General features: G+C 58.7%; 200 protein-coding genes, 3 tRNA genes, 1 other RNA gene and 1 other annotated feature (2 of these 205 running past the window's edge). Of the genes, 86 read left to right on the forward strand and 118 right to left on the reverse strand.

Features of this window, described 5'->3' with window-relative positions; genetic code table 11:
- Positions 1–586: the 5' portion of an ABC transporter permease gene (locus DBY66_RS01360; RefSeq protein ID WP_108569330.1), read on the reverse strand. 131 nt of this gene lie to the left of the window's left edge; the window shows 586 of its 717 coding nt (coding positions 1–586); the start codon lies at positions 584–586; its stop codon lies beyond the left edge, outside the window.
- 358 nt (positions 587–944) lie between these two features.
- On the opposite strand from DBY66_RS01360, the gene DBY66_RS01365 reads away from it, so the two are divergent.
- Positions 945–2,405, forward strand: coding sequence for an MDR family MFS transporter (locus DBY66_RS01365; protein ID WP_104084981.1), 1,461 nt, complete (start codon positions 945–947; stop codon positions 2,403–2,405).
- Positions 2,406–2,446: 41 nt separating this feature from the next.
- Here the strand turns inward: DBY66_RS01365 and DBY66_RS01370 are convergent, their stop codons facing one another.
- Both DBY66_RS01370 and DBY66_RS01375 read right to left on the reverse strand, forming a co-directional pair.
- Positions 2,447–2,743 (reverse strand): DUF1161 domain-containing protein, encoded by a 297-nt coding sequence (locus tag DBY66_RS01370; protein ID WP_039384385.1) that lies wholly within the window; start codon positions 2,741–2,743, stop codon positions 2,447–2,449.
- 51 nt (positions 2,744–2,794) lie between these two features.
- A complete protein-coding gene (locus tag DBY66_RS01375; RefSeq protein ID WP_039384383.1) occupies positions 2,795–3,130 on the reverse strand; it encodes a DUF1283 family protein in 336 nt (111 codons plus the stop codon).
- 130 nt (positions 3,131–3,260) lie between these two features.
- Here DBY66_RS01375 and DBY66_RS01380 point away from each other — a divergent pair, with 130 nt between their 5' ends.
- The gene (locus tag DBY66_RS01380; RefSeq protein WP_039385939.1) at positions 3,261–3,587 is read left to right on the forward strand and encodes a YnfA family protein; all 327 of its coding nucleotides are present in this window, start codon (positions 3,261–3,263) and stop codon (positions 3,585–3,587) included.
- A gap of 41 nt (positions 3,588–3,628) precedes the next feature.
- Here DBY66_RS01380 and ydfG read toward each other — a convergent pair whose 3' ends face one another.
- Positions 3,629–4,378, reverse strand: coding sequence for a bifunctional NADP-dependent 3-hydroxy acid dehydrogenase/3-hydroxypropionate dehydrogenase YdfG (ydfG, locus tag DBY66_RS01385; RefSeq protein ID WP_039384381.1), 750 nt, complete (start codon positions 4,376–4,378; stop codon positions 3,629–3,631).
- Positions 4,379–4,692: 314 nt separating this feature from the next.
- Between ydfG and guaD the strand changes: the two genes are divergently transcribed.
- Together guaD and dcp are read left to right on the forward strand one after the other, a co-directional pair.
- On the forward strand, positions 4,693–6,051 hold the full coding sequence (gene guaD / locus DBY66_RS01390; RefSeq protein WP_108569329.1) for a guanine deaminase: 1,359 nt from the start codon (positions 4,693–4,695) through the stop codon (positions 6,049–6,051).
- Between the two features lie 50 nt (positions 6,052–6,101).
- Positions 6,102–8,153 (forward strand): peptidyl-dipeptidase Dcp, encoded by a 2,052-nt coding sequence (dcp, locus tag DBY66_RS01395; RefSeq protein WP_108569328.1) that lies wholly within the window; start codon positions 6,102–6,104, stop codon positions 8,151–8,153.
- Between the two features lie 18 nt (positions 8,154–8,171).
- Here dcp and hpxO read toward each other — a convergent pair whose 3' ends face one another.
- On the reverse strand, positions 8,172–9,329 hold the full coding sequence (hpxO, locus tag DBY66_RS01400) for an FAD-dependent urate hydroxylase HpxO (RefSeq protein ID WP_039384376.1): 1,158 nt from the start codon (positions 9,327–9,329) through the stop codon (positions 8,172–8,174).
- 232 nt (positions 9,330–9,561) lie between these two features.
- Here hpxO and DBY66_RS01405 point away from each other — a divergent pair, with 232 nt between their 5' ends.
- On the forward strand, positions 9,562–9,801 hold the full coding sequence (locus DBY66_RS01405; protein WP_039384375.1) for a hypothetical protein: 240 nt from the start codon (positions 9,562–9,564) through the stop codon (positions 9,799–9,801).
- Between the two features lie 3 nt (positions 9,802–9,804).
- On the opposite strand, the gene DBY66_RS01410 is transcribed toward DBY66_RS01405, so the two are convergent.
- The 3 genes from DBY66_RS01410 to DBY66_RS01420 are packed head-to-tail and all read right to left on the reverse strand — an operon-like array spanning position 9,805 to position 13,921.
- A complete protein-coding gene (locus DBY66_RS01410) occupies positions 9,805–11,289 on the reverse strand; it encodes an FGGY-family carbohydrate kinase (RefSeq protein ID WP_039384372.1) in 1,485 nt (494 codons plus the stop codon).
- A gap of 51 nt (positions 11,290–11,340) precedes the next feature.
- On the reverse strand, positions 11,341–12,186 hold the full coding sequence (locus DBY66_RS01415; protein ID WP_108569327.1) for an aldolase: 846 nt from the start codon (positions 12,184–12,186) through the stop codon (positions 11,341–11,343).
- Complete coding sequence (locus tag DBY66_RS01420) at positions 12,170–13,921, reverse strand: glycerol-3-phosphate dehydrogenase/oxidase (protein ID WP_071668826.1); 1,752 nt, start codon at positions 13,919–13,921, stop codon at positions 12,170–12,172. Before DBY66_RS01420 ends, DBY66_RS01415 begins: the two co-directional genes overlap by 17 nt.
- Positions 13,922–14,102: 181 nt before the next feature.
- On the opposite strand from DBY66_RS01420, the gene ampC reads away from it, so the two are divergent.
- The 4 genes from ampC (at position 14,103) to DBY66_RS01440 (ending at position 17,949) form a co-directional block, all read left to right on the forward strand.
- Positions 14,103–15,218, forward strand: a complete 1,116-nt coding sequence (gene ampC, locus DBY66_RS01425; RefSeq protein WP_108569326.1) for a class C beta-lactamase — start codon at positions 14,103–14,105, stop codon at positions 15,216–15,218.
- Positions 15,219–15,227: 9 nt separating this feature from the next.
- Positions 15,228–15,671: a GNAT family N-acetyltransferase gene (locus tag DBY66_RS01430; protein WP_039384367.1), complete on the forward strand. Its 444-nt coding sequence runs from the start codon at positions 15,228–15,230 to the stop codon at positions 15,669–15,671.
- Positions 15,672–15,930: 259 nt separating this feature from the next.
- Positions 15,931–17,196, forward strand: coding sequence for a YbiU family protein (locus DBY66_RS01435; RefSeq protein WP_108569325.1), 1,266 nt, complete (start codon positions 15,931–15,933; stop codon positions 17,194–17,196).
- 12 nt (positions 17,197–17,208) lie between these two features.
- Entirely contained in the window at positions 17,209–17,949 is a 741-nt protein-coding gene (locus DBY66_RS01440) for a DNA-binding transcriptional regulator YciT (RefSeq protein ID WP_039384365.1), read from the forward strand.
- Between the two features lie 39 nt (positions 17,950–17,988).
- On the opposite strand, the gene DBY66_RS01445 is transcribed toward DBY66_RS01440, so the two are convergent.
- The 4 genes from DBY66_RS01445 to DBY66_RS01460 are packed head-to-tail and all read right to left on the reverse strand — an operon-like array spanning position 17,989 to position 23,052.
- A complete protein-coding gene (locus DBY66_RS01445; protein WP_039385931.1) occupies positions 17,989–18,939 on the reverse strand; it encodes a sugar-binding transcriptional regulator in 951 nt (316 codons plus the stop codon).
- A gap of 49 nt (positions 18,940–18,988) precedes the next feature.
- Positions 18,989–19,951 (reverse strand): TIM barrel protein, encoded by a 963-nt coding sequence (locus DBY66_RS01450; protein WP_108569324.1) that lies wholly within the window; start codon positions 19,949–19,951, stop codon positions 18,989–18,991.
- A 1-nt stretch (position 19,952) separates the two neighbouring features.
- Positions 19,953–21,491: a glycerol-3-phosphate dehydrogenase gene (locus tag DBY66_RS01455; protein ID WP_108569323.1), complete on the reverse strand. Its 1,539-nt coding sequence runs from the start codon at positions 21,489–21,491 to the stop codon at positions 19,953–19,955.
- A complete protein-coding gene (locus DBY66_RS01460; RefSeq protein WP_108569419.1) occupies positions 21,484–23,052 on the reverse strand; it encodes an FGGY-family carbohydrate kinase in 1,569 nt (522 codons plus the stop codon). Before DBY66_RS01460 ends, DBY66_RS01455 begins: the two co-directional genes overlap by 8 nt.
- 422 nt (positions 23,053–23,474) lie before the next feature.
- On the opposite strand from DBY66_RS01460, the gene DBY66_RS01465 reads away from it, so the two are divergent.
- From DBY66_RS01465 to DBY66_RS01485, 5 genes are all read left to right on the forward strand, one after another.
- A complete protein-coding gene (locus DBY66_RS01465) occupies positions 23,475–24,125 on the forward strand; it encodes a DUF2291 family protein (protein WP_108569322.1) in 651 nt (216 codons plus the stop codon).
- Positions 24,122–25,660 carry a sugar ABC transporter ATP-binding protein gene (locus DBY66_RS01470; protein WP_108569321.1) on the forward strand — a complete coding sequence of 513 codons (1,539 nt, stop codon included), beginning with the start codon at positions 24,122–24,124 and terminating at the stop codon, positions 25,658–25,660. Before DBY66_RS01465 ends, DBY66_RS01470 begins: the two co-directional genes overlap by 4 nt.
- 22 nt (positions 25,661–25,682) lie before the next feature.
- Entirely contained in the window at positions 25,683–26,738 is a 1,056-nt protein-coding gene (locus tag DBY66_RS01475; protein WP_199559909.1) for an ABC transporter permease, read from the forward strand.
- 70 nt (positions 26,739–26,808) lie between these two features.
- Positions 26,809–27,753, forward strand: a complete 945-nt coding sequence (locus DBY66_RS01480; protein WP_071668919.1) for a D-ribose ABC transporter substrate-binding protein — start codon at positions 26,809–26,811, stop codon at positions 27,751–27,753.
- A gap of 120 nt (positions 27,754–27,873) precedes the next feature.
- The gene (locus tag DBY66_RS01485) at positions 27,874–28,734 is read left to right on the forward strand and encodes a DeoR/GlpR family DNA-binding transcription regulator (protein ID WP_039384361.1); all 861 of its coding nucleotides are present in this window, start codon (positions 27,874–27,876) and stop codon (positions 28,732–28,734) included.
- Positions 28,735–28,853: 119 nt separating this feature from the next.
- Here DBY66_RS01485 and DBY66_RS01490 read toward each other — a convergent pair whose 3' ends face one another.
- The 3 genes from DBY66_RS01490 to DBY66_RS01500 form a co-directional block, all read right to left on the reverse strand.
- Positions 28,854–29,927 carry an acyltransferase gene (locus DBY66_RS01490; RefSeq protein ID WP_108569320.1) on the reverse strand — a complete coding sequence of 358 codons (1,074 nt, stop codon included), beginning with the start codon at positions 29,925–29,927 and terminating at the stop codon, positions 28,854–28,856.
- 465 nt (positions 29,928–30,392) lie between these two features.
- Positions 30,393–30,635: a hypothetical protein gene (locus tag DBY66_RS01495; protein WP_146745169.1), complete on the reverse strand. Its 243-nt coding sequence runs from the start codon at positions 30,633–30,635 to the stop codon at positions 30,393–30,395.
- 43 nt (positions 30,636–30,678) lie between these two features.
- Positions 30,679–31,221, reverse strand: coding sequence for a hypothetical protein (locus tag DBY66_RS01500; protein ID WP_071668817.1), 543 nt, complete (start codon positions 31,219–31,221; stop codon positions 30,679–30,681).
- Positions 31,222–31,405: 184 nt separating this feature from the next.
- Between DBY66_RS01500 and DBY66_RS01505 the strand changes: the two genes are divergently transcribed.
- Entirely contained in the window at positions 31,406–32,593 is a 1,188-nt protein-coding gene (locus DBY66_RS01505; protein WP_108569318.1) for an alpha/beta hydrolase-fold protein, read from the forward strand.
- On the opposite strand, the gene DBY66_RS01510 is transcribed toward DBY66_RS01505, so the two are convergent.
- From DBY66_RS01510 to opgC, 5 genes are read right to left on the reverse strand one after another with little or no spacing between them, the layout of a single operon-like run.
- Positions 32,579–33,013 (reverse strand): ATP-binding protein, encoded by a 435-nt coding sequence (locus DBY66_RS01510; protein WP_052246490.1) that lies wholly within the window; start codon positions 33,011–33,013, stop codon positions 32,579–32,581. The genes DBY66_RS01505 and DBY66_RS01510 overlap by 15 nt on opposite strands.
- 10 nt (positions 33,014–33,023) lie before the next feature.
- On the reverse strand, positions 33,024–33,356 hold the full coding sequence (locus tag DBY66_RS01515; RefSeq protein WP_104084968.1) for an STAS domain-containing protein: 333 nt from the start codon (positions 33,354–33,356) through the stop codon (positions 33,024–33,026).
- Positions 33,346–34,584, reverse strand: coding sequence for a SpoIIE family protein phosphatase (locus DBY66_RS01520; RefSeq protein WP_108569317.1), 1,239 nt, complete (start codon positions 34,582–34,584; stop codon positions 33,346–33,348). Before DBY66_RS01520 ends, DBY66_RS01515 begins: the two co-directional genes overlap by 11 nt.
- Before the next feature lie 10 nt (positions 34,585–34,594).
- Complete coding sequence (locus DBY66_RS01525) at positions 34,595–35,467, reverse strand: hypothetical protein (protein WP_233207412.1); 873 nt, start codon at positions 35,465–35,467, stop codon at positions 34,595–34,597.
- Between the two features lie 55 nt (positions 35,468–35,522).
- On the reverse strand, positions 35,523–36,737 hold the full coding sequence (gene opgC / locus DBY66_RS01530; RefSeq protein WP_108569316.1) for an OpgC domain-containing protein: 1,215 nt from the start codon (positions 36,735–36,737) through the stop codon (positions 35,523–35,525).
- Between the two features lie 314 nt (positions 36,738–37,051).
- Here opgC and DBY66_RS01535 point away from each other — a divergent pair, with 314 nt between their 5' ends.
- From DBY66_RS01535 to DBY66_RS01560, 6 genes are read left to right on the forward strand one after another with little or no spacing between them, the layout of a single operon-like run.
- The gene (locus tag DBY66_RS01535; protein WP_108569315.1) at positions 37,052–38,875 is read left to right on the forward strand and encodes a cellulose synthase catalytic subunit; all 1,824 of its coding nucleotides are present in this window, start codon (positions 37,052–37,054) and stop codon (positions 38,873–38,875) included.
- Positions 38,865–40,208, forward strand: a complete 1,344-nt coding sequence (locus DBY66_RS01540) for a DUF3131 domain-containing protein (RefSeq protein WP_039384349.1) — start codon at positions 38,865–38,867, stop codon at positions 40,206–40,208. The genes DBY66_RS01535 and DBY66_RS01540 overlap by 11 nt, the downstream gene beginning before the upstream one ends.
- Positions 40,209–40,267: 59 nt before the next feature.
- Positions 40,268–41,755 (forward strand): DUF3131 domain-containing protein, encoded by a 1,488-nt coding sequence (locus DBY66_RS01545; protein ID WP_224144859.1) that lies wholly within the window; start codon positions 40,268–40,270, stop codon positions 41,753–41,755.
- Positions 41,740–43,137 (forward strand): DUF3131 domain-containing protein, encoded by a 1,398-nt coding sequence (locus DBY66_RS01550; protein WP_108569314.1) that lies wholly within the window; start codon positions 41,740–41,742, stop codon positions 43,135–43,137. The genes DBY66_RS01545 and DBY66_RS01550 overlap by 16 nt, the downstream gene beginning before the upstream one ends.
- Positions 43,138–43,147: 10 nt before the next feature.
- A complete protein-coding gene (locus DBY66_RS01555; RefSeq protein ID WP_104084963.1) occupies positions 43,148–45,844 on the forward strand; it encodes a response regulator in 2,697 nt (898 codons plus the stop codon).
- Positions 45,844–48,048, forward strand: coding sequence for a sugar-binding domain-containing protein (locus tag DBY66_RS01560; protein WP_104084962.1), 2,205 nt, complete (start codon positions 45,844–45,846; stop codon positions 48,046–48,048). Before DBY66_RS01555 ends, DBY66_RS01560 begins: the two co-directional genes overlap by 1 nt.
- Positions 48,049–48,081: 33 nt before the next feature.
- On the opposite strand, the gene DBY66_RS01565 is transcribed toward DBY66_RS01560, so the two are convergent.
- Positions 48,082–48,618, reverse strand: coding sequence for a YbhB/YbcL family Raf kinase inhibitor-like protein (locus DBY66_RS01565; protein ID WP_233207423.1), 537 nt, complete (start codon positions 48,616–48,618; stop codon positions 48,082–48,084).
- Between the two features lie 121 nt (positions 48,619–48,739).
- On the opposite strand from DBY66_RS01565, the gene DBY66_RS01570 reads away from it, so the two are divergent.
- The gene (locus DBY66_RS01570) at positions 48,740–53,149 is read left to right on the forward strand and encodes a DEAD/DEAH box helicase (protein WP_108569313.1); all 4,410 of its coding nucleotides are present in this window, start codon (positions 48,740–48,742) and stop codon (positions 53,147–53,149) included.
- Here DBY66_RS01570 and DBY66_RS01575 read toward each other — a convergent pair.
- On the reverse strand, positions 53,131–55,242 hold the full coding sequence (locus DBY66_RS01575; protein WP_108569312.1) for an FUSC family protein: 2,112 nt from the start codon (positions 55,240–55,242) through the stop codon (positions 53,131–53,133). The genes DBY66_RS01570 and DBY66_RS01575 overlap by 19 nt on opposite strands.
- Positions 55,243–55,544: 302 nt before the next feature.
- Positions 55,545–56,657, reverse strand: coding sequence for a beta-propeller fold lactonase family protein (locus DBY66_RS01580; RefSeq protein ID WP_108569311.1), 1,113 nt, complete (start codon positions 56,655–56,657; stop codon positions 55,545–55,547).
- Between the two features lie 199 nt (positions 56,658–56,856).
- Here DBY66_RS01580 and DBY66_RS01585 point away from each other — a divergent pair, with 199 nt between their 5' ends.
- The gene (locus tag DBY66_RS01585) at positions 56,857–57,882 is read left to right on the forward strand and encodes an NADP-dependent oxidoreductase (RefSeq protein WP_108569310.1); all 1,026 of its coding nucleotides are present in this window, start codon (positions 56,857–56,859) and stop codon (positions 57,880–57,882) included.
- Between the two features lie 110 nt (positions 57,883–57,992).
- Positions 57,993–58,733, forward strand: coding sequence for a nitroreductase family protein (locus tag DBY66_RS01590; RefSeq protein ID WP_104084957.1), 741 nt, complete (start codon positions 57,993–57,995; stop codon positions 58,731–58,733).
- A gap of 37 nt (positions 58,734–58,770) precedes the next feature.
- Here the strand turns inward: DBY66_RS01590 and rluF are convergent, their stop codons facing one another.
- Positions 58,771–59,652: a 23S rRNA pseudouridine(2604) synthase RluF gene (rluF, locus tag DBY66_RS01595; RefSeq protein WP_108569309.1), complete on the reverse strand. Its 882-nt coding sequence runs from the start codon at positions 59,650–59,652 to the stop codon at positions 58,771–58,773.
- A 164-nt stretch (positions 59,653–59,816) separates the two neighbouring features.
- Between rluF and DBY66_RS01600 the strand changes: the two genes are divergently transcribed.
- Entirely contained in the window at positions 59,817–60,539 is a 723-nt protein-coding gene (locus DBY66_RS01600) for an HPP family protein (protein ID WP_039384326.1), read from the forward strand.
- Between the two features lie 8 nt (positions 60,540–60,547).
- Here the strand turns inward: DBY66_RS01600 and DBY66_RS01605 are convergent, their stop codons facing one another.
- Positions 60,548–61,519: a sugar-binding transcriptional regulator gene (locus DBY66_RS01605; protein ID WP_039384324.1), complete on the reverse strand. Its 972-nt coding sequence runs from the start codon at positions 61,517–61,519 to the stop codon at positions 60,548–60,550.
- A 68-nt stretch (positions 61,520–61,587) separates the two neighbouring features.
- On the reverse strand, positions 61,588–62,361 hold the full coding sequence (locus tag DBY66_RS01610; protein WP_108569308.1) for a triose-phosphate isomerase family protein: 774 nt from the start codon (positions 62,359–62,361) through the stop codon (positions 61,588–61,590).
- Positions 62,362–62,641: 280 nt separating this feature from the next.
- Here DBY66_RS01610 and DBY66_RS01615 point away from each other — a divergent pair, with 280 nt between their 5' ends.
- Both DBY66_RS01615 and DBY66_RS01620 read left to right on the forward strand, forming a co-directional pair.
- Positions 62,642–63,097, forward strand: a complete 456-nt coding sequence (locus DBY66_RS01615; RefSeq protein WP_039384323.1) for an RpiB/LacA/LacB family sugar-phosphate isomerase — start codon at positions 62,642–62,644, stop codon at positions 63,095–63,097.
- 140 nt (positions 63,098–63,237) lie between these two features.
- Positions 63,238–64,704, forward strand: coding sequence for a catalase (locus tag DBY66_RS01620; protein ID WP_039384321.1), 1,467 nt, complete (start codon positions 63,238–63,240; stop codon positions 64,702–64,704).
- A gap of 64 nt (positions 64,705–64,768) precedes the next feature.
- On the opposite strand, the gene DBY66_RS01625 is transcribed toward DBY66_RS01620, so the two are convergent.
- Positions 64,769–67,123 carry a membrane-bound PQQ-dependent dehydrogenase, glucose/quinate/shikimate family gene (locus tag DBY66_RS01625; RefSeq protein WP_071668808.1) on the reverse strand — a complete coding sequence of 785 codons (2,355 nt, stop codon included), beginning with the start codon at positions 67,121–67,123 and terminating at the stop codon, positions 64,769–64,771.
- A gap of 615 nt (positions 67,124–67,738) precedes the next feature.
- Here DBY66_RS01625 and DBY66_RS01630 point away from each other — a divergent pair.
- Positions 67,739–68,707 carry a GT-D fold domain-containing glycosyltransferase gene (locus DBY66_RS01630; protein ID WP_039384317.1) on the forward strand — a complete coding sequence of 323 codons (969 nt, stop codon included), beginning with the start codon at positions 67,739–67,741 and terminating at the stop codon, positions 68,705–68,707.
- A gap of 187 nt (positions 68,708–68,894) precedes the next feature.
- Positions 68,895–70,223: an MFS transporter gene (locus tag DBY66_RS01635; protein WP_108569307.1), complete on the forward strand. Its 1,329-nt coding sequence runs from the start codon at positions 68,895–68,897 to the stop codon at positions 70,221–70,223.
- A 1,664-nt stretch (positions 70,224–71,887) separates the two neighbouring features.
- On the opposite strand, the gene DBY66_RS01640 is transcribed toward DBY66_RS01635, so the two are convergent.
- The 14 genes from DBY66_RS01640 to DBY66_RS01705 form a co-directional block, all read right to left on the reverse strand.
- Positions 71,888–73,183, reverse strand: a complete 1,296-nt coding sequence (locus DBY66_RS01640; RefSeq protein ID WP_104084955.1) for a sorbosone dehydrogenase family protein — start codon at positions 73,181–73,183, stop codon at positions 71,888–71,890.
- On the reverse strand, positions 73,180–73,602 hold the full coding sequence (locus DBY66_RS01645) for a DUF2231 domain-containing protein (protein ID WP_108569306.1): 423 nt from the start codon (positions 73,600–73,602) through the stop codon (positions 73,180–73,182). The genes DBY66_RS01640 and DBY66_RS01645 overlap by 4 nt, the downstream gene beginning before the upstream one ends.
- Positions 73,603–73,713: 111 nt before the next feature.
- Positions 73,714–74,550: an MBL fold metallo-hydrolase gene (locus tag DBY66_RS01650; RefSeq protein ID WP_071668805.1), complete on the reverse strand. Its 837-nt coding sequence runs from the start codon at positions 74,548–74,550 to the stop codon at positions 73,714–73,716.
- A 256-nt stretch (positions 74,551–74,806) separates the two neighbouring features.
- Positions 74,807–75,313 carry a protein disulfide oxidoreductase gene (locus DBY66_RS01655; protein WP_071668804.1) on the reverse strand — a complete coding sequence of 169 codons (507 nt, stop codon included), beginning with the start codon at positions 75,311–75,313 and terminating at the stop codon, positions 74,807–74,809.
- Entirely contained in the window at positions 75,310–76,029 is a 720-nt protein-coding gene (locus tag DBY66_RS01660; protein ID WP_094112106.1) for a DsbA family protein, read from the reverse strand. The genes DBY66_RS01655 and DBY66_RS01660 overlap by 4 nt, the downstream gene beginning before the upstream one ends.
- Entirely contained in the window at positions 76,029–78,032 is a 2,004-nt protein-coding gene (locus tag DBY66_RS01665; protein WP_108569305.1) for a thioredoxin family protein, read from the reverse strand. The genes DBY66_RS01660 and DBY66_RS01665 overlap by 1 nt, the downstream gene beginning before the upstream one ends.
- Before the next feature lie 49 nt (positions 78,033–78,081).
- The gene (locus tag DBY66_RS01670) at positions 78,082–78,441 is read right to left on the reverse strand and encodes a hypothetical protein (RefSeq protein ID WP_108569304.1); all 360 of its coding nucleotides are present in this window, start codon (positions 78,439–78,441) and stop codon (positions 78,082–78,084) included.
- Between the two features lie 110 nt (positions 78,442–78,551).
- Positions 78,552–80,867 carry a pyrroloquinoline quinone biosynthesis protein PqqF gene (pqqF, locus tag DBY66_RS01675; protein ID WP_108569303.1) on the reverse strand — a complete coding sequence of 772 codons (2,316 nt, stop codon included), beginning with the start codon at positions 80,865–80,867 and terminating at the stop codon, positions 78,552–78,554.
- Positions 80,867–82,006 carry a pyrroloquinoline quinone biosynthesis protein PqqE gene (gene pqqE, locus DBY66_RS01680; protein WP_108569302.1) on the reverse strand — a complete coding sequence of 380 codons (1,140 nt, stop codon included), beginning with the start codon at positions 82,004–82,006 and terminating at the stop codon, positions 80,867–80,869. The genes pqqF and pqqE overlap by 1 nt, the downstream gene beginning before the upstream one ends.
- Positions 81,993–82,271 carry a pyrroloquinoline quinone biosynthesis peptide chaperone PqqD gene (pqqD, locus tag DBY66_RS01685; protein ID WP_039384271.1) on the reverse strand — a complete coding sequence of 93 codons (279 nt, stop codon included), beginning with the start codon at positions 82,269–82,271 and terminating at the stop codon, positions 81,993–81,995. The genes pqqE and pqqD overlap by 14 nt, the downstream gene beginning before the upstream one ends.
- 4 nt (positions 82,272–82,275) lie before the next feature.
- Positions 82,276–83,031 (reverse strand): pyrroloquinoline-quinone synthase PqqC, encoded by a 756-nt coding sequence (gene pqqC / locus DBY66_RS01690; protein ID WP_039384270.1) that lies wholly within the window; start codon positions 83,029–83,031, stop codon positions 82,276–82,278.
- Positions 83,025–83,951 (reverse strand): pyrroloquinoline quinone biosynthesis protein PqqB, encoded by a 927-nt coding sequence (gene pqqB / locus DBY66_RS01695; protein ID WP_039384267.1) that lies wholly within the window; start codon positions 83,949–83,951, stop codon positions 83,025–83,027. The genes pqqC and pqqB overlap by 7 nt, the downstream gene beginning before the upstream one ends.
- Before the next feature lie 55 nt (positions 83,952–84,006).
- The gene (gene pqqA, locus DBY66_RS01700) at positions 84,007–84,078 is read right to left on the reverse strand and encodes a pyrroloquinoline quinone precursor peptide PqqA (protein ID WP_010617686.1); all 72 of its coding nucleotides are present in this window, start codon (positions 84,076–84,078) and stop codon (positions 84,007–84,009) included.
- A 139-nt stretch (positions 84,079–84,217) separates the two neighbouring features.
- Positions 84,218–85,243, reverse strand: a complete 1,026-nt coding sequence (locus DBY66_RS01705) for a dipeptidase (RefSeq protein ID WP_039384263.1) — start codon at positions 85,241–85,243, stop codon at positions 84,218–84,220.
- Between the two features lie 150 nt (positions 85,244–85,393).
- On the opposite strand from DBY66_RS01705, the gene leuA reads away from it, so the two are divergent.
- Positions 85,394–87,106 carry a 2-isopropylmalate synthase gene (gene leuA, locus DBY66_RS01710; RefSeq protein WP_071668799.1) on the forward strand — a complete coding sequence of 571 codons (1,713 nt, stop codon included), beginning with the start codon at positions 85,394–85,396 and terminating at the stop codon, positions 87,104–87,106.
- Here leuA and DBY66_RS01715 read toward each other — a convergent pair.
- Both DBY66_RS01715 and DBY66_RS01720 read right to left on the reverse strand, forming a co-directional pair.
- A complete protein-coding gene (locus DBY66_RS01715) occupies positions 87,027–87,809 on the reverse strand; it encodes a helix-turn-helix transcriptional regulator (RefSeq protein WP_104084950.1) in 783 nt (260 codons plus the stop codon). The genes leuA and DBY66_RS01715 overlap by 80 nt on opposite strands.
- Positions 87,802–88,674: an NAD(P)-dependent oxidoreductase gene (locus tag DBY66_RS01720; protein WP_071668798.1), complete on the reverse strand. Its 873-nt coding sequence runs from the start codon at positions 88,672–88,674 to the stop codon at positions 87,802–87,804. Before DBY66_RS01720 ends, DBY66_RS01715 begins: the two co-directional genes overlap by 8 nt.
- Before the next feature lie 205 nt (positions 88,675–88,879).
- On the opposite strand from DBY66_RS01720, the gene pqqU reads away from it, so the two are divergent.
- Positions 88,880–90,988, forward strand: a complete 2,109-nt coding sequence (gene pqqU / locus DBY66_RS01725) for a TonB-dependent receptor PqqU (protein ID WP_199559910.1) — start codon at positions 88,880–88,882, stop codon at positions 90,986–90,988.
- A gap of 37 nt (positions 90,989–91,025) precedes the next feature.
- Here the strand turns inward: pqqU and DBY66_RS01730 are convergent, their stop codons facing one another.
- A complete protein-coding gene (locus DBY66_RS01730; protein ID WP_108569301.1) occupies positions 91,026–91,583 on the reverse strand; it encodes an isochorismatase family protein in 558 nt (185 codons plus the stop codon).
- Entirely contained in the window at positions 91,564–92,145 is a 582-nt protein-coding gene (locus DBY66_RS01735; protein WP_039384250.1) for a helix-turn-helix transcriptional regulator, read from the reverse strand. The genes DBY66_RS01730 and DBY66_RS01735 overlap by 20 nt, the downstream gene beginning before the upstream one ends.
- 62 nt (positions 92,146–92,207) lie before the next feature.
- On the opposite strand from DBY66_RS01735, the gene DBY66_RS01740 reads away from it, so the two are divergent.
- From DBY66_RS01740 to DBY66_RS01755, 4 genes are all read left to right on the forward strand, one after another.
- Entirely contained in the window at positions 92,208–93,419 is a 1,212-nt protein-coding gene (locus tag DBY66_RS01740) for a benzoate/H(+) symporter BenE family transporter (protein ID WP_108569300.1), read from the forward strand.
- A 150-nt stretch (positions 93,420–93,569) separates the two neighbouring features.
- Complete coding sequence (locus DBY66_RS01745; RefSeq protein ID WP_108569299.1) at positions 93,570–94,898, forward strand: SrfA family protein; 1,329 nt, start codon at positions 93,570–93,572, stop codon at positions 94,896–94,898.
- A gap of 2 nt (positions 94,899–94,900) precedes the next feature.
- Positions 94,901–97,843, forward strand: a complete 2,943-nt coding sequence (locus tag DBY66_RS01750) for a virulence factor SrfB (RefSeq protein ID WP_108569298.1) — start codon at positions 94,901–94,903, stop codon at positions 97,841–97,843.
- Complete coding sequence (locus DBY66_RS01755) at positions 97,840–100,203, forward strand: virulence factor SrfC family protein (protein WP_108569297.1); 2,364 nt, start codon at positions 97,840–97,842, stop codon at positions 100,201–100,203. The genes DBY66_RS01750 and DBY66_RS01755 overlap by 4 nt, the downstream gene beginning before the upstream one ends.
- Here DBY66_RS01755 and DBY66_RS01760 read toward each other — a convergent pair whose 3' ends face one another.
- The 3 genes from DBY66_RS01760 to DBY66_RS01770 form a co-directional block, all read right to left on the reverse strand.
- Positions 100,204–100,473, reverse strand: coding sequence for a barstar family protein (locus DBY66_RS01760; protein WP_039384240.1), 270 nt, complete (start codon positions 100,471–100,473; stop codon positions 100,204–100,206).
- Between the two features lie 2 nt (positions 100,474–100,475).
- Positions 100,476–100,937 (reverse strand): ribonuclease domain-containing protein, encoded by a 462-nt coding sequence (locus DBY66_RS01765; RefSeq protein ID WP_104084813.1) that lies wholly within the window; start codon positions 100,935–100,937, stop codon positions 100,476–100,478.
- Between the two features lie 87 nt (positions 100,938–101,024).
- Positions 101,025–101,372, reverse strand: a complete 348-nt coding sequence (locus DBY66_RS01770; protein ID WP_039384236.1) for a helix-turn-helix domain-containing protein — start codon at positions 101,370–101,372, stop codon at positions 101,025–101,027.
- A gap of 288 nt (positions 101,373–101,660) precedes the next feature.
- On the opposite strand from DBY66_RS01770, the gene DBY66_RS01775 reads away from it, so the two are divergent.
- Both DBY66_RS01775 and DBY66_RS01780 read left to right on the forward strand, forming a co-directional pair.
- Positions 101,661–102,815 carry an efflux RND transporter periplasmic adaptor subunit gene (locus tag DBY66_RS01775; RefSeq protein ID WP_108569296.1) on the forward strand — a complete coding sequence of 385 codons (1,155 nt, stop codon included), beginning with the start codon at positions 101,661–101,663 and terminating at the stop codon, positions 102,813–102,815.
- Between the two features lie 15 nt (positions 102,816–102,830).
- On the forward strand, positions 102,831–105,983 hold the full coding sequence (locus DBY66_RS01780; RefSeq protein ID WP_108569295.1) for an efflux RND transporter permease subunit: 3,153 nt from the start codon (positions 102,831–102,833) through the stop codon (positions 105,981–105,983).
- A gap of 82 nt (positions 105,984–106,065) precedes the next feature.
- Here the strand turns inward: DBY66_RS01780 and DBY66_RS01785 are convergent, their stop codons facing one another.
- Together DBY66_RS01785 and DBY66_RS01790 are read right to left on the reverse strand one after the other, a co-directional pair.
- Entirely contained in the window at positions 106,066–106,551 is a 486-nt protein-coding gene (locus tag DBY66_RS01785; protein WP_108569294.1) for an Rrf2 family transcriptional regulator, read from the reverse strand.
- A gap of 159 nt (positions 106,552–106,710) precedes the next feature.
- The gene (locus tag DBY66_RS01790; protein ID WP_108569416.1) at positions 106,711–107,910 is read right to left on the reverse strand and encodes an MFS transporter; all 1,200 of its coding nucleotides are present in this window, start codon (positions 107,908–107,910) and stop codon (positions 106,711–106,713) included.
- Between the two features lie 200 nt (positions 107,911–108,110).
- On the opposite strand from DBY66_RS01790, the gene tus reads away from it, so the two are divergent.
- Positions 108,111–109,040 (forward strand): DNA replication terminus site-binding protein, encoded by a 930-nt coding sequence (tus, locus tag DBY66_RS01795; protein ID WP_039384232.1) that lies wholly within the window; start codon positions 108,111–108,113, stop codon positions 109,038–109,040.
- 23 nt (positions 109,041–109,063) lie between these two features.
- On the opposite strand, the gene fumC is transcribed toward tus, so the two are convergent.
- Positions 109,064–110,461 (reverse strand): class II fumarate hydratase, encoded by a 1,398-nt coding sequence (fumC, locus tag DBY66_RS01800; RefSeq protein ID WP_071668791.1) that lies wholly within the window; start codon positions 110,459–110,461, stop codon positions 109,064–109,066.
- A 191-nt stretch (positions 110,462–110,652) separates the two neighbouring features.
- On the opposite strand from fumC, the gene manA reads away from it, so the two are divergent.
- The 3 genes from manA (at position 110,653) to add (ending at position 114,609) form a co-directional block, all read left to right on the forward strand.
- Positions 110,653–111,837 carry a mannose-6-phosphate isomerase gene (manA, locus tag DBY66_RS01805; RefSeq protein WP_108569293.1) on the forward strand — a complete coding sequence of 395 codons (1,185 nt, stop codon included), beginning with the start codon at positions 110,653–110,655 and terminating at the stop codon, positions 111,835–111,837.
- Between the two features lie 119 nt (positions 111,838–111,956).
- Positions 111,957–113,456 (forward strand): YdgA family protein, encoded by a 1,500-nt coding sequence (locus DBY66_RS01810; protein WP_039384229.1) that lies wholly within the window; start codon positions 111,957–111,959, stop codon positions 113,454–113,456.
- Between the two features lie 154 nt (positions 113,457–113,610).
- Positions 113,611–114,609 carry an adenosine deaminase gene (gene add, locus DBY66_RS01815; protein WP_108569292.1) on the forward strand — a complete coding sequence of 333 codons (999 nt, stop codon included), beginning with the start codon at positions 113,611–113,613 and terminating at the stop codon, positions 114,607–114,609.
- 36 nt (positions 114,610–114,645) lie between these two features.
- Here add and DBY66_RS01820 read toward each other — a convergent pair whose 3' ends face one another.
- From DBY66_RS01820 to DBY66_RS01840, 5 genes are all read right to left on the reverse strand, one after another.
- On the reverse strand, positions 114,646–115,686 hold the full coding sequence (locus DBY66_RS01820) for an oxidoreductase (protein ID WP_071668789.1): 1,041 nt from the start codon (positions 115,684–115,686) through the stop codon (positions 114,646–114,648).
- A gap of 65 nt (positions 115,687–115,751) precedes the next feature.
- Positions 115,752–116,675 (reverse strand): arabinose operon transcriptional regulator AraC, encoded by a 924-nt coding sequence (araC, locus tag DBY66_RS01825; RefSeq protein WP_039384223.1) that lies wholly within the window; start codon positions 116,673–116,675, stop codon positions 115,752–115,754.
- Positions 116,676–116,729: 54 nt separating this feature from the next.
- On the reverse strand, positions 116,730–117,716 hold the full coding sequence (gene araH / locus DBY66_RS01830; protein WP_039384220.1) for an L-arabinose ABC transporter permease AraH: 987 nt from the start codon (positions 117,714–117,716) through the stop codon (positions 116,730–116,732).
- Between the two features lie 17 nt (positions 117,717–117,733).
- Positions 117,734–119,254 (reverse strand): L-arabinose ABC transporter ATP-binding protein AraG, encoded by a 1,521-nt coding sequence (araG, locus tag DBY66_RS01835; protein WP_071668788.1) that lies wholly within the window; start codon positions 119,252–119,254, stop codon positions 117,734–117,736.
- A 58-nt stretch (positions 119,255–119,312) separates the two neighbouring features.
- Positions 119,313–120,296, reverse strand: a complete 984-nt coding sequence (locus DBY66_RS01840) for an arabinose ABC transporter substrate-binding protein (protein WP_104084807.1) — start codon at positions 120,294–120,296, stop codon at positions 119,313–119,315.
- Between the two features lie 367 nt (positions 120,297–120,663).
- Here DBY66_RS01840 and DBY66_RS01845 point away from each other — a divergent pair, with 367 nt between their 5' ends.
- Together DBY66_RS01845 and araA are read left to right on the forward strand one after the other, a co-directional pair.
- Positions 120,664–122,349 carry a ribulokinase gene (locus DBY66_RS01845; RefSeq protein WP_104084806.1) on the forward strand — a complete coding sequence of 562 codons (1,686 nt, stop codon included), beginning with the start codon at positions 120,664–120,666 and terminating at the stop codon, positions 122,347–122,349.
- A gap of 12 nt (positions 122,350–122,361) precedes the next feature.
- Positions 122,362–123,864 carry an L-arabinose isomerase gene (gene araA, locus DBY66_RS01850; RefSeq protein WP_108569291.1) on the forward strand — a complete coding sequence of 501 codons (1,503 nt, stop codon included), beginning with the start codon at positions 122,362–122,364 and terminating at the stop codon, positions 123,862–123,864.
- Between the two features lie 506 nt (positions 123,865–124,370).
- On the opposite strand, the gene yjfF is transcribed toward araA, so the two are convergent.
- From yjfF to ytfQ, 4 genes are read right to left on the reverse strand one after another with little or no spacing between them, the layout of a single operon-like run.
- Positions 124,371–125,357 (reverse strand): galactofuranose ABC transporter, permease protein YjfF, encoded by a 987-nt coding sequence (gene yjfF / locus DBY66_RS01855; RefSeq protein WP_039384209.1) that lies wholly within the window; start codon positions 125,355–125,357, stop codon positions 124,371–124,373.
- Entirely contained in the window at positions 125,354–126,370 is a 1,017-nt protein-coding gene (ytfT, locus tag DBY66_RS01860) for a galactofuranose ABC transporter, ATP-binding protein YtfT (protein ID WP_039384208.1), read from the reverse strand. The genes yjfF and ytfT overlap by 4 nt, the downstream gene beginning before the upstream one ends.
- A complete protein-coding gene (locus DBY66_RS01865; protein ID WP_071668783.1) occupies positions 126,363–127,883 on the reverse strand; it encodes a sugar ABC transporter ATP-binding protein in 1,521 nt (506 codons plus the stop codon). The genes ytfT and DBY66_RS01865 overlap by 8 nt, the downstream gene beginning before the upstream one ends.
- Before the next feature lie 54 nt (positions 127,884–127,937).
- On the reverse strand, positions 127,938–128,894 hold the full coding sequence (ytfQ, locus tag DBY66_RS01870; RefSeq protein WP_071668782.1) for a galactofuranose ABC transporter, galactofuranose-binding protein YtfQ: 957 nt from the start codon (positions 128,892–128,894) through the stop codon (positions 127,938–127,940).
- A gap of 619 nt (positions 128,895–129,513) precedes the next feature.
- On the opposite strand from ytfQ, the gene ydgT reads away from it, so the two are divergent.
- From ydgT to nth, 9 genes are all read left to right on the forward strand, one after another.
- Positions 129,514–129,729, forward strand: coding sequence for a transcription modulator YdgT (gene ydgT / locus DBY66_RS01875; RefSeq protein WP_039384201.1), 216 nt, complete (start codon positions 129,514–129,516; stop codon positions 129,727–129,729).
- A gap of 2 nt (positions 129,730–129,731) precedes the next feature.
- Positions 129,732–130,175 (forward strand): DUF2569 domain-containing protein, encoded by a 444-nt coding sequence (locus tag DBY66_RS01880; protein WP_039384199.1) that lies wholly within the window; start codon positions 129,732–129,734, stop codon positions 130,173–130,175.
- Positions 130,176–130,298: 123 nt separating this feature from the next.
- On the forward strand, positions 130,299–130,880 hold the full coding sequence (gene rsxA / locus DBY66_RS01885) for an electron transport complex subunit RsxA (RefSeq protein WP_094111270.1): 582 nt from the start codon (positions 130,299–130,301) through the stop codon (positions 130,878–130,880).
- Position 130,881: 1 nt separating this feature from the next.
- Positions 130,882–131,460: an electron transport complex subunit RsxB gene (gene rsxB, locus DBY66_RS01890; RefSeq protein ID WP_039384193.1), complete on the forward strand. Its 579-nt coding sequence runs from the start codon at positions 130,882–130,884 to the stop codon at positions 131,458–131,460.
- Positions 131,453–133,615 (forward strand): electron transport complex subunit RsxC, encoded by a 2,163-nt coding sequence (gene rsxC, locus DBY66_RS01895; RefSeq protein ID WP_108569290.1) that lies wholly within the window; start codon positions 131,453–131,455, stop codon positions 133,613–133,615. The genes rsxB and rsxC overlap by 8 nt, the downstream gene beginning before the upstream one ends.
- The gene (rsxD, locus tag DBY66_RS01900; RefSeq protein ID WP_039384187.1) at positions 133,616–134,674 is read left to right on the forward strand and encodes an electron transport complex subunit RsxD; all 1,059 of its coding nucleotides are present in this window, start codon (positions 133,616–133,618) and stop codon (positions 134,672–134,674) included.
- Between the two features lie 3 nt (positions 134,675–134,677).
- Positions 134,678–135,307, forward strand: coding sequence for an electron transport complex subunit RsxG (gene rsxG, locus DBY66_RS01905; protein WP_039384184.1), 630 nt, complete (start codon positions 134,678–134,680; stop codon positions 135,305–135,307).
- Positions 135,304–136,011, forward strand: a complete 708-nt coding sequence (locus DBY66_RS01910; protein ID WP_108569289.1) for an electron transport complex subunit E — start codon at positions 135,304–135,306, stop codon at positions 136,009–136,011. Before rsxG ends, DBY66_RS01910 begins: the two co-directional genes overlap by 4 nt.
- The gene (gene nth / locus DBY66_RS01915; protein ID WP_039384179.1) at positions 136,008–136,643 is read left to right on the forward strand and encodes an endonuclease III; all 636 of its coding nucleotides are present in this window, start codon (positions 136,008–136,010) and stop codon (positions 136,641–136,643) included. Before DBY66_RS01910 ends, nth begins: the two co-directional genes overlap by 4 nt.
- A 41-nt stretch (positions 136,644–136,684) precedes the next feature.
- Here the strand turns inward: nth and DBY66_RS01920 are convergent, their stop codons facing one another.
- Positions 136,685–137,749, reverse strand: coding sequence for a mechanosensitive ion channel domain-containing protein (locus DBY66_RS01920; protein ID WP_039385834.1), 1,065 nt, complete (start codon positions 137,747–137,749; stop codon positions 136,685–136,687).
- Positions 137,750–137,918: 169 nt separating this feature from the next.
- Entirely contained in the window at positions 137,919–139,031 is a 1,113-nt protein-coding gene (locus DBY66_RS01925) for an RNA-guided endonuclease TnpB family protein (RefSeq protein WP_108569288.1), read from the reverse strand.
- Positions 139,032–139,763: 732 nt separating this feature from the next.
- Between DBY66_RS01925 and dtpA the strand changes: the two genes are divergently transcribed.
- Together dtpA and gstA are read left to right on the forward strand one after the other, a co-directional pair.
- Positions 139,764–141,269 (forward strand): dipeptide/tripeptide permease DtpA, encoded by a 1,506-nt coding sequence (gene dtpA / locus DBY66_RS01930; protein WP_108569287.1) that lies wholly within the window; start codon positions 139,764–139,766, stop codon positions 141,267–141,269.
- Between the two features lie 168 nt (positions 141,270–141,437).
- The gene (gstA, locus tag DBY66_RS01935) at positions 141,438–142,043 is read left to right on the forward strand and encodes a glutathione transferase GstA (protein ID WP_039384173.1); all 606 of its coding nucleotides are present in this window, start codon (positions 141,438–141,440) and stop codon (positions 142,041–142,043) included.
- 41 nt (positions 142,044–142,084) lie between these two features.
- Here gstA and pdxY read toward each other — a convergent pair whose 3' ends face one another.
- The 5 genes from pdxY to anmK all read right to left on the reverse strand — a co-directional run bounded on the left by pdxY (position 142,085) and on the right by anmK (position 146,549).
- Positions 142,085–142,945: a pyridoxal kinase PdxY gene (gene pdxY / locus DBY66_RS01940; RefSeq protein WP_039384169.1), complete on the reverse strand. Its 861-nt coding sequence runs from the start codon at positions 142,943–142,945 to the stop codon at positions 142,085–142,087.
- A gap of 54 nt (positions 142,946–142,999) precedes the next feature.
- A complete protein-coding gene (tyrS, locus tag DBY66_RS01945; protein WP_039384166.1) occupies positions 143,000–144,274 on the reverse strand; it encodes a tyrosine--tRNA ligase in 1,275 nt (424 codons plus the stop codon).
- A gap of 138 nt (positions 144,275–144,412) precedes the next feature.
- A complete protein-coding gene (gene pdxH, locus DBY66_RS01950; RefSeq protein WP_071668777.1) occupies positions 144,413–145,069 on the reverse strand; it encodes a pyridoxamine 5'-phosphate oxidase in 657 nt (218 codons plus the stop codon).
- A 19-nt stretch (positions 145,070–145,088) separates the two neighbouring features.
- Entirely contained in the window at positions 145,089–145,418 is a 330-nt protein-coding gene (locus tag DBY66_RS01955; RefSeq protein WP_039384161.1) for an MliC family protein, read from the reverse strand.
- A 9-nt stretch (positions 145,419–145,427) separates the two neighbouring features.
- Positions 145,428–146,549, reverse strand: a complete 1,122-nt coding sequence (gene anmK, locus DBY66_RS01960) for an anhydro-N-acetylmuramic acid kinase (RefSeq protein ID WP_039385830.1) — start codon at positions 146,547–146,549, stop codon at positions 145,428–145,430.
- Between the two features lie 277 nt (positions 146,550–146,826).
- On the opposite strand from anmK, the gene slyB reads away from it, so the two are divergent.
- Complete coding sequence (slyB, locus tag DBY66_RS01965; RefSeq protein ID WP_039384159.1) at positions 146,827–147,294, forward strand: outer membrane lipoprotein SlyB; 468 nt, start codon at positions 146,827–146,829, stop codon at positions 147,292–147,294.
- 39 nt (positions 147,295–147,333) lie between these two features.
- Here the strand turns inward: slyB and slyA are convergent, their stop codons facing one another.
- Complete coding sequence (gene slyA / locus DBY66_RS01970) at positions 147,334–147,771, reverse strand: transcriptional regulator SlyA (RefSeq protein ID WP_039384157.1); 438 nt, start codon at positions 147,769–147,771, stop codon at positions 147,334–147,336.
- A gap of 151 nt (positions 147,772–147,922) precedes the next feature.
- Between slyA and DBY66_RS01975 the strand changes: the two genes are divergently transcribed.
- From DBY66_RS01975 to DBY66_RS01985, 3 genes are read left to right on the forward strand one after another with little or no spacing between them, the layout of a single operon-like run.
- Complete coding sequence (locus DBY66_RS01975) at positions 147,923–148,159, forward strand: DUF1656 domain-containing protein (protein ID WP_039384154.1); 237 nt, start codon at positions 147,923–147,925, stop codon at positions 148,157–148,159.
- 6 nt (positions 148,160–148,165) lie between these two features.
- On the forward strand, positions 148,166–149,023 hold the full coding sequence (locus DBY66_RS01980) for an HlyD family secretion protein (protein WP_039384152.1): 858 nt from the start codon (positions 148,166–148,168) through the stop codon (positions 149,021–149,023).
- A gap of 7 nt (positions 149,024–149,030) precedes the next feature.
- Positions 149,031–151,028, forward strand: coding sequence for an FUSC family protein (locus DBY66_RS01985; RefSeq protein ID WP_108569286.1), 1,998 nt, complete (start codon positions 149,031–149,033; stop codon positions 151,026–151,028).
- On the opposite strand, the gene DBY66_RS01990 is transcribed toward DBY66_RS01985, so the two are convergent.
- The 4 genes from DBY66_RS01990 to DBY66_RS02005 all read right to left on the reverse strand — a co-directional run bounded on the left by DBY66_RS01990 (position 151,029) and on the right by DBY66_RS02005 (position 153,452).
- Positions 151,029–151,496, reverse strand: coding sequence for a hypothetical protein (locus DBY66_RS01990; protein WP_039384148.1), 468 nt, complete (start codon positions 151,494–151,496; stop codon positions 151,029–151,031). It abuts the gene before it with no gap.
- Positions 151,497–151,621: 125 nt separating this feature from the next.
- Positions 151,622–152,140 (reverse strand): superoxide dismutase family protein, encoded by a 519-nt coding sequence (gene sodC / locus DBY66_RS01995; RefSeq protein WP_094111264.1) that lies wholly within the window; start codon positions 152,138–152,140, stop codon positions 151,622–151,624.
- Positions 152,141–152,221: 81 nt separating this feature from the next.
- Complete coding sequence (locus tag DBY66_RS02000; RefSeq protein WP_094111263.1) at positions 152,222–153,118, reverse strand: aldo/keto reductase family oxidoreductase; 897 nt, start codon at positions 153,116–153,118, stop codon at positions 152,222–152,224.
- A 64-nt stretch (positions 153,119–153,182) separates the two neighbouring features.
- Positions 153,183–153,452, reverse strand: coding sequence for a DUF1289 domain-containing protein (locus DBY66_RS02005; RefSeq protein ID WP_162287178.1), 270 nt, complete (start codon positions 153,450–153,452; stop codon positions 153,183–153,185).
- A 184-nt stretch (positions 153,453–153,636) separates the two neighbouring features.
- Between DBY66_RS02005 and eptA the strand changes: the two genes are divergently transcribed.
- The 5 genes from eptA (at position 153,637) to rnt (ending at position 158,351) form a co-directional block, all read left to right on the forward strand.
- A complete protein-coding gene (gene eptA / locus DBY66_RS02010; protein WP_108569285.1) occupies positions 153,637–155,274 on the forward strand; it encodes a phosphoethanolamine transferase EptA in 1,638 nt (545 codons plus the stop codon).
- 39 nt (positions 155,275–155,313) lie between these two features.
- The gene (locus DBY66_RS02015; protein WP_039384141.1) at positions 155,314–155,916 is read left to right on the forward strand and encodes a TetR/AcrR family transcriptional regulator; all 603 of its coding nucleotides are present in this window, start codon (positions 155,314–155,316) and stop codon (positions 155,914–155,916) included.
- A gap of 41 nt (positions 155,917–155,957) precedes the next feature.
- Positions 155,958–157,055, forward strand: coding sequence for an alkene reductase (locus DBY66_RS02020; RefSeq protein WP_108569284.1), 1,098 nt, complete (start codon positions 155,958–155,960; stop codon positions 157,053–157,055).
- A 96-nt stretch (positions 157,056–157,151) separates the two neighbouring features.
- On the forward strand, positions 157,152–157,559 hold the full coding sequence (gene gloA, locus DBY66_RS02025; RefSeq protein ID WP_039384137.1) for a lactoylglutathione lyase: 408 nt from the start codon (positions 157,152–157,154) through the stop codon (positions 157,557–157,559).
- 108 nt (positions 157,560–157,667) lie between these two features.
- Positions 157,668–158,351, forward strand: coding sequence for a ribonuclease T (rnt, locus tag DBY66_RS02030; protein ID WP_039384135.1), 684 nt, complete (start codon positions 157,668–157,670; stop codon positions 158,349–158,351).
- Positions 158,352–158,389: 38 nt separating this feature from the next.
- On the opposite strand, the gene DBY66_RS02035 is transcribed toward rnt, so the two are convergent.
- Positions 158,390–158,722, reverse strand: a complete 333-nt coding sequence (locus tag DBY66_RS02035; protein ID WP_021506217.1) for a Grx4 family monothiol glutaredoxin — start codon at positions 158,720–158,722, stop codon at positions 158,390–158,392.
- 352 nt (positions 158,723–159,074) lie between these two features.
- On the opposite strand from DBY66_RS02035, the gene DBY66_RS02040 reads away from it, so the two are divergent.
- Both DBY66_RS02040 and purR read left to right on the forward strand, forming a co-directional pair.
- Positions 159,075–159,863 (forward strand): C40 family peptidase, encoded by a 789-nt coding sequence (locus DBY66_RS02040; protein ID WP_039384133.1) that lies wholly within the window; start codon positions 159,075–159,077, stop codon positions 159,861–159,863.
- Positions 159,864–160,160: 297 nt separating this feature from the next.
- Complete coding sequence (purR, locus tag DBY66_RS02045; RefSeq protein WP_108569283.1) at positions 160,161–161,186, forward strand: HTH-type transcriptional repressor PurR; 1,026 nt, start codon at positions 160,161–160,163, stop codon at positions 161,184–161,186.
- Here purR and punR read toward each other — a convergent pair.
- Positions 161,183–162,094 carry a DNA-binding transcriptional activator PunR gene (gene punR / locus DBY66_RS02050; RefSeq protein WP_108569415.1) on the reverse strand — a complete coding sequence of 304 codons (912 nt, stop codon included), beginning with the start codon at positions 162,092–162,094 and terminating at the stop codon, positions 161,183–161,185. The two genes, purR and punR, sit on opposite strands and share 4 nt — an antisense overlap.
- A gap of 108 nt (positions 162,095–162,202) precedes the next feature.
- Between punR and punC the strand changes: the two genes are divergently transcribed.
- Both punC and cfa read left to right on the forward strand, forming a co-directional pair.
- Complete coding sequence (punC, locus tag DBY66_RS02055) at positions 162,203–163,396, forward strand: purine nucleoside transporter PunC (protein WP_039384127.1); 1,194 nt, start codon at positions 162,203–162,205, stop codon at positions 163,394–163,396.
- A gap of 272 nt (positions 163,397–163,668) precedes the next feature.
- Entirely contained in the window at positions 163,669–164,817 is a 1,149-nt protein-coding gene (cfa, locus tag DBY66_RS02060) for a cyclopropane fatty acyl phospholipid synthase (RefSeq protein WP_108569282.1), read from the forward strand.
- Between the two features lie 34 nt (positions 164,818–164,851).
- On the opposite strand, the gene DBY66_RS02065 is transcribed toward cfa, so the two are convergent.
- Positions 164,852–165,508: a riboflavin synthase gene (locus DBY66_RS02065; RefSeq protein ID WP_039384122.1), complete on the reverse strand. Its 657-nt coding sequence runs from the start codon at positions 165,506–165,508 to the stop codon at positions 164,852–164,854.
- Between the two features lie 191 nt (positions 165,509–165,699).
- On the opposite strand from DBY66_RS02065, the gene DBY66_RS02070 reads away from it, so the two are divergent.
- From DBY66_RS02070 to DBY66_RS02095, 6 genes are all read left to right on the forward strand, one after another.
- Positions 165,700–167,073, forward strand: coding sequence for an MATE family efflux transporter (locus tag DBY66_RS02070; RefSeq protein ID WP_039384121.1), 1,374 nt, complete (start codon positions 165,700–165,702; stop codon positions 167,071–167,073).
- 154 nt (positions 167,074–167,227) lie between these two features.
- A tRNA-Val gene (locus tag DBY66_RS02075) sits at positions 167,228–167,304 on the forward strand.
- A gap of 3 nt (positions 167,305–167,307) precedes the next feature.
- A tRNA-Val gene (locus DBY66_RS02080) sits at positions 167,308–167,384 on the forward strand.
- A gap of 14 nt (positions 167,385–167,398) precedes the next feature.
- A tRNA-Val gene (locus DBY66_RS02085) sits at positions 167,399–167,475 on the forward strand.
- 343 nt (positions 167,476–167,818) lie between these two features.
- Positions 167,819–169,231, forward strand: coding sequence for a pyruvate kinase PykF (gene pykF / locus DBY66_RS02090; RefSeq protein ID WP_039384119.1), 1,413 nt, complete (start codon positions 167,819–167,821; stop codon positions 169,229–169,231).
- A 302-nt stretch (positions 169,232–169,533) separates the two neighbouring features.
- Positions 169,534–169,770 (forward strand): major outer membrane lipoprotein, encoded by a 237-nt coding sequence (locus DBY66_RS02095; protein WP_039384115.1) that lies wholly within the window; start codon positions 169,534–169,536, stop codon positions 169,768–169,770.
- 88 nt (positions 169,771–169,858) lie between these two features.
- Here DBY66_RS02095 and DBY66_RS02100 read toward each other — a convergent pair whose 3' ends face one another.
- Genes DBY66_RS02100 through sufA form a run of 7 tightly spaced genes read right to left on the reverse strand, consistent with a single transcriptional unit; the run spans position 169,859 to position 176,437 of the window.
- Positions 169,859–170,809 carry a L,D-transpeptidase family protein gene (locus DBY66_RS02100; protein WP_108569281.1) on the reverse strand — a complete coding sequence of 317 codons (951 nt, stop codon included), beginning with the start codon at positions 170,807–170,809 and terminating at the stop codon, positions 169,859–169,861.
- A 60-nt stretch (positions 170,810–170,869) separates the two neighbouring features.
- Entirely contained in the window at positions 170,870–171,286 is a 417-nt protein-coding gene (gene sufE / locus DBY66_RS02105) for a cysteine desulfuration protein SufE (RefSeq protein ID WP_108569280.1), read from the reverse strand.
- 20 nt (positions 171,287–171,306) lie between these two features.
- Positions 171,307–172,527, reverse strand: coding sequence for a cysteine desulfurase SufS (sufS, locus tag DBY66_RS02110; protein WP_108569279.1), 1,221 nt, complete (start codon positions 172,525–172,527; stop codon positions 171,307–171,309).
- The gene (gene sufD, locus DBY66_RS02115) at positions 172,524–173,801 is read right to left on the reverse strand and encodes a Fe-S cluster assembly protein SufD (protein WP_039384107.1); all 1,278 of its coding nucleotides are present in this window, start codon (positions 173,799–173,801) and stop codon (positions 172,524–172,526) included. Before sufD ends, sufS begins: the two co-directional genes overlap by 4 nt.
- Positions 173,776–174,522: a Fe-S cluster assembly ATPase SufC gene (gene sufC, locus DBY66_RS02120; protein ID WP_039384106.1), complete on the reverse strand. Its 747-nt coding sequence runs from the start codon at positions 174,520–174,522 to the stop codon at positions 173,776–173,778. Before sufC ends, sufD begins: the two co-directional genes overlap by 26 nt.
- 39 nt (positions 174,523–174,561) lie before the next feature.
- Complete coding sequence (gene sufB, locus DBY66_RS02125; protein WP_039384104.1) at positions 174,562–176,055, reverse strand: Fe-S cluster assembly protein SufB; 1,494 nt, start codon at positions 176,053–176,055, stop codon at positions 174,562–174,564.
- Positions 176,056–176,062: 7 nt separating this feature from the next.
- On the reverse strand, positions 176,063–176,437 hold the full coding sequence (gene sufA / locus DBY66_RS02130; protein ID WP_039384102.1) for a Fe-S cluster assembly scaffold SufA: 375 nt from the start codon (positions 176,435–176,437) through the stop codon (positions 176,063–176,065).
- A gap of 387 nt (positions 176,438–176,824) precedes the next feature.
- Between sufA and DBY66_RS02135 the strand changes: the two genes are divergently transcribed.
- Positions 176,825–177,229, forward strand: a complete 405-nt coding sequence (locus tag DBY66_RS02135) for a hypothetical protein (RefSeq protein ID WP_039385821.1) — start codon at positions 176,825–176,827, stop codon at positions 177,227–177,229.
- Between the two features lie 30 nt (positions 177,230–177,259).
- On the opposite strand, the gene DBY66_RS02140 is transcribed toward DBY66_RS02135, so the two are convergent.
- Positions 177,260–180,313, reverse strand: a complete 3,054-nt coding sequence (locus DBY66_RS02140) for an FAD-binding and (Fe-S)-binding domain-containing protein (RefSeq protein ID WP_104084799.1) — start codon at positions 180,311–180,313, stop codon at positions 177,260–177,262.
- Positions 180,314–180,514: 201 nt separating this feature from the next.
- Between DBY66_RS02140 and ydiK the strand changes: the two genes are divergently transcribed.
- Positions 180,515–181,624, forward strand: coding sequence for an AI-2E family transporter YdiK (gene ydiK / locus DBY66_RS02145; RefSeq protein WP_039384098.1), 1,110 nt, complete (start codon positions 180,515–180,517; stop codon positions 181,622–181,624).
- A gap of 250 nt (positions 181,625–181,874) precedes the next feature.
- Positions 181,875–181,983, forward strand: an RNA gene (gene rprA / locus DBY66_RS02150) — antisense sRNA RprA.
- Positions 181,984–182,145: 162 nt separating this feature from the next.
- Here the strand turns inward: rprA and ppsA are convergent.
- A complete protein-coding gene (ppsA, locus tag DBY66_RS02155) occupies positions 182,146–184,536 on the reverse strand; it encodes a phosphoenolpyruvate synthase (protein ID WP_071668771.1) in 2,391 nt (796 codons plus the stop codon).
- 440 nt (positions 184,537–184,976) lie between these two features.
- On the opposite strand from ppsA, the gene DBY66_RS02160 reads away from it, so the two are divergent.
- Positions 184,977–185,804, forward strand: coding sequence for a pyruvate, water dikinase regulatory protein (locus DBY66_RS02160; RefSeq protein ID WP_039384092.1), 828 nt, complete (start codon positions 184,977–184,979; stop codon positions 185,802–185,804).
- A gap of 133 nt (positions 185,805–185,937) precedes the next feature.
- Entirely contained in the window at positions 185,938–186,984 is a 1,047-nt protein-coding gene (locus DBY66_RS02165) for a 3-deoxy-7-phosphoheptulonate synthase (RefSeq protein ID WP_039384089.1), read from the forward strand.
- 2 nt (positions 186,985–186,986) lie between these two features.
- Here DBY66_RS02165 and DBY66_RS02170 read toward each other — a convergent pair whose 3' ends face one another.
- From DBY66_RS02170 to DBY66_RS02235, 15 genes are all read right to left on the reverse strand, one after another.
- The gene (locus tag DBY66_RS02170) at positions 186,987–188,426 is read right to left on the reverse strand and encodes a protein adenylyltransferase SelO (RefSeq protein WP_071668770.1); all 1,440 of its coding nucleotides are present in this window, start codon (positions 188,424–188,426) and stop codon (positions 186,987–186,989) included.
- 97 nt (positions 188,427–188,523) lie between these two features.
- Positions 188,524–189,267 (reverse strand): EAL domain-containing protein, encoded by a 744-nt coding sequence (locus tag DBY66_RS02175; RefSeq protein ID WP_039384082.1) that lies wholly within the window; start codon positions 189,265–189,267, stop codon positions 188,524–188,526.
- A 312-nt stretch (positions 189,268–189,579) separates the two neighbouring features.
- Positions 189,580–190,038, reverse strand: a complete 459-nt coding sequence (locus DBY66_RS02180; RefSeq protein WP_039384078.1) for an NlpC/P60 family protein — start codon at positions 190,036–190,038, stop codon at positions 189,580–189,582.
- A gap of 63 nt (positions 190,039–190,101) precedes the next feature.
- Complete coding sequence (gene btuD, locus DBY66_RS02185; protein ID WP_071668769.1) at positions 190,102–190,851, reverse strand: vitamin B12 ABC transporter ATP-binding protein BtuD; 750 nt, start codon at positions 190,849–190,851, stop codon at positions 190,102–190,104.
- Between the two features lies 1 nt (position 190,852).
- Positions 190,853–191,398 (reverse strand): glutathione peroxidase, encoded by a 546-nt coding sequence (locus DBY66_RS02190; RefSeq protein ID WP_108569278.1) that lies wholly within the window; start codon positions 191,396–191,398, stop codon positions 190,853–190,855.
- A gap of 38 nt (positions 191,399–191,436) precedes the next feature.
- The gene (gene btuC / locus DBY66_RS02195) at positions 191,437–192,420 is read right to left on the reverse strand and encodes a vitamin B12 ABC transporter permease BtuC (RefSeq protein ID WP_108569277.1); all 984 of its coding nucleotides are present in this window, start codon (positions 192,418–192,420) and stop codon (positions 191,437–191,439) included.
- A gap of 125 nt (positions 192,421–192,545) precedes the next feature.
- A complete protein-coding gene (gene ihfA, locus DBY66_RS02200; RefSeq protein ID WP_021506246.1) occupies positions 192,546–192,848 on the reverse strand; it encodes an integration host factor subunit alpha in 303 nt (100 codons plus the stop codon).
- 4 nt (positions 192,849–192,852) lie between these two features.
- Entirely contained in the window at positions 192,853–195,240 is a 2,388-nt protein-coding gene (gene pheT, locus DBY66_RS02205; RefSeq protein WP_108569276.1) for a phenylalanine--tRNA ligase subunit beta, read from the reverse strand.
- 14 nt (positions 195,241–195,254) lie between these two features.
- On the reverse strand, positions 195,255–196,238 hold the full coding sequence (gene pheS / locus DBY66_RS02210; RefSeq protein WP_039384066.1) for a phenylalanine--tRNA ligase subunit alpha: 984 nt from the start codon (positions 196,236–196,238) through the stop codon (positions 195,255–195,257).
- A 70-nt stretch (positions 196,239–196,308) separates the two neighbouring features.
- Positions 196,309–196,434: a sequence feature (Phe leader region), on the reverse strand.
- Entirely contained in the window at positions 196,385–196,429 is a 45-nt protein-coding gene (gene pheM / locus DBY66_RS17835; protein ID WP_139074214.1) for a pheST operon leader peptide PheM, read from the reverse strand. It overlaps the preceding feature by 45 nt.
- 116 nt (positions 196,435–196,550) lie before the next feature.
- A complete protein-coding gene (rplT, locus tag DBY66_RS02215) occupies positions 196,551–196,907 on the reverse strand; it encodes a 50S ribosomal protein L20 (protein WP_039384062.1) in 357 nt (118 codons plus the stop codon).
- 86 nt (positions 196,908–196,993) lie between these two features.
- Positions 196,994–197,191 (reverse strand): 50S ribosomal protein L35, encoded by a 198-nt coding sequence (gene rpmI / locus DBY66_RS02220; protein ID WP_010275699.1) that lies wholly within the window; start codon positions 197,189–197,191, stop codon positions 196,994–196,996.
- 97 nt (positions 197,192–197,288) lie between these two features.
- Positions 197,289–197,840 carry a translation initiation factor IF-3 gene (infC, locus tag DBY66_RS02225; protein ID WP_039384061.1) on the reverse strand — a complete coding sequence of 184 codons (552 nt, stop codon included), beginning with the start codon at positions 197,838–197,840 and terminating at the stop codon, positions 197,289–197,291.
- 4 nt (positions 197,841–197,844) lie between these two features.
- Positions 197,845–199,773: a threonine--tRNA ligase gene (gene thrS, locus DBY66_RS02230; protein ID WP_039384058.1), complete on the reverse strand. Its 1,929-nt coding sequence runs from the start codon at positions 199,771–199,773 to the stop codon at positions 197,845–197,847.
- Between the two features lie 241 nt (positions 199,774–200,014).
- A complete protein-coding gene (locus DBY66_RS02235) occupies positions 200,015–200,776 on the reverse strand; it encodes a DUF481 domain-containing protein (protein ID WP_108569275.1) in 762 nt (253 codons plus the stop codon).
- Between the two features lie 316 nt (positions 200,777–201,092).
- Here DBY66_RS02235 and ghoS point away from each other — a divergent pair, with 316 nt between their 5' ends.
- On the forward strand, positions 201,093–201,383 hold the full coding sequence (gene ghoS, locus DBY66_RS02240; protein ID WP_039384054.1) for a type V toxin-antitoxin system endoribonuclease antitoxin GhoS: 291 nt from the start codon (positions 201,093–201,095) through the stop codon (positions 201,381–201,383).
- A gap of 78 nt (positions 201,384–201,461) precedes the next feature.
- The gene (locus tag DBY66_RS02245) at positions 201,462–202,355 is read left to right on the forward strand and encodes a fructosamine kinase family protein (protein WP_094111903.1); all 894 of its coding nucleotides are present in this window, start codon (positions 201,462–201,464) and stop codon (positions 202,353–202,355) included.
- A 4-nt stretch (positions 202,356–202,359) separates the two neighbouring features.
- On the opposite strand, the gene DBY66_RS02250 is transcribed toward DBY66_RS02245, so the two are convergent.
- Positions 202,360–202,896 (reverse strand): YniB family protein, encoded by a 537-nt coding sequence (locus DBY66_RS02250; protein WP_039384049.1) that lies wholly within the window; start codon positions 202,894–202,896, stop codon positions 202,360–202,362.
- A gap of 145 nt (positions 202,897–203,041) precedes the next feature.
- Between DBY66_RS02250 and hxpB the strand changes: the two genes are divergently transcribed.
- The 3 genes from hxpB (at position 203,042) to DBY66_RS02265 (ending at position 205,987) form a co-directional block, all read left to right on the forward strand.
- Entirely contained in the window at positions 203,042–203,710 is a 669-nt protein-coding gene (hxpB, locus tag DBY66_RS02255; RefSeq protein WP_039384047.1) for a hexitol phosphatase HxpB, read from the forward strand.
- 140 nt (positions 203,711–203,850) lie between these two features.
- Positions 203,851–204,438, forward strand: a complete 588-nt coding sequence (locus DBY66_RS02260; RefSeq protein ID WP_039384043.1) for a metal-dependent hydrolase — start codon at positions 203,851–203,853, stop codon at positions 204,436–204,438.
- A 157-nt stretch (positions 204,439–204,595) separates the two neighbouring features.
- A complete protein-coding gene (locus DBY66_RS02265; protein ID WP_071668767.1) occupies positions 204,596–205,987 on the forward strand; it encodes an L-cystine transporter in 1,392 nt (463 codons plus the stop codon).
- A 65-nt stretch (positions 205,988–206,052) separates the two neighbouring features.
- Here the strand turns inward: DBY66_RS02265 and osmE are convergent, their stop codons facing one another.
- Positions 206,053–206,388, reverse strand: coding sequence for an osmotically-inducible lipoprotein OsmE (gene osmE / locus DBY66_RS02270; protein ID WP_039384034.1), 336 nt, complete (start codon positions 206,386–206,388; stop codon positions 206,053–206,055).
- Positions 206,389–206,569: 181 nt separating this feature from the next.
- Here osmE and DBY66_RS02275 point away from each other — a divergent pair, with 181 nt between their 5' ends.
- The 3 genes from DBY66_RS02275 to cho all read left to right on the forward strand — a co-directional run bounded on the left by DBY66_RS02275 (position 206,570) and on the right by cho (position 209,677).
- Entirely contained in the window at positions 206,570–207,760 is a 1,191-nt protein-coding gene (locus DBY66_RS02275; RefSeq protein WP_039384031.1) for a multidrug effflux MFS transporter, read from the forward strand.
- A gap of 117 nt (positions 207,761–207,877) precedes the next feature.
- Positions 207,878–208,705, forward strand: a complete 828-nt coding sequence (gene nadE / locus DBY66_RS02280; RefSeq protein WP_039384028.1) for an ammonia-dependent NAD(+) synthetase — start codon at positions 207,878–207,880, stop codon at positions 208,703–208,705.
- Positions 208,706–208,816: 111 nt separating this feature from the next.
- Positions 208,817–209,677, forward strand: coding sequence for an excinuclease Cho (cho, locus tag DBY66_RS02285; protein ID WP_108569274.1), 861 nt, complete (start codon positions 208,817–208,819; stop codon positions 209,675–209,677).
- Positions 209,678–209,758: 81 nt separating this feature from the next.
- Here the strand turns inward: cho and spy are convergent, their stop codons facing one another.
- The 17 genes from spy to motB all read right to left on the reverse strand — a co-directional run.
- Positions 209,759–210,250 carry an ATP-independent periplasmic protein-refolding chaperone Spy gene (gene spy, locus DBY66_RS02290; protein ID WP_039384024.1) on the reverse strand — a complete coding sequence of 164 codons (492 nt, stop codon included), beginning with the start codon at positions 210,248–210,250 and terminating at the stop codon, positions 209,759–209,761.
- Positions 210,251–210,559: 309 nt separating this feature from the next.
- Positions 210,560–211,549, reverse strand: coding sequence for a succinylglutamate desuccinylase (astE, locus tag DBY66_RS02295; RefSeq protein ID WP_039384022.1), 990 nt, complete (start codon positions 211,547–211,549; stop codon positions 210,560–210,562).
- Between the two features lie 26 nt (positions 211,550–211,575).
- Entirely contained in the window at positions 211,576–212,904 is a 1,329-nt protein-coding gene (gene astB / locus DBY66_RS02300; protein WP_108569273.1) for an N-succinylarginine dihydrolase, read from the reverse strand.
- A complete protein-coding gene (astD, locus tag DBY66_RS02305) occupies positions 212,891–214,369 on the reverse strand; it encodes a succinylglutamate-semialdehyde dehydrogenase (protein ID WP_108569272.1) in 1,479 nt (492 codons plus the stop codon). The genes astB and astD overlap by 14 nt, the downstream gene beginning before the upstream one ends.
- Complete coding sequence (gene astA / locus DBY66_RS02310; protein ID WP_039384017.1) at positions 214,366–215,397, reverse strand: arginine N-succinyltransferase; 1,032 nt, start codon at positions 215,395–215,397, stop codon at positions 214,366–214,368. The genes astD and astA overlap by 4 nt, the downstream gene beginning before the upstream one ends.
- Positions 215,394–216,614: an aspartate aminotransferase family protein gene (locus DBY66_RS02315; RefSeq protein WP_094111909.1), complete on the reverse strand. Its 1,221-nt coding sequence runs from the start codon at positions 216,612–216,614 to the stop codon at positions 215,394–215,396. The genes astA and DBY66_RS02315 overlap by 4 nt, the downstream gene beginning before the upstream one ends.
- A 371-nt stretch (positions 216,615–216,985) precedes the next feature.
- Positions 216,986–218,407 carry a YchO/YchP family invasin gene (locus tag DBY66_RS02320; RefSeq protein WP_108569414.1) on the reverse strand — a complete coding sequence of 474 codons (1,422 nt, stop codon included), beginning with the start codon at positions 218,405–218,407 and terminating at the stop codon, positions 216,986–216,988.
- A gap of 171 nt (positions 218,408–218,578) precedes the next feature.
- Positions 218,579–219,220, reverse strand: a complete 642-nt coding sequence (gene cheZ, locus DBY66_RS02325) for a protein phosphatase CheZ (protein ID WP_039384014.1) — start codon at positions 219,218–219,220, stop codon at positions 218,579–218,581.
- A gap of 9 nt (positions 219,221–219,229) precedes the next feature.
- Complete coding sequence (gene cheY / locus DBY66_RS02330) at positions 219,230–219,619, reverse strand: chemotaxis response regulator CheY (RefSeq protein ID WP_039384013.1); 390 nt, start codon at positions 219,617–219,619, stop codon at positions 219,230–219,232.
- A 39-nt stretch (positions 219,620–219,658) separates the two neighbouring features.
- Positions 219,659–220,708: a chemotaxis response regulator protein-glutamate methylesterase gene (locus DBY66_RS02335; RefSeq protein WP_039384011.1), complete on the reverse strand. Its 1,050-nt coding sequence runs from the start codon at positions 220,706–220,708 to the stop codon at positions 219,659–219,661.
- Positions 220,705–221,580 carry a protein-glutamate O-methyltransferase CheR gene (gene cheR / locus DBY66_RS02340; RefSeq protein WP_039384010.1) on the reverse strand — a complete coding sequence of 292 codons (876 nt, stop codon included), beginning with the start codon at positions 221,578–221,580 and terminating at the stop codon, positions 220,705–220,707. Before cheR ends, DBY66_RS02335 begins: the two co-directional genes overlap by 4 nt.
- 103 nt (positions 221,581–221,683) lie before the next feature.
- Positions 221,684–223,363, reverse strand: a complete 1,680-nt coding sequence (locus DBY66_RS02345) for a methyl-accepting chemotaxis protein (protein WP_039385812.1) — start codon at positions 223,361–223,363, stop codon at positions 221,684–221,686.
- A 283-nt stretch (positions 223,364–223,646) separates the two neighbouring features.
- On the reverse strand, positions 223,647–225,323 hold the full coding sequence (locus tag DBY66_RS02350; RefSeq protein WP_108569271.1) for a methyl-accepting chemotaxis protein: 1,677 nt from the start codon (positions 225,321–225,323) through the stop codon (positions 223,647–223,649).
- 165 nt (positions 225,324–225,488) lie between these two features.
- The gene (locus DBY66_RS02355) at positions 225,489–227,165 is read right to left on the reverse strand and encodes a methyl-accepting chemotaxis protein (RefSeq protein ID WP_108569270.1); all 1,677 of its coding nucleotides are present in this window, start codon (positions 227,163–227,165) and stop codon (positions 225,489–225,491) included.
- A gap of 69 nt (positions 227,166–227,234) precedes the next feature.
- Positions 227,235–227,732: a chemotaxis protein CheW gene (gene cheW / locus DBY66_RS02360; RefSeq protein ID WP_039384003.1), complete on the reverse strand. Its 498-nt coding sequence runs from the start codon at positions 227,730–227,732 to the stop codon at positions 227,235–227,237.
- Between the two features lie 22 nt (positions 227,733–227,754).
- On the reverse strand, positions 227,755–229,731 hold the full coding sequence (gene cheA, locus DBY66_RS02365; protein WP_186368976.1) for a chemotaxis protein CheA: 1,977 nt from the start codon (positions 229,729–229,731) through the stop codon (positions 227,755–227,757).
- Positions 229,732–229,741: 10 nt separating this feature from the next.
- On the reverse strand, positions 229,742–230,686 hold the 3' portion of the coding sequence (gene motB / locus DBY66_RS02370) for a flagellar motor protein MotB (RefSeq protein ID WP_039383998.1). Its footprint extends 72 nt past the window's final position; the window shows 945 of its 1,017 coding nt (coding positions 73–1,017); its start codon lies beyond the right edge, outside the window; it ends in the stop codon at positions 229,742–229,744.

Here is a 230,686-nt window from a genome sequence, read left to right on the forward strand (position 1 = left end):
AAATCAGCTCGCCGTAGCTGCTGGCGCCTATCAAAAAGGCCAGCGGCGCGGTGCCGACGTTAATCGCGGTGGCGATGCGCACGCCAGCTAATATCACCGGCAGCGCGTCCGGCAGCTCAACCTGGCGCAGCCGCTGCAGGCGGGTCATGCCAATGCCTTTAGCCGCCTCGGTCAGCGCCGGTGGAACCGCGCACAGGCCGGCATAGGTATTGCGCACAATGGGCAGCAGCGAGGCAAGAAACAGCGCAATCAGCGCCGGTCGCTCACCGATGCCCACCACGACCATAGCCAGCGCCAGCACGGCCAGAGGCGGGAGGGTATTGCCGACGTTGAAGATCTGCATAACATATTCAGCCTGACGTCGCGCAAAAGGACGGCTCAGCACAATCCCGGCAGGGATCCCCACCAGCAGGGCGCAGAGCATGGACCAGAAAACCAGCCAGAGATGCTGCTGGCCAAGATAGATCAGATCGGTCTGGCGGGCGCGCAGCGTATCCGGACCAATGCCCCAGATCAGAAGCGAAACGAGTAGCGTAAGAGTGAGAAGAGCCAATCCGGTGCGCCGGATCAGCGATGCGTGAGGCATAACCGTTTTCTCCCTGAATAAACAGAACTATCAGCTATGATTGCTCTGCTGAGCGGCAGGATAAGAGGCCGCGTTCGATAGCAAAATTTTATGGTTAAGGTGCGGGTTGCCTGCGTTAATTCGGCATAAATTTACAGATAATTAACCTGACGGCTAAAAGTCTATAGCAATCTCTGATCGGCAACGCCAGCATTTAACGCAAAAAACAGCTGACAGTGAGGGGTCAAAACCGCCTGCAGCCCGCACCGGGTACGGGATGGTATGACAATAAAAAAAATTCATCGAAAAAGGTTACCCTGTCACATAAGCACGGGCTGTGTGGCGGGATAAGAGAGAGTAAAACGGGATAAGGAGCGTTATGTCAGAGCACGCTGAAGTTTTGCGCAGCCATCGTCCATGGATTTTGTTTGCCTGTATGCTGGCTATGTTTATGGCCGCGATTGAGGTGACGATTGTGGCGACGGCGATGCCTACGATCATTGCCGATCTGGGCGGCTTCGCGCAGTTTGGCTGGGTATTTTCTATTTATCTTCTGACGCAGGCGGTGAGCGTGCCGCTTTATGGCCGTTTAGCCGATATATGGGGACGTAAGCGGCTCTTTTTTGTCGGGGTATCGCTGTTTTTGTTTGGCTCAGTGCTGTGCGGCTTTGCTCATACCATGACATGGCTCATTCTGTTTCGCGCCTTTCAGGGGCTGGGAGCGGGTGCCATTATGCCGCTGACCACTACCATTGTGGCGGATATCTACTCCCCGCGTGAACGCGCCACCGTTCAGGGCTGGCTCTCCAGCGTCTGGGGCGTGGCGGCAATTATCGGACCGCTTAGCGGTGCGTGGCTGGTGCAGCACTTTAGCTGGGCGGTGATCTTTTGGGTCAACGTGCCGATAGGGCTGATCTCTATGCTGCTGCTGGCGCGTTTCCTGCCCGCCCGCCCGGTCTCCGCCGCAGGTGCGCTGAATATTACCGGCAGCTGCTGGCTGATGATCAGCGTCACTGCGCTGCTGGTGGCGCTGCTGCAGGCGGAAGCGCTCGGCTACTGGCTGCTGCCGTTTCTGCTGCTGGCAGGCGTGGCAGGCTGGCGTCTCAAACGGCACGAACAGCAGACGGCGGCACCGCTTTTCCCGCTTGCGCTGTGGCGCAGCCGTCTGATTGTGGCAGGCAACGCCGGTAATCTGATTATCGGCGCCACCATGATGGGCATCAGCGCGTTTCTGCCCACCTGGATCCAGGGGATCACCGGCGGTACGCCGCTGCAGGCGGGCAGCGCGCTGGCGATGATGTCAATTGGCTGGCCGATTGCCAGTACGCTCAGCGGTCGCCTGATGCTCGTGACCTCTTATCGCTTCACCGCTCAGCTTGGCGCACTGTTACTGATCGCCGGCAGCGCGCTGCTGCTGCTGCTCCACGCGGAAAGCTCCGTGCTGCAGGCGGGCTTTACGGCCTTTGTTATCGGCACCGGCATGGGCATGACCAGCACCACGTTTCTGGTTTCCGTGCAGAACCATGCGCAGTATGAGATCCGCGGTATCTGTACCGCCTCTATTATGTTCAGCCGGATGCTGGGTTCAGCGCTGGGAACCGCACTGATGGGGGCGGTTTTAAACATCAATCTGGCGCAGCGGCTGCCGCAGGCGGAGGATCCGATGCAAAAAATCATGTCGCCGGAAAGCCGGGAGGCGCTGCCGGTTGCAGAACTGCAGCTCTGGACGACCCAGATTGCCGCATCGCTGCACTGGGTATTTATCGTGGCCTTGCTGATCGCGCTGCTGACGGTGTGGATCGCCTGGCTGATGCCGCGTCAGCGACCGGAGATGGAATAGAAGAGAAGAAGCGGGGCAGCGGCGGCTGCCCCGGTTGCAGGTTACTGCGCTGACATATCCTGAGAGCTGCCGGCGCTGTCGGGTGCGCTACCCTCTGCATCCCGCATATTCTTTTTATAAACAATTTTTTGCGTATCATTTTCACAGTGGCCGACCACCTGACCGCCCGCCTGGTCGGCCTGATCGTTTGGCACGATATCCAGCGTAAAATCTGACTCCGCCACGCCATTACTGACAATTTTTTTACTGATATCGGCGCGAACGCTGTCGCAGGAGGCCTGAGCCATCAGCGGCAGCGTCATCACACCCAGCAGCAGTACCAGAGAACCCTTTTTCATCGCAAACTCCTTGTTGACTGTCTCTCTGAACACTATAGCAGCAGCGCCGCGTTACGGCGCGACCGGACGACCGGTGCGGCGATCGAGGCAGCGCAGGGTATTCTCTTCCCAGTAAGCGTTGACGTTATAGCTCTTGTCGCAGGCGTCGCGGGTATCAAACGCGCGGTCCGCTTTGTCGAACTCTTTCTCTGTCCGGGTATTAATCTTGCTGCGCAGATTACGCGTATCGTTCCACTGCTCTTTACTCTGGCGGGCGGCTTCATTGCTGGCCGCGCTATTGCCATCTTCCACGATCAGGCGATCGGTACGGGCAGCGGCAAAGGGAGCGCTCAGCAGCACGCTGGCCGTCAGCAGCGCCGTAAACAGAACGGAAGCATAGTTTTTCATGATGTTGTCCTTTAGTCAGACCCGGTCAGCCGTGCGAGGCTGTTGCCGTAACAGCGGCTAGTATATCATCCTGCTTTTGCTGCTCACCAGCGGTGTGCAGCGCGTTGAGGGAACAGAGAGCAGAGTTATGCTGATCAAGACCGCACTATTATTTTTCATTACGGCTGTCGCAGAGATTGCGGGCTGTTTCTTGCCCTGGCTCTGGCTGCGTAAAGGGATGAGCGCCTGGCTGCTGTTGCCGGCTGCGGCGAGTCTGGCGCTATTTGTCTGGCTGCTCACGCTGCATCCGGCGGCGAGCGGGCGGGTTTACGCGGCGTATGGCGGTGTCTATGTGTTTACGGCGCTGATCTGGCTGCGCGTGGTGGATGGGGTACGGCTGAGCGCATGGGACTGGGCGGGCGCGCTGATAGCGCTGTGCGGGATGCTGATTATTGTCACCGGCTGGGGAAAAGCGTAACAGCGTCACCCGGTGCTATCAGGTGACGTTGTCACACACGGTTACGCGTCTTTATGCACTTTCAGCCCGGCGGTGGTCTGGCTGACCGGCATAATCTCCAGCGTGTTGATATTGACGTGCGCTGGCAGCGTGGTTACCCAGTAAACGGCCTCGGTGACATCCTCTGCCGTCAGCGCCGTTGTACCTTCATACACCGCGCCGGCGCGATCGTCATCGCCTTTAAAGCGCACGTTGGAAAATTCCGTTCCGCCTACCAGACCCGGCTCGATATCGGTCACGCGCAGCGCGGTGCCGTGGAGATCGGTACGCAGATTCAGGCTGAACTGGCGCACAAACGCTTTGGTTGCGCCATAGACGTTGCCGCCCGCATAGGGCCAGCTGCCGGCAATGGAACCGATATTGACGATATGCCCGACGTTGCGCTCTACCATGGCAGGCAGCAGCGCCCGGGTCATGAAAACCAGGCCTTTGGTATTGGTGTCGATCATATTCTCCCAGTCATCGACGCTGGCTTTATGGGCTGGCTCAGTGCCCAGCGCCAGGCCGGCGTTGTTGACCAGTACATCAATGTTGCGCCACTCTGCCGGCAGCGCAGCGATGACCTCCTCGATAACGGCACGATTACGCACATCGAGCTGAACGGTATAGAGGTTTTCACCCAGCTCATCCTTCAGCGCCTGCAGCCGTTCGGCGCGCCGCCCGCTGGCGATCACTTTATGGCCTGTGGCAATGAAGCGACGGGTAATACTTTCACCAAACCCCGCAGTAGCACCGGTAACAAAAATAATCATCTCACTGTTCCTTAACTGTTTTCAGGTAGTCCGCGTTTAACCATATCACCATCATTCTTCGCCTGCTGAAAAAAAGCGGCCGGCAAACTCTCTGTCGCCGGAATGCGTTAACAGGGTGCAGGCGTGCATCGCGCTGACGCATCACGGAGCAGAGCCAGCGGTCGCCAGCGCATCTTAACGCCGGCGCAGGTGCGCGTAATCGTTTGCGCATCCGGTTGCCTCTCTTTTAGCCTAACCTTATGATTTAGCAGGTAAATAACCCTGAACTGGCACGGCTTTTGCACACTCATTTTATCTTACTGAGAGGATGAGTTATGAATGCTGACAACGAGACGCTGCTGCGCGCCAGTTTTTTTGATTTTACCCGCACGGTAGATCAGCCAGAGGCGCTGAGTGACGCCGCACGCTATCTCGCTGATGGTCTGCTCACGCTGCGTGCAGGAAAAATTGTCAGCCTGGAAAGCTGGAGCAGCGCGGCGCCACGGGTGGATAGCCGGCGGGTCACGGACCTGCGCGGCAAGCTGATTGTGCCGGGGTTTATCGATACCCATATTCACTATCCGCAGACGGAAATGATGGGCGCGTTTGGCGAACAGCTGCTGACCTGGCTGAATAACTATACCTTTCCGGTTGAGCAGCAGTATCACTGTGCAACCCATGCGGCAAAGATGTCCGATTTTTTCCTGCAGCAGCTGCTGGCTAACGGTACCACTACCGCACTGGTGTTTGGCACGGTGCATCCGCAGTCGGTTGACGCGCTCTTCAGCGCGGCGGAGCGGCTCAGCATGCGGCTCATTGCCGGTAAAGTGATGATGGACCGCAACGCGCCGGACTACCTGACTGAAACCCCCGAAACGAGCTATCAGCAGACGCGGGCGCTGATTGAGCGCTGGCACCGGCGCGGCCGTCTTGGCTATGCGCTGACCCCACGCTTTGCGCCGACCTCTTCGCCACAGCTGCTGGAACGGGTAGGTCAGCTGCGGAGAGAGTTTCCCGATACCTGGCTGCATACGCACCTGAGTGAAAATCCGCAGGAGGTGGCGTGGGTCAGAGAGCTTTTTCCCGAGCGCAACGGCTATCTCGATGTCTATCACCACTATCAGCTCACTGGCGCACGCAGCGTATTTGCCCACTGCCTGCATCTGCAGGACCATGAGTGGCAGTGCCTGCACGACACCGGTTCAGCCATCGCATTTTGCCCTACTTCAAATCTGTTTCTTGGCAGCGGGCTGTTTGATCTCAAACGCTGCTGGCAGGAGAACGTGCGCATGGGGATCGGCACCGACGTTGGCGCTGGTACCACCTTCAACCTGCTGCAGACGCTGGGCGAGGCGTATAAAGTCGGGCAGCTGCAGCACTATAAGCTGACCGCCTGCGAAGCGCTTTATCGCGCCACGCTGGGCGGGGCGCAGGCGCTGGATCTCGACGATAAAATTGGCAACTTTGCGCCCGGCAAAGAGGCGGATTTTGTGGTGCTGGATCCGGCCGTATCGCCGCTGCAGCAGCTGCGTCATGGCAACAGTAAAGATATCTTCGAGCAGCTGTTTGTTCTGATGACGCTGGGTGACGATCGCAACATTGCGCAGACCTGGGTAAATGGCCAGCCGGTGTGGCAAAAAGAGAGGGCGGGCAGCACGCCGGGTTGTTGCCCGCACACCGGCGTGCCAGGATAAAGGCTCTCTGCCGCAGGCTATTGCGGCGTTGCTGATTATCAGGAGCGATAATGAACCGATCCGCCAATCCCTTTTTTAGCGCCAGCACGCTGCCGTATCAGGCGCCGCCGTTCGATCAGATAAGCGAAGACGATTTTCTGCCGGCGCTGGAAGCGGGCATCGAAGAGAAGCGCCGCGAAGTCGCCGCGATTATCGCAAACCCTGCGCCACCGGACTTTGCTAATACGTTTGAAGCGCTGGAGCGCAGCGGCCTCTTACTGAGCCGGGTGTGGCAGGTCTTTTCAGCCATGACGGCAGCGAATACGTCGCCACGCCTGCAGGAGGTGGAAGAGATCATTACGCCCGCCCTGGCGGCGCTGCACGATGAGATCTACCTCAATAGCGCGCTCTTCGCCCGGCTGGAGGCAGTCTGGCAGCAGCGCAGTACCGCCTGCCCGGACGCAGAGGCGGTGCGGCTGACGGAGGTTACCCGGCAGGCGTTTCAGCTGGCCGGAGCCAGCCTGAGTGATGATGAAAAACAGCGGCTGCGCGACATCAATCAGGAGCTGGCAGGCCTCAGCACCCGCTTTGGTAACCGTCTGCTGGCGGCGACGCAGTCAGCCGCTTACACCGTCAGCAGCCCGGAGGCGCTGGCGGGACTCGACGATGCAGCGCTGGAGCAGGCGCGTGCCGCTGCGGCCGCACGTGGTCTGGATAATCAGTGGCTGATCCCGCTGCAAAACACCACGCAGCAGCCAGCGCTGAGCCGGTTAACCATCCGCGCCACGCGGGAAGCGCTGTTTGAGCAGGCGCTGAAGCGCTGTGAGCGTAACGATGTTAACGATACGCGGCCGCTGGTTTCGCGTATGGCGCAGCTGCGGGCGGAGCAGGCCGCGCTGCTGGGCTATAGCAGCTATGCGGCGTGGAACCTGCAGGATCAGATGGCGAAAACGCCGGATGCCGCGCTGGACTTTATGCGCAATATTGTGCCGGCAGCCTGCGAGCGCGCCGGGCGCGAGGCCGCAGAAATAGAACAGCTGATGGCTGAGCAGCAGCAGAGATTTGACCTGCGCGCCTGGGACTGGAATTTTTACGCAGAGCAGGTGCGCCAGGCGAAATATGACTTTGATGAAGACGCTATTCGCCCCTGGTTCGCGCTGGATAGCGTGCTGGAGCGCGGCGCGTTCTGGGCCGCCACGCAGCTTTACGGTATTCGGTTCAGCCAGCGCCACGATCTGCCGGTCTATCATCCGGATGTGTGCGTCTATGAGATTTTCGACGCCGATGAGACGCCGCTGGCGCTGTTTTATACCGACTTTTTCGCTCGTGATAATAAAAGCGGCGGGGCATGGATGGGCAACTTTGTTGACCAGTCTGCGCTGCTGGATCAGAAACCGGTGATCTACAACGTCTGCAACTATACCAAACCGCAGCCTGGCCAGCCGGCGCTGCTGAGCTGGGATGATGTTATCACGCTGTTCCACGAATTTGGTCATGCGCTGCACGGCCTGTTTGCCAGCCAGCGCTACGCCAGCCTCTCCGGTACGGCCACGCCGCGCGATTTTGTGGAGTTTCCGTCGCAGATTAACGAACACTGGGCCAGTCATGAGGCGGTGTTCGCCAGCTATGCGCGCCACTGGGAAACCGGGGAGCCGATGCCCGCTGCGCTGCGCGAAAAAATGGTACAGGCCGCTACCTTTAATAAAGGTTATGACATGACCGAACTGCTGGCCGCGGCGCTGCTGGATCTGCAATGGCACTCCCTCTCCGCGCACGATAAGCCACAGGATGTGGAACATTTTGAACGGCAGGCGCTGCAGGCAGAAAACATTGCGCTGTCAGCAGTGCCGCCGCGCTATCGCTCCAGCTATTTTCGTCACATCTGGGGAGGAGGATATGCGGCAGGCTATTACGCCTATATCTGGACGCAGATGCTGGCTGACGATGGTTATCAGGCGTTCACTGAACAGGGTGGCCTGACGCGGGAAAACGGGCAGCGCTTCCGGGATCTGGTCTTGTCACGCGGAAACAGCAGCGATCTGCAGCACGTCTGGCTGAGCTGGCGCGGTAAAGCGCCAGCGCCAGAGCCGATGCTGCGCCATCGCGGATTAAGCGCAGAGTAGGGCAGAAGCGGTGGCGCGCTATCCCATCGGGCCACCGCAGATTGTGTCGCACATGCCAGCCAGCACCCGCTCGCCGCTTTCGGTTTTTAGCTCTTCATACCAGGCTGCCGTCAGCGCGGGCTCTTTACCGTGCGTCACGTCGCAGCGCTTGCGTGCCTTCAGCACCAGGTCGCGGGTGCGGTCCAGCCGGCGCGCCTGATAGCGCAGCAGCGCATCTTCCACCCCCAGCGAATGTGTCGCCAGCGTTTGTGCCAGCACCACGGCATCTTCCATTGCCGCGCAGCCGCCCTGACCAATATCGGGGGTGGTGCTATGGGCTGCATCGCCCAGCAGCGCCACGCGTCCGCGCACAAAGCGGGTAAGGGGTTCGGTATCGTGTATTTCGACCCGGTTAGTGGTGAGCGGATCGAGCTGCGCTATCAGCCGCTGCACCGGTTCGGCCCAGCCGGCGAAATAGCCGCTGAGATCGGCGCGCAGCGTGGTGCGATCCTGAGCGAGGCCGGCAGGTAGCGGCACATCAAAGAAGAAGTAGAAGCGGTTGCCGGCAACCGGCATCAGCGACACGCGCTTGCCGTCGCCGACAAAAGTGGTCCACTGATCGGCGGGTGCAATCGCTTCATCCACGCTAATCAGCCCGTTCCAGTTTACATAGCCTGCATAGCGACGCGCCACGCGCTCGCCCAGAACCGCCTCGCGCAGTACAGAGTGCGTGCCGTCCGCAGCGATCAGCAGGTCGCCTGTGGCTTCGCTGCCGTCGGCAAAGAAAGCGGTAACGCCCTGCGAGGTTTGTTCAGCATGCGTGACGCGCCTGCCAAAGCGAACGCGCGTCCGGCCATAAGTATCAAGCAGCATCGCCTGCAGCCCGGCGCGTGATACCGGCGCAGGATATTCACCGGTGCGCTGCACCAGCGGATCCAGGCTGAAGCGGGTCAGGGGGGCACCGCTTCGCGCATCGTGATAAGCCATCCAGGCCATATTGCCGCTCAGCGCGCGCAGCGGCTGTTTCAGACCGAGGGCATTCAGGCATTTCACGCCGTTAGGCCAGACGGAAATGGCTGCGCCAACCGGTTTCATCTCCGCAACGGCCTCATAGACTTCCGTCTCAAAGCCCGCCCGTTCCAGGGCGATAGCAGCACTCATTCCGCCGATACCGGCGCCAATAACAATCACTTTCATCATGCTCTCCTGTGCTCAGTCAGGGAAATACTGCAACTTCTGTACCAGATGCGCGCCAACAGACAGCGTGTTGATAACTATGGTTTTTTATAAAAGAGACATAATGATGAAACGATTGTTGCAGTGCGCTCGCACTTTTATAGTGCAACTCTATGCGCATGAATCTTTTGTTTCATGCGGCATTCTGACCAGATTTTGCGCATACTTAAAGCTTCAGAGCGGAGGATTAATCATGAAGTGGATAATTGCGTTAATGATGGCGTGCAGCGTAAACGCGATGGCGCAGAGCAGCTGGCAGCCGTCGCCCAAATCGCCGTCTGCTATGTTTACCCCGATCGCGTCAAAATGCGATCTGTCGGCCTGTCAGCAAAACTGCTACGTACAGCAGTCACAGTGCAAAAATGATAGCGGCGGCGGATGTGGCTCGCTGGCGCAAATCTGTGTACAGAACTGCACCAGCCAGTGTCGCTGAGTATCAGCGGGTCTCGCGCCAGATGTCGCGCATCGCCAGCTCCAGTTTTTTAAACTGGTGATAGCGCGCGTCGTGGAAGCTGACCCACTCCGGCCGCGGCTGCCGCTCTTCCGGCTGCAGACGCACCGCATGCTGCACCGCATCCGTCAGATCCCGCCACACGCCCACGCCAACGCCTGCACAGAGCGCGGCGCCCAGCGCGCCGGTTTCCGTACACTCTGCCACCCGCACCGGAATATTCAAAACATCGGCAAACATCTGCGGCCAGATGACGCTGCGCGCGGCGCCGCCTGAGAGCGTGGCACGGGTAAATGGGAGGCCGGCAGCGTGCAGCCGGTCAATATGCGCCCGGTGAGCAAAGGTCACGCCCTCAAACAGGGCAAACAGCATATCTGCACGGGTATGCCAGCCGCCCAGCCCGTAAAAGCCGGCGCGGGCCGGTTCCGGTTTGCGGCCGGAGTAGAGGTAAGGGTGATAAAACGGCAGATGCGGATCCTGACGGATCTGCGCCACGCACTCGCTGCTCTGCACCGCGCCTTTTCCTCCGCGCCGGTCGTCAAATTCCCGCAGAAACCAGTTGAGGTTGGCCGCCGAGGTTGCGCTGGCCTCAATCGCCATAAAGCGATCCCGCTCTATCATTGAACTCATGGAAACCGGGCGAAGATAGTCAGGTTTATCCACCACAACCTGATTGATACTCCACGTACCCGCTACGATTGAGGCGTCACCGCAGCTGACGACCCCCGATCCCGCTGCGCTGGCCACCACATCAAACAGACCCGCCACCACCGGTATACCCGCCGGCAAACCGGTGCGTGCCGCCGCCAGCGCGGTAACATAACCGCTGACAGCGCTCGATTCACGCAGCGGCGGCAGCCAGGCTGCTGCCTCCTCAATGTCATAGAGTGCCAGCAGTTCACTGCTGTAATCGCGAACGCGATAGTCAATCAGCCCGGCACCCGCCGCATCTGAATAGTCGCTGCTGAGCGCGTCGCTGAGAAAATGGACGATAACATCTTTAGCGCTCAGTACCGCACCGATCTGCTGCCATATCTGAGGCTGGTGCTGTTTAACCCAGCTCAGCAGCACCGGCGTGGAGGCTGCCCACGGCGTCTGGCGGGAGAGGGTATAAATGGCGTGCTGTTTTTCAGCCTGCTCCAGCGCAGCGACAATATCGTCCGCCCGCCGATCGATCGACTGAATGCCAAGCTGCGGCTGCAGCGCCCGGTCCAGCGTATAGAGGCCATTGCCGTGTCCGGCGGCGCCCACTGCAATGATATCCTGTGCGTCCGTGCCCGCCTGCAGCAGGCAGTGACGGATCGCCTGTTCAGTACCGTGCCGGATGGCGGCTATCGAACGCTCGGCGTAGCCCTCCTGCGGCTGCAGCGTTTCGCCGCTATGCTCAGCCACGGCCAGTATCGTCCCGCTGAGATCAAACAGCACCGCCTTGATCATCGTATTACCGGCATCAATACCCAGGATTTTCATATCCGGCTCCGTAAAACCGCAGAGGAGAGCGCGCACAGAACGTGCGCCAGGTCAGGCGTCAGCCTGCTGATAAAGGGCCAGCGCATCCTCGCCGCTGGCACCCTGATGAATAATGGCCATCAGGGCGGCGACGACCCGGGCAGGAGAGGCGTGCTGATAAACATTGCGCCCATACACCATGCCGCTGGCACCCTGCGCCATCAGCAGCGCGCTTTTGTGCAGTACCGCACCGATCTCGCCTTTACCCCCACCGCGCACCAGCGTCGGACAGCGCGCCGCCTCTACCACGCGGTGAAAATCAGCCGGGTTATCGGTTGGATCCGCTTTGATAATATCGGCGCCCAGTTCGCGCGCCAGCCGCACCAGCGGAACAATCTGCTCTGCATCGCCCAGTGAACCGTAGGCGGCCCCCTGACCGGCGGGTGCCATCACCAGCGGCTCAATCATCAGCGGCATGCCGTAGCGGTCGCACGCATGGCGCAGCCGGCCAATATTTTCGATGCACATGCGAAAAATCGCGGGTTCATCGGGGATAAGATAAAGATTCACCACCACGGCGGCCGCATCCAGCTGCAGCGCCGCCAGAACCGGCTCATCGGGATTATGCAGCACTGCCCACATCTCGCGATGGCGCACGGCGTTATAGGCGTTGCCGACGTCGGTGCGCAGCACCAGAGCGGGTTTCACTCCTTCCGCGCACTGCAGCAGATCTGCCTGTCCGTAATTGAGCTGAATCGCATCGGGCTGCGCGGCAATCAGGTTCTGCATCACCGCGCCAATATTCTCAAGCCCCTGCAGAAAATCGGGTTCATTGGCAATACCGTGATCGACCGCTACGTCCAGACAGCGGCCGTGACGGAATAACCGCTTCATGCGTGCCTTATTGCTCGCTGACATGCTGTGCCTCCTGCTGCATCACCGTAGGGTAGAGGCCATGCAGACCGTGAAAACGCGCCAGCGACGCGCAGCAGCGCTGCAGCTGCTGTACCCGCTGACGCTCGCTCCAGCCCAGCGTCTGCGCCATCAGCAGCGAGATCTCCTGAATGAGCGGCGGGGTCAGCTCGCCGCCGATCGCCAGCGACGTGCGGCGCACCAGCAGATCTTCCAGCTGGCACACCTGCTCATGCTCTGTCAGATAGCGCAGTTCCGTGGCGCTGTAATCGGCGTGATGATGCAGCGGACGGTCGTCATCGCGCAGCAGCGACAGCAGCGGTAAGGCGCGGCTGCCGTAACGTTTTACCAGCTGCGTGACGCGCGGCAGCGGCAGCGCATGCTGCTGCGCCAGCTGGGCGATCCAGGCGGGCTGGGCCGCCGGAGCAGGGAAGTCGCGCCCGCCGCCAATCGCTAAATCAGTGGTGGAAACATGGCGCTTTTCGCCCAGCAGCCGCAGAACGCGATCGGCCGCCTCTTCACCGAAGCGGCGAAAAGTGGTCCACTTACCACCTACCAGACAGAGCGTGCTCCAGGCGCGGGTGGGATCGGGCGGCAGCATCACCAGCGAGTGGTTACGTGATATCTGACCGCTCAGCTTTGCATCACTGGCAGGCAGCGGACGTACGCCGCAAAAGGTGTAGACCACGGCGGACTCCGGCACCACCACCTCAGGAAAGACAAAGCGCAGCGACTCAAGAATATACGCTTTCTCGGCTGCCTCGCAGACCACGTTATCGGGATCGTCAACGCGGATATCCGTTGAGCCGGCCAGGACTTTACCTCCCCACGGATAGAGGATGCAGACGCGCCCCTCCTGATTCTCGAAGTAGACCATTTCACCATCAAGCATGCGCAGCAGCTCCGGATGATCGAGGATCAGATGTGACCCTTTGGTGCCGCCAATCAGTTTCTGCCGGGCGCTTTTGGGCGCGATCTGCTGGTTAAGCTGATCAATCCATGCGCCGCCGGCATTGACCAGCACGTGTGGCTGCAGGCGAAACTGCTCTCCGCTCAGAGTATCTTTCAGCGTGACGCTCTCACCGTCGCTGCTGATTAACTGCATATAATTCAGCGCCAGCGCGTCGCTGCAGGCGCGCTCTGCATCCTCCACCAGCTCAAGCCCCAGCCGTTCCGGGGCGCTGATCCACGCATCATAGTAGCTGGCGCTATATTTCACCCACGGCGCAAAGCCCGGCCAGCGATCGCGGGTTGCCGCCTCGCTTCGTACCTGATGTTTAGGCATGGAGCCATACTGGCGCGTATAGAGGTCATACAGGCTGAGGCCGGTTTTGATCAGCAGCGCACCGCGCCGGGCAGGTTTGTCACTGAGGCGCAGAAACCGTCGCGTGGCGTTGACCATGCCGCCGCCGAAGGTTTCCACCGGCACCGTCGTCCGCAGCGGGAAAACATAGTGCGACGCGTTTTTCAGCAGCCGGTCGCGCTCGATCACAGACTCTTTAACCAGACCAAACTCACCGGTTTCAAGATAGCGCAGGCCGCCATGGATCATGCGCGACAGGGCACCACTTGCCGCCTGACACCAGTCATCGCGCTCCACCAGAATAGCCGGGATGCCCTGAAGGGCCAGTTCGCGAAAGGTACTGATGCCGTTTATGCCGCCTCCGGCAATCAGGACCGGTGTAATCTGACGCTGGCGCAGCCTGTCGAGACGCTCATTACGGGTTAACACAGTAGCCATAGCACGCTCCCTGACGGTGAAGGCTTATCCGTCAAAGGTATAGGAGTGCGCAGCCAAAACGGCAAACCCGCTTACTCAGGATGTGACTCTGTTCACTTACACCACGAATGGGCATGTGGGGTGGGCCGGGGGCGGATATACTATGCGCACCGCTTTTGGTTCTGAGGAATAAGGATTATTCATGCGACGCCGCGTTATGGCTACATTTTTGCTGTTTATCGCCACTTCCGCTGCTGCCCGGGCACCGGATAACATTATTGAGCCGCTGATGGCGCGCTTTGCGATCCCCGGCATGGCGGTTGCCGTGCTGAACAAGGGCCAGACGACCTTTTATAGTTACGGTGTCACTTCAACCGATCGCGGAGAGCCGGTCACCTCCCGCACGCTGTTTGAGATCGGCTCGCTGAGCAAAACCTTTACCGCCACGCTCGCCAGCTACGCCGTACAGCAGCATAAAATGCAGCTTCGCGACAGCGCCAGCCAGTGGCTGCCTGCTCTGCAGGGCAGCGCGCTCGATCGCGTTACGCTGCTGAACCTGGCGACGCATACCAGCGGCATGCCGCTGTTTGTGCCGGAGGAGGTCACGGATAGCGCGCAGCTGATGCAGTGGTATAAGGCGTGGCAGCCTGAGGCAGAGCCGGGAACAGAGCGCGTCTATTCAAACCTCGGTATTGGTATGCTCGGCATGATAGCGGCGAAGAGCCTGAATATGTCATTTATGCGCGCAATGGAGTCGATGCTGCTGCCGGCGATGGGAATGCATCGTACTTTTCTTCAGGTGCCGCCGCGCGCCATGCCGGATTACGCGCAGGGCTACGATAAACAGAACCGGCCGGTACGCGTGACGCCCGGGCCGCTGGATGCAGAAGCGTATGGGCTGAAATCAACGTCAGAAGATCTGATTCGCTGGATCGGCATTCAGATGGGAGAGGTTAACGTGGTACCTGCCTGGCGGCAGGCGGTGGCTGCCACCCATCAGGGCTATTTTCGCACGGCGGCATTTACGCAGGCGATGATGTGGGAGTACTACCCGCTGCCTGTTACTCAGCAGCAGCTGGTGGCGGGGAACAGCAGCAAAATCATACTTAACGGTATGCGGGCCACGCCGGTTTCTCCTTCTGCGCCGGTGCCGCTACGCGCCTGGTATAACAAAACCGGCTCAACCAATGGCTTTTCAGCCTATGCGGTGTTTATCCCTTCCCAAAGGGTGGGGCTGATTATGCTGGCCAATAAATGGATACCCAATGACGATCGCGTTATTGCTGCAGATGAGATTATCCGTGCGCTGGCAAAGTGAGGAGAGACGATGAATATACGGGCATTGCGGGCTGAGGATTATGTGGCCTGGCTGCGGTTATGGCAGGGCTACCAGCAGTTTTATCAGACAGAGATTGATGAGGCGACGACCGGCGAAACGTTCCGGCGCATGCTCTCCCGTGCGGAACCGATGTATTGTCTGGTGCTGGAGCAGGGTGGCAGCATGGTGGGGCTGGTGCATTTTCTGACGCATCGCTCCACCTGGACGCGCGGTGACTACTGTTATCTGCAGGACCTGTTTGTCGCAGAAGCGGCGCGCGGTAACGGTGCGGGTGAGGCGCTGATACTGGCCGTCTATGAGCAGGCCAGAGCGCGCGGCTGTTCACGGGTCTACTGGAACACGCAGGAGGGAAACGTCGCCGCACGGGCGCTGTACGACCGGCTGGCAACGAAAACGGAATTTATTCAGTATCGCTATCTGGTAGCACCTTAGTAGTTACAACAAACATTATTATTTTTGTATTAACATAGTTAGCCACCTCTGCGAAAAAAGCCTGACAGAAAAAATAAGCCGCGGGCAGGGCAGCCCGCAGGAACTAAGCTTTTTGTTACCTCACACTTTCAAATGAAACCTCCTGCCAACTGTGACCGCGTCCGGCTTTCCGCCACAACCGGCTTGCCATACGCCAGCTGCGTGTTATGAATGAAAATTTATTAACTTTCATTTGAAACCAGAGCGAGAGGTGATTTCTGTGACCACTTTATTCTCTTCAGAGCAGCAGCCCGACGATTTCAGAAAAAGCATTCGTCAGATGAAGCAGCAGCTGCGCCAGCAGATCGGAGATGTGGAGGCGCTGTATAAGCAGGTGCGGGAGAGCGTGGTGACGGAGCTTGCCGCGGCCAGAAATGAAGAGGCGCAGTCTGGTTCCGCCTGGCCCCAGCTGAGCTGGCAGGCGATAGCCGCAGGTGAAATCAGTGAGGCGCAGAAAGCACATATCCGGCGGCGCGGCTGTGTTGTGGTAAAAGGTAATTTCAGCCGCGAATGCGCGCTGGGATGGGATGCATCGATGATGCGTTATCTGGACGATAACGATTTTATGACCGGCTACCGGGGACCGGGAGATGATTTCTTTGGCAATCTTGCGGCGGCGCGGCCGGAAATCTATCCGATTTACTGGAGTCAGGCGCAAATGGCCGCGCGGCAGAGTGAGTCGATGGCTGCCACCCAGCGATTCCTCAATCACCTGTGGCGGTTTGATTCTCAGGGTAAACGCTGGTTTGACCCTGATGTCAGCATTATCTATCCCGACCGCATCCGCCGGCGGCTGCCCGGCACAACCTCTAAAGGGCTCGGTGCGCATACCGATTCCGGTGCGCTGGAGCGCTGGCTGCTGCCGGCTTATCAGCAGGTATTCAGACATATCTTTAATAACCGCTTTGCACAGTATGACCCGTGGGATGCGGCATACCGCACAGAGGTAAATGACTACCAGTCCGGTACTACCACAAAATGTTCGGTATTCCGTACGTTTCAGGGCTGGACGGCGCTCTCTGATATGCAGCCTGGTCAGGGTTTGCTGCACGTTGTGCCGGTGCCGCAGGCAATGGCGTTACTGCTGCTGCGTCCTCTGCTCAGCGATGTACCGGAAGAGGAGCTATGCGGGGTTGAGCCGGGTAAAGTCCTGCCGGTATCGGAGCGCTGGCATCCTGAACTGATTGCCGGACTCTGCTCCATTCCGGCGCTGGAAGCGGGCGATTCCGTATGGTGGCATTGCGATGTGATACATTCTGTCGCGCCGGTAGAAGATCAGCAGGGCTGGGGTAATGTGATGTATATTCCGGCCGCGCCGATGTGCGACAAAAATCGCGCTTACGCGCATCAGGTGGCGCAGGCGCTGACAGAGGGTGTTTCACCCGGTGATTTCCCGCGTGAAGATTATGAGGTTAACTGGCAGGATCGCTTTACGCCCCAGCATCTGAACGCCCGCGGCCGTCAGGCGCTGGGCCTTACTGACTAACTGCAGGACACTATGAACGCACGTCATCAGTCAATTATCGAGCTGCTCAGCGCGCGCGGCAGCGTCAGCGTCAGCGAGCTGGCGCTGACCACCGGCGTCTCTGAAGTCACGATGCGCCAGGATCTTAACCAGCTGGAAAAAGAGGGGCTGTTGCGTCGGGTGCATGGCTCCGCCGTTGCTGCGGGCGGTGACGACGTCAGCGCCCGGATGCAAACCCGCCTTGCCGTAAAAAAACGGCTGGCCGATTATGCCGCCTCTCTGGTGAATGCAGGGGAAACGGTATTTATTGAGGGGGGCAGCACCAATGCGCTGCTGGCACAGGCGCTGAGCGAGCGGCATGACGTTACGCTGGTCACGGTAAGCCACTATATTGCCGGCCTGCTGCGTGAAAAGGGCGGCGACGTCATTATTCTCGGCGGTCTGTTTCAGAAAAGCAGTGAGTCGGTGGTCGGTCCGCTGACCCGGCTCTGTATTCAGCAGCTCAGCTTTCATAAAGTCTTTATCGGCATTGATGGCTGGGATCGCGCCACCGGCTTTACCGGGCGCAACATGCTGCGCTGCGATGTGGTTCATGCGCTGCTGGAAAAGCCTGCGCACACTATTGCGCTGACCGACTCCTCTAAATTTGGTCAGATCCACCCTTATGCGCTGGCGCCGCATCAGCCGTTCAGGCAGCTGATTACCGACAGCGAGCTTGATCCGGCCGCTCAGGCGCTGCTGACGGCGCAGGGAACGGAGGTCACGCAGATTTAACCTGGCGGTGCAGAGCGCTATTTTACTGACCGGTCAGCGTTATATCAGCAGCGCCTGCGCCGTGACCTCATCAGTGATCAGCCCGGAGAGCTGACCGCTGCTCAGCACGGCACGAATAGCCGCCACTTTACTCAGGCCACCCGTCAGCGCCACAATCTCACTGCGGTTCTGGCTGAGCGGCACGGAAAGTGTCCGCGCCGTCAGTGAGTTGTGGATCAGCGTGCCGTCGGCGGCAAAAAAGTGGCCCAGCAATTCTCCCACCGCGCCGGCTGCAGAGAGGGCGTTGATCTCCGCCTCTTCGAGCATGCCGGCTTCAACCAGCTGAGCCGCCGGCTCTACCGTCCCGATACCGACCAGCTTGACCTCACTGCGCGCGGCCATATCAAAAATCTCGCTGACGCCGCGCTGCGCCAGCAGAACATCGCGATCTTCTTCAGTGTTCGCAAAGAACGGCACCGGCATCATGTAAGACTGCGCGCCGGTTTTGGCGGCGATGCGGTGCATAACATCATGCGGGTTGAGCGCATAGTTGCGCGTCAGGCAGCCCAGCAGCGACACAAAACGCGCCTGTGGTGCCTCAAGGCGCGCCAGCTGATGGATCGCCGCGGAGAGGGTACGGCCATGCCCCAGCCCGAGCGTAATCGCGGGCGCGCCGAGCAGCAGCTGGCGCAGATAGTCCGCGCCAGCCATCCCCAGCGCCCGCACCGGCAGCCCGGTCTCACCCAGATCGGGCGCAACCTGACAAAACCGCAGGCCAAAGTGCTGACGCAGCTTATCCTCCAGCGCCACGCAGTCGAGAATATCGCCATCAATGGTGATTTTTACTGCGCCTTCCGCCACCATGCGCGCAATCAGGCGGTGCGTTTTTACCGAAGGCAGCCCCAGTCGTTTAGCGACTTCAGCCTGAGTCAGGCCGCCTACGTAGTGCAGCCAGGCCGCACGCAGCGCCAGAGAGTCATCACGATCGGCAGAAGCAGGTGCGGATTTCATGTCTTTGTCCATTCAGAGTAGAAGACGACGCGGGCTCCGGCCCGCGTGTTTAGCTGTGCGCTCCGGCGGGCCGTTGCGTCGCCAGATGCAGGTCCGCCACGCCGGTTTCAATATGGCTGGCCCAGAAAGCGACGCTCTCTGCGATCTCCGCCACGGCGCGACTGTCGGTGGGCTCGCGCTCTTTGAAACTCAGCTCCAGGCAGATTTCATTATCCTGCGCGCCACCACGCGCCAGCGCCTCCAGCAGCGGCTGCGGCTGAATACGGCCGCCGTCATTGTACTGCATTGTAAACGGACGATGCCCGCCTTTATCCATCATGCTCTGCTTGATATGAATGATCGGTGAGCAGCGCGGCACCGCTTCAGCCCAGGCGTAAGGATCGTAATCCTGCGGATCGGCCGAGGTCACATCACCGTGATCAATATCCGCCATCATCCACATCGGCAGGGCAAAATCGCGCTGGCTCAGGCGCTGCTGCAGTGCCAGCGCGGCGGGAATGGTTTCGCCAAACTCGCGCGCCACACTCATCGGCTCCCAGAAAAGATATTTCAGCCCCGCCGCGCGCGCATGTTCAGCGACCTCCTGCCAGCAGTCAGTGGCGATATCGATAAGCGTTTCGCGGCGCTCTGCGTCCCGGAAGTCGCGCTGCGTAAAAATGGCAAATTGCGAGCCGATAGCCACACCGCCCAGTTCAGCGGTGATGTCCGCAAAGGTTTTGAACCAGTCAATATAGTAGCGGCGCACCGCAGCATCGGGATGACCAAAGTGGTTCAGTCGCCCGTAGGGGCCGGTCATACCGGAGGTGACGCGCACGCCGGTGGCGTTCAGCGCCTGCTGCATACGACGCGTCATTGCGGTTATCGTCGCGGCAGGCCAGCCCGGATTGATAAATTCATGGGTCAGCTGCAGGTCGCGAATGCGGATCTGTTCCGCCACCGTGATAATTAAGTCGTGCGGATCGGCAAAGCGGTTAACCAGCGGATTCGTATTAAGCGAAAGAGTCAGGGCCATATCAGTTCTCCTGTCCGGCACGGGCGCGCAGCGGGATCACGCGCGCGGAAGCCGCTTCAAACCAGGTGATGAACGCATCGCGCTGCGCCGGGGTAAGGTGCAGCTGATGTTTAGTGCGCCGCCACAGAATATCCTCCGCCTGCTGCGCCCACTCGTGGTCAGCCAGATAGCGTGCTTCTGCTTCATACAGCAGTCCGCCAAAATGGCGTCCCAGATCGCTCAGCGCCGTTGCATCTGCCAGCAGCTGTGCGATGCGCGTTCCATAAAGACGGGCGTAGTGTTTACGCAGCGGCTGCGGCAGCCACGGCCAGCGCGATTTGCACTGATCCAGAAAGGTTTCAAAGTCGGCGTCAGCCATATCGCCTCCCGGCAGCGTGGCCGCACGCGTCCAGTCAGCGCCCATCTGCGGAAAGAAGGGGGCTAGCTTCTGCAGGGCGTGCTCTGCCAGCTTGCGGAACGTAGTGATTTTCCCGCCAAACACGTGCAGCAGCGGCGCATCCTGCTGGTTATCGAGGTCAAACACGTAGTCGCGCGTCACCGCGGAGGGGTTGCCTTTGCCGTCGTCAAACAGCGGACGCACGCCGGAGAAGCGGGTAATAACGTCAGCCGGGCGCAGCTTAACTTTAAAGTAGCGGTTAACGACGTCTAACAGATACTGTTGTTCTGTATCGTCGGCGGTCACCGCTTCCGCTTTGCCTTCCCACGGAATATCCGTCGTGCCAATCAGCGCTTTATCGCCTTCATAAGGATTGATAAAAATCACGCGCTTATCGGTGTTCTGCACCAGATACGCCTGCTGACCCTCCCAGAATTTAGGCACGATAAGGTGTGAGCCTTTCACCAGACGTACCCGGCGCTGGCTGTGGCTCTGCGTCACGTCGCTCACAATGTCCAGCACCCAGGGTCCCGCCGCGTTGACGATTGCCCGCGCAAACAGCGTGCGGCGCTCGCCGCTGCTGACATCTTCAAGGGTTATCTGCCATTTGCCGGCCAGGCGCTGTGCGGCAACGCAGCGCGTGCGCGGCAGAATGGTTGCGCCACGCTCAGCGGCATCCAGCGCGTTCAGCACCACCAGCCGCGCGTCATCGACCCAGCAGTCGGAGTACTCAAACCCTTTTTTATAGCTGTCGAGCAGCGGGGCGCCTTCGGGATCGCGCGTCAGATCGAGTGAGCGCGTACCGGGCAGTTTCTTACGGCCGCCCAGATGGTCATAGAAGAAGAGGCCGAGCCGTACCAGCCAGGCGGGACGATCGGAGGGGCTGTGCGGCAGCACAAAGCGCATCGGCCAGATAATATGTGGGGCAGCATTCAGCAGCACTTCCCGCTCAATCAGCGCTTCGCGCACCAGCCGGAACTCATAATACTCCAGGTAGCGCAGGCCGCCGTGCACCAGCTTCCCGGAGCGGGAGGAGGTGCCCTGCGCCAGATCGTCTTTTTCACACATCGCCACCGACAGGCCGCGACCGGCGGCATCACGGGCGATACCGGCGCCGTTAATGCCGCCGCCAATAACAAACAGATCCAGCATAGTGTCACTCATGATTGACTCCGTTACAGGTATTCAGCGCCTGCCAGCAGGCCGGCAGATCGCTGCGGATCTGCTGATAATGAGGAAACAGCGCGTCATAGCGCTGCATCAGATCGGGCTGCGGCGTTTCCGGCGTGTCAAGCAGCGGGCGGACCCAGGTTTCGGCACACGCGGCCATAGAAGAGAACGCGCCTACTGCAACCGCGGCCATCATTGCCGCGCCGGCCGCGCCCGCTTCTTCACGCTGGCTGATACGCACCGGGGCACCGATAGCCGCCGCGAGGATCTGCCGCAGCGGCGCTGAACGCACCGCACCGCCGGTCAGACGGATCTCGCCGGGCCGATCCTGACCCATCGCCTGGTAGCAGTCGCGCGCCGCCATACCAATTCCCTCTACCACGCCGCGCACCAGGTCTCCAAAAGTGTGCTGATAGTGCAGGCCGGTAAAACCGGCACGCGCGCTGGCATTCACGAAGGGACCGCGTTCGCCCGCCAGTGAAATATAGGGATGAAACAGCAGCGTGCCGGGTGTGGTGTGCGTCAGCCAGCTATCAATCTGCGCCACCAGCCGGGCGTGATCGGTTTCGCAGCCAAAGCTCTGCAGCAGGTCTCCGGCGACATTCAGCAGCCAGTCCAGATTCAGCGTCGAGGCCATATTGGTCTGAACCTGCGTGACATAACCGGGCCACGGCAGCGGGATCACGTAGCCGGTCTGCGCCGGATTGAGCCAGACATCATCAACAGTAACGCTGCGCAGATGGACGCCGGTTGAACCCACAATCGAACAGGCGGTATTGGCCTCGCCGGTGTGGACGCCCGCGCCCAGCGCCGTCATCGCCATATCCACATAGCCCAGCACTACCGGGGTCCCGGCCCGCAGGCCCGTCAGCGCTGCCGCCTCGCGGGTCAGGGGATGCGTGGTCTCTGTGCCCTCGACAATCTCCGGCAGCAGATGACGCCGGTGCGTCAGCCCCAGCGCGTCAATCACGGTGTCGTCATAGCCGGCGTGACGAAAGTTGCCAAAGGTAAAACTCGCCTCAGACGGGTCGGTGGCGCGTACGCCGGTCAGGTTAAGGTAGAGCCAGTCTTTGCAGTGCAGCGCGACGTCAGCCTTTGCCAGCAGTTCAGGAAAGTGCCTGTCCATGTGTGCCAGCTGCGCCCCCTGCTGGCAGGTATTGAGTCCGGTGCCGGTGGCGCTGAAGCGCGCCTGCGCCAGCGGATGCTGATTCAGCGTGGCCACCGTGGGGGCCGCCCGGGCATCGAGCCAGATCCAGGCGTCACCCACTGGCCGATCTTCCGCATCCACCAGCCAGCTGCCGTCCCCCTGAGCCGTCACGGCTAAAGCCACTACGCGGGCGGCCAGGTTGTCGATATGGTCGCCGAGCTGACGCAGGGCGCTGGCCGCATCCTGCCAGGTTTGCGACATCGACTGCTGCGCTGCGCCACCTGCTGCGCGATAATAGCGGTTACGTACCGACGCGCAGGCCAGCTGTTTGCCGGTCAAATCAAAGGCTACCGCCTTGACCACCGAGGTACCTGAATCCAGGCCCACAATGATATCGCCACTCTCCACCGACACCTCCACCTGGTATGTGCTGCGGGCTGCCTGCGATCCCGCCGTATGCCGTGTTAACGGCGTGTGATTATTATGCTGCTGCTAGTGATACTTCTTTTCTCACTTAGATAACATATCTTTCGTATTAAATTTCAATACAGGTAAAATATTTCATCCCACTTAGCGAGCAGGATCACGAAATCACCGCCCGACTGAGTCACCTCCAGACAACTTATCCTCGCCAGCATCCCTGACATAAGGGAATTTAAACCTTTATCAGCGGTTGCGGTTCAAACAGCGATCCAGATCGCTCTCCTGAAAAAATCGCCGCCGGGCTGTTGACATTTTAGTCACATCAGCACAATTCTCATCACATTAGTTATCACATATATAACACAGCCGGCGTTAATTCCGGGCTGTTAACCCGATGAGGTGTCGTTATGTCTGATGTTTCAGTGCTCGCACACCAGCTTGACCGGCAGCGCAGGCGTCGCCTGCTGCTGACCGCCGTGCTGAGCTGTGCCGTCATAGCCGGCATTGCCCTGGATACCCACGTTGTCAGAACCGACGCCGCCGGGCAGACGCAGCAGGGCTTTTCACCAGACAGCTGGGCGGAACAGCACTTTCCTGAGGTGAAGCAGAGCGTGGAGCGTCGCGCCGTTGCGGCGCAAACGCTGGCCGCAGCGCTGCAGGCGAACCAGCAGGCCGCCGCCGCGCAGTATGGTATCGGCTCGCCGCTGCCGGTGATCCCGGTCAGGCTGGAGGGCGTGGTGCAGCCGGGAGAGAAGGGGATTTTTCCGCTGCAGGTCGCCGGCGTGCCGGAGAGCCTGAAAGTACGCCTGCAGACCGGGCCGGCCCTGAGCGGTACCGATCTGCGCGACGCCAGCGGCACTATTCAGTTCGGCGATTTTACCAACCAGATTGAGTATCAGAACGCCGGGGCAGCGCTGAACCGCGCCATGAAAAACAGCGTTCTGGAGAAGCTTGACCGCAACGCGCTGCCGGGCAAGACCGTGGAGGTCATCGGGGTGTTTCGCCTCCTTAATGCCAGTAACTGGCTGATCACACCGGTCAGCGTGGAGGTTAAATGAAACCCTTTCCTGTTAATCCGGCGCTGTTAAAAGGTGAAGTGGTGCTGCAGGCGCGTAACGTCAGCAAGGTGTATGGCTCAACGCATGCGCTAAAAGGCGTGAACTTTGAGATACGCCGCGGCGAAGTCACCACGCTGTTTGGTGAAAACGGCGCCGGCAAGTCGACCTTAATGAAGATTTTATCCGGCGTGATTACGCCAACATCCGGGGAAATTTTGCTCAATGGCGAAAGTAAGCTATTTCACTCCGCCACCGAGGCGCGCGGCTGCGGTATCTCCATTATTCATCAGGAGCTGAATCTCGCGCCCAATATGAATGTCCGTGACAACATCTTCATGGGCCGCGAAATCATGGGGGCTACCGGCGTTGACTACGACGAAGAGGCACGGCTGACCCGGCACCTGATGGCGGCGCTCGAAGAGGATATCGATCCGCTGACGCCGGTAGAGAACCTGCGCCTCGGCCAGCAGCAGATTGTGGAGATTGCCCGGGCGCTGTCGGTGAATTCGCAGATCCTGATCATGGATGAACCAACCTCGGCCCTGAGCGCCGCCGAAGTCAGCGTGCTGTTTCAGGTGATCCGCGATCTCACCAGCCAGGGCGTCGCCATCGTTTATATCTCTCATCACCTGGAGGAGGCGCTGGAGATCACCGACCGCGCCGTTGTGTTGCGCGACGGCGTGATGACCGCCTGGGCAGAGCGCAGCGATATCGATCTTGAGTGGATCGTACGCAACATGGTGGGGGAGCATTTCGATCTCGGCTCGCCGCCGCAGGGTTACGCCTTTGGCCCGCCCGCGCTGACGGTTGAGAACCTGACGGTGAAGAGTAAAACCGGCATCCGGCTGGTAGACAACCTGTCGCTGACCATAAAGGCGGGCGAGATAGTCTGTATTTATGGCCTGATGGGAGCAGGGCGCACGGAGCTGCTGGAGTGCATTGCCGGACGTATCGCGCAGAGCAGCGGCGATATCCGGCTGCAGGAGACGGAGATTAGCCGCTTATCTCTGGCGCAGCGTATCGCTATCGGGCTGGCGCTGGTGCCGGAAGATCGGCAGCGCGACGGACTGGTACAGACCATGAGCGTAGGGGAGAACCTGTCGCTGGCCAGCATCGGTGAATTTGTCCGGGGACTGATGCTCTCCGCCCGCCGTGAGAAGCAGCTGGTAAGCGATACCATTCGCAACGTCACGGTGAAAACCGCAGGCGGTGACGCGGCAATCGGCTCGCTCTCGGGCGGTAATCAGCAGAAAGTTGTGATTGGCAAGATGCTGGCGACGCGGCCCAACGTGCTGCTGCTCGATGAGCCAAGCCGCGGCATCGATATCGGTGCCAAAGCAGAAGTGTTTCGCCTGCTGGCAGAGAGTGCGAAGCAGGGGCTGGCGGTGGTTTATACCACCTCCGAGGTTGGTGAATGCCTTAGCATCGCTCACCGCATCGTGGTGATGAGCAAAGGGCGTATCTCCGCCATTTTCGACGCCAGCGTGAGTAAAGAGCGCATCATGGCGGCGTCGGGTGAAGCACTGGTGGCATAACATGAAAAACGGAGTGAAAAGTATGACCGATCAAACGCAAACGCTGGCCACCTCGCCCGCGGCGAATGCCGCCCGCAGTACAAAACAGCTTAACCTGGCCCGCCTGCTGCTGGAGGGACGCGCCTTTATTGCGCTGCTGGTAATTATCGCGACGTTTTCGTTTCTGTCGCCTAACTATTTTAGCGGAGCTAACTTCCTGACGATGGCGTCACACGTGGCGATATTCGGCCTGCCCGCTATCGGTATGCTGCTGGTGATCCTGAATGGCGGCATCGATCTCTCCGTCGGCTCTACGCTGGGACTGGCTGGCGTAATGGCGGGCTTTATGATGCAGGGCATCAGCCTTGAGGCGCTCGGCGTGGTGCTCTATCTGCCGGTGTGGGCCGTGGCGATCCTGACGCTGGTCGTGGGCGCGCTGGTCGGGCTGGTGAACGGCGTACTGATTGCCATCTGCCGCGTACCCGCCTTCGTGGCCACGCTTGGCACTATGTATGTGGCGCGCGGCATTGCGCTCCTGATGACTAACGGTCTGACCTATAACAAGCTTTCCGGCAGTGAATCCCTGGGCAACACCGGCTTTGACTGGCTTGGGTTTAACCGGCTGTTCAACATTCCGGTTGGCGTGCTGGTACTCGGCGCGGTGGCGCTGGCGTGCGGTTTTCTGCTGAGCCGTACCGCGTTTGGCCGCTGGCTCTATGCGTCAGGCGGCAATGAGCGTGCCGCCGATCTCTCCGGCGTGCCGGTGAAACGCGTGAAGATTAGCGTATATGTGCTGTCAGGTATCTGTGCCGCGATGGCGGGGCTGGTGCTCTCTTCGCAGCTGACCTCTGCCGGCCCGACGGCGGGTACCACCTACGAGCTGACGGCGATTGCGGCCGTGGTCATTGGCGGGGCGGCGCTGACCGGCGGGCGCGGTAACGTGCGCGGCACGCTGCTGGGAGCATTCGTGATTGGCTTTCTCTCTGATGGTCTGGTGATTATCGGCGTTTCTGCCTACTGGCAGACGGTGTTTACCGGGGCCGTGATTGTACTGGCCGTGTTACTGAATACGCTGCAGTACGGGCGACGCAGCCGCTGAATTGCGCGCGCCGCTGCGGTGCGCGTTTATCCGTAAAAAAAACCTGTACCCTGATAATAACGGAGTCACTATGTTTACCAAACGTCTTATGCTTGCCGCTACCGTCGCCATCAGCACCTTTGCTGCACCAGGCTGGGCTGATAAAGGTCTGATGACCATTATCGTCAACGATCCCTCTAACCCTTACTGGCTGACGGAGGGCCAGGTCGCGCAGAAAGCGGCTGAAAAACTTGGCTACAGCGCCAAAGTCAGCGCCCATAAAGGCGATACCAACGCGGAAAGCCAGCTGATCGATACCGCCATCACCAATAAGTCTAAAGCGATCATCCTCGATCCCGCCAACGCTGACGGCTCCATCGGCTCGGTGAAAAAAGCGATTGCCGCCAATATTCCGGTGTTTGTCATTAACGCAGAGCTGAATCAGAGCGGGCTGGCGAAAGCGCAGCTGGTTTCAAACAACGCGCAGGGCGCCGCTGCTGGTGCCATGGAGTGGGTGAAGCAGGTGGGCGACAGCGGTAACTATGTTGAGCTGGTAGGACCGCCCTCGGATAACAATGCGGCAACCCGCGCCAACGGCTTTGATACCGTGCTGTCGCAATATCCCGATCTGAAAAAGGCGGGTCAGGAAGTGGCGAACTGGGATCGCACGCAGGGCTTTAACAAGATGCAGTCGCTGCTGCAGGCGAATCCGGATATCAAAGGCGTGATCAGCGGTAACGATGAGATGGCGCTGGGCGCTATTGCGGCTCTGAAACAGGCCGGCAAACTGGGGCAGATCAAGGTCGGGGGCTTTGACGGCACGCCGGACGCGGTCGATGCGGTGAAAGCCGGCACGCTGGCCTATACCGTTATGCAGCCGGTCGCGCTGTTTGCACAGAAAGCGATTGAGCAGGCAGATACTTTCCTGAAAACCGGAAAAACCGGCGCACCGGCTGAAAAACAGCTGTTTGACTGCGTGCTGATCACCAAAGAGAACGCCGGCAACTTCATTTCACCGTTTGTGCTTAAACAGTAACCGCAGCATCCCCGGCTGGCCGCAGCTGGCCGGGGTGCAGGCGATCGGTTATTTGCATTAATGGGTATAACGCGCTGTAATTACAACTAATCCTGCATTTTACTCCTCTCCGGAACTTATATGGCGCATAACCCACACGACACGCTGCCTGGTGTTTTCACGGCGGATACGCTGCCCGGCGACAGTCGCCAGGCACGCCAGCAGGCGCGCCGCCAGCTGATCGCGGAAGCGGTCATGGCCGAGGGCGCCGTACGAATCGAAGATCTGACCGCGCGGTTTGGTATCAGTCTGATGACCGCACACCGTGATATTGATGAAATGGTCGAGCGCGGCCTGCTGCATAAGTCGCGCGGGGTGGTATCGGCTACCTCAACCAGCCTGGTGGAATCGAGCGATATCTATCGCGCCACGCGCCAGCTGGAGGAGAAGCAGGCGATTGCCGAAGTTGCAGCCAGCTATCTGGAGCCAGGGCAGGCGCTGTTTCTGGATGATTCCACCACGGTGTTTCAGCTGGTGCGGCAGCTTTACGCGAAAGCGCCGCTGACGGTGATCACCAACTCGCTGACCCTGATGAACGAGCTGCGTAACGGGCGGGATATTACCCTGATGGGGCTGGGCGGGCAGTATCACCCCTGGTGTAACGCGTTTATGGGGCGCATGACGCGCGAAGAGATCGCCTCGCTGCGCGCGGATATCTTTTTTGTCAGCATGTCCGCCATTGTGGATGACGCGGTGTTTCATCAGTCAGCAGAGACGGTAGAGACCAAGCGCGCCATGTTTGAGTCGGCACAGAAGCGTATTCTGCTGATGGATCACACCAAGTTTGGCCGGCGCGCGCTGCATCGCTTTGCCGATTTGCGCGAGTTTGACGTGGTGATTGTGAATCAGGGCACGCCGCTGCCGCTGCTGCGTCGCATGCAGGATAACGGGGTCAACGTGGTGGTTGCACCGATCAAGCGCGCCGCTGGCAGCCCGGAGTAAACCGGGCTATTTAACATAATAGCAGACCTACCTCATCGGCCAGCACCTCCAGCCAGACGCAATCAGCAGGACAGCACCCGGCGGGGAGGTATCCTCAGCTGCCTGGCACGGCTGTTCGGTCAGCTTTTTTGCACGGAGAACCAGCTATAACAGCTATCGGCCAGCTTTTTCCCCGCGCGGATAGCGTAGCGTTCGACATAGCGAAACAGCAGCGCAGCCAGCGCGATACTGCCGCTTACCGACAGCGCAAAGACCAGCAGCTTTGTGCCTGCGCTGGCGTCAGCCGGCAGCTGGTTGAGCAGCACGCGGCGCAGCGGATAGTGCACCAGGTAGAGGGAGTAAGAGATGTTGCCGAGGAAATTCAGCACCGGCTGCGGCGCTGACTGTCGTTCGTCACTAAGCAGAATGACGCAAGCCATGATAATGGCGGCCAGCCAGTAGCCGCCGTGCAGGCCAAATGGCTGCGGGCCTGTCAGCAACGCGATACCTGCCGCGGCGGCGAGCGCTAACCAGACAATGCGTCGCCCGCGGGTGCGCAGCGCCGGCATGTTGCCGCTGACAACCAGTTCGGCCAGCAGCATGCCGGTAATAAACTCAAATACGATGGTATTGCTGCTGAGTTTGATCCACGCCTGCCACCAGGCGTTTACCACCAGGTCCGGAGACGCCTGAGAGGAGAGGGTGACGCTGCCGTTATAGGCCAGCTGAAAGCCGACGGAGGCAACGATAAACATCAGGCTGCAGACCAGGCTGCGCTGACGATAGCTGATACACATCGCCAGCGTGAACAGCGTATAGAACAGCACTTCATAAGTCAGCGTCCACGGTGGTCCCAGCGCGCTGTAACCAAACACCGGTCCGGCACTGCTGTAATCCTGCAGACAAAAGTAGAGCACGCAGCCCATCTGCTGGAATCCGCGTTCGTTATACACCAGCGTCCAGGCCGCCAGCCAGACCAGAAAAAACACCGGCCAGATGCGAAAGAAACGCTTAATCAGAAAAGGCAGCGGACGTTCAGCGGAGTGTGCCGTAATAAAGGTCATGATAAAGCCGCTGATGATAAAGAAGATATCGACGCCCAGCGCGCCCGGAATATGCGCCGCCATACCATCCGGTAACAGTAACGCGTTATGCGCAACAACAACCAGCAGCGCGGCCAGCCCGCGCAGATACTGAACAGAAAGGATCTTCATTTAACACATCCTGTGGCCGATCGGGTTGTCCGAGGTACTTTGTCAGAAAGTACCACGATAAAAGATGACGCATGAATACATGCTAATTGAATCCCGCCGGGCGGTCGCCGGATTTATGCGTGAGCCGGGGTCGGGCGCAGGTTCTTTTACCAGGGGGCGGGCGCATGTTCACCAGGAGCGCATTAATGCGCCCCCTACAAAATTCGCCGGAGCGCCCGGATAACACGTCATCATTCAACGCACGCCCATAAAACCCACAGGGGCGCCATTAATGGCGCCCAGGCCCGCGCGGTTGTCGGATCCGGATCGCATACGGTTTTGTAGGGGCGCTATTAATGGCGCCCAGGTACATGCGGCCGATTCTGTATAAATGTCTATTCTGCGATAGATTACCGGCCACCACCAAAGTGCACATAATGTATATTATGTTAAATGATGGATTTCATCCGCAACGACGCAATGACCTCAGACCTCTGTCAGACCGTTTTCCCTGCTACCCGCCTCACCTCTTCCGTTGAGATCATTAGCCTTCTGCTTTTTCTGCTGCAGTCGCCGCTGCTTATCCTGGCGAATACGCTCCACATACTTTTTCATGTCCGCTGCTTTAACCGGTAACGCTTTCTGCCAGAATGCTGCCGGCACATTATAGCTTTCCGGTTCAGCTGCAAATATTGCCATCAGCTGTTCAACGATACGGTACAGTGCCATCTCATACCGCATCAAAATTCTTCAGGATAACTTTTACGCCGCTCTACGCCACTTCAGCTGACGTGTCGATCAGCGCCTGCAGGCGCTGGCGATAAGCGGTGTCGAACTGTGCCGGCACGCGACGAATATAATCAAATGCGTGTTCAGCCGCCTCACCGCTCAGGCTGGCGAGATGCGCGAGCGCCTCGTCGCAGCTGGGGATTAAGCCTTCCTGGTGCTGATAGCGCGGCGGCAGCGCGGTCCAGATTACCGCATCAAGGCAGCGATCCTGCGCCCAGTCGCTAAGCACACCCGGCGTATGCTGCGGCTGCAGCAGTATGCCGACGCCATCTTCACGCTCATCAGGGATCGCCTCGCGCAGACGCAGTGCCGCCACCGCTTCCGGCAGCGAAACGCTCGCCAGTACTGCCCAGTAAACGTTAACTGGTGCCGCGTTCATACAGAGCGCCGTAGCCAGTTCACCGCCATCGCCAATACGACAGAACTCCACCGGCAGCGCCGGACCATCCGCATGCCACTCGCCGGCCACCGGCAGTTCACCAGGTTTCCAGATCAGTGACCCCCATGCTAAACAGGCTATTTTCACCGCTGTCCCCCTATTAATGATGTTATTTAACGCGTGAGCACCCGTTATTAAAGGTAGCGCAGTTCGCGATTCCCGCTACGCTTCCTGCAAATTGCCTGCAGCTCTCACACTTTTCTCGCCGTTTCTCTCACTTTCAGGCGGCCTGTGCCACACTTGCAATACCGTCTATTGGTAAGGAAAACTGATGCGTTATTCTCTTATTGCCCTGGTCTGCACCGCGCTGTGGAGCGCCGGAGCGGGTGCGCAGCCTCTGCCGCAGCGCCCGCCTGATACGCTGGTCCCTGAACAGTATCTCTCCGCAGTTAACACCGATGACAGCATAACCTGGCGACTCTGGGCACCCTCTGCAAAAGCGGTGGATGTGGTCACCGGTGCCACGCCTGACCGCTATGTCGCGCATCCCATGACTAAGGATGAGCGTGGTATCTGGCGCTTTACCAGTGAACCGCTCGCCCCGAGCCTGTATGAATATTTCTTTAACGTAGATGGCTTTCGCAGCATCGATACCGGCAATTCCCTGCCCAAACCACAGCGACAGGTCAATACCAGCCTGATTCTGGTGCCCGGCAGCCTGCTGGATACGCGTCAGGTCCCGCATGGCGAAATCCATACCCTGACCTGGCACTCAGAGGTGCTGAAGCGCGAGCGACAGCTGGCGGTCTGGGTGCCACCGGGCGCGGCGGACGCCGCGGATCCCCTGCCCGTGCTCTATTTCTATCACGGCTTTGGCGACACCGCGCTGTCGGCGGTAACCCAGGGACGCATCCCGCAAATCATGGATAACCTGCTGGCGGAAGGTAAAATTGTCCCGATGCTGGTGGTGATCCCGGATACGGAGACGGATATCAGCGATGCCATCCCCGAGACCTTTGCGCCCGCCTCCCGGCGTGAAACCTTCTATCCGCGTAACGCGCAGGCAGCCGATCGTGAGTTAACGCAGGAGATTATGCCGCGTATCGCTCAGCGCTACCGCGTGCGCAGCGAGGCTGGCGGCCAGGCGCTGGCGGGCCTCTCTCAGGGCGGTTATCAGGCGCTGGTCAGCGGTATGCGGCATCTGGATCGGTTTGCCTGGCTCGGCATCTTCAGCGGCGTCACCACGGAAACCGTGCCTGACTTTCGTGTTACCGCACAGCTGAAAAAGCCCGCCGCAATCAATCGTCAGCTGCGCCTGTTTGCGCTGGCGGCAGGTGACGAAGATATTATCACCGGCCGGGATATGACCGGACTGCAGGCGCTGCTGGAGCAGCAGAAAATCCGGCATGAGTGGCACAGCTATGCCGGCCTCGGGCATGAGATGGATGTCTGGCGTCCGGCTTATATAGCGTTTGTCCAGCAGCTGTTTAAACCTTCAGACGCCTCAGACGCCCGGTAGCGCCCGCCACAGCGTCAGCTGGTTCTCTGCCGGCTGACGCTGATAACTGACCCGATCCACGCTGGCGTAAATCAGCGGCCAGCCCCGGCCGCCCTCAGCCAGCAGAGCGATGTCATCAAAACCGCGCTGCGCGCGCTCCATAAGTGCCTCAGGCACCGGTTGCCCGCTATCGGACAACGTGACGGTGACGCCCTGCTCATCACAGGAAAAATGCACCCGGTAGTGCTGCTGCGCATCATCCTGATAACCGTGGCGGATAATATTGCTCGCCGCCTCGCACAGCGCCAGATCGAGCGGGTAGATCCAGCTCTCCGGCAGCTGCAGCGGCTGCAGAAAACGACGCAGCGCGTTGCCGAGACGGGTCAGGCTGTTGAGCGTAGCGGGCAGCGTCAGCATCTCTGCGGCCATTGCGTGGTGCATAAGCCCCTCCTTATTGCAGCGTACGCAGCGCCTCTTCGCGATCGGCGCACAGCGTAAAGACCCGGTCCATCCGGGTCAGCGTGAACATACTTTTGATGTTGCTGTTCAGGGCACACAGCATCAGCTGGCCACCATTGAGCGATTTCAGAATAGAAATCAGCGCGCCCAGACAGCTGCTGTCGATAAAATCCACACGTGAAAAGTCGAGGATCAGCGCGCGCGTGCCCTGCCGGATCTCCTCCAGCACCTGCTGCTTAAAGGGCAGCGCAACGGCGGCGTCCAGTCGTCGTACCACCGGGGTCAGAATGCGGGTGTTATCGACGGTGTCAGATTCAAACTTCATGTGCAGACTCCTGTTCGTCCGGGTTCAGATGTTCAATAACCAGCAGTGAGATATCGTCGCCTGCCGGTGCGGTACTGTCAGCGGGCAGGTCACGCCAGCGGTTAAGCTGCTGGTGCAGCGTCTGCAGCAGACTCTCTGCCGGCTGGCAAGCCTGGCCGGCGAGCAGCGCCTGCAGCCGCGCCATGCCAAACATCTCCTGCTGTGGATTTTCACACTCTGTAATGCCATCGCTGTAGAGGCAGAGCCGCTCGCCGGGGGCCAGCGTAAAACTCACCTCCTCCCAGCTCAGATCGTTAAGCAGCCCGACCGGCGCACCGCCCTCGCCGACGATGCGGATTGTGCCATCGCGCGCCACAATCAGCGGTGGCGGATGCCCGGCCTGACAGAGTCGTCCGGCACCGCTCTGACGATCAATCGCGCCATACACCATAGTGAAATAGCTGGTTACGTCGCTGCTTTGCGCCACAAAGCGCTCATTCAGTATCGCCACCACGTCGGCGGGCGGCGTAATCGTCTCGCCGCTATAGAGAAACCGCTCTACCGTACGGCCATGCAGAAACTGGCGCGCCACCGCTACCGACATCATTGCCGCCGACACGCCATGCCCGGAGACATCGACGCTGTAAAAACCGAGCGCCTGCCCGTCCAGCGGAAAAAAATGAAAAATATCGCCCGAAACCCAGGCCGAAGGTATAAACAGCCAGTCGGCAAACCAGCCGGCGTGATGAATGGCGTGCGGCGGTAATATGCTGCGCTGCAGCGCGGCGGCAGCCTGCAGGTCGGTCTCAATCTGCTGCAGCGCCTGCTGCAGGCTCTGATTGCGGCTCTCCAGCGTCGACTCCAGCTGCAGAATGCGCTCTCCGGCATGCAGGCGCGCCTGCAGCTCGACCCGGTTTACCGGTTTACGCAGAAAATCATCGGCACCGGCGGCGAAGCCGGCGCGTAGATCGTCGGTGCTTTCGCGTACCGTCAGCAGGATCACATAAATATAACGCTGCCGGAACTGCTGGCGCACCTGACGGCACAGCGTCAGCCCGTCCATGACCGGCATCTCCCAGTCGCTGATCAGCAGATTAACCGGATGCTGCCGCAGCAGCGCCAGCGCCTGCTCACCCTCTTCAGCTTCCAGCACGTGATAGCCCCACTGCCGTAGCAGACCGGCCAGCAGCTTACGCCAGGTAAGCGCATCATCAACAATCAGTACCGACTGGGCGGAAACGGGCTGCATATATACCTTCCTAAAACGGCAGGAACCAGATCAGAGATACCGTGCCTTCACGAAACTTTGCATTCGCGCTGCTTCTGCCGGGAAAGCGGGTACCGCTATAGTTGCTGTACTGCAACGAGAACGAGCCAGGCGTATAGCCGGCATAGCCAAAGCTGTAGCTGTAATCTCCGTTCCACGGCTGCTGCTGGCTGGCGTGCGGATACCAGAACGCGGTGGCGCGGACGAAGAAGTGCTGTTTAAAGGTGTAACCGCAGCCGCCCAGCATGACCTGCTTGTTGGCGCGCAAATCGTTATCCGCCAGCGAATAGTAGCGCGGCACCCAGCTGTAGCCGAGCTGGCAGGTCAGCGCATCCCCGTCGTTAATCAGCAGGTGACGCTCAAGGGGTTTGGGCAGCGAAAATTTATAGGCAAACGTAAATGCCCCCTGCTCAAAGTAGGTAAAGCGCTTAGTGCCGGAGGGAAACAGATGGTTATCGCCATAGTTGCTGTAGACCAGGCTGAAAGTATTAGCATGCCAGTCGTCATAGCCAAAGCTGTAGCGGAAATCGGTGGTGTAGCGGTCAAAATCGGTGATCGGTGCGCGCAGGGTGACGTTAGCAAACCAGTAGCTGTAAGGTGAATACTGCAGGCTCAGGTTCAGCAGCTGATTGATCTTCTTTTTTTGCTGCGCAGATTCAGAGCCGTTCGGGATGGTCAGCCACTGCTCTTTCAGCCCGCTGGAAAAACTCAGCGCGCCGGAGAAGGTATCTTTGTTACCGGAAAAGAGTCGTCCCCAGCGGCTGGTAAACACGCCCGCCTGAATCGGCTCACTGCTCTCTGCTCCAGCCCCTTTATCCGAGCCGGTCTCTGCCGCTGAGGCGTTAAACGTGCCTGCCACCAGCATGAACACACCGCACGTTATCCCTGCCCGCTGCCCGAATTCCATCTGATGTCTCCGATCAATTAGGAATAAAACGCCCGCCAATCTCTTTTTTAGCCATCCACCACAGCAGGCCGAGTGCGCCCAGATGGATAGCGGTGTTGCGCAGCCACGCCTGCTGCCACAGATCAAAAGTGACAAACTGGCTGACGCCCAGCACCACAAACACGTGCAGGATAAAAGTGTAAAGCGAATGCTGACCAAGCGGGATCAGAAACCAGCCCGCCACTTTATTGATGGGCCACCAGCAGCGGGTAAGGATCAGATAGACCAGCAGAATCAGGCAGAAGTCGTTGATGACCCGACACGGTCCCAGCGCGTTCTTGGCGGCGAGATGGTGATAAAACCAGTTAAAATCGGCGGGCGGGATGATGTGCAGCAGCAGCGCCGGCGGCATAAACGGATTGGTATGGTTCTGCGCAACAAACATCATCACCAGCGCATAAATCACCATCAGCGTGATCACCACATAGCCTGCCGGGATGCGCGCCAGCGAGGTCAGCTCATCTTTAAACCAGCCGCAGCACATGCCCAGCACGTAGATCAGCTGCCATGCCAGTAAGGGAAAGGCGAATTCAAACTCGGAAACCGTCAGCCGCAGCGGCCAGCGCTGGTAAGCGAGATAGCCAAGCAGCGAAGCAGCGATAAGCCAGCCCGCGCGTCGCGTCTGCAGCAGCCAGAGGAACAGCGGGCTGACCAGCAGCAGGCAGATATAGAGACCCAGGATCTGCGTCTGATGAGGGCCTATCTGCAGGTAAAGCACAATATTAAACCAGGTCTCTTTGATCTGCGGCGTAGCGGGAAACAGCGCCCAGACCGTACCGGAATAGCGATCGACAAAGTGCGTAACCTCAAAGGTGTTAATCAGCGGCAGCGCGGAGAGCAGCAAAATCAGCAGCACAATGACGATATTCACCAGATAGATCTTCCCGGCCCGCCGCCATAGCGTCCAGCCAATCGTCAGCAGCACCTCTTTTTGCAGCCGCTGCCGGTTGAGCATACCGAGCATAAAGCCGGAAAGGATGACAAACCCTTCAGCCCCCGTAGTCAGGCCAAACCGCTCCCAGGTAAAGATATTGATCGCAGAGAGCAGTTCAGTATGAGCCACGACCATCATCACCAGCGCAATCCCGCGCAACATATCAATACGCAGATCGCGCCGGCCAGGCACGGCATAACGCCATGTCTGCGGCACGGTGACAGAGGTTGCAGCCGCGGCGACAGTTTCGCTCATAACGCATTAGCCCTGCTGATAAAGGATCAGTTAAAACATTAATATAATATATATTTCAGATGTAAGGAAAAGTGTAGCTGCATTGCGCAATAAATAGACTGATGATAAATATAGCGTAAATTAAGCTGTTAAAACCGCTATTTGCCAGCTATATGTTTTCTTGTGCTGTCAGGTGCCCTGAGCGTAAGCATCAGAAAGCCAGACGCTAATAATAAATAATAGTGATCTGTTTTAATATTATTCATTCATTTAGCTTGCCTTAACGCGTTCACCAGGTCAGATGCCCTTTTTTGCAGGATGTGAGACAGGATGCCATGGACCACTACTTTTCCCGTTTTGAACAGCGTCGTCCCCCTCCGGCGCTGCAGACACCGCGCTGGGTTATTATCTGCTGGCAGGTGCTGGCCGTTGCCGGACTGATTCTGGGCGCAAACTACATTCGCTGGCGCTGGATGTCCTCGCTGAACCCTGATGCGCTCTGGTATGCGGTGCCGCTGGCGCTGGCAGAGACCTGCGCCTGGTTTGGCACACTGCTGTTCACTATCAACATCTGGCAGGAGAAAGATCCGCCCTGTCCGCCTGCGCCGGAGGAGATTAACCAGTGTCTGCTGCCGGCAGATCAGGCCGCGCCGCGACCTATCCGGGTTGACCTGTTTATTGCGACCTACTCAGAAGATCCGGAGCTGGTCAGGCTGTCGATTCAGGATGCCTGTAAGGTGCACTATCCCGCCGCTATCGATTACAAGGTGCACGTGCTGGACGATGGTCGTCGCCCGGAGATGCGCGCGGTGTGTGAGCAGGAAGGTGTCAATTACATTACCCGCGACAACAACACCGGGTTCAAGGCGGGCAATATCCGCAACGGCATGGAGCACACTGACGGCGATTTTCTGGTGATCTGCGATGCGGATACCCGTGTTTTCCCGACGCTGCTGGTGCATACGCTGGGCTATTTCCGCGATCCGGACGTCGCCTGGGTGCAGACGCCGCAGTGGTTTTATGACCTGCCTGAAGGTGAGCGTCTGCCGGCATGGCTGCGGCGCCGGACCGGCTGGCCCGGCTGGCTGCTTGGCAGCCTGAGTGAAAAGCTGTTTGGCCCGCTTACCGTGGGCAGCGATCCCTTCTTTAACGATCCGCGTATGTTCTACGACGTGATCCTGCGCCGCCGCAATGCGGCCAACGCGGCGTTCTGCTGCGGTGCCGCCTCTGTCCACCGGCGCGAAGCCGTTATGCAGGCCGCCCTGCGCAGCTACGCGTTTAACGTGGAGGAAGAGATTGCGCGCTTTACGCAGGATATCCGCGATGAGGAGACGCGTCAGGCGCTGTCACAGGCGATGCGACCGCACATTATTGCCGACACGGAGCTAACGCCCTATAAATTCCACGTCTCTGAAGATATCTATACCTCAATCGTACTGCACGGTGACGCCGGTCGCCGCTGGCGTTCGGTGATGCATCCGGGCATTGAATCCAAAATGCTCTCGCCGCAGGATCTGCTGACGTGGATGATCCAGCGCTTTAAGTACGCTGCGGGTTCGCTGGATATTCTGTTTCATGACAAAATTTTCAGCCGCCGCCGCTTTAAGCTGAGCGCGGCACAAACGCTGATGTACGGCACAACGTTCTGGTCCTACCTGGCCTGCATCTGGAACACGGTGTTTCTTATCTCGCCGCTGATCTATCTGTTTACCGGTATTCCGCCGGTGGCCGCTTACTCAACGCCTTTTTACCTGCATTTTCTGCCGTTCTTTATCGTCTCTGAGCTCGCCTTTATGTTCGGCACCTGGGGGATCTCCGCGTGGGACGGTCGCGCCTCTTATCTGGCGTTCTTCTCTGTCAACCTGCGGGCGCTCGGTACGGTGCTGCGCGGGGAAAAAATCAAGTTTCACGTCACGCCAAAGGAGCGGCAGAGCGGGCGTTTTCTCTACCTGGTGAAGCCGCAGCTGGCGATTGTGGCGCTGACGCTGCTCGGGCTTATCTGGGGCGGTATACAGGTAGCGCGCGGCAACGTCGATGACCCTTCGGGTTACGTCATCAACATTTTCTGGGGAGCCGTCAACATTGCGGCGATGCTGCCTATGATTATGGCTGCGCTCTGGACGCCGCCGGCACAGGAGACGGCAGACCATGAGCCTTAAAGCGGGACTCTATAGCGCACGCAGCTATCTCACCATTCTGATCGGCTTTCTGATCGGCTTTGCCATTGTGCTGTGGGTTGAACATCAGATGCCCACCCGCACGGAAACCACCGATGGAATTATCCTCAGCGAAAGTTTTCCCGCGCTGCCGGAGACGCGCGAGCTGACGTTTGAGGAGGCGGTGTGGGCACGCGTGGCGTGGCAATACTTTGTCAATAACACGCAGCCCAACGGGCTGGCTAACGCGGAAGCGGATAACCCCTGGCTGAGCCTGTGGAGCAGCGGCAGCTATCTGCTGGCAACCATTGCTGCCCGCCAGCTGGAGGTGATTGACGCCGCTGAGTTTGACGACCGCATCGGCTCCGCGCTTGAGGCGCTGGGCAGGCTGCCGCTGCAGCCGGATAAACTTCCCGCCGCTTTTTATCAGGCTGAAACCCTGACCCCGCTCGACCAGGATCCGGCGCGCCCCGGCTCCGCTATCGATATGGGCCGTCTGCTGATGCCGCTGCAGATCCTGCTGTGGCGCTATCCGCAGCACGCTGCCGCCGTACAGCAGCTGCTGGCGGGCTGGCAGCTGAATGCGCTGCTGCAGAGCAGCGGTCCGCAGGGTGCCAGCCTGCCGGTCAATCGCTGGGTGATCCGCAGCGACGACCCGCGCGGCAGCTACGGCTATCGTCTCTATGCGGGCAGCGTGCTGCGGCTGATCAACAGCACCGCGGGACTGGCAGTCAGCCAGCCGCCGGACGGGCTGAAGATGATTGAGATTGAGGGGCACGCGGTGCCTGATGAAGGGATCCGCACGCCGTGGGGCAAACAGCCGTCGCTCATCAGCTCACCCTATCTGCTGACCGGGCTGGAGCAGGGATTTGACGCGCGCAGCGGTGAGATCAGCTGGCGCATTATGCAGATCCTGCAGCAGCGCACCGGCAAACCTGACTCACGGGGGGATATCAGCGCCGACTATGCCGAACAGGCACCCGATTTCAATGCGGCGCTGCCGGGCCGACAGCCGCAGCGCGGCGCACCACAGCATACCGTCGCCCCGCTGCCCAACCAGGCGCTGCTCTCGGTCCGTACCGCCTTTGCCTGGTATGCCCTGTTCCGCAATCGCTGGAGCGACGCGCTGCGCCAGCAGATGCTGCCGCTGCTGGTGCCCGGCAAAGGCTGGCAGGCGGGATTTAACCCTGACGGCAGCGTGAACGCTGCCCTGAATGCCGATACCAACGCGATGGTGCTGGAGAGCCTCTCCTATATCGCCCACGGACAGCTGCTCTGCCTGGGCTGCCTGTCTCAGCCCCCCGCAACCGCACGCAACAAGGAGCAAGAACGATGAAAGTGCTATCGCTACAACACGCTGGCCTGGCGGGGCTGACGCTGCTGCTGACCCTGTGGATGCTGCCGCTGCAGGCGGCCGTCAGCCTGCCCGCCTCCGACTATAAAAGCCGCCACGGCGAGCTGACCGCGCGGGAGATGCAGGTGGCGCGCAACGCCTGGTCCTATTTTGTCGCCAACTATCAGCCCACTACCGGTCTGGTGAACGCGGTGAATAAATACCCCTCCACCACCATGTGGGACAGCGGCTCTTACCTCGCCGCGCTGACGGCAGCACGCGAGCTGGGGATCATTGATAAAGCGGAGTTTGATCGCCGCTTTCTGCAGTTTATCGCCACGCTGAACAAGCTGGTGCTGTTTCAGAACCAGGTGCCAAACAAAGCCTATAACACCATTACCGGGCAGAAAGTCGATTACCTGAACAAACCGGGCGAGATAGGCTTCTCCGCTATCGATATTGGCCGCATGCTGCTCTGGCTGAAGATTATCAAAGAGCGCTATCCGGAGCATGGCAACAGCATTGATAACGTCGTGCTCGGCTGGGACTTTACCCACGTGGTCGATGAGTGCGGCACGCTCTATGGCGCCTATCTCGATAAGCAGAAGCAGCCTCAGTACGTACAGGAGGGCCGGCTTGGTTATGAGGAGTATGCGGCGGCGGGCTATCAGCTGTGGGGATTTACCACCTGTCAGGCGAGCCGGCCTGAGCCTTATGCGCTGGCGGATATCTACTGCGTGCTGGTGCCCTACGACTCGCGCGATCCGCGGCTGACCAATCAGCATAACTACGTGGTTACCGAATCCTATCTGCTGCACGGGCTGGAGATGGGCTGGGACAACAGCGACGATCGTGAAGCGCGCCCCAACAACCACTCTCATCCGTGGATGAAGAACTTCGCCGATCGGGTCTATCAGGCGCAGGAGAACCGCTACATGATCACCGGTACCCTGACGGCGCGCTCCGAACACCAGCTCGATAAATCCCCCTACTTTGTCTATGACACCGTCTTCAGCGACGGCTTCAACTGGAACACCATCACCGATAAAGGCCAGTATGTGCCCAATGTGGCGGCTGTTTCGCTGAAGGCCGCACTCGGCATGTGGGTGCTGTGGAACTCCCCTTATACCGATCGCCTGTTTGACGCGATTGAAAACGCCGATGAGAAAGACAAAGGCTACTACGAAGGGCTCTATGAGAATGGCGACGGCCCGATCAAAGAGTTCACCGCCAACAACAACGGCATTATGCTGGAAGCGCTGCTGTTCAAAAAACAGGGCAAGCTGCTGCGCTTTAACACTAACGATGCGCGCAGCCGCAGCTATGCGCCCTCCCTGTGGGAAAAGCGCCTGGTAGATCTGTTTGAAGAGAACAACACGCGTCGCAACCGGCCTTTCCTGGAGGTGACGCCCGGCATAAAAACCTGGTGCGATCAGAGCGGGACCGCCGTGCGCAGCGCACCGAAGTGCAGCGCCTGCAAATGCGCCCGCTGCGACAGCAGTGCGCCCGTTAAACTTCCGCCGGTAGCGACCTCATGCCTAAAACCCTAGTGCGTATCACCGGTCTGGTCGTGGCTCTGCTGCTGGCGCTCGGGGCCTGGCTGCTGCTGCGTCACGAGGGAGACGGCTGGCGCTGGCTGGTGAACGGCGGCTGGCACACCACCGCCCGCACCGGCGCGCTGACGCCTGAAGAGCAGCGCTGGGCCGCGGTGGCCTGGCGCTACTTTGAGAATAACAGCGAGGCGAACAGCGGTCTGGTTAGCGGCAGCGACCGGCGGCCGGTGGTCAGCCTGTGGCAGATGGGCGATACCCTGATTGCGCTCACGGCGGCGCGCGAACTGCAGCTTATCGACGATCGCCGTTTTGACCACCAGCTCAGTCAGCTGCTCGGCAGCCTTAATCGCCTCCCCCTCACCCGGAGCGGCGTGCCCAATCTGCTCTATAACAGCCGGACGCTGTCGATGGTGGGCTACAGCAATACGCCACAGGTGATCGGCTGGTCCTCACGCGACATGGCGCGTCTGATGATGGCGCTGCAGGTGGTCGCAACGTTTCACCCGCAGTACGGGGAATATCTGCAGCGCATTATCCTGCGCTGGAACTTCTGCCCGGTGGTGGATAAGCAGGGCCAGCTCAGTGCGGGCATGTGGCAGCAGCAGCAGATGCGCATCCAGCCAGAGGGGCGGCTGGGCGACAGCGAATACAGCGCCGCTGGTTTCGGGCTGTGGGGCTTTGCTAACCAGCAGTCGCTGCAGCCTCCGGCGCAGCACGTCATTATCGACGGGCTGGCGCTGGATATCGACAGCCGCGATCCCCGCACCACCTGGACGCCCGCCGCCCTTACCACGCTGCCCTGGGTGCTGAGCGGAATGGAGTATGGCTGGCAGCTGCCGGGCGCCGACCGCGCGCAGATCCGGCAGCAGCGCCAGCGCGCCAGCCTGGTCTATCAGGTGCAGGAGCGTCGCTGGCAGCGTCAGGGCATTTTAACCGCCCGCAGCGATTTCGCCCTGAACGTCGCGCCGTGGCACGTCAACGACACCATTTTCGCTAACGGCTACGCCTGGAACACGCTGACCGATGACAATAAATGGGTGCCGACGCTGGCGCAGGTCTCCACCCGCGCGGTATTTGGCCTCTGGGCGCTCTGGGACACGCCGTTTACCGATGCGCTGATGCGCACCACCCGGCTGCAGTACGATCCGGCGCGCGGCTGGTATGAAGGCCGCACCGAGGCGACCGGGGAGTACAACCGCGCTATCACGCTCTCTACCAACGCCACGGTACTGGAAGCGCTGCTTTTCAAAACCCACATGAAGCCGCTGATCGACAGCGGAAATAGCGAGAACCGCCAGTTTTTCCGTCAGCAGCTGGCCGATCCGTTCCGTGTGCCGCAGCGCTGTCTGCCGGTCACCGCCCCGCTGGCCGAAGAATAAGGAGAAACTGATGCCGGAAAGCCTGTTACCCAAAGCGCTCGATTCCCTGCGCGCCGCGGTGCTGATGTATGACGCACAGGAGCGGCTGGTGGCGTATAACCAGCAGGTAGTCTGTTTCTACCCCGGAATGGAGCAGCGGATCCGCGTCGGCATGACGCTGACCGAGCTGGCGCAGGATTTTATCGCTTCCGCCTACATGACAGAGGATGACCGCAGCCGTCAGGCGATGATCGATAACCTGATAAGCCGCTGCCGGCTCGACAATCACAGTGAGATGCGGCGCATCGCTAACCGGCAGGTGTTTGTCCAGCATAACCGCACGCCTGAAGGCGGCATCGTCAGTCTGCATATTGACGTCTCGGGCTATACGCTGATTGACGCATCGCGGCGGCAGCTGCACGCTGACTTTGTGCTGGCGGCGGAATCGACCCAGATTGGCATCTGGGACTGGCAGCAGCAGCACGATCTGCTGCAGGTCAACGATGCGCTGCTCAATATGCTGGGCTATCCGCGTGAAACCTGGCACTACAGCGCCACTTTTCTCGATACGCTGCTGCACCCGGACGATCGCGAGCCGCTGCAGCAGCTGTTTGCCTCCGCCAGCAACAAACAGCTGCCGGTATTTGAACGGGAAATTCGCCTGCTGCACCGCAGCGGCAACTATCGCTGGATGCTGCTCTCCGGTCAGGTGGCCAGCGTCACGGTCAGCGGCGAGACGGAACGCGTCATTGGCACGCTGCAGGATATTACCAAGCGCAAAGAGGCAGAGCAGCTCTCGCTGCAGGCGATTGCCGCTGCGCACGCGGCCAATGAAGCCAAAAGCGCGTTTCTGGCGAACATGAGCCATGAGATCCGCACGCCGATGAACGGCATTCTGGGTATGACCCAGCTCTGTCTCGACACCCGGCTGACTGCGGAGCAGCGCGAGTACATGACGCTGGTCTATCACTCAGCCCACACCCTGCTGCGCATCATTAACGATATTCTCGACTACTCCAAAATAGAGGCGGGAAAAATTGAGCTGGATGAAGAGCGGTTTGAGATCCGCCCGTTCCTGCACGCCGTGGCGCGGCCGCTGATGCCGGCCGCCAGCGAAAAAGCGCTGGAGCTGCTGATTAACGTCACCCCGGATGTTCCCGCCACCTTTCTCGCTGACACCGTACGCCTGCGCCAGATCCTGACCAATCTCATCAGCAACGCGCTGAAGTTTACCCATCAGGGCGAGGTTGAACTGGCCGTGACGCGCGATGCCACGCACAACCGGCTGCGCTTTCAGGTGCGCGACACCGGCATCGGTATTCCACCGGAGAAGCAGCAGCTTATATTTGAATCGTTCAGCCAGGCAGACACCTCGACCACCCGCAAATATGGCGGCACCGGGCTCGGGCTGACCATCTCTGCCCGGCTGGTGGAGCGGCTGGGCGGTTCGCTGACCGTACAGAGTGAACCGGGGCGCGGCAGCACGTTTACCTTCTCTCTGCCGTTGCCGGCAGAGACAGAGAGCGATCCGGTGCGGCATTCGCCGCGCCTGGCACCGTTACCGGTACTGGTGGTGGATGACAACGCCACTAACCGCCATCTGCTGAGCGACATGCTGCGCAATATGGGTCTGCAGCCCAGCCTCGCCGCCAGCGCCGCCGATGCGCTGGCGCTGCTGCAGGCGCAGCCGGACTTTCCGCTGATCCTGCTGGATGCGCAGATGCCCGATCGGGATGGCCTTGACCTGGCGCGGGAGATCCGGGCAAACCCGCAGCTGGCAACCAGTCAGATTATTATGCTCAGTTCAATGAGCCGGGCGATGGATGCAGAACAGCTGCGGCAGCTCGGCGTGAATAAGTTTCTGGCTAAACCGATCGATCAGCGTGAGCTCTATGACGCGCTGGCGGGTGCCTCCGGGCAGCGCCAGCCCGCCAGCAGTGCGGAAAGTGCGCCGGCCAGCCCCGTGGCCGACCCCGCCACGCAGGCGCTGCGCATTCTGCTTGCCGAGGACAATCTGGTGAATCAAAAGCTTGCCGCCCATTTCCTCACCCGGCTCGGTCATGAGTTCGCCATCGCCGGTAACGGGCTGGAGGCGCTGACGCTGCTGGAGCAGGATGGCTGGGACCTGGTGCTGATGGATCTGCAGATGCCGGAGCTGGATGGTGAAAAAGCGACGCGTCTGATCCGCGAACGTGAAGCCGCCGCATCGCCGCCCCGCCACCAGCGCATCATTGCCATGACGGCGCACGCGATGAAAGGCGACCAGGAGTACTGCCTGCAGAATGGCTTTGATGGCTACGTCGCCAAGCCGGTTAGCCAGGAGATGCTGCATCAGGAGATCAGCCGGGTCATGGCGCTGCCTGACCCGGCGGCAGGCGACACGCCTGCGCCAGCCGGCAACGCCGCCGCGCTGGCGCAGCAGCTTGGGCTGGACGCGACGCTGCTGCACGAACTGCTGCTGCTGTTTGCCGATTCGCTGACGGAGATCGAAACGCAGCTGCTGACCGCGCTGAGTGAAGGCGACTGGACGAGCGCGTCACGCCACTGCCACAAGCTGCGGGGCGAAGCCGCCATATTTGGATTCACAGACTTAACCCATACGCTGCAGACCGCTGAAACGCAGATCCGCCAGGGTGACGCCATCGATGCCGCCCGGCTGCGCGAAAGCCTGATACACGAGTGTACGCGGGTGCGTCAGCAGCTGCGCGCCCTGCTGGAGGAGAAGTGATGCGTGGTTTACTGTCCCTGTTACTGATAGTCAGCCTGCCCGCAGCCGCAGCCAGCGAGGTGCCGGTCAGCTGGTCGCTGGCCGGACAATGGCGCGTGCATGACGCGAATACGCCCGGCTTTGAGGGCTGGCGCGAAGCGGACAGAAAATGGCCGACGCTGCGCGTCCCTGCCAACTGGTATAGCGCCGGTCGCGATCATCAGGGCGCGCTCTGGTACCGCCATGAGTTCTCGCTGCCGCCGCTGCAGGCGGACCAGCGGGCGACGCTGGAGTTTGACGGGGTCGATTACATGGCTGACGTCTGGCTCAACGGCCGGCGGCTGGCGCAGCATGAGGGATATTTCCAGCGCTTTGCTGTCGATCTCACTGACAGCCTGCGCCGCTACAACCGGCTGGCCGTGCGGGTCGACAGCCCGCGCGAGGCGACGCCGGGCACTTGGCCGCTGCACAAGAACCTGATGAAAGGGATCCTGAACCAGCACGATACGCGTCCCGGCGGAGCCTGGAGCGATCGCGGTCAGGAGGCGAACTCCGGCGGCATCTGGGCGCCGGTACGGCTGCGCATCAGCCGGGGGGCAACGATCGATCGGCTGATCCTGCGTCCCGACTGGTCTCAGGGGCTGGCGCAGCCGCAGCTCTCTGCCGGGCTGCACTACCGCGCCCCGGTCGCGGCTGACGTCACGCTGACCCTGCGCGCCACACCGGATAACTTTCCCGGCCAGGCGTTTGAGCTGCAGCAGCGCGTACGGCTGGAGGCGACCGGCGATACGCCCGCGCATCTGCAGGTCACGCTGCCGATGCCGGCGGCGCGGCTGTGGTGGCCGGTGGGCTACGGCAAACCCCATCTTTATCAGGTCAGCGCCACGCTCCGTGACGATCGCGGCGTGATGGATCGGCGCAGCAGCCGCACCGGTCTGCGCAAGGTGGAGGCGCTGGAAAATAATCAGGGCTGGCGCATCAACGATCGGCGGATCTTTGTTCGCGGCACCAACTACATCGGTTCCCCGTGGCTCAGCACCATGAACAAAGCGCGCTATCTGCGCGATTTTACGCTGGTGGAGAAGATGAACGCTAACGCTATCCGCGTGCATGGTCACGTGGCGGGCCGGGCGCTTTATGAGGCGGCTGACGAGCGCGGCCTGCTGATCTGGCAGGATGTGCCGCTGCAGTGGGGCTATAACGACTCTGCCGCCTTTGCGGATAACGCGGTGGCGCAGACCCGCGCCATGACCGCGCAGTTTGGCAACTCGCCGGCTATCGTGGTCTGGGGCGGCCAGAACGAGCCGCCGTTTAACTCGCCGTGGATGGAGAAGCGCTTTCCCGACTGGCATAAAGATCTTAACCGCACCCTGACCCGGCGCGTGGCAGAGGCGCTGGCGGAAGATCGCAGCCGCATTGTGCATCCTTACTCTGCTGTGGAAGAGCACTACTGGGCAGGCTGGTATTTTGGCACGCTGAATAATCTGCTTGAGCCGGCGAAAACGGCCACCGTCACGGAGTTCGGTGCGCAGGCGCTGCCCGATCTGGCCACCCTGAAGAGCATCATTCCGCGCCGCGAATGGTGGCCAGCCTCAACCGAACCCGGCGATCCGCTCTGGACGCGCTGGAAATATCACAATTTCCAGCCGATCCAGACGTTTAAAAACGCGGGCATCAGCCGGGGCAAGAACATCCATGACTTTATCAAAAACACCCAGCGCTATCAGGCGCAGCTGGTCGCCGTGGCTGCCGAGAGCTACCGGCGGCAGCGCTTCCAGCCGGTGACCGCGCTGTTTCAGTTTATGTTTGTGGAAACCTGGCCCTCAATCAACTGGGGCGTGGTGGATTACCTGCGTCAGCCGAAAGCGGGCTATTACGCCCTGCAGCGCGCCTACCAGCCGCTGCTGCCCTCTATCGATCCGCATACCCTGAACTGGCAGGCCGCCAGACCCGGCGCGCTGTCACTCTGGGTAATTAACGATCTGCCGCAGGCGTTTCCGGCGCTTACGCTGCGCTGGCGCGCCACTCAGCAGGGTCATCTGCTCGCGCGCGGTGAACGGCAGGTCGCGGCGGCGGCTGATACCGGCAGTAACGTGCTTGATGTGCCGCTCACCCCCGTCAGCGCTACTCCGCTGCGGGTGCAGACCTGGCTTATCGACGCACAGGGTAAAACGCTGGCAGAAAACCAGCTGGAGCTGGAGGTGGCACCCGCCGACGCCAGATAACTGCCCGCCCGGCACGGCAGCGGGCGTGGCGGTTTACTCATCGTTGGTAAAGCGACCGACGCGGGTGGCGCCGGCGAGCGCGTGACCTTTAAGCTGAGCGATCAGCGCATCATGCGTCAGCCCGGCCGGCAGCCTGTCCGGCGGCAGATCGGTGGCGATAATCACAAAGTTGTAGTGATGCATGCCGCTGCCCGCAGGCGGACAGGGTCCATAGTAGTGCGCCGTGCCTGGGCTGTTGGTGCCGCCGGTATAACCGGTTCCCCTGCTCAGCTCGCCGCGCGCAAACTGCTGCCGATCCGCCGGAATGTTATAGGCGACCATATGCACCACGCCCAGCCCTTTCGCACCCACCGGATCGGTCATCAGCAGCGCAAAGCTGCGTGTGCCCGGCGGCGCATCGCGCCAGCTGAAGGCGGGTGAGAGGTTCTCGCCGCTGCACGCCGGATTGCCCGGTTTATTGCCGGCAAACGCCTTCTGCAGCATACCGCCATCCTGAAAATCGGGCGACTGCAGGGTAAATACCGGCGCGGCCAGCGCGCTGACCGGCAGCGCCAGCGCCAGTAACGCCATTTTTACGCTGTTCATAACAAGCTCCCGTAATAAATCGCTGAGCATCAAGTATATAACCTGTTCAGCCGCGCGCGGGCGACTACACTGCTAATCGCGCCCTCTTACCCGCAAGGAGTCCGGGATGTCTGTCCCACCGCTGTCGCACTTTCTACCCGCCACGCGCCTGTGGTTTACACAGACGTTCGATCAGGCGACGCCGGTTCAGCAGGCGGCCTGGGAGGCGATCGCCGGCGGCAGCCATACGCTGGTTGTGGCGCCGACCGGCTCCGGCAAAACGCTGGCGGCGTTTCTGCACGCCATCGATGCGCTGTTTCGCGAGCGCAGTCCGGATGCCGCCGTTGCGCACGAAGAAACCACGCGCGTGCTTTATATCTCGCCGGTTAAAGCGCTGGCCGCCGACGTGGCACGCAACCTGCAGCTGCCGCTGGCGGGCGTCAGCGCATGTCGTCAGCAGCAGGGCGAGCCGGCCATCACGCTCCGTTGCGGGATCCGCAGCGGCGATACCCCGGCGCGCGAGCGGGCAGCGCTGCGCCGCCATCCGCCCGATATCTTAATCACCACGCCGGAGTCGCTCTATCTGCTGCTGACCTCGCAGGCGCGCGATACGCTGCGCGGCGTCACCAGCATCATCGTTGATGAAATTCATGCGCTGGCGGGCAACAAACGCGGCGCCCATCTGGCCCTGTCGCTGGAGCGGCTCGATGCGCAGCTGGCCCGGCCGGCGCAGCGTATCGGGTTATCCGCAACGGTAAACCCGCCGGAGACCGTGGCGCGCTTTCTGGCCGGTCGCCGCCCGGTCACTCTCGTCAACCCGCCGCTGCCGCGCCCGCTGCAGCTCCGCGTCACGGTCCCGGTGCCGGATCTCACGGCTCCCCCGCCGCTGCCGGGGAGCGAAAGCGAAGCCGGCGCGCTCTGGCCGCATCTGGAAGCGGGAATACTGGCCGCGGTGCTGCGCCATCACACCACGCTGGTGTTTACCAATTCGCGCGCGCTGGCAGAGAAGCTGACGGCGCGCCTTAACGCCCGCTGGCAGCAGCAGCAGCGCGATGACGCTGCAGAGATTGCACGTGCGCACCACGGCTCCGTTGCCCGGGAGCAGCGCCTGCTGATCGAGAGCGCGCTGAAGAGCGGTGCGCTGCGCTGCGTGGTGGCCACCTCCAGCCTGGAACTGGGGATCGATATGGGCAGCGTCGGACAGGTGATTCAGGTCGGTACGCCGCCGTCGGTCGCCAGCGCCCTGCAGCGCACCGGACGCGCCGGACACCGGCCGGGCAGCACGCCGCAGGGGGAATTCTGGCCCCGATCGCGCAGCGATCTGCTGCAGACGGCGGTGATCGTCACGGCGATGCTGGCGGGCGAAACGGAGCCGCTGACCGTGCCGGAAAACCCGCTGGATATTCTTGCCCAGCAGACCATCGCTGCCGCCGCCATAGCGCCGCTGGAGGCTGGCCGCTGGTTTAAGCAAGTCACGCGCAGCGCGCCTTTTCTTACGCTGTCGCGGCACGATTACGATGCGGTGCTGGCGATGCTGACGGGACGCGACGACACTGACGCTTTCTCCCTGCTGCGCCCGCGGCTGATCCACGATCCGCAGACGGATCGCATCACGGCCCGGCCCGGCGCAAAGCTGCTGGCGATTATGCACGCCGGCGCCATTCCCGATCGCGGCAGCGTCAGCGTGATGCTGCCGGAGGGTGAGGCGCAGGCCGGTACCCGCCGCGTGGGCGAGCTGGATGAGGAGATGGTTTACGGCTCGCGCGTCAATGACATCGTGACGCTGGGAGCCACAACCTGGCGTATTCAGCAGATTATGCGCGACCGGGTGATTGTCACACCGGCACCGGGACGCACCGCACGGCTGCCGTTCTGGCAGGCGGATGCGCCCGGACGCGCCGCATCGCTCGGCGCGGCGCGCGGCCGCTATCTGCGTCAGGCCGCAAACGGCACGGCAGAAGACCCGGCGCTGGACGCGCACGCCCGGCGTAATCTGCAGACGCTGCTGCGTGAGCAACAGGTGGCGACCGGACAGCTGCCGGACGATCGCACGCTGCTGATTGAGCGCTGTGCGGACGACAGCGGCGACTGGCGCATTATTCTGCACTCGCCGTGGGGCAGACGCGTGCACGCGCCCTGGGCGCTGGCGCTGGCCGATCGGCTCGCGGAACAGCACGGCATAACGGCTGACGTGGTCGCCAGCGACGACGGCATTGTGACGCGTCTGCCGCCGCATGCCACATTTTCACTTTCCGACTGGCTGCAGTTTACGCCGGATGAGTTACAGCAGCGGGTCAGCCGCGCCGTCAGCGGATCGCCGCTGTTTGCCGCCCGCTTTCGCGAATGCGCCGCCCGCGCCCTGCTGCTGCCGGGTCAGCGTGCCGGGCAGCGCACCCCGCTCTGGCAGCAGCGGCTGCGCGCCGCAGAGCTGTTTGACGCCGTGCGGCCGTTCCCGGATTTTCCGCTGCTGCGGGAAACCGCGCGTGAATGCCTGCAGGATGTCTATGATCTGCCCGCGCTGCAGCAGCTGATGGCGCAGATCCGCGCCGGAGAGGTGCAGCTGCGCGAGGTAACAACTGACGCGCCCTCGCCCTTCGCTGCCGCGCTGCTGACCGGCCATCTGGCTGACGCCGATCGCCGGGCGGTGCCGCAGGCTGAGCAGCTGGCCGCACTGCTGGCGCTGGATACGTCACTGCTCAGCGAGCTGATCGGGGCGCTGCCGCCAGAGCAGCTGCTGGACGCAAACGTCATTGCGCAGACGGAAGCGCTGCTGCAGCGCCTGACGCCAGCACGCCAGGCTACCGGCGAGGAAACGGTGGTGGATCTGCTGCGCGAACTGGGGCCGCTCAGCGCCGGAGAGATAGCCCGGCGCTACCGGGGCGCGCCGCCGCTGGCAAACGTGCTGGAAACCCTGCAGCAGGCGGGCCGGATCCTGCCGGTTACGTCTGGTACGCAGGCCTGTTTTGCGGTCGCAGAAGATGCCGCCCGCCTGCAGGCGCTCTCCGGTGGCGGCAGCGCAGTGCCGGAGAGCGCGGTTCACCCGCTGCAGGGGCTGGTCAGGCGCTATCTGCAGACGCACACGCTGGTGAGAGCCAGCCAGGTCGCCCGGCATTTTGGCCTCGACGCCGGCACGGCAGAGAGGCTGCTGGCGGAGACGCCGGGTGTCGTCAGAAGCGAACCCGCCTCCGGCGGGGTGCAGTGGATCGCCGCGCCGGTATTCCGGCGTCTGCGGCTGGCATCGCTGCAGGCGGCGCGTGAGGCGACCCAACCCGCTGCGCCGGCGGCATGGGTGCAGGCGCTGACGGAGCGCCACGCGCTTACCGCCCGGCTCAGCGGTACAGAGGGTCTGCGCCGGGTGATCGCGCAGCTGGCCGGCGTGGCCCTGCCTGCCGGGCTGTGGGAGAGCCAGATTTTTCCGGCGCGTATCGCTGATTACCAGCCCGCGCTGCTGGATGAACTGCTGGCGAGCGGCGAGGTGCTCTGGCGCGGCAGCCGCGCAGCCGGCACGCGACAGGAGCGGGTGGAACTCTGCCCGGCTGACGCCGCTGCCGCAATCATGACGCCACCGGCGGAGACGCAAGTCGTGACGCTGTCACCTCTGCAGCAGCGGATCGTGGCGCACCTGCAGCAGCACGGCAGCGCAACCTTCCGGCAGCTGCAGCTCGCCACCGAGAGCGACGCCGGTGATGGTGCGTCACCGGAAACCGACGCGGCGCTGTGGGATCTGGTGTGGCGTGGCTGGATCACGTCGCAGAGCTGGCAGCCGCTGCGGATGCCGCCGCTGCGCAGCAAACCGCGTCCGGCACGCCGTCGCCGCATGGCCGGACGCCATTTTGGCGCGGCACCCGGCGGCGCCGGGCGTCCGGCCCTGGCCGCCACCGTGACGCTGCCCGGCAGCTGGACGCTGCTGAATATCAGACCGGCGTCCGATACGGTGCGGGCGCTGGCGCTGACCCGCGCCCTGCTGGACCGCAGCGGCGTGGCAACGCACGGCGCCGCCCGCAGCAGCGCGATCCCCGGTGGTTTTCCGGCGCTGCAGCCGGTGCTGCGCGCGATGGAGGATGCCGGACACCTGCTGCGCGGGCGTTTTGTCAGCGGCATGGGGGCCGCGCAGTTCGCTGAGCCGGCGCTGATTGAGCGTATCCGTCAGCTGCAGCGCGCGCCGTCCGCTGCGACGCTGGCGCTGGCTACGCTGGATCCGGCTAATCCGTTTGGCACCCAGCTGCCGTGGCCGCTGACCCTCTCCGGGACGAAACCGCTGCGGCGCAGCGGCAGCTGGGTGGTGCTGTTTCAGGGAGAGCCGCTGCTCTGGCTGCCGCCCGGCGGTAAACAGCTGCATACGTTTATGGCAGATATATCGCCGGAGATCCTGCAGCAGGCGCTTGGCGCGCTAGCCGCGGCCCTCCGGCGCGAGCCGCGCCTGCGCTTTACGCTGGAGCAGATTGATGGTTCTCCGGCCAGCCAGTCGCCGCTGACGGCGCTGCTGAAACCGGCAGGCTTTGCGCGCGTACCGGGCGGCTACAGCTGGGATGGCTGAGCGCGCAGGCGCAGAGCGTGCTGCTGCAGGGCGGCGCGCTGGCCGGCGGTCGCCTCCGGCCACGCCAGCTGCGGAAACAGATAGAGCCGGACGCTGAACAGATGAAACAGCGGCGTAAACAGGCGTTCATCATCCAGCGCCAGCGCTTCCAGCTGCAGCAGCAGCAGATCCAGCGTCTGCTGCAGTTCAGCGTGCGGGGCGCTCTGCAGCGACTTCAGCCGCTGCTTCAGAAAGCGTCCCAGCTCATAGAAAAACGCCCCGCTGTCGAGCAGGTAATTACCCAGCAGCACCCGGTGCCGCGCATAGTAGTCGAAGCTGTTGACGCCCAGCCACACCTCATTAAGCAGCATACCGGCGCTGCTCATATCTGACTGCGGATCGAGACGCAGACGCGGCAGCACCATGTTGACCTTATCCAGCATCAGGCTGATAAAGCGCTGCCGGGCCGGCAGGGATGAGCCGTTGCGCTCAATCTCCTTAATAAAGCGCAGCAGCTCGCGCAGTCCGCGCCGCACCGCGCGCCGCGCACTCCACGACGGCCGCTTGTTGCGCATAATGGCCGTGGCGATCGCGGCAAACAGGACACCGGTCACCGAGGCGATGGCGTTATTCACCAGCAGCACCAGATCCGGCTTCAGATGGTGACCAAAACCGATCAGTCCCGGGATCTGAATCGCCACGCTCAGGCCAATCAGGTTGGTTGCCGGGCGGGCGATTGTCAGCGCCAGCATAATAAGCCCCGGCGCCATGCAGATTATCAGCGCCTCAAACGAGGTCGCCTGCGGCAGCAGCAGCGCGACATACACCAGGCTGATACCAATGGCGATCAGCACGCCGCGCACGAACAGCTTCATCGAGGTGAGCGGCGTATCGAGGCTGGCGAAAAAAGAGCTCAGGATCGCCGCCATAACCGGGGCAGAGGCGCCGTCGCGCCACCCGCTTCCCATCCACAGCAGGCAGCTGCCAAAGGTGGCGCAGAAAGCGGTCAGCGCCGAAAGACGGATAAGCCCGCGATCAAAGAAGCGGTGGGTGCGTCTGCCGCGCGCCAGTGCGGTGTCACCCGACAAATCGCTTACCATGCCACTGACGCTCTGATACGCCCCGGCGATGCGCACAAAGTCGATCATGCGCTCCAGCAGCCCGCTCAGCAGCAGGCAGTGTTCCACCGGCAGCTCGCCGGCGCGCCACGCCGCGTTGATCTGCGCCTGCCGGTGGGTCAGCTCCAGCTGAATGCCGATCACATCGCCCGGCGCCTCTCCGTCGCTGAGCCACTGCAGGAACTGCTGAAATCCCTGCGCCACATAGTCAGGCAGCAGGATATTGCGTGCGGCCAGGCGCTGCAGGCGCAGCTCGATGGCGGTCAGCGTCGGGATAAGATAGGAGAGATGCTGATACTGCGCGCTGACTAAGCGGATCAGCCGCCGGGCAGCGTCACCCTCATAGACGCAGTGGGTGATCAGAATTTCCACCTGCTGCGGTGCGGTAGCCATCTGCGTCAGGATCGCTTCCCGCTCGGGCGAGACGGCGCTAACCGGCCCGGAGAGCAGATCGTGACAGAGCCGGCGGCCGGTGAGATACCACTGCGTCACGCTCTGCTCCAGCAGGCTGCGCATGGAGACCGGAAACAGCAGGCCGTGTATCAGGCTGCTGCAGACAATGCCTAAGGTGATCTCTTCAATACGCGACAGCACCGTACTGGTAATGCCCCACGGCGTGTAAACTTCCGGAAACCCCATAATCGCCGCGCTGTAGCCCGCCAGCATAAACACATAGCTTTTGGGCGTCCGATCATGCAGTGAGAGCCAGAGACAGCCGCTGACCCAGAGTGAAATCACCAGGCTGAACAGCAGCGGATGCGCCACCGTCAGCGGAAAAATCAGAAAGATAAACAGGCCGCCCAGCAGCGTGCCGAGCAGACGAAACAGCGATTTAGAGATGGTCGAGGCGGAGTAGAGCTGCGAAGCGACAAACACCGTCGTCAGCGCCCAGGCGGGGCGATCCAGGTTAATCTCCAGCGCCAGCCAGAGCGCCAGAAACGCAGCGAGCGTGGTTTTTACGGCAAAGAACAGAGCGGGTCGGGTAAGCCACGGCATGTCACAGGGACCAGAAGGCACTAAGTGCGGCGTATCCTGCCAGATTGCTGCCTGCGCTCACGCAGATAACTACGACAAATTGTTTCGTCATCAAAATTTATGCTGGATGATACGCCCCGCGTGTGCGGTTATCCGTTAACGCCGCTTATCGAAGCTGCCGGTGCCGCAGCGACCAGCGTAGTGGCTGCACGGCACCGGAGGGAATCGTCCGGTTAACAGATAAAATGTGTCGGCGATCACATTTCTCAGCTGTGCGGCGGCTCCATAAAATTATTTTGTGCAGACCGCCGCCTGCACAGCCGTCAGTAGTCCACGATCGTCACCCAGTTGGCATCGCTGCCCACCGGCGCTTCACCGGTGCGCGTCAGCGCCCCGCTTTGCGGATCGATGCGGTAACTGCCAATCACCGCGCTCTTCTCGCCGCTGACCACCAGCCCGCGTCCGTCCGGGGTAATGGCAAACCCGCGCGGCTGCTTCTCCACCGGCCAGCTGCCCGCTAACGTCAGCGCCCCGCTCTCTGCATCTACCCGGTAGCCGCTCAGCGTACTGCTGGTGCGCTCGCTGACGTAGAGAAAGCGCCCGTCCGGCGTGAGATGAATATCGGCGGCCCAGATACGCGGCGTGGGATCGCTGTATCCCGGCGGCCGTTCGCGCCCCTCTGCCAGATGATAAGAGGCGGCAACCGCGCTGGGGAATTCAGCAACTTTTACCAGCGCCCCGTTCGCCTCACGCCGGAACTGCGTGATCACCCCGCCCATTTCGCCAATGTTATACAGAAAGCGCCCGTCTGCGGACATTACCGAGTGGCGCGGGCCGTTGTTTTTAGCCGTAGCGACATACCCGCTGCCGAGCGCGGCCAGCGTGCCGCTGTCGCTCAGCGTCAGCTGCAGCACGCGGTCGGTGCCGAGGTTGCCGACATACACCGTTTTGCCGGCTGGATCCGCAATGGCAGAGTGAGCGGCAGGCCCGGTGGCGTACCGGCTCACCGGCGGTGCGCTGAGTGTCGCTTCCGGCGTCAGCCGGTATACATCAACGACGTTACCATCATACGAGGCCGCCAGCAGAAAACGCCCCTGCGGCTCAGCGACGATCCAGGGATAACTGGCGGCGGCGGGCACCTGCTGCTTCTGCGTCAGGTCGCCGCTGCGGCGATCAATCACCCAGCTTGCCAGCTGCAGCGGCTTGCTGCGGATCGCCGCATAAAGATGGGTTTTATCGGTGCTGAGCGCCAGCGGCATCACCTTGCCGTCCGCCGGAGTATGGCCCAGCAGGTGCAGAGCGCCGTGCTGATCCAGACTGTAGCGCGCAATCGTGCCGTCGCCGGCTTCTGAAACATAGACGTAAGTCTGCGCCAGCAGCGGCGTACTGCCTGCCAGCGTCGCCAGCAGCAGCGCGGCGCGTAACGGTTTTATCATAACAATCTCCGGGTCAGGAAATGGCACATGCGAAGCAGCACGGTCCGGGGGGATCTGGCAATCGGTCGCTCTTATATAACACCCTTCCGCGAATGAGTGACAAACTATTGCGGCAGACCGGTCGCGCAATATCCGCTAACGGCAGTGCGCTTATCCTCAGCTACACTTGCCTCACCCGTTTGTCATAAGAGAGGTAACTATGTCGCAACACGCTGTATCAAACCAGGCCTGGCTGCTGGCTTCCCGTCCCGAGGGCGAACCGGTAAAAGAGAACTTCCGGCTGGTGGAACAACCGGTGCCGGAGATCAAAGAGGGTGAGATGCTGCTGCGCACGGTGTGGCTGTCGCTGGATCCCTATATGCGTGGCCGCATGGATGACGGTAAATCCTATGCGCCGCCGGCGGAACTCGACCAGCCGATGGTTGGCGGCACGGTGTGTCAGGTTGAGTCATCAAAGCACAGCGATTTTAAAGCGGGCGACTGGGTGCTGGCCCAGAGCGGCTGGCAGACCTATGCGGTTTCTGATGGCGAAGGCGTGGCAAAGCTCGGCGAGCTGGCTCACCCCTCCTGGGCGCTCGGCATTCTCGGCATGCCCGGTTTCACCGCCTATATGGGGCTGATGGACATTGGTCAGCCTAAAAAGGGCGAAACGCTGGTAGTGGCGGCGGCGACCGGTCCGGTCGGCGCGACCGTGGGCCAGCTGGGCAAGCTTAACGGCTGCCGCGTGGTGGGCGTCGCCGGGGGTGAAGATAAGTGCCGCTATGCGATTGAAAAGCTCGGCTTCTCCGCCTGTATCAATCACCACAGTGATGACTTTGCCGACCAGCTGGCTGCGGCCTGCCCGGACGGTATCGATATCTATTACGAGAACGTCGGCGGTAAAGTGTTTGACGCGGTATTCCCGCTGCTGAACACCGCTGCCCGCGTTCCGGTCTGCGGCCTCGTCTCGGGCTACAGCAGCCGCGACCTGCCGCCGGGACCTGACCGCACGCCGCTGATCATGGCGGGGATCCTGAAACGCCGTATCCGCATGCAGGGCTTTATTATCTTCCAGGACTACGGCGACCGCTATCCTGAGTTTCTGAAAGCGATGACGCCGCTGGTTGAGCAGGAGAAGGTGCACTATCGCGAGCATGTGATTGAGGGGCTGGAGAATGCACCGCAGGCGTTCTTCGATATGCTTAATGGCAAAAACTTCGGTAAAACCGTGGTGAAAGTCAGCTGATACCTCCCGCCCGGGTGCCGCCACGGCACCCGGTTTTACCTCACGGCAATAACGGTAAAACGCACCGCTACCCGGCCTGCTACGCTCTCTCCCCCACAACAGGAGGCAGCATGAGTTCCATTATCGATCTTTTCGCTCAGCATAAGAGTGAGCGCAGCTATACCGATCAGCCCGTAGAGGATGCGGTACTTGAGCGAATTATTTCAGCGGCGTACTACGCGCCTACCTCGGTCAACTCCCAGCAGGTATCCGTCGTCGTCACCCGCGACGCCGCGCAGCGCCAGCAGATTGCCGCCATTGCCGGCGGGCAGCCGTGGATCGCGAAAGCGCCCGTGTTTCTGACCTTTGTCCTGGATATGCATAAGTCGCGCCTGGCGATAGAAGCCAGCGGCCGTGAGCAGATTGCGCAGCAGAGTATTGAAAGCGTGGTCTCCGGCGCCACCGATGTGGGCATTGCGCTGGGATCGGTCATGGCCGCCGCGCGGGCTGAGGGGCTGGGTATTGTGCCGATTGGCGGCATCCGCCGCGATCCGGAAGCGATGATCGCGCTGCTGGATCTGCCCGACTATACCTTCCCGGTTGCCGGGGTGGTCATCGGCCACGTCGACCAGCCTGCGCACCAGAAGCCGCGTCTGCCGCTGCCGACTTTCCGCCACGAAGAGCGTTATCAGCAGGCGGATCTGCCGCAGCATATCGCTGATTACAACGCGCAGCTGGTGCAGCACTGGCAAACTACCGGCCGCAGCGATGGCGAGAGCTGGAGCGACAGCGTCAGCGGCTACTACCAGCACATTTACTTCCCGCACGTGCTGGCGGCGCTCCATAAACAGGGGTTTGGCACCGATAAATAATCCGATCCGCCCGCAGGCCGGGCGGATAATCCGGGGCTTAACGCCCCTTTTTTTTGCGGCCGGGCTGGGTAAAGCGTTTGCGATTCGCGCCCTGGCTCCCCGCTTTATCGCCCTGCTTTGCAGCCGCAGCGGGCGCTTTTTTCGCCGGCGACGCCGTTTTTTTCTTCGCCTGCGCCTGCCGGGTTTTAGTATCTTCTGATGACGAATCCTCAATCAGCTTAAACAGATCGATCAGTTCATCATCGGTCAGATCGCGCCACTCGCCGAGCGGAATCCCCTTCAGGCTGACGTTCATGATGCGCGTACGCTCAAGCTTCGTCACCTCATAGCCAAAGTGTTTGGTCATGCGGCGGATCTGGCGATTGAGCCCCTGCACCAGAATAATGCGGAACACAAACGTCGACTCTTTTTTAACTTTGCACTTTTTTGTTACCGTGCCCAGCATCGGCACGCCACCCGCCATGCCCGCGATAAATTCATCAGTGATCGGTTTATCAACCGTCACCACATACTCTTTTTCGTGGTTATTACCGGCGCGCAGAATTTTGTTAACCAGATCGCCGTGGTTGGTGAGGAAAATTAACCCCTGCGAATCTTTATCCAGCCGGCCGATAGGAAACACGCGCTTGCTGTGGTTCACAAAGTCGCCGATATTGTCGCGCTCACCCTCTTCCATGGTGGTAACAATGCCGGTGGGTTTGTTAAGCGCAATCAGCACCAGATCGTCGGCGTCACGCGGCTCAATCAGCTGGCCATTCACCCTGACCTCATCTCCGGCGTACACCTGAGCACCGACGGCGGCGCGTTTACCGTTAATAAATACGTTGCCCTGTTCGATATAGCGATCGGCATCGCGGCGCGAGCAGATTCCGCTCTCGCTGATGTATTTGTTCAGGCGGGTAGATAAGTCAGGCAGCATGGTTCCTCCGAAAAAAAACGGACTATACCTCAACTGCCGCCGTTGCGTAAGGCTGTCGCACCTTCCGCGTACGCGCATAAATCCCTGCACACTGCAGGGTTGTTTAGCGTCAGACGCCAGGCGACAATCCCCGGCCACTGTTTCTGGCTTCTCACGGATTTTCTATGACACAACCGCAACCGGCGAGCCGACTGGCCTCGCTGCGCCTGTTTCTGGCCCGCTTCTGGCCACATCCCCTGCCCGTGGCGCGCAGACAGCGCCTGCTGGCCAGCCTCGGAGCCGGGCTGGGCCTTATGCTGACGAGTCTCATCAGCCACTGGATGCTGGGTGCGGTAAACCTGTGGTTTGTCGCGCCAATGGGAGCGTCTGCGGTGCTGCTGTTTGGCCTGCCCAATAGCCCGCTGGCGCAGCCGTGGTCGATTATTGGCGGTAACCTCGTTGCCGGCGTTATTGGCGTGACCACGGCACTGCTGATCCCGCAGCCGGCACTGGCGTGCGGAGTAGCCGCCTGTCTCGCTATTGCGGTGATGTTTCAGCTGCGCTGTCTGCACCCGCCCAGCGGCGCGGTGGCGCTGACGGCGATTCTCGGCGGCGGCAGCGTGGCGCAGCTCGGCTACCACTTTGTGCTGACGCCGGTGATGCTTAACTCTGTCTGCCTCGCGCTGCTGGCGATCGTATTTAATAACCTAGCCGGACGCCGCTATCCTCATCCGCTGGCGGCCGCCGAGGCGAAACCGCAGCCGGTGGCGATGCCGGTTCCGCTCACGCGCGACGACCTGCATCAGGCGCTGGAGAGCGGGCCCCTGCTGGATATTGATGAGGACGATCTGCAGCTGCTGCTGCAGCGCGCCGAAGAGATTGCAATCCGGCGCGTTCAGATACGCTAAAGCGCGCTTTAGCGCGCCTGTACCAGGCTCAGCACCGTGCGGATATTCTGCGCCGAGGTCGCGATGATATCGATGGCCCCGGTGCGCAGCGCCCCGAGTATCGCCATCGCCTTGGTATTCTCTGCGGCTATCGCGATCACGCACGGGATCCGGCGCAGCTCATCAATGCTCAGCCCGATCACGCGCTCATTCATGACCGTCTCCACCGCTTCACCGCGGGCGTTGAAAAAGTCATAGCCGGCAATATCACCGGTCACACCCTGATTAACGCTGGCGTCGATAATTTCACGCGGGGTAAACCAGCCCAGCTTCACCATGTAGCTGTTCTCATTCATATCCCCGATCCCCACCAGCGCCACATCCGCTTTACGCGCGCGATCCAGCGTCTCTTTTACCGTACCGTTCTGCATAAAGCTGTCGCGCAGCGCGCGGTTCTCCACGTAGGCGGGGGCATAGAGCGTTTCGCTACTGCCGCCAAACTTCTTTGCCAGCCGGCGGCTGATGTGATCGGCGTTGATGGCGTCGCCCGGGCGGTGCGTGCCGCCAATACCGCTGATAAACAGGCAGTTGCGGTCGGGCACCTGACCCGGATGATCGGCCACCGCCGCCACGTTACGCCCCTGACCGACAGCGACGATAGCGTTATCTTTCAGCGTCTGCGCCAGATGGGCAGACACCAGCGCGGCTACCTGACGGCGCTGCTCGTCGCTGTCGGCGGAATCCAGCGCAATCAGCGCCCGCTGCAGGCGCGGAAAAGAGCGCTGCAGCTGCTGCTCCAGCCGGGTACTGAAAACCGGATGGTAGCGCACGCTGATTTCCACAATGCCCTCTTCGCGCGCACGTTTAAGCAGTCGCCCGACCTTGATGCGCGAGATACCAAATTTACGCGCGATCTCCTCCTGCGTGATGGCATCCTGATAGTAGGCGACGGCAATCTCGGTCAGCAGCTCAGCATCCTGACCCGGCGTGGTATTCTCCATCTCTTCTCTGTCCTGTGTAACGCGGTCGTAAGCAGCCGTAAGTTATAGCACTCATCGCGGCCGCCCCGCTATGCTCTGCCACCGGCGAGCGCGCTGGCCTCTTCAATAATCTGCGCCAGCGCCTGCGGGTCGTGAGCAAAGCGGCCAAGAAACAGGCCATCCACATCACTGCCCAGTCGCTGGATCAGACCCGGTCCGGCGCTGCCGCCATATATCACCTTCAGCGTAATACCGGCGGGCAGCGGCAGCGTCCGCAGCCCGGCGCAGACGGTACGAATATAGCTGTCGGGGGCCGGCTGCGGCGCGCCAATGGCCCACTGGGGTTCATAGGCAAACAGAATCTCGCCCCGCAGGCGATGCGCCGCCGCCTGCGCCAGCGCATCGTTAAGCTCTGCGGCACAGAGCGCAATCGCCTCCGCGGGCGTGCCCTGCTCCGACTCGCCAATACAGAGCACCGGCGTCAGCCCGTGCTGTAGCGATATCGCCACTTTGGCGGCAATCTGCGCCGCATCCTCGCGGAAGTGTCGCCGCCGCTCCGCATGACCGATTTCAGCCAGCGAACAGCCCAGCTCCTGCAGCATGCTGGCGCTGACTTCACCGGTCCAGGCGCCATTTTCCGCCTGGCAAACATCCTGTCCGCCAATGCGTACCGGCGTGCCCGCGAAGATCTCCGCTACGGCAGGGATCGCCGGATAGGCGGGCAGGATAAACAGGCCGACGCTGCCGCTTCTGATCGCCGGGTGATCGGCCAGGCTGGCGACCTCGCGGCACCACGCCAGCGTTTGCTGATAGCCAAAGTACATTTTGAGACTGACACCAAGTAAGCGTTGTGGCTGAGACATCATGCAGCTCCCGGTTATAGCGCGCCCTGACCCTGATGGTCATTTGTTCATATGAACAGTAAACGAATTAATGAACCTGTTTCAATGCGCGTTAAGAGGATCTGTGACCTGGCGCAAGGCCCTGTCGCGCCTTAAAACCTGCCACCTGACTCATCTATCGCGATCGCGCTCACAAAACCATCATATTACAAATGAACATGCATTGAACAAATGTTTAACCCTGTGGCACGCTGTGATCCACGCCTGGATGCAGGCCCTTTTTCTTTACCGGAGAACCGCTATGAAAACGATTGCAATCGGTGCTGATGATGCGGCTGTCGATCTGAAAAATATCATTAAGACGCTGCTGGAAACGCAGGGTTATACCGTGACAGATTTTACCAACGATGCTGATAACGCCCGCCCTATGTACCCGGATGTTGCCTGGGCGCTGGCGACCGCGATTCAGCGGCAGGAGTTTGCGCGCGGCATCCTGCTCTGCGGCACCGGTATTGGCGTAGCCATCGTGGCCAATAAAGTGCCCGGCGTGCGGGCAGCACAGTGTCACGACACTTTCTCTGCCGAGCGGGCGCGTAAAAGCAATAATGCCCAGATCATGACGCTGGGCGCGCGCGTGGTGGGTCCGGAGCTGGCAAAAAATATTGTGAATGCGTGGCTGGCGGCGGAGTTTGAGGGGGGCGGTTCTGCGGCAAAAGTAGAAAAGATAGATTTTTACGAGCACGCGGCGCAGCGCTAATCGCCCCTTCTGCCCGGCGCGCGGGGTGTTCCGGACAGGGTGAGTGGCGCTCGCTTCAGATTGCGTAACTAATCAGGCAAGCGCAGCGCATGCTGCTACGCTTAAAGGCTGAGATTACCCTTACAAAATCTGGAGATATTATGAGCAGTGATAATCGCAAACCGACCACCACGGATGCGGGCATTCCGGTAGCCAGCGATGAACACTCCCTGTCGGTCGGGCCTGATGGTCCGCTGGTGCTGCACGATCACTATCTGATTGAACAGATGGCCAACTTTAACCGCGAGCGTATTCCGGAGCGTCAACCCCATGCAAAAGGCAGCGGCGCATTTGGCCATTTTGAAGTGACAGAAGATGTCAGCCGCTATACCAAAGCCGCCGTTTTCCAGCCCGGGACCCGCACTGATGTGGTGATGCGCTTCTCCACCGTAGCCGGTGAACGCGGCAGCCCGGATACCTGGCGCGATCCGCGCGGCTTCTCTATCAAGTTTTACACCACCGAAGGCAACTACGACATGGTGGGCAATAACACGCCGGTGTTTTTTATCCGCGACCCGATGAAGTTTCAGCACTTTATCCGCTCGCAGAAGCGCCGGGCGGATAACAACCTGCGCGATAACGATATGCAGTGGGATTTCTGGACCCTCTCACCCGAATCTGCGCATCAGGTGACCTGGCTGATGGGCGACCGCGGCATTCCGAAAAGCTGGCGCCACATGAACGGCTACTCCAGCCATACCTATATGTGGGTTAACGCCGCTGGTGAGAAGTTCTGGGTGAAATATCATTTTAAAACCGATCAGGGCATTGAGTTCCTGACGCAGGAGAATGCCGACACGCTGGCCGGTCAGGATGGCGACTACCATACGCGCGACCTGTTTAATTCTATCAAAGAAGGCAATTTTCCGAGCTGGACGCTCTATATGCAGATCATGCCGTTTGCAGAAGCGGACAGCTACCGCTACAACCCGTTTGATCTGACCAAAGTCTGGCCGCACGACGACTATCCGCTGATCAAAGTCGGTAAACTGACGCTGGATCGCAACCCCACCGATAACCATGCCCAGATTGAACAGGCGGCGTTTGAGCCGAATAACCTGGTTCCCGGTATCGGCCTGAGCCCGGACAAAATGCTGATGGGCCGTATTTTCGCCTATGCAGATGCGCACCGTGCACGTCTTGGCGTTAACTATAAGCAGATCCCGGTGAACGCGCCGCAGGCGCCGGTCAACAGCTACAGCAAAGATGGTGCGATGCGCATTAATCCGGTCTCCGATCCGGTCTATGCGCCTAACTCCAAAGGTGGTCCGGTGGCCGATGGCGAGCGCTACCCTACCGATTCCACCTGGCAGTCGCAGGGCGATATGGTGCGTTCACCTTATACGCTGCGCAAAGATGACGATGATTTCGGCCAGGCGAATCAGCTGGTGAATAAAGTGATGGATGATGCCGCACGCGATCGTCTGGTAAACAACGTTGCCGGTCACCTGCTTAACGGCGTGGAGGAGCCGGTGCTGTCGCGCGCTTTCACCTACTGGCGTAATATCGACAAAACTATTGGCGATCGTATTGCGCAGAAAGTGCAGAGTGAACGTGCGAAAGCGTAATCTCTGATTCAGCGTCCCGCCGGGCGGCGGGACGCTGGTTAACCCTGGTGTGATACGTCCTTCTTTACTTCAGACGAAACGCTACCACGCTGTCGCCCGCTTTGGTGCCGAGCGATCCGTGCCCCCCCGCCGCGATTACTACATACTGCTTGCCATCTTTACCCATATAGGTTGACGGCGTGGCCTGTGCGCCTGCGCTGAGTTCGGTCTGCCACAACAGCTCGCCGGTGGTGCTGTCATAGGCGCGGAAGAAGTTATCTGCCGTCGCACCGTGGAACACCAGATCGCCAGCGGTCAGCAGCGGCCCACCGTGTGCCACCATCCCCATCGGGAATCCCAGCGGGAAGCGGCCTGGCAGGAAAGTGGTTTTCAGGTTCTTCGTGGTGCCGATACGACGCAGCCACTCCGTTTTCCCGGTTTTCAGATCAACCCCCACCAGGCGGCCCCACGGCGGTGCAATGCAGGGAATACCCAGACCCGACGCGAGCTGCTGAATGTGGATCGCATAGTCGCCGTGAAAGTTTTCATTCCAGTAAGGCTGACCATCTTTGGTGAACAGGCGCTCGGTCGCCGTCTGCGGCGTGCGCTTGATCAGATTATATTTATACGCCAGGCGTACCGGCGCAGCGATCAGCATCTGGCGCTCCGGATCGACCGCGACGGATCCCCAGTTAAAGACGCCAATATTGCCCGGGAACACCAGCGTGCCCGCCTCGGTAGCTGGCGTCCACGGATTGCCATCATAACGCAGACGATGAAAATCGATCCGGCAGGCGATCTGGTCAAACGGCGTAATGCCCCACATCGATTTTTCCGTCAGCGCCTGCGGAATAAAGTTCAGGCTGGAGACCGGCTGCGTGGCGGCAAATTTTTCGCCGGGAACGCCGCCTTCAGTCGAGACTTTCACTTCGTTCACCGGATAAACCGGCTGGCCGGTCAGACGATTCAGCACAAACAGGTTGCCGGTTTTGGTCGGCAGGATCACTACCGGCTGCTTCTGGCCCTGATAATCGATATCCAGCAGTGAAGGCTGTGACGGGTTGTCGCGATCCCACAAATCGTGGTGCGAGCTCTGATAGCGCCACTTAAACGCACCGGTCTGCAGATCCAGCGCCACCAGCGTGTCGCGGAACTTCTCGGTGTTACTGTCAGCGTCGCGTTCAATCCCCACTTCATCCGGTGATGCATTACCAAAGGGAACGTAGACCAGGCCATTTTTGACATCGGCGCTCAGCGTTGCCCAGGCAACCGGCGTATCCTGCGGATAGCGCTTATCTGCGGCAATCGGCGCGGTCACATCCGGCGTGGCCGGATCGAAATTCCACACCAGGCGGCCACTCTGCGCATCATAGGCACGAATGACGCCGGAAGGATTGCCTTTCTCAAAGCCGTTATCCATGACCGATCCACCCACGATCACCAGATTACCGGCCACCAGCGGAGCAGACGTCTGCATCAGCGCGTGCGGGCGGATCTCACCCATGTTTGCGCGCAGATCCACCACGCCATCGCGGCCAAAATCAGGGCAGCGCTTGCCGCTGTCGGCATCCAGCGCAATCAGGCGCGCATCGGTGGTGGCGTTGAAGATACGCTTACGGCAAAGCGCAGGCGCACTGCTGCTGGTTTGTGCAACCGGTGCGGCGTAGTAGCTGACGCCGCGGCATGTCTGATGCTGCTGAAGATAAGAGCGGTTTTTCTCCGGCGTATATTTCCATTTCACCGCCCCGCTTTCCGGATTGAGCGCGTGGACTTCATTATGCGGCGTGCAGAGATAGAGCATATCGTTGGCTTTCAGCGGCGTCGCCTCAAACGTATACTCGGTGGCATCGCTCTCCTGACGCATATCACCGGTATGATACTCCCAGGCGACTTCAAGGTTACTGACGTTCGCTTTGCTGATCTGTTTCAGCGCTGAGAAGCGTTGCCCCGCTGGCGTACCGCCATAGGCGGCCCACTCATTTTCTGCGCCAGGCTCGTTTACCGGCTCGCGTGCATTGGTGATGGTACCGGCCTGCGGCAGCGGATCGTAAAAACAGAGACCGATGACGACCAGCACCATAATCGCCACGGTGCCGCCGAGCAGCGGATGAAAACGGCGTTCGCCGCGGGTAAGCGGCCTGACAACCCACGGCATCGCCAGCCACAGGCCGATCACGCCAAACAGGTCGCCGCGCGGGATCCACTGCCACTTATCAAATCCCGCTTCCCAGACGATCCACGCCAGCGTGATCCACATCAGTACCGCATAGAGCGTCAGCGCACTGCGCTGTTTGCGGAACAGTAAAACAGCCGTCAGCAGTAATCCTGCCCCCATCATCGCGTAGAACGCGCTGCCTCCATTGAGTAACAGCTGACCACCCATATAGAGCAGCGCTATCGCCAGTATCGCCATTACGATACTGGTGAGTTTTGTTATCATGCCAATCCCTCAGTTTTGTTCATTAATTTATGCCGTTACGACATCGCAGCAATTCCAACAAAATATTAACTTATGTAAGCACTGTGTAAAAACCCGTGAGTTTATGTGTTGTCAGATCCGCTAATGAATCAAGCGTTGCTTAAGGCTTGCCGTCAGCGGCAGGCTCACCATGTGACTGAAATCACGTTTAATTTTGATAGATTTAATTAATCATTGCCGCAGCGATTGCGCACCTTTTGCTAACTCACTGGCATAACAGATGGCGTGAGCGCGTGCACGATAACAGGCCCGGCATCATAAAAATGATTACCGTCAGGCTCGCTGAATGGCTTAAATGAGGGGCAATAGGGCCTGCAGCACGCTTTGATGAAATTGATTAACGGGTCCGCGCAGCCGGTATACGAATTATCCTGGCGTAAATTGCCTGCTGCCATTTAATTTGCCGCTACGCCTGACAATTCTTCCGATTGGTTTTACGTTGAGCCGGGGTTTAATCATTAAATAACGCAGCGTAATTTCAGTTTGGGAATTTCCTCAGCCTCTGTTTTTTCAGGAAGAGTGATATAAATCACCTGACTGCTCTATAGCAGATCCGCAGATAAAAAGAAGGTTATTATGATCAGCGCAGATTCCCTTTATCGTAAAATACGGTTTCCATTTAAATTTACACACGCAGCGTTAAAATTCCCGGTTGCCCAGGCACATGCGCGGCAATATCAGGTGATGTCACCTGAACAGACGATCGATTTGCTGCTCAGTAACGACAGGTTATCCGTATGCCGGTATGGGGATGGAGAACTGGAGATGACACTGTTTAAAAATATTGGCTTTCAGTCATTTGATGAGCGTCTTTCTATCAGACTGAAAGAGATCATGCGGCGCGGTACGCGTGACGATAACCCCTGCCTGCTCTGCATGCCGGATGCTTTTCGCTCCACCCGCAATATGCGTTTTGGCTCAGCCCTGTTCTGGTTTTTTCATAAAGCCTTTTTCTTTCGCCGCTATGAGCCTTTATTAAAAAAAACGTATCAGTATGGAAATACTTCGGTGACGCGTCCTTATCATGATTATATTGATAAACAGCAGGCGACCCGCGTATTTGCTAAATTCAAACAGCTTTTTTACGACAAAAAAATATTGATCGTTGAAGGCAGCGGCACCCGGCTGGGTATCGGCAACGATTTAATGGACGGCGCACGCGAAATAAAGCGTATTACCACGCTAAACCGTAATGCATTTTCAGTCTATAACCAGCTCTATACCAGTGTGCTGGCGCATGCCCGCGAGTATGACTTAGTGCTGATTTCGCTGGGTCCGACGGCGACCGTGCTGGCTTACGATCTCAGTCAGCAGGGGATCCGCTGTATTGATACCGGGCATATCGATATTGAATATGAGTGGATGCGCAGTGCGGCGCGTACCAAAACGGAAATTGCGGGCAAGAATGTCAATGAAGCGGGCGTGTTGCTGAGCGACGATCAGCACGACACGGATGAGCACTATCGTGGTCAGATTTTACTGCATGTCGGATTACCTCAGGAGCCGATGGTGAATGGCGTGATCCTGCAGCAGCCCGTGGTGTAATTCTGCACCCTCAATGCACGCTTAAGCATCCAGTCTGGTGCAGCGCAGCAACCTTTACGTTTCCCGAAGCATAAAGTGCTTGCTGTTCTGCCCGGTTTCATCCCTCTTCGCGCTGATATGACCCGGCTCAGAGATTCTGGCATTACCTTTGCTTACTCATTCCTGTGTTCTTCACAGGAGTTATGCCATGAAAGCCTCTGCTGTCCGCTACCGTATCTTTTCATTATTGTTCCTTATTGCGCTGATTAATTACGTTGACCGCGGTGCACTCTCCTTCGCTGCGCAGGCCATTTCGCAGCAGTTCCATTTCAGTAAGGTCGAGCTGGGCACCGTGCTGGGGTACTTTGGTTTTGGCTATCTGTTTGGCTCGCTCTGCGGCGGTTTTCTCGCCGACCGGTTTGGCACGCGCAAAGTGTGGCTGATGGCCGGCGTGCTCTGGTCGCTGCTGGAGATCGCCACGGCCTGGGCAGGTGAAATTGGCGTGGCGCTGTTTGGCGGCTCCGCCATCATGGGGTTCGCCGCGCTGCGCGTACTGTTTGGCTTTGCCGAGGGTCCTGCCTACGCGCTGATGAACAAGACAATTGCGCACTGGGCGCCGGATAATGAACGCGGCATGGCGCTGGGTATCGGCCTGCTGAGTACGCAGGTAGGCTCGCTGCTGACCGCCCCCATCGCGGTTGGCCTGCTGCTGCTGACCAACGACTGGCGCATGATGTTTATCCTGCTTGGCGTCTTTTCGCTGCTGGCGATGCTGCTGTTTGCCCGCTACTTCGCCGATACGCCGCAGCGGCATCCGGCGGCGAACGACGCTGAGCGTGCGCTTATTGTACAGGGGCAGCGTGCTGAAGCGCATGATGAGCGCCCGTTACCCTGGTGGCGCTTTTTCACCAGCCGCACGCTGGTGTGTAATGCGCTGGGCTATTTCAGTTTTCTCTATATCACCTTTACGCTGGTCACCTGGCTGCCAAAATATCTGCAGGATAATTTTCATTATGACCTGCACTCGCTCTGGTATATCGCCATGATCCCGTGGAGCGGAGCCTGTCTGACGGTGCTGCTCGGCGGACGCCTCGCCGATCGTTTGCTGGCGCGAACCGGAAATCTGCGGCTGGCCCGCAATGGCTTTGCGGCGATTACGCTCTGCGCCACCGCCTGCTGCTTTATGGCCATCCCGTTTGCCGGTTCGGCGGCCGCGATCATCGCCCTGATGACGCTGGGAAACGCACTCAATGCGCTGGTCAATAATGTTTACTGGTCGGTGGTTATAGACGTTACGCCAAAGGCGTCGGTGGGTGCATTCAGCGGGATGACGCTGGCAATTGCTAACCTGGCCGCCATTATTTCACCCATGCTGTGCGGCTGGCTGGCGGAGTATTACGGCTATAACGCCATGTTTACCGTGACTGCCGTTATCGCCTTTGTCAGTATGCTGGCCATGACATTGCTGCAGCCAGAGAAACGCCTGCAGCCAGCCCCCGCCGTTTCGTCAGCACCGGCCGCCAACGTCATTTTGTAGGGGCGCCATTTATGGCGCCCTGGCCCGGGATATACATCCGCCTTCACGGGCCGCATTAATGCGGCCCCTACGGAATATACATCCGCCTCCACGGGCCGCATTAATGCGGCCCCTACGGAATATACATCCGCCTCCACGGGCCGCATTAATGCGGCCCCTACGGAAAGTCCGCGTAGGGGCGCCATTTATGGCGCCCTGGTCGCGTATAAAATCTGGTGTTAAATGGATACGTCAGGGCCGCATAAATGCGGCCCCTACGGGAGATATCTACGCCATTTCGTAGGGGTGCCATTTATGGCGCCCTGGTTGCGTATAAAATCCGGTGTTAAATGGATACGCCAGGGCCGCATTAATGCGGCCCCTACGGGAGATATCTACGCCATTTCGTAGGGGCGCCATTTATGGCGCCCTGGTCGCGTATAAAATCCGGGGTTAAAGGGATACTCCAGGGCCGCATTAATGCGGCCCCTACGGGAGATGCAGGGTCATTCTGTAGGGGCGCCATTTATGGCGCCCTGGCCCGGGATATACATCCGCCTTCACGGGCCGCATTAATGCGGCCCCTACGGAATATACATCCGCCTCCACGGGCCGCATTAATGCGGCCCCTACGGAATATACATCCGCCTCCACGGGCCGCATTAATGCGGCCCCTACGGAAAGTCCGCGTAGGGGCGCCATTTATGGCGCCCTGGTCGCGTATAAAATCTGGTGTTAAATGGATACGTCAGGGCCGCATAAATGCGGCCCCTACGGGAGATATCTACGCCATTTCGTAGGGGTGCCATTTATGGCGCCCTGGTTGCGTATAAAATCCGGTGTTAAATGGATACGCCAGGGCCGCATTAATGCGGCCCCTACGGGAGATATCTACGCCATTTCGTAGGGGCGCCATTTATGGCGCCCTGGTCGCGTATAAAATCCGGGGTTAAAGGGATACTCCAGGGCCGCATTAATGCGGCCCCTACGGGAGATGCAGGGTCATTCTGTAGGGGCGCCATTTATGGCGCCCTGGCCCGGGATATACATCCGCCTTCACGGGCCGCATTAATGCGGCCCCTACGGAAGATATCTACGCCATTCCGTAGGGGCGCCATTTATGGCGCCCTGGCGTCCACCTTCACGGACCGCCTGAGCGGCCACGAAAAAAGGCGGAGGGGTGAGCTCCGCCTTGTTTCAAGTTCCGGTCAGTGCGCCTGACCGGTCAGTTGCAAAAGGGCAACGATGATTTGCAGGATGATCCGGACGATGTCCAGGAGTAATCGTACAAGTTCCATCACTTTCCTTCTCCTCTGACAGGAGCGCGCGCCGTTCAGCGGCCGGGGCCCTGACCCTACCCGCCGGCCGCCTGAGCACATCTGTGAGGAGCGCTGAGCGGCACTCATTGCTAAAGCCACAGGCCAGCACCACCTGGAACCTGCCGGGATTTGACTATCCGCGCCCCTGAGAGTCATCAGAAAGCAACGATACTCCGCCCGCACTCAACACTGTATAACCATACAGTAATTTCCTGAAACTTGAAATATTTCCCGTCACATTTTATGATTCGCTGTGTGAGGAGTGCTGAGCACCCCGTTCGCCGCGCGGTTACCCGCCGCTTAAGCGAACCAAAAAAAAGGATTTGGCTGACCAGCCAAATCCTTTTCTATTTTTACCGGTAAAAATTACTGCGCCGCGCTGATGCGCCAGATCGCATCCCCCGCATCGTCCGCTATCAGTACCCCACCCTGATTATCCGTTGCCAGTCCCACTGGCAGACCACGCACGTTCTTCTCATCGTCCGTCAGGAATCCGGTGACTACCGGCTGTGGCTTACCGACCGGCATGCCGTTTTCAAATTTAACCCATACTACTTTGTAGCCATTAAGCGGCGTCCGGTTCCAGCTGCCGTGCTCGCTGATAAACGCGCCGCCGCGATACTGCGGCATATTGTCCGCGCCGTAGAACAGCAGTCCGAGCGGTGCAACGTGCGAGCTCAGGGCGTAGTCCGGCTTGATCGCTTTCGCCACCATGTCAGGCCGCTGCGGCCGGACCCGGTCATCCACGTGCTGGCCAAAATAGCTCCAGGGCCAGCCGTAGAAGCCGTTATCCTGCACGGAGGTCATATAGTCAGGAACCAGATCGGACCCGATTTCATCGCGCTCATTCGCGATCGCCCACAGCTTGCCGCTCTGCGGCTCCCACTGCAGTCCGGTAGGATTGCGGATGCCGCTGGCGTAAATGCGGCTCGCCCCGCTGGCGGCATCCACCTCCCAGATCGCTGCGCGCTGATACTCCGCACCCAGTCCATTTTCGGTGATGTTGCTGTTAGACCCGACGCCAACATAGAGTTTACTGCCATCCTGGCTGGCGAGCAGCGCCTTGGTCCAGTGATGGTTAAGCTCGCCACCCGGCAGCGCCGTGACCTCTTCCGGCGCGGTGCGGATCTCCGTCTGCCCGGTCTGATAAGGGAACTTCACCAGGCTGTCGGCATTGGCAACGTAGAGCGTGTTGCCAATCAGCTGCATACCAAAGGGCGCATTCAGGTTTTCGATAAAGAGATGCTGCTCCCATTTACCGTTAACGTTACGCAGCAGTGAGATACGGTTGCCGCCCGGCGCACCTTTGCCTGAGGATTTCTGCACAATGCCCATAATAAGCTGCTTCGGCGCCGTGACCGGATTTTTTACCCCGTTGGCCTCGGCCACCAGCACATCTCCGTTTGGCAGTACGTAGAGCTGGCGCGGGTGCATCAGCTTCGCCGGGATCCGCTCTATCTTCAGTCCGTCCGCCACCTTTGGCGTTTCGCCGGTTTTCCACGGCGTCCCTTCCGGTACCTGCATAGGCGGCATGAAAAAGTTCTGCGCTTTAGGCAGCTCGGGATTGGGTCCGGTCTGTTTTTGCGGATCGAGAGAAGATCCGCTGTCGCAGGCGCTCAGTAGCGCAGCAAGACTGACAGCACTCAGAATGCGCAGTTTCATGGACGACCTCCCGGGATACGGCGCGCGCGCAGCGCCAGCTGTACGTTGGCGATCAGCAGCAGCGCCACCACGATGGTCGACAGCGTGACGCCCATGGGCACCACCGCATACGCATCACGGCTATGGATAAAGGCGTTAACTATGGCCACCAGCACCGCCAGCAGCGAGAGCCAGAAATGTGTTTTCTCACCGGCAGTGACGCCGCGAAACTGATGAATCAGGCTGATAATTCGCGGCAGAATAGCCAGCAGCAGACCAAATACAATCAGCCAGCTGGCGGCTTTGGTCCACATCACCACAAAGGTCTGCAGATAGAGGATGTCAAACAGCCAGGCGGCAAAAAAAAAGCCCAGCGGCAGTGGCTCCAGCAAGGCATACAGCGTAACGCCGAACGCCGACTTTCCCGAGGTATGAAACATGGCACGCTCCCTTTAGAGTTTTCAGACGGCGGCGAGCCGACAGGCTTCGCGACGCCGCCAGAGAAATATTAGTAAAGATAAAGGGTAATGCGCAGAAAACCGGCAAAAAAGCTAACAGTGTGGCCGGTAGTGTGCCAGTTCGCGCGCATCGTGGCTGCAAAACAGCGCAACACCGCTTTGGGGCTGCAGCGAGAGTTCGCGCAGCCGCTGCTGATTAATACGCCACGCTTCGCGATCGCTGCACATTAGCCGCTGATAGGCGCGCAGGCCCGGCGTACAGTGCCGCTGGGTGTGATGCATCTCTCCGCGATAAAACCAGGCGTCTCCCCCATGCAGCAGCCAGCCACCGCCGTGGCGGATCGCCACGCCTGCGTGTCCGGCGGTGTGTCCCGGCAGCGGCACCAGCAGGATCTCATCGCTGAGATCGTCAATCGCTCTCACCGCATCAAACCCGAACCAGCGTTCACCCTCGCTGGCGTAGCCGCGCCAGCCATCGTGCGCGGTCCACTGCTGTGGCCGGAAGCGCTGACGCGCCAGCCAGCTCTGCTCACGTCCGCTGCGTACCGTATCAAGCTCACGCTGCAGAAGATGGATCCGCGCCGCCGGAAAATCACTGATGCCGCCTGCGTGATCAAAATCGAGATGGGTCAGAATAATATGACGCACATCTTCCGCCTGAAAACCCAGCAGCTGAATTTGCGCCAGCGCGCTCATCTGCTCACTGTAACGAATATTATTCAGCAGACGAAAAAAACCAGAGAGCCGGCGTTCCGGATAGCGCATATCATTAATTCCCAGTCCGGTATCCACCAGAATCAGGCCGTGGCGATCGCTTTCAATTAACAGACAATGACACACCAGTTCAGCAAAGGGACCCCGGCTGAAGCCATCAAACAGCGCCCCGCCCAGCGGGCACATGCAACCACAGTTCAGATGATGAATACGCATACTCTCCCTCACTGCGGCGCCCGAAAATATCCCGCCGCGATAATCAGAAATTAGTCTGTTATTCAGGTATGCATCAGTTGCGGCATTATTGCAAAAATTTAATTGCTGCCTTAAATAAAGCCAGCCGCAAAAAAATAAAATAACCGCAGCGCCGGGATAATTGTCCGGATAATTATTACCTTCCTGTTTTAAAGATTATTAATCAGCGCAAATTGAACCAGCTATTATTAAAAAAGGCGCCCGCAGGCGCCCTCTGTTATCCGCTGAACTGTTCAGCCCACCATAAACGCAGCAGCAGTCCCCAGCGGCTGCTCCAGCCGCTGGTGGTACTGACAACCCGGCCCTGATAGAGCACGATAAACGTCGGCGTGGCGGCGATTTGCCAGCGCTGGCCCAGCTCGCCGCGCGCGTCGTTAACGGCTAACCCCTGCAGGCCTTTTTTTGCCAGCCACCGGGTCACCTGCGTATCAGAACCTGAGCGCAGCGCCACGCTGACTACCGGCACGCCCTGCTGGCTGAGCTTCGCCACAACCGGCGTGGTCAGTTTGCAGACGCCGCACCAGCTGGCCCAGACGTAAACCAGCACCGGTTTCGATGCGCTCAGCCCGGCCAGGCTCTGCTCACCCTGCAGCGTAGTAAGCGGCTGCTGGGCCAGATCGGCAGGCAGCTGCGGCGCGCGCAGCCAGTCGACCGCCAGCATAATCAGCACGCCTGCCAGCAGCAGCCAGAGCGCTTCACGCAGCCAGCGCTTCAGCCGGCTCACGGTGCCGCCTTCAGCGCATCTTTCACGGCCGCCTCCAGCTGGGCATAAGGCACCGCACCGCTGATCAGCTGATTACCCACCAGCGTGGCCGGGGTTCCCTGCACGCCCAGCTGCTGCGCCAGCGTCAGGTTGTGATTAATGGTATCCAGGCTCGCTTTGCTCGGTGTCGACAGGCTGATACCGGTTTTTTTCAGCGCGGCGCTGATGCTGGCCTCGTCGTGATTGCCTTTTTTCGCCATCAGCTTTTCATGCAGCTTCAGAAAGTTTTTTGGCTGCTGCTCCCAGACCGTCAGCGCCAGCCGCGCTGAACTCAGCGAGCTTTCGGCACGATAAGGCAGCGGCTTAATGACCACCGCAACCTGCGGATGCGCTTTCAGCAGCGTGGTGATATCACCCTCAAATTTTTTGCAAAATACGCAGTTGTAATCGGTGAAGTAGACCAGCGTCAGCGCCGGTTTTTCAGCGCCGATGCGGGGCGAACCGGCATCACTGAACAGCATGTCGCGATTCTTTTCAACCATTTGCGCCACTACGTTCTGCTGCTGTCGCACGGCTTCCTTATCAAAGGCATCGGCGGCCTCAGCCAGTATGGCGGGATTCTGTACCAGCGTTTCGCGGATCAGCGCTTTGATCCGCGCCTCCTGCTCCGGCGTAAAAGGAGCGGCAGCCAGTACCGGTGCGCTCAGCAGCAGCATTGCAAACAGAGATTTTTTCATTATTTTTTCGCCTTACTCAGTGTGGAAAGCACCGCGTCGCGACTCAGCAGCGGTGACAAAATCTGACCCTGCGGCAGCGCCGGGCCATAAATCTGATTAAACGGAATCGCCGCCCGATCGCGCTGGCGCAGAAAGTCGCCAATGGCGGGGTCGGGCTGTGTCCAGTCGCCGCGCAGCAGCACGATATCGTCAGCGCTCAGCGCGGCACGAACGTCAGGCTGATTCAGCACCCGGGACTTATTGACCTTGCAGGTAATGCACCAGTCAGCGGTGATATCGACAAACACACGCCGGTTCTGCTGCAGCGCCGCGGCGATAGCCTGCTCTGACAGCGGCTGCCAGCGCAGTTCACCGGCATCCTCTGCCGGACGCATCAGCAGGAACAGCGCGCCCGCTACCGTCAGCGCGATGGCGACGGCGCCCGCCTGCTGCAGCGCGCGGCGGCGCAGCAGCCAGATTAGCAGCAGCAACAGCAGCGCGGCGGCCAGCAGGCCTGCTGCACCACTGCCCCAGTGCGGGATCAGCAGCGTAACCAGCCAGAGCGTCGCCAGCAGCATCAGAGTGCCCAGCAGCGTACGCAGATGCACCATCCAGCGTCCCGGACGCGGCAGCCAGCGTGCGACGCCCGGCAGCGCGGCCACCAGCAGCCACGGTACGCTCATGCCGATACCCAGCGCCGCAAACAGCAGCCAGAGCTGGGGCAGTGGCGCGGTCAGCGCATAGGCTACCGCCGTGCCGAGAAATGGCGCGCTGCAGGGCGTTGCCAGCAGAGTGGCAAACGCACCCTGCGCAAAATGCCCCGCTAATCCGTTCCCCTGGTGCGTGGCCAGCCGGGTGTTGAAGGCGGAGGGCAGACGGAAATGCAGCAGATCAAACAGGCTGGCGCTGAACAGAAACATGACGCCGGTCATCAGCAGCAGGAATCCGCTGCTCTGGAACTGTATGCCCCAGCCCAGCGCCTGACCGCTCAGGCGCAGCGCGCTCATCAGGAGTGCCAGCAGCAAAAAGGAGAAGAGGATCCCGGCGCTGGAGGCCAGAAACTGCAGGCGCGTCTGGCGGCGCGTCTGACCCTGCTGCTGCACCAGACCGCTGAGCTTGATCGCCATGACCGGCAGCACGCAGGGCATCAGATTCAGCACCAGGCCGCCGAGCAGCGCCAGCAGCAGCACCGACCAGAGCGTCGCGCGCGTCCCGCCGCTCAGCAGGGGCTCTGCCTCAATAGTCACCTGGCTCTGCTGCGCCAGCCCCTTATCGCCGATCACCAGCGACAGCTGGCGGCCGCGCAGGTCGGGTGCCGCATCGCCCCATTCATCGGTCACGGCCACGCGCGCGCTGAGCGTGTTGCCCTGCACGCTGATCACCGGTGCTGCCAGCATGCTGCCCGCCGGATAGTCAAAGAAGAGTTCCGGCGTGCTCCAGCCCGCCTGACGTACCGCGCGGATCTGCAGCTCACCGTTAACAAAACTGGCATTGAGCTGGTCAGTCAGGCCGGAGTCAGGCGGAACCTCTCCCATCGCGCGGGCAAAGTCGCGGTCAAACGCCGCCGCGGGCGGCCGGGTCAGATCGAGACTGAACGGAAAATCCGTCAGGATACAGACGTCGCTGCACGTAGAGAGCGTCAGCGTGCCGGTAAGCGTATCGCTGCCCGGCGGGCGCTGCAGCACGATCGGCAGCGTGACAGTGCCTTTATAGCCCTGCGTGGTCAGCCCGCTGACGTCAAAGCGCGCCGGTACAGGCCAGAACCACTGAGCGCTAATGCCGGGCGTCTGCCAGGCGATGACGGGTGCCACGCCGCCTTCTCCCGGCGTGCGCCAGTAGGTTTTCCAGCCGGGTTCCAGATGAATATCCAGCCGCAGCCGGGTGTCGCCCGCCTGCGGCGCGGCGCGCAGGCGCACCTCAGCGTGGCTGTTTTGCGCGTTGCGCAGCCAGCCGGTATCCGCAGCCTGCGCACTCAGCACGCAGCCTGCCAGCAGGAGCAGCAGGCTCCTGATTAAAACAGTCATGATAAATTCTCCGGTAAATAACAGGGGGTACGCGAAACAGCGTGCGGTGTTATTCCCGGAAGACGCAGAGCGTAAGATGTCGCCGTCGCAGCGGCGGACGGTGCGACTGATGACGCCAGAAGAAAGAGAGGCGTTGCGGAACGGCAAGCGCGGCGACCAGCGCCATGACAAGCATCAGCAGCGGCAGCGCCGCATCAAAGACCGGCGTGCTGGCGCTGAGGGATTTTGCGCTCAGCGCACAGGGCTTGTCACTGCTGGCGGAGGCATCCTGTGCGCCGGACTCACTCAACACGGCAGAGACGGTAACAGGCTGAACGGGCATACTGAAGCTGCGCTGTACCAGACAAAATGCCAGCACCAGACAGACGAGTGCCAGGATCCACGTTGCGCGTTGGGGCGATATCATCATGCCGCAGCCTCAGAGAAAAGTGCGGGCATTTTATGTAACGCCGCCGCAAACGCCAAGTTTTGCCGTGTAAACTTTTGTCGGGACAGGCAGCGGCGCCGGTGTGTACCGGTTTAGTGCCGGTTGATCAGCAGCCGCCAGCGCCGCCGCTGACGCACCAGCCGCCGGAAAAGCTGCTGCATGCGCGGCAGCGTCAGGGCAGAGACCGCCTCAGGCGTCAGGATCGCGCCGCCCGCTTCGCGCCGCAGCAGATCCTGCGCCACCTGCCGGTTAGCGTACGGCTGGCAGCGTTCCCGCAGCGTCTGCTGCCATGCGTGCAGCATTTCGGCATCACACTCGCTCAGCGCCGTCTTCATATCCAGCAGAAAGCGCCGGCAGTGGGCCAGCAGGCGTACCCAGTCGATATCGGGCGACTGCAGCGCAAACAGCAGTCCATCCACATCGGCGCAGCGCTCATAGCGGGCCGTGACCACGTAGCCTATCTGTTGATCCACACGCAGCCGCTGAAAAAAGCGCGGTGCCAGAAACAGCCCCAGCGCCTGCAGCGCCGCCAGGCTGATATCATCCGGCGTCGTCAGGGGGATAAACAGCAGCAGCGCCTGGTCGCGCCCCTGGCAGGCGACGGGCGTAATGCCGCGCCGCAGCGGTGGCGGCGCAGAGGGCGCTGTCTGTTGCCTGAGGCTCGCCAGACTCTGGGCGGCGCAGTGATTGAGGTGCCGATCGTGCCCGCACCACGCCGCCTGCCAGCCGCGGACTGCCGCCGGATACAGCAGCTGAAACGGCAGCGTCTGCAGCAGCTGGCGGATAACAATGGTCGCGGGTTCAGGCGGGTCGCCGGCCTCATCCGCTGCGCTCAGCTGCGCCGTGATAGCCGGCAGCAGCTGCCAGGCCACGGCGGCGTCGGCCGGAATATCCAGCAGCAGCTGCCAGATCCCCTGCTGCTGCTGCCAGACGCCACGCCCACCCAGATGACGCAGCTCTGCCAGCAATGGCCGCAAACGCCGCTGACAGGCCACTCCTGCGTGGTCAGCCAGCGGCTGGTAGCACGCCGGGCGCAGCAGCAGCGTCTCCGCCGGCTCAACCGGCAGCGCCTGCGGTAACGCGGCTGCGCTGCCGCAAAAACCTGCCGCGGCAGCCTGCAGGGCGCGCGGCGGAAACTGCCAGCGCACCGCCGCCGGTAAGTCACCGCAAAGCACGCTGCTGCTGCAGCGCAGCGTAAATCCCTGCGTGATGCAGGTCAGAGCATCGCTCAGCGGCTGCCGGGTCAGCAGGCGCAGCCGGCCAGCCTGCGTCAGCTGGCGGATCGCCAGGACAAGGTCAGGAGGCAGATCGGCCGCAGGCGCTTCTGCTGCCGCCCGCAGCCGCAGCTGACGCAGCGGCGTCTCAGCGCGGAAGTCGCGCTGCGCCAGCTGCAGATAGTGCTGATGCTGGCGCTGCGTATTGTGCTGCACGGCCTGCAGATGCTGCCAGACGCGCTGCTCTATATGTCGGGCCTGCGCAGGTGAGATCTTCGCTGCACTGAAGCGCAGCGCGAGCAGCGCGTGCCGGGTATCCTGCCACAGCCAGCTGACCTGCAGCGTGTCACACGCGCCCTCACTGCGCAGCTGATGCAGCAGGCCGCCTTCAGCCTCATCGAGCCAGTAGCTGCGCAGCAGAGTGACACTGTCACTAAGTGTGCGATCGAAGGGGGTTAAAAGCGTCAGCCAGAATGCGTTCTCACCCGGCAGCTCAAGCTGCGCGAGCGCATGGCTGCCGGGCTGCCGGGGCACCACCGGCAGCGCCGGTACCTCGCCGCCCGGCAGGCGATCAAAAGCTGCGGCCAGCGTTGCCAGCTCATCCAGCGACTGCGGCCCGGAGAGCCAGAGCTCCAGACTATTTGCCGTAAAGCGGGTCTGATGGAAGTGGCGCAGCGTACGCTGCAGCTCCGTGACGTTGTCACCAAAAGCCGCCCTGCTGCCGGCGCGAAAGCGCCTGAAGCGCCCGCCCAGCGCGTGCAGCAGCGCCGCCTCGCTCAGCGTCTCGCTGTGGCTCTGCAGCAGCTGATACTCGGCATCGATAACGGCGCACTCCTGGCGGATGGCGTCAGGCGCGAGGTTCGGGGCGATCAGCATATCCGCCAGCCGCGTAACGCCGCCTTCCAGCGCGGCGGCCGGCAGCTGAAAAAACCACGCGCTGCGGCTGAGCTGGGTGGTGGCGTTGACCTCGCCGCCCTGTTGCTGCACCCACGGCATCAGGCGCTGGCTGCCACTGAAGCGCGCGCTGTCGCAGAACAGCAGATGTTCGAGCAGATGCGCCAGTCCGGGCCAGCGATCGGGCTCATGCAGGCTGCCGGCCCCGACCTGCACCAGCGCCGCGGCCTCGCGGGCGTCAGGCTGGTGATACAGGTGGCAGCGCAGGCCGCTGGCCAGCGTCAGGGTACGCTGCATCATCAGAGACGCTGTTTGACAATCAACGCGGAGTTGGCCCGGTTACGGAACTGCAGCTGGGCAATTTTAATATCGCTGCAGTTTGCCTCACGCCGCGCCTCGAGGATCTGCCCGTGATGCGGCGATTTGCTGCAGACCGGGTCGGTATTGTCGGCGTTACCGGTCAGCATATACGCCTGACAGCGGCAGCCGCCGAAATCTTTCTCTTTCTCATCGCAGGAGCGGCACGGCTCCGGCATCCAGTCAAAGCCGCGGTAGCGGTTAAAACCAAACGAGTCATACCAGATCGACTGCAGGCTCTGCGTCAGTACGGAGGGAAATTCAACTGGCAGCTGGCGCGCGCTGTGACAGGGTAACGCGGTGCCTTCCGGGGTTACGCTGAGGAAAATTGAGCCCCACCCGCCCATGCACGGCTTGGGACGCTCTTCATAATAGTCCGGCGTCACAAACAGCAGATTGGTCAGGTTGCCGCTCTCGCTCATGCGCGCCCGGTAGCGTGCGACCGTCTCTTCCGCGCGGGCGATCTGCTCGCGCGTCGGCAGCAGCCCCTCGCGGTTCAGGTGCGCCCAGCCGTAAAACTGGCAGGTTGCCAGCTCAACGTCATCGGCATCCAGCTCGATACAGAGGTCGATGATTTTATCGATCTGATCGATGTTGTGGCGATGCAGCACAAAGTTCAGCACCATCGGGTAGCCATGCTTTTTCACTGCCCGCGCCATCTCAAGCTTCTGCTGAAACGCTTTTTGCGAGCCAGCCAGCGCGGCGTTCAGCGTTTCATCGCTGGCCTGAAAGCTGATCTGAATATGGTCCAGACCGGCGTCCGCAAAGGCGTCGAGCTTTTTCTCTGTCAGGCCAATGCCGGAGGTGATCAGGTTGGTGTAAAAGCCAAGGTCGCGCGCGGCGCGGATCAGCTCGGGCAGATCTTTGCGTACCAGCGGCTCGCCGCCGGAGAAGCCGAGCTGTACGCTACCCATGGCACGCGCCTGGCGGAACACCTCAATCCACTGTTCAGTGGTCAGCTCTTTCTCCTGCTGCGCAAAATCGAGCGGATTAGAGCAGTAAGGACACTGCAGCGGGCAGCGATAGGTCAGCTCCGCCAGCAGCCAGAGCGGCGCATTGACGGCAGGTTTATTCGGGTTCACGACACTGGATCCATTTCTGTTCAACGGCTGACTGCAGGAAATCTTTCACGTCGTCGCCGACGCCGCCAGCCTCGGGAAAACGGGCGTCAAGCGTGCTGACGATCGCGGCCACATCCTGCTTACCGGTCACCAGCTCCAGGATGGCCGCTGCCGTTTCATTCAGTTTCGCCATGCCTTCCGGATAGAGCACGACGTGGCTCTGCTGCGCGGCTTCCCACTGCAGACGATAACCGCGCCGGAAAGCGGGGATCAGGGTATCTTTCATGCGCTTACACCAATCTTGTTGTGTGCCAGGCCGCCCGATCGGTGACCGTATGATAAGGCGGACGCTGCAGCACATAGGCCATAGTCATGGCGTCAAGCATCGTCCAGAGAATATCGAGTTTAAACTGCAGGATCTCCAGCATGCGGTTCTGCTGTTCCGCCGTGGTAAAGCGCTCCAGCGCCAGCGCCAGCCCGTGCTCAACGTCGCGGTTAGCCTGGCTCAGGCGGCTGCGGAAGTAGAAATACCCCTCCTCTTTGATCCACGGATAGTGCTGCGGCCAGCTGTCGAGGCGCGACTGATGGATCTGCGGCGCAAACAGCTCGGTCAGGGAACTGCACGCCGCTTCCTGCCAGTCAGCGCGCCGGGCAAAATTGAGATAGGCGTCAACGGCAAACCGTACGCCAGGCAGCACGTGCTGCTCCGACAGCAGCGCCTCACGCGTCAGGCCTACCGCCTCACCCAGCTGCAGCCAGGCTTCAATGCCGCCATCGCCATCGTGACTGCCGTCGTGATCGAGAATGCGCTGTACCCACTTACGCCGCGTGGCCGGATCGGGGCAGTTGGCCATGATCGCGGCATCTTTCAGCGGAATAGTGGTCTGGTAATAGAAACGGTTTGCGACCCAGCCCTGGATCTGCTCGCGCGTTGCCTCACCGTTATGCATCGCTTTATGGTAAGGGTGATGAATATGGTAGTAAGCGCCTTTGGCGCGCAGCGCCTGTTCAAACGCCTCGGGGGTCAGAGCGTCGGTGATCACGATGCGGACTCCTGCAGATGGATCGCCATCCCGTCCTGGCTCACTTCAATGCCCTGCTGCGTCAGAAACTGGCGCTGCGGCGAGTGTTCGTCGAGGATCGGATTGGTGTTGTTAATATGAATAAGAATTTTGCGCTTTGCCGGCAGCGCGGCCAGTAGCGCCATCAGGCCCTGCTCTTCAGCCAGTGCCAGATGGCCCATCGCCCGTCCGGTGTTTTTGCCGACGCCGGTGGTCAGCAGTTCATCATCCTGCCAGACGGTGCCGTCAATCAGCAGGCAGTCCGCTTTCTGCAGCCACGGCATGATCACCCCATCCGGTTCGCCCAGACCCGGCGCATAGAGCAGCGTCTGTCCGCTGGCGCGGTTTTCTATAAACAGCGCCACGTTGTGCCCCGGCAGCGGCCGGTCGCGGTACGGAGAGTAAGGGGGGGCGTTGCTGAGAATCGGGATCGCAGTAAACTGCAGATCGGGACAGACCGCCACGCTGAACGGCTCAAGCGGCGTCAGCGCATGATGCTTCAGGCCGCCGTTCCAGTGCTGCAGCATGGTAAAGACAGGAAAACCGCTGGTAAGGTCGGCATGCACTTCAGGGGTGCACCATACCTGATGCGGGCAGCCTTCGCGCAGGCTGAGCAGCCCGGTGGTGTGGTCAATCTGACTGTCGGTCAGAATAATACTGCCGATCGCGGTGCCGCGCAGCACCCCTTTTTTCACCAGCTCAGGCGTCTGCGCAATCTGCTGACTGATATCAGGCGAGGCGTTGCATAACACCCAATTTTCTCCGTCATCACTGACGATAATTGAGGACTGGGTGCGCGCCTGCGCCTGAATGGTGCCGTTACGCAGACCGCTGCAGTTGGCGCAGTTACAGTTCCACTGCGGAAAGCCACCGCCTGCCGCTGAACCGAGAACTTTAATAAACATGTGAAAGACCGAAGCAGAAAAAGAGAATGCCCGCACGAGCGGCGGGCAGAGAGTCTTAGCGGTTGGAGATGTACAGTGTCACTTCCAGGCCCAGACGCAGGTCAACAAACTCAGGTTTTTTCCACATAGTGTTCTTCCTCATCAATGAAAACGCAGAGCAGGCTCTGCCATAAATGCCGCTGGCGACTGCAGGCAGTACACCAGGCGCGGCGATGTTGCGCCAATGTCGCGCGGAGATCAACCCTGATTCATCAGGGAAACGCGGTTCAGGCCTGCCAGATCTGACGCAGCACGCGCTGCCAGTTGCCCCACGCGAGCTGTTCAGTCAATGCCTGATCATAGCCGAGACTTTGCAATAGCGCATAGAGCCGCGGTAAACCGGTAACATCTTTTAACGTCGCCGGTACGCTGATGCCGTCAAAATCCGATCCCAGCGCCACGTGATCGCGGCCCATAATAGCGATCAGATGCGCGGCGTGTTTAACAATTTCCGTCAGCGCGGTGCTGTCATCGCGTTTTCCGTCACTGCGCAGGAAGGCGTTGCCGAAATTTATCCCCACCACGCCGCCGCTGTCGCGAATGGCGCGCAGCTGATCGTCAGTCAGATTGCGCGGCTGTGCGCAGAGCGCGTGCGCGTTGGAGTGCGTGGCGACCAGCGGCAGCGTGCTGAGCCGCGCCGTCTGCCAGAAGGCTTTTTCATTCATATGCGAGAGATCGATAACCATACGCTGCTGACAGGCCAGCGTAATCAGCTGCTCCCCCTCCTCCGTCAGCCCGTCACCGCTGTCGGGCGATCCGGGAAACGCGCCGGTGACGCCGTGACCAAAGCGGTTAGGCAGATTCCAGAATGGCCCGATGCTGCGTACGCCAGCCTGATAAAACGCCTGCAGATCTGCGCCGGCACCGTCGAAACCGTCGGCGCCTTCGATATGCGCCACCAGCGCCAGTACGCCATCGCGCCGGCAGGCGGCAATCTCCTCCGCGTTCAGGCAGAGCCGGGCGCGTCCGCCTGATTCCGCCGCCAGCGTTTTCAGAATCGCGAGCTGCTGCCAGAGAATGGTGAGCGGCGGCAGCTGCTCCCCGGCGCGCTCAGGCGCCACCTCGCTGAGATAGCCAGCCGGGGGCACAAACAGCGCAAACAGCCCGCCGCCAAAGCCGCCCTGCTGCATGCGCGGAAAGTCGAGATGCCCGGTTTCTGTACCGGAGAAAAATGCGCGCGCCGGATCGTCGCGATGATGCAGCCAGAGCCGCAGTAACAGGTCGTTGTGACCGTCGAACGTAATAAATGACATAGCCTGCCTGAGCCGGAAACCGTGCCGCTATGCTACGCGCCCGCACCGCTTTCGCCAACCTGTCCGTTTTGCACGCTTGGTTGTCCGCTACGCGCAGGCGGGCAGCGATCCACCTGCGCCACACTACAGGCTCTGCTAAAGGAGACGACGATGCTGACTCACCCTGCTGATAAATATTACCCGACCCCTGTGCTGCCGCTGGCCGATCGCCAGTGGCCGTCGCGCCAGCTCACTCATGCGCCGCGCTGGCTCTCAACGGATCTGCGCGACGGCAACCAGGCGCTGGCGGTGCCGATGGACAGCGCCCGCAAGCTGGCGTTCTGGCAGCTGCTGCTGCGCTGCGGCTTCAGCGAAATTGAGGTGGCCTTTCCTGCCGCATCGCAGACCGACTATGCGTTTGTGCGGGAACTGATCGAGAAAGATCACATTCCGCCCCATGTCACCATTCAGGTGCTCACCCAGGCGCGCAGCGATCTGATCGATCGCACGTTCGACGCGCTGACGGGCGTCCGGCAGGCGATTGTTCATCTCTACAACGCCACCGCCCCGCTGTTTCGCGAGCGTGTGTTCTGCCAGAGCAAAGCGGAGATTGTCGCCCTGGCGTGCAGCGCCGCCCGCCAGATCCGCGACCGCTGTGCCGCGCAGCCTGATACGGCGTGGACGTTTCAGTATTCACCGGAAACGTTCTGCTTTACCGAGCCGGACTTTGCGCTGGAGATTTGTGAAGCGGTAGCGGCGATCTGGCAGCCTGGCCCGCAGCGACCGATGATTATCAACCTGCCCGCCACGGTGGAAGTGAACACGCCTAACGTCTACGCCGATCAGATTGAATACTTCTGCCGCCACTTCAGTCAGCGTGCGGCGGTGACCATCAGCGTACATCCGCACAACGATCGCGGTACCGGCACCGCCTGCGCCGAGCTGGCGCTACTGGCGGGGGCCGATCGCGTCGAGGGCTGCCTGTTTGGCAACGGCGAGCGCACCGGCAACGTTGATCTGGTGACGCTGGCGCTGAACCTCTACACCCAGGGCGTGGCACCGGGGCTTGATTTCAGCGATATGCAGCAGGTGATTGAGACGGTGACGGCGTGTAATCAGCTGCCGCTGCATCCGCGCCACCCTTATGCCGGTGAGCTGGTCTTTACCGCCTTTTCCGGCTCCCATCAGGACGCCATCCGCAAAGGCTTTGCCGAACGTGCAGCGCGGCAGGAAACCCGCTGGCAGATCCCCTACCTGCCGCTCGATCCGCGCGACATTGGCTGCAGCTATGAAGCGGTGATCCGGGTTAACAGCCAGTCGGGCAAAGGCGGCAGTGCCTGGCTGCTGGAACAGAACCACGGACTGCAGCTGCCGCGCGCGCTGCAGCAGGATTTCAGCCAGCGGGTGCAGCAGCAGACTGACACGAACGGCGGCGAGATGACGCATCATGCCCTCTGGCAGCTGTTCTGCCACCACTACGGCCTGACGCAGCCGGCGCGCCAGCTTGACACGGCGGAGAGCCAGAGTGACGAACGGGCAACGTGTATCCGCCTGCAGTTTACGACGGCATCGGGCGGGCGCATGCTGAATGGCAGCGGTAACGGCCTGCTTTCCGCCGCCGTCAGCGCGCTGCAGCAGCACTACGGGCGCGCAATCGCCATTGAGGATTACCATGAACATACGCTGGGTAAACGCAGCGACAGTCGCTCGGTTGCCTATATCTGCTGTACTGACGCAAACGGCAAACGCGCCTGGGGGGTGGGAATCGACAGTGACGTAACGCGCGCCTCGCTGCAGGCGCTGCTCAATGCGGCGAACGCCTTTCTGCCGGCGGAAAGTAGCCCGCCGGTGAAACGCCCAGCACGCGGCGAAACATCGCGCTGAACGCACCCGGACTCTCGTAGCCGAGATCCAGCGCCACCCGCAACACGCTCTCTCCCTGCGCCAGCCGCATCAGCGCCTGGCTCAGCCGGGCGCGCCGCAGCCAGTCGCCAAAGCGCAGTCCGGTTTCGCGGCTGAAATGGCGCGACAGCGTGCGCTCTGCCACGCAGAGTTCCGCCGCGGCCTGCGTCAGCGTCCACGGCTCTCCTGCGCTCTGCTGGATCCGGGTACAGAGCGCCAGCAGGCGCGGGCTTTGCGGCATCGGCAGGTCAAACGGCAGCACATTCATCACCCTGATCTCATCGAGGATCAGCTCATAAATGCGTTCGCTGCGGCTGCCGGGAGAGTAGCCCTCCGGCAGCGACAGCGCGCTCACGATCAGTTCACGCAGCAGCGCGGAGATCTGCACCACCTGACAGCTGGCCGGCAGATCAGCGCGCGCCAGCGGATCGATAAACAGCGTGCGGGCAGCGACCTGGCCGCCCGTCTGCAGCGCATGCCGCGTGCCGGCTGGCAGCCAGACCCCGCGGCTGGGCGGCACCATCCAGCTGCCGTGCGCCGTCTCCACCCGTATCACGCCGCTCAGAGTATGGATCAGCTGCGCACAGGTGTGATAGTGCCACGGCTCGCGGGCACCGTGCGCGTAATCGTGCGCAAAGGGTATCAGCGGGCGCCGGGAAAAATCGAAGCTTATCTGTTTACTCATCTCCGCGCTTCAGCCAGGCGTAGACGGAGGCCAGATCCTGTTCGCCGTAGCCCGCCTCCACTGCCTGCTGCCAGAGCTGCGCAATGTTCTCCAGCGCCGGCAGCCGGGTCTCTCCCGCCGCCTCCAGCGCCAGTTTCGCATCCTTCAGTGCCCAGGTAAGCTGCATCTGCGGGGTGTAGTCGTCGCTGGCAATCGCGCCGAGTTTGACCTTCGCGTAGGGGGCCGCCAGCGGACCGCCCTCCAGCACCTGCCACAGATCGTCAGTGCTGAAACCAAACTGCTCTGCCAGCCGCGTGCTCTCGGCCAGGCTCTGCATCAGGCCAATCAGCCAGCTGTTCACCACCAGCTTCATGCGCGAGCTGGCGCCCGCCTCGCCCAGCCACTGCGTGCCTTTGCCGATCGCGGCAAACACCTGTTCTGCATCCTCAGCCCGCGTGCGGTCACCGCTGGCCAGCACCAGAATCTGGGCGTTTTCCGCCGGCGCTTTGGTGCCGGAGACCGGCGCATCAATAACGTTGATATCGGGACGCGCCGCGGCGATCTGTGCGATCAGTGCGTCGGTTGCCGCGACGCCAATGGTGCCCATCTGTACCAGAGTGGCATTCTGCTTCAGCACCGGCGCAATGCGCGCCGCCACGTCGCGGGTGGTATCTCCATCGGCCAGCATCGTGATCACCACATCCGCCTGCGCAGCAGCAGCTTCCGCGCTGCCGCTCAGCTGCAGGCCTGCCGCCTCCAGATCTTCTCCTTTAGACCGGGTACGATTCCAGCCCTGCACGCGAAACCCTTTTTTCAGTAAGCTGGCGGCGAACGCATGGCCCATCGCTCCCAGACCCAGTACGGCTACAACCGGTTGCTGACGCATTTTCTCTCCTGATGATGTAAGCACTTCTCTTTACAGTGACAGAAAGCGTAGTACGCAGCCAGAGGTGCGTGGCGCGACGATAACGTTTTCATCATACCGGCCACGATCCGCGCGGTTTTTTACGCTTTTCAATCAAATGACATAACCGGTAACATACCGCTCACTGAGCTTTTCTGATTTCTCTCTTTTTCTGACGGTTCTGATTATGAATATTGCTTTACTGCGTCAGGCGCTGCTGCTGCCGGCGCTCCTGCCGCTGCCCCTGTTCGCCGCAGATAACGCGGAGCGTACGCTGGTGGTCAGCGCGGCACCCGCGGCCAGCGGCCTCTCTGAACTCGATACGCCCGCTGCGGTAAGCGTCGTGAGCGGCGAGGATATGCGCCGCGCCGCGCCGCGCGTCAATCTGTCAGAGAACCTCGCCAGCGTGCCTGGCCTGCAGATCCTCAACCGGCAGAACTACGCCCAGGATCTGCAGCTCTCGGTGCGCGGCTTTGGCTCGCGCTCAACGTTTGGCGTACGCGGCGTTCGTCTTTACGTCGATGGTATCCCCGCTACCATGCCGGACGGCCAGGGGCAGACATCGAATATCGATATCGGCTCGGTGGCGCACGTGGACGTGCTGCGCGGCCCCTTTTCAGCGCTCTATGGCAACGCATCAGGCGGCGTGATTAACGTTGAAACCGCCAGCGGCGAACAGCCCCCTGTGCTGGAAGCGGGCAGCTGGTACGGCAGCTTTGGCAGCTGGCGCAACAGCATAAAGGCCAGCGGTGCGACGGGAGCCGGCACGCAGCCGGGCGACGTCAGCTACACCCTTTCCGCTTCACGGTTTACCACCCACGGTTATCGCGACCACAGCGCCGCACAGAAAAACCTCGGTAACGCAAAGCTCGGCGTGCGCATTGATGAGGTGAGTACCCTGACGCTGCTGTTTAACAGCGTGCATCTGGAGGCGCAGGATCCGGGCGGCCTGACCGACGCACAGTGGCGCGATAATCCGCGTCAGGTTGCCAGTAATGTCTCTCTCTATGACGCCCGCAAAAGCGTGGATCAGACCCAGGCGGGCGTGCGCTATCAGCGCGAGATGAGCGAGCATGACGACCTGAGCCTGATGCTCTGGGCCGGCGAGCGTGAAACCACGCAGTATCAGTCCATTCCGGTTGTGGCGCAGAACAGACCCGGTCATCCCGGCGGCGTGATTGCGCTGACGCGCCACTATCAGGGTATCGATACGCGCTGGACCCATCGCGACGCGCTGTTCAGCGTGCCGGTGACGCTGACCGGCGGTCTCGACTATGAGACCATGACGGAAAAGCGCAAAGGCTACCGCAACTTTACCCCGGACGGCACGCTGGGCGTGCAGGGCGAGCGCCGCCGCGATGAGCGCAACCGGATCTGGAACCTCGATCCCTATTTACAGAGCGCCTGGCAGCTGACGGACGCGTGGTCGCTGGATGCGGGCGTGCGCTTCAGCACGGTGAACTTTACCTCGGACGATCGCTACGTTACCGAAAGCGATCCCGACGACAGCGGCAGCCGTCGCTATCACCGCTGGCTGCCGGCCGCCGCGCTGAATTACGCTATCGATTCGGGCTGGAACGCTTACCTCTCCGCCGGACGCGGCTTCGAGACCCCCACGCTGAATGAGCTCTCCTATCGCACCCGCGCTACCAGCGGCCTGAACCTGGATCTGCAGCCCGCCACCAGCGAGACGCTGGAACTCGGCACGAAAAAACGCCTCGGCAACGGCCTGCTCAGCGCCGCGCTGTTTCAGACCGATACCCGCAATGAGATTGTTTCAGCCGGCAGCTATGAAGGACGCTCAACCTTTAAAAACGCCGGTGAGACGCGCCGCCGCGGTCTGGAGCTGGCGTTCGACCAGCAGATTGGCTATGACTGGCAGCTGAAAGCGGCGTGGACGCTGCTGGACGCCCGTTACCGCAGTAACGCCTGCGGTGACGAGAGCTGTCGCGGCCATCGTATTCCGGGCATTGCGCGTAACATGGCCTATGCGGGCATAGCGTATGCGCCGGAACAGGGCTTTTACGCCGGGGCTGACGTGCGCTATCTGAGCGATATTGCGGCCAATGATGAGAACAGCGTGCGGGCGCCCGCCTACACGCTGGCTGGTCTGAACAGCGGCTACAAGTGGCACATCAGCGACTGGACGCTGGATCTGTTTGGCCGCGTGGATAACCTGCTGGATCGCCACTATATCGGCTCGGTGATTGTGAATGAGAGCAACGGACGCTACTACGAACCGGCGCCGGGTCGTAATTACAGCGCCGGTCTTAATGTAAGCTACACCTTTAACTGACCGCCCGGTGCCTGACCAAATCAGGCACCGGCAGACCTTACTCCGCCAGCAGCGCCAGTACCTCTGCGGTGCTGCCGGTCTCACCCAGACGCGGAAAAATGCGCGTGACGCTGTTTTCATGCGTGTGCGCATCGAGGCAGGTCATGGCGTCGGTGGCCAGCGTCACGTTATAGCCGAGCGCATACGCCTCGCGCGCGGTCGACTCTACGCCAATGCTGGTGGCAATGCCGCACACCACCACCTGCGTGACGCCGCGCTGCTGCAGCTGCGCGTGCAGGTCGGTCTGATGAAATGCACCCCAGGTTTTTTTCGTGATGCAGATGTCATCCGCTTGCGGCTGCATCTCCGGCACCAGATCTGCCCAGTCGGCAGGTAAACCAGCGTCATGGCGCGGCATCTCATTGCGCCCCGGCGCGCCGCCCGCGACGTTAACCCGTACGACCGGCAGACTGCGCGCGTGAAACGCGCCAGCCAGCTCACCGGCGCGCGCAATCACGTCGTCAGCGCTCAGCGGTGCCACCGGCAGACGGACAATGCCGTGCTGCAGGTCAATGATAATCAGGGCGGTGTGTGCATCAAGCGTGGTTAGTGCCATGGGGACTCCTCGTCAGTTCGTTAGCAGAGAGATAGTGTATCAGACTGTGGAAACGCAGCGGCGTGGCGAGCGGATTCGCGTAACTGTGCGGTTTATCGGCGGCAAACTGATACGCCTCACCCGCCCGCAGCCGCTGCGCGCCCTGCTCCAGGCCCAGCAGCAGCTCGCCCTCCAGCACCACCACCTGTTCAATGACCCCGGCCTCGTGGGCAGAGGAGCTGCTCTGCGCGCCGCCGGCGAGCGTCACCTCAAGCAGATCAACCCCTACCCGGCTATCAAACGGCAGCAGCGGGCGAACCTGCATCTGTGCGCTGGCCTCGCTGAATACCGTGGTGCTGGCGGAGTGTGGCGCGCTGCCGTGGATAAAGCGGGAGAATGGCACGTTGAAGCCGGTCACGATCTTCCACAGCGTAGCTACCGTGGGGCTCGATTCGCCGCGCTCAATCTGTCCCAGCATCGCTTTACTGACGCCGGTACGGGCGGCCGCCAGCGTCAGGCTCCAGCCCCGCTCCTGACGCAGCTGCTTCAGCGTCTGGCCTAACTCGTGTTGCAGATTATCCATATCGTCTCCTGAAAGCGTACCCTCCAGTGTATCACTTGTCGCGGCAGGGCACGCGTGCCACAATGTGCGTTATAACGCACAACAGGACGTTTTCTATGCATCTGGCTGACACCCGCTCTCTCCCGTTTATTCCGCTGCTGGTCGCCGGTTTTGTCGCCGTGCTGGTCGGCTACAGCAGCAGCGCTGCCATTATCTGGCAGGCGGCGCAGGCGGCGGGAGCCACACCGGCGCAGACCGCCGGCTGGTTTACCATGCTGGGGCTGGCGATGGGGGTGGCCACGCTGGCGCTCTCGCTGCGCACCCGCCTGCCGGTTATTGCGGCCTGGTCAACGCCGGGTGCAGCGCTGCTGGCGACCAGCGTGGAGGGGCTGAACCTGAATGAGGTCATCGGGGTGTTTGTGGCGGTTAACCTGCTGATCCTGCTGAGCGGCGTAACCGGGATATTTGCCCGGCTGATGCGCTTTATTCCGCCCGCGCTCGCGGCGGCGATGCTGGCGGGTATTTTACTGCGCTACGGCATCGGCACCTTTACCGGCCTGGAAAGCAACGCCGTGCTGTGCGGCACCATGTGCCTGGTCTGGCTACTCTGTCGCCGCTGGCTGCCGCGCTACGCCATTATTCTGGCGCTGATCGCCGGGGCGGGCGTCACACTGCTTCAGCAAAGCGTGATCCTGCCGCCGGACTCCTTCAGCTTTGCCCTGCCGGCACTTGTGATGCCGCACTTTACGCTTGCCGCTCTGACCGGCGTCGCGCTGCCCTGTTTTCTTATCACCATGGCCTCACAGAATGCGCCCGGTATCGCCACGCTGCAGGCGCACGGCTATCAGCCGCCGGTCTCCATGCTGACCAGCTGGACCGGGGCCATCGCGCTGCTCTGCTCGCCGTTTGGCGGCTTTTCGGTCTGCGTGGGGGCGATCTCAGCCGCTATCTGTATGGGCGATGAGGTCGACCCCGATCCGGCGCGCCGCTGGATCGCCGCCGTCTGCGCCGGGGGGTTCTATCTGCTGGCCGGGCTGTGCGGCGCGCTGATTGCAGCGCTGCTCGGCGCGCTGCCCGCCGTGCTGATTGCGACGCTGGCGGGTCTTGCGCTGCTTAATACCCTCGCCGGCAGTTTGCAGCGCGCGCTGCAGGAGCCGGATCAGCGCGACAGCGCCATTATTACCGTGATGATCACCGCCAGCGGCATCTCTCTGGCCGGTATCGGCTCCGCCTTCTGGGGCATGGCGGGCGGCGTGCTGGTCCATCTGCTGCTGACCGCTCGTCGCCGCGGTTAATCCGTAACCACTTCATACCGGAGCCGGGGAAAAACAGCCTGTTTACCCCCTCTTTTCGCGCCTTTGATTTTCCGTATTTGGCTTAAGATCACTTTTACGCCATCAATACACGATGTTTTGCACGTGACCTCCATCGATAAGGGCCAACGAGTGGCAAAAACTTTTCTGCGCAGCGGCAAGCTGGATTCGGTACTGGCTCTGGGTGAGAGCGGCCAGCCGGTATGGATCTCCGCGCTGCAAATTCGCGAAACGCTGCGGCTGCGTCATCAGGATGCGCTCGCCAGCTGTCTCGCTATTCCGCAAGCCAGCGACAGCGGCGATCGCCTTGACTGGTACGCCCCGCACGCGGGTAAGGTCAAATCCTGGCTCGCCGCCAGCGACAGCGAGCGGCGCCGGGCGCTGGAGCTGCTGACGCAGTACCAGCAGGCGCTGCAGGCGCTGAGCGAACGCGCGCGCGCGGCGGACAAGCCGGCGCTGCGTCTGTTTGGTGCGCTGCTGGGCAAAAGCTTTCAGTTTCCCGATCAGCAATATGTCTATCTGGTTGACGCTAAACCGGTGATCACCTTCTGGGGCTTTGTGGATCCGCTGGCGCGCACGCGCGATGACGCCCTTGCCTGCCTGCGCGACACGCTGGAGCTGATGCTGCCGGCGCTGGTAGCAGAACCTGAGCCCTCCGTCATACCGGAGCCGGTGCGTACTGAACCGGTTGCTGAGCCTGAACCAGAAACTAAACCTGAACCTGAAGCCGTTACGGCGTCTGAGCCGGTATCGCCTGAGGCACCGCCGGTGGCAGAACCGGCAGCGCCCGCTCCGGTCCGCCGCCCGTCCCGCCTGCGCCCGCTTGCCCTGCTGCTGCCGGCGGCGGCAGTAGCCGCGGGCGTCACGCTCTGGATGCAGCGCAGCGAAACGCCTGCGCCCGCGGCTGACCTGACGGCAGCCGTAGCCCCCGCCCCGGTCAGCGCGCCGGTTCTGCCCGGCGTACTGGTCAAAGCTGCGACGCTCTCCGCGACGCTGCCGCAGCGTATGGCTGCGGCTCCCGCGGCACCGGCGGACGCCGCACCGCCAGAAATTGTGGCGGAACATACCGAAGCGGCAAAGGCGGATGACCTGGTTATGACCACGGATGACGCCCGCCTCGGCTCGGTGAAATTTATCGACGGCACCTGGCGCGTGACGCTGCGGCAGACCAACCTGCCTACCGGCAAACCACCCAGCCTGCGTTATAAGATCCGCAACGGCAAAGGCACCGCCTGGATCAGTCAGGGCGATAATATTCGCTGTAAAGCGGATATCACCGCTGCGATGACCAGCGCCGGAACCATGGTGGTACGCAGCCGCTATACCGCCAGCTGCAGCGACAAGTCGCGCTATCGCATGCCGGAGCTGATATGCAAAGCGGGCGACGGTATTGCCAGCTGTAACGCACAGTATGGGGCTGAACAGGCCTTCCCGTTGACGATTAAGCGTGAGAGTAAGTAACCATGTTGGCTCCTCTGATTGATGACAAACAGAAAATCACGCTGATTGAAGCGAGCGGCGTGCAGTTTCTCGACTTTGGTCTGCGCCTGCCTTCTGCTCAGGCGCGCCGCCAGTTTGTGCGCCAGACCGCCAACGGTCCGCTGCTGCGCCTGCACGTGGATGGCAATAACGGTAAATTCCTGCTCTACCCGGAGGAAGGAGGCGCGGCCGAGGTCGTACGCCCGGAGTCGGATGTCGCCCTGACCGACTCCCTCGCCCTGCTGGCTAATCAGTGGCTGCCGCTGCCGGTGCTGCGCTGCACCAGCGGTCGCCGCTTTATCGGCGGTCCCGATAACTGGGCGCGCGCCCGCCTTGCGCCGCTCAGCGAACCGGATGCAGCGGGCCATACGCACCGCATTACCCTCGCCTTTGACACCCGGCTGGTACCGGAAGCAGAAGGCGGTGAACAGCTCGGCCTGAGCGCGGCCGACGCGCAGAACGGCGTGAGTTTTGCGCTGGCGTGGCACAACTATGAGCTGGGCGAGTTTCTTGACCTGACCTGGGTCGACGGCTGGCTGCGTGAGACCTTTGTGCAGCGGGCGGTCGCGCTGGAATCGCGCGGGGAGCTGGCGCTGACGCAGGCGCTGCGCGAGTTTGAGTATCAGGCGCATTATCTCAATCTGCTGGAGCTGCTGGGTGAGCAGCTCGATCTGGCGGAGATCGCTATTCAGGCGGCGTCGCTGCAAACCCCGGCGGTCAGTGTGGATCTCATTCTCGATGTCGGCAACTCGCATACCTGCGGCATTCTGGTGGAGGATCACCCGGAAGAGAGCAACGGCCTGCGTCAGACGTATGAGATGCAGCTGCGCGATTTATCGCAGCCGCACCGCGTGTATAACGAACTGTTCGACAGCCGGCTGGAGTTCGCAGAGGCGAGCTTTGGCAAAGCGAGTTTCTCACTGCAGAGCGGGCGCGATAACGCATTTATGTGGCCTTCGCTGACCCGCGTGGGGCGCGAAGCGAGCCGTCTGGCGCTGCAGCGCGCCGGCACGGAAGGCAGCACCGGTATCTCCAGCCCGCGTCGTTATCTGTGGGATGAGGCGCGCTATCAGCCAGGCTGGCGCTTTAACGCTGGCGGTCAGAGCGAAGAGGCGCAGGCTATTGCGCTGCCCTTTACGCTGATGATCAACGATGAGGGAGAGCCGCTGCAGGCGCTGCCGGAAGAGGATCGCCTGCCGGTGTTTTCCGCCAGCTACAGCCGCAGCGCGCTGATGACTTTTATGCTCTGCGAGCTGCTGGCGCAGGCGATGATGCAGATGAACAGCGTCGCACAGCGCCAGCGCATGCCGCAGAGCCAGGCGCCGCGCCAGCTGCGGCATGTGATCCTGACGCTGCCCTCCGCGATGCCCAAGCCGGAGCGGGAGATATTTCGCCGCCGCATGCAGGAGGCGCTCGCCCTGGTGTGGCAGGCGGAGGGCTGGGACACAGCGCCCGCGCACCGCCCGCTGCCGGATGTGCAGATGGAGTGGGACGAAGCCACCTGCGGCCAGATGGTGTGGCTGTTTAATGAAACGCAGGTGAACTTTGCCGGGCGGGCGGAAGATTTTTTCAGCAGTATGGCGCGCCCCGATCGCCCGCGTGAGAGCGATGAGCTGCCGGGCAAAAGCCTGCGCATCGCCTCAATCGACATCGGCGGTGGCACCACCGACCTCGCGATCACCCAGTACCGGCTGGATGATGGCCAGGGCAATAATGTGAAAATTACGCCGCGCCTGCTGTTTCGCGAAGGCTTTAAGGTTGCCGGCGATGATATTCTGCTGGATGTGATCCAGCTCTGGATCCTGCCGGCGCTGCAGCAGAGTCTGCAAAAAGCGGGCGTCACCCTGCCCGAGCCGCTGATGCAGAAGCTGTTTGGCCACGACAGCCGGATGGATGGACAGGCGACGCTGCGTCAGCAGGTTACGCTGCAGCTGTTTATCCCGCTGGCGCAGGCGGTGCTGGAGCGGTATGAGAACTGGGATCCGCTCGACAGCCACAGCGAGATCAACGCGCTGTTTGGCGAACTGGTGCCGCAGCAGCCGGCAGGCGCGGTGCTGGCGTTTGTGAATGGCGAAATTCAGCGCACGCTGGGCAGCGAGAGCCGGTTTGATCTGCTGCAGGTGCCGCTGGTGGTCAGTATGGCGCAGCTGCACGGCGAATTTTTGCAGCACCGTATGGCTATTATCCCGGCGCTGCGCGCCATGTGCGAAGTGGTGTCGCTCTATCAGTGTGATGTTCTGCTGCTGACCGGCCGGCCGTCGCGTTTCCCCGGCATCCAGGCGCTGGTGCGTCACCTGCAGCCGCTGCCGGGCAGCCGTATTCTGTCGCTGGAGGGGTATCACACCAGCGACTGGTATCCGTTTAATAAACAGGGACGCATCGATAACCCGAAATCAACCGCGGCGGTGGGCGCGATGCTCTGCCTGCTGGCGCTCGATCTGCGTCTCAGCAGCTTCTGGTTCCGCGCCGGTGATTTTGAGCCCTATTCGACCATTCGCTATCTTGGCGTTCTGGATGAAAATGCCACGCTCAGCGATGATAATCTCTGCTACAGCGAAATCGATCTCGACAGCAGCAGTTTTGCCCTGGATCGCAAAAGCAGCTTTCGCATTCGCGGCAACGTTTGCCTCGGTTTTCGTCAGCTGGAGAACGACCGCTGGCCGGCGTCGCCGCTCTACAGCCTGAGCATTACCGACCCGCAGCTGGCGCGCAAAGTCGCGGGCGAAAGCGTGCTGCGTATTAAGCTGGCGGCAGAGCCAGGACCAGATAATAACGGGCCGGAGCGGCTGATCCTCAGCGATGCGCGGCTGGATGATGGCACGCGGGTGCCGCTGGAGCAGCTGAGCCTGAAGCTCAATACCCTTTCCGGCAGCGGCAATGCCAACGCGCAATACTGGATTGACAGCGGGAGCGTCTGTAAACGATGAGAACGACCAGAAAAACCACCGCCACCCCGGCTAAGCGACTGAGCCTGCTGCGGGAAACGCTGGACAGCGCGCTCGGCTGGATCGATGCCCAGCAGCCGCACTCGCCGCGCCTGGCGCTGGAAGCAGATACGCTGCGCCTGCAGCTGCGCCGCGCGCGCGCTGAGAGCCAGGCGCTGGCGCTGCAGCTGGCGCGTCCGGTTACGCTGGCGCTGTTTGGTCAGTCGCAGGCGGGTAAAGCCTGGCTGCTGAGTGAGATGGTGGGCGATGCGCAGGGTCAGCTGATGACCCGATTCAGCGACAAAGTGCTCAACTATTTTCAGCATATCAATCCCGGTAATCTCGATTTCGCTGCGGCCACGCGCTTTAGTCACCAGCGTGAAGCGACCTCCGGCACGTGGCCGGTTGAGCTGACCCTGCTTAATGAAGCGGAGCTGATCCGATTGCTGCTCGCCAGCGCCCGCATTGAGCGTGACGGCGCGGATATCCGCACCATTGAGACCACGCTGCAGCGCCTGCAGCGTCACCGCCAGAGCGAGCCACAGCCCGGCGCAGAGAGCGACGCGCTCATCACCCTGTGGGGATGGAGCCGCCGTCATCATCGTCACGCGGAAGCGCTGGATCGCCATTTCTGGCCCCAGGCCGCCGAACTGGCCCCCTGGCTGAGCGTTGACGATCGCGTACAGCTTTATGCCCTGCTCTGGCCTGGTCAGCCTGCCCTGAGCGACACGCTGCGTCCGCTGCTGCACCTGCTTCAGCAGCTGCGCCACGCGCCGCGCGTGCTGGCGCCGCTCTCGCTGCTGGTGGATGATGCGCAGCTGCCGGCTGAAAAGCTGATCGGTCACGACGCCGATCTGCAGGAGATGATTGAGGTCTGTCCGGTGGTAGCCAACCGCAGCGGTAAGCCACAGCGGGTCGCGCTCGGCGAGCTGGCGCTGCTGACGCTGGAGCTGACCATACCGCTCAGCTCCACGCCGCGTCAGGCGCTCTATGATGAGGCGGACATGCTGGATCTGCCTGCCCCCGGCACGCTACCCGATCGCCAGCTGCAGGAGGAGCAGGCACAATTGCGTCTGCGCGATCCGCTGCGTGCGCAGCTGCTGGAGCAGAAGCGCGCCCTGCTGCCCGGTTTTTATGCCACGCGCCAGGGCATTGACCTGATGCTGATCTGCACCGCCGCCAGCCAGCGCCACGACGCCGATCCCGCCGCCAGCGCGCTGCGCGAGTGGCAGATGCAGCAGAGCGTAAGCAGCGGCAGCGAAAAACCGCGTCTGATCTGGGCGATAACCCCTTACGATGCGCGCTATCAGGCGCAGCAGATCAATGTCGACGAGGCGGTGCAGCGTCAGATTGGCCAGCCGGGTCAGAGCTGGGGCTCAATGCTGGCGCAGGATCGCGCAGGCGTCGATCGCATGAGCAGCTGGCTGCAGGAAGAGATGCAGCCCGAGGCGCGTCGCGACCGTCTGGCGCTGCTGACGGGCGCGCTGCAGCAGAAAGTCGCGGCCCGGCTGCAGCCGTGGACAGAAGCGAGCGCCTCGCCCGAGCAGGCGCTGCGTAAACAGACCATCGCCGATACGCTGCTGAAATGTCTGCAGCACCGCACCGGCCTGCACGGTGAGCTGCTGGAGCGGCTGCAGCCGTCGCGTGATGCCGTGCGCCAGCTCTGGCTGAGTCAGAGCAGCGGCGCGGTAACGGCGCACAGCGGCAAGCCCGCTGCGGAGCAAAGCTATTTTGGTATCGGCTTTGAGTTCGATCTGTTCAGCGACGCGCCCGCTCCCGCCGGCGAGCCGCAGCATACGAGCGTCCGCAGCGAGCAGCAGTTTCCGCAGCAGGTTCTGACGCTGTGGCTGGCGCATCTGCGCCAGCTGCCTGAGAACCGCAGCCTGCTGACGCTGCTGAACGTCGACAAGCCCACCATGGAGCTGCTGACCGAGGAGCTGATTGCGGCCAGTTTTCGTCTTAAGCTGCTGGCAAGGCTGCAGAGTGCGCTGAATGAGCCGGACAGCAGCACGTATGAAGCACGCACCGATCGTCAGGTTTCGCGCGCCATGACGGTGCTGGGTGATTTTGTCGCCTGGCTCGGTTTTTTACAGCGTCCGGAGAGCGAGCGCCCTGAAAGTCGCGTAAACCGGGGGCAGACGATTTTTTCCCGTCCGCCCGCGCCGAGCGTCAGCTTCTCGTCAGGCCAGCGCCTGACGCGCCTGACGGCTGCGCCCGCTAATCATACGGCGTTCTACATCTATGACTGGCTGGTCGGACTCAACCAGCTGATTGTGGAGAATAATGGTTATACGGGCGGCAGCGATCTGCCCGCCGGCGCGCGGCAGACGCTGTCGGTGCTGCTGCTGCCGCTGCACGCCTGATCAGCGCCAGACGAGGCGCAGCTCGCCCTCCAGCAGCTGCGCCGCCTCCTCAAGCAGCGCCAGTACCGGCGCAAACTCCGCCTGCTGCGCGGCCTGCTCTGCATGTATCAGGCAGATCGTTGCCGGCAGCGCCATGCCGCCGGTCAGCCAGTCCCACAGCGCGTCCAGATTTGCGCCGACAGCAGCAGGCGCACCGCTCTGCGCATTCAGCGCCTGATAAAACGCCGCGCGGTCGCGCAGCGTGGCGAAGTCGATATCTATAGTCAGCACGCTCAGTGCACCTTTCTGAAACTGCGATAGTGATCGCGGGTGAGGTAGATCAGCCCGTCGGAGGAGTAGATCAGACGGTCAGCGCCGCGGCGCCCGCAGCGATAATTGACGTCCGCCTCATACCACTGCCGTCCCGCCTGACGCGGCAGCTGCTGTTCGCGATTGCTGAAGCGGTCACCGCCGATGGCGCGTCCTGGCAGAACCTCGCACAGATTGCCTTTATCCGGCTCCCAGCCCTGACGGCGCGCGGCCGCTTTGGTCAGGTAAAAATCGGGCAGACGCTGATGCTGCACCAGCCAGTCCGCAACGCGTTCAGCCTGCGTCAGCGCATCAATGGTGGCAGAAGAAGAAGTTGTGGCGTGGCCAGCCGTGGGATCGGCAGGCGGAGTGCTAACCTGTGGCCGCAGCGCGGTCCAGCAAACAATGACGATCGCCAGCAGGCCGATCCAGCGTAATATTGACATCGCGACACCCCTGAAAAAAGGAGGTCAGCATAGCAGATTCAGGCGGGAAATTGACGCGGGCCAGCGTGGCTGGCCCTGGCGGAGAACTTACTGCATGGCACCGGGTGCATGTGAAGCGTGACGACGCCACGCGCCGGGCGCTACGCCATACTGGCGCTTAAAGCTGCGGTTAAACGACTGCTGTGAATCAAAGCCCAGCGAAATCGCTACGTTCAGAATAGGCTCGTTGGTCGTGGTGAGCCGGTCCGCTGATTTTTTCAGCTTTTTCGCCCGGATATATTCGCCCAGCGGATAACCGGTGTGCTCTTTGAACATACGCTGCAGGTGCCATTTGGAGTAGCCCGCCCGGTCAGCCACGGTATCAAGATCCAGCCGTGCTTCGATATTGTTATCGATCCAGTCAATCAGATCGTGCATAAACGCGTCGCTCATCATCCCATTCTCTCCCGTCGCCGTTACAAACAGTATCAGTATCAGTTGCAGTTACACTTTAAGGGTGACTGACTATCGCACTTAATGCAAGTTTTATTATTACATTAAATGCCGCACATAAAGCAGGGTTTTTCTCTCTGCGCTGAGCGCCCGTCAGACCGCACATAAAGTGTATCAGATATTCTTGCAGATGCACTTCGCCGCGACCTACACTCCTCCCGATTAATGCAATCGTTAAAGTTGCATATTTTTACGTCGTCTTTCGTGCTTCATCAACGTGGAATAACAATAATGTCCGGAAAAAAAGACAGGGTTCGTCAGGCTATTGGCCTGGCAGGCGCGGCACTGCTGGCAGGTTTGCTGGCGGGTTGCGATCGCGGCGTGGCGCAAAACGCTCCGCCGCCGCCGCCGGAGGTGAGTGCGGCACAGGTGATCCGGCAGCAGGTCAGCGAGTGGGATAACTTCAATGGCCGGATCGAGGCGGTCGAGAGCGTTCAGCTGCGCCCGCGCGTTTCCGGCTATATCGACCAGGTAAACTATCGCGAAGGCGATGAGGTTAAAAAAGGTCAGGTGCTGTTCACCATTGATGACCGCAGCTACCGTGCCGCGCTGGCGCAGGCTGAGGCGCAGCTCGCCGGTGCGCGCACGCAGGCGGCGCTGGCGCGCAGTGAATCGGATCGTACCGATAAGCTGATCAACAGCCAGGTGGTATCCCGCGAGATCTGGCAGCAGCGTCGTTCGGCCACGCAGCAGGCGCAGGCGAGCGTGCAGGCGGCGCAGGCGGCGGTTGATATGGCCCGCCTCAACCTGAGTTTTACCCGCGTGACCGCCCCGATTGATGGCCGCGCCAGCCGCGCGCTGATCACCGCCGGCAATCTGGTCACCGCAGGCGACAGCGCCAGCGTGCTGACCACGCTGGTTTCCCAGGATCGGATGTATGTCTGGTTTGATGTCGATGAGGCGACATTTCTGCACTATCAGCAGCTGGCGCGCCAGGGCGAACAGCGCGGCGCCCTGCCGCTGCAGGTTTCCCTGACCGGCGAACACGGCTATCCGCATCGCGGCACGGTGGATTTTCTGGATAACCAGCTTACTGCCAGTACCGGCACCATTCGCATGCGCGCGCTGCTCGATAACCCGCAGCGCGAACTGACGCCGGGGCTGTTTGCCCGCGTCCGGCTGCCGGGTCGTGCCGATTTCACCGCGCTGCTGATTGATGACAAGGCGATTCTCACCGATCAGGACCGCCGCTATGTCTACATTGTTGATGCCGCAGGCAAAGCGCAGCGGCGCGATATCCAGCCTGGCGATCTCTCTGGCGGACTGCGTATTGTTCAGCAGGGTCTGCAGCCAGGCGATCGCGTGATCGTAAACGGTCTGCAAAAAGTCTTTATGCCCGGCATGCCGGTACAGGCTCACTCAGTCGCAATGCGCCCCGCTCCTTAACCGAGACCCTACTCTATGGATTTCTCTCGTTTTTTTATCGACCGTCCCATTTTTGCGGCGGTGCTGTCGATACTGATTTTTGCCACCGGGTTAATTGCGATCCCGCTGCTGCCAATCAGCGAATATCCGGATGTGGTGCCGCCCAGCGTGCAGGTACGCGCCGAATATCCTGGCGCTAACCCAAAAGCGATCGCGGATTCCGTGGCGACCCCGCTGGAAGAGGCGATCAACGGCGTTGAAAATATGATGTACATGAAGTCGGTGGCCGGCTCCGATGGCGTACTGGTCACTACCGTGACCTTCCGCCCCGGCACCGATCCCGATCGGGCGCAGGTACAGGTGCAGAACCGCGTGGCGCAGGCTGAGGCGCGTCTGCCGGAAGCGGTACGCCAGCTGGGGCTGACCACCCAGAAAATGTCGCCCACGCTGACGCTGGTTGTGCATCTTTTCTCCCCGCACGGCAAGTATGATTCGCTCTACCTGCGCAACTACGCCACCCTGAAGGTGAAAGATGAGCTGGCACGCCTCCCCGGCGTCGGCCAGATTCAGATCTTCGGCGCGGGTGAGTATGCGATGCGCGTCTGGCTCGATCCCAACAAAGTCGCCGCGCGCGGCATGACGGCCGCAGAGGTGATTACCGCCATGCGTGAGCAGAACGTACAGGTCTCCGCCGGACAGCTTGGCGCGGAACCGACCCGCAAAGCCAGCGATTTCCTGCTCTCTATCAATACCCAGGGTCTGCTGGAGAGCGAAGAGCAGTTTGGTGACATTATCCTGAAAAGCACGGCTGACGGCTCTCTGGTACGGCTGCGCGACGTGGCGCGCATTGAGATGGGCTCCGGCAGCTATGCCCTGCGCTCTCAGCTGAATAATAAGGATGCGGTCGGCATCGGTATTTTCCAGGCGCCGGGCGCGAACGCTATCGATCTCTCCGACGCGGTGCGGGCCAAAATGAACGAGCTGGCCACGCGCTTCCCGGAGGATGTGCAGTGGGCTGCACCTTACGATCCCACGGTGTTTGTTCGCGACTCTATTCACGCCGTGGTGCAGACGCTGTTTGAAGCCATTGCGCTGGTTGTCCTGGTTGTGATCCTGTTTCTCCAGACCTGGCGCGCGTCGATTATTCCGCTGCTGGCGGTACCGGTTTCCGTGGTTGGCACCTTTAGCGTGCTCTGGCTGCTGGGTTTCTCACTCAATACGCTCAGCCTCTTCGGGCTGGTGCTGGCTATCGGCATCGTGGTGGATGACGCCATCGTGGTGGTTGAGAACGTTGAGCGCAATATCGAACAGGGTCTGACGCCGGTGGCCGCCGCGCACCAGGCGATGCGCGAGGTGTCCGGTCCGATTATCGCCATTGCGCTGGTGCTCTGCGCGGTGTTTGTGCCGATGGCGTTTCTCTCCGGCGTGACCGGGCAGTTCTATAAGCAGTTTGCCGTGACCATCGCTATCTCGACGGTGATCTCCGCCATTAACTCGCTGACGCTCTCGCCGGCGCTGGCGGCTAAACTGCTGAAAGCCCATGACGCGCCTAAAGATCTGCCTGGCCGGCTGATTGACCGCCTGTTTGGCTGGCTGTTTCGCCCGTTCAACCGTTTTTTCCAGCGCAGTGCAACAGGCTATGAATCCCTGGTAGGCACCACGCTGCGCCGGCGCGGCGCGGTGTTTGCGGTTTATCTGCTGCTGCTTGCCGGCGCAGGCCTGCTGTTTCACAGCGTGCCGGGCGGTTTTATTCCCACGCAGGATAAGCTCTATCTGATTGGCGGCGTAAAAATGCCGGAAGGCGCTTCGCTGGCGCGCACCGATGCGGTGATCCGCGAGATGAGCGAGATTGGCATGCATACTGACGGCGTCGCCTATGCGGTTGCGTTTCCCGGCCTGAACGCGCTGCAGTTTACCAATACGCCTAACGCCGGCACGGTGTTTTTTGGCCTGAAACCGTTCAGCGAACGGACGCGCAGCGCGGCAGAGATCAACGCGGAGCTGAATGCAAAAATTGCTAAGATTCAGCAGGGCTTTGGCTTCTCAATTATGCCACCGCCGATTCTGGGTCTGGGCCAGGGATCGGGGTATTCGCTTTATGTGCAGGATCGCGGTGGCCTCGGCTATGGCGCACTGCAGGAGGCTATTAACACCCTCTCCGGTGCCGTGATGCAGACGCCGGGCATGATGTTTCCGATCTCCTCCTATCAGGCCAATGTCCCGCAGCTGGATGTGCAGGTCGATCGCGACAAAGCCCGTGCACAGGGCGTGGCGTTACCCGATCTCTTTACCACGCTGCAGGTCTATCTCGGCTCCGCCTACGTGAACGATTTTAATAAATTTGGCCGTACCTGGCGCGTGATGGCGCAGGCGGACGGCGATTTCCGTGACAGCGTTGAGGATATTACTTCGTTGCGTACCCGTAATGACCGGGGCGAAATGGTGCCGGTCGGCAGCATGGTGCATGTCGCCACCACCTACGGCCCCGATCCGGTGATCCGCTATAACGGCTATCCCGCTGCGGATCTGATTGGCGATGCCGATCCGCGCGTGCTCTCTTCCGCGCAGGCGATGACGCAGCTGGAGATGATGTCAGAGCAGATGCTGCCCAACGGCATGAATATCGAATGGACTGACCTGAGCTATCAGCAGGCGACCCAGGGCAACAGCGCACTGATCGTTTTCCCGGTTGCGGTCCTGCTGGCGTTTCTGGTACTGGCAGCGCTCTATGAGAGCTGGACGCTGCCGCTGGCGGTGATCCTGATTGTCCCGGTCACCATGCTTTCCGCGCTGGCGGGCGTCTGGCTGACCGGCGGTGATAATAACGTGTTTGTCCAGGTCGGGCTGGTGGTGCTGATGGGGCTGGCGTGCAAAAACGCCATTCTGATCGTGGAGTTTGCCCGTGAGCTGGAGATGCAGGGTAAAAGCGTGACCGCTGCCGCGCTGGAGGCGTGTCGTCTGCGCCTGCGGCCGATTGTGATGACCTCGATTGCCTTTATCGCCGGTACGGTTCCGCTGATTCTGGGTGAAGGGGCTGGCGCGGAAGTGCGCGGTGTGACCGGTATAACCGTGTTTGCCGGGATGCTTGGCGTGACCCTGTTTGGCCTGTTCCTGACGCCGGTGTTCTACGTTACGCTGCGCAAGCTGGTAACGCGCCGCACGCGTGCGGAAAGCGCAACGCCACTTTAAAAGCGGTACAAATGGAAAAGCCCGGCTGAAGCCGGGCTTTTTTATATCCTCTTGACCGTCGGACGCGCATGCAGCGCCGGTATCAACGGGTTTTCTGGCAGAGTCCGGCGGGTTCAGCGTCCGGCAGCGGTTCGCAATTGCTGGTATCGTTGCTTTTCAGTTCGTTCAGCGCATCCGCCACGGTGCGCGTCTCCAGCACTTTCAGCGATGCTTCCTCCGCCTCATGAGCAATCGATTTGAAATACCAGCAGAGGTTGGCGCTGACCAGGCAGCGCGGTGCAACATCCGGCCGCGACGCCCACAGTTTTTTGTCTTCAATGACTGACGTATAGATATCGCGTAGCGTGATCTCTGCTGCGGGCCGGCCCAGGTGAATGGAGCCGGTGCGACCCAGCGTCGAAACAATAATGCCGTCGCGCGTCAGCGGAACCATCAGCTTACGAATAAAGCTGGGATTCGCCTCCAGACCATACGCCAGAATAGCGCTGGTCGAGCGTTTTCCCAGTTGCTCCGCCATCGCGACGCTTAAAACCATCTGCAGAGCTGTCGGGAAGCGATAATCTAACATTTCAATATCCTGAGTTGCGGCTTATCTTTTTGTTTTTATAGCGCGTCAATGAGTGAACAATGAGCAATAAATATAACAAACACTGTTGCTTTTTAGAAGCAACCCCAACCGCACAGGGCACGGATTCCCCATCTGCGGCCCGGTTAGCGCACAAGCTGCTTAATTTTGCACGGACGACGCCTGCGCCGGTAACTGCTGCTTAAGCAGCGCCACCAGCACAACGTTTATACCCGCCAGCCCGCACAGTACCCAGAGGGTCACGTCAGCGCCGGCATGCGCTGCCAGCCAGCCCCCCGCCAGCGGCGTCAGCGCCTGTCCGATCAGCGCCGGGCGCGCCATACGACCGGTGATAACGGCATACTGTTCCGGTCTGACAACGGCCAGCGGCAGCGTACCGCGCACGATGGCCCGCAAACCGTTTCCTGCGCCATAGAGCACCATAGCGACCAGCGCCATTGCCGGAAACAGCGCCAGCAGCAGCAGCCCTGCTGCCACCAGTCCCACAGAGAACAGCGCGGTCCATATGGGATGACTACGTTTAAACATTACATCCAGAAGCCGCGATCCAATCTGACAGGGACCGAGAACGGCACTCAGCGCCAGCGCTGCGCTCAGCGAATATCCCCCGGACTGAAGCAGCGTAATAAGCTGAACCGAGATGGCGGTCATAATAACCGAAGCGAGGGTAAAAATGGCGCACAGCAGCCAGAAAAGTCGCGGCGAGAGCGCGCTCTGCAGAGTGTCAGGGATCGCGCCGGTCGGGCCTCCCCTGCTCCCGGTTTGCGTGACCGGCGCCGGCAGCGCATAGCGGTAGGCGGGGAAAACCAGCAGAGTAAGCAGCGCAGCAATGATGAAACAGGCATCACGCCAGCCGGCGAGCGCAATCAGCCATGCCGTTCCCGGCCAGACCAGCGTGGTGCATAAGCCCGAAATCAGCGTCACGCCGGTGATAGTGCTGCGCGCCTGTCCGCCATAGAGCGTGCCGAGCGTTGCAAACAGCGCATCGTAAAGGCTCATTGCCATTCCTGTGCCAATCAGCAGCCAGGCGGCAAAAAACCAGCCAGGCTGGTAGCTCATCCCCATCACCACCAGCCCTGACGCCATTACCACACCGCCGCCTGCCAGTATCAGCGGCCCGTAACCACGGGCAATCAGTCGTCCGCTGAGTGGCGCCAGCAAGCCGGAGACCAGGATGCCGAGCGACGGCGCCCCATAAACCCACTGTTGAGACCAGCCGGTTTCAGCGATAATCGGCGCGGCCATCACCGCCATCAGGTAGAACGACCCGCCCCAGGAAAGGATCTGAACCGCACCCAGCGTAATAATGGCGGGTATCGCGGGTTTTGAATGATAGTGCACGGGCGCTTTCCGTATCAGATAAAGCATTGTTATATCATGGATATTCTGCAGGCTGAACCTTCTTCTTGTCAGGCCATTATTGGTCTCCGGGGCTGATTCTGGTAAAATTTAAATTTTAAAAGTTTGTTGTAACTAAACTGGAAGCTTGTCAGCGGCGCAGGCACAGGTACATTAAGTATGTTGTAACAAAGGAGAAGATTATGGCTCGCTACGATTTAGTCGCTGATTTACATGAGTGCGTTAACACGCTGGAACAGCGCCTTGGTGCGCTGCGCACCAGCATTGAGCAGCAGCCGCTGCTGGTGGCGCGCGTGTTCAGCCTGCCGGCAATTGAAAAAGGGCACGAACATGATGAGATTGACAAAATAGCGGTGACGCAGCATCTGGGCAAAAGCGCGCGTGAGATGGCCCTCACCCACTACTGCCGGCTGTTTATGCAGCATCAGTCAGAAAAGATCAGTACCAAAGCGGCCGTGCGGCTGCCGGGAGCAATCTGTATTGAGGCGGACGAGCAGGCCGCTGAGCAGATCACGCAGCAGGTCAGCGAAATCAACGCGCTTAAACAGCGGCTGGAGCAGCTCATCACCGTAGAGTCCGGCTTGCCGAGCGAGGCCCGCTTTGAATTTGTGCATCAGCATCTGCGCGGGCTGATTACGCTGAACGCCTATCGCAGCGTGCCCCTGCTCAATGCGCCGGATACGCTGCGCTTTGGCTGGGCGAACAAAAACATCATTAAAAATCTGACGCGGGAAGCCGTTATTGAGCAGCTGGAACGCAGCCTGAAAGCGAATCGCGCTCAGGCTCCCTGGACGCGTGAGCAGTGGGCAGAAAAAGTGCAGCTGGAGCTGGAACTGGTGCGATCGCTGCCCGCAGGCGCAAAGCTGAAAATCAAGCGGCCGGTTAAAGTGCAGCCTATTGCCCGCGTCTGGCGCGCCAGTGAAAAGAAACAGACGCAGCTGGCCTGCCCCTCTCCGCTGCTGGTGCTGTGCCGTGACAAAACCCAGGTGCCGGTGCTGGGCGAACTGCTGGATTATGATGCAGAGAATATCGCCCACCGCTATAAGCCGCTGGCGCAGCCGCTGCATCTGATCATCCCGCGCCTGCACCTCTGGAGCGACCGCCTCGCCTGATGAAGCGGCCGCCACCTGCAGGATTACGCTTTCATGCTGCCAACCATCTCTTCCGGGCGCACCCAGGCATCAAACTGCGCCTCATCGAGATAACCGAGCTGCAGCGCGGCTGCTTTAAGCGTCAGCCCCTCTTTATGGGCCTTTTTGGCAATTTCGGCTGCTTTATCATAGCCAATGTGCGTGTTCAGCGCGGTCACCAGCATCAGCGATTCATTCAGCAGCTGATCGATACGCTCCCGCACCGGTTCAATACCGGTTGCACAGTGATGATTAAAGCTGTCCATGCCGTCGGCCAGCAGCCGCACCGACTGCAGGAAGTTATGGATGACCATAGGACGGAATACGTTCAGCTCAAAGTTGCCGGACGCGCCGCCCATATTGATCGCTACGTCGTTACCCAGCACCTGACAGCAGAGCATGGTCATCGCCTCGCACTGGGTCGGATTGACTTTGCCCGGCATAATGGAGCTGCCCGGCTCATTTTCCGGGATACTGATTTCGCCGATGCCGCAGCGCGGGCCGGATGAGAGCCAGCGGACGTCGTTGGCAATTTTCATCAGCGACGCCGCCAGACCTTTCAGCGCGCCGTGCGCGTGCACCAGCGCATCGCAGGTCGCCAGCGCTTCAAATTTATTGGGTGCGGTGATGAACGGCTGACCGGTCAGCGCGGCCAGCGCCTGCGCCACGCGGACGGCATATTCAGGATGCGTATTCAGGCCGGTGCCTACGGCGGTGCCGCCCAGCGCCAGCTCGGTCAGATGGGGAATGCTGTTTTCAACGTGCTTCAGATTATGCTCCAGCATCGCCACCCAGCCTGAGATCTCCTGTCCCAGCGTCAGCGGCGTGGCATCCTGCAGGTGCGTACGGCCAATTTTCACAATATCACTGAATGCATCCGCTTTACCGGCCAGCGTGGTTTTCAGCACCTCCAGCTGCGGAATGAGCTGCTCGCGCAGTGCCGTAACGGCCGCCACGTGCATAGCGGTAGGAAAAACGTCGTTAGAGCTCTGGCTTTTATTGACATCATCATTAGGGTGCACCAGCCGCGCCATACCGCGCTCGCCGCCGAGGATCTCGCTCGCGCGGTTAGCCAGGACTTCATTCATATTCATATTGGTCTGCGTGCCGGAGCCGGTCTGCCAGATCGCCAGCGGAAACTGATCGGCGTGCTGGTTTGCCAGCACTTCATCCGCCGCGCGGATAATTGCTGTCGCGCGATCGTCCGGCAGCAGCTGCAGATCGCGGTTAACCTCTGCCGCTGCCCGCTTGGTCTGCGCCAGCGCGCGGACCAGCTCAACCGGCATTTTCTCGGTTGAGATACGAAAATGCTCCAGCGAGCGTTGCGTCTGTGCGCCCCAGAGTTTATCTGCCGGCACATCAACAGGACCCATTGAATCTTTTTCAGTGCGACTGGCTGCCATAGCCCTCTTCTCCTTTCTCAGTAGTGAAAGCAATCCCCGGGCGCGGCCTCTTACCGCCCCGCTTCAGGCCGGATTGTTATCCGAATCAATAAAACAGTATGCGGGCACATCGCGTTTCCTGCACACAGGTCGCGCTAATTGCTGAAATTTTCTGCTTTACTGGGCAATAACTGTTCAGCTGAGGGCGCAACATGCATAAATTGAACAACTCACTGCAGTACTACGACTGGGGCAGCACAACGGCGTTAACGGAACTTTATGGTATTGCCGATCCGCAGGGCCGGCCGCTGGCAGAGCTGTGGATGGGCGCGCATCCGAAAAGCCCGTCCACGCTGATTGTTGACGGCCGGCACGCCTCGCTGCGCGATTTCATTGCGCGCGATCCGGTCGCCATACTGGGAAGCGCCGTTGCCGACCGGTTCGGTGAACTGCCGTTTCTGTTCAAAGTGCTCTGCGCGGCGAAAGCGCTCTCGGTGCAGGCGCATCCCGATAAGCGCGCAGCTGCCGCCGGTTTTGCCCGTGAAAATGCAGCCGGCATTGCGGTGGATGCGCCGCAGCGCAGCTATAAAGATGCCAGCCATAAACCGGAACTGCTCTATGCGCTGACCCCTTTTCAGGCGCTGAACGGCTTCCGCGAGCGGCCCGAAATGGTATCGCTGCTGAGCGCGGTAGCGGGCGCCCATCCGCAAATCGGGCACTTTATTGAGCAGGCCAGCCCGGACGCCCTTGCCCGCCTGTTTGCCACGCTGTTCTCGCTGCAGGGGGATGAAAAAAGGCGCGCGCTGGCGATCCTCTGTTCAGCGGCTGCGGCACACGATGAGGAGCCGTGGCTGACTGTGCGGCAGCTGGCGGCTGATTACCCGGATGATAACGGCCTGTTTGCACCACTGCTGCTTAACCTGCTGCTGCTGCAGCCCGGCGAAGCGATGTTTCTCTCTGCCGGCACGCCGCACGCTTACCTGCAGGGCACTGCACTCGAGGTCATGGCTAACTCAGATAATGTGCTGCGCGCCGGCCTGACGCCAAAATTTATCGATATGCCGGAGCTGCTGGCTAACCTGAACTTTACCCCCCGCGCCGCCGATACGCTGCGGCTGCAGCCTGAGCGCGATGCGCAGGCGCTCTGTTTCCCGGTGCCGGTTAATGATTTTTCCTTTGCCATCCACCTGCTTTCTGCCGTAGCGCAGCCGCTGGCACCGGCCAGCGCCGCCCTGCTGTTCTGTATTGAGGGAGAAGCGCGGCTCGCCAGCGCGGATAGCCAGCTTGTCCTGCAGCCAGGCGAATCCTGTTTTGTCGCCGCCAGCGAGCCCCCGGTTGCGGCCTCAGGCAGCGGACGCCTGGCGCGCGTCTTCAGTATGCTTACTGCAGACGGCTGACGCTGCGCGCGTTAACTGCTATTCTTTCAGACTATTACTTTAAACGCCTGCGGGCGTTTTTCTTCACCCGGCGCGTCACCCCGACGGGACGCGGACGCAAGGATAAGGATGACTCAGCGATGAAAAAGACTCAGGTTGCAGCAGGTGTGATTGTCGCGCTCGGTGTGGTTTGGACCGGCGCAGCGTGGTTTACCGGCAAGCAGATTGAGAGCCACAAGGATGAGATGCTGCAACAGGCCAACAGCCAGATTAACGCCTGGTCCCCCAACAGCCGCCTGACGCTGAGCTATCAGGACTATCAGCGCGGCCTGTTCAGCAGCAGCACGAAACTGGTTGTGCAGGCGAGCTCCCAAACGGTGGATAATCCGCTGCTTAAGCCGGGCCAGACCATTGTGCTGAATGAGACCATCGATCACGGTCCTTTCCCGTTTGCGCAACTGAAGCGCGGTAACATTCTGCCCGCGATGGCCTCGGTGCATTCCGAGCTTGCTAATACCGATGCGGTGAAAAAGCTGTTCGCGCTGACTGACGGTAAATCACTGGTTGCTGCCGATACGCGCATTGGCTACAGCGGGGCTACCGATACGGCACTGACGCTGCTGCCGGTGGATTACAGCAACGCGCAGACCGGTGACCGGCTGGCCACCAACGGCGGTAAGCTTGACGTCAGCGCCGACAGCAAAGGCGATAAAGTCAGCCTGAAAGGTGAGTTCTCCAGCATCGCCGTCACCAGTAAAAACCAGCTGGAGCAGCCGGTGCTGTTTACGCTTAACGGTCTGGCGCTGGGCGGTGATACTCACCTGAGTCCGGAAGGCGTGCGCGTGGGCGATCAGACCATCACGCTGGATAAACTGGAAGCCAGCATCAACGGCCAGCAGGGAATGACGCTGCAGAAAATTGACGGCAAATCCTCTTTTGATAATAAAGAGGGCAAGATTGGAGGCACTATCGATTATAAAGTGGGCGATATCAACCTGCAGCAGCAGCCGTTTGGTGAAGCGCGTCTGGCGATGAAATTTTCGCAGTTTGACGCGCAGGCGGTGAAAACTTTTTCTGACACCTACAACGCGCAGATGCAGGATCTGCTGCGCCAGCCGGGTGTTGCCGACGATCCGATTCGCTATCAGGCCAGCGTTCAGACCATTCTGCGTAACAACCTGCCGCTGCTGCTGAAAGGTGCGCCGGCGGTCAGCATTGCCCCGCTGAGCTGGAAAAATGATAAGGGTGAGAGCACGTTCAACCTGAATATCGGCTTCAACGATCCGGCCGCCGTCAGCGGCGAGGCGCAGAGCCTGGGTGCCGCGGTAGATCGCATGCTGAAAACGCTGGATGGCAAACTGAATATCAATATGCCGATGGCGACAGAAGCGATGCGTCATGTCGGCCTGGCCGAAGGATATCAGGGCGATGATGCGCAGAAGCTGGCGGATCAGCAGGTCAAAGGCGTGGCTGCGATGGGCCAGATGTTCCGTCTGACGCAGCAGCAGGATAATAACATTGTGACCAGCCTGCAGTATGCAAACGGGCAGGTAACGATGAACGGCGACAAGATGTCACTGGAGCAGTTCCTCTCCCGCTATATGCTGGGTATGCCAACCAGTGAAGGCATGCCGCAGTAACCGGCACTGTGCGCCGCTTCATCCTGCGGGAAGAAGCGGCGCTTTACCGCTTTAATATTCACCATCTGCACCCTGCTTTGCGCAAATCGCTGGCGCAGTTGCGCAAGATATTTTTATAATGCTCTGCACTTTATTCCTGACAAGCGAGTGCGCCATGATCGACCAGCAGCTTCCTCTTACCGATATTCACCGCCACCTTGATGGCAATATCCGCGCCCAAACTATTCTCGATCTCGGCCGCCAGTTTAATCTCTCTCTGCCCGCCAGCTCTCTTGACGCGCTGCGTCCCCACGTGCAGGTCACCGCGAACGAGCCCGATCTGGTGAGTTTTCTGCAAAAGCTCGACTGGGGCGTCAAAGTGCTGGGCGATCTTGACGCCTGCCGCCGCATTGCGCTGGAAAATGTCGAAGATGCGGCGCGTGCCGGTATTCACTATGCAGAACTGCGCTTCTCGCCGAGCTATATGGCGATGACCCATAACCTGCCGGTGGCGGGCGTGACAGAAGCGGTGATTGACGGCGTACGCGCAGGCGTGAAGCAGTACGGTGTGGATGTTAATCTGATTGGCATTATGAGCCGCACCTTTGGCGAAGAGGCGTGCCTGCGCGAGCTGGAAGGATTACTGGCCCATCGCGACGGTATCACCGCCGTGGATCTGGCCGGCGATGAGCTGGGCTTCCCCGGCAGTGAGTTCCTGAGCCACTTCAACCGGGCGCGTGACGCTGGCTTCCGTATTACCGTACACGCCGGCGAAGCGGCGGGTCCGGAGAGTATCTGGCAGGCGATTCGTGAACTGGGCGCGGAGCGTATCGGTCACGGCGTTAAAGCGATAGAGGATCGTGCGCTGATGGATTTCCTGGCTGAGCAGCGCATCGGCATCGAATCCTGCCTGACCTCAAACATTCAGACCAGCACCGTCTCCTCGCTGGAGAAACACCCGCTGAAAGCGTTTCTGCAGCATGGCATTCTGGCCACGCTGAATACTGACGATCCGGCGGTTCAGGGCGTGGAGCTGGCGCATGAATATGAGGTGGCGGCCCCTGCAGCCGGCCTCTCTGCGGCAGAGATCCGCCAGGCGCAGGAGAATGGCGTGGCGATTGCGTTTCTGAGCGAAGCGGAGAAAACGGCGCTGCGCCAGCGCGTAGCGGGCTAAGGCTGAACACGCGCCGCCGCTGGGCGGCGCGCAACATCAGCGTGGTGACATCGTCTGACGCTTCTCTGCAGACTGCAGACCCAGCTCAATCAGCTCCATGACCTGTATCGCTTCTTCAGCCCGCACCGGGTTCTGCCCCGTGCCGGCTATCGCATCGCGGATTGCCGCATAGTAGGCCGGATAGTTACCCGGCTGCGTCAGCAGCTCCTGCTCCACCAGCATATCGCCTTCTGCCAGCGTCAGCGTGCCGTTGCGCATGTCGTAGCCCCACTCCTGCTGCGGCGGTCTGGCACCCGATTTCAGACGATCCTCCTGCGGATCGAGGCCATACTTTACGTAGCTGCCACGCGTGCCGTGTACCACAAAGCGCGGTGACTCTGCTGCCACCAGCATGCTGGCGTGTAGCACCACGCGACGCGTCGGATAGGTCAGCACCGCATGAAAGTAGTCAGTGGTTTGCGCGCCAGGGCGCAGCTCTGCCATGTCCACGTTGATCGCCACCGGCATGCCAAACAGCTGCAGCGCCTGATCCAGCACGTGCGGGCCGAGGTCAAACCAGATACCGCTGCCCGGTCCTTTCATTTCGCGCCAGCGCTGGCGCACTTCCGGGCGGAAGCGGTCAAAATGCGACTCCAGATAGCGTACCTCGCCCAGCGTGCCCTCGCCGAGCAGCGTTTTTAGCGTCAGAAAATCGCTGTCCCAGCGGCGGTTATGGAAGACCGACAGCAGCAGCCCTTTCGATTTTGCCAGCTGATCAAGCTCACGCGCCTGCGAGAGCGTGACGGTAAAAGGCTTGTCGACGACCACATGCTTGCCGGCATTCAGGGCCGCTTTGGCCAGCGGAAAGTGGGTGTCATTGGGGGTGGGGATCACAATCAGCTGCAGGGTGGGATCGTCCAGCAGCGCCTGCGGATCGGCAACGACCTGTACAGAGGGCCAGTCAGCGTGCACTTTACCGGCATCGCTGCTGGAGATCGCTGCCAGTTCCATTTCAGCTGTTCCGGCGATTAAAGGGGCATGAAAGGTTTTACTGGCAAAGCCATAGCCTATCAGGCCGACACGTAGTTTATCGCTCATTCTCACTCCTTTTGTCATATACCCGACTGATTTAAGACGAATCAGCCGGTGAGAACAAGGCGGAATCAGCTGAAAGAGATCGCCCGGCCGGGTTCCGGCCAGTTCTGCTGCGCTTCAAGCGCGTCGTGCGCATCCTGGCTGCGGCGGCGAAAATCACTCGGGCTGACGCCTGTGCGTTTGCGAAACACGCGTGAAAAGTAGAGCTGATCGTCATAGCCCACTTCCCGCCCCACGGAGGCGATAGGCTCCTGCGTGGTCTGCAGCAGCAGCTTGGCGCGGATCACCCGCTGATCTTCTCGCCAGCGCAGCAGATTGATGCCCATCTGTTCGCGAAACAGATGCGCCAGCCGCGAAGGAGATAAACAGACATGCCGTGCCACCTCCTCAATTTTGACTTCGCTGGCAAGATGGTTGGTCACGTACTGGCAGGCTTCAATCACGCGCGGATCGCGAATCTGCTGATGGCTGCGCGGATCCTCTTCCACCGCGCGCAGCAGCAGACGCTCCAGCAGGTTCATGGCCAGCTCTTCAGCAAAGCGGCGACCGGAATTGTGGGTCTGCTCAATACTGGCAAACAGGCGATCAAACTCGCCGCATAACGCTTCAGTCAGGCGCAGCCGGCCCACGCCCTGCTTCTGCTCCTGCCACTCCAGCCAGTCAATCCAGTAGGCGCGCGGCCGGAAATAGACCCAGCGATGGTGCCAGCACGGGCTGTCGGGCGACCGTCCATAATAATGGGGTGTTTTCGGCTGAAACAGCAGCAGATCGCCCGGCTCACAGTCAAAGGCGGATTCGCCGTCAAAAACCCGGCCTTTACCGCGAATGGTGAGGTTAAGAATATAGCCCTTCATCCCCAGCGGGCGGTCGATAAAAAAATCGAGCGGCTCCTGCGCGTTAATCGGCGTGAGTCCCGCGACCAGCCAGGCGTTAAACGGATAGCCCGGCAGCAGGGGGTTCTGTTGTTCACTGGGGGGTTCGCGATGGTACATAGTGCCCTCACTCTCTGCATGACGCGCGGCGCAACACCCGTTGCGCCGACGGAATCAAACGGCTCTGTTTTTCTGTTTGTAGCGATCGAAAATCACTGCGGCTAACAGTATCAGACCACGCACGACATACTGTGAGAATGGCGAGATATTCAGTAAATTCATCGCATTCTCTACGGTACCCAGGATCAGAACCCCTGCCACCACATATGAAATTTTACCGATGCCGCCTTTCAGCGAGACGCCGCCCAGCACGCAGGCAGAGATCACAATCAGCTCATAGCCCAGCGAGGTCATGGGCTGACCGCTGGTCATGCGCGAGGCCAGAATAATGCCCGCCGCCGCTGAAACCAGCCCGGAAAGGATAAAGATAATGATGCGGGTCCGCACCACCGGCACGCCGGCTAGCCGGGCGGCTTCTTCATTGCCGCCAATCGCCAGCGTGTTGCGGCCAAAGGTGGTTTTATTCAGCAGGAAGCCAAACGCGATCATGGTGGCAATTGTGAGCCAGATAGGCGCCGGCACCCCGAGCCAGTTGGCATAGCCCAGCGCAAAAAAGCGCTCATCTTCAATCCCTACCGCTTTACCGTCAGAGAAGATATAGGCCAGGCCGCGCACAATCTGCATCGTTGCCAGCGTGGTGATCAGGGCATTAATTTTCAGCCGGGCGATAACAAATCCGTTAACAAAACCGGTTGCCATGCCAAGCAGCAGCCCGGCAGCCACGCCAATCCACAGGCTTTCGGTCATGTTGATCACCACCGCCGTCACTACGCCGGCGCAGGCGATAACCGAGGCGATGGAGAGATCAAAGTCGCCCGATGCCAGGCAAAACAGCATGCCGCAGGCCACCATGCCGGACATCGACATCGCCAGGCCCAGCCCTTTCATATTGATAAAGGTGCCGAAGTTCGGCACAAAAATGGCGCAGACAATAAACAGCAGTGCAAAAACCACCAGCATGCCGAAATTATCCCAGATACGCCCCAGCTGCAGGCCGCTGCGCTGCACCGGTGGCGTGTTGGAAGTGGTAGATGAAGCCATTGTTGCTCTCCTGTACATCAGGCCACGGCGGCCGTTTGAGGGGTTTTCGGCATCGCCAGACTGAGCGTCAGCTGTTCGGTTGCCGTGTCGTGCGTCAGTTCTCCGGCAATTTCACCTTCGCGCATGACAATAATGCGGTCGGCGAGGCCCATGACTTCGGGCAGATCGCTCGATGCAAACAGCACCGCAATCCCTTTGCCTGCCAGTTGATAAATCAGGTTGTAGATCTCATGTTTTGCGCCAACGTCAATACCGCGCGTCGGCTCATCCAGCATGATCACGTTCATCTCTTCTGAGAGCCAGCGGCCCAGAATGGCCTTTTGCTGGTTGCCACCGGAGAGATTCATGATCAGCTGGTGCGGGCCAGGCGTTTTGATATTGAGCGAACGGATGTGGCTTTCTGCATTTTTCGCCTCCCAGCCGGGCCTGATCAGGCAACCCGCCGTGAGGTTATGCCGCCGCGCGCTGATATTGATGTTCTCCCGCACGGAGTGCACTGGAATGATGCCTTCCGCTTTACGATCTTCGGGACAGAGCATAATGCCCGCCCGGATGGCGTCGATCGGCTGACGGATCGCGAGCGGCCTGCCATCAAGTGAAACCGTGCCGCTACGTAGCTGCGTGGCGCCAAACAGCCCTTTCATCAGCTCGCTGCGTCCGGCGCCCACCAGACCAAACAGTCCTACAATTTCTCCGGCGCGCACGCTGAACGAAATGGGCATGCGCACCCCTTTCGCCTCGACCTGGTCGAGCTGAAGACGCACGGCGCCCAGCTCGCGGGGCGCATAGCCATAGATGTCACCCAGGTTGCGCCCGACCATCGCCTCGACCAGATCGTCATGATGGGTATTGGGCATATCCGTAAAGGTGCGCACATAGCGGCCATCTTTAAACACGGTAATCGCATCGCTCAGGGCAAAAATCTCCTCCATGCGGTGCGACACATAAAGCACCACCCGTCCTTCAGCGCGCAGCTGACGGATAACGCGAAACAGATGCTCAATTTCACGGGCTGAGAGTGAGCTGGTCGGCTCATCAAAGGCGATAATGCGGGCATTGCGCGCCAGCGCCTTGGCGATCTCCACCATCTGCCACTGCCCCAGCGACAGATATTTCAGCGGCATGTCGGGATCGATATCCATCCCGAGATTTTTCAGCTGCAGGCCCGCTTCGTAGCGCAGCAGCTTGCGGTTTACCAGGCCGCGTTTATGCGGCAGCTGGCCGAGATAGATATTCTCCGCCACGCTCATTTCCGGCACCAGGTGTAGCTCCTGGTAGATAATGGCCACGCCGGCATCCAGCGCCTCAACCGTATTACTGAAGCGCTTCGCCTCGCCTTTGATGCGGATTTCACCGCTCGTGGGCTGGTAGCTGCCGCTGAGAATTTTCAGCAGCGTCGATTTTCCCGCGCCGTTTTCGCCCATCAGCGCGTGCACCTCACCGGCGCGGCACTCAAAACCGATATCCTGCAGGGCTTTTACGCCAGGAAAGGTTTTGCTGATGCCATGAAAAGAGAGAAATGCCTGATCGGTCTCCATGGATACTCCTGATAGTGCCTGTCGGATTTCAGGTGCGCATAAATGCGCACCCTGTGCGTTACATCAATCCTTTCTTCGCCAGTTCGGTTTTGAAGTTATCGCGGGTGATCAGCACCACATCTGTCACCTCAGTAAATCTGGCGGGCTCTTCGCCTTTAGTGACCCAGTTGTAGAGCATCTGGCTGCTCTTATAACCGTGAACGTCCGGGCTGGGCAGCAGCGAACCATAGAAACCGGTCGCAGAGCCTTTAGAGAGTTCGCTGATCGCATCCACGCCGTTGATGCCGATACCGATCACATCTGCTGCTTTAAAGCCCTGACCTTCTGTGGCGCGCACGCCGCCCAGCACGGTGTTATCGTTCATACCGACAATCAGCCAGTGTTTGACTTCCGGGTGCTGCACCAGCAGGGAGTTACCGGCATCAAACGCGCCGGGGATATCGTTGGATTTGGTAGGAACCTGATAAATCTGCTTCTCAGGGAAGCCTGCTGCTTTAATGGCCGCCATAGAGCCGCCGGTACGACGACGCGCCGTATCCAGCTCGTTAGCAGTGATCGCCATTACCGCGGTCTCTTTAACGTCCCAGCCGCGCTTCTGCATCTCTTTATAGAGTTCCTGACCCTGGCGCTCGCCGATCTTCGTTGCCGCCATCATCACCAGCGGAACGGTCTCCATCGGCTTGCCTTTCGCTGTGACAAACTGGTCATCTACCGCGATCACTTTCAGATCGTAGCTGCGCGCTTTTGCCATAATGGCCGAACCGAGTTTGGGATCGGGGGTGCAGATGACAAAACCTTTTGCGCCGCTGGCCGCCAGGCTGTCGATGGCGTTAAGCGTTTTTTCACCATCCGGTACAGCAATTTTAATCACTTCAAAACCCAGATCTTTGCCCGCTTTATCGGCAAATTTCCATTCGGTCTGGAACCACGGCTCCTCTGGCTGTTTAACGAGAAAACCGAGCTTCATCGTCTCGGCGATAGCGGAATGTGACATAACCGCGGCGAGGCTGACGGCCGCCAGCGCTTTAGTGAATTTATGCATGATGCTCTCCGGCACAATGGTGTTTTATCGCTGTTATTAACGTTTTTGTGTAAACGCTACCATCTGAATTCTGCTTTCGTGTACAGCGCAAAATCAGCGCGTTAGTTCAAGAGTTGCTGAAAGGCTGTGCAAACGCTGGGCTAGTTGTAGCGAGAAACGCGGCGCAAAATGTAGAGCGGTATCACATAGCAAAACGAAGGCAAAAATATCCATATATTCAGCAAAATTAACCGGTGTCTGACTTTTGCGGCCGATCACACAACCTGTCCGATGACAGAAAAGTACATATTCTCAGCCGCTGATGACTAACGGCTTATGGCATTGCCTCGCAGGATAGAACCCAGATAACTCACACAGGAGAATCCCGATGGGTGCTGGCGCCATAACAATTGGGCTGGATTTTGGCAGTGACTCAGTGCGTGCGCTGGCGGTTGACTGCCACAGCGGCAAAGAGCTGGAAAAAGCGGTGGTCAACTATCCGCGCTGGGCGCAGGGCCAGTTCTGCGACGCGCACGCCAACCGGTTTCGTCATCATCCGCAGGACTATATCGATGCGCTGGAGCAGGCGCTGGTCAGCGTGATTCAGGCGTTAACACCCGCGCAGCGCGCAGCGGTTGCCGGGATCGGCGTGGATACAACCGGATCAACACCGGCCCCTGTCGATCGCAACGGCAATGTACTGGCGCTGCGTCCGGAGTTTGCGGCGAATCCCAACGCCATGTTTGTGTTGTGGAAAGATCACACCGCGATTGAGGAAGCTGAAGAGATCACCCGTCTCTGCCACAGCGGGCGCTTTACCGACTACACCCGCTATATCGGCGGCATTTACTCATCTGAATGGTTCTGGGCCAAAATCTTACACGTCTCGCGGGAGGATGCTGCCGTGCGGGAGGCGGCGGTCTCCTGGGTTGAACTCTGCGACTGGGTGCCGGCGCTGCTAAGCGGTACGACCGCCCCCGATAAGCTGCGCCGCGGGCGCTGCGCCGCCGGGCATAAATCACTCTGGCATCCGGAGTGGCAGGGCCTGCCGGACGTGGCCTTTCTCAACGCGCTTGATCCGATGCTGACAGAACAGCTCGACTCGCCGCTGTTTACCGATACCTGGACCGCTGACCTGCCGGTTGGCACGCTGAGCGCTGAATGGGCTGCCCGCCTTGGGTTATCTGAACAGGTGGTCATCTCTGGCGGCGCCTTTGACTGCCATATGGGTGCGGTTGGTGCCGGTGCTCAGCCCTATACGCTGGTTAAAGTCATCGGTACATCGACCTGCGATATTCTGATTGCAGACAGCGAAACCGTCGGCGATCGTGCTATCCGGGGCATCTGCGGCCAGGTTGACGGCAGCGTCGTTCCCGGCGCCATTGGCTGTGAAGCGGGCCAGTCTGCTTTTGGCGATATCTACGCCTGGTTCAGCCGCCTGCTCGGCTGGCCTCTGCAGCAGGCTGCGCAGCGCCACCCTGAGCTGCAGCCGCAGCTGGCTGCGCTGCAGCAGGATCTGATCCGCGAACTCACCGAAGCGTGGGCCGCTAATCCGCAGCTCGATCATCTGCCGGTGGTGCTGGACTGGTTTAACGGACGCCGCACCCCGGATGCAAACCAGCGGCTGAAAGGTGTGATCACCGATCTCAACCTGGGCACCGATGCGCCGGCTTTGTTTGGCGGTCTGATCGCCGCCACCGCTTTTGGTGCGCGGGCGATTATGGAGTGTTTTGAACAGCAGGCGATCCCGGTAAAGAGCATCCTGACGCTGGGGGGAATTGCCCGCAAGTCCCCTGCCATTATGCAGGCGTGTTGCGATGTGATGAACCGCCCGCTGGATATTGTCGCCTCAGACGAGTGCTGCGCGCTGGGCGCGGCAATTTTTGCGGCCGTGGCGGCGGAAGTCTATCCCGATGTACCTGCCGCGCAGCAGGTGATGGCCAGCCCGGTTGCCGTCACGCTGCAGCCCGACGCACAACGCGTAGCGGCATATCAGCAGCTCTATCAACGTTATCAAAACTGGTGTGAGGCAGCTGAACCGCAGTACGCGCCGCGCACCCTATCCGCACAGTAAAGGAGTGGTTTAATGGAACAGCATAACGCACAGCACGTGTGGTTTGTTATCGGTACACAGCACCTCTACGGCGCGGAAACATTGCGCCAGGTGGAAGAGCACGCCCGTCAGGTGATGGAAGGACTCAATCAGGCTGGCACACTGCCGGTACCGCTGGTGCTGCAGCCGCTGGTTAAATCGCCGGATGAAGCGCTGGCGCTCTGCCGGGCAGCGAATCACGATAATCAGTGCGTCGGCATCATCACCTGGCTGCACACGTTTTCGCCGGCAAAAATGTGGATCGGCGGATTGAGCGTGCTGAATAAACCACTGCTGCAGTTCCATACTCAGTTCAACGCAGAGATCCCGTGGGACAGTATGGATATGGATTTTATGAACCTGAACCAGACCGCACACGGCGGCCGCGAGTTCGGTTTCATCGGCGCCCGCATGGGACTGCAGCACAACGTCATCACCGGCCACTGGCAGGATCGCACCAGCCAGCAGCGTATAGGCCGCTGGATCAACGCGGCGCTAGCAAAACAGGCCAGCCAGCAGCTTAAGGTTGCCCGCTTTGGCGATAATATGCGGGAAGTTGCCGTAACCGAAGGTGATAAAGTTGCCGCACAGATCCAGTTTGGCTACGCCGTTAACGGCTGGGGCGTGGGCGACCTGGTCGAGGTGATCAATGGCGTCAGCGACGGTGACGTCAGCGCGCTGATCGATGAGTATGAAAGTCAGTATCTCTTCAGCGAGGCGGCAGCCGTTAACGGTGACAAACGGCAGAACGTGCTGGATGCAGCGCGCATTGAGCTGGGCCTGAAGCGCTTCCTGGAGGATGAAGGCTGTAAAGCGTTCACGACCAACTTCCAGACGCTGCACGGTATGACGCAGCTGCCGGGACTGGCGGTGCAGCGTCTGATGGGCCAGGGCTATGGCTTTGCCGGCGAGGGCGACTGGAAAACCGCAGCGCTGCTGCACATTCTCAAAGTGCAGGCGGGCGCACGTGCCGGCGGCACATCCTTTATGGAGGATTACACGTATCACTTCTCTCCGGGCAACGATCTGGTACTGGGTTCGCACATGCTGGAAGTCTGCCCTTCCATTGCCAAAGAGGAGAAGCCGCTGATTGACGTCCAGTTCCTGGGAATTGGCGGTAAGGCCGATCCGGCGCGTCTGATTTTCTCAACGCCTGCCGGACGCGCGATCAATGCCAGCGTAATTGATCTTGGCGATCGTTTCCGCCTGCTGGTTAACGTAGTGGATGCGATTGAACAGCCTGAACCGCTGCCGAAGCTGCCGGTTGCCCGCGCGCTGTGGCGCGCCCAGCCGTCGCTGGCAACTGCGTCAGAAGCGTGGATCCTCGGCGGCGGTGCGCACCATACGGTATTCAGTCAGGCGCTGGATCTGGAGGATATGTATCTCTACGGCGAACTGAACGGAATTGAAGTGATGGTGATCGATGAAGAAACCCGCCTGCCTGCGTTTAAGGATGCGCTGCGCTGGAACGAAGTTTATTACCGTTTAGCCCGCTGATTCCGATTACTGATCCAACGCTAAGCCGCGCATCGTCGCGGCTTTTTAATGCCTGAAATTCCCGGTTTAAAACCGGCCAGGGAGCCGATCTCGGCCAGGGGCGCATGAATGCGTATGGCCAGGGAGCCGATCTCGGTCAGGGGCGCATGAATGCGCCCCCTACGGGGAGAATGGTGATGCTGTGCTGTAGGGGCGGCATTTATGCCGCCCTGGTTGCAGCGGATACCTGATGTGTGAAGATTGGGCTCTGGCAACGAGCGAGAATGCTGGCAGGCCGGTGAAGCCCGGGGCGAAGAGCAAAGCGTCCGCGCCAGGGATGGCGCGGACGATCGGCAGGACGCCGGGTTCCTTTGCGATCGCCCCGGGCTTTACTGACCGTGGTAGTCGGCCAGGGGGCGTATAGCCCGGGAGCCGATCTCGGCCAGGGGCGCATTAATGCGCCCCCTACGAGGCAGAATGGTACTGAATGCGCCCCCTACGAGAAAGAATGGTGCTAAATGCTTCCCCTACGGGGTGAGGCGTTTTACCGGGGCGTTTTGCTGGCGATCCCACATTACGGTTAACATGCGCTGCAGCGCGATAAAAGCAAACAGCAGGATGCCGATAGCAATCTTGGTCCACCACGAACTTAGCGTGCCGTCGAAATTAATCCACGTCTGGATCAGTCCCTGAATCAGTACCCCAAACAGCGTGCCGAGCACGGTGCCAACGCCGCCGGACAGCAGCGTACCGCCAATCACTACCGAAGCAATCGCATCCAGCTCTACGCCAAGCCCGGCCAGCGCGTATCCGGCGGAGGTATAGATAGAGAACACAATACCGGCCAGGGTCGCCAGCGTCGTAGAGAGCATATACACCTTAATGGTCGTCGCGCGGGTCGAAACGCCCATCAGCTGCGCCGAGGTAAGATTGCCGCCAATGGCGTATACCTGATTTCCGAACCGGGTACGGTGCGCCAGAATAATCCCTCCTGCGACCACCACCAGCATAATTACCGCCAGCAGGCTCAGCCGCCCGCCGCCGGGGATTTTCCAGGCCAGGCCTGACAGCGTGGCGTAAAGAGGATGATCAATCGGAATAGAATTCTCTGACACCAGGTAACTGCAGCCGCGCAGAAAAAACATCCCTGCCAGCGTAATAATAAACGCCGGGATCTTCAGCGCATCAATCAGCCAGCCCATCATGGCGCCAAACAGCGCCCCCAGCGCAAGAATCAAGGCAAACGCCAGCAGCGGATCAAGGTGGAAATCACCGATAATGCGGGCCAGAAACACGCCGGTAAAGGCGATTACCGCGCCAACGGAGAGGTCGATCCCGCCGGACAAAATCACAAAGGTCATGCCTACGGCGATAATGCCAAGAAAAGCGTTATCCGTCAGAATATTGCAGATAACCCGTGTTGATGCGAAGCCCGGAAACTGGCTCAGACAGAACAGATACCCCGCCACAAACACCAGCAGCGTAATCATCAATGGCAAATGACGCTTTATCATTTTGAACGCCTCCCCTTCAGCATGGCGATAAACCGCGGCGACTGCAGCAGCAGCACGCACATCACAACCACCGCTTTCACCACCTGGTTCAGTTCCGGCGGGAACCCTGACAACAGGATCCCGGTATTCATCGACTGGATAATCAGTGCGCCAATCAGCGACAGCACCAGATTAAAGCGACCGCCCATCAGCGAGGCTCCGCCAATGACCACGGCCAGAATGGCATCCAGCTCCAGCCACAGGCCGGCGTTATTGGCGTCAGCACCCCGGATATCAGCCGCGACAATCAGCCCGGCCACCGCTGCACATAAGCCGCTAATCACATAGGTCGACATCACTACCAGCCAGCCGTTAACGCCTGCGTTACGCGCCGCGCGCAGGTTGATACCTACCGCTTCGATAAACAGGCCCAGCGCTGTTTTGCGCGTCAGCAGCCAGACAGCCAGTGCCACCAGCAGAGTGATCCACACCGGCACCGGCAACCAGAGCAGCGAACCGCTGCCAAACCACGCCAGGCTTTCGCTGTTAAACGTCACGATCTGCCCCTGCGTAATCAGCTGCGCTACGCCCCGCCCCGCTACCATCAGAATAAGCGTGGCCACAAACGGCTGGATTTTCAGCAGCGCCACCAGTACCCCATTCCACAGACCACATAGCAGACCGGTGCCGAGCGTTGCCAGCACAATCACGCCCAGGCTATGTCCGGCAACGGTCAGCGTGGCTGCGGTTGCGCCCGCAATAGCCATTACTGCGCCCACAGAGAGATCGATCCCGCCGGTAGCGATGACCAGCGTCATGCCCACGGCGAGCAGCGCTACCGGCGCGGCGCGGTTCAGAATATCGATCGGGCTGCCAAACAGACGACCATCCTGAATATGAATGGCAAAAAAGTTATTCGCCACCAGGCTGTCAATCAGCAGCACCAGAATCAGTGCAACAAGCTGTGGCATACCCGGAGGCAGCTTCAGCTTACGTCTTTCAGGTTTTGACTGTGTCATAGACGATTCAGGCATGTTGTGCACCTCCCTCGGCGATCGCGTTCACAATGGACGCCACGGAGAGCTGCTCGAGTGGGATTTCAGCCACCTGCTTCAGATCGCGCATAATCAGGACGCGATCGGCGTAGCCAACCAGCTCTTCCAGTTCAGAAGAGATGACCAGCAGCGCCAGACCATCCGCGCAGAGCGATTCGATCAAACGAATAATCTCAGCGTGCGCACCGACATCGATGCCGCGCGTTGGCTCATCCAGGATCAGAAACTGCGGTTTGGTCACCAGCCAGCGCGACAGCAGCACCTTCTGCTGATTGCCGCCTGACAGCAACTCGATCGGCTGGTCGGCATGCGGCGTACGGATGCCGAGGCTTTTAATGAAACGTTCGGCAATCGCCTGCTGCTCGCGACGCTTAATCGGACGCAGCCAGCCGCGCTGCGCCTGCAGCGCCAGAATAATATTCTCACGCACGGAAGCCGCACCAATAATGCCATCCGTTTTGCGATCTTCAGGACAGAATCCCATACCCAGGCGGGATGCCTGCGCCGGCGTGCGAATAGTCTGCAGCTTGCCTTTAATACGCGCGGTGCCGCGATCGGCACGCCGGATGCCAAACAGCACCTCTGCGGTTTCAGTACGGCCTGAACCCAGCAGACCCGCCAGACCCACCACCTCGCCTGGCCTGACCTGCAGGCTGAAAGGCTCAATGGTGCCTTTCCTGCCATAATCCTCAAACGCCACTACCGGCTGATCGCTGCGCAGGGTGCTGCCCTGTCGCTGCAGCGCGGTCTCCAGCAGCTCGCGCCCCAGCATCAGTTTAATCAGCTCTATCTGTGGTAGCGAAGCGGTATCACGCGTGGCGATAAACTGGCCGTTGCGTAATACGGTAATGCGGTCGGTAATACGGTACACCTGGTCAAGAAAGTGGGTTACAAAGATCAGACTCATGCCTCTGGCACGCAGCTGCGCCATGAGCGTAAACAGCATCTCTACTTCACTGGCGTCCAGACTGGCCGTAGGCTCATCCAGAATCAGTATCTGTGCCGACAAATCGACCGCGCGGCAGATAGCGATAATCTGCTGCATGGCGACAGAGTAATGTCCGAGCGGGCGCGTCACATCCAGCGCAAAGCCGTAATTGCGCATCAGTGTATCCGCATCACGGTTCATTTTCCGGCGATCGACCATGCCAAAGCGCTTTGGCTCACGGCCGATATAGAGGTTATCTGCTACCGACATATTTGGCAGCAGGTTAACTTCCTGATAGACCGTACCGATCCCGGCGCGCTGCGCATCCGCCGTACTGTGGGGCGTGATTGCTTCTCCGTTAAGGGTGATGCTACCGGCATCGCGTGAATAGACGCCGGTCAGCACTTTAATCAGCGTTGATTTGCCGGCGCCGTTTTCACCCAGCAGCGCCATAATCTCGCCTTTGCGGATAGTGAATGACACATTATCCAGCGCTTTTACGCCGGGAAATCCTTTACTGATGCCGCTCAGCGTGAGCAGCGGTGTATCATCAATGGTGCTCATCAGGCTCTACCTCGCTGATGTCAGCAGAGCCGCCCCGCAGGGCGGCTGCGGGGATCAGTAACCCATGTTTTTCTTTTTATCGAGTTCTGTCTGGGCATCCGCCGGCAGGAAGAGCTTCGACTCCGTTTTAATGATTTTAGGCGGCATGGTGCCATCTTTCTTAAACTTCTCCAGCGCATCAAACGCCGGGCCAGCCATATCCGGCGTCAGCTCGACGTTGGCATTTGCCTCACCGGCCAGCATCGCTTTATAGATATCCGGTACGCCATCGATTGAACCAGTCAGAATATCTTTGCCCGGCTTCAGGCCCGCTTCTTTTATCGCCTGAATGGCACCGATTGCCATATCATCATTGTGGGCATAGACCATGCAGATGTTTTTGCCGTTATTTTCAGCTTTAATAAAGCTCTCCATCACCTCTTTACCTTTACTGCGGGTAAAGTCACCGGACTGGGAACGGATCACCTTAATGTTGTTATGTCCGGCTATCGCTTCGGCAAACCCTTTTTTACGATCGATGGCCACACTGGCGCCGACCGTTCCCTGCAGCTCTACGACGTTACACTGCTTGTCGCCCACGGTTTTCACCAGCCAGTCGCCAATCAGCTTGCCTTCCAGCACGTTGTCCGCCGTCACCACAGCCATATAGAGAGATTTGTCCTTAACAACAATGGCGCGATCCAGCAGGAAAACCGGAATTTTGGCATCTTTTGCTTCTTCAAGTACCGGTTCCCAGCCGGTCTGCACCACCGGCGCGATGAAGATGGCGTCCACCCCCTGAGCAATAAACGAACGTACTGCTTTAATCTGGTTTTCCTGCTTCTGCTGACCATCAGCAATTTTCAGCGTAATGCCGCGCTTTTTAGCCTCGCTTTTTGCGACGCTGGTTTCGGCAGCACGCCAGCCCGATTCTGAACCAACCTGCGAGAATCCCACTGTCATATCAGCGGCCAGCACCGGCGTGCTGAGCGCGGCGCTCACCATGGCGGTCAGGAGTAAACGTTTCCACATAGTTTTCATTCCTCTGAAGGGAGTGTGTAGTCGGGGTACAAACGCAGATTAAGCCTGACGTAATTCAGGTAAAACTAGCGCGACATAACTCACAAAACAGAATGATTTAAAGGGGTTACGCCTAAATAGCATCATCAGCTCGCGGCAGGTTTATGGATAAAACAGCTGAGTTTTAATATCCGAAGGGGCAAATAACTGTAATAAACAGAACTGGTTAGATTTGAACGGGCTGGAAGCGATTACAACCGCTGCGTAAAGAATGGTTATGCTGTTGTTCATAAAGCAATAAGCAATTTTGTGATAACCCGCACACTCTATCAGCGGCTACGCTGGCTTAATTATTTTATTTTGCATTTAAGACTTAATTACCGGCGAAAAATAAATGCAATAAATGTTGCCGTTATCATCTGTTAGATTTTCTCACAGCATCGGAAATAAGGTGTCTGTGAAATAGATGTTTGGCTGTTATACCCCGAAACATCCCTCAAAAAATCGCTGCTGATGAAGTAATTACTCCACCTGTTCTGAATTTTAAATTTTTTTAACACCGATATATAGACAGCAGCAGCGCGCTCCCTATACTTGAGCCTTCTTTCGTTCTTTCTGTTCAATGGCAATCATGACTGCGCTGGATTACCTGCTAAAATTTCGCAAAGTGAATAATCTTGAGAGTCTGGAAAAACTCTACGATCATCTCAACTATTCGCTGACTGATGATAATGACATCATCAATATGTATCGTGCTGCCGATCATCGCCGCGCTGAACTGGTCTCTGGTGGCCGATTATACGATCTGGGCTGCGTGCCTAAATCAGTGTGGCGCTATGTGGTTTAATTATGTCTGAATCTGTTCACTCACCGCGCATCGGGGGCTGGCTGTTACTGCCGCTGGCCTGGCTGATTATGACCATGCTAACCAGCGCGCTGGTTGTCGCGCTTTATCTGCGCCCCCTGTTTGACAGCGAGCTGCGTACCACGCTGTTTTCACACGCTAATCTGCTGTTATCACAGTGGCTGGTCTCCCTGCTGACGGCCGCTGCGGTCTGGCTCTACAGCATCTGGGTATGCTGGATATTCTGCAGACGTTCGCGACGCCTGCCACGGCACTACACCATCTGGCTGCTGATGACCGTCGTGCTGGCGCTGAAAACCTTTGCGTTCACGCCGGTTGCAGACGGCAAAGCGCTGCAGACCCTGCTTCTGACGCTGCTGGCCGCGGCCCTGTTTGTGCCCTACTTTAAGCGCTCCCGACGGGTTAAACAGACCTTCACCGCTCTGTAATGATGCGTTATTCGTCAGGAATTTAATTCTGCGTGCTCTCAGAGCTGCTCTCGCCGGGGTAAAGGTTGAGATGTAGCTCTCATTTCCGGATAATAAACGCCTTTAGGCTTCCCGGGTTAAACCATGACCGATTACTTGCTTCTCTTTGTTGGCACTGTGCTGGTGAACAACTTCGTGTTGGTCAAATTCCTCGGCCTTTGCCCGTTCATGGGCGTGTCAAAAAAACTGGAAACGGCCATTGGCATGGGGCTTGCCACTACGTTTGTTATCACGCTCGCTTCGGTGTGCGCGTGGCTGGTTAACCATCTGATTCTGATCCCGCTGGATCTGGTTTATCTGCGTACGATGTCCTACATCCTGGTAATTGCCGTAGTGGTGCAGTTCACAGAAATGGTGGTGCGGAAAACCAGTCCGTCACTCTACCGGCTGCTGGGGATCTTCCTGCCGCTGATCACCACCAACTGTGCGGTACTGGGTGTGCCATTACTGAGCGTTAATCTCAACCATACGTTTCTGCAGGCTGCGCTCTATGGCTTTAGCGCCTCGCTGGGCTTTTCACTGGTGATGGTGCTGTTTGCCGGCATGCGTGAACGTCTTGTGCTGGCTAACGTGCCGGCACCGTTTAAAGGTAACTCTATCGCCCTGATCACCGCTGGCCTGATGGCGCTGGCGTTTATGGGCTTTACCGGTCTGGTGAAATTCTGATATGACCGCTATCTGGATAGCAATCGCTGTACTCAGCGCGCTGGGGCTGATTTTTGGTGGCCTGCTCGGCTACGCTTCGCGCCGTTTTGAAGTTGAAGAAGACCCTATTGTCGAACAGATTGATGCCGTACTGCCACAAAGCCAGTGCGGTCAGTGCGGCTACCCCGGATGTCGTCCCTATGCGGATGCCGTCGGCAACAACGGGGAAGCGATTAACAAGTGCGCCCCGGGTGGCGAGCAGACCATGCTCAGGCTGGCGGAGCTGCTGAACGTTGAGCCGCAGCCACTCGATGGCGGTGCCGAAATCCTTACGCCGGTGCGCACCGTGGCGTGGATCGACGAAGAGAACTGTATCGGCTGCACCAAGTGCATTCAGGCGTGTCCGGTGGATGCGATCGTCGGCGCCACGCGCGCCATGCATACCGTGCTCAGCGACGTCTGCACGGGCTGCGACCTGTGTGTGGCTCCCTGCCCGACTGACTGCATTGAAATGCGCCCGGTCGCCACCACTCCAGCAAGCTGGAAGTGGGATCTCAACACCATTCCTGTAAAAGTGATCCCGGCAGAACATCATGCTTAATCTGTTAAATCTGTTTCGCAAAGAGAAGCTGTGGGATTTTCAGGGCGGTATTCATCCGCCGGAAATGAAAACACAGTCTAACGGTACGCCGCTGAGCACGCTGCCGCTGCCTGAAGAGTTTGTTATTCCCCTGAAACAGCATATTGGCCATGAGGGTGAGATCTGCGTCTCGCCAGGCGATCGCGTGCTGCGCGGCCAGCCGTTCACCTTTGGCAGCGGACGCATGCTGCCGGTACACGCGCCAACCTCAGGTACTATAGAGGCTATCGCGCCACACATGACGGCGCACCCGTCCGGGCTCTCAGAGCTGTGCATTTTCCTGCGCGCTGACGGTGAAGATCGCTGGATTGAACGTGATGCGCAGCCCGACTACCGTGCGCTGAGCCGGGAAGAGGTTATCCGACGCATTCACAGCGCCGGCGTAGCGGGCCTGGGTGGCGCCGGGTTCCCCACCGCCACTAAACTGCGTGGCGGCCTGCAGGGTGTCAAAACGTTAATCATCAATGCCGCAGAGTGCGAGCCTTATATCACCGCTGACGATCGGCTGATGCAGGATTACGCCGCTGAAGTGGTGGAAGGCTGCCGGATCCTTGCCTGGGTACTGCAGGCGGAACGCGTTCTGGTGGGTATTGAAGATAACAAACCTGAAGCGATAGCTGCCCTGAAACAGGCGCTGCGCGGCGAGCGCGATATTGAGATCCGGGTTATCCCGACAAAATATCCCTCTGGCGGGGCCAAACAGCTGACCAAAATCCTGACCGGGCGGGAAGTGCCGCACGGCGGACGCTCAACCGATATTGGTGTGCTGATGCAGAACGTCGGCACCGCCTGGGCGGTTAAGCGTGCGATCGTTGATGGTGAACCCATCACCGAGCGCGTGGTCACGCTGACCGGCGACGCGATTGCGCAACCGCGCAACGTCTGGGGGCGTCTTGGCACCCCGGTGAGTCATCTGCTGCGTCAGGTCGGTTTCCAGCCGGGGCCGCGTCAGATGGTGATCATGGGCGGGCCGCTGATGGGCTTTACCCTGCCTTCCCTCGACGTGCCGGTTGTGAAAATCACCAACTGTATTCTGGCGCCTGCCGCCAGCGAAATGGCTGCGCCGCAGGAAGAGCAATCCTGCATTCGCTGCAGCGCCTGCGCCGACGCCTGTCCGGCGAAGCTGCTGCCGCAGCAGCTCTACTGGTATAGCCAGGGCGGCGATCATGAAAAAGCGCGCGCGCATAATATCGATGACTGTATTGAATGCGGGGCCTGCGCTTACGTTTGCCCGAGTAATATTCCGCTGGTTCAGTATTACCGGCAGGAAAAAGCTGAGCTGCGCGCCATCGATCTTGAAGCGAAGCGCACGGCGGAGGCTAAGGCACGCTTTGAGGCGCGTCAGGCGCGGTTAGAACGTGAGAAACTGGCGCGCGAGGCGCGTCATGAAGAGGCGAAGCAGCGCGTTGCACGCAGCGATAATGGTGAACGCGACGCCGCTGCTGCACGTATTAAGGCGCGTCAGGCGAAAACGCCAGAGCAGGAACTGGCCGAACGCGAAGCGCGTCACGCACAGGCGCTGGCGCAGCAGGCAGCAAGCCAGGCAGAGACGCAGCCGGTTACCCGTCAGACAGGCGACCCGCGTAAAGCGGCGGTGGAAGCCGCGATTGCCCGGGCGAAAGCGAAAAAAGCGGCCCAGCCAGAGAGCGAGACTGCGGCAGAGAGCGACCCGCGTAAAGCGGCTGTGGAAGCCGCGATTGCGCGGGCAAAAGCGAAAAAGGCGGCAACCGAGCGTCCTGAGGCCACTCCTGCTGCGATGCCGGCAGCAGAGGCACCTGAGCCGATAACGGAAGACGATCCGCGCAAAGCCGCCGTCGCCGCCGCTATTGCCCGCGCCAAAGCGAAAAAAGCGACCGCGCAGGCCACAACCGCAGACGAGCCGGTCGCCGCAACGCCTGCGCCGGCAACGGAAGACGATCCGCGCAAAGCCGCCGTCGCCGCCGCCATTGCCCGCGCCAAAGCGAAAAAAGCGGCCGCGCAGTCGGAAAGCTCGCTGCCGCCGGCGGTATCCGCTGAACCTGAACCTGAAGACCCACGCAAAGCGGCCATCGCTGCGGCGGTCGCCCGTGCTAAAGCGCGTAAAGCGCAGCAGCAGCCTTCGACCACTGAGGAATAAATGGCCTTTCGTATCGCAAGCTCTCCCTATACTCATAACCGGCGCAGCACCGGTAACATTATGCTACTGGTGGTACTGGCGGCCCTGCCCGGCATGGCGGCGCAGTGGTATTTCTTTGGCAGCGGTTTTCTTATCCAGGTTGTGCTGGCTATTGCGACGGCGCTGCTGACCGAAGCGGCGATACTGCGGTTGCGCCACAGCGCCGTAAAGCCGGTGCTGGCAGATAACTCAGCCCTGCTGACGGCGCTGCTGCTCGGGATCAGCCTGCCGCCGCTTGCCCCCTGGTGGCTGATTGTTCTGGGCACCCTGTTTGCGATTCTGATTGCCAAACAGCTCTATGGCGGCCTGGGCCAGAATCCGTTCAACCCGGCAATGGTCGGCTACGTTGTGCTGCTGATCTCTTTTCCGGTGCAGATGACCAGCTGGCTGCCGCCCGATGCGCTGCAGGCGGTAAAACCGGATCTGATGGATTCACTCAGTATGGTGTTTCGCGGCCATACGCTGGCCGGCGATACCATGCAGCAGCTGCAGCTCGGGGTGGATGGCATCAGTCAGGCCACGCCGCTCGATACGTTTAAAACCGGACTGCGCGCCGGCCACAGCGCCGAAGAGCTTCACGCTCAGCCAATCTACGCCGGGGTACTGGCGGGACTGGGCTGGCAGTGGGTCAACCTGGGTTACCTGCTGGGCGGCATGCTGCTGCTGGCAAAAAATGCGATTCGCTGGCATATCCCGGCCAGCATGCTCGCCTCGCTGGCGGTATGCGCCACGCTCGGCTGGATCTTCTCGCCTGAGACGCTTAATACACCGCTCACCCACCTCTTTTCGGGTGCGACCATGCTGGGCGCATTCTTTATCGCTACCGATCCGGTTACCGCCTCCACCACTAACCGGGGGCGTCTGATCTACGGTGCGCTGATCGGTCTGCTGGTCTGGCTGATCCGCAGCTTTGGCGGCTATCCGGATGGCGTGGCGTTCGCCGTGCTGCTGGCAAATATCTGCGTGCCGCTGATTGACTACTATACTCAGCCGCGCGTTTATGGTCACCGGAAGGATTAAGGTATGATCGACGCTATTCGCAAAAACGCGGTAACGCTGGGGATGTTTGCAGTGGTGACGACCGGCGTAACCGCCGTGGTGAACTATGTGACCAAACCCACCGTTGAGCATCAGACTGCGCTGCAGCAGAAAAACCTGCTGGATCAGGTGGTACCGACCGCGCTGTACGATAATGCTATTCAGCAGGAGTGTTATCTGGTGCACAATGCGGCGCTGGGTAATGAGCAGCCGCATCACCTCTATATTGCCCGTAAAGGCGACAAGCCGGTGGCCGCAGCGCTGGAAAGTACCGCCCCCGATGGCTACTCCGGCGCCATTCAGCTCCTGGTAGGCGCTGACTTCAGCGGTACCGTGCTGGGCGTGCGCGTCATTGAACACCATGAAACGCCCGGGCTGGGTGATAAAATTGAGCTGCGCATCTCTGACTGGATCAACAGCTTTAATGGAAAACAGATTAAAGGGGCCGATGACCCGCATTTTGCCGTGAAGAAAGATGGCGGCGATTTCGATCAGTTTACCGGTGCGACCATTACGCCGCGCGCGGTGGTTAACGCCACTAAACGCACGGCGCTCTATATTGAAACGCTGCCAGCGACGTTGCGTTCGCTGCCGGAATGTGGAGAAACACCATGAGTGAAGCGAAAAATCTGCTGATTGGCGGTTTATGGAAAAATAACTCTGCGCTGGTACAGCTGCTGGGACTCTGTCCGCTGCTGGCGGTGACCTCCACCGCAACCAATGCGCTGGGGCTGGGGCTGGCCACGACGCTGGTGCTGACCATTACCAACAGTGCAATTTCCGCCTCACGCCGCTGGGTACCGGCAGATATCCGTATCCCGATTTATGTGATGATTATCGCCTCGGTTGTCAGCTGCGTTCAGATGCTGATCAACGCTTACGCCTACGGTCTTTATCAGTCGCTGGGGATCTTTATTCCGCTGATCGTCACTAACTGTATTGTCGTGGGCCGTGCTGAAGCGGTAGCGTCAAAAAGCAGTATCCCGCTATCCGCGCTGGATGGGTTCGCTATCGGTATGGGAGCGACCTGCGCCATGGTCACGCTGGGATCCATTCGCGAACTGATTGGCAGCGGTACGCTGTTCAACGGTGCCGATCAGCTGCTCGGCCCGTGGGCAACCTCACTGCGCATCGAAGTCGTGCACTTTGATTCACCGATGCTGCTGGCTATGCTGCCACCCGGCGCCTTCATCGGTCTGGGTCTGCTGCTGGCAGGAAAGTATCTTATCGATCAGAAAATGAAACAGCGCGCCGCGCTGCGCGCTGAAGCGGAAGCTAAAACAGTGGCTGCGCCAGGTGAAATCGGGAAAGCGGTGTGAATAAAGAGAAGCGCCTGCAGATCCTGACCCGTCTGCGCGATAACAACCCGCATCCGACCACTGAGCTGCAGTTCAGCTCGCCATTTGAACTGCTGATTGCGGTACTGCTTTCGGCTCAGGCGACCGATGTCAGCGTGAACAAAGCCACGGCTCGGCTCTATCCGGTCGCGAACACCCCGGCGGCCATGCTGGCGCTTGGCGTCGACGGCGTCAAAGAGTACATCAAGACAATCGGGCTGTTTAACAGCAAAGCGGAAAACGTGATCAAAACCTGCCGCATATTGCTGGAACAGCATGGCGGCGCGGTGCCGGAAGATCGTGCCGCACTTGAGGCGCTGCCGGGTGTCGGGCGTAAAACCGCTAACGTGGTGCTGAACACCGCCTTTGGCTGGCCCACCATCGCCGTCGACACGCATATCTTTCGCGTCAGTAACCGCACGCGCTTTGCGCCGGGTAAAAATGTGGAAGAGGTTGAAGAGAAACTGCTTAAAGTGGTGCCTGCCGCGTTTAAGGTCGACTGCCATCACTGGCTGATTCTGCACGGGCGTTATACCTGCATAGCACGCAAGCCGCGCTGCGGCGCCTGCCTGATCGAAGACCTGTGCGAATACCGTGATAAGACGGAGATCTGAGCGCGGTGCCGGGGTCAGCGGCACCGCATTCTCCTGTCTGGTTACGCTTCCGGATGGCTCAGCGTAGCCCGTACATGCGGCAAACACTGCGGATAGTGCTGCTGAATAAACTCAATCATCTTTTCCCGCACGTAGCAGCGTAAGTCAAACGCGGTAGGCGAGTTATGTGCCGTCATCAGCAGCCTGATCGTCATGGTTTTTTCGGTTGTTTCCGTTACCTGCAGCACCTGCGTTTCCCGATCCCAGAGCCGGGTTTCATTGAGCACCTTCTCAAAATGCTCGCGCAGCGGTTCCAGCGGCATAGAGTAATCAAGATAAAGAAAGACGGAACCTAAAATCTGTGCGTTATTACGCGTCCAGTTCTGGAACGGATTTTCTGTAAAGTAGGTTATCGGCAATACCAGCCGGCGCAGATCCCAGAGACGCACCACAACATAGGTCAGATTAATTTCTTCAATCCAGCCCCACTCTTTTTCTACCACCACCGCATCATCAATTTTTATCGGCTGCGTAAATGCAATCTGAATACCGGCAAACAGATTGACCAGCGATTTCTGTAATGCAAAGCCAATAATAATACCGGCAACGCCTGCCCCGGCGAGAATCGTCGTGCCAAACTTACGCACACCCGGAAAGCTAAGCAAAATCAACGACAAACAGAGCGTTACCAGCACAACAATCACAACTTTTTTTACATACATGATCTGCGTGCGGATTTTTCGCGCGCGCAGGTTATTTGAGATATTAATGTCATAACGGATAAAGAGCATGTCCTGCGCGACATTGATCATCCTGATCATCAGCGAGCAGAAGGATAATATAATAAAGATGTGCAGAGCGGCATTAATAAAGCCCAGCGACTCCGGCTGAATATTCACATAATCTACGCCGGCGCTGATGAATAACAGCGGTAAAATAAGAAACATCGAGCCGCGCAGATGTTTTTCGAGAGATTTAAACAGTTTTTTATCCCGTCCCTGCCAGTAACGAATCAGGCTGAGAAGGATATATCGCGCCAGAAAGCCCATTGCGAGCGACAGTGTGACGAGTAATACAGCAGGCACCCATTGCGGAGCACCAGATAACTCACCCAGTATCAACGGCATCATCTTCCCTCATGGTTTACTGACGGCACTGCACCGCCAGTACGCTGAACATCTGGCCGGTTTCACGCCGGCCCCCGGAATTGTACTGACATGAGTATTTGACAACTCCCCTCCCTAAAGGAAGGGGATTCCTGTTTCGCGGAGTCGAACCTTACTACCTGAGAAGGCATTAAGGATTTACAGACTCTCCACAAGCTAACACTGCCAGCCCGGCAGCTTTGATATTCTTCGCGGCGTTAACGTCACGATCATGGGTTGCCGCGCATTCGGGGCACGTCCACAACCGCACGTTAAGCGCCAGTTTCGGCAGGGTGTGCCCGCACGCACTACAACGTTTAGTAGACGGGAAAAACGGGTCAATCGCGACAACAGAACGTCCGGCCCATTCGCCTTTGTACTGTAGCTGGCGAACAAACTCACTCCAGCCCGCATCCGCTATCGCTCTGGACAGTTTAGGGTTGCGGATCATGTTCTTCACTTTCAGGGATTCGACGCAAACAACCTGGTTTTCGTTAATCAGTTTGCGGGATAGCTTGTGCAGCCCATCCAGACGGCAATCGGAAATCTTCGCGTGGATGCGGGCGACTCTGGCACGGGCTTTGGCGCGGTTCTTTGAGCCTTTTTGTTTTTTGCTCAGACGGCGTTGTAGCAGTGCCAGGCGCTTCGCATATTTAGCGGTGTGGCGGGGATTGCCGGTTTTAAATCCGGTGTCAGTAACGAATAAATCTTTTAAACCAACATCAATGCCAACCGTCTTAGCGGTGACTGGCAGTGATGCGGGTTCAGACTCGCACAGGCACGAAACAAAATAGCGTCCGGCAGCGTCTTTGCTGATGGTGACAGTAGAGGGCGCACACGGCAACGGGCGAGACCAGCGCACGTCTAATGGTGTTTTGCTCTTTGCCATATACAACCTGCCATCACGGTATTTAAACGCGCTGGCGGTCAATTCCGCCGCCTGTTTATGGCGTTTGCGTTTAAACGCCGGATAGGCTGCACGCCCGGCGAAGAAGTTAGAAAAGGCGCTCTGCTGGTGGCGTAACGACTGCTGAAGCGGCACACAGGAAACATCATTCAGCCAGGCAAATTCAGGCTCTTTTTTGAGCGCTGTTAATCGGGCATTGGCTTGAATGTAGCCAACCTTCTCCTGGCGCTCATAGTAAGCATCGGTGCGCCAGCGAAGGATGAAATTATAGACGAAACGCACGCAGCCAAAAGTTTGAGCCAGAAGCTCAACCTGATCGGACGTGGGATAGAACCTGTATTTATATGCGCGTTTCATGGTTTCACATAATACGGAGTAAAATGTGAGAATACAAAAGATGTTAGGTTGGTTAGCTCCCCCTTACCTCCCCGCCCTGAAAGGACGGGGAGGTAAGGGGCATCCCGATGATAAAAAGCGTCTGCCCACGGCTGTTTATTCGTCTGAAAGGATGAGTTGATGTTCAGTTAAGCCGTGAACAGCATTCAGCACCGGCTGGCATCAGCGTTTTCGTTCGTTCCCTCAATAAAAAGAGATTTGCTGCACGAACAGCGCGCCATTTCTTTTTTCATGCGGCTAATTAATTGGAGAATTTGTGCGCTGGATCAACTAATTAGCTTTCCGGAAACCTCGCCCTGCTCTTTTAGCTCAATAACCAACCTATTATGCTCATAATTCACGCGAAAACAGCAGCATATATCGTATAAATATTCAGCAACAGTCTGTTATTCCGCTTCATGCCTCTCAGGCGGTTTGTTTCAGTAAAGGGGTTTACCAAACTTATGCGCTGCGTGTTTATTCTGTTACAATCGTTTTACACCCTATTAAACACTAAATCATTGCGCTTAGCCGCAGAGATTGCCCTGCCGGCATTCGCTACGCCAGCGTGTAAAAAATGCTTGCCCTGTGGCCCCGATTCAGCCAAATTAGGCGCCGTTTTTCCTTTCTAATAACAATGTTGCGCGGGATGACCCAGACCGACGCAGACTTAATTCCTGTTACAAAACAGGCGATGTATAAACTGAGGTATACGTGTCAACTGCAAACAAACACACTGACGAGGCAGTAAGCCTCAACGCCTTCCGGCAACCTAAAGCATTTTATCTGATCTTCTCTATCGAGCTGTGGGAGCGTTTCGGCTACTACGGCTTACAGGCCATTATGGCCGTCTATCTGGTCAAACAGCTGGGGATGTCTGAAGCGGACTCCATTACGCTGTTTACCTCCTTTAGCGCCCTGGTTTACGGTCTGGTGGCTATCGGCGGCTGGCTGGGTGACAAAGTACTCGGCACCAAGCGCGTCATTGTGCTGGGCGTCATGGTGCTGGCACTCGGCTATGCGCTGATCGCATTTTCCGGGCATGACACCACGCTGGTTTATGTCGGCATGGCGACCATTGCTGTGGGCAGCGGCCTGTTCAAAGCGAACCCCTCTTCGCTGCTCTCCACCTGCTACGCCAAAGACGATCCGCGCATCGATGGCGCATTTACCATGTTCTATATGTCGATCAACATTGGCTCGCTGTTCTCAATGATGCTGACGCCGTGGCTGGCAGCAAAATATGGCTGGGGTACCGCTTTCTCTCTCTCCGTCGTGGGGCTGGTGATCACGCTGCTTAACTTCCTGTTCTTTAAGCGGCTGGTGAAAGAGTATGGGTCAAAGCCCGATTTTGCTCCGCTGCAGGTGCGTAAACTGCTGCTGACCATCGTGGGCGTTGCGGTGCTGATCGCACTCGCCACCTGGCTGCTGCATCATCAAAGCATTGCGCGCATAACGCTCGGCGTTGTCGCACTGGGCATTGTTCTGATCTTTGCCAAAGAAGCGTTCACGCTGCAGGGTGCCGCGCGCCGTAAAATGATTGTGGCGTTTCTGCTGATGGTGGAAGCGATTGTCTTCTTTGTGCTCTATATGCAGATGCCGACTTCGCTCAACTTCTTTGCGATCCGCAACGTTGAACACGCCATTTTCGGCATCGCGTTTGAGCCGGAGCAGTTCCAGGCGCTGAATCCGTTCTGGATCATGGTCGCCAGCCCGCTGCTGGCCGCAGTCTATAACAAGCTGGGCGATAAGCTGCCGATGCCGCACAAATTTGCCATTGGCATGGTGCTCTGCTCCGGCGCGTTTCTGGTGCTGCCGCTCGGCGCCGGCTTTGCAAATCAGGCAGGTATTGTCTCCGTTAACTGGCTGATCCTGAGCTATGCCCTGCAGAGTATCGGTGAGCTGATGATCTCCGGCCTGGGTCTGGCCATGGTCGCGCAGCTGGTGCCACAGCGTCTGATGGGCTTTATCATGGGCTCATGGTTCCTGACTACCGCAGGCGCAGCGATGATCGCCGGTAAGGTGGCCAACCTGATGGCGGTGCCGCAGGATGTCACCGATCCGCACACTTCCCTGGCGGTCTACAGCCAGGTATTCCAGCAGATTGGTATTGCCACCGGTGTGATTGCCCTGCTGATGCTGGTTACCGCCCCGCTGCTCAACCGCATGACGCAGGATACCGCTGAGGGTGCGCTGAAGCGCGCCGGCGCCAGCGAATAACCGCATCCGGCTCCGCGCTGCGCACGCCTGTTACTGCGCACCGGAGCCGTTTTTCAGCTGATAAGTCCCTTCCCATCTCTCTTTTTCCCTTGTAGTTTACTCAGAGTCCGCTATCCGGCGTGCCATGTTTGTCACGTCACTCATATCATTTGTTGAGGAGATGCAACAATGAAACTCTATTGCAAGCCCGGCGCCTGTTCCCTCTCCCCCCATATCGTCGCCCGCGAATGCGGCCTCGACTTTACGCAGGTTAATGTTGATCTGCAGAAGAAACTGACGGAACAGGGTGAGGATTACTGGCAGATTAACCCTAAAGGTCAGGTTCCGGCGCTGCAGTTTGATGACGGGACGATACTGACTGAAGGCGTGGCGATTGTGCAGTATCTGGCGGATCTCAAACCTGATTACCATCTGCTGGCTCCGACCGGCAGCCTGACGCGCTACCATACGCTGGAGTGGCTGAGCTTTATCAGCAGCGAGCTGCATAAAGGGTTTTCGCCGCTGTTCCGCCCCGATACGCCAGACGCGTACAAACCGCAGCTGCGTGCCCAGCTGGAGAAGAAGTTTCAGCTGGTCAATGCGGCGCTGGAAGACAAGCAGTGGCTGCTGGGCACGCGCTATACCGTAGCCGATATCTATCTGTATGTGGTGACGCGCTGGGCGAAAGCGGTGAAGCTGCAGCTGGATGAGATGCCGGCGCTGGACGCGTGGTTTGCCCGCGTGGGTGAGCGTCCGGCGGTTCAGGCGGCGCTGCAGGCAGAGGGGCTGGCGTAAACAGTGCGGCAGGCCGGCGCTGAAACCGGCCTGCCGTGCAGTCAGAGTTTTTCTGCCGCAAAATGCTGCTGCGGCTGCGCGATAGCGTCCTGTGCCGCGACCAGCTGCAGCTCATACTCTCCCATTTCATGGGTTTTCAGCATCACTTCATATACCGCTGCAGTAACATGCTCCAGCGCCTGCTGCAGCGATTTGCCGTGCAGCAGATCCACCAGCAGCAGACCGCTGGTCAGATCGCCTACGCCTACCGGCTGACGCACGCCAAAGTCCACCAGCGGACGGCTGATATGCCAGCACTCATCAGCGGTAACCAGCAGCATCTCAAAGCGGTCGCTGCGCCGGCCGGCACGGGCCAGATGTTTAACCAGCACCACTTTCGGTCCCTGCGCAATCAGCAGACGCGCCGCATCCACCGCCTGCTCAACGTCAGCCACCGTCTGTCCGCTCAGCATCTCCAGTTCAAGCAGGTTAGGTGCAATCAGATCGCTGGCGGGCAGCGCCTGTTTGCAGTGAAACTCCGCTACGCCCGGTGCCACAATACAGCCTTTCTCAGGATGCCCCATCACCGGATCGCAGAAAAACCAGGCGTCCGGGTTGGCGGCTTTGACTTCACGCACAATCGCCAGAATCTGCTCGCCCTGTTCGGCTGAACCCAGGTAACCGCTGAGTACGGCATCACAGGTTTTAAGGCGATCGATGGCGGCGATACCTTTGACGATATCGGTCAGATGGCTGGCCGGCATCACCGTACCGGTCCAGTGACCATACTGCGTGTGATTAGAAAACTGAACGGTATTGAGCGGCCAAACGTTTGCGCCCATGCGGCGCATCGGGAACTCTGCCGCGCTATTACCGGCGTGGCCAAACACCACGTGAGACTGAATTGCGAGAATATTTTTCATTATAACCCTGTACTGCCTTGCCATGAAAAAGGGCCGGAAACCGGCCCTGACACCTTACTGCCAGTTTATCAGGCAGTAGTGTTTTTTGCCGCGACGCAGCAACGTAAAGCGACCAAACAGCTTGTCGCTGTCGCTGAAACGATACTCGGCATCCGCCTGTTTTTCTCCGTTCACAGAGACCGCATTAGAGCCGATCATCGTCCGGGCCTGGCCGCGCGACGGCACCAGCTCTGCGGCAACCAGCGCCTGCTGCAGATCGTCTTCCGCGCTGAGCGTGATAACCGGCATGCCGTCCTGTGCCAGCTGCTCAAAATCTGCTTCGGTCATGTCGCTCAGGCTCCCTGAGAACAGGCTCTCGGTGATCCTTCTGGCCGCAGCCAGTCCTGCATCACCGTGCACCAGGCGCGTAACCTGCTCGGCCAGCACGTACTGGGCGCGTGGCGCTTTGCCGCTGTTTTTGTCCTCTTCTTCGAGCGCGTTAATCTCATCCAGGCTCATAAAGGTAAAGAACTTCAGGAAGCGGTAGACATCTGCGTCAGCGGTGTTGATCCAGAACTGGTAAAACTTGTAAGGACTGGTTTTTTTCGCATCCAGCCAGACCGCGCCGCCTTCTGTTTTACCGAACTTGGTGCCATCTGATTTTGTAATAAGCGGCACGGTCAGGCCAAAGGCCTGCTGCTGATGCAGACGACGGGTCAGGTCGATACCGGAGGTGATATTTCCCCACTGATCGGAGCCGCCAATCTGCAGCACCACGCCATAACGCTTGTAAAGCTCGGCAAAATCGTAGCCCTGCAGCAGGTTGTAAGAGAACTCCGTGTAGGAGATCCCCTGATCCTCACGATTCAGACGCTGTTTAACCGCTTCCCGGTTGATCATCTGATTAACAGAGAAGTGCTTGCCGATATCGCGCAGGAAAGTCAGCACGTTCATGCCACCAAACCAGTCGTAGTTGTTAGCCGCGATAGCGCTGTTATCGCCGCAGTCAAAGCTAAGGAACGGGGCAACCTGGTTGCGGATCTTCTCTACCCACTCGCCTACGGTTTCACTGGTATTGAGTTTACGTTCCGCGGCTTTAAAGCTGGGATCGCCAATCAGACCGGTGGCTCCACCCACCAGCGCAACCGGCTTGTGGCCGGCATCCTGAAAACGCTTCAGGCAGAGCAGCGGCACCAGATGGCCCAAATGCAAGCTGTCGGCGGTAGGGTCAAAGCCGCAATAGAGGGCAATTGGCCCTTGCGCCAGTCGCTCTGCTAACGCTTCTTCATCCGTTACCTGGGCCACAAGGCCACGTTCCTGCAATTGTTGTATCAGGTTACTGCTGGTCATCACTGACTCCAAATTGATCGGGCTGCACCTGGGCTGGTACACAGCTTTCCGCTACGATGCGGAGACGAAAAAAAAGAGGGCTATAGCATAAAGCGCTGACGCTCACGGCGCCAGCGCTGAAACGGGGAAAAGCGGGTTTTACGGTGCTAACCGGTCAATCGTCCAGCCATTCTCACTGCGCTGATAGAGAAAACGATCGTGCAGCCGGTGTTCGCCGCCCTGCCAGAACTCAATGGCAGAAAACCGCACGCGGTATCCGCCCCAGAACGAGGGCAGCGGGACGTCGCCCTGCTGAAATTTCTGCGTAAGTTCCAGAAACTTGCTCTCCAGTACGCTGCGCGCAGAGATACGGCTCGACTGTTTAGAAACCCAGGCACCAATCTGGCTGTCGCGGGGGCGGCTATGGAAATATTTTATGACCTCCAGCGGCGAGAGCTTCTCCGCCTCGCCCAGTACCATCACCTGACGCTCCAGAAAGTGCCACGGGAGATGCAGCGAGATGCGCGGGTTTTCTGCCAGCTGCAGCGCTTTACGGCTGCCAAGGTTGGTATAAAAGACAAAGCCTGCAGCATCGTAGTGCTTGAGCAGCACAATGCGCTGATAAGGCTGACCGCTGCTGTCTACCGTCGCCACCGTCATGGCGGTGGGATCGGGCAGCTGCGCGGCACACGCCTGCTGCAGCCACTGTTCAAACAGGACCAGAGGATCGTCCGGCAAATCTTTGCGCCGCAAGCCGCCGCGGGTATATTCCCGGCGCAGATGGGCAATCTGTTGCAGGCTGTCGCTGTCGCTCATAGCGTCTCTCTTAATCGTATTAAGACCGGTTGGTGTTCGCCGCGTCCTGCAGTTCGCAGTCGTTGATAATGATTCTGTCATTGCGCTCAACAAAAGCGCTGTTGCCTTTCGACCAGAAAACGTAGTGGTCGTCACTGTAGCGCGCGCCCGACGCGGAGACGGTCTGTTTCAGCGTCAGCGGCTTGCCATCAAGAATAAAGCTGACCTCTTCTTTGCTGTTATCCAGCGTGACCGTCAGCGGCAGCGTGCCGCACTGGTAGTGCAGCGTTTCGGGCTGCGGGGCCGGCTTCTGCAGCATACCGCAGCCGCTCAGTGCCAGGCAGCCCGCTGCCAGCATATATCTCTTCATTACTTCTCCTTATCGTGTCGGCCGGCTATTTGCCGGATAGATAGCACCCAGCACGCTCATTTCACGCGCCCCGGTGACCGCAGGCAGATTGCCTGGCAGGCCAGAGAGGGTCCGGAACGCCAGCCAGGCAAAGGCCAGCGCTTCCATATCATCGCCGCTGACGCCCGCGGCATCGGTAGTGGTCACCTCGGTGCCGGGAAGATGCGCCGCGAGCCGCGCCATGAGCAGCGGATTGCGGCCACCTCCGCCGCACACCAGCAGACGGTCACAGCCGTTACTGAGCTGGATCTGCTGTGCAATTGTCAGCGCCGTCAGTTCGCTTAGCGTAGCCTGCACATCCTCCGGTGCCAGCGCAGGAAAAGCCTGTAGCTGACGCTCTATCCAGTCAGGATTAAAGTACTCACGCCCGGTGCTTTTCGGCGGCGGCAGCGCAAACCAGGGATCGTTCAGCATCTGCTCCAGCAGCGCGGGTACCACCTGCCCGCTGGCGGCCCAGGTCCCGTTATGATCGTAGCTTACCCCCTGATGACGCCAGATCCAGGCATCAATCAGCATATTGCCGGGTCCGGTATCAAAGCCCCGCACCGGCTGCCCCGGGATCAGCAGCGACAGGTTAGCGATGCCGCCAATATTCAGCACCATGCGGCGTTCACTGCTGTCCATGAGCAGCGCCTGATGAAACGCAGGCACCAGCGGCGCACCCTGCCCGCCCAGCGCCATATCGCGCCGGCGAAAATCGCCGACTACGGTCACGCCGGTGGCGGCGGCAATCTGGTTATTATCGCCAATCTGCAGCGTATTAGGGGCGAAGCTGCCGGGTTCATGCCAGACGGTCTGACCGTGGCAGCCGATGGCCACAATGTCATCGGCTTCCAGCGCCTGCTGACGCATCAGGGTGACCACCGCTTCAGCAAACAGCTTACCCAGCTCGGTGTCCAGCTGCCCGAGCTGCGACAGCGTCAGCGGCTGTCCCTGGCATATAGCCAGTACCCGCTGCCGCAGTGCGGGCGGAAACGGGTGACAGTAGCTCGCCTGCTGCGCCACCATGTGACGGTCGATCGCCGCCAGCACCACGTCCACGCCATCCAGACTGGTGCCTGACATCACTCCTATATAGCGTCCTGACTTTATCACGATAGCTCCTCGTTATCCGGCGGGCGCCGGCGCCGGCACTCTGCTGATGCCGCCTTTCTAATATGATGATAACTTTCTGCTTTTCACTCTGCCATGCGCAGTGCAGCAGAGCAGAAATATTTTTACCGGCGGATTGAATTTTTGTTGATGAGGCATACTTTATGCTGCGACTCTGGTACTGATTGTGCGGCATGGCATCCATGCGTCACTTTCTGTCTTATACTCTGTGCAGAGCAGGATGAGAACATGGCGTTTTTTATAAAGGAGCTTTCTGATGATTAAGCGTTTCATAGCCGTGGCCCTCGCTGGTGTAACGCTGGCAGGCTGTGTCAGCAATGACACCCTCTCAGGCGATGTTTACAGCGCCAGTGAAGCCAAGCAGGTCCAAAATGTGTCATACGGCACGCTGGTGTCAGTGCGCCCGGTTAAGATTCAGGGTGGCGATGACAGCAATGTCATTGGTGCAATTGGCGGTGCGGTGCTGGGTGGTTTCCTGGGTAACACCATCGGTGGTGGTGCAGGTCGCAGCCTGGCGACGGCGGGCGGTGCGGTACTGGGCGGCGTTGCGGGCCAGGGCGTACAGGGTGCCGTTAACAAATCTAACGGCGTTGAGCTGGAAATCCGCAAAGACGATGGTAATACCATCATGGTCGTGCAGAAGCAGGATGCGAGCCGCTACTCACCAGGCCAGCGCGTGGTACTGGCCTCTAACGGCAGCCAGGTCACAGTCTCTCCGCGCTAACTCTGACGCGCAAAAAAACCGACGCCTGGCGTCGGTTTTTTATTTTTCGCGATGCTGTAATTCGAGAATATTTTTCTCAAGCCGCGCAATCAGCGTGACCATCTGATTGATCTCCTCGGCGCTGATGCCAGCCAGGATATCGTCGCGGGTTGCATCAATAACGTGCTCTACCTGCCCGATAATCGGTGCGGCTTCTTTGGTCAGCCTGATGCGTTTCGCCCGCCGATCGTTTGCGCAGGTGGAGCGGGTGATCAGTCCCTTCTCTTCCAGCTGATCCAGCGTGCGCACCAGCGAAGGCTGCTCAATACCGATCGCTTTAGCCAGCTGGATCTGCGACTGTTCTGGCGGAAGTTGATGAATATTATGCAAAGTCACCCAGTGCGTTTGTGTCAGCTCCAGCGGCTTCAGGCGCTGATCGATTAACGCGCGCCAGATGCGCACCAGGCGCGACAGGTCGGTTCCAAGTGGCGTATCCATTTCATCTCCTTATAATTAGCTTGCTAGCTATCAAGCCAGATTTTACACTATTTTGCGAGTTTACAGGACAAAATACAAATAGCAGGCCAGACGTAGTGGATATCGCTACGCTTATCATGACATTGCCTGAGTCAACAAAGGATGATGACACATGCCCACCCCTGATTTTCCTGCAGCAGCGCCCCTGACCGATCTGGTCTTTGGTGCCTCACTGCTGTTTCCGCCGCTGTTTAAGGCCGTGCTGCTCGGCTTTTTTTTCTGGCTGCTGATCCATCCTCTGCTGCGCGACCGGCTCTATGCCGGTGATATCTGGCACCCCACTCTGCTGGATCTCTCACTGTTTGTGCTTTGCGTGTCAGCCGCGCTGTGGCTGGTGCAATATGGATAACCGACCATGACCTTTAATCCCCTGAAATATTTCTCGACCCTGATTGTTTTTGCGCTGGCGCTGCTGGCCGCCTGGTGGATGTGGAATACCTACATGCAGGCGCCCTGGACACGCGACGGCAAAGTGCGCGCTGAACTGGTTGATGTGACGCCTGAGATCTCCGGCCGCATTACTCAGCTGCGGGTGCGGGACAATCAGCGCGTACACAAAGGCGACGTGCTGCTTGAGCTTGATGCAAAACCGTGGCAAATCGCGGTAGCGAGCGCTGAAGCACAGCTGGCGAAAGCACAGAGCGATCTGGCAAAAGCGCAGCATGAAGCGCGGCGGCGGGCAGAACTGCCGCGTAATGTTATTTCAGCAGAAGATCGGGATATCGCTCAGCTAACCGCTGAAGCGGCTGCCGCTACGGAGAAAGCGGCGCAGGCGACGCTGGATCAGGCGCGCTGGAATCTGCAGCAGACCACACTGACGGCTCCCACCGATGGCTGGATAACCAATCTGACGCTGCGTCCTGGCAACTATGCGACGGCGGGAACACCGCTGTTTGCACTGGTTGACAGTCATTCATGGTATGTCGTGGGCTATTTTGAAGAGACTAAACTGCGCCATATCCAGCCTGGTGCCGCAGCGCGAATTGCGCTCTATAGCGATGGCACCCGGCTGCAGGGAGAAGTAGAAAGTATCGGCAGCGCTATCTACGACCAGAGCGTAGCGACCGACAGCGGCCTGGTGCCGGATATCAAACCCAATGTTCCCTGGGTGCGGCTGGCGCAGCGGGTACCGGTACGTATCCGGCTGACGCAGCTGCCCGCTAATGTCCGGCTGGTTGCGGGCACCACCTGTACCATCTCTGTTGCGCACTGAGGCGAGCATGAAACTGCACTGGCTGGCGTGGCATAACCTGCCCTGGATCAGAGCCACACGCGGTGAATGGCGGAGCGCCCTGCGCATTAGCCTGGCGATGTGCCTGGCCCTGACTATGGCGTATCTGCTGCAGCTGGATGAGCCCTACTGGGCGATGACGTCGGCGGCGGTCGTGAGCTTTCCCGGACTGGGGGGTGCAATCAGTAAAAGCCTGGGGCGGATCGCCGGCAGCCTTACCGGCGCGCTCGCCGCGCTGCTGATTGCCGGTCACACGCTAAATGAGCCATGGCTGTTTGCTTTTTTTATGGCCAGCTGGCTGGCGCTCTGCACCTGGATCGCCAGCCATTATCAAAACAATGTCGCTTACGCTTTTTCCCTCGCTGGCTACACCGCCGCTATCATCGCGTTCAGCAGCGTTAACGTCAGCGACACGGCTGAGCTCTGGACGATTACCCAGGCGCGCGTCTGTGAAGTCATCACCGGTATTCTCTGTGCGGGCATAATGCTGATGCTGCTGCCCGCTACCTCAGATGGCAGCCATCTGATGCGCTCGCTGCAGCAGATGCATCAGCGTCTGCTGCAGCACGCACGTTTGCTGCTGCAGGAGCGCGGCGAAACAGCCCATCTTGCTCATGAGCAGGTTATCAGTGAAATTCTGACCATGAATCTGCTGCGCATTCAGGCATTCTGGAGCCATTACCGCTACCGCCGGCAGAATAGCGTGCTGAACTATGTGCTCCACCAGCAGCTGCGGCTGACCAGCATGCTCTCAGGCCTGCGCCGTATGCTGCTCAACTGGCCCGATGCACCGGACGACGTGCAGGAGGCATTAGCGCAGGTGCTGGAGCAGCTTACCCGGCCGCAGTGCGATAAATATTGCATCGCGCGTATCCTGAGCCGCGTGACGCCGCCTGACAGCGGTGATTTTCGTCAGCGCGCTTTTGTCACGCGTCTGCATACCTTCTGCCGCCTCTGGCTGGACGTGCAGCGCTGGATCCGTCTGCTGCAGCACCCCGAAACCGGCGTCCGTTTTCAGCCACCGCGCGTTCCGGCACTGTCGCGTGAAGCTGACAGCGTTGAGGCGGCCTGGAGCGCCCTGCGCACGTTTACCGTTATTATGCTGGGCTGTGCTTTCTGGATTGTTACCCGCTGGGAATCGGGTGCCGCAGCGCTGACGCTGACGGCTATCGCCAGCGTACTTTACGCCTCAGCCCCTTCGCCCGGCGGCAGCGTTCTGCTGCTGCTGCGTACTCTGCTCTGGCTGTCGCTGTTCAGTTTTCTGTTTCAGTATGGATTGATGGTGCAGATCAATGCGCTGGGCGGGTTTTTAGCCGTGCTTTTTCCGCTACTGCTGACGCTGCAGCTCTTCAGGTTACAGCAGAAAAAACGGGCGGCGCTGTGGGGGCAGTTCATTGTGTTCATGGGATCGTTTATCGCCGTCACCAATCCGCCTGAGTGGGATTTTCAGCGTTTTATTAATGACAACCTGGCAAAGGTGTGCGGCGTGTTGCTGGCGTGGATGGCCTTTCAGCTGCTGCGGCCGGGTTCTGATATGCGCCGCAGCCGCCGTTATATCCACGCTATTCGTTACGCTTTTCTCGACCAGCTGCGCAGACGACCACGCCTGAGCGAATATCGTTTTGAATCACATATCTATCACCATATCGGCCAGCTGACGCAGAGCCACGATGCGCAGGCCCGTCTCTGGCTGCTGCGCTGGGGCGTTGTTCTGCTGAACTGCTCGCATATTGTCTGGCAGCTGCGCCAGTGGCAGCCTGCGGATAGCGCGCTGGCGCAGCTGCGCGACCAGAGTATTCAGGATCTGCACCCGATCATGAGCCGGCGCGGCGTGCAGCATCGCGCCCTGGAGCAGACGCTGCAGGCGCTTGATAAACAGATATCCCGGCCCGGTTCAGAGGTCAGCGGTGAAGCGAATACGCTGGCAGGCATGTTATGGCAGCTTCGCTGTGCGCTGGCTCAGCTGCAGCAGGCGCTGCCGGAGTAATTACCGGCAATATTTTGCCCACTGATTCTGAAAATCGGTTTGCAGCTGCGCCAGCGTTTTACGATCTTCAAACCGGCTTTTATCCTGTTCGCTCTCCGGCCTGATCACCAGCGCTTTTTCATCATAAGAGTAGATAAAGCGGCGGGTCAGCGTGGTTCCGGTAAAGCTGCGCCCCTGAATTGAGCCGCAGACCACCGGGATAGTCTGCGTATAGATCGCCGTATTGAGGAAATTGGTTTCGCTGGCGCTACGCAGCACGTTCTGGCAATGGTGCTTTTCCAGCTGCTGCACGCTGTGCGGCGTCAGCCACTCCCGGCCGCGGGCGATATGCTCGCAGCTGGCGCGCAGCGGACTGGTATCTATATTGCGCTGCAGCTGACGGCTGGCGTCGAGACGCAGCTGCGTATCCCTGGGCCGATCGCACCCTGCAAGTAACAGTGCCAGCAGCACTATCCCTAAGCTTTTCATTCCTGCCCCTGAGTGGTTCCCTGACTGTATCGCTATGATAGAGCGGAATAATCGTCCTGAGTAGCATTAAACGGTGTCAGAATTTTATTGCAGCGGGCAGCCCTTGCTGCGCTACCCGCGGTTGATCAGATTACGCCACAGGCAAGACGCGCCCCTCCGCCTCCCAGCGGTTCAGGATGATCGGCATGGTTATCACCGCCCACGTGAACCATCAGCGCCTTACCTTTAATATCACTGAGCGATTTCAGACGCGGCGCAACCACCGGATAGCTGGCTTTGCCGTCATCTGTAACATAGAGGGCCGGCAGATCGCCGAGGTGCCCGTCGGCATAAGGACCGAGATGTTTGCCGCTGTTCTGCGGATCAAGATGGCCACCTGCAGCGCCGGCTGCCACGGTTTTCCCCTGCGACTCGCCAGGTTCACAGCTGCCTTTAGCATGCACATGGAAACCATGGATGCCCGGTTTCATACCGGATAACGCCGGGGTAAATTGCAAACCGTAGTCCGTTTCCGTAATGGTCACTTTACCCACGGCCTCGCCGACGCCCTGGGCGGAAACCTGATGCAGCGTGACCTCCTGAGAAGCAGCGCTGGCACCGGCCGAACAGGCCAGCGTAATAAGAGCAATAAGCGTTCTTTTCATAACGTCTCCTTACGGTTGATAGACCCGATAAGTCTGGACGCTTTTTGCCCGCGCTGCTGCAGTTTGACGAAGCTTTACGCTTCAGGGCACATCGTAGCCGAGCGCGGCTTTACGGATACGGAACCACTGCTGGCGATTAAGCGTCAGCGCAGCCGCCTCTGCCGCCTGACCGATGCGGCCGGTTTTACCGGAGCCGATGATCGGCAGTGGCCGGGATGGCAGCATCATAATCCAGGCATAGACCACCTGCTCAATCGTGGCCGCACCGATCTCCTGCTGAACCTGGCTCAGCTCGTCGCGCAGCGGCTGGTAGTGTGGATCGCTGAACAGACGGCCGCCGCCGAGGCAGGACCACGCCATAGGACGCATCCGCGCCTGCTGACACTGATCGAGCGTGCCATCCAGCAGCGCGGTCTGCTCCAGCGGCGAGATCTCCAGCTGGTTGGTCACCAGCGTAAACGGCAGGCGCGACTGCAGCAGCGAAAACTGCGCCGGGGTAAAATTTGAGACGCCAAAATGACGCACTTTACCGCTCTGGTGCAGCTGCATAAACGCTTCGGCCACTTCATCGGCATCCATTAGCGGATCGGGACGATGGATCAGCAGCAGGTCGAGGTAGTCAGTCGCAAAATGCGTGAGCGAGTTTTCCGCACTGCGAAGAATGTGGCTGGCATCGGTGATGTAGTGTCCGATCTGATGCTCAGGTTTGGCCCGCGTTGCGATGCCGCACTTAGTCACAATCTGCAGCTGTTCGCGCAGCTGTGGCGCCAGGCGCAGCGCAGCGCCAAACGCCGCCTCGCACTGATAGTCACCGTAGATATCCGCATGATCGACCGTGGTCAGCCCGAGGGAGAGATGATACTCAATGAATGAGACCAGCTGCTGTGGTGTCATCCCCCACTCCATTAACCGCCAGTAGCCGACCACCAGAGGAGAGAACGCCGGCCCCTGAGGGGAGATAGCCTGTGGTTGTAACATAACAAAACTCCCTGCATTGAATGTTAAAAAAGGGAGTATAACGAAATGAGGACAGAAGCGGCGTTTAAAACAGCGAGGGCTGCTGCGGATCCTGATCCGCATCCGGTTTTTGCTGACGCTGCAGGCGCAGATAGCGCTGCCGGCACAGCCTTAGCACTTCACGCTTCTGCGCATCGCTGAAGCGCATCCAGTTAAAACGCTCTTCACGACTTCGCAGGCAGCCGCGACAATAGCCGCGCGCATCGGTCTGACAGATGCCGCGACAGGGGCTGGGTACCGGGAAAAACTCGAGTTGTTCAGCCACATCTGCCTCTGATTCGCTACTGGATAACATAGTGATAACAGTTTCCGCGTGAACTGCAAGCTGCGGTGCTAAAAGAAAGCGTGCCTGCCCGGCTCTCTGATCTAATCAATAAGTGTTATTTAACTTTAACAATAACGTCATCTGAAGTGCGTTTAAGGTTATCCTCAGATTTCTTCTCTACTGTGCGTCCATTCTGACTTGATAATGAACCTCAATGAAACCTGCCATTAAGTTACAGTGTCACGAAAACCGGTTTAATCTGCTGGCTGCCCTGCTGTTCGCGCTGATTCTGAACGCGCTGTTTCTGCAACAGGCGTGGAAAATCATCACCTATACCCGTCTGCACGACTACCTTTTTGCTGCCAGCATGCCGGTCGTGCTGACGGCCGCATTTTATCTTCTGTTTTGCCTGTTTGCCTGGCCATGGGTTCGCAAGCCACTGCTGATCGTACTGGTACTGATCAGTGCAGCAGCCAGCTACTTTATGTTCAGCTTTGGGACGGTAATCGACACCAATATGGTGGCCAACGTCTTTGAATCCAGCGTACAGGAGGCGAGTGCGCTGGTAAGCCCGCGCTGGCTGGTCTGGATGCTGCTGATGGGGTTGCTGCCGGTGCTGCTTATCGCCTTCGTGCGCGTCAGGCGCAGTCAGCGCTGGTGGTGGAGCATCCTGCAGCGGCTGGCGGGAGCGCTGGGGGCGCTGCTGGTGATCCTGCTGATGGCTGCCCTGTTCTACAAAGATTATGCGTCGCTGATCCGTAACAACAAAGGGCTGGTAAAAATGATCACGCCAGCCAATGTGATTAGCGGTGCTGGCCATTATGTCGATAAGCGCTATCTGCAGGGCAGCCAGGCGCTGATTAAAATCGGGCAGGATGCCCGCAAAGGCCCGCTGATCGCGCAGGCAGCTAAAAAAACCCTGGTGGTGCTGGTTGTGGGAGAAACGGCACGCGCGGAGAACTTTTCGCTGGGCGGCTATGCGCGCCAGACCAATCCGGAGCTGCAGAAGCAGCAGGTGATTTACTATCCGCATGCGACCTCCTGCGGCACCGAGACGGCGGTTTCTGTACCCTGCATGTTCTCGGTGATGCCGCGCGAGCATTACGATGCTGACCTGGCACATCACCAGGAGGGCGTACTGGATGTGCTGGCGCACGCCGGAGTCAGCGTATTGTGGCGCGAGAATGATGGTGGCTGTAAAGGCGCCTGCGACCGCGTGCCGCATACTGACATGACGCAGTGGTCGTTACCGCAATACTGCCATAGCGGATTCTGCCTCGATGACGTGCTGCTGCACCGCTTCGATAACTACGTTGACAGTTTACATAACGACAGCGTGATCGTGCTGCATCAGATGGGAAGCCACGGCCCGGCCTACTATCTGCGCTATCCGGCTGCGTTCCGTCGTTTTACACCCACCTGTGACAGTAATCAGATTCAGGATTGCGATCCGCAGGCGCTGGTCAACACCTATGACAATACCCTGCTTTATACCGACAGCATGCTTAGCCAGACTATCGACAAGCTAAAAGCGCTGAGCGACCGCTTTAACGTGGCGCTGGTTTATCTTTCGGATCATGGTGAGTCGCTGGGCGAACACGGTATGTACCTGCACGGCGCGCCCTGGATGCTCGCCCCGTCACAGCAGACGCATATTCCGCTGCTGATGTGGTTCTCACCCGGCTATGCCAGCGCGTTTCATCTGGATGAAAGCTGTCTGCGGCGGCAGGCCGCAACGCAACCGGTCTCCCAGGATAACCTGTTTCATACGCTGCTGGGCCTGTTTGACATCCGGATGCAGGTTTATCAGCCGCAGCTGGATATGATCAAATCGTGCCAGCAGAAAAGCTGACGCTTGCATTAGACCGACTGGTCTACTAGGCTTTTGCTCATGAATAAAAGTGTGCAACGTAATGAAACCCGTGAACACCTGCTCGCTACCGGCGAGCAGGTTTGTCTGCAGCGCGGCTTTACCGGAATGGGACTTAACGAAGTACTCACGCTGGCGGCCGTGCCGAAAGGGTCCTTCTATTACTATTTCCGCTCTAAAGAGGCGTTTGGCGTTGCGCTGCTGGAGCGCTATTTCGTCAATTATCTGCAGCAGATCAATCAGCAGCTGACGCTGCCATCCCTGCCTGCACGTCAGCGGCTGCTGGCGCATTTTCGTTCAGGCCGGCAGCTGTTTGCTGAGCAGGGGCTTATTATGGGCTGCCTGGGCGTCAAGCTGTCGGCTGAGGTATGCGATCTCTCAGAGCCGATGCGCGATGCGCTGCAGCGCGGCGCCAGCGCCATTATTGCCGCTTACGCACACTGCCTGACCGAGGCTGCGGCTGAACAGCCGCTGCTATTTAATCAGACTCCGGTGCAGCTTGCGCAGCGTTGCTATCTGCTCTGGCTGGGCGCCAGTCTGCAGAGCAAAATTTCCCGCGAACCAGATCCGATTAATCTGGCACTCAGCACTATCGAACAGTGGCTTAACGGCCCGCATTTTTAAAACAGATGTTTATAGACGACCGGTCTAATAGAGGAATTACTATGGCGAGCAAACAGCTATTTTCCCCGCTGAAAGTGGGTGCAGTTACCGTTCCTAACCGCATATTCATGGCACCGCTGACGCGGCTGCGCAGCATTGAGCCGGGTGATGTTCCCACGCCGATGATGGCTGAGTACTACCAGCAGCGTGCCGGAGCGGGCCTGATTATTACTGAAGCGACGCAGGTCTCTTTTCAGGCTAAAGGCTATGCGGGCGCACCAGGCCTGCATACGCAGCAGCAGATTGATGCATGGAAGATGATCAACGAAGGCATTCACGCTGCTCAGGGCCACGTTGCGGTCCAGCTGTGGCATACCGGCCGCATTTCACATTACAGCGTGCAGCCAGAAGGCAATGCACCGGTTGCGCCTTCTGCCCTGCCAGCCGGTACCCGTACCTCGCTGCGCGCCGCTGACGGCAGCGTGTATCGCGAAGAGACCTCCGTGCCGCGCGAACTGACCGTCGATGAAATTAAACAGATTGTGCAGGATTTCGGCCAGGCTGCAGCCAATGCCCGCGAGGCTGGCTTTGACCTGCTTGAGCTGCACTCAGCGCACGGCTATCTGATGCACCAGTTCCTGTCGCCTGACTCAAACAAGCGCGACGACGAGTATGGCGGCTCGATTGAAAAGCGCGGCCGCTTTGCGCTGGAAGTTGTGGATGCAGCGATCGCCAACTGGTCTGCCGATCGCGTCGGGATCCGCGTTTCACCTGTCGGGGCGTTCCAGAACCTGGAAAATGGCCCGGACGAAGAGGAAGCTGCGCTCTGGTATATCAGTGAACTGGGCAAACGCGGCCTGGCCTATCTGCACCTTTCTGAGCCAGACTGGGCGGGTGGCAAACCTTACACTGATGCGTTCCGCGAAAAAGTCCGCACGGCTTTCCCCGGTGTGATCATCGGTGCCGGCGCCTACAGCGTGGAAAAAGCGGATGATTTGATCGCGCGCGGCCTGATTGATGCCGTGGCGTTTGGCCGCGACTTTATTGCCAACCCGGACCTGGTTGCCCGCCTGCAGCAGGATGCTCCGCTTAACCCGCAGCGCCCGGAGAGTTTCTACGGCGGCGGTGCGGAAGGTTACATCGACTACCCGACGCTGTAACCGGCAGCTGCCGCATAACGATGCGGCAGCCCCGTCACCCGCTATACTTGTACTGTTTCTGCGTCAAAATCTGACCATGTTAAAAAAGAGGATGTTATGCGTTTACTTCACACCATGTTACGCGTTGGCGATCTGCAACGCTCAATTGACTTCTATACCCGCGTACTGGGTATGCGCGTGCTGCGTCAGAGTGAAAATGCAGAATATAAATATACTCTGGCATTTGTTGGCTACACCGAAGAGAGCGAAGGTGCGGTCATTGAGCTGACCTATAACTGGGGTACGGAAAAATATGACCTTGGGAACGCCTATGGTCACATCGCGCTGGGCGTAGACGATGTCGCCGCAACCTGCGAGCGCATCCGTAGCGCGGGCGGCAACGTAACCCGTGAGGCGGGCCCGGTTAAAGGTGGCAGCACGATTATTGCGTTTGTTGAAGATCCCGATGGCTATAAAATTGAGCTGATTGAAAACAAGCATGCCGGTAATGGCCTTGGTAACTGATGCCTGACGCCAGCCCGCAAATTTGCGGGCTGGTTTTTCTCATCTGCTGCACCCTCCCGCCTTTTTTGCCATAATGCGCGCTGCCCTTTTCACTGCTATGAGATCCTGATGTCTGAATCGAACGCCCAGAACGCCCTTAACCAACGCTTTCGCGGCTTTTATCCGGTAGTTATCGATGTCGAAACCGCCGGTTTTAATGCGCAGACTGATGCGCTGCTGGAGATTGCCGCCACGACCCTGAAAATGGATGAGGATGGCTGGCTGCAGCGTGACGAAACCCAGCATTTTCACATTGAACCCTTTGCAGGTGCCCTTCTTCATCCTGAAGCGCTGGCGTTTACCGGTATCGATCCTGCGAACCCGCTGCGCGGCGCAGTGAGCGAATATGAAGCGCTGCACGCCATCTTTAAACAGGTGCGCAAAGGGCTTAAAGAGAGCGGCTGCAACCGGGCGATTATTGTGGCGCATAATGCCAACTTTGATCACAGCTTCGTTACGGCGGCGGCTGAGCGCGCCAGCCTGAAACGCAACCCCTTTCATCCGTTTGCCACCTTTGATACGGCGGCGCTGAGCGGGCTGGTGCTGGGACAGACGGTGCTGGCAAAAGCGTGCAAGGCGGCAGGTATCGATTTTGACAGCACGCAGGCGCACTCGGCGCTTTATGATACAGAGCAGACGGCAATGCTGTTTTGCGAGCTGGTAAACCGCTGGAAACGTTTAGGTGGCTGGCCGCTGGCGCTAAATGACGCTGAGGCAGAGAGCGAAGCGTCAGGCGAAAGCGCGGCAGAGTAAGAGAATGAAAAAGGCCGGCACAGCGCCGGCCTTTTAATTTATTCCGCTTCTTTGTGTTTCTCAGCGGTTTCTTTGATCAGCGGCTGAAGTTCACCGCGCTGGAACATCTCAACGATGATGTCGCAGCCGCCGACCAGCTCCCCATCCACCCACAGCTGCGGGAAGGTTGGCCAGTTAGCGTATTTTGGCAGTTCAGCACGGATATCAGGATTCTGCAGGATATCAACATACGCGAAGCGTTCGCCACAGGCAGAGAGCGCCTGAACAGCCTGAGCTGAGAAGCCGCAGCTTGGCAGTTTTGGCGATCCTTTCATATACAGCAGGATCGGGTTTTCTGCGATCTGGCGCTGAATTTTTTCAACAGTACTCATTTTTGCCTTCCTTAATTCTTCACTTCGTGTTTGTTTATTGTAGCGACTTCATCCCGCGACTGAAATCGGGAATTTGCCTCGCTGCGGCATGAATCGCCATGTTTGTTAAGTTTGCCGCCACGGGCGTATGACGAAGTGTGTATTAATACACGATTAGCAATAAATATGCTGCGTTAACCGCCTGAAACCGCTCATTTTTGCTGCACAGCCCTTGTGTTGATGGATTTAATAAAAAAGACCTTACCTTTTGTAAAAAAAGTGGATTAGAATCAATCCGGCGCTGATCGCTGATCAGAATTTTCTAATATTGCCGCGGTCTGCTTCTGCAGCCTGCCGAACCTGTAACCGGACTATGCGTTTACTGATTACGCTTTTCATACTGGCTTTTGCTCAGCTGTTTTTTAACGTGGCCGCTGCTTCACCGCACAAGCCGGTTAACGCCAGCCTGCAGAAAGCGGAGAAAAAGAGTGCGCGCGACGATGAGCGCCGCAAACGACGTCCGGTTAAAACCTCGGCTAAAAAAACACGCGTCACGCCCGTACAAAAAGTTAAATCGAAAAAAAGCCTGCACGCAGAACCGCCTGCGACCTCCCGTACCGCCCGTAAAAAAGCGCCCGCCCTCTCCGCCAGCAAAAAATATGGTCATCAGCGTACCAGCCGGAAAATAGCGGCCGCGGAAGAGAGTACCGATGCGCTGACCGGTATCAGGCTCAGCAAATCCCACCGTCTGCGCTACCAGAAGGCGCGTGAAACCGCCATGACTAAACTTATGGGCCAGCTGGGCAAACCTTATCAGTGGGGTGGCACCTCTCCGCTTACCGGATTCGATTGCAGTGGCCTGGTCTGGTACGCCTACAAAGATCTGGTCCGTTTCAAACTGCCGCGCACGGCCAACGAAATGTATCATCTGCGCGATGCCGCTCCCATCAAGCGCGAAATGCTGGAGAAAGGGGATCTGGTGTTTTTCCGCATCAATAATCGCGGTACAGCCGATCATGTTGGCGTTTATCTGGGTAACGGCAAATTTATTCAGTCGCCGCGTACCGGCAAGGATATTCAGATCAGCGCGCTGGGTGAAGATTACTGGCAGAAGCACTATGTTGGCGCACGCCGCATGATGACACCTAAAACCATTCGTTAGCGGTTGCGCAACACGCCGCGCGCGTTTTGGCCTGAACACATACCGGCTGCCGTAATCTAAATATTTTCGCCTGACCTCAGGTAAAAATCTCGTTTTATGCCCCTCACCTTGCTAGAATCGCCGCCTTTCGTTGCGCAACACCTTTTGCGCACGCTGCTGTCATTATCTGTTACGGTTAATTACTCGCCTTAAATCAGCCATTTTTATGCTGAAACCGGGCAGAAAACCCTGCGCAGACGCAAACGTTTAACACTATACTTATCATAAAGTTGCGATAGGTTTAAGAGGTTCATTTTCATGGCAACAATTAAAGATGTGGCAAAACGCGCTGGCGTATCAACGACCACGGTTTCGCACGTCATCAATAAAACGCGCTTTGTCGCTGAAGAGACGCGTAATGCCGTGTGGGAGGCGATTAAAGCGCTGCACTACTCTCCCAGCGCCGTGGCGCGCAGCCTGAAGGTTAATCACACGAAAACATTGGGTCTGCTGGCGACATCCAGCGAAGCCCCCTACTTTGCTGAAATCATTGAAGCGATTGAAAACCACTGCTTCGCTCAGGGCTATACGCTGATTCTGGGCAATGCGCACAATGACCTGCAAAAACAGCGCGCCTATCTGTCGATGATGGCGCAAAAGCGGGTAGATGGCCTGCTGGTGATGTGCTCTGAGTATCCGGACGATCTGCTTCAGATGCTGGAAGATAATCGCAATATTCCGATGGTGGTCATGGACTGGGGCGCTTCCCGCGGTGATTTTACCGATACCGTGCAGGATAACGCCTTTCAGGGCGGCTATCTGGCCGGCCGTTACCTGATCGAGCGGGGTCATCGCGATATTGGCGCTATTCCGGGCCAGCTGGAGCGCAATACCGGTGGCGGACGGCACGCCGGCTTCCTGCAGGCGATGCAGGAAGCGGGGATCGCGGTGCGTGCGGAGTGGATCGTACAGGGCGATTTTGAGCCGGAGTCGGGTTATCAGGCGATGCAGCAGATCCTGAGCCAGAAGCAGCGGCCTACCGCTGTGTTCTGCGGCGGCGATATTATGGCAATGGGCGCCATCTGCGCTGCTGATGAGATGGGCCTGCGCGTACCGCAGGATATTTCGGTGATCGGCTATGATAATGTGCGCAACGCCCGCTACTTTACGCCGGCGCTGACGACGGTGCATCAGCCCAAAGCTCAGCTGGGTGAGAAAGCGCTGGAGATGCTGCTGGACCGCATTACCAGTAAACGTGAAGAGCCGCAAACAATTGAAGTTCAGCCCAGTCTGATTGAGCGTCGCTCCGTCGGGGATGGTCCGTTTCGCGACTATCGCCGCTAAGCGCGGCGCTCGCTGAGCCACTCATGGTTTAGCGTCTCAGCATCCCCCAGGTATTCCAGCAGCCAGATCAGCGCTGGCGACGCCCGCTGCTCGGCCCAGCTGACGCAGCAGGGACTCTCCGGAAAGGGCTGCGGTAATATCAGCTCCACCAGCGCGCCGCTATCCAGTAGCGGCCGCGCCAGATGTCCCGGGATCATCCCCACGCACAGGCCAGCCTGCAGGCAGTCGATTCCGGTTTCCCACTCCGGCACCACCAGCCGGCGCTGATTATCCAGCGTCCAGGTCATACGGCGCGGCAGCGCGCGCGACGTATCTTCCAGCACCAGCGACGGCCAGGCGCGCAGCGCCTCTTCGTCAGGATGCGCGCTCTGCGCCAGTGGATGATCCGGACTGACCACGCAGCGCCAGTTAAGGGCGCCCATATCCTGAAAAGCAAAGCGTCCGCCAACCGGGATCGCCTGCGTGGCGCCGATGGCTACGTCAACCCGGCCATCGGCCAGCGCATCCCATACGCCGTTAAACACTTCATAGCTGATGATCAGCTCCATATCGGGAAAGTGGCGATAGAAATCTTTCACCAGCTGGCGCGTGCGCTGCGGCTTGACGATACAGTCAACGGCAATAGTGAGCTGGCCGCGCCAGCCGTTGGCCAGCTGCTGACACTGGCGTCGCGTTGCCAGCATTTTTTTGATAACAGAGCGGCCTTCTCGCACAAAATGCTCGCCGGCCGGCGTCAGGACCACCTCCCGATGCTGGCGTTCAAACAGCTCCACGGCAAGCCAGCTCTCCAGCTGCCTGATGGTATAGCTGATAGCAGAAGGCACGCGGTGCAGCTCCTGCGCTGCCGCGCTGAAACTGCCGGTGCGGGCGACGGCATCCGCCACCTCAAGTGCATATTCAGACCACATATTTTTGCCTTCAAAAAATTTAACAGCACTCTGCAAATATTAGCGTTTCACAAAGCTGACTGCACCCTTTTACACTCCTTCGCGTTTCCCTGCCGAATGAGAAAAATAGTGATGTCATCTAAAGGATTTCTGCCCTATCTGGCGCTGCTGAGCATGCTCGGCTTTCTCGCCACGGATATGTATCTGCCCGCATTCAGCGACATGCAGCGTGATTTTGCCACCGCTCCGGGTGTTATCAGCGCCAGCCTGAGCCTGTTTCTGGCGGGCTTTGCCTGTGCGCAGGTGGGCTGGGGACTTCTCTCTGACCGCATTGGCCGCAAACCGGTTTTACTGGCGGGCCTCTCAATCTTTGCCCTGAGCTGTCTGGCCATGCTATGGGCCGACAACGTCTGGCTGATGCTGGCGCTGCGCTTTATTCAGGCTGTGGGCGTCTGTGCCGCCGCCGTGAGCTGGCAGGCGCTGGTTATCGATCGCTACCCTAAAGCGCAGGCCAATAAAGTGTTTGCCACTATCATGCCGCTGGTGGCGCTCTCTCCTGCTCTGGCTCCGCTGCTGGGTGCCTGGCTGATGAGTCATTTTCACTGGCGCACTATTTTCCTGGTGCTGACGCTGATTACCCTGGTGCTGCTGGCAGGTACCCTCAGACTTCGCTCGCCGCGTATCTCTCAGGCGGCGCGCGGCGATCAGCCTGGCTGGCTGACGCTGCTCGCTACCCGCGCCTACAGCGGCAACGTGCTGATTTACTCCGCCTGCTCTGCCAGCTTCTTTGCCTGGCTGACGGGTTCACCCTTTATTCTGGCGGCCGCGGGCTTAACCCCGGCCGATATCGGGCTCAGCTATGTGCCGCAGACGATTGCCTTCCTTATTGGCGGTTTTGGCTGTCGTGCGCTGCTTAATCGCTTTCAGGGCGCGCAGCTGCTGCCCTGGCTGCTGCTGATTTACAGTCTGAGCATTATGAGCCTCTTTGCCGTTGCGCTGCTTCCCGCGCCGTCGCTTTTTGGCCTGCTGCTGCCTTTCTGCGGTATGGCGCTGGCAAACGGCGCTATCTATCCGATTGTGGTTGCCAGCGCGCTGGCGCCGTTCCCGCACGCCAGCGGTAAAGCTGCAGGTTTACAGAATCTGCTGCAGCTTGGCTTATGCTTCCTTGCCAGCCTGATTGTCTCGGCTGGTTTGCAGCAGGCGCTTTATCACACTACGCTGGTAATGGTAAGTACGGTGGTGCTCGCCTGGATGGGCTTCGTCTGGCAGCGCGCAACAGCTAAATCAGCCGATATCGCCCATCCCTGCGAAGACAACGCATAAGCCGGTCTGGTGCTATTTTGCCAGAGAGCGATCCGCCCGCATTCGCGCCGCGGGTCGCTATCTCTTCTGACATTCATAACAATAACAGCGCTCCCGGTCTTTCCGGGACAGCATCTGCGTGCGGCCAGGCCGCTGCGCATTGCGTGAGTCCGGACTATTCATACCTCTGTTAATGTGGTTTAGCTGCGCACGGCACCACCCTGCGTTCTTTCACAGACCTGATGCAGATCCTTCTGTTTCCCAGGTCATATTTACAAGGTGATGGAGAAGCTATGAGTTCATCATGTGCAGAAGCAGTCACTCCCGAAGAGAATCCGTGGTTTCGTATTGCCCGGGAGTTACTTGAACAGGCAGATATTCGCGTTAATGGTTCACGACCATGGGATATTCAGGTTCATCATGCTGGCTTTTTTAAGCGCGTGATGCAGGAAGGCTCACTGGGTCTGGGCGAAAGTTACATGGATGGGTGGTGGACGTGTGAACGACTGGATATGTTTTTTCATCGCGCGCTCAGACATCATCTCGATCATCAGCTGCCGCACCACTTTAAGGATACGCTGCGTATCGCCGCTGCCCGGCTGACCAATCTGCAATCAAAAAAGCGCGCCTGGCAGGTCGGCAGAGCGCACTACGATTTGGGTAATGACCTGTTCAGCCTGATGCTGGACCCGTTTATGCAGTACTCCTGCGGCTACTGGCCTCATGCGCAAACGCTGGAAGCGGCGCAGGAAGCCAAGCTGGATCTGATCTGCCGCAAACTGCAGCTTGAACCCGGCATGTCTCTGCTGGATATCGGCTGCGGCTGGGGCGGGCTGGCGGAGTTTGCTGCCCGCCGCTACGGTGTCAGCGTATATGGCGTCACTATCTCCCAGGAGCAGCAAAAGATGGCACAGCAGCGCTGCGCCGGACTGGACGTCACGATACTGCTGCAGGATTATCGCGACCTTGAGCAGCAGTTTGACCGCATCGTTTCCGTCGGGATGTTTGAGCACGTTGGCCCGAAAAATTATGCGACCTACTTCAGGGTGGTTAACCGCAACCTGAAACCCGGCGGCCTCTTTCTGCTGCACACCATCGGGGCGGTAAGAACCGATATGCGGGTAGATCCGTGGATCGATAAATATATTTTCCCGAACGGCTGCCTGCCCTCTGTGCGACAGATAGCGGACGCCAGCGAGCCTTATTTTATTATGGAAGACTGGCACAACTTCGGGACCGATTATGACACCACGCTTATGGCGTGGCATACGCGTTTTTTGGCGGCGTGGCCGCAGCTCTCTGCCCGCTATGATGAGCGTTTTAAGCGTATGTTCAGCTACTATCTCAATGCGTGTGCTGGTGCCTTTCGCGCCCGGGATATTCAGCTGTGGCAGGTGATGTTCAGTCGCGGCTATGAAGGCGGGCTGCGCGTTGCGCGCTAGGTTAAAAAGGCGCGCTGCGCGCCTTTACTGAAGTTTATTCTGCCGGTCCGGCCGGCGCTGTTGCTGCGGCAATCAGGGCGGCTTCACGCTGCGCCATAACGCGCTCAACGGTATCCACAATCGCCTGCGTTTGCGGATCGATTTCGATATTGACCTTATGCCCCAGCTTTTTGCTTCCCAGCGTGGTGCGCTCCAGCGTTTCCGGGATCAGGTGGACGCAGAATTTGGTTTTGGTCACATCGCCGACCGTCAGGCTGATGCCATCAATACCGATATAGCCTTTGCGCAGAATATATTTTATCTGTTCTGCATCCTGCAGTCTGAACCAGACTTCGCGGTTATTTTCCGACTGAATAATTTTGCAGATTTCAGCAGTGGTCATAATATGACCCGACATCAGGTGTCCGCCAATTTCATCGCTGAATTTAGCCGCACGCTCAATATTGACTCTGTCACCCACCTGCAGCGCACCCAGATTGGTAATGCGCAGCGTCTCTTTAATCAGGTCAAAGCTGACCCGATCCTCTTCGATGGCCGTTACGGTCAGGCAGCAGCCGTTGTGCGCTACAGACGCCCCCAGCTCCAGCCCTGGCAGCAGGGCTGCATCAAGACGTACAGTATGAGTGCGAAACAGCTCTTTCTCTTCAATGGCGACAATTTCCGCCACGCCCTGCACAATACCCGTAAACATAACTATCCTCTCCACGCGTTTGTCTTAGCTTATCACAACCTGCCAGCACAACTTAATTTGCGCATGCGCAATGGTTGCATAAAAGGCAAATAAATTTGTTATCATTATTTGTTCCGCGTGCGGGCTCTGGCTGCATTGAGCGCGCATTCGCCGGGAATAGTTTCTCTTTCTCTTAATCAAACAGGTGATACGTGCAGAAGTATTTAACAGAAGCGCGTCAGCTGCTGGCCCTCGCAATCCCGGTGATCCTCGCTCAGGTAGCCCAGACTGCGATGGGATTTGTAGATACCGTTATGGCCGGTGCGGTAAGCGCCACGGATATGGCCGCCGTTGCTGTTGGCACCTCTATCTGGCTTCCCGCCATTCTTTTTGGTCACGGTCTGCTACTGGCACTGACGCCAGCCGTTGCGCAACTCAACGGGTCCGGACGACGTGAACGCATTGCCGAGCAGGTGCGCCAGGGGTACTGGCTGGCACTGGCCGTTTCGCTTGTCATTATGGTTGTGTTATGGAACGCGGGCTATCTTATCCGCGCAATGCATGACATTGACGCCGATCTGGCCATTAAAGCGGAAGGTTACCTGCATGCGCTGCTCTGGGGCGCACCAGGCTATCTTTTTTTCCAGGTGGCGCGTAACCAGTGCGACGGTCTGTCTAAAACCAAACCCGCCATGCTGCTGGGCTTTCTCGGACTGCTGACCAACATTCCGCTGAACTACATCTTCATTTATGGCCACTTTGGTATGCCGCGTCTCGGCGGCGTGGGGTGCGGCGTGGCAACCGCCTCCGTCTACTGGGTGATGTTTCTGGTTATGCGCTTCTGGCTCCGGCGTATGCCGGCGATGCGCGATATTCGCATGGCCTCACGCTGGTCAGCGCCCTCGCGCGCTATTCTCACGCGGCTCTTTTCGCTGGGGTTACCGGTAGCGCTGGCGCTGTTCTTTGAAGTTACGCTGTTTGCCGTAGTGGCGCTGCTGGTTTCACCACTGGGCATTGTGAATGTCGCAGGACACCAGATCGCGCTCAACTTCAGCTCACTGATGTTTGTCCTGCCGCTGTCGCTGGGGGTAGCCACCACGATTCGCGTGGGTTACCGGCTGGGTGAAGGCTCGGCGGAAGGTGCACGCACCGCCGCCTGGACCGGTCAGGGCGTGGGCATCGCCATGGCGGCCTGCACTGCCCTGTTTACCGTCACGTTCCGTCACGATATCGCCGCGCTCTATACGGCGAACCCTGCGGTCATTACGCTGGCTGCCCAGCTGATGCTGCTGGCTGCGATCTATCAGTTCTCCGATTCGATTCAGGTTATCGGCAGCGGGATCCTGCGCGGTTATAAAGATACCCGCTCGATCTTTTTCATTACGCTGATCGCTTACTGGGTATTGGGACTGCCGGCAGGCTATATCCTGGCGCTGACTGACTGGATTGTTCCGGCGCTGGGTCCGGCCGGATTCTGGTGCGGGTTTATTGTGGGCCTGACCTCTGCCGCCGCGATGATGATCTGGCGTATTCGCCGTATGCAGCGTCTGCCTGCAGAGGTTATTCTGGCGCGGGCGGCGCGCTAAGTGGCTGAGCGGGCGTTTATCTGGCCCGCAATGCTGAAAAAAGCGACGCTTCGCACAGATGCTGGTCAGTCGTCCCGATTTTCTGTTTTTTTCCCTTGCCAGGTTTCCGGCGTACCGTTAATATTCGTCCCCGCTGTCGCCCTGACAGCGTGTTGCGCTCTTAGCTCAGTTGGTTAGAGCACCACCTTGACATGGTGGGGGTCGATGGTTCGAGTCCATTAGAGCGCACCAAGTGCGTCCGTAGCTCAGTTGGTTAGAGCACCACCTTGACATGGTGGGGGTCGGTGGTTCGAGTCCACTCGGACGCACCAGTTTGCTGTATTGCGCGCTCTTAGCTCAGTTGGTTAGAGCACCACCTTGACATGGTGGGGGTCGATGGTTCGAGTCCATTAGAGCGCACCACTTCGCTGTATCCTCTTCTTGCGCAACGTCGCTTTCCTTGATTCAGGTCGATATCCCCTGCTGCTTTTATATTGGTTTTCGCATACTTAGCGATTATACTATGGCTCGTTGTTTCACCTGAAAGGTTTCAGCGCTGACGTGCCTATGCCATCAATGTCTCTGATTTGCGCAACGCCGCTCTGCCGGCCTGCTTCTGCAACGCATAACTTCCCTGCACGCTCAGTTCCTGTCACCTATTCTTACTTCTGTATTATCCGTAGCCACAATCGTCACATTTTCACTTCGGTGCTCCGCGCATCGGATACCGACCTTTATCATCCATCACAACATACAGATATCTGACATGAAAAAGACCAAGATTGTTTGTACTATCGGGCCGAAAACCGAATCAGAAGAGATGCTGACCCAGCTGCTGGAAGCAGGCATGAACGTTATGCGTCTCAACTTCTCGCACGGTGATTACGCCGAACATGGTCAGCGCATCGCAAATATGCGTGCCGTCATGGAAAAAACGGGGCATCAGGCCGCGATTCTGCTGGACACCAAAGGACCGGAAATCCGCACCATGAAGCTGGAGGGTGGCAACGACGTTTCACTCAAGGCGGGCCAGACCTTTACCTTTACCACCGATCAGTCTGTGATTGGTAATCATGAACGCGTCGCTGTTACCTATGCCGGTTTTACTGAAGATCTGAAAATTGGCAACACGGTTCTGGTCGACGATGGCCTGATTGGCATGACCGTTACTGAAGTCACGGAAAACAGCGTAGTGTGTGAAGTGCTGAATAACGGCGACCTCGGCGAAAACAAAGGCGTTAACCTGCCTGGCGTCTCTATCCAGCTGCCTGCACTGGCAGAAAAAGATAAGCGCGATCTGATTTTTGGCTGCGAGCAGGGAGTGGACTTTGTCGCCGCGTCGTTTATTCGTAAACGCTCTGACGTGCTGGAGATCCGCGAGCATCTGAAAGCGCATGGCGGCGAAAACATCCAGATCATCTCTAAGATCGAAAACCAGGAAGGCCTTAACAACTTCGATGAAATTCTTGAAGCGTCTGACGGCATCATGGTTGCGCGTGGCGATCTGGGCGTAGAGATCCCGGTTGAAGAGGTTATCTTCGCGCAGAAGATGATGATCAAAAAGTGCAACAAAGCCCGCAAAGTGGTCATCACTGCTACGCAGATGCTCGACTCCATGATCAAAAACCCGCGCCCTACCCGTGCTGAAGCGGGCGACGTGGCTAACGCCATTCTTGACGGTACTGACGCCGTGATGCTGTCTGGTGAGAGCGCCAAAGGCCGCTATCCGCTGGAGTCGGTCACGATCATGGCCACCATCTGTGAGCGTACCGATCGCGTGATGAAGTCACGCATCGACGAGCTGAAAGATTCCCGCAAGCTGCGTATTACGGAAGCTGTCTGCCGTGGTGCCGTTGAGACCGCAGAGAAACTGGAAGCACCACTGATTGTTGTAGCCACCGAGGGCGGTAAATCAGCAAAATCAGTACGTAAGTACTTCCCGGATGCAACCATTCTCGCCCTGACGACCAACCAGACCACTGCCCGTCAGCTGATCCTGAGCAAAGGTATCGAGACTCGCCTGGTCGCCCGCATTGAATCAACCGATGATTTCTATCGCATTGGTAAAGAGCTGGCGCTGGAAAGCGGCTACGCGCAGAAAGGTGATGTGGTCGTGATGGTTTCAGGTGCCCTGGTGCCAAGCGGAACTACTAACACCGCTTCCGTGCACGTGATTTGATTTAACGTCACACTTTATTTAAACAAGCGCCTTAACCGGCGCTTTTTTTATTCCATCGCTAATCTATAATCAGAAAAATTCAAATCGAAAATAACTATTCAATATGTTGTGGAATTAAGGTTAATCCGATTAAATCCCTCTGTTTTCGCTAAATATTTTCATCATATTCTGCCAGATGCTGCTTCTTTGAGCGAACGATCAAATTTAAGCATGTTCTCATCAAAAATTTATTCTCAACTTAAAAAGCTTTGTGCAATACTTGTAACGCTACATGGAGATTAACTTAATCTAGAGGGTATAAAATGAAACGTACTAAACTGGTACTGGGCGCGGTAATCCTGGGTTCAACTCTGCTGGCTGGTTGCTCAAGCAACGCTAAAATCGACCAGCTGTCTTCAGACGTTCAGACTCTGAACGCTAAAGTTGACCAGCTGAGCAACGACGTGAACGCAGTGCGTTCTGACGTTCAGGCTGCTAAAGATGACGCAGCTCGCGCTAACCAGCGTCTGGACAACCAGGCTCACTCTTACCGTAAGTAAGAGTTCTGGTTTGAAAAATGGTGCCCTGGTGGCACCATTTTTTTTGTGCTGATTCCAGCGCCCGGTGGCGCTGTCTGACCGGCTGACTTCAGCCCTGCGGCTCTGCGGCAACCGGCTCGCCGCTGCTGACCAGCACCGGCATACCTGAACGGCGCGTCATCGCCTCCTCAATCAGCGCACTGTCGCTTTTCGCACTGCGGCTAAAGGCTTTCAGAGCGGTGCTGCGCACCAGCGGCTGCGTCTGCGGATCATCTTTTTCACTGCGCGACAGCGGCTGATGAACCTCAATATAACGTTTACCGTCTGGTTCGATGGCGTACTTCACCGGCTGATTAACAATCTGAACGCGCGTGCCTGCCGGGACGCTGCTGAACAGCGCTTCAATATCAGCGGGACGCAGGCGAATACAGCCGGAGCTGACGCGCATGCCGATGCCAAAGTCAGCGTTAGTGCCGTGAATCAGGTAGTGTCCCTTGCCATACGCCAGACGCAGGGCGAACAGTCCCATCGGATTGTCAGGGCCGGCCGGAACCGTAACCGGCAGCGTCACGCCCTCTTTCGCATAGCGCTTGCGAATATTTGGCGTCGGTGTCCAGGTCGGGTTGGGAATTTTCTGGCTGATACGCGTCACCATATCGGGCGTCGCAGCGCCTAACTGGCCAATGCCGATTGGATAGACCACCACGCGGTTTTCTCCCGGCGGATAGTAGTAGAGGCGCAGCTCAGCCAGATTAACCACAATCCCTTTGCGCGGCGCATCCGGCAACAGCATCTGCAGCGGCACGGTGATCTGCGTACCTGCCGCCGGCAGCCAGGGATCAACGCCGGGGTTTGCTTCCAGCAGGCCGAGCAGTCCTGTGCTGTAGCGCGCTGCCACGCTCTCCAGCGGCTGTTTGTTATCAGAGATAGTGGTCAGAACGTTTTCGCCGATCAGGCGGCTGTCGTCGGCAGGGAGAGGATATTCAGTAGCCATTGAAGGTGCAGAGAGTCCAAAGCAGGACAGCAGCAGTGCACCAGCTAAACGTAACGCAGGTTTCATGCAGGTTTCTCTTTCTGGATGGAAAAGACCCCGGCTAAACCGGGGTCTGAAGAGTGTACCTTAGCAGAGCTGCTGAGCGTTATGCCGGATAGCGCGGATCATCGCTTCCAGCCCCTGAGAACGCGTTGGCGTCAGGTGCTGAGTCAGCGCCAGTTCCGCAAACCAGTGGCGCACATCCAGCTCGAGGATCTCCTGCGGCTTCAGCCCCTGATAGAGGCTAAATACTACTGCAATCAATCCCTTAACAATAGCTGCGTCGCTATCCCCTTCAAACGCCATCGATCCGTCCGCCTGCGGCGTCATGCGGATCCAGACCTGGCTCTGACAGCCTGAAATGACATACCCAGGCTGATGCAGGCTTTCAGAGGATTCTGGTAATTTTGCACCCAGCTCAATGATGTAAAGGTACTTCTCTTCCCAGTTAGCGCAACGATTAAAGTTGCGCACCAGCTTCTCTTTTTCCGGCAGGTTCGCCATCTGTTACTCCTGAAATCTGCTTAGCCCAGCAGGCGATGGATACGCGTCAGGCCAGCGGCCAGCCGATCTGCCTCATCTTCGGTATTATAGAGCGCGAAGGAGGCGCGACACATCGCCGGTACGGCATAGTGGCGCATCAGCGGCATCGCACAGTGGTGACCGGTGCGAATGGCAATACCATACTGATCGAGGAAGCTGCCAACGTCAAAGGCGTGATGTTTACCCAGGTTAAAGGCGATTACCCCGCTGCGCTGTGCTGGACCATAAAGCACGATGTCCGGTACTGAAGCGAGTTTGTCCAGCGCGTAACGCATCAGCGCGCTTTCGCGTGCATGAATAGCGTCAAGACCCAGTTCACTTACCCAATTCAGTGCGGCACCCAGACCGATGATACCGCCGGTATTAGGCGTACCCGCTTCAAAGCGCCACGGCGCGCTGTTCCAGGTGGTTCCCACCGGCAGCATGACCTGGTCAATCATGGAACCCCCGCCTTCCCACGGCGGCATCTGCTCCTGCAGCGCTTTACGCGCATAGAGCACGCCGATGCCGGTCGGACCGTAAATCTTATGTCCGGAGAAAACGTAGAAATCACAGTCGATATCCTGCACGTCAACGGCGTGATGCATCACCGCCTGCGCGCCATCAATCAGTGTGACCAGGCCGGCTGCTTTCGCCTGAGCGACCAGCGCCTTAACCGGGTTAACGGTGCCCAGCACGTTAGAGACGTGCGTGACCGCCAGCAGCCGGGTACGGCTGTCGATGAGCGAAGCAAGCTGCTCTGTAGCCAGTTCGCCGCTATCGCTGAGCGGCAGGACGCGGATCTCAGCACCGGTGCGCTGTGCCACCATCTGCCACGGCACGATGTTAGCGTGATGCTCCATCTCGGTAATGATGAGATTGTCACCGGGCTGCAGCTGACTGCCGCCCCAGCTATTGGCTACCAGATTAATGCCTTCGGTTGTGCCTTTAACAAAGATAATCTCTTCATGCGAAGCCGCATTCAGAAAGGCCGCAGCCTGCGCGCGTACCGCTTCCATATCGCTGGTGGCCTGCGCGCTCAGCGAATGGATGCCGCGATGCACGGCGGCGTAGCCGTGCTGGTAAAAATGACTTTCCGCGTTGATTACCGCGAGCGGACGCTGCGCGCTGGCCGCGCTGTCAAGGTAGGCCAGCGGGTGTCCGTTGACCTCACGACTCAGGATCGGAAACTCCGCTCTGACTCGTTCGGAATCGAAACTCATGAATGTACTCCAGGAAAACGCTGTGAGATGCGTGCCAGCACCGCCTGACGCAGAATGTCATCATCCAGCGTTTCGGTCAGTTCGGCGGCAAAAGCGTGGATGATCATCTGCTGCGCCGCTTCTTCAGCAATACCGCGCGAACGCAGATAGAACATCTGCTCATCATCAATGCGGCCGATGGTGGCACCATGGCTGCATTTCACGTCATCGGCGTAGATCTCCAGCTGTGGCTTGGTATCGACTTCCGCCAGCCGGCCCAGAAGCAGATTGTTATTGGTCATCTGGCCATCGGTTTTCAGCGCGTGCTGTGCCACTTTGATGTGACCATTGAAGACGGCACGGCCTTTTTCGCGCGAAATGGTTTTATGCAGCTGACGACTCAGGCAGTGGCCTTTGTTGTGCTCCAGATAGCTGCGGGTATCTGCGATTTCGCTGCCCACCGGCAGGACCAGGCTGTTCATTGCCAGCTCGCTGTTTTCGCCATTCAGCTGCGTGCTGGTGTTATGACGTGACAGGCCGGCGCCCAGCAGGAAGCTGGTGCTGCTGACGCGCGCATCCTGACCCATCACAATGTCATTATGCGCAAAGTGATAGCTGCTGCTGGTTTCAAAGGCGAGCTTGGTATGTTTCAGCTGCGCATTATCCGCCACGGCAAAGGTGATCCGCGCGCCGGTAAAGTGCGCCGCGTCATTCAGCGTGACATAGTGCTCAACGATTTCCGCTACCGCACTCTGCTCCAGCTCTACATGATGACGATGATGCACGGTGTTGAGCGCATCTGCCTGACCGCTGGTGATATGCAGCAGGTAGAGTGGGCGGGTGGCCGCTTTGCCGCGCGCCAGACGAATCGTCGTCACCTCTTCTGCCAGGCTCTCTGTCAGATGCAGGAAGATCTCCGGCTGCACCGGCGCCGGCAAATCGCGACGCTCAGCTGCCTGAACGTGCTGGATCTCAAACAGATCGGTTTCCGTGCTGCTCAGCGCAGGCTGGAAGCGGCCATCAACAAATACCAGTCGTACCGCGTCCAGCGGCAGCGCCAGCGCATCCGCCTGCTCACGGCTGAGACTCTGCGCGGAAGGCAGCACAAAGTGCTGTCCCAGCAGGCTCTCCAGCGACGTATATTTCCAGTTTTCATGCTTGCGGGTGGGCAAGCCTTCACGCATCAGCTGCTGCCAGTGCTGCTGCGCCTGCAGCGAGCGCTGCTCGCCGCGAGACTCAAACAGATGGTGCCACTGCTGCAGGGCATTATCACTCTTCGTCGGTAAGCCAGCCATAGCCTTGCTCCTCCAGCTGTTTCACCAGTGAAAAGTCGCCAGACTTAACGATTTTACCCTGATAAAGAACGTGCACGTGATCCGGCTTAATGTAATCCAGGATACGCTGATAGTGCGTTACGATGATGAAAGAGCGCTTACCGTCGCGCAGGCTGTTAACGCCCTCAGACACGATTTTCAGGGCATCGATATCCAGACCCGAATCGGTCTCATCGAGAATGCAGAGTTCCGGCTCCAGCGCCGCCATCTGCAGAATATCATTGCGCTTCTTCTCACCACCGGAGAAGCCGACGTTAACTGAACGCGTCAGCAAATCTTCCGGCATTTTCAGCAGCTTGATCTTATCTTCGATAAAATCCTGGAAGTCGAAGCGATCCAGCTCTTCCTGCTCGCGATATTTGCGTACTGCATTAACGGAGGTCTGCAGGAAAAACTGGTTGCTGACACCCGGGATCTCTACCGGGTACTGGAACGCCATAAAGATGCCTTCTCCGGCACGCTCTTCAGGTTCCAGCGCCAGCAGATCTTTCTCTTTAAAGGTGACAGAGCCACCGGTGATCTCGTAATCTTCGCGACCCGCCAGCGTTGCTGAAAGCGTACTTTTACCTGAGCCATTCGGGCCCATAATGGCGTGGACTTCACCTGGTTTAACTTCCAGGTTCAGACCGCGCAAAATCTCTTTATCTTCAACGCTAACCTGTAAATCTTTAATACTTAACATACTTATTCCTTCACATTGCTTCCGGCAACGCGTGTGGCATCAGCCGACACTGTGCTCAAGGCTGATCGCTAACAGTTTTTGTGCTTCCACGGCAAATTCCAGTGGCAGCTCGGAGAAAACATCTTTACAGAAGCCGTTGACGATCATAGAGATCGCATCTTCTTCGCTGATGCCGCGCTGCAGGCAGTAGAACATCTGATCTTCGCCAATACGTGACGTAGTGGCTTCATGCTCAAGCTGCGCTGTGTTGTTGCGCGTTTCTACATACGGGAAAGTATGCGCACCGCAATCGGGACCAATCAGCATCGAGTCACACTGCGTAAAGTTACGCGCATTGGTTGCCGTCGGCATGATTTTCACCAGACCGCGGTAGGTATTCTGGCTTTTACCCGCCGATATCCCTTTAGAGATAATGGTCGATTTGGTGTTTTTACCGATATGGATCATCTTGGTACCGGTATCCGCCTGCTGGCGACCGCTGGTCAGGGCAACCGAGTAGAACTCACCTACGGAGTAGTCACCGCGCAGGATACAGCTTGGATATTTCCAGGTAATCGCAGAGCCGGTCTCAGACTGCGTCCAGGACATCTTGCTGTGATCGCCTTCGCACAGGGCGCGCTTGGTAACGAAGTTGAGGATACCGCCCTCACCTTCGCCGCCAGGGAACCAGTTCTGTACCGTGGAATATTTCACTTCAGCATTTTTATGGATGATGACTTCAACGACCGCTGCGTGCAGCTGATAAGTGTCACGTACCGGCGCCGAGCAGCCCTCGATATAGCTGACATAGCTGTCTTCATCTGCAATCAGAATGGTGCGCTCAAACTGACCTGTTTTCGCCGCGTTGATGCGGAAATAGGTCGACAGCTCCATCGGGCAGCGTACCCCTTTCGGGATATAAACAAAGGTGCCATCGGAGGCTACCGCTGAGTTAAGCGCAGCAAAGAAGTTATCGTTGTGTGGCACGACAGTACCCAGATACTTCTGTACCAGTTCCGGATGGTCATGGATCGCTTCACCAAATGAGCAGAAGATAATGCCCTGTTTGGCCAGCTTGTCACGGTAGGTGGTTGAGACCGACACGGAATCGAAAATCGCATCGACAGCGACCTCTTTACCTTCACGTACCGGAACACCCAGCTGATTAAACGCGTCTTCCACTTCCTGAGTCAGGTAGTCACTGGAGGCCACGCTGCCCGACGCCTGGGTTGCACCCGGCTCAGATGCGCAGCTGTCGTCACAGTTCCCGCATGATGGCGCAGAAAAGTAGCTGTAATCCTGATAGTCGAGCTTGTCATAGTGCGCTTTTAACCAGTGCGGCTCTTCCATTTCAAGCCAGGCACGGAAAGCCTTGAGCCGGAACTCAAGCATCCATTCGGGTTCGTTACGCTTAGCCGAGATCGCACGCACGACATCTTCATTAATGCCGTGTGCCAGTTCGTCGGTTTGTAACCGGGTAAAGAAGCCCTCTTTGTAGTTGAGCTTGCCTTCCCAGGTCTGTACATCATCAGATGCTTCGCTATGTCGTGACATATTTCACTTACTCGACGCCAAAGCTTTCACCGCACCCGCAGGCGTGCTGAGCTTTAGGGTTATTGAATTTAAAGATCTGGTTCAGGCCTTCACGGACGTAGTCCAGCTCGGTGCCGTCGACAAACGGCATTGCCTGAAGCGGCACAAAGAGTTTTGCGCCAAACTGCTCAAACTGCAGATCGTCATCGGCTGGCTCTTTTACCAGATCCATGACATAACCAAAACCGGCACAGCCAGATTGTTTCACGCTCAGTTTCAGACCCTTTACTTCCGGATCCTGTTCAACCAGAGTCAGGATCTGTTTCGCTGCCGACTCGGTCAGCGTAAGTCCTTTCCAGACAAAATCGTCAGGCGAAAAGGACGCGGCGTTTACTGATGACATCGTTGTACCTCGCAAGTCTGGACCTTCTCAGGCTATCCCCCTATGGTAGTGATATCGCCTATCACTTCAACCTCTTGTTTTGCAGGGATAATCATCTCGTGCTGTTTTTTCTGCTTAATTATTAAGCATAGTCCCTTTAGTACGGCCTGTAACAGACAGTTTTTATTCGGGACAAATATTACAACCTATTGATATCGTAACATTTTATAAAAACCGGCCCTAAAGCAATTAACCTGTATACAGGTTACGCCTTTACCGAATGTAAAGAGATTGTTATTGCCGATTTTAGTAACAGGTTACAGACATCAATATATTTCTTTAGCGGGAATTGCATTCCTGACGCAGTTTAATATGATAATGATTATCATTAACTATTTAGGCGGCGCTATGACACGTACCGTTTCAGCCTGGTTACAACACAAAATCAGCGACTACCGATTTGCCGTGCGCGACATCACCGTAGATTTTTATCTGGCCGAAGCCAGACTCAACCGGCCAGAGTGCTCACTGGAGCAGCTGCGCCGGTTTAACGATACCTGCCTGGATATGGCGGAAATCTGCGATATCAACGGCGACGATCGCAGCTATCTGCACGCCTTAGGCAAGCTGCACCATCGCCTGATTCAGGAGATGGGCAACGATGACCGTGACCGGCTGTTTCGCCTGCAGGCGTATCAGTTCGCCCGCCAGTCGCTGACGCATTTATGCCAAAAGCTTGCACAAAGCGGCGACTGGGACCAGATAACGGGCCTGCAGCGTGATTTTGTCCGCCACGCTGGCTGGATATTCTAATCCAGCTTTGTGACGGCTCCTACATTTTGTTTACATCAATTCCAGCAGCGCCTGTAAAGGATGACGCATGCCGTTGCCTTCGGCACGTTTCACCTGGCTGCGACAGGAAAAGCCGGTCGCCAGACAGCGCTGGCGCGGCAGCCGCTGCAGCTGCGGATGCCAGGAGAGCGCATAGATGCCGAGCGAGTTCTCCAGATGCTGCGCCTCGTGGCCATACGTCCCCGCCATGCCGCAGCAGCCGGTATTGATATTTTCCAGCCGGGCACCGAAGCGGGCAAATATCTTCTGCCATTGATCCGGCGTAGCGGGCAGCGCGGTCACTTCCGTACAGTGCGCAAACAGATACCAGGGCTCGCCGCTGACCGGCTGATTTACGCCATCAGCCAGCGCCTGCTGCAGCCACTCATGCACCAGTAGCACGCTGAAATCACCGCGCTTGCTTTTCAGTACCTGCTGATACTCATCGCGATAGCAGAGCACAGTGGCCGGGTCGACCCCGACCATCGGGATCCCCAGTTTTGCCACCCGATTGAGCAGTTCAGCAGTTTTCGCTGCGGTACGGGCGAAACGCTGCAGAAACCCCTTAACATGCTGCGCTTTGCCGTTGGGAGAGAAAGGCAGCAGCACCGGACGGTAACCCAGCTTTTCAATCAGTGAAATAAAGTCGGTCACCAGCTGCGCTTCGTAGTAGCTGGTAAACGGGTCCTGCACCACCAGCACGCACTGCTGCCGCGCGGCGCTATCCATCGCTTCCAGCTGCTCCAGCGTCAGGTTCATTGCCGGATGCCCGCTCAGACGCTGTTTAAGGTTAGGTGCGGAGAGCTGAGGCAAATCCACCATACCGATATGCGTTTTGCTGAATTCGCGCATCCACGGCTGCTGCAGGAAGAAATTGAACACCTTTGGCGCTTTCGCCATCAGCGGCGCATAGCTCTCTACGCTGGCCACCAGGTGATCGCTGACCGGTCGCAGATAGCGCGTATGGTAAAGTTGTAAAAAGCGCGCGCGGAAATCGGGCACATCGATTTTAATCGGGCACTGGGTCGAACAGGCTTTACAGGCCAGACAGCCCGACATCGCCTCTTTTACCTCATGGGAAAAATCGTACTCTCCGCGGTTAGCGTGCCAGCTGTTACGCGTACGCTGGATCAGCATACGCAGGCTGGCTCCCTGCTGCGGCAGCGCCTGCTCAAGCTGGTCAGGATCAACGCCCTGCTCCGACAGCAGGCGCAGCCATTCACGCGTCAGCGTCGCGCGTCCTTTCGGCGAGTGAATACGATTGCGGGTGATTTTCATCGACGGACACATCGGGCTGCGCACATCAAAATTGAAGCAGAGGCCGTTGCCGTTGCACTCCATCGCGCCGCGCCAGCTGGTGCGTACCGTCAGCGGGATCTGACGATCCAGATCGCCGCGCATCGCGCCATTCACCTGCATCATCGGCGCATCGCTCTCCAGCGGCGTGCAGATTTTACCCGGATTCAGCCGGTTATCGGGATCGAACGCGCGTTTGATACGACGCAGCTCGGTAAACAGCGTTTCACCGAAAAAGGCCGGACTATACTGCGCGCGGAAACCTTTGCCATGCTCCCCCCACAGTAACCCGCCGTAACGGGCCGTCAGCGCGACCACTTCATCTGAAATCTGCTTCATCAGCAGCACCTGCTGCGGATCGCACATATCCAGTGCCGGACGCACGTGCAGCACGCCCGCATCAACATGGCCAAACATACCGTAGCTCAGGCCGTGGCTATCCAGCAGCGCGCGAAACTCACCAATATAATCGGCCAGCTGCTCCGGCGGCACCGCCGTATCTTCCACAAACGGAATTGGCTTGGCGCGCCCCTGTGCATTGCCCAGCAGGCCAACCGCCTTCTTACGCATCGCGTAAATACGCTCGACCTCAGCCAGTTCATTACAGATCTGATAACCTATGACGCCACCCTGCCGCTCAGCCATCAGCGTATCCAGCCGGTCGCAGAGACGGGCGATTTGCTGTTCGATAAGTGCGCCATCATCGCCGGCAAACTCCACGATATTCAGTCCCAGCATCGTTTTATCCGGGATATCGGTGATCAGTTCTTTAACGGAGTGCCAGACAATATCTTCCCGCGCCAGATTCAGTACTTTTGAATCCACCGTCTCCACTGACAGCGCCTGCGCTTTTACCATAAATGAAGCGTTGCGCAGCGCGGAGTCGAAAGACTCATATTTAACGTTAACCAGACGACGGACTTTGGGGATTGGCGTGATATCAAGACGCGCTTCCGTAATAAACGCCAGCGTGCCCTCGGCACCGCACAACAGCCGCGTGAGATCGACCTGCTGCATGTCATCACTGAAGACGTGGCGTAAATCGTAACCGGTCAGGAAGCGGTTAAGCTTTGGAAATTTTTCAAGGATCAGCGCGCGCTGCTCACGACAGCTTTGCAGCACCGTCTGGTAGATGCGGCCCTCAGGCGTCGGCGTTGCGGCGAGCTGCTCCGCCAGCGCCACCGGTATGGCGCGCGTATCAAGGATATCGCCGCCCAGCAGCACCGCGCGTAACCCCTCGACATGATCGGAAGTTTTACCATATACCAGCGATCCCTGACCTGAGGCATCGGTGTTGATCATGCCGCCCAGCGTGGCGCGGTTACTGGTGGAGAGCTCCGGGGAAAAGAAGAAACCGTATGGCCGGAGCCAGGCGTTGAGCTGATCTTTCACTACTCCCGCCTCAACCCGCACCCAGCCCTGTTCGGTGTTGATCTCCAGAATGCGGTTCATGTAGCGCGACATATCAACCACAATGCCCTGATTCAGCGACTGTCCGTTAGTGCCGGTGCCGCCGCCGCGTGGCGTAAACGTCAGGCTGGCAAAAGCGTCCTCACCGGCGAGCCGCGCAATCAGAGCGATATCTGCGGTCGAACGCGGAAACAGTGCCGCATCCGGCAGAAGCTGATAGATGCTGTTATCCGTAGAGAGTGAGAGACGGTCGGCATAGCTGGTAGCGGTATCGCCGGTAAAACCCTGCTCTTTGAGCGCCTGCAAAAAGGCGAGAACTTGCTGAACCAGGCCAGGAGCCTGCGGAATTTGTGGGATCATGGTGTCGTGACCGGGATGTTGTAAACGTTTGCGTAGTAATTTTTCAACGTCTGGTTGTATCACATTTTTTTCCTGTCTGCTGGCATTTCCCTTCCCCGCTTCTGTGGCCCTGCTTTTCCTGTTTAATTTTCAGGAAATAGCGCATGATGATCCCGGGCCAGGGGCCCTTCCTGAAGGATTAACTGAGGTTAAATCGCTGTTATGAAAAGCCTGCAACGCGGTGTGGATCTGCCGCAACTGCTGTTCTCACTGATGTTTATTTTGCTGATGATTATCGCCTGTCTCTGGGTGGTACAGCCTTTTATTCTGGGCTTTGCCTGGGCAAGCATGGTTGTTATCGCAACCTGGCCACTCATGATTCGCCTGCAGCATCTGCTGTGGGGACGCCGCTCCCTGGCCGTTATCGCCATGACGATTCTGCTGCTGCTGCTGTTTATCATTCCGATTGCGCTGCTGGTCAGCAGCCTGATTGACAACAGCGCCCCGGTTATCGCCTGGGCTACTCAGCGCCATCTGCTGATGCCGGAATTCGCCTGGCTGCGGGAGATCCCGTATGCCGGCAACAAGCTCTATGTCAGTTACCATAAGCTGGTGGATGGCGGCGGTTCAGCGATCATGCGTCAGGTGCAGCCCTATATTGGTCGCACCACGGGCTTCTTTGTCGCACAGGCGGGACATTTTGGCCGCTTTATGCTGCATCTGGCGCTGATGCTGTTATTCAGCGTGCTGCTTTACTGGCGCGGTGAGCAGGTGGGACAGGGTATCCGCCACTTCGCCTACCGTATGGGGGGGCCCCGTGGCGATGCTGCGGTGCTGCTGGCCGGACAGGCAATACGGGCCGTTGCGCTGGGTGTTGTCGTCACGGCGCTGGTGCAGGGGGTATTAGGCGGGATCGGACTGGCGATCTCGGGCATACCTTATGCCACGCTGCTGACGGTGCTGATGATCCTGACCTGCCTGGTCCAGCTGGGTCCGCTGATTGTTCTGGTACCCGCGATTATCTGGCTCTACTGGAGCGGTGATACGACGTGGGGCACGGTGCTGCTGGTCTGGAGCTGTATTGTCGGCACGCTCGACAACGTGTTACGTCCGGTGCTGATTCGCATGGGTGCCGATTTACCCATGATTCTGATCCTCTCAGGTGTTATCGGCGGCCTGATCGCCTTTGGCATGATTGGCCTGTTTATCGGCCCGGTCGTGCTGGCGGTCTCTTATCGCCTGGTTTCAGTCTGGATGCACGAGGCTCCGGCGCCGGATGATGATGTGGAAACGGCAATTGAAGCGCTGACAGAGCATGAAGAGCTGCCCTGATACCTCTGATGCTCGCAGCGGCCTGAACATTCATGCCCGGGCATTTTTCAGGCACGCTGTTTTTCATAAACGGTTTTTAAGAAAAAACGCGATTTTTAGCGCTTAACGACGTTTCGCTGGCTGGAATGATTATTTTTCATACTGAATCGCCCGATGCAGCGGGCAAAAGAGGCGACAAAAGATTATCAGCTTTAAACTAATAAGAGGATTCTTAAAGACTATAGCAGGCGCAATAAATAATATGTTTCTCATGTTGGAAATCAACCTACTGATTTTTAAACAACCTTTTTCCCCTGAGTAACGTAAAAGAATTGCTGTGTGTAGTCTTTGCCCATCCCCTGTGATGGGCTTTTTTTTGGCCTGCATTCAGCGCCCGCTGTAGCACTGCATGCTATCTGAACAGGCGGGATGCTTAGCAGCTAAAAATCAGGGTTATTATGCTGAAACAGTGGCTCATCCGCAGCTTAAGCCTGCATGAATCATGACGCGTACGGTATAACCTTACGCGCCATGCTCAGAGGTTAAGCGCGCTGAGCAGAGTCAATCTCAGCCAGGCTCAGCCAGGTTTCCACCACCGTATCCGGATTAAGCGACAGGCTGTCAATGCCCTGCTCCATCAGCCACGCGGCAAAATCCTGATGATCTGAAGGACCCTGTCCGCAGATACCGACATATTTGCCCTGTTTTTTTGCGGCCTGAATCGCCATCGAAAGCAGCGCTTTCACCGCTTCATTGCGCTCATCAAACAGAGCAGACACCACGCCAGAATCGCGATCCAGCCCCAGCGCCAGCTGCGTCATATCGTTGGAGCCGATGGAGAAACCGTCGAAGTGCTGCAGGAACTGCTCTGCCAGCAGCGCGTTTGACGGGATTTCACACATCATAATCACCTTCAGACCCGCCTCACCGCGCTTCAGCCCGTGTTTCGCCAGCTCAGCCACGACCGCCTCCGCCTGATCAACAGTGCGTACAAAAGGCACCATGATTTCAACGTTACTCAGCCCCATCTCATTGCGCACCCGCTTCACGGCTTCGCACTCCAGCGCAAAACAGTCGCGGAAGCTGTCGGCAACGTAGCGCCCGGCACCCCGGAAGCCAAGCATCGGGTTCTCTTCTTCCGGCTCATAGCGCTCTCCGCCGACCAGATTGGCGTACTCGTTCGATTTAAAATCGGACAGGCGCACAATGACGCGCTTCGGCGCAAAGGCGGCGCCCAGGGTAGCAATCCCCTCTGTCAGACGCGCGATATAGAACTCAACCGGATCGTCAAAGCCTTTCATCATCTGGCGGATCTGCTGCTGTAGCTCCGGCGTCTGCTGATCAAACTCCAGCAGCGCTTTAGGATGCACGCCGATCATGCGGTTGATAATAAACTCCAGCCGCGCCAGACCCACGCCCTCGTTGGGCAGACAGGCGAAGTCAAACGCGCGATCGGGATTACCGACGTTCATCATGATCTTAAGCGGCAGATCGGGCATCGAGTCGACCTGAGAGCTGGCGATCTCAAAATCGAGCAGGTCATTGTAGACGTAGCCGGTATCGCCTTCGGCGCAGGAAACCGTCACTTTATGCCCGTCACGCAGGTGATCGGTGGCATCACCACATCCCACCACCGCCGGGATCCCCAGCTCACGTGCAATGATCGCCGCATGGCAGGTGCGTCCGCCGCGGTTGGTCACGATAGCCGACGCTTTTTTCATGATAGGTTCCCAGTCCGGGTCCGTCATATCGGTGACCAGCACGTCGCCCTTCTCAATGCGGTGCATTTCGCTGATATCGTGGATCACCTTGACTTCACCCGCACCGATACGGTGACCGATGGCGCGTCCTTCAACCAGCACCTGGCCCGTGCCCTGCAGGCTGTAGCGCTCCATCACCTGACCATTCGAGCGTACGGTTTCCGGTCGCGCCTGTACGATATAGAGCTTGCCGGTATGCCCGTCTTTTGCCCACTCGATGTCCATCGGGCGCTTGTAGTGCTGTTCAATCAGCACCGCCTGGCGTGCCAGCGCCTGTACTTCGTCGTCGGTCAGGCTGAAACGATCGCGCGTTGCCTGCTCCACATCCTCAATGCGCACCTGCTCGCCATGCGTCTGAGAATCGGCATACACCATGCGGATTTTTTTAGACCCCATCGTCCGCCTGACAATAGCCGGGCGGTTTGCCGCCAGCGTCGGTTTATGCACGTAAAACTCATCCGGGTTGACCGCACCCTGTACCACCATCTCACCCAGCCCCCAGGCTGAAGTGATAAAGACGACCTGATCAAAGCCTGACTCAGTATCAATGGTAAACATCACGCCAGAGGCGGCAAGATCGGAGCGAACCATACGCTGCACCCCGGCCGAGAGCGCCACGCCGCGATGATCGTAGCCCTGATGCACGCGGTATGAGATAGCCCGATCGTTAAACAGCGAGGCGTATACGTGCTTAACCGCCACCAGCACGGCATCAAACCCCTGTACGTTGAGGAAGGTCTCCTGCTGCCCGGCGAATGAGGCGTCAGGCATATCCTCGGCAGTCGCGGATGAGCGGACGGCAAAAGAGGCGTCGGCATCATCAGCAGAAAGCTGCTCATAAGCAGTACGAATAGCCGCTTCCAGCGCCGGCTGAAACGGCGTGTCCACGACCCACTGGCGGATCTGCTTGCCCGCCTGGGCCAGCGCCGCCACGTCATCAATATCCGTGATATCCAGTAGTGCATAAATGCGCTGGTTCAGTCCGCTTTGGTCGAGAAACTGATTAAACGCGTCAGACGTCGTGGCAAAGCCGTTCGGGACGGATACGCCCAGCGACGACAAATTGGTAATCATTTCTCCAAGAGAGGCATTTTTGCCTCCCACCCGATCAACATCATGCATGCCAAGCTGGTTATACCAGAGCACTAGCGATTGTTGGTCTTGATTGGACATTGAGATGATCCTTTTAAATGATTAGGGCACATGGAACATTTTGCTATTCGCCACAGCAGCCTGGCATAACTGGTTTATAAAGACTAAGTGTTGAATCGTTAAAGCAAAAAAAGAGAGACAAAATCAGACTATTACCTGCCGGGGCTGACGTTGCGCAAACGGCACTATTATTACTAACAGCTTGCTGCAATAACGAATTTTCCATTTTTATAGCATTATCAGCGAATTGCTGTTGCGCAAACGACATCAGACAGAGTCTGCGCGTCATTTATGAAACTGTGGCGGGCGCGGGCGTTTATTTATCGCTTTTTCTTTATGATGCTATTAACGTCAGGTATGACACTATTCCGGTCTGAGCACGGCGGCATATGGATATTTCATTTCGATTTAATTTGAAATGAAATCGGTTAATTCACTATTCATTCAGAGAGCACTTTTCAATGAGCACTGAACGCAGCGTGTTTTATATTTCAGACGGCACCGCCATTACAGCAGAAGTGCTGGGCCACGCGGTGCTCTCGCAGTTTCCGGTTGATACGCACAGCGTTACCCTGCCGTTTGTAGAAAACGTGCAGCGCGCCCAGGCGGTCAAAGCGCAGATCAACGCGCTCTGGCAGCGCAGCGGCGTGCGGCCGCTGGTCTTTTTTTCCATCGTTACGCCTGAGGTTCGCGACATCATTCTGGAGAGTGAGGGGTTTTGTCAGGATATTGTGCAGGCGCTGGTGGCTCCCCTGCAGAGTGAACTGGGCGTCTCCTCTATGCCGGTGGCACACCGCACTCACGGGCTGACCGCGAATAATCTGGGTAAATATGATGCGCGTATCGCCGCGATTGACTACACCCTGGCGCATGATGACGGGATCTCACTGCGCGGACTCGAAGATGCTCAGGTGATCCTGCTGGGCGTTTCGCGCTGTGGCAAAACCCCGACCAGCCTCTATCTTGCCATGCAGTTTGGTATTCGCGCAGCCAACTACCCCTTTATTGCCGATGATATGGATAACCTCAAGCTTCCTCCTGCGCTGCGCGCGCATCAGCACAAGCTGTTCGGGCTGACCATTGATCCGGAACGGCTGGCGGCCATTCGCCAGGAACGGGCGGAGAATACCCGCTACGCCTCGCTACGCCAGTGCCGGCTGGAAGTGGGTGAAGTGGAAGCGCTGTTCCGCACACATCAGATTCGCTACCTCAATAGTACCAACTACTCGGTCGAGGAGATTGCCACCAAAATCCTCGACATTATGGGGCTGGAGCGACATATGTACTGACTGATGCGCTAAGCGGCCCGCGTATTTATTATCTCTGTGATTTTGCTGGTTGAATTCAGGACGCATTGGTTTATTGTGAACCTCATCACTTCCCGGTATATCACCGCTGCGAAGAACCTGTTTGAGAGCCACTATGAATAAAACTGATGAACTGCGTACGGCGCGAATTGGCAGCCTGATTACGCCCGCCGCGCTGGCCAGCCAGCACCCGCTATCGTCTGATATCGCAGAGAGCGTTACGGCCGCGCGCCAGCGTATTGCGCGCATTCTGACCGGCGAGGATCCGCGCCTGCTGGTCATAATCGGGCCCTGTTCGCTGCATGACCCGCGCGCTGCGCTGGATTATGCGGCACGCCTGCAGCAGCTGCGCGAGCAGTATCAGGACCGGCTGGAAATCGTCATGCGCGCCTATTTTGAGAAACCGCGTACCGTGGTGGGCTGGAAAGGGCTGATTTCCGATCCCGACCTTGACGGCAGCTTTGATGTCAATCGCGGTATTGCTATCGCCCGCAAGCTGCTGCTGGATATCAACGCGCTGGGTCTGCCAACGGCGACTGAATTCCTCGATATGGTCATCGGCCAGTTTATAGCCGATCTCATCAGCTGGGGTGCCATTGGCGCCCGCACCACTGAAAGCCAGATCCATCGCGAAATGGCCTCTGCGCTCTCCTGCCCGGTAGGGTTTAAAAACGGCACGGACGGTAACGTACAGATCGCCGTCGACGCCATTCGTGCTGCCCGCGCCAGCCATATGTTCCTCTCGCCGGATAAAGCGGGCCAGATGACCATTTATCAGACCAGCGGCAATCCGCACGGTCATGTGATCCTGCGCGGCGGGCGTCAGCCAAACTATCATGCGGAAGATGTGGCGGCGGCGGCAGCCAGCCTGCGTGAGTTCAGCCTGTCTGAGCAGATGGTGATCGATTTCAGTCACGGCAACTGCCTTAAGCAGCATCGTCGCCAGCGTGATGTGGCGCGCGATATCGCCGCGCAGATCCGCGCCGGTTCGCGAGCGGTAGCAGGCGTTATGATTGAGAGTTTTCTGCAGGAAGGAAACCAGAAAGTGGTGGCTGGTCAGCCGCTGGTGTACGGCCAGTCGATTACCGATCCCTGCCTCGGCTGGGACGATAGCGCGGCGGTACTGGCAGAGCTGGCTGCCGCCGTCGACAGCCGTTTCTGATATCAGCTGGAGCAGCTGACCTCCAGCGTTTTACTCCACTCCGGCGGCCGCTGGCGCAATGTCGCGCTGCTGGCCGCTTCATCAAAGGGGTGCTGCAGCGCCAGATGCAGCTCTTTAAGGGCCGCAGTCTCGCCCCGCTCCACCTCTTCAATCACCTGCTGAGCAAGATAGTTGCGCAGCACGATGGCGGGGTTCGCCGCCTGCATCACCGCCTGCCGTTCGCTGTCGCTGGCCTCATCCTGCAGCAGTCGCTGCTGATAGCTGCTATACCAGCGATCAAACGCGTCGCGATCGATAAACTCATCGCGCAGCGGCGAACGCCTTTCCTGCTGTTCGGTATAGCTGAGCTGACGAAACGTAAAGGTGTAATCGCTGTGCTCATTGCTCATCAGCGCCAGCAGGTTGCTCAGAATCGTATTATCCTCTGCCTGCGGCGTCAGCAGGCCAAGTTTCGCCCGCATGCGCTCTCCCCAGACGCGCATCAGTTCAGGCTCATAGTGGCTCAGCGCCTGCTTCAGCTGCTCCGTGGTCAGCAATCCCGACAGCGCGTGCGCCAGCCGGTTGAGGTTCCACAGGCCAACCGTCGGCTGATTATTAAACGCATAGCGCCCCTGATAGTCACTGTGGTTGCAGATAAAGGCGGGATCGTACTCATCAAGAAAGCCGTAAGGACCGTAATCCAGCGTCAGGCCGAGAATCGACATGTTATCTGTGTTCATCACTCCGTGAGCAAAGCCTGCGCTCTGCCACAGTGCGATCAGGCGGGCGGTACGTTTTGCCACATCCGTGAACCACAGCAGATAGCGATCCGGTTCCGCCTCAAGGTGCGGCCAGTGATGACGAATCGCATAGTCTGCCAGCTGGCGTACTTTATCCGTCTCCCCTGCGTAATAGAAGTGTTCAAAGTGACCAAAACGCAGATGGCTCTCCGCAATACGCATCAGCATCGCGCCGCGCTCCTGCGTTTCGCGCAGCACCGGTTCGTCACCGATGGCCAGCGCCAGGGCGCGCGTCCCGGGGATACCCAAATGGTGTAACGCTTCTGAAGCGAGAAACTCCCGCACGCTTGAGCGGATCACCGCCCGTCCATCTCCCATGCGGGAATAAGGGGTTAAGCCTGCGCCTTTCAGATGCCAGTCCAGCTTGCGCCCATCTTCCAGCTGCTGCTCACCCAGCAGCAGGCCGCGTCCGTCACCCAGCTGCCCGGCCCAGACGCCAAACTGATGGCCGCTATACACCTGAGCGAGCGGAGCCATGCCTGGCAGCAGCGCCTGACCGCTCCATACGCCGTGGCCGTCGCCGGCAAACAGCTCCGCATCCAGCGCCATTTCCGCCGCCAGCGGCGCATTATGATAAAGGAGACGTCCTCCCGCCAGCGGCGTGGGCTGCAGCGATGTGTAATATCCGGTCAGCTCCTGCTGCCAGCTATTGATAAATTGCATATATACTCCAGAGGTGCTTAATAATGCAGCACCAGGATAGCGTGTAGAGAGTAAAGGATAGTCTGGCACGGGGCGCCCGGGAAAAACAGCGCCTGAATTACTGCTGCGAGGGTGTGGTCTGCGTCAGAAAAGGAGTGATGAGATCTTCTAACCGTTCCGCTTTAACCACCGGGAACACGTTACCCTGAATATGCACGCCGCTCAGATCGCTGACTTTGCTCAGCAGGCGCGCATCATCGATACCAGAAATAATAATTTGCTGCGTATAGCCGCTGAAATTATCGATAACCGTCTGCATAAAAGGGATAAAGGAGGCGCGCTTCGCCAGATTCTGGATAAATAATTTATCCAGCTTCAGGACGCTAAACAGCGAATCATAGACTGCCGTTGCCGGGGCTTTGCCAGCTCCGAATTGTGAAAGCGATAAACGGAATTGATGATTAAGTCGGGATAAAACCGGATGCGCTTTGCCGGCAGATAATTGCGGAAACGTTTCGCTGATATCCATTACGATAAATGGCAGCTGTTTAAATTTCCTTAACAGAATTTCACTCTCTAACAGCGTTTCAGCCAGCGATTCGTCAATTCTCATTAGCGCATCAACATGATTACGCTCAAAGAAAGCGCGGTGCTTTTCCAGGATTAAAAGCTGAGCCTGCAGCAGCCTTAACTGCTGACTGGCATCGAGCTGCGGCAACAGTAAATCCTGTGGCAACGTAATTGGCGCACTGTCATGAACAAATTGTGTAACCAGCTCAACCGCAGTGAGCTGGCCCTCCAGCGTATAAGCCGGATAAAACCAGGTTTCCGACTGATAGTCGGCCGAAATATGGACTTTCATTTTTTACAGCCAGAGGCAGTGGCAATGAAGGCATCGTATATCAATGAAAAGAGTCAGGCAATAGCACCAAACGCCGGAAGAGAAGGTGTTTTAGCGCCTAATGCAAGCTATTAATCATTAAATTATACTTAAGCCAAATACGCCGTGTTAATATCCACAATGATAAAATCTTTAGCTCTATTTTTAGTAGTAATTTGTCAAGTGGTAAAGTACCAATTTTAATGAGAGCTTTATTTCAGCAAAAAAAGAACCCATTATGCGAATTAAGCTCTCTTTTCGCCGCGCTATTTCATTCATCCAGAATGCAACTTGTCATATTCTGCGCGCCTGCCAGAAGACCCTCTGCCAGTAAACATTATTGAGCGAAGAGCGAATAACGCCTTTGCTGGTAGAGGCGTGTATAAAGGTGTTGTTGCTGGCATAGATACCGACATGCAGCCCGTTTTCGCCGCTGCCGGTTTTGAAAAACAGCAGATCGCCAGGCAGCAAATCACGTGGATCGATACGGTTGCCGATTTTTGTCTGAGCGCGTGTGGAGCGTGGCAGCGCGATGTCAAAGCGATCGCGGAACGTCAGCAGGACAAAGCCGGAGCAGTCAACCCCACGCGGACTGAGGCCACCATAGCGGTACGGCGTGCCCTGCCAGCGGCTGAGCTGATAGTTGAGCCGGGTCTGCACTGCGGCAGGATCTGAGAGACGGGAATCAGGCGGAGGCGCATGATGACTGCACCCTGTGACCATCAGCACGAATAGCAGAATAAGTAACCGCATAGCCTGTTCCCTGTCAGCCCGATCCGGCAGACACTGTAGCCGTAAACGCGCGCGGTGTGCAAGTCAGGAGAGCAGCAGCAGACGCCCCTGCGGTGTATCCACCTCTGTCACCTCTGTCTGAAACAGCGGCGCAAGCCGGGCGGCCGTCAGCACCTCATGCGCCCTGCCCTGATATTTCAGCTCTCCCTGATGCAGCAACCAGACGCGATCCGCGTAGCGCAGCGTATGATTCAGGTCGTGACTGCTGGTGATCACGCCGATGCCGGCGGCGCAAAGCTGCTGCAGAAGCCGGGTGACGCCCTGCTGCTGCGCCACATCCAGCGCGCTCATCGGCTCATCGAGCAGCAGCAGGCTGCCCTGCGGATTGATGTCAGGATGGATTTGCAGTATCACCGCCAGCAGGCGCACCCGCTGCCACTCCCCTCCGGAGAGCTGCGTCAGAGCGCTCTCCAGCTTGTGATGCAGACTCAGCTGCGACAGCAAACGCGCCAGCACGTTATTCAGCTCTGTGCCAGCACCACGCGGCAGATGCATCTGCAGGTAGTGCCAGACCGGCATCGCGCCGGGCGCAGGCTGCTGCTGAGGCAGCCAGCCACGCTGCTGAGCCAGCGCCTCTCCTGACAGCGCAGCAACAGCGGTGCCGTTAAGCAGCAGCTCTCCGCGCGGAGTCGCAAGACCGCTGAGCGCCTCCAGCAGGGTGCTCTTTCCGGCGCCGTTAGCGCCCACCAGATGTACCCACTCCCCGCGCGCGAGAGCGAGATCCAGCGGCGCCAGCCGGCCGGGGCAGCTCAGACCGTGACACGCCAGCAGCATGTCAGGCGGTCAGCGCCTGCTCAATACGCTTAAGCACCTGCGGCGCATCCGGAGCCATATCGGGTGAAAAACGGGCGATAATGTTACCCTGTTTATCGACCAGGAACTTCTCGAAGTTCCACAGGATATCGCCGGGTTCTGCCGGCGCCCGGCCTTTCGCTATCATACGCTCAAGAAAACCGCTCTCCTCCGGACGTTCAGCTTCCGGCTGGGCGCTGACCAGCGTGCGATAGAGCGGATGGCGCTGCACGCCGTTAACGTCCGTCTTATCAAACAGAGGAAACGTCACGCCATACGTGGTGCTGCAAAACGTCCGGATCTCTTCGTTAGTGCCCGGCTCCTGCTCCAGGAACTGGTTGCAGGGAAAGCCCAGCACGCTAAAGCCCCGCGCCTGAAACGCTTTATGGAGTGACTCAAGCTGCTCATACTGCGGCGTCAGTCCGCAGCGGGAGGCGACGTTCACTACCAGCAGTACGCGGTCACGCCAGGCCTCCAGCGTAGTGGCGGTACCATCAAGGGTTTTCAGCGGGATCTGATACAACGTCATGGTGTTCTCCTGTGTCCGTCAGATAACGCCAGCCGCAGCTAGCGTGAAGATTTTACTAAAAGCAGAATAAACAGCGGTGCGCCCAGCGTCGCGGTCACCACGCCTAACGGCAGCTCAGCAGAGGTCAGCAGCAGCCGCGCAAGAATATCCGCCGCCAGCAGCACTGCCGCACCCGCCAGTGCTGCTGCAGGCAGCAGATAGCGATGATCGCTGATGCCGCTCAGCCGCAGAAGATGCGGGACAACCAGCCCGACAAAGCCGATCGCCCCCGCCAGCGCCACGCTGACGCCTGTCAGCCAGCCCATGGCCAGCACCAGCAGGTTACGCCACAGCTGCAGCGGTAAGCCGAGCTGCCGCGCAGACGTCTCGCCCAGCGCCAGCAGATTCAGCGTGCGCGCACTGCACAGCAGCGCGGCGATTACCGGCATCAGGCTGAGTATCAGCCAGCCATAGCGCCAGTCAACGCCGCCAAAGCCTCCCATCATCCAGTACATCAGCTGACGCAGGTCGAGCGTGGTACTGAAGTAGACTGCCCACGTCATCACAGCGCTGCAGATAATACCCAGCGCCACACCGGTAAGCAGTAAGCGACTGCTGGCGAGCTGACGATGGGCAAAATGCAGCAGGATCAGCGTAATTGCCAGGGCGCCAGCCATCGCCGCCAGCGCCAGGCTCCACAGGGAGCCGCTGCCGAGCAGCACGCCCAGTACTACTCCCACGCCGGCACCGTTAGAGACGCCGAGCAGTCCCGGCTCAGCCAGCGGATTTGTAAACAGCGCCTGCATAACGGTACCGCAGAGCGCCAGCGCGGCGCCTGTCGCAATAACGGCCAGCGTACGCGGCAGACGGATCTGCCAGACAAACAGCTCGCCCTGCGGGGTAAACCATTCGGCAGGCAGCAGCCAGCGCTCGCCGGCACACAGGCTGAGCAGGCTGAGCAGCAACAGCAGCGCGGCGAGCAGCAGCAGTGTACGCCGGCTACGGCGACCGGTCTGACGGGCAAGCTGATCGAGCAGAGTCATAAGCGAGGCAGTTAAGCAGGAGAATGTCACGATTGTAGAGGGATTATGGCAAAAAGAAAGCCATCCCCTGCAGGCTGGCACAGTAATAAAAAAGGCCGCTGAGCGGCCTTTTTATCATACTGAAATCAGTCAGCATCCTTCGGTGACGCGTTTTCAACGCGGCTTTTCAGCTTTTGCCCCGGACGGAAGGTCACCACACGGCGCGCGGTGATAGGAATATCCTCTCCCGTTTTCGGGTTACGGCCCGGACGCTGGTTTTTGTCGCGCAGATCAAAGTTACCAAATCCGGACAGCTTAACCTGTTCTCCATTTTCCAGCGCGCGGCGAACTTCTTCGAAAAAAAGCTCGACCAACTCTTTGGCGTCGCGTTTGCTCAACCCGAGTTTTTCAAACAGATATTCTGACATTTCAGCTTTTGTAAGCGCCATAGGTTCAATCCCTCAAGGTTGCCTGGAATCGCTCTTTTAATGCTGCTACACATCTGGCAACGGTCGCAGCAATCTCCTCTTCTTCGAGTGTCCGGCTGGTATCCTGCAAAATCAGGCTAATCGCAAGGCTCTTTTCGCCTTCGTTCACGCCTTTACCACGGTACACGTCAAACAAGTTTACGCCAACTACCTGATTTACGCCAACTTTCTTACACTCTGCGATGATATCTGCTGCAGGGACGCTTTCTGCCACCACAACAGCGATATCACGGCGGTTAGCCGGGAAGCGTGAAATCTCACGCGCGTCAGGCAGGACGCGGTCTGCAACCTTATTCCAAAGCAGTTCAAACACTAAGGTACGACCGTTGAGATCCAGCTTGCGTTCCAGCTCCGGGTGAACCACCCCGATAAATCCGATTTGTTCATTGTCCAGCCAGATAGCCGCTGTTTGTCCGGGATGCAGCGTCGGATTGGCAGCCGCGCGGAATGAAATCGCTTCAGATTTGCCGGTTAATTCCAGCAGCGACTCTAAATCGCCTTTCAAATCATAGAAGTCAACCGGCTGACGCGCCAGATCCCAGTGCTCTTCGTCACGATGACCGCTGATTACGCCCGCCAGCATAAGATCCTGGCGAATGCCGAGATCGGCCTGCGTATCAGGCACAAAGCGCAGACCGCTCTCGAACAGGCGCACACGCCCCTGCTGGCGATTCTGGTTGTAAACCACTGCGCTGAGCAGACCGGTCCAGAGTGACAGGCGCATTGCTGACATATCGCTGGAGATAGGGCTTGGCAGGATAAGCGCCTCTTCCCCCGGATGCAGCAGCTGCTGCACTTTAGGATCGACAAAGCTGTAGGTGATCGCTTCCTGATAGCCTTTGTCTGTCAGCAGCGTTTTCGCCCGCTTCAGCGACAGGCTGGCTTCACGATGCTGCGTCATAATCAGGCTGGCTTTTACCGGCACATCAGGGATGTTGTTGTAGCCGTAAACGCGGGCAACCTCTTCAACCAGATCTTCCTCAATCGCCATATCAAAACGCCAGCTCGGTGCCACCGCTTTCCACTCGCCTTCGCCCTGCGTGACCTCGCAGCCGAGACGGGTCAGGATATCTGTCACCTGTTCGTCGGCGATAACGTGGCCAATCAGGCGATCGAGTTTTGTACGGCGCAGCGTAATCGTGGCGCGCGGCGGCAGTTTACAGGCATCAGTCTGATCGATAACCGGACCGGCTTCACCACCGCAGATATCCAGCAGCAGGCGGGTCGCACGTTCAATCGCTGTATGCTGCAGTGCCGGATCGACACCACGCTCATAGCGATGTGACGCATCAGTATGCAGTCCGTGGCGGCGTGCGCGGCCGGTAATGGCCAGCGGATCAAAGTAGGCGCACTCAAACAGCACGTTACGTGTCGCTTCATTTACGCCTGAGTGCTCACCGCCAAAAATACCGCCCATCGCCAGCGCCTGCTGGTGATCGGCAATAACCAGCGTGTCATTTTGCAATTTTGCTTCGGTGCCATCCAGCAGGGTCAGCGTCTCATTCTCCTGCGCCATACGCACCACAATGCCGCCGCTGATGCGGTCGAGATCGAAGGCGTGCATCGGCTGACCCAGCTCAAGCAGCACATAGTTAGTGACATCGACCACCGGGTCAATTGAGCGAATGCCGCAGCGGCGCAGTTTCTCACGCATCCAGAGCGGCGTTTCAGCTTTGACATTGATACCTTTAATTACGCGTCCCAGGTAGCGCGGACAGGCGTCGGTAGCGTCGATGCGGATTGGGAATGTATCGGTAATGGTCGCCGCAACCGGTTCTGCTGCAGGCGCCGTCAGCGGCAGTCCGTTAACCACGGCCACATCACGCGCCACGCCGGCGATGCTCAGACAGTCCGCACGGTTTGGCGTCACGCTGATCTCGATAGTATTGTCATCCAGCTTCAGGTAGTCGCGAATGTCGCATCCTACTGGCGCATCGGCTGGCAGTTCGATAATACCGTTGTGATCGTCGGAAATACCCAGCTCTGAGAAGGAGCAGAGCATGCCTTCAGAAGGCTCGCCGCGCAGTTTGGCCGCTTTGATTTTGAAATCACCTGGCAGTACGGCACCCACGGTAGCCACTGCCACTTTCAGTCCCTGGCGGCAGTTAGGCGCGCCGCAGACGATATCCAGCAGACGATCGCCGCCGACATTGATTTTGGTTACGCGCAGTTTATCCGCGTTCGGGTGCTGGCCGCACTCCACCACTTCACCCACGACTACGCCATGAAACGCGCCGGCAACGGGATCAACACCATCAACCTCAAGGCCTGCCATGGTGATCTGTTCAGACAGCGCAGCGCTGTCCAGGGCTGGATTTACCCATTCGCGTAACCAGAGTTCACTGAATTTCATTGGATAACCTGCCCTTATTTAAATTGTTTGAGGAAACGTAAATCATTTTCGAAGAAAGCACGCAGATCGGTGACGCCATAGCGCAGCATGGTCAGACGTTCCATGCCCATACCAAAGGCGAAGCCGGAGTAAATTTCCGGATCGATGCCGACGTTACGCAGTACATTCGGATGCACCATGCCGCAGCCCAGTACTTCCAGCCATTTGCCATTTTTGCCCATTACATCCACTTCCGCTGAAGGTTCAGTAAAGGGGAAGTAGCTCGGGCGGAAGCGGATCTGCAGATTCTCTTCAAAGAAGTTATTCAGGAAATCGTGCAGCGTTCCTTTCAGGTTGGTAAAGCTGATGTCTTTATCGACAATCAGGCCTTCCATCTGGTGGAACATCGGCGTGTGGGTCTGATCGTAATCATTACGGTAAACGCGGCCCGGCGCGATAATACGGATCGGCGGCTGCTGATTTTTCATGGTGCGGATCTGCACGCCTGAGGTCTGCGTACGCAGCAGGCGCGTGGCATCAAACCAGAAGGTGTCATGATCGGCGCGGGCCGGATGGTGACCCGGAATATTCAGCGCGTCGAAGTTATGATAGTCATCTTCAATTTCCGGTCCGGTCACCACGGCAAAACCCAGCTCGCCGAAAAAGTTTTCGATGCGGTCAATGGTGCGCGTTACCGGATGCAGACCGCCGTTTTCGCTGCGGCGTCCGGGCAGTGAGACATCAATCGTTTCTGCCGCCAGGCGCGCATTCAGCGCCGCACTCTCCAGCGTATTTTTACGGGCGTTAAGATGATCCTGTACCTGCTGTTTTGCTTCGTTAATCACCGCACCTGCCGCCGGGCGCTCTTCAGCCGGCAGTTCACGCAGGGTGGTCATCTGCAGGGTAAGGTGCCCTTTTTTACCCAGAAATTCGACGCGTACAGCGTCCAGAGCGGCGATATCCGACGCCTCGTCGATGGCGGCCGTGGCACGGGCCACCAGGTCTGCGAGTTGGGACATGATTTCCTCTTCTTCCAGCCGGGCTGGTCAGTTCTTGTTGGGATCCGGGATCCGATTAAGTCTCGCCAGAAACAAAAAAGCCTCCACGAGGGAGGCTTTCAGCGCGATTTTTCGTTTCTTTTCTTATGCGCACAAGCCCCTGATGTTCAGGCGCTAAAGTAAAAAAAGAAACGGAAAAGAGCAGCGTGCATGCTTGCATTACCTTGAGAAAATTAAAAACCGCCCTATTGAAATGCCCGGCGGCGAAAATGTCAATCTTTTGCGTGAGTTGCAGGTAATAAAAAAGGGAGCAAGCTCCCTTTTTTACCTGACTTACGCCAGAGCTGATTTCGCTTTTTCTACCAGAGCAGCGAAGGCTGCTTTGTCGAATACAGCGATGTCAGCCAGGATTTTACGGTCAATCTCAATGGACGCTTTTTTCAGGCCATTGATGAAACGGCTGTAAGACATACCGTTCTGACGCGCCGCTGCGTTGATACGCGCGATCCACAGCTGACGGAACTGACGCTTACGCTGACGACGGTCGCGGTAAGCATACTGACCAGCTTTGATAACAGCCTGGAAAGCAACGCGGTAAACACGTGAACGTGCACCGTAGTAGCCTTTAGCTTGTTTTAAGATTTTTTTGTGACGTGCGCGAGCAATTACACCACGTTTTACGCGAGCCATGAGCTCTCCTTAATCATATTCTGTTTTGCCGGTGCTCTGCTGGCGATAAGCCTTACAGCGCGACGGGCGAATTAAAAAAAATTTACTTATGCGTACGGCAGGCAGGCAATAACCAGACCCAGATCGCCTTTAGACACCAGGCCTTTTGGACGCAGGTGACGTTTACGCTTAGTAGACTTTTTGGTCAGAATATGACGCAGGTTTGCGTGCTTACGCTTGAAGCCGCCAGAGGCGGTCTTCTTGAAGCGCTTAGCCGCGCCACGTACAGTTTTAATCTTTGGCATTTTTACAAATATCCACTTCGCATTGTTAAAAAAATGAACCAGACAGGCGAATAATCCCGCACAGCGCGAACGCTGCGCGGCATCATTACTTGAAAGCCTACTGTTTCTTCTTAGGTGCGAGCACCATAATCATCTGGCGGCCTTCGATCTTCGAAGGGAAGGACTCGACCACTGCCAAATCGATATCTTCACACAGATCTTTACGGACGCGGTTAAGCACTTCCATACCGATCTGCTGGTGCGCCATCTCACGACCGCGGAAACGCAGCGTGATTTTGGCTTTATCGCCCTCTTCCAGAAAGCGCATCAGGCTGCGGAGTTTTACCTGATAGTCGCCATCATCGGTACCAGGACGGAATTTAATTTCCTTAACCTGGATAACTTTCTGCTTCTTCTTCTGTTCCTTAGAAGACTTACTCTTTTCATAAAGGAACTTGCCGTAATCCATAATACGGCATACCGGCGGTTCGGCGTTCGGGCTGATTTCAACTAAATCTACGCCAGCTTCTTCAGCTTTCTCAATCGCTTCGCGTAGAGAGACAATGCCAAGTTGCTCGCCGTCAACGCCAGTGAGGCGCACTTCGGTGGCTCGGATTTCGCCGTTAATACGGTTTGGACGCGTCGGTTGTACTCGTTTTCCGCCTTTAATAACCTTATTCCTCTAATTGGTGAAGATGTCGGCTGCGAATCTCTTGTTGCAGCTTCTCAACAAACACATCTACGTCCATGCTCCCGAGGTCTTTACCACGGCGGGTGCGCACGGCAACTTTGCCTGCTTCCACCTCTTTCTCACCGCAAACCAGCATATAAGGGACGCGACGCAATGTGTGCTCGCGGATTTTAAAGCCTATCTTCTCGTTTCTCAAGTCTGCTTTGACACGAATGCCAGCATTTTGCAGTTTCTTTGTCAGTTCACTGACATATTCTGCCTGACTGTCAGTGATATTCATCACTACAGCCTGTACCGGTGCCAGCCAGCTCGGGAAGAAACCAGCGAACTCTTCAGTCAGAATACCGATAAAGCGCTCCATAGAGCCCAGAATCGCACGGTGAATCATCACCGGTGTCTGACGGTCGTTGTTTTCACCCACATAGGTGGCATCAAGACGTTTTGGCAGAGAAAAGTCTAGCTGAACCGTGCCACACTGCCAGGCACGATCGAGACAATCATACAGGGTGAACTCGATTTTCGGGCCGTAGAATGCCCCTTCACCCGGCTGATACTCAAAGGGGATATCATTCTCTTTCAATGCTTCGGCCAGGTCAACCTCTGCGCGATCCCACATCTCATCGGTACCGATGCGTTTTTCCGGACGGGTAGACAACTTCACGACGATTTTTTCAAAACCGAACGTGCTGTACATGTCGTACACCATACGAATACAGCTGTTTACTTCGTCGCGCACCTGATCTTCAGTACAGAATACGTGAGCATCATCCTGCGTAAAGCCGCGTACGCGCATCAGGCCATGGAGCGCACCCGATGGCTCGTTACGGTGGCAGCTACCGAACTCTGCCATACGCAGCGGCAGATCGCGATAGGACTTCAGACCCTGATTGAAGATCTGCACGTGACCCGGGCAGTTCATCGGTTTAATGCAATATTCGCGGTTTTCTGAAGAGGTGGTAAACATCGCCTCTTTGTAGTTTTCCCAGTGGCCGGTTTTTTCCCACAGCACGCGGTCCATCATAAACGGACCTTTTACTTCCTGGTAATCATACTCTTTCAGTTTGGTACGGACAAAAACTTCCAGCTCGCGGAAAATCGTCCAGCCGTCATTGTGCCAGAACACCATGCCCGGCGCCTCTTCCTGCATATGGTAGAGATCGAGCTGTTTACCAATTTTGCGATGATCGCGTTTTGCTGCTTCTTCCAGGCGCTGCAGATAGGCTGACAGCTGCTTCTTGTCTGCCCAGGCCGTGCCGTAAATACGCTGCAGCATTTTGTTATCGCTGTTGCCGCGCCAGTAAGCGCCCGCAATTTTCTGCAGCTTAAAATGGTGGCAGAAGCGCATGTTCGGCACATGCGGACCGCGGCACATATCCACATACTCTTCATGATGATAGAGGCCAGGACGATCGTCGTGACTGATATTCTCATCAAGGATTGTGGTTTTATAGCTTTCGCCACGCGCAGCAAAGACGTCGCGCGCTTCCTGCCAGCTGACTTTTTTCTTTACCACGTTGTAATTGGTTTCAGCCAGCTGGTGCATACGCTTTTCCAGCTGTTCCAGATCTTCCTGCGTCAGCGTGTGGTCGAGATCGACATCATAATAGAAGCCGTTATCGATGACCGGGCCAATCGCCATCTTGGTATCAGGCCACAGCTGTTTAATAGCATGGCCCAGCAGGTGCGCGCAGGAGTGACGGATAATTTCCAGACCCGCTTCATCTTTTGCTGTGATGATTGCTACCTGAGCGTCGTCGGTGATGGGATCAACCGCATCTACCAGCTCACCGTTTACGCGACCGGCGATACAGGCTTTCGCCAGGCCGGGACCAATATCCAGCGCAATATCCATTACGCTGACCGGGTGGTCAAAAACGCGCTGGCTGCCGTCAGGAAGAGTAATTACTGGCATTTTATATCCTTAAATTGCAGTGGTAAGCCACACGAAAGCCTACATGCAACACTGTGTTTGGTGTGTGTACCCGGCGCGATGTCAGACCCACATTGTCGGAATGACGCCAGGCGCATAAAGCGGCAAATATGATAACAGCTTTCACCCTGCAGCAAAACCCGCCCTGCGGGCTAAGTCTAAGCAAACACGAAAAAAAACCGCCGTGCAGCCTGAGCCGGACGGCGGTTTTCTGGTATGGCAGTTACATTGCGTAGGAGAGCTGAATCGTGGTTTTGGTATCGGTACGATCGGGCGCGGACTCCGGCGGATTGTTGTTCCAGGTCACGTTGTAGCCCATCTTCAGCGCAAAGTGCTCATTGATGGCGACCTGCAGGGCCGTTTCTGAGTTCACCGTAGTATCTTCGCCGAAGCTGCTCAGCACGGATACACCCTGAATGAATTTCGTGGTATCCGTCAGCTGCCACTGATAGCTGACTGCGCCATAGCCCAGCGCTTTGGTCTCATGCCCGCCGTCGTGAAAGTCGTCGTAACGTACGCCCGGACCAAATTCCGCGCGCAGAGAGTGCACCGGACCGTTGAGGATCTGGCGACCATAACCGGCCGTCAGGACGTCGCGGGAATCGTAACCATTCAGACGATCGCTCAGCCAGCTGGCCTGACCAAACAGATAATCAGCGCTGTTCATGTTGTAGCGGCTGCGGCCACCGATATTGTAGGTTTCAGATGAACGCTCATCGTTGGATGAGGTGTTCGCCGCGTTGCCCCACAGGCTGTAAGCCGTTGAGGTCTGATACCAGGTCATGCTGGTTGAAGCCGTCAGCGAAGAGCTGGTGGTGTTACCGGTTTGCGCCAGGTAACCGGCTGATGCGCTGCCTTCAAACGGCTGTTTGGCCGTTGAAGGATCATCCATTGAGGTGAAGACAGCGTTATCAGCCAAAGCCTGGTGACAAAATGCTCCGGCAGAGAGCAGAAAAATAGCGGACAGCTTATTAAGAACTTTCATTAAAGGGTGATCCGTGCGGCAATTTAAAAACAGGTGAGTCTGCAGCGTTTTTACCGGCAATCAATGCAATTTACTGTAAGTTTTGTAAAAAATTATGAGGCGGCATCAGGCCGTTCCCTGCATCAACCAGCATGATACGTTGCAGACGCGTTCACTAACGGCGCGCATTATAGGTGCCGTTCAGAGAAATAACAGCCCGCAATTATCAGGAATTTTGCCGCTGCTGACACAGCCTTACGCTGCAACTGAACAAAATTCGCTCTCAGCTGTGGGGTGGACTACGCTGAAATCTGTTTGGTTACAGTGAGGTGAGAAAATGAGCACGCTGGACGTTATGAGTTACGTTGTCACTTTCCACTATCAGGAGTCGGGGCTAAGCGATCTTCAATCGCTGACCAGCGCTATGGTCAATAGCGGATATAGCACCACCCTGCACGATGCTGAAGGACATCCGCATGAACTGGGAACCAACAGCTTCGGCATTGTCAGCACGCTGACGCCTGAAGCGGTTTCGGAGCAGGCTGCGCGTATTGCAGAGGTGGCATTGCATCAGTCTCCGCAGACAAAGGTTACAACGCTGCAGCAATTTTTGCAGAACCCTGTCTGAGGCCGCCGGTAAAACTGGCCTTGCCTATTTTTTGCGCGCTACAATTGCAGCGATATCGCGATTAACGAGGAGCCCGCCATGTGGTCAGCCATCAGCCGCCTGTTAAGCGAACAGACTCAGCCAGCAGAGATTACGCAGCGCGAGCCCCTGCCCGGCGGGGATATCCATCCCGCCTGGCGTATCCGCTACGGCGATCTGGATGTCTTCGTCAAGTGCAACACCCATGACCGGCTGGACCTGTTCCGCTGGGAGGCCGATCAGCTCAGTCTGCTGGCGCGCACGCAGACAGTCCGGGTGCCGACCGTCTACGGCGTCGGCAGCACGCGCGACGCCAGTTTTCTTCTGCTGGAGTATATTCCGCCGCAGCCGCTCAGCGCGGAAGCGGGTTATCAGCTCGGGCAGCAGCTGGCGCGCCTGCATCAATGGAGTGAGCAGCGCCAGTTCGGACTCGATTTCGATAATAATATTACCACTACCCTGCAGCCCAATAGCTGGCTGCGGCGCTGGTCGCTGTTTTTTGCGGAGCAGCGTATCGGCTGGCAGCTGCAGCTGGCAGCGGAACGCGGTGTGACCTATGGTGACATGAATCAGATTATTGACAGCGTTCAGCAGGCGCTGGCTCATCATCATCCGCAGCCTTCGCTACTGCATGGCGATCTCTGGCCTGCCAACTGTGCAGATAGCAGCAGCGGGCCATGGATTTTCGATCCTGCCTGCTACTGGGGTGACCGCGAATGCGACCTGGCGATGCTGAGTTATTACCATGAACTGCCGCGTGAGATCATGCAGGGCTATCACGCAGAGTGGCCGCTGGCAGAGGGATTTTCGCAACGCCAGCCTGTATATCAGCTCTATTACCTGCTGAACCGCGCGAACGTTTTTTCCGGCCAGTGGCAGGAGGAGGCGCAGTTTGCCGTCAGTCAGCTGCTCAGCGACGACAAACTGGCGCAGGATCGGGCCAGACCGGCCTGATGATTTAAAGCATGCCCAGCAGCGTCAGTAAAAAGTAGCCGGCAACAGCAATAATTACTGGCAGGATATAGAGCGGAAAAATCTGCAGCAGAATAGTGTGGTGCGGGACGCGGATTTTTTCCTCAAGCTGCGCGCGCGTGCGGCCTTCGCTGCCCTTTGCCTGCTCCAGAATCAGCTGATCTTCAATGCCTTCTTTAACATGCCGCGACTGGCGCCACATGCGCGCACCCGATGCCTGTAAAGCCATGCCGATGAAAATCAGCGCATAAACGATCCAGAAACCGATATTTGCCCCGCCGTGAAAATCGGGCACCGGCGAGTTGTGCCAGAACGGATTGAGAAACGACGTATTGAATTTAAGCATGTCCACCATGACATGGATAAAATCCAGCAATACGGCATCCAGTCCGGGCTGCTTTACGCTGTGCTGATATAAATAACCGAGCATGGAAACAATTGTCGACAGCAGTGCCGGAATGAAAATGATCCAGCCAGCCACGCGCTTAAGGATGGCGACCTGGCCAGCCTGTTGGTATGTCATGCAGACTTTCCTATACAGATAATTATTTTGCCCTAAGTCTACCTGCAGTCGGCGATTTTTTCCTGAAAAATGCGTTACCTGTCGCGTCCTTGTTTTCGCACTCTGGCGTGATAAGGTGGCGCAAACCGCTAAGAAGGATATTGTCATGCGCTATCGTCGTCCGGTGTACGCCGCTATTTTTGATATGGATGGTTTACTGATTGATTCTGAACCGCTGTGGGATCAGGCTGAGATGGAGGTACTGGCAAGCCTTGGTGTTGACGTCAGTCGTCGCGCGGAGCTGCCTGACACGCTTGGCCTGCGCATCGATCAGACCGTACGCATGTGGTATGAGGCACAGCCGTGGCAGGGTGCGACTCAGGCCGACGTCACGGCGCGTATTATCGATCGTACGCTATCGCTGATCGAAGCGCAGCAGCCGCTGCTGCCCGGTGTCGATCAGGCGCTGCGGCTCTGTCAGCAGCAGGGGCTGCGGATTGCGCTCGCTTCCGCTTCGCCGCTGGCCATGCTGGAGCGGGTGCTGGAGATGTTCCGGCTGCGGCCCTGCTTTTCCGCCCTCGCCTCCGCTGAAGCGCTGCCGCTGAGCAAACCTCATCCGCAGGTCTATCTGAATGCGGCAGCGGCGCTTGATATCGATCCGCTTAACTGTGTGGCGCTGGAAGACTCCTTCAACGGCATGATCGCCTGTAAAGCGGCGCGCATGCGTTCTATTGTGGTGCCTGCGGCTGCACACTACGCGGATGCCCGCTGGGCGCTGGCAGATGTGCGGCTGCCGAGCCTGACGGAACTGCGCGCAGAGCATCTGTTTAACTGACCGCAGAGTGTATGGCGCAGTCTGATACAGCGGTCAGCCAGCGCGAAAATAATTCACTCTTCGTTACAGCGTCACCGTTCTCATTTACTGGATAAATCCCTATACTGGATGCATTGACAGTTTTGTATCCGGATTTAATCATGACGGCCGAAGGCCATATAATTTTTGCTATCGCCAGCGCTATTTTTGCCAAGCGTGCTGAGCTGACACCGGTTCTGGCTGCGGCGGACTGGTGGCATCTGGTTCCCGCTACGCTGCTGACCTGCCTGCTGCCGGATATCGACCACCCCCGATCCACGCTGGGCCAGCGTTTTCGCTGGCTCTCTCAGCCCATCGCGCGGGCGTTTGGACATCGCGGTTTTACCCACAGTTTGCTGGCAGTGGCTATCAGCCTGTGGCTGTTTAAAGTGAACGTGCCGGCAGACTGGTTTCTGCCGGCGGATGTGCTGCAGGGACTGACGCTGGGCTACCTGAGCCATATCGTGGCTGACATGCTGACGCCAGCTGGCGTTCCGCTGCTATGGCCCTGCCGCTGGCGCTTTCGTCTGCCTATTCTCAGAAGCCAGAGCGGTAATCAGCTGGAGCGGATACTTTGTCTGGGACTGGTGGTTGCGGCGCTCTGGTTTCCGGCTGGCATGCCTGCTTTTGGTGCAAACGGCTGGCCGCAGCAGCTGTTTGATACGCTGCAATCCAGCGTGAACCGGTTAATTAATCCGCTAAACGGCTAATAATTACGCCATATTAAGCAAAAAGTTATAACCCATACTTTTTGGGTATAAGCCTGCACTTAATTGTGCTGCTAACATCCCTGACATTCTCTGATAGAAATTTACGTTACGCTATGCCGCCTGCACTTTGCAGGACGGCACCTTTCTGGAGTTAAGTATGGATTTCCCTCTTATTATCAATATAGTGGTCTTTGCCGCTCTGCTGGTGCTGCTTAACCGCATTGGCAACCAGAGCTGGAGCCTGTCAAAGCGCGTACTGACCGGCCTGGTGCTGGGCGTGCTGTTTGGCCTGGCGCTTCAGGCGGTTTATGGCGAAAACAGCGCAGTGGTTAAGGATTCGATCGGCTGGTTTAATCTGGTCGGTAATGGCTATGTACAGCTGCTGCAGATGATTGTTATGCCGCTGGTATTCGCCTCAATACTGAGCGCGGTGGCGCGTCTGCATAACGCCTCCTCGCTGGGCAAAATCAGCGTGCTGACCATCGGTGTACTGCTGTTTACCACGGCTATCTCCGCGCTGGTCGGCGTGATGGTGACCGGCCTCTTCCACCTCAGCGCTGAAGGGCTGGTGCAGGGTGCGCAGGAGACCGCGCGTCTGAATGCTATTCAGAGCAACTATGCGGGTAAAGTCGCCGATCTCAGCACGCCGCAGCTGCTGCTCTCTTTCATCCCTAAAAACCCGTTTGCCGATCTGGCAGGCGCGAACCCGACCTCCATTATCAGTGTCGTTATCTTTGCTGCTTTCCTCGGCGTCGCTGCACTGCATCTGCTGCGCGATGATAAAGTGAAAGGTGAACGCGTACTGGCCGCGATTGATACGCTGCAGTCCTGGGTGATGAAACTGGTGCGCCTGATCATGAAGCTGACGCCATATGGCGTACTGGCTCTGATGACCAAAGTGGTCGCCGGCTCTAACCTGCACGATATCGTTAAGCTGGGCAGCTTTGTTCTCGCCTCCTATCTTGGCCTTGCGATTATGTTTGGCGTGCATGCGCTGCTGCTGTCGATCAACGGCATCAATCCGCTGCGCTTCTTCCGCAAAGTATGGCCGGTGATCACTTTCGCTTTCACCAGCCGCTCCAGCGCGGCCAGCATTCCGCTGAATGTGGAAACGCAGACGCGCCGTCTCGGCGTGCCGGAAGCGATTGCCAGCTTTTCCGCCTCCTTCGGTGCCACAATTGGTCAGAACGGCTGTGCCGGACTCTATCCGACAATGCTGGCCGTGATGGTTGCTCCTACTGTCGGTATTAACCCGTTTGATCCGGTCTGGATCGCCACGCTGGTCGGGATCGTCACCCTGAGTTCCGCTGGCGTAGCCGGTGTGGGCGGCGGTGCTACCTTTGCTGCGCTGATTGTGCTGCCGGCAATGGGGCTGCCGGTGACGCTGGTCGCGCTGCTGATTTCCATTGAGCCGCTGATTGATATGGGCCGTACCGCGCTCAACGTGAACGGTTCAATGACGGCCGGTTCGCTGACCAGCCGCTGGCTGGGTCAGACCGACAAAAAAATTCTGGAGAGCGATGAGCACGCCGAACTGGCGCATCGCTAAGCGCTGACTTCAGCATGAAAAAGGGCCCGTCTCAGACGGGCCCTTTTTTATTCAGCAAAAAAGAGTTACTGCGCAACCTGCGGATCGGTGTCGTACTCTTTGCAGCTCTGGAAGCCGTAGTTCATCACGCGACCGGTATCGTTGTAGCTGACAAAATAGGTCTGCATTTTGCCATCGCGCTCGCCGATAACGTAAGTCTGGCAGGTGCCACGCGCGTGCGCCATGGTCACTTCGGTCGAAGCCGGACCCGCAATCTGACGCACCTGTTCACGCGTCATGCCTTTTTTAACATCTTTTACCACCGGTTTGGTGACATAACTTTCCGCGCGATCGTAAGTGGTACAACCAGACAGAGCAGCCAGCGTCATAGCGGCAGCGATACATCCCAGCACTTTATTCATTTTTTGTTCCTCATACTTTGTCCATGTCGGTATAAGCCTGGAACACAAATTCAGATTTATCAACCTGGTGGCGACGCTTTTAGATGCGTTCATCGCAATATATCCGGAGTAAAAAAGCTGTGCTGCTGCGCCCTGCTCCGTATAATCGCGCGGTTAACTTTTTACCCGGCTCAGAGGCCCCATGACATCTGCACACCCTAACCGGCTGGTTTACGCCATCACGCTCGGACTTCTGGCGGCGCTCGGACCGCTCTGTATCGACCTCTATCTCCCCGCGCTGCCTGAACTGGCGCGCGATCTGCACACGCAGACCTCCACCGCTCAGCTCAGTCTGACTGCCGGCCTGCTGGGCCTCGGGGCGGGACAGCTGCTATTTGGTCCCATGAGCGATAAATTTGGCCGCATCCGGCCCCTGCTGCTGTCGCTGCTGCTGCTGTTTATTGCCTCTGTCGGCTGCGCGCTGGCAAAAGATATCCATTCGCTACTGATTGCCCGCCTGTTTGAGGGGCTGGCTGGCGCTGGCGGTGCCGTGCTGTCGCGCGCTATCGCCCGGGATATGTATAGCGGACACGAGCTGACGCGCTTTTTTGCGCTGCTGATGCTGGTCAACGGCCTTGCACCGGTGGGAGCGCCGGTACTGGGCGGCGCACTGATGACAATCATGAGCTGGCGCGGCATTTTTCTCGTACTGGCGGCGATCGCCATTCTGCTGATTCTGCTGGCGCGCTGGCAGCTGCATGAGACGCTGCCGCCTGCACGCCGTAGCCAGGGCTCTCTGTTTTCCGCCTGGGCGGCGCTGGGCCAGGTCGTTACGCATCGGCCCTTTATGGGTTTTTGCCTGACGCAGGGCTTTATGATGTCAGGCATGTTTGCCTATATCGGCGCCTCGCCGTTTGTGCTGCAGCAGATCTACGGCCTCTCGCCTCAGGCGTTCAGCCTCTGCTTTGCTGCCAACGGGTGCGGCCTGATTATCGCCTCACAAACCAGCGCACGGCTCTGTCCGCTCTGGGGCGAATACCGGGTGCTTAAGGGCGGGCTGACGCTGGCATTTGTCGCCTCCGCCACCCTGCTGACCGCCGCGCTGAGCGACGCCGCCCTGCCGGTTATTCTGGTGGCGCTATTTTTCTCTATTGCCAGTAACGGTGTAATCGCAACCACCGCCGCATCGCTGGCGATGCAGAGTCAGGGGCACCGCGCCGGCAGTGCTTCTGCGGTTATCGGCGTCACCATGTTTACGCTGGGCGCCATCAGCGTGCCGGTTAGCGGCGTGGGCGGGACCTCGGTTATCAGCATGAGCGCCACCATTTTCGGCTGCTTTATGCTGGCAATCCTGATGTTTACCCTGCTGGCGCAGCGGCCTGAAAGCGCCTGATTCAGCAGCAAACCGTCTGCGCCAGTCGCCGTTTGGCTTGTTGTTTTGCGGCCAAGGCGTTAGCTTTAGCTGATGTTACGCATCATGCCGTCAGGCTTCTGACTTGAGGAGAGGTTCATGTCACTGCAGCAGGAAATTATTCAGGCCCTTGGTGTTAAACCCGCTATCGATCCGCAGCAGGAGATCCGCGTCAGCGTCGATTTCCTGAAAGCGTACCTGAAAGCGCATCCTTTTCTGAAAACGCTGGTGCTGGGCATCAGCGGCGGGCAGGACTCAACGCTGACCGGTAAGCTGGCGCAGATGGCGGTCAGCGAACTGCGTCATGAGACCGGCGATAAAGAGTACACCTTTATTGCCGTGCGCCTGCCGTATGGTAAACAGGCCGACGAGCAGGATTGTCAGGATGCGCTGGCGTTTATTCAGCCCGATCGTACCCTGGTGGTCAATATCAAAGAGGCGGTGCTGGCGAGCGAGCGCGCACTGCAGGAAGCGGGTATCGCGCTGTCAGATTTTGTCCGCGGTAACGAAAAGGCGCGTGAACGCATGAAGGCGCAGTACAGCATCGCCGGCATGACCAAAGGTATCGTGCTGGGCACCGATCACGCGGCGGAAGCGGTAACCGGTTTTTATACCAAATATGGCGATGGCGGCAGCGACGTGAACCCGATCTTTCGCCTTAACAAAGGCCAGGGTAAACAGCTGCTGAAGGCGCTGGGCTGCCCGGAGCACCTCTGGATGAAACATCCCACGGCCGATCTTGAAGACGATCGTCCCGGCCTGCAGGATGAGGTGGCGCTTGGCGTAACCTATCAGCAGATCGATGATTATCTGGAAGGCAAAACCATCAATGCCGAATCGGCGAAAATTATCGAGGGCTGGTACACCAAAACCGAACATAAGCGCCGTATGCCGGTGACTGTGTTTGACGACTACTGGAAAAAGTAGCCCCTCCCTGCGACTCTCCCTCTGCGGAGAGAGAGTCGCGCCTCGCTTGCCACTGGCGATAAAAGCAGCACGCTGATACACTGTATACAAAACCAGTAAGCGGAGCATTCTTTGGTCAGACGAGCAACCAGCCATCGCCTCGACTTTGACGCGGCGGCAATCTATCAATATCCCGAACACCTGCGCCAGTGGCTTGAAGGGCTGCCTAAAGTGCCCGGCGTCTATACCTTTCACGGCGAGAGTGAAAATCTGCCTCTTTATATCGGCAAAAGCATTAATTTGCGCAGCCGGGTGATGGCGCATTTTCGCACCACGGATGAAGCGAGCATGCTGCGTCAGGCGCGGCGCGTAAGCTGGATCCCCACCGCCGGCGATATTGGCGCGCAGCTGCTGGAAGCGCAGATGATTAAAACGCAGCAGCCGTTATTTAATAAGCGCCTGCGCAAAAATCGTCAGCTCTGCTCACTTCAGCTGGGAGAAGGCGCGCCGGAAGTGGTCTATGCAAAAGATGTCGATTTCTCTCGTTCACCCGATCTCTACGGGCTGTTTCGCAGCCGTTTTGCCGCGCTGGAGAAGCTTAAAAGCATGGCCGATGAGCTGCAGCTCTGTCACGGCCTGCTTGGGCTGGAGAGCCTGCGGCCAGGGCGCGGCTGCTTTCGCGCAGCACTGAAGCGCTGTGCCGGCGCCTGCTGCGGAAAAGAGAGTGTTGAAGCGCACCAGCAGCGGCTCCGCGAGGGGCTGGAACGCATTCGCGTGGTGTGCTGGCCGTGGGAAGGCCCGGTTGGCATGGTGGAGCGCGGCGCTGAGATGACACAAATCCATGTGATCGATCACTGGTTCTGGCTGGGTTCTGTTGCCACTGAAGCGGAAGCGCGCCAGCTGCAGCGCGCGCGCCAGGGGTTTGATCATGACGGCTATAAAATTCTCTGCCGTCCGCTGCTTTCCGGCGAGTTCCCGCTGATAGAGCTATAAAAAAAACCGCCGACGCTGTTCAGGACGGTACTCTGTCCTGAACAGCGCCGGCGGTCTTAATCCGGATCGGTTACGGTGTGTTTACTCACCGTCAGCAGGCGGTGGTGGCATTTTACCATCGTGTGGCGCTTTTTCCGTCAGGCGCGTTTCGAAATTGGCGTTGTACTGCTTTTTCTGTTCCGGCGTGAGCACATTGTAGATTTTGTTCTGGGTTTCCATCATGCGTACCGCATTCTCTTTGGCGTTTGCGGTCATTTTCTCAGCCTGTGCTTCCGCTTTGCTGCGATCGAAGCTGTCGGCGGCAATAATGGCATGGTTCGCGCGGCGCGCCTCCGGCGACGGGCGCTGCATCTCTTTATGACCATCCTGCATGATGGTGCGGATCTGTGTTTTCTGCGCATCGGTCAGAGTAATGCCTTTGAACATCTCCATACCGTGATGACGCATCGGCTTATGCATCGGCTTTTCAGTGCCGGCCGGCGGTGGCGTCAGGTTATCGGCCGCAGCGTGGACGATATTGGCGGCACCCAGTGCCATTGCGGTAGCCAGAAAAACAGAAGTCAGTTTACGCATAATATTGTCCTTTCTTGTCAGTTATATGACGACAGCCTGTGTCGCGTCTTCGGAAACAAGCATACGACGCTGAACGTCAACTACTCAGAACCTGAGTAAAGCCCTGAAAGCATAGAAGATAGATATCGTGCGATCGTGGAGAGATTGCGAAGAATTACGTGAGAAAATGCAAAAAAGTATGACAATAGCGGGAAAATGGCAGGAATTAAGGAGGAGTGTAATGAGTTTGCCCGCGCCGGGAAAGCAAAATGTTAAGCGATCGCTATCAGCATGGCTGACGCCATCAGGCGTCAGCCATGCTGCGGCCGTTTATTGCGCCGGCATCTGTGCGTTCTCTTCCGTCAGCATCAGCCCGGCGCGTAATCCCGGCGCCACCTGCGGATTGGGAAACAGTACATATTCCCGCGCCTGCTGTACGTAATAGCGCGTGTCGCCCTCTTCTGCCAGCAGCGTGCCCTGGGGAAACGCGGTGAAATTCAGCGTGTCCGCGCTCATATGCAGCGTAAATCCCTCTCCCTGACGGGTGATTTGTTGTGAAACGTGATAGCGCCGCGGCTGCGTATGCGGCTGCGGCCACGTTTCGCCCTCCAGCAGCGCAGCGAGTGCCCGCTGCACTGCCCTGAACTGCGTGAGATCATTTTCACCAAACGGCAGCGCCTTACCCAGTTCCAGCGTCGAACTCGCCGCATGATGATGCTCACAACTATAGTGGGTGAAGGTGCCGCCCGGCGCACGATGAAAAACCAGCGCCTCCAGCTCAGCTGCGGCCAGCCACTGCATAAACGTATCCGGCCACGGTCGCGCGTTCGCGGGCATAACGGCAAAGCGTGGATAATAAGAGCCACGAATAGCGGTATGCAGATCAAGATGCCAGCGCGACGTCTGCCTGTGGCAGCTGCGCCAGAATCGCTCCATCACCTGTTCCAGCTGCAGGGCGCGCTGTGCCTCACTGGTTTCACTGACCCGCTGCCAGCGGCCACCAAACAGCCGGTTGAGATCGTACTGCTGATAGCGACGGCCGCTGCGCAGCGCCGCCGGATTACCCAGTATCACCAGCAGCCGCACCGCCAGCGGTTTTTCTCCGCTAAGCAGCGGCGCCAGCAGCTGCTCCACTATCTCCACCGGCGCGGTTTCATTGCCGTGGATCCCGGCTGACAGCACCAGCGCCCGGTCGCAGTGCGTCAGCGGCGTCAGCGAGAGGATCCCTTCCGCCTGCCACTGCCAGCGCAGATAAGCTGTCTCGCCCTGCGTGACGGCAGGCGGCGTGCCCGCCAGCGTCTGCTGTAAAAAACTGCGCATATTTTCTCCTTAATCCTGCCTCAGCCTCAGCGCTGAAAGGCGTAGACGCTGCCCAGCTTCAGCAGCTGCGTCAGCGCATCCAGAGCGTCACGCCCCTCCTGCAGCAGCGCCGGATCGGCTAAATCCGCCTGCGTGAGATAGTCGCGATAGTGGCGTTCTGCCCACTGGCTGAGCTGCGTAAACAGCTGCTCGTTCATCATTACCGCCGGGTTGACCGCCCGCTGCTCTTCTGCCGTCAACACAACCCGCAGGCGCAGGCAGGCTGGCCCGCCGCCGTTGCACATGCTTTCACGCAGATCGAATACCGTGAGCTCCCGAATCGGTCCGCCGCTCTCTGCCAGCTCCGTCAGATAAGCCCAGACGCCCGGATGCTGCCGTGCCTCTTCGGGCAGTATCAGCCGCATACCGCCATCGGGGTGCTGCAGCAGCTGACTGTTGAAGAGATAGGTCGCCACCGCGTCGCTGACGGATACGCGCGCGCGCGGCACCACGATGGCGGTAAACCCCGGCACCCGCTCTGCCAGCTGCTCCAGCAATACAGGCTGATTGACGAAAGCCTCTTCGTGACAGAACAGCACCTGCTGATTACTGACGGCAATCACGTCGTTATGGAAAACGCCCTGATCGATCACCGCCGGGTTCTGCTGCACGAAGAGCGTGCGCGCCTCGTCAAGCTGATGCAGACGCGCGACCGCTCTGCTCGCTTCCAGCGTCTGGCGCGCCGGATAGCGTTCCGGCGTGATGCCGGCGTGCTGCCCTTCGCGCCCATAGACGAACAGCTGCAGGCCGGCGTCGCCGTAGCGCGCTCCGAAGCGATTATGATTCGCGGCCCCTTCGTCACCAAACAGCGCCACCTGAGGCAGCGCGTCATGCACGCAGAAACGCTGCGGGTCGCGGAAGATCGCCCGCAGCAGATCAGCCGTTTCCGGTGCTTCAATGGACCGGTGAAACTTATTATTCAGATTGGCAACGGTAAAATGAACGCGTCCGTCACCGCTGTCTGCCGAGGGCGATACGGTGGCCGCGTTGGCAACCCACATCGCCGAGGCTGAACTGGCGGCTGAGAGCAGCTGCGGCGCCTGCTGCGCAGCGCGCGCCAGCACCTGCGCGTCACTGCCGTAAAAACCGAGCTGGCGCAGCAGCGGCAAATTAGGTCGCTCGTGCGGCGGGATCACGCCCTGCAGATAGCCGAGATCGGCCAGCGCTTTCATTTTGCGCAGTCCCTGCAGCACCGCCAGTCTGGGATTAGAGGGCTGCAGCTGATTGCGGGTTGACGCCTCATTACCAAATGAGAGGCCCGCGTAGTGGTGCGTCAGGCCAACCAGTCCATCAAAATTGACTTCAGCTGCGTTCATGGCGCGCTCCCTGAGCAGAGAAATCGAGACCCGGCGAGAGCGTATCGGGCAGGGCCAGACTGCTGCTCTCCAGGGTTGCCATCGGCCAGGCGCAGTAATCCGCAGCGTACCAGGCGCTGGCGCGGTGGTTGCCGGAGGCGCCAATGCCGCCAAACGGCGCGGTGCTGGCCGCACCGGTAAGCGGCTTGTTCCAGTTGACGATACCGGCGCGCGCCTCCAGCAGCAGCTGATCAAACTGCGCCCGCTGCGGTGAGATCAGACCGCATGAGAGGCCATAGCGCGTGGCGTTAGCCAGCGTAATCGCCTCGCTGTAGTCGTCATAACGGATGATTTGCAGCAGCGGTCCGAACACCTCCTCATCCGGCAGCGCACTTACATGGGTCATATCGATAATGCCTGGCGTAATAAGTGCGCGCTGGCGATCCGGCCACTGCATATTCAGCAGCACTTCACCGCCCAGCGCCACGCGCTGCTGCCACGCCTGATAGATCTGTCCGGCCGCCGCAGGCGAAATGACGCTGCCCATAAATGGCTGTGGCTCAGCATTCCACGCTGCGGGCTGCAGCCGGGCGCTGACGGCCACCAGCCGCTGCAGAAACGCGTCCCCCGCCGCGCCACGTTTTACCAGCAGGCGACGTGCGCAGGTGCAGCGCTGCCCGGCAGAAATAAAAGCTGACTGGATGACGATATGTACGGCGCCATCAATATCCGCCGGATCTTCCACAATCAGCGCATTATTGCCACCCATCTCCAGCGCGAGCATCTTCTCCGGCTGGCCGGCAAACTGCCGGTGCAGGTGATACCCGGTAGCCGCGCTGCCGGTAAACAGGACGCCATCAATCTGCTCTGCCTGTGCCAGCGCCTGGCCGCTTTCCCGTCCGCCCTGCACCATATTGATGACCCCCGCCGGGAGCGCTGCCTGCTGCCAGAGCTGCACGGTGCGTTCCGCGGTCAGCGGCGTAAGCTCGCTCGGCTTAAACACCACGCAGTTTCCTGCCAGTAGCGCGGGCACAATGTGGCCATTTGGCAGATGCCCCGGAAAATTATAGGGCCCGAATACCGCCAGTACACCGTGCGGACGATGGCGCAGTGCGCTTTCACCCGACTGCTGTTCGCCGGTACGGGCGTGATACGCTTTCACTGAAATGGCAATTTTATTGATCATCGCCTGCACTTCCGTCAGCGTCTCCCAGCGCGGCTTGCCGGTTTCCTGTGAGATGATCTCCGCCAGCTCCACCTTATGCTGCTCCAGCAGCGCGGCAAAGGTTTCAATCCCTGCCTGACGTGCCGTGAACGGCAGGCGCGCCCAGTGCGGGAACGCTGCGCGGGCTGCCGCACAGGCGGCGCTGACCTGAGCCGCAGAGGCGGCGTTGCCCTGCCACAGCTGTTCGCCTGAGACCGGATCGGCTTTTGTGAAGAGGTCACCGTCGCCGCGCAGCCACTGATTATTAATAAAGTGCGTCATGCCTGTTTCTCCTCACGGCAGAGTGTTACAACCCGTAGCGCATCACCATATTCACAGCGCAGCGCCTGACGCTGGCTCTCACTGAGGCAGACGTGACCGGCGGCGATATCCACCGGCAGTAGCGTGGCGCGAAACTGCTGATAGTTGCTGTTAGCGACCAGGCAGAGCGGCCAGTGCGCCTGCGCGTCACCGGCGCCTGCCGGCAGCAGCGTACTTTTGCGAATGGCCCGGATACGATCAATTTCACACTCCAGCGTCGGTCCGCCATCAAAGATGTCGACATAGTTCTGATAGCGAAAACCTTCCGCTTCCAGCACCGCGCGCGCCGGCGCCGTTTTCGGGTGTACTTCACCAATGACGCGCTGCGCTGCCTCGCTGAGATAGTGAATATAGAGCGGATGTTTCGGCATCAGCTCTGCGATAAACGCTTTCTGACCGGTACCGCTGAGAAAATCAGCCTGGCGAAACGGCATAGAGAAGAAATGGCTGCCCACGCTCTCCCAGAAAGGGGAATGACCGCTGTCATCGCTGACGCCGCGCATCTCTGCCACCACGTTGCGCATAAAGCGATCGCGGAAGTTCGCCATAAAAAGAAAGCGTGATTTAGAGAGTAAATAGCCGTTTCTGCCGTCGCGGTAGTCGGGATCGAGAAATAGCGTACAGAGTTCGCTGCTGCCGGTGTGATCGTTGCTGAGCGACAGCACTGGCAGGCTGGCATACACGTTCAGCTCTCTGGAGGCGTGTACCTGCGTGCCAACCCGGAAGTTGTACCACGGCTCCTGCAACCCGACCGCCACTTCAATCGCGCAGATCCCCACGGCCCGGTTATCGTCACTGTCGGCCAGCACAAAGACGTAACCCTGTTCAGCGCGCGGCAGCGCCCCCTGCCAGGTCAGCAGTGAACGCTCAATACGCGCCTGCAGCGTGGCGCTGTCTTCCGGCAGCGAGGTAAGGCCGCCGCCGGTTTTACCCGCCAGCAGAAGCAGCTGCGCCAGGTCATCATGTTCAACCGGGCGGATCACCATCATGATGTGGCTCCTCTGAGAATACGTTCACAGGCGCGCTCAAAACGCGCCAGCCCCTGCTGCACCTCCTCCTGGCTGATGTTTAGCGCGGGCGCAAAGCGCACGACGCTGGCACCGGCAATCAGGACCATGACGCCCTCTTCGGCGGCCGTCAGGTTGAACTGTTTGGCTTTTCCGGCGAAATCGTCGTTGAGTACGGCGCCAATCAGCAGCCCGAGGCCGCGAATAGTTTTAAACACCGGCAGCCGCTGGTTAATCGCCTGAAGCCGATCAACAAACCACTGATGCCGCTCGGTCACGCCAGCGAGGAAAGCGGGCTGGTTGACCAGCTCCAGTACTTTACCCGCTACCGCGCCTGCCAGCGGGTTACCGCCATAAGTGGTACCGTGGGTGCCCACTCCCATCACCTGCGCCAGATCCTCACGCGTCAGCATGGCACCAATCGGAAAGCCGCCGCCCAGCGCTTTTGCGGTACTCAGCACATCCGGCGTAACGCCATAGTGCATATAGGCGTAAAGCGATCCGGTGCGTCCCACACCGCTTTGCACTTCATCAAAAATCAGCAGCGCCTGATGGCGGTCGCACAGCTCCCGCAGGCCGCGCAGGAAGGCTGCATCGGCAGGCAATACGCCGCCCTCGCCCTGAATCGGTTCAACAATCACGGCACAGGTGCTGTCATTAATCAGCGCGGCGGCCGATTCCAGGTGATTAAACTGCGCATGCTGAATGGCCGGCGGCAGCGGCGCAAAGTCGCGCGAATAGGCGGGCTGGCCGCCAGCCGACACCGTAAACAGGGTGCGGCCATGAAAAGCGTTAGTGAACGCCACAATGCCGCTTTTTTGATCGCCGAAACGGTCGTGTGCCACTTTGCGCGCCAGCTTAAGCGCAGCTTCGTTCGCCTCAGCGCCGGAGTTGCAGAAGAAAACGCGGTCGGCAAAGGTGGCATCAATCAGCTGTTTTGCCAGCCGCAATACCGGCTCGTTGGTATAGCCATTGCCGGTATGCCACAGCTTTGCCGCCTGCTCTGTCAGCGCCTGCTGCAGCGCCGGGTGTGCATGACCCAGCGCATTCACTGCGATCCCGCCAGCAAAATCGATATACTCTTTGCCCTGTTGATCCCACAACCGCGATCCTTCAGCCCGTACCGGTATAAAGGTTGCGGGTGCATAGACCGGCATCATCCATTGATCAAAATCGTGACGTGTAACCTGCAGTGACATAGCCGGATCTCCTGCCTCACCCCGGGTGAAGCTATTGTTTTAAAATTGTTAAGAGTGCGTAATCAGCAGCCCGACTATAAGGTGCAGCAAGCGTGCCAGCCAGAGGGAATAATGCATAAAAGGGAGTCAGCGACGAAATTTCAATGGGTTACGGCAGGCTGCTATTCACTTATTTTGCATAAAAAGTGAATATTACGGTTGCGCCGCCGCTAAGGCAGCAAATTATTTAGCGGATTTATGCATTTATGGAAGGAAATGTTGCTTTTGTGATCGCACAGCAAATATTTCGCCATAACAGGGCAGATAGCGCGCGCTGGCAGCGCAGCACGCGCCATCGTGGTGCGAAAAAGCGCCTTCGCGCACGGGGGCGATCAGGGCGCCATGATATCGAAGCTGTCCTGGTTTTGTGGCGCCAGTGCCACCGGCAGCTGCAGCTGAAGATCGATCCAGTTTGACGTCACCCGCTGCTGTTTGCTGTCTTCAACCGTTACCGACAGACGATAGTGATTCGTTGCGCCTGGCGACGTGTCCCAGGCGGGCATAATAATACTCCAGCCCTGCGGATCGTCAGGCCGGGTCCCCGGCGTCAGGCTCAGCGCCTGCGTGTCGCCCTGCCAGCTTACTTTACGTACCGGATTCGCGCTGCGGATCTGCACTTTCAGCGACAGACTCTCACCAGGATTCAACTGCCACGGCGGCGTAGCGAGAAAAACAGAGAAGGTTTTTCGCTGGCGAAAAGCCAGAACCGGCGTCGAGCTGCGCGTCACCGTATCGTAGCGGCTGCCGCGCAGCGAACGGGTGGCTGCAACGTTATCCGGGCTGAGCTGCTGGCTGAGCGCCACGCCGAACCGGTAGTTAAGGTGCAGCCCGAGCTGATCCTGACTCTCCCCTTCGCTGCTGGTTTTGTGGCTGGCGGAAACGGTGACCAGCGGCACTGGCGTATAAGAGAGGCCCAGCGTCAGCGCAGAGGGGTTGTGATACGTGTTGCCGGAGTTAAACAGATCGACATTGTTGCCCAGATACTGCTGCCAGCTGACGGAGACGCCCAGCTGACGATAAAACGGCAGATAGCCGCGCGTGGTAACGTCATAACCGCGCGCCAGCCTCTGCTGCTGAAACGGATTGCGGTTGCGCCAGCCTGAGAGCGGCGTGTAGTAGTTGGCTGAAAAGCGCAAAAAGTCAGACCAGGCCTCCGTACCCACTGATGCCCGCTGCAGTCCGCTATCGAACATACGATCGACAAATCCGTTATAACCGAGCAGCCAGTTGCCCGCCACCCAGCGCTGACCCAGACCAGCATTACCAATCAGCCCGTCATCCGTCTGATGCACGCCCAGTTCGCTGAAGGTCAGATAGTTATAGCGATCGGCCCACGGCGTCAGCAGCGACGCCCCGCTGCCGCTGAAGTTACCTTCCATGTCGACATTAAGATCGATCTGCGCCTGCCCGTAGGGCGACAGCAGCAGCTGGCCTTCATCCGCCACCCGGGTGGCCACCTCATCGCGAAAGTGATTAAACGCCCAGATCCCGGCCTGCTGCCCGAGCGACGTCTCACTGTCGCCGTTCTGGCTCGCTTCACCAATGCTCTTTGCGATGGTCGCCAGTTTTTTACTCAAGACGTCGCTATCAGCGTCATAGCCCAGCGCCGGCAGGTCGTCGGCCATTTGCCGGAAGTGAGCGGGATCGGTAAAGGGCGCGTCAGCCACGCGGGTAGCGGTCGTCAGCGCCAGCGCAGGCAGCGCTACGCCAGTCAGGCAGAGTGGCAGAAGTGTGCGGATAAGCAGTGGCAACATAAAATCAGCTATCGTTTCGGTAATAAAGTAGACGGCGATCACAAAACGGCAGATCTAACCTTATCACACTCTGCTGATTCTGCAGGCAATTTAGGAGGATTTACGGAAAGCGGTGCGGGCGTATGGCAGAGCAGTGCAGAGACAGACCGGGTGCCTGTCTCTGCGCTGCGGTTAAAAACCTAAGCTGTCCAGCAGGTCATCAACCTGATCCTGACTGGAGACCACGCCAGGGGCATTGGCGTGGATCTGCGGACCGTTCAGCAGGCTGGTGGCCTCTTTGCGCGCCGCCGCGTTTGCCTCTGGCATATTTTCCAGCAGCACCATCAGCAGCTGCCGTTCAATTTCCTGGATGACATCCATCATGCGCTTGATTACCTGACCCGTGAGGTCCTGAAAATCCTGCGCCATCATAATATCCAGCAGCTGCTTGTTGGTGAATGACGTGTGCTGCGGCACTTCAGCGAGAAACTCACGCGTATCCGAAACCAACTCGCGCGCATCAGCAAGCTCAATCGGGTTTTCAAACCACGCATCCCAGCGTCCTTTTAACTGCGTGGCGCCCGCTTCCATCTTATCCTGATGCGGCTGTGACGCTTCCACGCTGTTCAGCGCGCGTTCTGCTGCCTGCGCCGTCATCTGTACTACATAATCCAGACGATCGCGGGCATCCGGGATCGCTTCTGCGGCTTCGGCAATCGCCTGATCCAGCCCGAGTTCACGCAGGCTGTCGCGCAGCATACGCGTCAGCGAGCCAATCCGGACAATAATGTCGTGTGCCGAGGCTTCTTCAGTTGATTTCGGAAGGTCGCTCATCACATCTCCTTACATGCCCAGTTTTTCGAAAATTTTACCCAGCTTCTCTTCCAGCGTGGCGGCGGTAAAAGGTTTCACCACGTAGCCGCTGGCGCCAGCCTGAGCGGCAGCAATAATGTTCTCTTTCTTCGCTTCTGCCGTCACCATCAGCACCGGCAGCTTGCTCAGCGTGGCGTCGGCGCGAATGGTCTGCAGCAGCTGCAGGCCATCCATGTTTGGCATGTTCCAGTCAGAGACCACGAAGTCGAAGCCGCCTGCGCGCAGTTTATTCAGCGCATCAACGCCATCCTCGGCTTCTTCAACGTTATTGAAACCCAGCTCTTTCAGCAGGTTGCGGACGATGCGACGCATGGTGTTAAAGTCGTCCACTACCAAAAAGCGCATATTTTTATCAGCCATATCTACTCCTGTGTTGTCTCGTCCGGCAGGACGGGCTCGTTAAATTCGCAATGCCTGTCCGGCGCTAATTTTTGCCAGCATATGCTGGCTGATGTGGCCCAGATCGACCACTTCACTGGTGCCGCCCATCGCTATTGCTTCGCGCGGCATGCCAAATACCACACAGCTGGCTTCATCCTGCGCGATGGTCCAGGCGCCTGCGCGATGCATTTCCAGCATCCCGGCCGCGCCGTCATTTCCCATCCCGGTCAGAATGACGCCCACTGCATTTCGTCCTGCATTGACGGCCACCGAGCGAAACAGCACATCCACAGAGGGTTTGTGCCGGTTAACCGGCGGGCCATCATTAAGTTTTACAACGTAGTTCGCTCCGCTACGCCCCAGCTCCATATGCATTGCGCCTGGCGCGATATAGGCGTGACCCGGCAGAATACGTTCGCCATCCTCCGCCTCTTTCACGGTGATCTGGCAGAGCTTGTTCAGCCGCTCGGCAAACGAGCGGGTAAATCCCGGCGGCATATGCTGCGTGATCAGCAGCGCCGGACTGGTCGCCGGCAGCGGCTGCAGTACATGGCGGATCGCTTCCGTACCGCCGGTGGACGAGCCGATCGCAATCAGCTTTTCACTGCTGAGCAGCGGACCCGCTTTCAGCGTGACCGGCGCCGGCGACACGGTGCGTGTATGCAGCTTCGCCCGCGCCGCGCCGCGAATTTTGTCGGCGATCATCTGGCTGTAAGCCAGCATGCCCTCGCGGATCCCCAGCTGCGGTTTCGTGACAAAATCCACCGCGCCCAGCTCCAGCGCGCGCAGCGTGACTTCCGAACCCTTACCGGTGAGAGAGGAGACCATCACCACCGGCATCGGCCGCAGACGCATCAGTTTTTCCAGAAAGTCGAGGCCATCCATACGCGGCATCTCAACATCCAGCGTCAGCACCTGCGGGTTGTACTGTTTGATTAAATCCCGCGCTACCAGCGGGTCCGGTGCCGTCGCAACCATCTCCATATCGGGATGGCTGTTGATGATCTCCGTCATCAGCTGGCGCATCAGCGCCGAGTCATCCACGCACATCACGGTGATTTTGCTCATCGTCTTTCCTTAGTCAGCCCATACACGGTCTGCCCGCGCAGCCAGAACTCTTTGCTGATCTGGCTGAAGTTTTCTGAATGCCCGGCAAACAGTACTCCGCCCGGCTTCAGCAGCGGAACAAAACGGCGCAGGATTTTTTCCTGAGTCTCTTTATCGAAGTAGATCATTACGTTGCGGCAAAAAATAGCGTCAAACGGGCCAGGCAGCGCCCACTCATTAGCCAGCAGATTAAGCTGCGAGTAGTGCACCATACCTGCCAGCTCAGGGCGGACGCGCACCATGCCTTCATGCGGGCCGGTGCCGCGCAGAAAGAAACGCTGCAGCTGCGATTGCGACAGCGTGCGCAGCTCCTCCTGGCGATAGACGCCCGCTACCGCTTTCTCCAGCACCTGCGTGTCGATGTCGCTGGCGTGAACCTGAAATTTGCCAGGTCCGGTGCCCAGCGTTTCAGCCAGCGTCATCGCAATGGAATAGGGCTCTTCGCCGGTTGACGCGGCCGTACTCCAGACGCTGTAGCTGCCGCTGCGTTTCCGGGCGTGTTCTGCCAGGATCGGGAAATGATGCGCTTCGCGAAAAAACGAGGTCAGGTTAGTGGTCAGCGCATTGATAAACGCCTGCCACTCTGCGCTGTTTGGATCCTGTTCAAGCAGCGCCAGATAGCGGCCGAAATCGTCGATATTCAGCGTCCGCAGCCGGCGAACCAGGCGGTTGTAGACCATCTCACGCTTATGATCGGCCAGGACAATACCCGCGCGCTGATAGATCAGCTGGCTGATACGACGAAAGTGCGTATCGGAAAGCGGCAGACGCTGTACCATCTGCGCAAGCAGCGTGGTCGGCTCATTTTGATCGAGGAACGTCGATTTCTTCATCTCGGGCCATCCGGCAACAAACTGTTAAGTGATAGTTCTCTGATTGCTACGCTGCTGCCGGTACTTACCGGGTAAGCGGGCCGCCCAAAGCGGCCCGGCTGCATTAAAAGGTTTCCCAGTTATCATCAGCGCCGCGTGCGCCAGTAGCGGGTGCCAGCGCTTTTTGCGCAACCGGCGATACCTTTTTTAACGCTGTAGATACGTTAACGGCCTGCGCGACAAATTCTTTACCAATATTGAACACGGCAACGGATTGTTTCAGGCGGCTGGCCTGCTCTTCCAGAGCGGCAGCGGCCGTCGCAGACTCTTCAACCAGCGCGGCGTTTTGCTGTGTTACCCGGTCCATTTCCGTCACGGCCACGCCCACCTGGTCGATACCTTTGCTCTGCTCATCGGAGGCGGAGGCGATTTCACCCATGATATCGGTCACTCGCGTTACGGCGCTGACAATCTCACTCATGGTTTCACCTGCGCTTTCGACCAGCACCGAGCCGGTGTTAACGCGGCTGACAGAGTCTTCAATCAGCGCTTTGATCTCTTTCGCCGCCTGAGCGCTGCGTTGTGCCAGACTGCGCACTTCACCTGCAACCACCGCAAACCCGCGTCCCTGTTCACCGGCGCGTGCCGCTTCTACGGCAGCGTTCAGCGCCAGGATATTGGTCTGGAATGCGATACCGTCAATAACGCTGGTGATGTCCGCAATTTTCTTCGAGCTGCCGGCGATATCTTTCATGGTGCTCACCACGCCATCGACCACTTTGCCGCCCTGCTGCGCGGTCTCTGAGGCGTTAAGCGCCAGCTGCGAGGCCTGACGTGCATTTTCTGCATTCAGTTTCACCGTGGCGGTAAGCTGCTCCATGCTGGCAGCCGTCTGCTCCAGCGAAGCTGCCTGCTGTTCGGTACGGGAAGAGAGGTCGTTATTGCCCATCGCGATTTCACTCGCGCCGGTATAGATAGCGTCAGATCCATCGCGTACGGTACGCACCGTGCGTGCCAGCTCCTGCTGCATCTCTGCCAGCGAACTGAGCAGATCGCCCACTTCGTTACGTACGCTGACGTCAATACTCTGGGTCAGATCGCCCCGCGCAATGTGGCGGATATGTTCAATGCTCTGCTTCAGCGGCCGGATCAGCGCTGAGCGCATTCCGCTCCAGACCAGCATAATCACCAGCAGCGTCACCAGCAGGGTGCCCAGCACCAGCATAATGGCGTGACGATATGCGCTCTCATTGGCGTCAACGCCCTGCTGCGCCAGGCCCAGATTAGTAGTGAGCCAGGCGTTGTAATCCTTTTCAAATTTGTCCTGCAGACTCTGCGTAGGCTGATCGACAAACCCTTTGAAGTTGCCTGAGCCGAGGAAAACCACCAGCTCAGCCAGCGCATCGCGGTAGGCTTTATAGTTGGCCTGCAGCGCCAGCACGTTCGCAGCGCTTTTGCCCTGCTCCGAAAGGCTGGCATTAAAATCGGCAAAGCCCGCATCGGCGGTTTGCAGCTCCTCATTGGCGAGCGCAACCAGCTCTTTCACCGTGGCCCCCGATCCTGCCATCTGGCTATCCTGTAAATAGCGAATACCGGCGCGGTTTAGCGTATTACGCGCCTGCACCAGCGATACCCAGGAGGTGCCCATGGCGCGCTGCAGGGTACTGAGGCGCTGGTTATAGGCAAAATTATCTTTATCAGCTTTTACCGTTGAGAAGAACATCCCACCGGAAAAGAGCTGCAGCAGCGCAAACAGCGCCAGCACGCAGAGCAGGCCGGAAACAACACGAATACGACTAAACATAAACACCTCATTGGTTGGCGGATCGCTGTAGTTATCGGCGTGGATGAGGGGATCTTTATGCACGCGGCGCGCAGTTTATGCGTTGGGTGCAGAGGTGGCAGTAAGGCAGACCGGGCCAGGAGCGCAGTAATGTGCATCCTGCGGGGTTAATAAGGTGCGCATTAATGCGCACCCTACGGGGTAAATAAGGGGGCATTAATGCGCGCCCTGTGGGGTTACCGGGATTGGATGCGCAGTGTATAGGGATGTAGGGTCGGCATTCATGCCGACCTGGTAAAATCCCTTAAAACGTTTCCCAGTTCGTATCGCTGGCCGGGGCGGCGGTAGCGGCTTTGCGCGCCGGGCTGCGCAGCGGCTGCGGTTTTCTGCTCTCTGTCAGACGCTGAGCGGCCGGCGCTGCAGTACGCGGAATATGAAACACGGCAACCGACTGACTCAGCCTGCTCGCCTGCGCTTCCAGTGATGCGGCGGCGGCGGCGGACTCCTCGACCAGAGCGGCGTTCTGCTGCGTCACGCGATCCATCTCAGTGACCGCGTGACCCACCTGATCAATACCGCGACTCTGTTCATCTGACGCCGAGGCGATCTCGCCCATGATATCGGTGACGCGCGTGACGGCACCGACAATATCGCTCATGGTGTCACCGGCGGTACCGACCAGCTGCGAACCGGCGTTAACCCGCGTGACCGACTCTTCGATCAGCCCTTTGATCTCTTTCGCCGCCTGAGCGCTGCGCTGTGCCAGACTGCGCACCTCACCCGCCACAACAGCAAAGCCGCGGCCCTGCTCACCGGCGCGTGCCGCTTCAACGGCAGCGTTGAGCGCCAGAATATTCGTCTGGAACGCAATGCCGTCGATAACGCTGATAATATCGGCAATCTTCTTTGAACTACCGGCAATATCACTCATGGTGCGCACAACACCTTCCACCACGTCACCGCCTTTACGGGCAGTATCAGAAGCGCTCAGCGCCAGCTGCGACGCCTGACGGGCATTTTCAGCGTTCTGTTTTACCGTAGCGGTCAGCTGTTCCATGCTGGCAGCCGTCTGTTCCAGCGAGGCCGCCTGCTCTTCGGTGCGGGCGGAAAGGTCATTGTTGCCGGCAGAGATTTCGCTGGCACCGGTGAAAATCGCATCGGAGCCGTCGCGCACATCGCTGACGGTACGCACCAGCGACTGCTGCATCTCATGCAGGCTGGCCGCCAGCTGGCTCATCTCATTGCGTCCTTCCACCTGAATCGGCTGGGTCAGGTCGCCGGATGCGATATGTCGGATATGCCCCAGCAGCGCGTGCAGCGGACGGATCAGCACCACCCGCAGGCCAAACCAGCAACCTGCAATCACCGCGATCACCACGACCATCACCGCGGCCAGCAGCCACATCATGGTGGTAAAGGCGCGCTGGTTCTGGACGACGCCTTTCGCCGCGAGTTCCGCCTGGGCAGTACGCCACTCTTCATAGGTCGCTTTCATTTTGACCTGGCGCGCCTCAATATTCTGCGCAAACATACCCTGCAGATCGTTGGCTTTCAGGCGATCGAGCATCGCTTTCAGGCCGTCGTTAAACGCGTTGTAGTCAGACTCCAGCCGTTCGGTTAAGGCTTCCGGCAGGCCCGGTGTGGAAGGAAGGTTGTAGTAACGCTGGTAGTGCTCTGCGGCCACGCTCAGCTGCTTTTGCGTCTGGGCAATCAGCGCATTGAGCTGTCCGCCGTTGGTTTGCGCTGCCATACTGCCCTGCATACGCAGCATGGCGCGGTTGAGCACGGTGCGGGTCTGATTAAGCTCAATCCACGCATCAGACATGGCGGCAACATTATTGGTAGAGGTCTGTGCGACGGCAAACGCCTCTTTATCTTTGTTCAGCGCTGACCAGAACAGGCCGCCCGAGAGCAGCTGCAGCGCGCCAAAAATCAGCAGCACGGCGATCAGACTGGTAACGACGTTGATACGTTTTAACATGGTGTCTCCAGGAAGAATTTTGACACCCTGTTATCGACGCCAGCCGCGATTAATTGAGGCGGTTTACGCTTCTTTGCGCCAGTCCGGCCCTATTGAAGCTTTTGAGCCTGATTAATAACTAAAAAAACTGCCCGCCGTCACGGATGACGGCGGGCATAACGACACTCAGAAAGTTTCCCAGTGGCTCTCTGCGCCTGCGGTCGTGGCCGCACGACGCGGTGCGGCAGCGACCGCAACCGCAGGCGGGGCAATCTGCGGATGGCGTACGCCAGTCGCCTGCGCAGCGCCTCGCGTAATGCGGAACAGCGCCACCGACTGGCTGAGGCGGCTGGCCTGCGCCTCCAGCGAAGCAGCAGCTGAGGCCGACTCTTCAACCAGCGCCGCGTTTTGCTGGGTAACCCGGTCCATTTCAGTGACCGCGTGACCCACCTGATCGATACCCCGGCTCTGCTCGTCAGACGCTGAAGCGATTTCGCCCATGATATCGGTGACGCGCGTCACCGCACTGACTATCTCACCCATGGTCTCACCGGCGCTCTCTACCAGCACGGAACCACTGTTAACGCGCCGGACTGAATCTTCAATCAGCCCTTTGATCTCTTTGGCCGCCTGAGCGCTGCGCTGCGCCAGACTGCGCACCTCACCGGCTACAACGGCAAAGCCGCGCCCCTGCTCGCCAGCGCGGGCGGCTTCCACCGCAGCGTTAAGCGCCAGAATATTGGTCTGAAATGCAATGCCGTCAATGACGCTGATAATGTCAGCGATTTTCTTTGAACTGCCGGCAATATCTTTCATTGTCGAGACCACGCCCTCGACAACCGTGCCACCTTTCTGCGCCGTGCCTGAGGCGGTCAGCGCCAGCTGCGACGCCTGACGGGCATTTTCAGCATTCTGCTTCACCGTGGCCGTCAGCTGCTCCATGCTGGCCGCCGTCTGCTCCAGTGATGCAGCCTGCTGCTCGGTGCGCGCCGAAAGATCGTTATTACCGGCGGAGATCTCACTCGCCCCGGTAAAGATCGCATCCGCGCCGTCACGCACGTCGCTGACCGTGCGCGTCAGCGCCTGCTGCATCTCATGCAGGCTGGTAGCCAGCTGGCTCATCTCATTGCGCCCGGTGATGGTAATCGGCTGGGTAAGATCGCCCTGCGCAATATGCCGGATATGCTGGATGCTCTGATTAAGCGGCTGAATAAGTATCCGGCGCAGCCCGAACCAGCACAGCACCCCGACAGCAATCACAACGGTCATCACGGCACCAATCAGCCAGAGCATACGGGCATAGGCCGCGCTGTTTTCTTCTGCGCCAGCCTGCGTAAGACGGTTCTGGTCGGCCCGCCAGCGCGTGTAATCAGCGTAAAAGGCGCTCTGGCTGGGCGCTACCGGCGCTTTATAGGCCTGCACCATATCTTTATTTTGCAGCGCGGCCTGCATCGCAGCCAGCGCCTGGCTGTAAGCGCTGTAGCTCTGCTCCAGCTGCTGATTAAGCTGTTTATCCAGCCCCGGCGTATCGGGCAGATTACGGAACAGAGTAAAGTTGTCCGCAGCTCGCTGCTGAAAATCCTGACTCTGTAAGTAAAGTTCGCTGACATCAGCCTCTTTCCCCTCCAGTTTGCCGGTAGTGATGCGCAGCAGCATACGCGTCAACACCACCCGGCTCTGGTTAAGGCTCATATAAGCATCGGTGATCGCCGCAAGGTTCTGCGCAGAGAGCTGTGAGGCAGAAAAACTGGTTTTGTCATGATGCAGTGCCCGGATAAACAGCGATCCGGACGTCAGCTGCAGGGCAGCAAAAAGTACCAGTACCACCAGCAGGCTGGTGACAACACGAATTCGGGTAAACATAGTGGGGTCCATCGAAACAGGATAGTGGTAAAGAAAACGGGCCGCTCTGAGGCGGCCCGGCGGTAAGGTTTATACGCTGCGCAGCGTATCCATCAGCGCCATCTCTTCGCTGCTGAGCAGCTTTTCAATGTCGACCAGAATCAGCATGCGCTCGCCCAGCGCGCCGAGTCCGGTCAGATACTCGGTAGACATCGTCACGGCGAACTCCGGTGCCGGCCGGATCTGCTCATGCGTCAGCGACAGCACATCGGAAACGCCATCCACCACAATGCCGACCACGCGATGCTCCAGATTGAGCACAATCACCACGGTGTTATCGTTGTACTCGACGTCCGGCTGCGAAAACTTCACGCGCAGGTCGATAATTGGCACGATGACGCCGCGCAGGTTGGTCACCCCTTTGATAAATTCCGGCGTATTGGCGATGCGCGTGACCTGATCGTAGCCGCGGATCTCCTGTACTTTAAGAATATCGATGCCGTACTCTTCATCACCCAGGGTGAATACCAGAAACTCCTGGCCGACGGTTTCGCCAGCGATTTTGGTCACGGTTGCCATGTCAGTCATTTTTTTGCCCTTTATTTATCAGTTATGCTGCGGCACCGGCCACACGCTTTTCACGGTTCAGCGACTGCAGTGCGGAGACGTCCACAATCAGCGCTACGCTGCCATCCCCCAGAATGGTGGCAGCAGAGATACCCGGCACTTTGCGGTAGTTACTCTCCAGGTTTTTCACCACCACCTGATGCTGACCGATTAACTGATCGACCAGCAGCGCATAGCGGCGGCCCGCACTCTGCAGAATAACCACGATCCCCTGCGTCGCATCGGTTTTGGCATTCTGCACATCAAAGACGTTCCACAGCTCAACCAGCGGCAGATATTCGCCGCGCACTTCCAGCACGCGCTCTCCGCCAGCCAGCGGCTTCAGCTCTTCTGCCGTTGGCTGCAGCGACTCCATGACGGCGTTCAGCGGCAGGATAAAGACTTCATCCGCTACGCGTACCGACATGCCATCCAGGATTGCCAGCGTCAGCGGCAGCAGAATACGAATGGTTGTGCCTTTGCCCTGTTTTGACGCAATCTCGACATGGCCACCCATCTCCTGGATATTACGTTTCACCACGTCCATACCCACGCCGCGTCCGGAGACATCGGTGACCTGCTCAGCGGTAGAGAAGCCGGGAGCGAAGATCAGCATGCCGACCTCTTCATCACTCATGCTGTCGCTGACCGGCAGCCCTGAAGAGAGCGCTTTAGCCAGAATGCGCTCGCGATTCAGGCCAGCTCCGTCGTCGATCACCTCAATACAGATATTGCCGCCCTGGTGCTCAGCAGAGAGCGTCAGATTACCCGTGGCGGTTTTATTGGTTGCCAGGCGTTTTTCCGGTGTTTCGATACCGTGATCCAGACTGTTGCGCACCAGGTGAGTTAACGGATCGATAATGCGCTCAATCAGGCTCTTATCCAGCTCGGTTGAGCTGCCCAGCAGCGTCAGCTCAACTTCTTTACCGAGCTTGCTCGCGAGGTCGCGTACCAGACGCGGGAAGCGGCTGAACACATACTCCATCGGCATCATACGAATCGACATCACCGACTCCTGCAGGTCGCGCGCGTTGCGCTCCAGCTGGCCCATGCTGTTGAGAAGATCGCCATGGGCGACCGGATCCAGCGCACCGGAACGCTGCGCCAGCATCGACTGGGTAATGACCAGCTCGCCGACCAGGTTAATCAGCTGATCCACTTTCTCCACCGCTACGCGAATACTGCTGGATTCGCTCGCTTTGGCCGGCGCCGCGGCGCGCTTGCTTTCGCGTTTTACTGCCGGTGTGATATCCGTTACCGTCGCGCTCTGCGGCGGCGCGGTTACCGTTTCAGCTGCTGCTTCTGCAAGCGGGGCGGCGGCATCTGCCTGCGGGAAGCGGATCTGCGCTTCATCGATGACAAAGCAGAGCACCGCAACGATGTCATCTTTATCGACACCTTCAATCGTGGCTTCCAGCGAATGCGTGCCTTTAACGACGTCGGTGACGCTGCCGAGGTTGCTCAGCTCCTCCAGCATCAGCTCTGGCTCTTTCTCTTTAAGATCGACCAGCTGCAGGCGCAGGCCGCGGCTGGCAGCCTTCGCCGCTGCAGGGATATCGACTACCGCAGCAGCAGGCGCTTCAGGCAGAATACCTTTCGCTTCCAGTGCCAGTTGACGCAGCGCCTCGCAGATGTAGTTAAAGCTCTCCGCATTAGGCTCCTGCGCAGTTTTATACGCATCGAGCTGTTCCTGCATAATATCTTTGGTTTCCAAAAACAGGTTGATGATGTCGGTGCTGAGCTGCATTTCGCCGCGGCGCGCACCATCCAGAATGTTCTCCAGGATATGGGTTGTCTCCTGTAAAACCGTAAAGCCAAACGTGCCCGCCCCGCCCTTGATAGAGTGAGCGGCACGAAAAATGGCATTTAACTGCTCGGCATCGGGCTCCTGGGGATCCAGTCCCAACAGGTGTTGCTCCATGTCCGCTAACAGCTCATCGGCCTCGTCAAAAAACGTCTGGTAAAAATCGCTGATGTCCATGCTCACGGGATCACCTCGGCTGTGAGGGTTGGTCTGGTGTTACCGCACCCGCAGCGGGCGCTGCGGTGACGGCGGGCGCTGCCGGAGCCGCCGAAGCGGTCGGTGCGGTCGCTGCCGACGCAGCCGGTCCGGCTGGTGCAGTGATAGTGGGAATCATATGTGCCGGATCGCTGACCTGAACGGCATCGCTTTCGGCATTCTCTTTTTCTATGGCGGCTTCAGTATCATGATTTAATACCAGCAGGCTGATACGGCGGTTGACCGCATCATCAGCGCCACGGTTTTTAAGCTTCATCGTGGCGGCCATCCCCACGACGCGCAGCATTTTGTTGCTGTCCAGCCCCCCGATAACCAGCTCCCGGCGGGACGCATTTGCCCGATCGGCGGAGAGCTCCCAGTTACTGTAGCCGCGTTCACCGCTGGCATACTGAAAGTCATCGGTGTGACCAGAGAGGCTGATTTTGTTCGGAATATCGTTCAGCAGCGGCGCAACCGCGCGCAGAATATCGCGCATATAGGGTTCAACCTCGGCGCTGCCGGTTTTAAACATCGGGCGGTTCTGGCTGTCGATAATCTGAATACGCAGCCCCTCCTCCACCATGTTAATAATCAGATGCGGCCGCAGCGCTTTCAGGCGAGGATCGGCTTCAATCAGCTGATCGAGCTTTTCGCGCAGCCGGTTAAGACGGATCTCATCCAGCTGGCGCTTTTGTGCATCCATATCCACCTGCTTTCTGACTTCGCCTTTCTGCTGGGTCGGATCGTCTCCGCCCCCCGGGATCGGGCTCTCGCTGTCGCTGCTGCGTGGTCCGCCCGTAACCGCAACTTTAAGCGGGGTTTTGAAATACTCGGCGATCTGAACCAGCTCCTGCGGATTGGCAATTGAGATCAGCCACATCACCATAAAGAACGCCATCATCGCCGTCATAAAGTCGGCATAGGCAATTTTCCATGA

Origin of the sequence: Pantoea sp. RIT413 (assembly GCF_003057675.2) — a bacterium.
Lineage (GTDB): Bacteria > Pseudomonadota > Gammaproteobacteria > Enterobacterales > Enterobacteriaceae > Pantoea > Pantoea eucrina.

Coding starts and splice junctions, on each gene's coding strand:
- DBY66_RS01365 (WP_104084981.1), top strand. CDS start 945: ATGTCAGAGCACGCTGAAGTTTTGCGCAGCCATCGTCCATGGATTTTG.
- DBY66_RS01370 (WP_039384385.1), bottom strand. CDS start 2,743: ATGAAAAAGGGTTCTCTGGTACTGCTGCTGGGTGTGATGACGCTGCCG.
- DBY66_RS01375 (WP_039384383.1), bottom strand. CDS start 3,130: ATGAAAAACTATGCTTCCGTTCTGTTTACGGCGCTGCTGACGGCCAGC.
- ydfG (WP_039384381.1), bottom strand. CDS start 4,378: ATGATTATTTTTGTTACCGGTGCTACTGCGGGGTTTGGTGAAAGTATT.
- guaD (WP_108569329.1), top strand. CDS start 4,693: ATGAATGCTGACAACGAGACGCTGCTGCGCGCCAGTTTTTTTGATTTT.
- dcp (WP_108569328.1), top strand. CDS start 6,102: ATGAACCGATCCGCCAATCCCTTTTTTAGCGCCAGCACGCTGCCGTAT.
- hpxO (WP_039384376.1), bottom strand. CDS start 9,329: ATGAAAGTGATTGTTATTGGCGCCGGTATCGGCGGAATGAGTGCTGCT.
- DBY66_RS01405 (WP_039384375.1), top strand. CDS start 9,562: ATGAAGTGGATAATTGCGTTAATGATGGCGTGCAGCGTAAACGCGATG.
- DBY66_RS01410 (WP_039384372.1), bottom strand. CDS start 11,289: ATGAAAATCCTGGGTATTGATGCCGGTAATACGATGATCAAGGCGGTG.
- DBY66_RS01415 (WP_108569327.1), bottom strand. CDS start 12,186: ATGTCAGCGAGCAATAAGGCACGCATGAAGCGGTTATTCCGTCACGGC.
- DBY66_RS01420 (WP_071668826.1), bottom strand. CDS start 13,921: ATGGCTACTGTGTTAACCCGTAATGAGCGTCTCGACAGGCTGCGCCAG.
- ampC (WP_108569326.1), top strand. CDS start 14,103: ATGCGACGCCGCGTTATGGCTACATTTTTGCTGTTTATCGCCACTTCC.
- DBY66_RS01430 (WP_039384367.1), top strand. CDS start 15,228: ATGAATATACGGGCATTGCGGGCTGAGGATTATGTGGCCTGGCTGCGG.
- DBY66_RS01440 (WP_039384365.1), top strand. CDS start 17,209: ATGAACGCACGTCATCAGTCAATTATCGAGCTGCTCAGCGCGCGCGGC.
- DBY66_RS01445 (WP_039385931.1), bottom strand. CDS start 18,939: ATGAAATCCGCACCTGCTTCTGCCGATCGTGATGACTCTCTGGCGCTG.
- DBY66_RS01450 (WP_108569324.1), bottom strand. CDS start 19,951: ATGGCCCTGACTCTTTCGCTTAATACGAATCCGCTGGTTAACCGCTTT.
- DBY66_RS01455 (WP_108569323.1), bottom strand. CDS start 21,491: ATGAGTGACACTATGCTGGATCTGTTTGTTATTGGCGGCGGCATTAAC.
- DBY66_RS01465 (WP_108569322.1), top strand. CDS start 23,475: ATGTCTGATGTTTCAGTGCTCGCACACCAGCTTGACCGGCAGCGCAGG.
- DBY66_RS01470 (WP_108569321.1), top strand. CDS start 24,122: ATGAAACCCTTTCCTGTTAATCCGGCGCTGTTAAAAGGTGAAGTGGTG.
- DBY66_RS01475 (WP_199559909.1), top strand. CDS start 25,683: ATGACCGATCAAACGCAAACGCTGGCCACCTCGCCCGCGGCGAATGCC.
- DBY66_RS01480 (WP_071668919.1), top strand. CDS start 26,809: ATGTTTACCAAACGTCTTATGCTTGCCGCTACCGTCGCCATCAGCACC.
- DBY66_RS01485 (WP_039384361.1), top strand. CDS start 27,874: ATGGCGCATAACCCACACGACACGCTGCCTGGTGTTTTCACGGCGGAT.
- DBY66_RS01490 (WP_108569320.1), bottom strand. CDS start 29,927: ATGAAGATCCTTTCTGTTCAGTATCTGCGCGGGCTGGCCGCGCTGCTG.
- DBY66_RS01495 (WP_146745169.1), bottom strand. CDS start 30,635: ATGGCACTGTACCGTATCGTTGAACAGCTGATGGCAATATTTGCAGCT.
- DBY66_RS01505 (WP_108569318.1), top strand. CDS start 31,406: ATGCGTTATTCTCTTATTGCCCTGGTCTGCACCGCGCTGTGGAGCGCC.
- DBY66_RS01510 (WP_052246490.1), bottom strand. CDS start 33,013: ATGCACCACGCAATGGCCGCAGAGATGCTGACGCTGCCCGCTACGCTC.
- DBY66_RS01515 (WP_104084968.1), bottom strand. CDS start 33,356: ATGAAGTTTGAATCTGACACCGTCGATAACACCCGCATTCTGACCCCG.
- DBY66_RS01520 (WP_108569317.1), bottom strand. CDS start 34,584: ATGCAGCCCGTTTCCGCCCAGTCGGTACTGATTGTTGATGATGCGCTT.
- DBY66_RS01525 (WP_233207412.1), bottom strand. CDS start 35,467: ATGCTGGTGGCAGGCACGTTTAACGCCTCAGCGGCAGAGACCGGCTCG.
- opgC (WP_108569316.1), bottom strand. CDS start 36,737: ATGAGCGAAACTGTCGCCGCGGCTGCAACCTCTGTCACCGTGCCGCAG.
- DBY66_RS01535 (WP_108569315.1), top strand. CDS start 37,052: ATGGACCACTACTTTTCCCGTTTTGAACAGCGTCGTCCCCCTCCGGCG.
- DBY66_RS01540 (WP_039384349.1), top strand. CDS start 38,865: ATGAGCCTTAAAGCGGGACTCTATAGCGCACGCAGCTATCTCACCATT.
- DBY66_RS01545 (WP_224144859.1), top strand. CDS start 40,268: ATGCTGCCGCTGCAGGCGGCCGTCAGCCTGCCCGCCTCCGACTATAAA.
- DBY66_RS01550 (WP_108569314.1), top strand. CDS start 41,740: ATGCCTAAAACCCTAGTGCGTATCACCGGTCTGGTCGTGGCTCTGCTG.
- DBY66_RS01555 (WP_104084963.1), top strand. CDS start 43,148: ATGCCGGAAAGCCTGTTACCCAAAGCGCTCGATTCCCTGCGCGCCGCG.
- DBY66_RS01560 (WP_104084962.1), top strand. CDS start 45,844: ATGCGTGGTTTACTGTCCCTGTTACTGATAGTCAGCCTGCCCGCAGCC.
- DBY66_RS01565 (WP_233207423.1), bottom strand. CDS start 48,618: ATGGCGTTACTGGCGCTGGCGCTGCCGGTCAGCGCGCTGGCCGCGCCG.
- DBY66_RS01570 (WP_108569313.1), top strand. CDS start 48,740: ATGTCTGTCCCACCGCTGTCGCACTTTCTACCCGCCACGCGCCTGTGG.
- DBY66_RS01575 (WP_108569312.1), bottom strand. CDS start 55,242: ATGCCGTGGCTTACCCGACCCGCTCTGTTCTTTGCCGTAAAAACCACG.
- DBY66_RS01580 (WP_108569311.1), bottom strand. CDS start 56,657: ATGATAAAACCGTTACGCGCCGCGCTGCTGCTGGCGACGCTGGCAGGC.
- DBY66_RS01585 (WP_108569310.1), top strand. CDS start 56,857: ATGTCGCAACACGCTGTATCAAACCAGGCCTGGCTGCTGGCTTCCCGT.
- DBY66_RS01590 (WP_104084957.1), top strand. CDS start 57,993: ATGAGTTCCATTATCGATCTTTTCGCTCAGCATAAGAGTGAGCGCAGC.
- rluF (WP_108569309.1), bottom strand. CDS start 59,652: ATGCTGCCTGACTTATCTACCCGCCTGAACAAATACATCAGCGAGAGC.
- DBY66_RS01600 (WP_039384326.1), top strand. CDS start 59,817: ATGACACAACCGCAACCGGCGAGCCGACTGGCCTCGCTGCGCCTGTTT.
- DBY66_RS01605 (WP_039384324.1), bottom strand. CDS start 61,519: ATGGAGAATACCACGCCGGGTCAGGATGCTGAGCTGCTGACCGAGATT.
- DBY66_RS01610 (WP_108569308.1), bottom strand. CDS start 62,361: ATGTCTCAGCCACAACGCTTACTTGGTGTCAGTCTCAAAATGTACTTT.
- DBY66_RS01615 (WP_039384323.1), top strand. CDS start 62,642: ATGAAAACGATTGCAATCGGTGCTGATGATGCGGCTGTCGATCTGAAA.
- DBY66_RS01620 (WP_039384321.1), top strand. CDS start 63,238: ATGAGCAGTGATAATCGCAAACCGACCACCACGGATGCGGGCATTCCG.
- DBY66_RS01625 (WP_071668808.1), bottom strand. CDS start 67,123: ATGATAACAAAACTCACCAGTATCGTAATGGCGATACTGGCGATAGCG.
- DBY66_RS01630 (WP_039384317.1), top strand. CDS start 67,739: ATGATCAGCGCAGATTCCCTTTATCGTAAAATACGGTTTCCATTTAAA.
- DBY66_RS01635 (WP_108569307.1), top strand. CDS start 68,895: ATGAAAGCCTCTGCTGTCCGCTACCGTATCTTTTCATTATTGTTCCTT.
- DBY66_RS01640 (WP_104084955.1), bottom strand. CDS start 73,183: ATGAAACTGCGCATTCTGAGTGCTGTCAGTCTTGCTGCGCTACTGAGC.
- DBY66_RS01645 (WP_108569306.1), bottom strand. CDS start 73,602: ATGTTTCATACCTCGGGAAAGTCGGCGTTCGGCGTTACGCTGTATGCC.
- DBY66_RS01650 (WP_071668805.1), bottom strand. CDS start 74,550: ATGCGTATTCATCATCTGAACTGTGGTTGCATGTGCCCGCTGGGCGGG.
- DBY66_RS01660 (WP_094112106.1), bottom strand. CDS start 76,029: ATGAAAAAATCTCTGTTTGCAATGCTGCTGCTGAGCGCACCGGTACTG.
- DBY66_RS01665 (WP_108569305.1), bottom strand. CDS start 78,032: ATGACTGTTTTAATCAGGAGCCTGCTGCTCCTGCTGGCAGGCTGCGTG.
- DBY66_RS01670 (WP_108569304.1), bottom strand. CDS start 78,441: ATGATGATATCGCCCCAACGCGCAACGTGGATCCTGGCACTCGTCTGT.
- pqqF (WP_108569303.1), bottom strand. CDS start 80,867: ATGATGCAGCGTACCCTGACGCTGGCCAGCGGCCTGCGCTGCCACCTG.
- pqqD (WP_039384271.1), bottom strand. CDS start 82,271: ATGAAAGATACCCTGATCCCCGCTTTCCGGCGCGGTTATCGTCTGCAG.
- pqqB (WP_039384267.1), bottom strand. CDS start 83,951: ATGTTTATTAAAGTTCTCGGTTCAGCGGCAGGCGGTGGCTTTCCGCAG.
- DBY66_RS01705 (WP_039384263.1), bottom strand. CDS start 85,243: ATGTCATTTATTACGTTCGACGGTCACAACGACCTGTTACTGCGGCTC.
- leuA (WP_071668799.1), top strand. CDS start 85,394: ATGCTGACTCACCCTGCTGATAAATATTACCCGACCCCTGTGCTGCCG.
- DBY66_RS01715 (WP_104084950.1), bottom strand. CDS start 87,809: ATGAGTAAACAGATAAGCTTCGATTTTTCCCGGCGCCCGCTGATACCC.
- DBY66_RS01720 (WP_071668798.1), bottom strand. CDS start 88,674: ATGCGTCAGCAACCGGTTGTAGCCGTACTGGGTCTGGGAGCGATGGGC.
- pqqU (WP_199559910.1), top strand. CDS start 88,880: ATGAATATTGCTTTACTGCGTCAGGCGCTGCTGCTGCCGGCGCTCCTG.
- DBY66_RS01730 (WP_108569301.1), bottom strand. CDS start 91,583: ATGGCACTAACCACGCTTGATGCACACACCGCCCTGATTATCATTGAC.
- DBY66_RS01735 (WP_039384250.1), bottom strand. CDS start 92,145: ATGGATAATCTGCAACACGAGTTAGGCCAGACGCTGAAGCAGCTGCGT.
- DBY66_RS01740 (WP_108569300.1), top strand. CDS start 92,208: ATGTGCGTTATAACGCACAACAGGACGTTTTCTATGCATCTGGCTGAC.
- DBY66_RS01750 (WP_108569298.1), top strand. CDS start 94,901: ATGTTGGCTCCTCTGATTGATGACAAACAGAAAATCACGCTGATTGAA.
- DBY66_RS01755 (WP_108569297.1), top strand. CDS start 97,840: ATGAGAACGACCAGAAAAACCACCGCCACCCCGGCTAAGCGACTGAGC.
- DBY66_RS01765 (WP_104084813.1), bottom strand. CDS start 100,937: ATGTCAATATTACGCTGGATCGGCCTGCTGGCGATCGTCATTGTTTGC.
- DBY66_RS01770 (WP_039384236.1), bottom strand. CDS start 101,372: ATGATGAGCGACGCGTTTATGCACGATCTGATTGACTGGATCGATAAC.
- DBY66_RS01775 (WP_108569296.1), top strand. CDS start 101,661: ATGTCCGGAAAAAAAGACAGGGTTCGTCAGGCTATTGGCCTGGCAGGC.
- DBY66_RS01780 (WP_108569295.1), top strand. CDS start 102,831: ATGGATTTCTCTCGTTTTTTTATCGACCGTCCCATTTTTGCGGCGGTG.
- DBY66_RS01785 (WP_108569294.1), bottom strand. CDS start 106,551: ATGTTAGATTATCGCTTCCCGACAGCTCTGCAGATGGTTTTAAGCGTC.
- tus (WP_039384232.1), top strand. CDS start 108,111: ATGGCTCGCTACGATTTAGTCGCTGATTTACATGAGTGCGTTAACACG.
- fumC (WP_071668791.1), bottom strand. CDS start 110,461: ATGGCAGCCAGTCGCACTGAAAAAGATTCAATGGGTCCTGTTGATGTG.
- manA (WP_108569293.1), top strand. CDS start 110,653: ATGCATAAATTGAACAACTCACTGCAGTACTACGACTGGGGCAGCACA.
- DBY66_RS01810 (WP_039384229.1), top strand. CDS start 111,957: ATGAAAAAGACTCAGGTTGCAGCAGGTGTGATTGTCGCGCTCGGTGTG.
- add (WP_108569292.1), top strand. CDS start 113,611: ATGATCGACCAGCAGCTTCCTCTTACCGATATTCACCGCCACCTTGAT.
- DBY66_RS01820 (WP_071668789.1), bottom strand. CDS start 115,686: ATGAGCGATAAACTACGTGTCGGCCTGATAGGCTATGGCTTTGCCAGT.
- araC (WP_039384223.1), bottom strand. CDS start 116,675: ATGTACCATCGCGAACCCCCCAGTGAACAACAGAACCCCCTGCTGCCG.
- araH (WP_039384220.1), bottom strand. CDS start 117,716: ATGGCTTCATCTACCACTTCCAACACGCCACCGGTGCAGCGCAGCGGC.
- araG (WP_071668788.1), bottom strand. CDS start 119,254: ATGGAGACCGATCAGGCATTTCTCTCTTTTCATGGCATCAGCAAAACC.
- DBY66_RS01840 (WP_104084807.1), bottom strand. CDS start 120,296: ATGCATAAATTCACTAAAGCGCTGGCGGCCGTCAGCCTCGCCGCGGTT.
- DBY66_RS01845 (WP_104084806.1), top strand. CDS start 120,664: ATGGGTGCTGGCGCCATAACAATTGGGCTGGATTTTGGCAGTGACTCA.
- araA (WP_108569291.1), top strand. CDS start 122,362: ATGGAACAGCATAACGCACAGCACGTGTGGTTTGTTATCGGTACACAG.
- yjfF (WP_039384209.1), bottom strand. CDS start 125,357: ATGATAAAGCGTCATTTGCCATTGATGATTACGCTGCTGGTGTTTGTG.
- ytfT (WP_039384208.1), bottom strand. CDS start 126,370: ATGCCTGAATCGTCTATGACACAGTCAAAACCTGAAAGACGTAAGCTG.
- DBY66_RS01865 (WP_071668783.1), bottom strand. CDS start 127,883: ATGAGCACCATTGATGATACACCGCTGCTCACGCTGAGCGGCATCAGT.
- ytfQ (WP_071668782.1), bottom strand. CDS start 128,894: ATGTGGAAACGTTTACTCCTGACCGCCATGGTGAGCGCCGCGCTCAGC.
- ydgT (WP_039384201.1), top strand. CDS start 129,514: ATGACTGCGCTGGATTACCTGCTAAAATTTCGCAAAGTGAATAATCTT.
- DBY66_RS01880 (WP_039384199.1), top strand. CDS start 129,732: ATGTCTGAATCTGTTCACTCACCGCGCATCGGGGGCTGGCTGTTACTG.
- rsxA (WP_094111270.1), top strand. CDS start 130,299: ATGACCGATTACTTGCTTCTCTTTGTTGGCACTGTGCTGGTGAACAAC.
- rsxB (WP_039384193.1), top strand. CDS start 130,882: ATGACCGCTATCTGGATAGCAATCGCTGTACTCAGCGCGCTGGGGCTG.
- rsxC (WP_108569290.1), top strand. CDS start 131,453: ATGCTTAATCTGTTAAATCTGTTTCGCAAAGAGAAGCTGTGGGATTTT.
- rsxD (WP_039384187.1), top strand. CDS start 133,616: ATGGCCTTTCGTATCGCAAGCTCTCCCTATACTCATAACCGGCGCAGC.
- rsxG (WP_039384184.1), top strand. CDS start 134,678: ATGATCGACGCTATTCGCAAAAACGCGGTAACGCTGGGGATGTTTGCA.
- DBY66_RS01910 (WP_108569289.1), top strand. CDS start 135,304: ATGAGTGAAGCGAAAAATCTGCTGATTGGCGGTTTATGGAAAAATAAC.
- DBY66_RS01920 (WP_039385834.1), bottom strand. CDS start 137,749: ATGCCGTTGATACTGGGTGAGTTATCTGGTGCTCCGCAATGGGTGCCT.
- DBY66_RS01925 (WP_108569288.1), bottom strand. CDS start 139,031: ATGAAACGCGCATATAAATACAGGTTCTATCCCACGTCCGATCAGGTT.
- gstA (WP_039384173.1), top strand. CDS start 141,438: ATGAAACTCTATTGCAAGCCCGGCGCCTGTTCCCTCTCCCCCCATATC.
- pdxY (WP_039384169.1), bottom strand. CDS start 142,945: ATGAAAAATATTCTCGCAATTCAGTCTCACGTGGTGTTTGGCCACGCC.
- tyrS (WP_039384166.1), bottom strand. CDS start 144,274: ATGACCAGCAGTAACCTGATACAACAATTGCAGGAACGTGGCCTTGTG.
- pdxH (WP_071668777.1), bottom strand. CDS start 145,069: ATGAGCGACAGCGACAGCCTGCAACAGATTGCCCATCTGCGCCGGGAA.
- DBY66_RS01955 (WP_039384161.1), bottom strand. CDS start 145,418: ATGAAGAGATATATGCTGGCAGCGGGCTGCCTGGCACTGAGCGGCTGC.
- slyB (WP_039384159.1), top strand. CDS start 146,827: ATGATTAAGCGTTTCATAGCCGTGGCCCTCGCTGGTGTAACGCTGGCA.
- slyA (WP_039384157.1), bottom strand. CDS start 147,771: ATGGATACGCCACTTGGAACCGACCTGTCGCGCCTGGTGCGCATCTGG.
- DBY66_RS01975 (WP_039384154.1), top strand. CDS start 147,923: ATGCCCACCCCTGATTTTCCTGCAGCAGCGCCCCTGACCGATCTGGTC.
- DBY66_RS01980 (WP_039384152.1), top strand. CDS start 148,166: ATGACCTTTAATCCCCTGAAATATTTCTCGACCCTGATTGTTTTTGCG.
- DBY66_RS01985 (WP_108569286.1), top strand. CDS start 149,031: ATGAAACTGCACTGGCTGGCGTGGCATAACCTGCCCTGGATCAGAGCC.
- DBY66_RS01990 (WP_039384148.1), bottom strand. CDS start 151,496: ATGAAAAGCTTAGGGATAGTGCTGCTGGCACTGTTACTTGCAGGGTGC.
- sodC (WP_094111264.1), bottom strand. CDS start 152,140: ATGAAAAGAACGCTTATTGCTCTTATTACGCTGGCCTGTTCGGCCGGT.
- DBY66_RS02000 (WP_094111263.1), bottom strand. CDS start 153,118: ATGTTACAACCACAGGCTATCTCCCCTCAGGGGCCGGCGTTCTCTCCT.
- DBY66_RS02005 (WP_162287178.1), bottom strand. CDS start 153,452: ATGTTATCCAGTAGCGAATCAGAGGCAGATGTGGCTGAACAACTCGAG.
- eptA (WP_108569285.1), top strand. CDS start 153,637: ATGAAACCTGCCATTAAGTTACAGTGTCACGAAAACCGGTTTAATCTG.
- DBY66_RS02015 (WP_039384141.1), top strand. CDS start 155,314: ATGAATAAAAGTGTGCAACGTAATGAAACCCGTGAACACCTGCTCGCT.
- DBY66_RS02020 (WP_108569284.1), top strand. CDS start 155,958: ATGGCGAGCAAACAGCTATTTTCCCCGCTGAAAGTGGGTGCAGTTACC.
- gloA (WP_039384137.1), top strand. CDS start 157,152: ATGCGTTTACTTCACACCATGTTACGCGTTGGCGATCTGCAACGCTCA.
- rnt (WP_039384135.1), top strand. CDS start 157,668: ATGTCTGAATCGAACGCCCAGAACGCCCTTAACCAACGCTTTCGCGGC.
- DBY66_RS02035 (WP_021506217.1), bottom strand. CDS start 158,722: ATGAGTACTGTTGAAAAAATTCAGCGCCAGATCGCAGAAAACCCGATC.
- DBY66_RS02040 (WP_039384133.1), top strand. CDS start 159,075: ATGCGTTTACTGATTACGCTTTTCATACTGGCTTTTGCTCAGCTGTTT.
- purR (WP_108569283.1), top strand. CDS start 160,161: ATGGCAACAATTAAAGATGTGGCAAAACGCGCTGGCGTATCAACGACC.
- punR (WP_108569415.1), bottom strand. CDS start 162,094: ATGTGGTCTGAATATGCACTTGAGGTGGCGGATGCCGTCGCCCGCACC.
- cfa (WP_108569282.1), top strand. CDS start 163,669: ATGAGTTCATCATGTGCAGAAGCAGTCACTCCCGAAGAGAATCCGTGG.
- DBY66_RS02065 (WP_039384122.1), bottom strand. CDS start 165,508: ATGTTTACGGGTATTGTGCAGGGCGTGGCGGAAATTGTCGCCATTGAA.
- pykF (WP_039384119.1), top strand. CDS start 167,819: ATGAAAAAGACCAAGATTGTTTGTACTATCGGGCCGAAAACCGAATCA.
- DBY66_RS02095 (WP_039384115.1), top strand. CDS start 169,534: ATGAAACGTACTAAACTGGTACTGGGCGCGGTAATCCTGGGTTCAACT.
- DBY66_RS02100 (WP_108569281.1), bottom strand. CDS start 170,809: ATGAAACCTGCGTTACGTTTAGCTGGTGCACTGCTGCTGTCCTGCTTT.
- sufE (WP_108569280.1), bottom strand. CDS start 171,286: ATGGCGAACCTGCCGGAAAAAGAGAAGCTGGTGCGCAACTTTAATCGT.
- sufS (WP_108569279.1), bottom strand. CDS start 172,527: ATGAGTTTCGATTCCGAACGAGTCAGAGCGGAGTTTCCGATCCTGAGT.
- sufD (WP_039384107.1), bottom strand. CDS start 173,801: ATGGCTGGCTTACCGACGAAGAGTGATAATGCCCTGCAGCAGTGGCAC.
- sufC (WP_039384106.1), bottom strand. CDS start 174,522: ATGTTAAGTATTAAAGATTTACAGGTTAGCGTTGAAGATAAAGAGATT.
- sufB (WP_039384104.1), bottom strand. CDS start 176,055: ATGTCACGACATAGCGAAGCATCTGATGATGTACAGACCTGGGAAGGC.
- sufA (WP_039384102.1), bottom strand. CDS start 176,437: ATGTCATCAGTAAACGCCGCGTCCTTTTCGCCTGACGATTTTGTCTGG.
- DBY66_RS02135 (WP_039385821.1), top strand. CDS start 176,825: ATGACACGTACCGTTTCAGCCTGGTTACAACACAAAATCAGCGACTAC.
- DBY66_RS02140 (WP_104084799.1), bottom strand. CDS start 180,313: ATGATCCCACAAATTCCGCAGGCTCCTGGCCTGGTTCAGCAAGTTCTC.
- ydiK (WP_039384098.1), top strand. CDS start 180,515: ATGAAAAGCCTGCAACGCGGTGTGGATCTGCCGCAACTGCTGTTCTCA.
- ppsA (WP_071668771.1), bottom strand. CDS start 184,536: ATGTCCAATCAAGACCAACAATCGCTAGTGCTCTGGTATAACCAGCTT.
- DBY66_RS02160 (WP_039384092.1), top strand. CDS start 184,977: ATGAGCACTGAACGCAGCGTGTTTTATATTTCAGACGGCACCGCCATT.
- DBY66_RS02165 (WP_039384089.1), top strand. CDS start 185,938: ATGAATAAAACTGATGAACTGCGTACGGCGCGAATTGGCAGCCTGATT.
- DBY66_RS02170 (WP_071668770.1), bottom strand. CDS start 188,426: ATGCAATTTATCAATAGCTGGCAGCAGGAGCTGACCGGATATTACACA.
- DBY66_RS02175 (WP_039384082.1), bottom strand. CDS start 189,267: ATGAAAGTCCATATTTCGGCCGACTATCAGTCGGAAACCTGGTTTTAT.
- DBY66_RS02180 (WP_039384078.1), bottom strand. CDS start 190,038: ATGCGGTTACTTATTCTGCTATTCGTGCTGATGGTCACAGGGTGCAGT.
- btuD (WP_071668769.1), bottom strand. CDS start 190,851: ATGCTGCTGGCGTGTCACGGTCTGAGCTGCCCCGGCCGGCTGGCGCCG.
- DBY66_RS02190 (WP_108569278.1), bottom strand. CDS start 191,398: ATGACGTTGTATCAGATCCCGCTGAAAACCCTTGATGGTACCGCCACT.
- btuC (WP_108569277.1), bottom strand. CDS start 192,420: ATGACTCTGCTCGATCAGCTTGCCCGTCAGACCGGTCGCCGTAGCCGG.
- ihfA (WP_021506246.1), bottom strand. CDS start 192,848: ATGGCGCTTACAAAAGCTGAAATGTCAGAATATCTGTTTGAAAAACTC.
- pheT (WP_108569276.1), bottom strand. CDS start 195,240: ATGAAATTCAGTGAACTCTGGTTACGCGAATGGGTAAATCCAGCCCTG.
- pheS (WP_039384066.1), bottom strand. CDS start 196,238: ATGTCCCAACTCGCAGACCTGGTGGCCCGTGCCACGGCCGCCATCGAC.
- rplT (WP_039384062.1), bottom strand. CDS start 196,907: ATGGCTCGCGTAAAACGTGGTGTAATTGCTCGCGCACGTCACAAAAAA.
- rpmI (WP_010275699.1), bottom strand. CDS start 197,191: ATGCCAAAGATTAAAACTGTACGTGGCGCGGCTAAGCGCTTCAAGAAG.
- thrS (WP_039384058.1), bottom strand. CDS start 199,773: ATGCCAGTAATTACTCTTCCTGACGGCAGCCAGCGCGTTTTTGACCAC.
- DBY66_RS02235 (WP_108569275.1), bottom strand. CDS start 200,776: ATGAAAGTTCTTAATAAGCTGTCCGCTATTTTTCTGCTCTCTGCCGGA.
- ghoS (WP_039384054.1), top strand. CDS start 201,093: ATGAGCACGCTGGACGTTATGAGTTACGTTGTCACTTTCCACTATCAG.
- DBY66_RS02245 (WP_094111903.1), top strand. CDS start 201,462: ATGTGGTCAGCCATCAGCCGCCTGTTAAGCGAACAGACTCAGCCAGCA.
- DBY66_RS02250 (WP_039384049.1), bottom strand. CDS start 202,896: ATGACATACCAACAGGCTGGCCAGGTCGCCATCCTTAAGCGCGTGGCT.
- hxpB (WP_039384047.1), top strand. CDS start 203,042: ATGCGCTATCGTCGTCCGGTGTACGCCGCTATTTTTGATATGGATGGT.
- DBY66_RS02260 (WP_039384043.1), top strand. CDS start 203,851: ATGACGGCCGAAGGCCATATAATTTTTGCTATCGCCAGCGCTATTTTT.
- DBY66_RS02265 (WP_071668767.1), top strand. CDS start 204,596: ATGGATTTCCCTCTTATTATCAATATAGTGGTCTTTGCCGCTCTGCTG.
- osmE (WP_039384034.1), bottom strand. CDS start 206,388: ATGAATAAAGTGCTGGGATGTATCGCTGCCGCTATGACGCTGGCTGCT.
- DBY66_RS02275 (WP_039384031.1), top strand. CDS start 206,570: ATGACATCTGCACACCCTAACCGGCTGGTTTACGCCATCACGCTCGGA.
- nadE (WP_039384028.1), top strand. CDS start 207,878: ATGTCACTGCAGCAGGAAATTATTCAGGCCCTTGGTGTTAAACCCGCT.
- spy (WP_039384024.1), bottom strand. CDS start 210,250: ATGCGTAAACTGACTTCTGTTTTTCTGGCTACCGCAATGGCACTGGGT.
- astE (WP_039384022.1), bottom strand. CDS start 211,549: ATGCGCAGTTTTTTACAGCAGACGCTGGCGGGCACGCCGCCTGCCGTC.
- astB (WP_108569273.1), bottom strand. CDS start 212,904: ATGAACGCAGCTGAAGTCAATTTTGATGGACTGGTTGGCCTGACGCAC.
- astD (WP_108569272.1), bottom strand. CDS start 214,369: ATGACGCACTTTATTAATAATCAGTGGCTGCGCGGCGACGGTGACCTC.
- astA (WP_039384017.1), bottom strand. CDS start 215,397: ATGATGGTGATCCGCCCGGTTGAACATGATGACCTGGCGCAGCTGCTT.
- DBY66_RS02315 (WP_094111909.1), bottom strand. CDS start 216,614: ATGTCACTGCAGGTTACACGTCACGATTTTGATCAATGGATGATGCCG.
- DBY66_RS02320 (WP_108569414.1), bottom strand. CDS start 218,407: ATGTTGCCACTGCTTATCCGCACACTTCTGCCACTCTGCCTGACTGGC.
- cheZ (WP_039384014.1), bottom strand. CDS start 219,220: ATGAGCGACCTTCCGAAATCAACTGAAGAAGCCTCGGCACACGACATT.
- cheY (WP_039384013.1), bottom strand. CDS start 219,619: ATGGCTGATAAAAATATGCGCTTTTTGGTAGTGGACGACTTTAACACC.
- DBY66_RS02335 (WP_039384011.1), bottom strand. CDS start 220,708: ATGAGCAAAATCACCGTGATGTGCGTGGATGACTCGGCGCTGATGCGC.
- cheR (WP_039384010.1), bottom strand. CDS start 221,580: ATGAAGAAATCGACGTTCCTCGATCAAAATGAGCCGACCACGCTGCTT.
- DBY66_RS02345 (WP_039385812.1), bottom strand. CDS start 223,363: ATGTTTAGTCGTATTCGTGTTGTTTCCGGCCTGCTCTGCGTGCTGGCG.
- DBY66_RS02350 (WP_108569271.1), bottom strand. CDS start 225,323: ATGTTAAAACGTATCAACGTCGTTACCAGTCTGATCGCCGTGCTGCTG.
- DBY66_RS02355 (WP_108569270.1), bottom strand. CDS start 227,165: ATGTTTACCCGAATTCGTGTTGTCACCAGCCTGCTGGTGGTACTGGTA.
- cheW (WP_039384003.1), bottom strand. CDS start 227,732: ATGACTGACATGGCAACCGTGACCAAAATCGCTGGCGAAACCGTCGGC.
- cheA (WP_186368976.1), bottom strand. CDS start 229,731: ATGGACATCAGCGATTTTTACCAGACGTTTTTTGACGAGGCCGATGAG.